The organism is Piscinibacter sp. PDB5-1 (assembly GCF_056676035.1).
On the sequence record NZ_JBWVZL010000002.1, the window covers coordinates 451,957 to 678,421 of the forward strand.

Sequence of the window (226,465 nt, forward strand, 5' to 3'; positions counted from 1 at the left end):
CTGGCCACCACCAGCAACTGGTCGGGCGGCTGGCCGGGCGCCGACAAAGGCATCAGCCGCGCGTCCCACACCCGCGTCTCGCCCCGCATGGGCAGGCGGTACTCGCGCTGCGTCACGTCGCGGCGGCGCAGCGCGTGCTCCATGTCGTGCCGGTAGTTGTAGGCCTGGTCGGCCGGGAAGACCTCTTCCAGCGTGCGGCCGATCAGGTCGCTCGGGGTGCACTGGGCGATGCCCGCAGCCACCGGGTTGGCCTGCACGATGCGCAAGCCGTCGGCTGAGATGAGCGCGATCGCCATCGGCGCGACTTCGATGATCCGCTGCAGCGAGGCCTGCGCCTCGACGATGCGTGCCTCGGCCTGGCGGCGCCGTTCGATGTCGAGCAGCGCATAGGTCAACTGGCGGCCGCGCGACTCACGGCCTGTGGCCACCGCATTGCCCACCACCCAGAACTCGCGCCCGTCGCGCGCCTTGACCTTGCACTCGAAGGTCTCGGCCTGACCCTCGACCAACTCGTCGATGTACTGCGTTCGGCGGAACGGGTGGTCGGGGTCGGGCGTGGCCACCGTGCTGATCGGCAGCTTGACGAAGTCGGCCAGGTCGCCACCGAACATGCGGCGCGCCGAGCGGTTCATCCACTCGATGCCGTTCGCACCGACCGTGACGATGCCCACCAGCACCGAGTCGAGGATGGCGCGCGTGCGCTCGGCCTGCAGCACCATGGCCTCTTGCGCGCGGTGCCGGTCGTCGACGTTGACGTACGAGGCGATGTAGCCGCCGCCGGGGTCGGACTCATCCACCAGGCGCTTGCTGACCTGCACCCACACGAGCGAGCCGTCGCGGCGGCGCAGCTGCCGCTCGCCGAGCCAGCGGCCCGCCTGGCGCAGCGAGCTGTCGGCCTGCGACCACACGCGTTGGAACTCGACCGGGCTGGCGAACAGCTCGGCCATGGGCACGTCGGCCAGCTGCCCCGCATCGAAGCCGGTCAGGTTGCACAGCGCGGCGTTGGCGCGTTGGATGCGGTCCCCGCGCACGAAGGCGATGCCGACCTCGGACAGGCTGAACATCAGCTCGCGGTCGCGGGCGAGCGCTTCAAGTTCTTGCTGCTGTGTCTTGAGGCGGGTGATGTCGGTGAGCACCGCGATGGCCTCGGCCGTGGGGCCCGTCGCCCCGCTGCTGCGCCGCACCGAGAGCGAACACCACTGCCGCGCGCGGTTGGGCAGGTCGAGCACCATCTCGGACTCGTGCACCCGGCCGAGCGCAAGCGCCGCCTCGATCTCGGCCACCAACTGCCCGGCATCGGGCTGGCCCGCCAGCAGCTCTTGCAGGCTGCAGCCGGCCATCGCCCCGGCGGTGAAGCCGAGCATGCGTTCGAAGCGGCGGTTGCAACGCACGAGCATGTTGCCGCGCAGGTAGGCGATGCCGGCGGTGGTGCTCTCGAGAATGGTTGTCATCTCGCGCAGCAGCACCTCGCTGCGCTGCTGCGAGAGGTGCTGCTCGGTGATGTCGAGCGTGACGACCGAGGTCGTGCGCTTGCCCGAGGCGAGCGTGCCGGGCTCGACGCGGGTGAGCAGCCAGCGCTGGCCGAGCTCGGGGTGGCGAATGGCATAGCGCACCTCGGCGCGCTCGGCCTGGCGCAGCGCCTGCTGCAGCCGGTCGTACTCGGGCAGCGATTCGGCCACCACCACGTCGCGGCGAATCGATTGCAGGGCACTGCCTGCCGCCGGTGGGCCTTCGCCCGCCATCGGGGTGCCGGTGCTGGGTCCGCCCAAGTTGACCCAGCCCGATGTCTCTTCGAAGGTGGCGAGGCCGACGCCGGCGGTGTCCATCAGCGCGCCGATCTGCATTTGCGCGAGGTCGCGTTCTTCTTCGACGCTGCGGTCTTCGACCACGGCCATGAAGCGGTGTTGGCCGCTCGACGTGCGGTAGCAGCGCACCAGCGAGCGCAGGTTGCGCACGCTGCCGTCGCGCTGCGGCACCAGGGCCTGCGACTCGACCTGGCTCTGCCCGGGCTGCAGGCGCGCCGACGGGGCGCCGTCTTCCCAGGCCAGCAGTTGCCGCAGGGCCGGGTGCGCTTCTGACATCAACACCGGCACCTGCTCGGTCAACTCTTCGAAGGCGGGGTTGCTGCGGATCAGCAGCCCCTGTTCGTCGAACAGGACCATGCCCACCGGGCTCAAGTCGAACCAGTCGTCCAGCTCGCGCACCGAGCGGTCGGCGCGCTCGCGGGCCACGTGCTCGGCGGTGGCGTCTTGCACGATGGTGAGGTAGCGCGGGCGGCCGTCGCTGCCGTCCCACACACGCCAGCCGATGCGGCACCAGCGCTCGCGGCCGCTGGCGTCGATGAGGCGGCGGTCCACCAGCCGGGGCACCTGCTGCGTGTTGCGCGTTTCGAGCAACTGCAGGCGGTGCTGGTGCTGCGATTCGCGGTCTTCTTCGGGCGCCAGCTCGACCGGGTCGCGGCCGATCAATTGCTCGCGCGTGAAGCCGGTGAACTCGCAATAGGCGGGGTTGACCTGGATGAGCTTGAAGTCGGCATCGAGCACCGCGGCCGGAAACGGCGAATCGGCGAACAGCGCGTTCAGCGCCGGGCCCATGGGCGCCGCGTGGGTCGGCGCCAGCCGCAAGGCCCAGCGATCGCCTTCGAGCGGGCTGAGTGCCACGTCGAAACGGCGGCCGTCGGGCAGGCTCAGTTCGCGCGGCAGGCTCGCCTGGGCCGGCAGCCCCACCCGGGCCAGGCCCTTGGCGAGGTGCTGCGTCACACCCCCGACCAGCGCCTCGCCGAGCTGCGGGGCCGATTGCCGCAGCGGCACGTCCACCTGGACCGACAGCAGGCGCTGCGCGGCCGCGTTGGCGAACACCACCCGCGTGCCCCGGTCGAGCAGGAGCACGGCGTCGGTCAAGCCGTCGAGAAACTGGCGCAGGGCCTTGGGGTCGGACATCGGGGTGCCGTCAACACGCCTCGGGGGCGTCGATCTTCACCCGCGCCGGGCCAGGCCACAAGGCCGGCGGGGATACAGCGCCAAAGGCGGCGCGGTCAATCGAGTTGCGAGGCCGAGGTCAGCGCGGCCAGGATGGCGCGGTTGATCTCGCTCACGCTCAGCATCAGCGCCTCGGCCGACGAGCGGAAGTCGTACAGCGACTCGTTCTCGACCGCCTGCACGAGGTTGAAGTACGGCTGGTACGGCCCGCTGCCATCGACCAGCGCCTGGTACACGCGCTCGGGCACGGGGATGGTCTTGAGCAATTCAGCGAACGGCTGCTTGAACATGCGGTCGAGCAGCGAGAACACGCCGCAGATGAACATCTCATTGCGCATCTCTTCGTCGCCGACCGAGCGCACCAGCTCTTCCATCAGCAGGCCGCGCCGCACGGCGGCAAACATGACCGGCTTGAGGTTGACGTCTTTGCCGGCCGTGGCCAGCAGCAGCGCCAGCCAGCGCTTCAGGCGCTTGTAGCCGAGCATCATGATCGCGTGGCGGAACGAGCTGATCTCGACCCGCAGCCCGAAGGCCGGCGAGTTGATGTAGCGCATCAGCTTGAAGGCCAGCGACGGGTCGCGCTTGAGCGTGGCTTCGAGCTTTTCGATGGGTTCTTCGGTGTCCACCCGGTGGATCAGCTCGACGATGGTCGTCATGTCGGTCTGGCCGGCGGTCTTGCCCGGGGCCTGCGACATGTTGATTGCGTCGTCGATCGGCCAGCCCAGCACGGCCGCGGCCCCACGCGAGAAGCTGGCTTCCAGCTCGGCCAGCGTGCGCACGCCGGCCTGAACGTGCGGAATGTTTCGCACCACGCCCTCAGGCGCTGCGGCGCCGACTTCATTGACACGGCGGTCGTCGGCCAGGTCGATGATCGAATAAGTGAAGCACGGCAGCACCTCGCGCGGCAACTCGTTGACCGGGCGGCCTTTGATGAGCAGCGTGGTGCCGGCGGCCTTGAGTTGCTGCAGGGCCGGTGTGTTGACGGGGTCGGCGGCCATGAACCAAGGCACTTCGACCATCAGGTTGGGTGAAGGACTGGCGCCGAGCAGGTCTTGCAGCAGCCGCTCGCTCACCACGTTGAGTGAGGCCTTGCCGCCGTCGGCCGGCCAGACGCCCCCCACGGAGTGCAGCAGTTGGGCCACGTCGAGCGAAAGGTCCGGCCGCAGCGGAAAGACGGTCAGGCGCGTGGCGATGACGGCCCGGCTGCGGTCGATGAGTGGCGAGTAACCCAGGGCCACCTGGCCCAGGATGGTGTTGTCGGTCACGCAAGCACTCCCGTTCTGTGTCTTGGATTTCGCACCGTGCACCCCGTCCGCTTGCGCATGGGGGGTGATCCGGACGCGTCAGCTGCCGATGTACTGGAACAGCGACATGCGCTGCACCATCGAGTAACTCTTGAGCGCGGCATCGTAGCCCGTTTGCTGTGACTCGAAGTCGGAAATCGCCTTGACCATGTCCAAGTCTTCCGCGTTCGAACGCTCGGTCTGGTTCTGCAGTTTCAAGTCCATGTGGCGCGCGTTCACGCTGTCGCTGCGGGTGAGCGTTTCGCCCACGGCGGCGCGCGCGGCGATCAGGTTGTTCATCACCGAATCGACGTTGCGCAGATGGGTGGACGTCATCTGCATGCGCTGGGCCTGGTTCTGCATCGGCAGCTCGAGGTCGGCCGCGGCGCGGTCGAGCGTGTCGAACACGCTCAGCGTCGAAGTCGAGGGCAAGGCCGTGAAAGTGTCGGCATCGGCCGGCGCGCCGCTGATGGTGAACGCCAGCCCGTCGATCTCGACCGACTGGCCGGACACGTAGGGCGCCCCGCTGATGGCGGTGGGCGCGCCGTCGGCGAGCACGCTGTAGGTGGTCACGCCAGCGGCGACCGAGAAGGCCACGGTGTAGGTCTGGCCGGTCAGCGCCGAGGGGTCGGTGACGCGCCCGCCGTCGATCCAGGCGGTGCTGCTGCCGCTCTGGGTTTCGAACACACCGTTGCCGGTGCGGCCGGTCAGCCAGGTGGCGCGGCCATCGATGGTGAGCGGCAGCGCCTCGCCCGAGGAGGCGTTCAGTTCGCCGCCCACACCACGAAACTGCACGCCGCCGGGCAGATCGACGAAGGGCGGCTGGGCCGAGCCCTGGCCGCCGAACACGTAACCGTTGGCGCCGTCGCTGCGGTTCGACACCGCCAGCAGTTGCGAGCGCAGGGCGCGCAGCTGGTTCGCCAAGCCACGCCGTTCGGCGTCTGAATAACTCCCGTTGCCGCTGGCCACCAGCGCTTCGCGGGCCTGCTGCAGCAGTTCACTGGCATCGCCCAGCGCGCCTTCGGTCAGCTCCATCGCACCACGGCTGGCCTCGGTGGCGCGCATTTGCGCTTCGGTGCGGGCCACGCTGGCCAGCGCACGCTCGGCACGCGCCGCCGCCGCCGGGTCGTCGCTCGCCTTGTTGACACGTTTGCCGCTGACCAGGCGCATTTGCGACTCGGACATCTCGGCCTGCCGGCGCGCGAGCTGGTCCACGGTGCTGTCGAAGGAGTTGGCAGTGCTGATGCGCATGGGAAACCCTCACTCTTCAATCAATTGCCGGCCACGTCGAGCAAGGTGTCGAAGATCGACTGCGCGACCTGCAACATCTTCGCGGCAGCCTGGTAGCTCTGCTGGAACTGCATCAGGCGCGCCGCCTCTTCATCGAGGTTGACGCCCGCCTTGTTGGCGCGCTCGGCCTCGGCGTTTTCGGCCACCGCGGTGGACATGTCGGAGGCGGCCCGCGTCGTCTGCACGCGCAGGCCGATGGTGGCCATCGCGTTGGCGTAGGCGTCGGTGATGTTGACGCCCGACATCACGGTGCCGTCCGCCAGGGTCTGCTGGCCCACCAGACGCCGCGTGGCCAGGTCGGCCAGCACCAGTGCGTTGTTGTTGTTCGACTCGGGGTACAGCGTCGCCTGCACCGAGATCGTGTCTCCGGGCAGCGCCTGCCCATTCACCGTCTCGGGGCCGCGCGGCACGCCGGTGAGGTTGATCTCCCAGCCGTCCAGGCCGGCGGTGTCGGACAGGCGGATCGGCTGCCCTGGCGTCCAGGTGCCGGTGCCGATGACGCTCGAACTCGCGGGCGTGGTGCTGCTGTCCACCAGCTCGACGTCGTAGTCGGTCGCCGAGGTGAAGCGCAGCGTGATGCTTTGCGTGCTGCTCAACACAGGGTTCGGCGTGGTCGTCGTCGCACTGATCGAAGCGATGGCGGCCGTGCCCCGGTTGGCGTTTGGCACGGTGGCCGTCACCGGCGACGCGGCGGCAATGCCCCGGGGGTTGGTCAACGCGCGTGTCATGCCGGCCGCAGCCGCACCCACGGGCTGCAGCAGAAAGCGGTCGCCCGCGTTGGCGGTGCCGGCGTTTAGCGTGAGCGTCACGCCATCGACCACCACGCCGGCCGACAACTGCGCGGCAGAGAACGGGCTGCCCGGCACCGCCTGCTCGTCAGACAGGCGGGTCAGCGTGAAGTCGGTGCCGTTGAAGCGCAGCTCATAGTCGCTGGCCTGCAGTTCGACAGCGTTGCTCACCGTCATCGAGAAGCTGGCATCGCCCGAGTTGGTGGACGAAGTGGCCACACGCGGCTGGCCGAGGGCGAAGATGGGCGCGCCGGCCGTGGGCGGGTTGCCGAGGTCGATGCCCAGCGCCTGCTGGCCGTTGACCGCATAAGCCAGCGCCGAAGCCATCTGGCCGATCAGGTTGCGCGCGTCGCGCAGGTCGCTGTCTTGAAAGCGAAGAAGCCCGGCGAGAGACCCGGCACCGATGGTGTCTTGCGGAATGATCCGCGTGCCGGTCGGGTCTTGCACGCCCACGCGCACCTGGGTCGGGTTGTACGGGTCTTGCACCGCGGCCAGCGTCGTCGAGCGCGCGCCGAGCACCAGCACCTGGCCGCCGCCGACGAAGAGGTTCTGCGCGCCGTCTTCCGAGAAGACCGAGCTGATCGGCAGGTACTCGCTGATCTCGGACACCAGTTGGTCGCGCTGGTCGAGCAGGTCGTTCGGCGCATGGCCGGCGCCACGCGCCTCGGCGATGCGGCCGTTGATCTCGGCCACCTGCGACGCGAGGTCGTTGACGGCGAGGATCGAGTTCTTCAGGTCTTGCGTGACGCCGTTCTGCAGCACGCTCAGTTGGTCAGAGGCGGCGCGGAACCGCGATGCGACCTCTTCAGCGCGTGCCAGCACCACCTGCCGCGCCGACGCATCGGCCGGCCGGCTGGCCACGTCGACGAACGAATTCAGCAGCTGCCCCGACGCGTAGCCCAGACCGGCCTCGCCCGTCTGGAAGACCTTTTCGAGCTGCTGCAGCTGCGACAGGCGCGCCGAGTCGGTGGCGGCGAACGACCGCGACAGTGCGGCCTCTTTCGTGAGGAAGGCATCGTGCGCGCGCGCGACGGTGGTCACGTCCACGCCGCGGCCGAAATAACCCGCGCCGGTGAACTGCCCACCCGAGGTCTGCAGGTCGACGCTCTGCCGCGAATACCCCGGCGTGTTGGCGTTCGAGATGTTGTGACCGACGGTGTGCAGCGCCGTGTAGTTGGCGAACATCGCTCGGGTGCCGAGCGACATCAAGGTGGAAGCGGCCATGCATCAGTCTCCGTCTTCCGCACCCGGTCAGGTGTAGGCGCGTTGCAGGCGCAACGTCTGGTTGATCATCTGCGTGAGCTTTTTCGCATACGCCGGGTCGGTGGCGTAGCCGGCCTTCTGCAGCCCTTGCGCGAACTCTTGCGCGGTGTCGGCCTTGGCCACCACCTTCGAGTAGCGCGGGCTGTTCTTCATCATCTGCGCGTAGTCTTTGAACGACTCTTCGTAGCTCGAATACGCGCGGAACTTGGCCGTTACCTTGCGCGGCTGGCCGTTGATGTATTCGGTGGTGGTGATGGTCGCCACCGGCCCCTTCCAGCCCGGCCCGGCCTTGATGCCGAAGAGGTTGAACGAGTTGCTGCCGTCGGGGTGGCGAATCTCGCGGCGGCCCCAGCCCGACTCGTGCGCGGCCTGCGCGATCATGAAGCTGGCCGGTATGCCGGTCGCGCCTTCGGCGGCACGGGCCGCGTCGTCGTGCTCGCGCAGAAAGTCCACCTGACGCTCTTTGCCCTGCGGCACGGGGCGCAGTTCCTTGCGGCCGGCCTCGCGGGCGGCGTCGCTTGCCATGTTGGCCAGCGGTTCGCCCAGTTGGCGGTCGAGTTGGCGGGCGAGCATGTCGCCGAGGCCGCCCCGCAGGCCCGACATCTGGGTCGCGTACTGCGTGTCGAGCATCTCGGTACCCATCTTCGTGCCCGAGTTGTCGAACAGGCCCGACGACATCGACGACTCGCGCATGCTCTTCATCAGCTCTTGCATGAAGAGCGTCTCGAACTGCTTGGCCGCCTCTTTGACGGCGGCCTTGGGGTCGCTGCCAGCGGTCTGCCGCAGCGCGGCGAGGCTGTTCAGCCCAGGGGTCGGAATTGCAGCCATCTCAAATTACCTCGATTTCCGCATTGAGAGCGCCCGCACTTTTCATCGCCTGCAAGATCGCGAGCAGATCCTGGGGCGTCGCGCCGAGCGCGCTCAGCGCTTTCACCACGTCGGCGAGCTGCGTGCTCGCCGGCATCTGGATCAGCGAGCCGGGCTCCTGGCGAATCGTGATGTCGGCCTTTTCCCGGGTCACCGTCTGCCCGCCCGACAAGGGGCCGGGCTGGCTGATGACCGGGGTCGAGTTGATCGTGACCGACAGGTTGCCGTGCGCGACCGCACAGGGGCCGAGCGTCACGGCCTGGTTCATCACGATCGAGCCGGTGCGCGCGTTGATCACCACCTTGGCGGCAGGCGCGGCCAGGTCAAGCTGCAGGTTTTCGATGTCGGCGAGAAAGCCCACGCGGGCCTCGGGCTGGGTGGGCATGCGCACGCGCACCACGCGGCCGTTGAGCGGCTGGGCCACCAGTTCGCCCATCTTCTTGTTGATGGCGCGCGCCACTTCGCGTGCGGTGTTGTAGTCGGTCGCGTTCAGGTCGAGCTGCACGAACTCGCCCTGGTTCAGCGGCGATGCCACCGAGCGTTCGACCGTCGCGCCTTCGGGGATGCGCCCGGCGCTCAGGTGGTTGATCTGCACCTTCGAGCCGCCGGCCGAGGCACCGGCGCCGCCGACGATCAGGCTGCCCTGCGCGAGTGCGTAGACCTGCCCGTCGGCGCCTTTGAGCGGCGTGGCGATCAGCATGCCGCCGCGCAGCGACTTGGCATTGGCGAGCGACGAGACGTTCACGTCGATGGTCTGGCCGGGCTGGGCGAAGGCCGGCAGTTGCGCGGTGACCATCACGGCCGCCACGTTCTTGATCTGCATGTTGGTGCCGGGCGGCACGGTCACGCCCATCTGCTGCAGCATCGCGTTGAGGCTCTGCGCGGTGAAGGGGGCCGAGGTGGTCTGGTCGCCGGTGCCGTCGAGGCCCACGACGAGGCCGTAACCCACCAGTTGGTTGGCGCGCACGCCTTGCACCGACGCCACTTCCTTGATGCGCGCAGCCTGCGCCGGCCAGGGCCACCACAGCGCGGCGCTGGCGGCGAGAAAGGTCAGACCGATCAGGGCCCGCAGCAGCTTGTCGAGAAAGTGGGATTGCATGGGTCGTACCTCGCTGGGACGGGCCTGGAAGAAGGCAGCCCCGTACGACCGATTCTCAAGAAACTTAAAGGGGCAAAACGTTCAAAAAGAAGCGCCCCAGCCACCCTATTCCGTTTGCATCGGCCTGGGCGCCACGCCCGCGGTGCTCGATGCGCACGTTGGCGATCTGCGCCGAGGCGACGCTGTTGCCCGGCTGGATGGAGCGCGGGTCGACCTGGCCCGAAAAGCGCAGCACGTCCACGTTGTGGTTCACGCCGATCTGCTTTTCGCCGGTGATGACGAGGTGGCCGTTGGCCAGCACGTCGGTGACGGTCGCGGTGATGGTGCCCGAGAAGTCGTTGGTGTTCTCGGTGCTGCCCTTGCCGGCGAAGGTGTTGGTCATCGCGCCCGACACGCTGGCACGGGCGAACGAATTCGGGTTGATCAGCGGCAGCGCCGAGATGCTGCCCTCGACCGCGCCGCCCTTGTCGATCGAGCTGGTGCTCTTCTGGCTGGCGCTGACCTTCTCGACGATCTGCACCGTGACGGTGTCGCCGACCAGGCGCGCCCGGTGGTCTTCGAACAGCGGGCGGTACTGCGCCGCCTGGAAGATCGACCCGTTGGCGACCACCGGCACGGGCGCGGGTTGCGGCCGCACCTGAGTGGTGGGGGCCACGTCCACCTTGGGCAGCGGGTAGAGCGTGCTGCAGCCACCGGCCAGCAAGGTGCAGGCGGCGGCGACGAGGCGAAGGGCGTTCATGGCGGGGTCTCGCAGAAAGAGGTGGTCAGAGCTGCGTCAGGCGCTGCAGCATCTGGTCCGAGGTCTGGATGGCCTTGGAGTTGAGTTCGTAGGCGCGCTGGGTCTGGATCATCCCGACCAGCTCTTCGACCACGTTCACGTTCGAGGTCTCGACGAATCCCTGCTGCAGCGCACCCAGGCCGGCCGCATCGGGTGCGCCGGTGGTGGGCGTGCCCGAGGCCGCGGTCTCGGTGTAGAGGTTCTGGCCCTTGGGGTCGAGGCCGGCCGGGTTCACGAAGTTGGTCAGTTGCAACTGCCCGACCACCGTCGGCTGCGCCTGGCCCGACTGTGTGACGCTCACCGTGCCGTCGGCGCCGATGGTCACGCTCAGCGCGTTGGCCGGAATGGTGATGCCCGGCTGCACCGGCATGCCGTTGTTCGTGACGAGCTGGCCTTGCGCGTTGACCTGGAAAGTGCCGTCGCGGGTGTAGGCGGCCGTGCCATCGGGCATTTGAATTTCGAAGAAGCCGTTGCCGCGGATCGCCACATCGAGCGAGTTGCCCGTCTGCTGCATGTTGCCCTGCGTGAAGCTGCGCGAGGTGGCCACCGCGCGCGTGCCCAGGCCGACCTGCAGGCCGGTGGGCAGCGTGGTCTGCTCGGTGTTGGCCGCGCCGGCCTGCCGCAGGTTCTGGTACATGAGGTCTTCGAAGACCGCATGCGACTTCTTGTAGCCGTTGGTCGCCGAGTTGGCGAGGTTGTGCGAGATGTGGTCCAGCTGGGTCTGCTGAGCCTCCATGCCGGTCTTGGCAATCCACAGGGAACGCATCATGGTGTTTTCTCCTTCGACTCAAAACAGAAGGTATGAAGAAACCGTAGCGAGCGCTTCGAGGTTGCGGCGAGCAGCGCAGCCGTACAGGCGTACGGCGAGGAGCGCAGGCGCAAGATCGAGACGCGCAGTAGGTTTATTCATGCCTTCTTAGCGGTTGGCTGCGTTGGACAGCAGTTGCGAGGCCGCACGTTCATCCGCTTCGGCGGTCTGCAGCATCTTCATCTGCGACTCGAATTGGCGGGCGGCGGCGATCATCGAGACCATGGTCTCGACGGCGCTGACGTTCGAGCCTTCGAGCGCGCCCTCTTGCACGCGGGCCGCGGCATCGGCTTCGAGGTCGTTCCCGTCGGCGCTGCGAAACAGGCCGTCGTCGCCACGCTGCAAGGGCGCTTCGGGCGTGACGATCTTCAGGCGACCGACGTTGGTGCTGCGGCCGTCGGCACCGCGCGCGGCGATGGTGCCGTCGGCACCGATGCTCACGGTCGCGTTGGCCGGCACCTGCACCGGGCCGCCGTCGCCCATCACCGGCAGGCCGCTGCGCGTCACGAGCGTGCCGTCGGCGTTGATGTCGAGCGAGCCGCCGCGCGTGTAGGCCTCGGTGCCGTCGAGCGATTGCACGGCGAGCCAGCTGTTGCCCTTGACCGCCACGTCGAGGCTGCGGCCGGTGTTGGTGATGACCCCGGGCGTCGCGTCGTAGCCGGTGGTGGTTTCGAGCGAGTACACGCGCGTGCTCGCGCCGCTGCCGTTGACCGGCACCGCGCGAAACGCCTGCAGCTCGGCCCGAAAGCCGGGGGTGGACACGTTCGCCAGGTTGTTGGCGAGCACGTCTTGCCGCTGCATGGTGGCTTTCGCCCCCGACATCGAGAGGTAAATCATGCGGTCCATGTGGACTCCCCGTTCGCCGAGTACGTCGAACGCCCCTCCGAGAGGGTCGGGCCTTGCTTGGGGCGGCCCGGCGCGGCGGCCCGGTGACGTTGGCTCAGCATGGGTGCCTCAGTCAGTCAGATCAGCGCATGTTGACCAGGGTCTGCATCACCTGGTCCTGCGTCTTGATGGTCTGCGAGTTGGCCTGGTAGATGCGCTGGGCGACCATCATGGCCACCAGCTCGGCGGTCAGGTCCACGTTCGACTCTTCCAGCGCGCCGGCTTGCAGCACGCCCATGTTCCCTTGCGAGGGCGTGCCCAGCACCGGTTCGCCCGAGGCATAGGTGCGCGCCCAGGCGTTGCCGCCCATCGGCTGCAGGCCCTGCGGGTTGCGGAAGTTCGCCAGTTCGATCTGGCCGGCCGGGCGGCTCTGGCCGTTCGAGTAGCGCGCCATCACGATGCCGTCGCGCTCGACCACCAGGCCCGACAGCTGGCCCGGCGCATAGCCGTCCTGCGACAGGTCGGTCACGCCGAAGCCGGCGCCGTATTGCGTGGCGGTCGAGAAGTCGAGTTCGATGTCGGCGATTTCGAGCGGGACCACGGTGCTCGCAGGCACGGTGAAGGTCATCGGGAAGACCGGCGCGGTGGGCGCGGCCCCGGTGTCGTCGAAGGTCATGCCCGCGACCACCGGCTGCGGGATCGGCGGCGTGCCGCCGTCATCGAGGATCGACTGGCCGTTGGCTGCGATGTAGACGTTCCACTCGTCGGTGGCCGACTTCTGGAAGTAGTAAGTCAGCGCCACGTTCTGGCCCCGCTGGTCGTACACCGTCACCGACGTGGCGTTGTTGTACGTGGTCGGGTCGTTGAAGTCGATCTGCGGACCGGAGGTCGGCAAGGTGACCTGCGCGCGCGAATCGAGGTTCAGTTCCATGTTGACCTCGGTGGTCGCATTGGGCTCGATGCCGGCGGTGGGCAGGCGCAGCGGCACGGCCTGACCGGGCTGGATGACGCCCTGCGCATCGGCCGTGTAGCCCATCAGCTGCTGCAGCTGGTTGTTGATGAGGTAGCCCTCGCGGTCCAGCTTGAACTGGCCGTTGCGGGTGTACATGGTCGGGTTGGTGCCGTCGCTCACCTGGAAGAAGCCCGCGCCGTTGATGGCGAGGTCGAGCGAGTTGGCCGTGGTGGTGATGTTGCCCTGCGAGAACTGCTGCGCCACCGCCGCCACCGTCACGCCGATGCCCACTGCGCTCGCGCCGGTGCCGTTCATCGCGTTGGCGTACATGTCGGCGAACTCGGCGCGCGAGGCCTTGGCCCCGAAGGTGTTCGAGTTGGCGACGTTGTTGCCGATGACGTCGAGGTTCTTGGCCGTGGCGTTGAGACCGGAAAGACCTTGTTGGAAGCTCATGGGGTTGTCCTCAGTGAATCAGTTTGCGAGGTGTCGGTGAACGAACGTCTGCGGCGTCAGTTGAACGAGCGAACGTCTGCGTAAGCCACGGTGCCCATGCCGGCGAGTTCGAGGTTGAGCGTGTTGCCCTTGGTGCTGACGGCCTTGACGGTGTCGCGCACCAGCTCGGTCACGTCCGACTTCACGCTGCCGCGCGTGGCGATCACGCGAAACTTCATGCCGCTGTCGGCGGCGTGGCTGCCCGACGGCCACGCAAAGCCGTGCAGGCCTTCACCGGCGGCGCCCAGTTGCACGGTGTCCACCAGCTGGCCCGAGGCGCTCAGGATTTCGACCGTCACGTTGTCCGCGGCCGAGCTGAGCTCGAAGCCGCCAGTGGCGGTGGCAGGCACCGTGTCGGTGGCGGCGATGAACGCCAGGCGGTCGCCGGGCACCACCACGTCGTGGCCCACCAGCGACGCGCCTTGCAGCGCTTGCAGTTGCATGAACTGCGACGACAGACCGCCCACCGTGGTATTGAGCTTTTCGATGCCGGTCACGGTGTTGATCTGCGCCATCTGGCTGGTGACCTGCGCGTTGTCCATCGGATTCAGCGGGTCCTGGTTCTGCACTTGCGCGACGAGCAGCTTGAGAAAGCGGTCGGCCGAGGCGGCGTCGTTGGCGGTGGTCGTCTTGCCGCCGGCGAGGTTGGTGCCGTTGATGCTGTCCAGCGTGCTGTTGTTGATGGTGGTCATAGCGGTTCCTTAGGGCGACTCAGCCCTGGCCCATCTGCAAGGTCTTGAGCAACAGGCTCTTGGCCGTGTTCATGACTTCGATGTTGTTCTGGTACGAGCGCGAGGCCGAGATCATGTTGACCATCTCTTCCACCGCGTTGACGTTGCTGAAGGTGACGTAGCCCTCGGCGTCGGCCTGCGGGTGCTTGGGGTCGTGCACGCGGCGGCCCGGGGTCTGGCTTTCGCTGATGTTGCTGACCGTGACGCCGGCCGCGCCCACCGCGCCCATGAGCTGCGTCTGGAAGGTGACTTGCCGCGCCTTGTAGGCCTGGCCGTCGGGGCCGGCCACGGTGTCGGCGTTGGCCAGGTTCGAGGCGACCACGTTGAGCCGCTGCGACTGCGCGCTGATCGCGCTGCCAGAGACGTTGAAGACGTTGAACATCGACATGGATTGGCTCCTTCAGCGCTGCGCTTACTGCGCGCCCTTGATGGCGTCGAGCATCGTGCGCACGTTGCCGTTGATGAAGCGCAGCGTCGCTTCGAAGCGCACGGTGTTGTCGGCGAAGGCGGCGCGCTCGCGGTCCATGTCCACCGAGTTGCCGTCGAGGTTGGTCTGGCTGGCCGACGAATACAGCAGGTTCGGCTCGGCACGCGCACCGCCGATGCCGCCCGCGGTCGGGATGTGGCCCGAGGCCGTGGCCTTCAGCGCCGCGTGCGGGGCCATCGCACCGGTGGCTTCTTGCAGCGCCTTGGTGAAGTCCATGTCGCGGGCGATGTAGCCCGGCGTGTCGGCATTGGCGATGTTGCTGGCGATCAGGCGCTGGCGTTCCGAGCGCAGCTTGAGCGCCTCACCGTGGAAGTCGAGCGTCTGGGTCAATCGGTTCAACATGATGGCAATCCCTCTCCATCGGTCGGCATCGCTGCCGGGGGCCCCGCGGTCGCATGACCTGATGGGGCGATGTGAAGGATTGTGTTGAGCACCCTCGAAAACATTAGGGGGAATAGCGGCGCGTTTGCGCGTCAATTCAAAGCCTGCCGCTCGGGCATGTCTCTCTACAGTGGCAGCGTGGACAAGTCTTTATTCACCCGGCTTTCAAGTGGCCTCACGCTGCTGGCGGCGCTGGCCGCGTGGTTGCTGTGCGCCCCTTTCGCACTCGCCCAGCCGGCGCCGGCCGATGCGTTCGTGATGAATGTCACCACCGCCGAACAACTGCGTGCCTTCTTGCACACCAGCGGTGCGGCCGAGGGCCACAAGCTGGTGATCGAAATCGGCCAACTCGACCCTCGCCTGCGCTTGGCCGCCTGCGCGCAGCTGCAGCCCTACCTGCCCTTCGGCAGCAAGCCCTGGGGCAAGACCCGCGTGGGCCTGCGCTGCACCGAAGGCGCCAAGCGCTGGAATGTGTCGCTGCCCGCCACGGTGCGCGTGTTCGGCCCGGCCTGGGTGACGCGCAGTGCGCTGCCTGCGGGCCATGTGATCGCTCAAGACGACCTACGCCGCGCCGAAATCGACCTGGCGGCGGAATCGAGCGCCGCACTGGCGGGCGATGACGAACCGCCGGTCGGCCGCACCCTGGCCCGGCCCGTGCTTGCGGGTGAGGGCCTGCGCGAGATGCACCTGAAAGTGCGCCAGTGGTTCGCCGCCGGCGAGGTGGTGCGCATTCGCGCGGTGGGCGCGGGTTTCGCCATCGCCAGCGGTGGCCAAGCGATCACTTCCGGTGTCGAGGGCCAGCAGGCTCGCGTCCGACTCGAAAGTGGGCGTGTGGTGATCGGCCGGCCGGTCGGAGAACGCTTGGTGGAGATCGCGCTGTGAGAACAGACCCGGTAACAGACGCCAACTCAAAAAGTTCTAAAGTCTTCGGCCGGGCGGGCCGATACACCGTCCATGTTGCAGGCCCAGGTGCTTCACCCGGGCGTAGGAGTCCATCATGAAAGTCGGTAACCCCGCAGACAAACCCGCGATCGCCCCGGCCCAACCCGGCCGAGTTGGCGCGGGCGAAGCCGCCAAGACGCCCGGTGCCCCCTCGACCCCGGCCGACGCCGGCGCGCTTGAAGCCAGCGCGCAGGTCGCCCTGTCGAGCACGGCCACCAGCTTGCTGGAAGGCTCGAACGCTGAATTCGACGCCGACAAGGTGGCACGCATCACGCAAGCCATCGCCGACGGCAAGTTCGAGATCAACGCCGAAGCCATTGCCGACCGGCTGATCGCCAACGCCAAAGAAGCGCTGGGCAAGGTCTCGCATTGACGACCCGCGCGGGCGGCTCTCACCGGCCGCCCGGCCCGTGCCCCTTCTTGGCCCCTTTGCCCTGCACTTATTTGGTTCCTCATGCAGCAGTCTCCCGCCACACCGACGCCCGCGCTCACGCCGGAACTGGAGACCACGCTCGCGGCGGTTGAGACCCACCTGGCCGCACTCGGCGACGCCCTGCGCACGCGCGACGTCGCCGCCATCGACACCCATGCCACCGAACTGCACCGTGCGCTCGCGCATGCGGTCGATCAGTTCACGCACGCTGCACGCAAGGGCCCGGTGCCCTCGCCGCTGCGCCAACGCCTGATGAACGCCGGCGGCCAGGTCGCCGCCCAGCGTGAATCGCTGGCCCGCGCCACCGCCGCCCTCGACCGCGCCATCGACGTGCTGATGCCGCGCGACAACAAGGCCGGCATCTACTCGGCCCTGGGCACCGCCGAGCGCGGCGGCCTGCGCGGTGGGGCGATTCAAGCCTGAATTTCGGCGCGTCCCGCTTCAGCGAACGAGGCCCTGCGGGGCCTTTCGCTTTTTCAGCGGCAGCTGATACAGCCACACCGAGCGCCCGTCCGGGCAACGGTGCACGGCCTGAGCCTGCGCGCCGGTGGCCTCGAACTCCAGGCTCGCGAGCCAACTGCCCGGCTTCATCTCAGCGTCGGCCTTTTCAAGCGCACGCGGCATGCTCTCGGGCCGCTGGAAGAGGTAGACGAGGTCGTGTCCCGACCAGTCGGCGCGCCAGATGTCGGCCCGGCGCACCTCGGCGCGCAGCCCCTGCAGCCGGCAGCGCCCGCGGCACAGCAGCGTGAGCGGCCAGCTCCACTCCCAGCCGTCGAGGCGGGCGTCGGGGTACACGGCACGCAACTCGCGCAAGCCGTCGCCCAGGCCGCAACCGGCGTCCACGATGCGTGCGCCGGGAGGCAAAGGCAGCAGTTGGTCCAGGCCGCGCAGCGCGCCCCGGGGGGTCGGGAAGACCGGCGCATCGCGCCACGCGTGCACCGGGTACAGCGCCAGCAGCACCGCCAGCGGCAGCAGCCAGGCCCAGGCGGGCAGCGCGCCCGCCAAACCCGAGGCCAGCGCCGACAGCGGAAAGCCCAGCGCGATGAACACCCGCCGCCAGCGCGTGCTGCCCAGCACCGACAGCACCGCGCCCAGCAGCGTGGGCAGCACCAGCGCCAACCATGGCGCGACACCGGCACTGCGCAGCCCCATGAACAAGGCCCAGGCAGCAGCCCAGGTCAGCAAGGCAGGAAGAGGCCAGATCAGCAAGTGCGTGCGGGTCGGTCGAGTGGGCGGCCAGTATGCCCGCGCGCCTTTGTGCGCCGCTTCGGCCCGTGGGCCGCGCATGAAAGCGCGTCAGCGCTTGAACAGCGCATGCATCGCGTCGATGGCCTCGGGCCCGTAGGCCACCGCGCCGACCGGCACGCGATGGGCGATGGCCTCGAGCACCCGCGCCGTCCACACCGGGCCGAAGCCACCGCACAACTCCAGCAGCTGAATGCCGTCGTCTTCGACCAGGCGGCGCGCCACCGGCAGCGCATCGGCCGGCTGCGAGATGCCGACCGCAATCATCTGAAAGCCCTCGGACGCCATCACCTGCCGGTGCGTGCGCGCGTCGAGCCCGGCGCCGGTGACGATGAAGCCGAATCGGGTGAGTGCCATGTGCAGCCCTGTGGGAAGTGGAAATGCCCGGCATGCTGAGGCGATCACATAAGATCGTCTACGTCTGAATTCGTCAGACTTATTGCATTGGAGGTCTGATGCTCGATCTTCAGCAACTGCACTACTTCGTCGCCGTGGCCGAAACCGAAAGCATCGCCCGCGCGGCCGAGCGGCTGCACCTGTCGCAGTCGCCGCTGAGCCGGCAGATCCTCGCGCTCGAAGCGCGGCTGGGCGTCGCGCTCTTCGCACGCTCGCGCCAACGGCTCAAGCTGACGCCGTTGGGGCACGCGTTTCTCGACCGTGCGCGCAGCCTGCTCGACCACGCCCGGCGGCTCGAAGACGAAGCCCGGGGCCAAGTGCCGCCGCTGGTGATCGGCTTCGTCGAAAGCGCTGTGCACTGCGGCGTGCTGAAAGCGGCGCTGCAGGCCGTGCGGCAGGCGATGCCCGACACCCGCATCGAGTTGCGCAACCTGCGTTCGGCCGAACAACTGGCCGCGCTGCAGGCCGGCGAGATCGACCTCGGCTTCGCCCACAGCGCCGCCCCCAAAGGCTCTGGCCTGCGCAGCGCCCTGCTGGCCGACGAGGCCGTGCGCCTGGCCGTGCCTGCCGGGCATGCGCTGGCCCGGCAGCGGCCCAGCGCGGCCATGCTCGACGGCGAAGGCTTCATCACGCTGCCGGCCAGCGTGTCGCCGCTCGGGCGCGACGAGTGGCTGGCCGCGTGCCGGCAAGCGGGCTTCACGCCCCGGGTGGTGGCCGAGGCGGCCGACCCCTCGGTGGCGCTCGGGCTGGTCGAAGCCGGCGTCGGGCTGGCCCTGCTGCAAGACAACCTGGCGCGCCGCGCGCCCGCCGGGGTGGTGGTGGTCGATGCGCCCAAGGGCCTGGCCTTGCGCGTGCAGGTGCATCGCTGGCTGCCTGGCAACCCCTCGGCTGCGGCCTTGGCGTGCGCGGCCATCTGACGCGCGAGGCTTGTACATTGCACGGCGAATCAAAAACAACCGGAGGGAGACCCGCATGAACAGCCGCCAGTCCAGCTCGCCCAGCACCGAACACGTCACCGTGATCGGCGAAGCCACGCTCGAATACGAACCCGACCTGATCGAGTTCAGCGTCTGGCTCACCCATGTGGCCGACACGGCCGTGCTCGCCAAGGCCGACGTGGACGCCCGCACCGCCCGTGTGATCGACATCACCCGCGAGTTCGACCTCGACCCGCGCGACGTGCGCGCCTCGAACCTCACGGTCGGCCCGCACCGCGAACACCGCGACGGCGAGACCCGCGACGCCGGCCACGAAGCCGAGCGCCATGTCGAACTGAAGCTGCGCAACCCGCGGGCCTTCGACGCACTGGCCGAACGCCTGCTCGCCGTGCCGGTGGACCGCCTGCTGCACGTCACCGCTCGCCTGAGTGACCGCACCGTGGCCGAGCAGTCGTGCATGGCCAAGGCCATCGACGACGCCAAGCAGAAGGCCGCGTCCATCGCGCGGCAGTTCAACGTGCGCCTCGGGCGCGTGTACTCGGTGGTGGCGATGCAGGGCGACGACCCCATGCAAGGCGCACGGGCACTGGCCACCGCGGGCCACGATGGCGCGGCGATCGAGCCGGGCGTGATCCCGGTGTCGGCGCGCATCGAAGCCACGTTCTATCTCGACCGCGCTTCCACGTACTGATCGCCGACCGATGCCTGCCCTGAGCGTCGTGACAGGTTTTCCGACCCGCCCGTGGGCCGCCCTGGCGGTGACGCTGGCGCTCGCCGGCCCGGCCTTCGCCTGCCAGCCGCCGTGGCGACCGGCGAACTACGAGCAACCGCCGCTCGACGAAGAAGCGGTGGACGCCTTTGCGCGCTTCACGCACGTCGCCTTGCTCGAAGTCGCCCGGCTCGACGTCGAAAAGATCCCCCGGGGCCGCAAGCACACCCTGACGATGAAGACGCTGCGGGTCTTGAAGGGCGACCCTTCGTACGCGCTAGCGCCGATCGTCACGCCCTTGAGCGACGACCACATGAACTGCAACTACGCGGGCGACCCCGGGCGCGTGGGCGACCGCCTGCTGGTGTTCAGCCAGGTCTCGGGGCAGCGCAGTTTCTGGATGCCCGGCGGGCCTGCGGGCCAAGCGCCCGATGTGTTCGACAAGATGCTGGCGCGCCTTGCGGCGCTCGACCCGCAGCACCCGCCGGTGCCGCCGAAAGGCGCATGCCTGCTGCGGGTGGATCAAAAGAGGTATTGCCGGCAGAACGCCCTGGCGCCGCTGCGCGACTTTCTGTCGGAATGCGGCTTCGACCGCGACTTTGCCGCCGCCAAGGGCAACCCCCGCGTGACGCTGAGCTATGCGCCGCGTTGCCCGCCGGGCGCGGTGCCGTTCTCGCGCTGGTAGCGACCGGGCGAACGGCTTCACCCGGCGAGCGCCCGCGCGCTCAGAACTTGAACGCCACCCGCAAGCCGCCCCAGTGGCGGCCATTCACCGTGATGGGCGCGGCGGCTTCTTTCAGCAGCACGAACTTGCCGCCGCCCATGTCGCGACGGTAGGTCTGCAGCAGGAAGGGCCGCGTGTTGCGGGCCGAGGCGAGGCCGGTGCGGTCGTTGAAGATGCGGCGGTAGCGGCTGTTGGCCGTGTCCCAAACCAGGTCGCCGCGCTGTGGGTTGCAGTAGATCTGGTTGTGCGTGGCGACATAGCCGTTGCGGTCCACCGCAATGCAGAAGACCACCTGCTTGTCGAAACCGAGCACACGCTCTTGCACCTGCGGAAAGAGCCGGTCGGCCAGCGGCACGAAGCGCGTCGTGTGCTGCGCCGGGTTGGTGTTGGGGATGGGCTGGTAGGCCTCGTCGAAGAGTTCAGCCTCTGAGATGGTGCCCGTGCGCAATGCGTCTTCGAGCAGCTGCGCAATCTGGCCTGCCGCCTCGATGGCCGCGCGGATGAACGGCGTGTCTTCGGTCTCGATGCCGCAATGCGCCACCAGTTCGATGAGGTGCTCCGAGACGGTCAGGAAGGATTCGCTGCGCGTGAGGGCCACGTCGAGCGAGCGGCTCGTCTCGTGCATCTCGGCTTCGATGGACGACATCTGCGCGTCCAGGCCGGCGCAAATGGCGCGGCTCTTCTCGGCGGCGGCGGTGATGCTCGACACACCGTCCTCGACCTCGCCCAGCGCGCGATGGAACGCGCCCTGCCCCGCCTTGGCACCGCCTTGCGAAGAAATCTCGCGGGCCAGGGCCTCGATGCGGCTGTCGAGTTCTTTCACCGTGCCCATGATGGCCTTGGACGACCCCTCGACCTTCGAGGCCAGGTCGCGCACGGCTTCGGCCACGACCCCGAAGCCGCGGCCGGCCTCGCCGGCACGCTTGGCCTCGACCGAGGCGTTGAAGGCCACGAGCCGCGTTTGCAGCGCAATCTGCGTGATTTCGGTCGCTGCATCGGCCACGGCGCGCAGCGAGTCCACGATGCCCGACACCTCGGTGCCGACGTCTTCGACGGCACGGCGTGCGCGCGACATGGCTTCCAGGCTGGCGCTGTTGACGCTGCTGATCGCGTCTTGCGCGGCGTTGACATCTTTGAGTTGCGCGCCGAGGTCAGACACGGCCTGCGCCTGCCGCTCGGAGTTCTTGCGCGTGTCGTCGATGACACCGCGCACCTCGGCCGCTTCGCGCCCCATGGTCGAGGCCTGCTGGCCGATCGAGCGGACCGCTTCGCGCAGGTCGCCAGCGGCCTGCGCAGAAGACTCTTCTTTCTTTTCGGCCGCCACGGGGGCAGCCACCACGGCCTGGGACCGCTTCAACAGCTTGAACATCGCACCACCGGACGCACTCGCGCGCTGCTTACCACTCGCGCAGCTTGACGCGCAGGCGGGCGATCGACTGGCTGTGCAGCTGGCACACCCGCGACTCGGTGACCTTCAGCACGGCGGCGATCTCTTTCAGGTTCATGTCGTGCTCGTAGTACATGCTCATCACGTACTGCTCGCGCTCGGGCAGCGTCTTGATACCTTCGACAAGCGCTTCGCGCATGCGCTGGTCCGACAGTTGGGCGAGCGGGTTCGCACCTTCGTCGGTGACGTGGCGGTCGAGGAAGTCGCTGTCGCCCTCGTCGCCTGACATGTCTTCGAGGTACACGAGCTGGGTGCCACGCACCTTGCCGAGCAGCTCCTGGTATTCGGTGAGGCTCACGCCCATCTCGCGGGCGATCTCGCTCTCGGCCGGCGCACGGCCGAGCTTTTGTTCGAGCTTGTGCACGGCCGACTCGATGCTGCGCTGCTGCTTGCGGGTGCCGCGCGAGAGGTAGTCGTTGCCGCGCAGCTCGTCGAGCATGGCGCCGCGGATGCGCTGGGTGGCGAAGGTCTCGAACTGCACCCCCTGCTCCTTGTCGAAGCGCGAGAGCGCATCGGTCAGCCCGATCATGCCGACCTGGATCAGGTCGTCGATCTCGACGTTGGCCGGCAGCTTCGCAATCATCTGATGCGCAAGCCGCCGCACCAGCGGGCTGTACTGCTTGAGCATCGAGTTCATGTCGAGTTGGCCTTTGGCTGTGTACATGGTCAGCTCCAGAAATCTCTTCAGTGCGCCTGGCGGTACAGGCTGCCTGTCTGCGCCAGCGGCAGGGCCGCCGAACCCATCGGGCCGTGATCGGGTTGCAGGGTCTCGCGCGCCCAGGCACGCAGCGCGGCGGGGGCCGCATCGCGTGCGTTGGACGCCGGGTCCACATGCAGCCAGTTGCGCAGCACGACGCCCAGGAAGTCGTCGGCGCAAGTGGCCAGTTGAATCGCGATGCGCTCGGCGCGCGGCGAGCTCGGCGCGGCGCACAGCAGCAGGTCGTACACCACGAGGCCGGCGCGTTGCGTCAGCAGCTTCATGGCGGCGTAAGCATGGGTCACGCTGGCGGGCCGGTCGTCGGCCAGCAGCAGCGGGCGGGCCTCGCTGCGCATGAACAGGCGGCACAGGTCCGACTCGTTGGCGTGCACCAGCACCACGTCGGCGTGCGGCGCAGCGTCGGCCACGGCTTGCAGGAAGGCCGACGTCGAGCCCTGCGCGTTGACGTGGCGGATCGGCAGGCCCCGGGCGGCGAGGTAGCTCACCTGCGGCGACAAGGCCTCGATGCATTCGGACAGGTCGATCTGCGCGATCTCGGCCGGCGCGGGCGAGCGGTCGGCCGCATCGACCACCAACACGTGCGCGCCGAGCTCACCGAAGGCGGTGCACAGGCGTTCGAGCATCACGCCGCCGAAGGCCATGTTCGGGTTCGCCACCACCGGCACGAAGCGCGTGCGGGCGTGGGCGAACATGCGGCGCAGGCCGTCGGCCTGGTCGGCCGGAAACGATGATTGGAAGTCTTCGTACATGAAGCGTCGATGCGAAGGTCGAGCGTGGCGGGAAGCGGTCGGCGTGAACGTCGGTGTTCGGGTCAGATGTGCAGCGACGACACCCCACCGCGCGGCTGGGCGCGCGGCACCGGGTGGCGGGCCGTGAACACGAGGTTCACGTCGATGCTGTCCATGCGGTAGGCGGGGCCGGTGTTGGCGCGCAGCGCGCGGTGCACCAGCGCGTGGGCCGACAGGCGGTGCCAGTCTTCGGGCACGCGCTGGCCGTTGGCCACGCCGACGACCTTCAGGCGGTGGCGAATCACCGCGTCGAGGGCGGGGCCGAGCTTCACTGCTTCGTCCATCTTCGACAGCACGATGCCACGGCAGGCGGCGGCGCGGTACGAGACGAGCACGTCTTCGATGGTCTCGCCCTGCTGCGCGGCGTTGACGACCAGCAGCTTGTGGATCGAGCGGTGCGCCAGCATGTCGAGCAGCTCGCGGGTGCGGGTGTCGCGCTGCGCCATGCCGGCGGTGTCGATCAACACCATCTTCTTGGCCGACAGCAGCTCCAGCAGGTCTTCGAGCGAGGCGCGGTCATGGGCGGTGTGCACCGGCACGCCGAGGATGCGGCCATAGGCGCGCAGTTGTTCGTGCGCGGCCACGCGGTAGGCGTCGAGCGTGATGAGCCCGAGGTTGCCCGCGCCGTGCTTGGCCGCGAAGGCGGCGGCGATCTTGGCGGTGGTGGTGGTCTTGCCGACGCCGGTCGAGCCGATCAGTGCGAACACGCCGCCCTGGTCCTCGAGGGCCAACTCGCCCTCGCAGGTGATGAGGTTGCGCTCGAGCACGCTGGCCGACCAAGCGCCTTCGTCAGGCACATCGGCGGGCAGGCTTTCGGCCAGCTTGCGGATCAGCGCGGGCGAGAAGCCGGCGTCGAGCAGCTTTTGCGTCATCTGTGCCTGCGCGGGGTTGCGCTGCATCTTTTCCATGAAGGCGAGCGCGCCGAATCGGTCTTCGATCAGGCCCTTCATCGAGCGCAGCTCGTTCATCATGTCTTGCTGGTCGCGGCGGGCCGAGGCCAGGTTGGCGGCGAGCGGCGCGTCGGCCAGCGAAGGCATCGATTGCACCGGCGCGTGCACCGGGGTGGCCGCGCCGAGGGGCTCGGCGGTGCGCACTTCTTCGCGCAGCACCGGCGGCTCGCGCAGCATGGGCTGGGGCGGCGCGGCATGGGCTTGGCGACGCGCCACGGCCGGGGGGGGCACCACGCTCAGCGCGGGCTTGTGGCCTTGTTCGGCGCTGCGGGCAGCCAAGCGCTGTTCGAGCGCGCTGGGCAGGTCTTCGGGCTGCTGCGTTTCGGCGAACGTGGGTTCCAGGTGTTGCTGCTCGGCACGCATCGCCGCCTGACGGCGCTTGAGCATGCGCTCGCGCACATAGTCCTGGAACGACAGCGTGCTCATGGACAGGCGCGCCACGTCGTCGCTCACCTCGTCGGCCGCGGGCGCCGCGGCTTGCGGGGCGGCCGCTTGGCGTGCAGTGGGCTTGGCCGGGGCGCGGGCCGCCGGGCGAGCCGGTGCGGCGGGCTGGCTCGGGGCCGAAGGCCGCGCAGCGGCGCCGGCAATCGACGACGCCGACAGGCGCTCGATCTGCTGCACGCTCTCTGGCGCCATGGCCAGCACTTCGACGCCTTCGGGGCAGGGTTTGGTCGAGAGCACGACGGCGTCTTCGCCGAACGCCTGGCGGACCAGGGTCAGGGCGTCGCGCGAGGTGCGCGCGGTAAAGCGTTTGACGTTCATCGGATGCTCCAGAAGATCGAGCCGACGCAAAGGGCGGACGACTGCATGAAGTGTGTGTTCCCGGCCGCCCCGACGGTCGCGCAATGAAGTGCGAGAAACGCCTTCATTTGGGTTGATTCGTGCCGAGGTGCGCGGCAGCTTCGGGGGTTGAGCGGGTGCATGGGGCCAGGGGTATCAAGAGACAGGAGCGATTGTTCCGGCCGGCCGCGCAGACTTGAGCCGAAGGAACGGGGTGGAAGCGGCGCTTTTCCGGCGCGCCGTGGCGATGGCGCGATCGGCGGCTGGCGCCGTCGGCCGCGGGCGGGTCCCGGTCGGCCTCCGCAGCACCAGGTGGCACCGGCCGCGCCGCGCAAGTGAGCGTGCAGTTCGCAGCACAGGCCGCGCGGTTGCGCGGCCGGATGACACAGCACAAGCCACGCCACGCGCCGATGCCCTACGGTGGCGGGCTGGCGCAGCGCTTCGGGAACACCGCTTGCTGCCATTTCATCGCGCGCTCCGGCGCCCTTGCCTCGAATTCGACGCCTTCAGCACATGAACCCTTTTCGCAAGCTGAGCGGCTCCGTCCGCTACCCGCCCGGGCTTGAAGATCGCCTTTGGCGGCGCCTGCCTGCCCTGTGGCTGTGGGGCACGCTGCTGCCCGCGTTGGTCGCGCTCGCCCTGCACTGGGCGGTACCGGCCGGCGTGGACGCCGCCGACGACCGGCTGGTGCAGCGCTGGGACTACATGCTGCTCGGCCTGGTCGGCTTTTACTGGACCTTTGTGCTGGTGCTCGCCTTCGGCTGCGTGATCGTGCGCGTGATGAAGGGGCCTGCCTATGGGGCCGACGTCTACCCGCTGCCGGGCCAGTCCGCGCCCCACTTCGTCAGCGAGGAAACCGAGGCCGCAGCCGGCCCCGACGGGACGGCCCCACCCACCGGGCCGAACTGAAGTGCACGGCGGCATGCGCCCCCCGCTGGACTCTGCAGCGGGCGCGAGGCGGCGGGCGCGGGTGCCCTCTTTTTTTCACGTGAACAGGGCCTAGCATCTGCGGCCCTTCAACGCAGACAACCCCGAGGCCCCACATGCGCGCCACCACCGCGACCCGCCCACATGCCAACCTGCCGCGAGCATGGGCTGGCCTGCTTGTCTTCGCCGCGCTGCATGCAGCCGCGTCGCCGCCCGAAGAGAGCCTGGTGCCACTGCATGGCAGCAGCGTCGGCTGGTGGCGCGGCAGTGAACTGCTGTGTTTCAACCTGCGCCGCGAAGACGGCAAGACCGCATGGGTCGATTGCTCGCCGCAGCCGCATTTGAAGCTGCCGCCCGACACCGTGCGTGTGCTCGGCAACCTGCGCACGACCACTGTGGTGACGAAAGACGGGCGGGTTCGCTTCTTCGATGAAGCCGGCGAAGAAAAGCCCTCGCATGTCTACCGGATCGACCCGCCGGTGGACGCGCAGCGGCTCGTGGTGGGCAACAACTCGTCCACCGAAAGCGATGTGGCGTATTTCGACGGCACGCACTTCCGCGTGCGCCTACCGGCGGACCCGGACAGCAACCGGGATCTGCCCGTGCGCTGCCCCGAGGCTTTGCGAAGCAAGGTCTACGGCTTCAGCCAGTGGGGCGGCTTCGCGTTCGTCGAGCGCGACCGCGTGCGCGTGGCGCATCTCGTGCGCGACAAGGCCGGCATGGCGCAGTGCCAGTTCACCGACGGAGCGGAGCTGGCCGTGCCCGAGGGCACCGAGGAGGTGTTCGCCCTCGACTCCGACCTGGTCGGCCTGCGCACCGGGCGCCAGGTGCGCTTCATGCAGTTCGACCGCAAGACCGGCGCGTGGCGTGCGGGTCAGCGCTCGGTCTGGGCGGGCCGTCAGTTCGCCGACGAGCCCGTTCCCGACCTCACCTTGCCCTGATGCCCGGTCCGCCGCGTCAGCCCCGACGCGGCGCCCGGGGTCAGCCGGCGGCGCCGATGATCGAGCCGATGCGGATCGAGTGCGTCTCGGGAATTTCGCTGTGCGCCAGCACCCGCAGGCGCGGCGCGGCGCGCTTGAGCAGGCGGGCCATCGGCGCGCGGATCATGTCGGGCACCAAGAGGCAGGCCGGGTGGCCCATGTCTTCTTGGCGCTTGGCCGATTCGGCCGCGCTGCGCGCCAGCGTGTCGGCCACGCCCGGGTCGAGCGCCGCGCCGTGCGGCGAGTTGAGCGCCTGCGTGACGATGCGCTCCAGCTCGGGTTCGAGCGCGATGACTTCCAGCTCGCGCACCGGGCCGTAGATCTGCTGCACGATGGCCGGCGCGATGTGGATGCGGATGCGCCGCGCCAGCTCGCTGGGGTCGGTGACGGTCGATGAATGCTCGGCCAGCGCTTCGACGATGCTGCGCATGTCTCGCACGTGAACGCCCTCTTCGAGCAGCAGTTGCAGCACCTTCTGCAGCGCCGGGATGCTGACCATCTTGGGCACCACGTCTTCGATCATCTTCGGCGCAAGCTTGGTCACGTGATCGACCAGCTGCTGCACCTCGACACGGCCGAGCAGTTTGTTCGCGTGCAGTTGCATCAGGTGCGACAGGTGCGTGGCGATCACGGTCGAGCAATCGACGACCGTGAAGCCGTTCATCTGCGCCGCCTCGCGCTGGCGTTCTTCGATCCACACCGCCGGCAGGCCGAAGGCGGGGTCGGTGGTCTTGGTGCCGATCAGGTTGGTCGTGGCACCGCCCGGGTTGATCGCCAGCAGCATGCCGGGGAAGGCCTCGCCCTCGCCCACCACCGCGCCGCGCAGCGTCAGGCGGTACATGCTGGGCTTCAATTCGAGGTTGTCGCGGATGTGCACCGGCGGCGGCAGGAAGCCCACGTCTTGCGCGAACTTGCGCCGCACGCCCTTGATGCGTTGCAGCAGGTCGCCCTGCTTGGCCTTGTCCACCAGCGCAATCAGGCGGTAGCCGACTTCGAGGCCCAGCGTGTCGACCGGCACGAGGTCGTCCCAGCTCGCTTCGGCGTTGGGTTCGGCCAGCGGGGCCGGCGTGGGGCGCACATCCTTGGCGCGCTTGTTGCGCTCGTTCATCCACCACGCCGCGTAGCCGAGGCCGCCCGCAATCAGCAGGAAGACCAGGTGCGGCATGCCCGGAATGACACCCAGCAAGCCGATCACGCCCGCCGTGATGGCCAGCACGCGCGGCGAGCTGAACACCTGCGCCGAGATCTGCGTGCCCACGTCGCGCTCTTTGCCGACACGCGACACGACCATCGCCGCCGCCACCGAGATCAGCAGCGCCGGCACCTGGGCGACCAGCGCATCGCCGATAGCCAGCAGGATGTAGCTGTCGGCCGCCTGCCCGGCCGACAGCCCGTGCTGGGCCACGCCGATGATGAAGCCGCCGATGATGTTGATGAACAGGATCAGCAAGCCCGCGATCGCGTCGCCGCGCACGAACTTGCTGGCACCGTCCATCGAGCCGAAGAACTCGGCCTCGTCGCCCACTTCCTGGCGGCGGCGCTTGGCTTCTTTTTCGTCGATCAGGCCGGCGTTCAGGTCGGCGTCGATCGCCATCTGTTTGCCGGGCATGGCGTCGAGCGTGAAACGCGCGCCGACTTCGGCGATGCGCTCGGCACCCTTGGTCACCACGATGAAGTTGATGACCACGAGGATGGCGAACACGATCAGCCCGACCGCGAAGTTGCCACCGATCAGGAAGTGACCGAAGGACTCGATCACCTGCCCGGCCGCGCCGGGCCCGGTGTGGCCTTCGAGCAGCACGACGCGGGTCGAGGCGATGTTGAGCGACAGCCGCAGCAGCGTGGTGAGCAGGATGACCGTCGGGAAGGCCGAGAAGTCGAGCGGGCGCAGCATGTAGGCCGCCACCATCATGACCATCAAGGCCATGGCGATGTTGAAGGTGAACAGCAGGTCGAGCACGAAGCTCGGCAGCGGCAGCACCATCATCGACAAGACCATGATGATGAAAATGGGCGCCATCAGCGCCTTGATGGCGGTGGCATGCGGGCCGAGCGTGGCTTGCAGGCGCGCGATCAGGGCATTCATTCGTCAGCCTCCTCGTCTTGCGGGCCGCCCGGCAGGCGCTTCTTGGCCGACGGGTGGTGCGGGTCGAGTTCGTTCGGGATCTGCAGCGTGGGCAATTCGCCCGGCATCGGCACATGGCCGCTGAGCGCGGCGCGCAGCTGGTACACGTAGGCGAGCACCTGGGCCACGGCCGAGAACAGCGCCGCAGGAATCTCGCGGTCGAGTTCGCCGTGGGCGTAAAGCGCCCGCGCGAGCACCGGGGCTTGCAGCACCGGCACCTTCGAGTCCTTGGCGATGTCGCGGATCTTCATCGCGACCAGGTCGGCACCCATGGCCACGATGCGCGGTGCGCCCATCGCGCCTTCTTCGTACTTGAGCGCGACCGCATAGTGGGTCGGGTTCATCACCACCAGGTCGGCGTTGGGCACGGCGGCCAGCATGCGGCGGTTGGCCATCTCGCGCATGCGGGCACGGGCCTTGGCCTTGACCTCGGCATTGCCTTCGACCTCTTTGTGCTCCTGCTTCATTTCCTGGTGGCTCATCTTGAGCCGCGACTTGTGCAGGTGCAGTTGCAGGGGCAGGTCCACCGCGGCAAACAAGGCCAGCGCCAGCAGCAGCAAGAGCATGCCGCCGACGATGGTGCCGCCGGCGTGCGAGATCGCGCCCGGCAACGGCATGCCCAGCGCCGAGGCGAAGACTTCGATGTTGGCGCGCAGGTAGGCCGCGCCGATCACCCCGAGGATCAGCGCCAGCAGCGAGGCCTTCAGCGCGTCGATCAGCTGCTGCTTCGAGAACAGCTTGCCGATGCCGGTGATCGGGTTGAGCTTGCCGAAGTTGGGCGCCATCGGCTTCATCGTCCAGACCCAGCCGGTGGCCGCGCTCACGCCCAGCGCCACGGCCATCATCAAGAGCCCCATGGGCACCACGACGACCAGCAGCTTGAGGGTCAGCTCCATCAGGCGCTCGCCCATCGCGGTGGGGCTTTGCACCGCCGCCGCGTTGAAGTACAGCGCCGAGGCCAGCATCTGCTTGAGCCAACCGCTGGCCTGCGGCGCCACCGCGACGAGCACCGCCCCACCCGCCGCGATGGCAGCGAAGTGGCCCAGGTCACGCGAACGCGCGACCTGGCCCTCTTTGCGGGCCTTGTCGAGCTTTCGCTGCGAGGCGGGTAAGTTGCGTTCCTGGTCGGACATGGCAGGGCGAGGTGGTGGCCTGGAGATTGTTTCGGCCCAGACCGCCGACTTGAGCCGGATAACCGGGTGAAACGCCCGCCATTTCGCGCCCTGGCCGCCCCCGCGGCCGCCCGGCCCGGCCAGGGTCTCGCCTCCGGGCCCCGGTGCGCCCGCCCGCACGCGGAGCTGGTCTGCCGCCCTGCAAGCCTCGCTCGGCAGGCCTCGGGCAGGGCGGTGTTGCCAGCCCCTGCGCCAGCAGCAAACCCATGCAAATCGCCCCGGGGTAAACGATGCGATGAACTGCGCAACTCCGTGCAATCCCACCGAAATCCGGCATCACAAACTTCGCCCCGTTGTTCGATTCAAGCGGCATCGCATCGAACAACGATTCAGCACTCAACAACGAAGAGGAGACTCCATGAAGACATTCATCAAGCTCGGCAAGTTCGCTCTGTCGATGGCAGCCCTGGCGGGTGCGTGCTGGTCGGGCGCGGCCACGGCCGCCAACTTCACGTCCAACTACTCGGCGGGCGGCGTCACCTACAGCATGAAGGGCACCGAGCCCGACGACTCGGCCAAGCACCCGGTGTTCATCTACACCGTGGGTACCACTGAGACTTGGGACAACGGCCAGGCCATGGCCGCCGTGGCCGAGATGGCCGCCAAGGGCTTCGTCGCCGCCGCCGTGCAGTACGACAGCTCGGCGTTCGGCACCTGCTCGCAGATCCTCTCGAAGGCCAAGTACATCTACAACAGCGGCTCGACCAGCAGCGCCGTGTCGAAGCTGTGCGCGCGTGGCAAGGCCGACTGCTCGAAGGGCGTGGTCACCGCCGGCTTCAGCCAGGGCTCGATCATCGCCATCAACGCGAAGAACTACGACTCGCGCGTGCGTGCGGCCTATGGCATGGGAGCGCACAACTACTACAGCGGCTACACGATGAACTCGTGCATGAACGCCGGCAACTACACGCTGAGCAAGAACAACGTGCGCATCGTGAACGGCGAAGTCGATTCGTTCCCGGGCGGCACGGCCAGCACCGTGCGCTCGTCGTCGCAGTCGGTCGCCGGCAAGACCTGCAGTTCCACGTCCTACGAGTGCCTCAACACCAACGGCAGCGGCTGGATCATGATCCGCAACAGCGCCGTGGGCGACGGCTCGGCCGACCACTGCTACCAACGCGCCAGCCTCGGCTGCTCGGGCAGCCAAGACTCTCTCGACAACGCCTGGCGCAACGGCAGTGCCAACTGGGGCATCAAGGCCAACCTGCACTGGCTGTCGGGATTCGCCACGCAATAAGCCCGCCGGGAATGCCGCGTGTCCCACGCGGCGAGGCCCATGCGCAGCGAAATGGGTGCTTCTGCGAAGCACCCTTTTTTTCATCGTCGCGTGTGCGCAGGCACCGGGTGCGCGGGCGAATGAGAAAGGGCCTGCAATGCAGGCCCTTGGAGTCGCCACCGCGGTGGCCGCGCCCACCGTCAGGGGCTGACGTAGGTCTTCAGCCAGTTCAGCGTGGGGTGAAGCTGCCAGGCGGCCGAGCCGTTCAGGTAGCCCGAATCGACGCTCGCACCGCTGCAGCCGCCATTGAGCATGAAACAGTGGTCGGCCGCGCCGTCTTGCACTTCGCTGTCGCGCACGATGTACCAGCCGCTGCCGTTGGCACGGAAGCACGAGTACGAGGTGCTGCTGCACGACAGACCGGTCACTTCGACGTTGGTGCTGCGCACGGTCGATGCGTTGGGGCCGACGAAGAGGTCTTGCTCGCCGTTGATCAGGCGGATGCGGTCAGAGGTCTGCGTGTGGCGCCCGTTGTCCATGCACGAAGCCAGGTCGTAGCCCGAGTAGTAATTGCCGGTGCCCTGCCCCATCGACGCACGCACGCGGCTGTCGGAGTTGCGCGCCAGCACCGAGACGATCGAGCCCTGGCTCAGGCCGCCGGTGACGATGCCCTTCGAGCAGTCGGCCTTGGCGCGCGCGCACAGCTTGGCGACTGCCGAGTTCGTGTTCGACGGGTTGAAGATGCACTTGGCCTTGGTACCGATCGACGAACACGAGCCGAAGGTGCCGTTGGAGTAGGCCACGGTCGCCGCGACGAATCCCTTGGCCGCCATCGCGTTGACGGCGGCGATGGCGATGTTGCTGTCGTAGGCCTCGCCGGTGCCACCGGTGTGGATGTAGACCGGGTACTTGCCCGAGGCGCTGGGCTCGGCGCCCTTGATGTTGTAGCTCGACGAGCACAGCGACGAGGTGCCGCCGCGGTAGGTGGCGGTGAAGTTGGTGGTCTGCGCGAAGGCCGAGGCGCCAACGACCATGGCCGCGAGCACGAGGCTGGCTTGGGTGAACCGAAGGGTTGTGAGTTTCATGAGGTCTCCTGGGTTTTATGAAGAGAGGTGCGCTTGCGGCGCGGCATGCACCGGCGCAAGCGGCGCGCATGCTTGCACCACCCCCAGCCCCGGGCTATGACGAACTTGCTGAATGCGAGCACGGCAGCAAGATCGTCCAAATGAACCCCGTGAAAACGCTGACGTGGGTTCATTGAATGTCGCGACTGGGTTAAATCTTTGCACAATGAATTGCCGCAGACTCATCCGCTTTGCGGCAATTGATTTGCCATCAGATCAGGCTCTTCATGGCCTTTCTATGGCGCCGCCTCGGTTGGCTGCATGTGCACCATCGGGTTTGAAATTCATTCCTGTCTCCAAGGGAAGTTCGGGTGCCTCGACTCGGGTCGAGGCACCCGTTTTTTTGATCCTGTTTTTCAAGCCGGTCCTCGTCGGGTTTTCGTTCACGTCAATTCATCGCCTTTCGACAACTGAATAAAAGACGCATTCGATTCATCAATTGCAGACTTCTCGACGTCGTTGAATTGCAGCCCATTGCACAACGGCATTTCGTAATTCATACAAGGAGACAACCCATGAAGACCCGATTCTTTTCGCGTGCCGCCCAAGCCATGGCACTGCTGGCCGGCCTGAGCCTCGGCAGCTCGGTGCTGGCGGCCAACTTCACCGCCAGCTACTCGGCAGGGCTGACCACCTACAGCATCAAGGGCACCGAGCCCGACACCAGCGGCACCAAGCACCCGGTGTTCATCTACACCGTGGGCACCACCGAGAACTGGGACAACGGCCAGGCGATGGCCGCCGTGGCCGAGATGGCCGCCAAAGGCTTCGTCGCTGCTGCCGTGCAGTACGACAGCGCGCTCTTCGGCACCTGCTCGCAGATCCTCTCGAAGGCCAAGTACATCTACAACAGCGGCTCGACCAGCAGCGCCGTGTCGAAGCTGTGCGCGCGCGCCAAGGCCGACTGCTCGAAGGGCGTGGTCACCGCCGGCTTCAGCCAGGGCTCGGTGATCGCCATCAACGCACGCAACTACGACACACGCGTGCGGGCCGCCTACGGCATGGGCTCACACAACCTGTACACCACCTACGTGATGAACTCGTGCATGAACGCCGGCAACTACACGCTGAGCAAGAACAACCTGCGCATCGTGAATGGCGAGTCCGACTCCATCCCGGGCAGCACAGCCAGCGCCGTGCGCTCGTCGTCGCAGTCGGTCGCGGGCAAGACCTGCAGTTCCACGTCCTACGAGTGCCTCAACACCAACGGCAGCGGCTGGATCATGATCCGCAACAGCGCCGTGGGCGACGGTTCGGCCGACCACTGCTACCAGCGGTCGAGCCTGGGTTGCACCGGCAGCCAGGACCTGCTCGACAACGCCTGGCGCAATGGCTCGGCCAACTGGGGCCTGAAGGCCAACCTGAACTGGCTGCAGGGTTTCGCGCCGCGCTGAAGCCCAGGCGGGCCGGGTGGCCTGCACGCTGCTGCGCCGACGCGCGGCCTCGGCCGGCCTGAAGACGCTCCGCAACGCGGGGCGTTTTTTCTTGTGGCGGACAACGCCCGTTCACACCCAAAGGACGCTCGCGTGACTCAACAAACGGCCGCCATCGAGGCGCAAAGCGCAGCTGTAGCGTGCGCTGCACCGAGCATTTGCAACGCTGACGGCGGCCGTTTGTTGAGATCACCCGAAGGGCCCGAGGGCTGCGAGTGCCCTTCGGGTGTGAACAGGCCCTAGGGGAATCACCCCCCGGGAGTTCCCCGGGTTTGACGACTTCGTTCAATTGGTCACGGATGGCGCTAGGCAGACTGGCGCGGCTTTTAGACGAGTTGAAAGCGAGCGCGTGACCGTCGCGCCACCGAGCGGTTGGCTGCACCACCCCCGCAGCGAACCACCGCGCCAAAAAAACGATTCAACCGACAACGGAGACAACCCCATGACGATCGCATCGCACTTCCGCAAGTTCGCATTGGCTGCCGCGGCCCTGGCCGGCCTGGCCGTCAGCTCGACCACCTTTGCCGCCAACTTCACGGCCAACTACTCGGCGGGCCTCACGCGCTACAACATCAAGGGCACCGAGCCCGACACCACCACCAAGCACCCGGTGTTCATCTACACCGTCGGCACCACCGAGAACTACGACAACGCCCAAGCCATGGGCGCCGTCGCCGAGATGGCCGCCAAGGGCTTCGTCGCCGCCGCTGTCGAATACGACAGCTCGCTGTTCGGCACCTGCTCGCAGATCCTCTCGAAGGCCAAGTACATCTACAACCCCAGCTCGTCGAGCAGCGCCGTCTCGCGCCTGTGCTCACGTGCCCGCGCCGATTGCTCGAAGGGCATCGTCGTGGCCGGCTTCAGCCAGGGGTCGGTGATCGCCATCAACGCGAAGAACTACGACACCCGCGTGCGCGCCGCCTACGGCATGGGCTCGCACAACCTGTACACCACGTACGTGATGAACTCGTGCATGAACAACGGCAGCACGGTCAAGCTCAACCGCAGTCTGCTGCGCGTGGTCAACGGCCAGAGCGACATCTTCCCGGGCGGCACGGCCATCACTGTGCGCAGCTCGACCGAAGCCGTCACCGGCAAGAGCTGCGGCTCGACCGCCTACGAATGCCTCAACGCCAACGGCAGCGGCTGGATCATGATCCGCGACAGCGCCGTGGGCGACGGCTCGGCCGACCACTGCTACCAGCGCGTCGGCGGCTGCACGGGTCTGCAAAGCACGACCGACAGCACCTGGCGCAACGGCACGGTCAACTGGGGTCTGAAGGCCAACCTCGACTGGCTGCAAGGCTTCGCCCCGCGCTGATCGGCAGCGTCTTTCCGACACCTCGACCCGTGACCCTCCAGGGCTGCGGGGTTTGAGCAAGGCACCTCGGCCTCGGCCCAGGTGCCTTTTTTCATTCGCACAGCGAATGACCTGCCGTGGCGCGCTCGCCTTGAACCGAAACGCTAGCGATTTCCCGCATGGGGGTTTCCACGAGATTTGCCGACTGCGTTCAATTGAGGGTCAGCCCCAGCTGGGCAGACTCGTGAGGTTCTCCACACCGCATGGAGAGCGAGCGCTTCACCCTGCGCACGCCAGAGCCAGCTGCCGCACCCACCCGTGTGCCAGCCACCCGGCCGACGAAAAACCGATCAATCACGGAGACGCAACATGAAACTCGCAACGCACTTCCGCAAGTTCGCATTGGCTGCCGCGGCCCTGGCCGGCCTGGCCGTCAGCTCGACCACCTTTGCCGCCAACTTCACGGCCAACTACTCGGCAGGCCTCACGCGCTACAACATCAAGGGCACCGAGCCCGACACCACCACCAAGCACCCGGTGTTCATCTACACCGTCGGCACCACCGAGGACTACGACAACGCCCAAGCCATGGGCGCGGTCGCCGAGATGGCCGCCAAGGGCTTCGTCGCTGCGGCCGTGCAGTACGACAGCTCGCTGTTCGGCACCTGCTCGCAGATCCTCTCAAAGGCCCGCTACATCTACAACCCCAGCTCGTCGAGCAGCGCCGTCTCGCGCCTGTGCTCGCGTGCCCGCGCCGATTGCTCGATGGGCATCGTCGTGGCCGGCTTCAGCCAGGGGTCGGTGATCGCCATCAACGCGAAGAACTACGACTCCCGCGTGCGCGCCGCCTACGGCATGGGCTCGCACAACCTGTACACCACGTACATCATGAACTCGTGCATGAACAACAGCCGCACGGTCAAGCTGCCGCGCACGCTGCTGCGCGTGGTCAACGGCCAGAGCGACATCTTCCCGGGCGGCACCGCGATCACCGTGCGCAGCTCGACCGAAGCCGTCACCGGCAAGAGCTGCGGCGCAACCGCCTACGAGTGCCTCAACGCCAACGGCAGCGGCTGGGTCATGATCCGCGACAGCGCCGTGGGCGACGGCTCGGCCGACCACTGCTACCAGCGCATCGGTGGCTGCCTGGGCCTGCAGAGCACGACCGACAGCACCTGGCGCAACGGCTACGAAAGCTGGAGCCTGAAGACCAACCTCGACTGGCTGCAAGGCTTCGCTCCGCGCTGAGCTGCGCCTGACGCTAGCCACACCGCCCGATGCCTCGCCGAGGCAGCCGGGCGGCCCGCAGGGCACCTCGCCGCATGGCCAGGTGCCCTTCTTGTTGGGCTGCCGGGTGGCGAGTTCCGTTCCGAAAAACGGCTGCCGTGACGCGGCGCCAACTCCGTCACACACCCGATCGGCGCTTTCTGCCTCGCCGCGAAAGCGCCGATTTTCTTTTTCGCATCGGCGTGAAATTCGCCGCACGGGCACGGCCGGGATATCCCGAAGCGCAGCGACTGCATGCAATTGCCCCGCATTCGGGGGCTTGCAGACTGTATCCAGACGAAACGAATCGCCCTCCAACTTCAGCGGATCGAATCGTCGGAACCCTTCAGTCCAAAAGCACACATCGCGCAACACCGGAGACGACGACCATGACCACCTTCTTCGCCAAGCACGTCCGCCAACTGGCCTTTGCCGCGCTGGGTCTTGCCCTCGGCGGCTCGGCCCTGGCCGCTGATTTCACCAGCAGCTACTCGGCAGGCCTGACCACCTATTCGATCAAGGGCTCGGAGCCCAACACCACGACCAAGCACCCGGTGTTCATCTACACCGTCGGCACGACCGAGGACTATGACAACGCGCAGGCCATGGGCGCCGTGGCCGAGATGGTCGCCAAGGGCTTCGTCGCCGCCGCCGTCAAGTACGACAGCTCGCTGTTCGGCACCTGCACGCAAATCCTCTCGAAGGCCAAGTACATCTACAACAGCGCCTCCACCAGCAGCGCCGTGTCGAAACTGTGTGCCCGCGCCCGCGCTGACTGCTCGAAGGGCATCGTCGTGGCCGGCTTCAGCCAGGGCTCGGTGATCGCGCTCAACGCGAAGAATTTCGACACCCGCGTGCGTGCCGCCTACGGCATGGGCTCGCACACGCTGTACACCACCTACGTCATGAACTCGTGCATGACGCCGGGCGGCTACAAGATCACCAAGGACAAGGTCCGCATCGTCAACGGCCAGAGCGACATCTTCCCCGGCGGCACCGCCACCGTCGTGCGCTCGTCGTCGCAATCGGTCGCCGGCCTGACCTGCGGCGCGCTCGACTACCAGTGCCTGGCCGCCAACGGCAGCGGCTGGATCATGATCCGCGACAGCGACGTGGGTGACGGCTCGGCCGACCACTGCTACCAGCGCGTGCTGGGTTGCACCGGCCTGCAAAGCGTCACCGACAACGCCTGGCGCTCGGGCTCGGCCAACTGGGGCCTCAAGGCCAACCTGACCTGGCTCGCCTCTTTCGCCACGCCGTGAGTCGCCCCGAGCTTCACGTGAACCGATAGTCCTTCGTTGCCGCCGGTTGACCCGGCGGCAACGGTCGTTTGAGGGCCTCAACGCCCCACCGCACGCGCCGTTCAACAGGCACCTCGCCCTCAGGCCAGGTGCCTTCTTTTTTGGGGCCCGCCGGATGCCTGTGCAGCAGCGCCTGCAGCGCACGCGCACTGCACGGCCATCGCTTGAACCCGAGACTTCGACCGAACCTGCGCCCATCGCCCGGCCCAGGCGCCACGCCGCCAAGCCCGCGCGCGATGCCGGTCTGCAACAGCCTGAGCCGGCCAGCGAAGGCGCTTCTGGAGCTACGCAGCGAGGGCCACTACTGCGCGAACTCGGACACCACGAGCGCAATCAAGCAGGTCATCGGTGCCCTGGGCGTGGCCTGGATGGAGCGCTCGCGCTCAGCGCGGGATTCGCGCTTCTGGGGCGCCGCAGCCCCGTGAACTGCGTCGTTGCGCCGACTACTCACCCTTGAACCACGAGCGAATGCCGATGTCGTCGTTGTTCAGGAAGTACGAAGGCGGCGCACCGACCGAACGGGTCCAGATGCGTGAAAAGTGCGCCGAATCGGCGAACCCGGCGGCGGCGGCGATCTCGGTGAGCGTCATGCCCTGGCTGGCCAGGGTAAAGGCAACGTCCAGCTTGCGCGAGAGCACATAGCTTCGCAACGCGATGCCCATCGAATCCGAGAACAGGTGCGACAGCCGGTGGTACGACAAGTGGATATCCTCCGCCAAGCGGTCCATCGGCGTGCGAACGTCCGCCTCGACCAGCGACATCACCCGTTGAATCCGCGCATCCAGCGGCCGTGGGGTCGGCAGGTCCGCAGCGATTCTTTTCATCACCGCATCGCTCAAGGCCTTGGCACCGCGGGCACTCAGCCGCCCTTCAAAGGCCGCGTCGATGGCATCGTCGCAATCGATGAAGTCCGCGCGAGACAAGGGCGACAGGGGCTGCGGTCTCCTCAGCGTGCTGATGACACGGAACCAGCGGCTGATCGAACCGAAGCCGATGCTCAGGACGGGAACCTGCGCCGCATGCGTGCGGCGCCACACGCCGGGCGAGACCAAGAAGGCGCTCGCACACGCCCGGTGCCCCTTGACCTCGAGTTCAAAAGCTTGCCCCGTGCGCGACAACTGCACCGAGATCGAAAATCGAACCGATTCGGAAGCCAAGCCATCGCCGACGTACAGAAATCCGTCGTCGAAGATGTAGATCCAGTTCTTTCGTGCAAGCGCTTGGGCTTTGCGTGTGGACACCGTCATTCAACCACCTGTGCAGAGCACGGCACTGCCCAGAGGCGCAATGGACATCCATGAACGGGTGTCGGCGCCGTTCTCCCGATGCCCCCTGATGGGCTGAGGACACTCGCGCCGATCAACCCCAGTTGCAGACCGTTCGTGCATGGTGCGCTTCTATTCCGGGTGCGAGCTTGAAGGAAGAGGTCGAAGTAGAGAGGGGATACCCTCAATGCCCGAAGCCAGCCCCGGGTGCGCAACCGACAGTCCGGCGAGGTCTCACTGAAACTGCGACAGCATCTGCTCCAACGCCATCGTGAACGGCGCCTGCATCATCGGCAGCGTGAACAGCATGCCGAGCAAGCCCACCGCCAGCGTGATCGGAAAGCCGATGGCGAAGATGTTCATCTGCTGCGACACGCGCGAGATGACCCCGAGCACGAGGTTCACGAACAGCAGCATCGTGATCATCGGCAGCGCGATCCACAGGCCGAGCTTGAAGATCTCGGCGCCCCAGGTCTGCGGCTGCAGGGCCCGGACGAACGCAAAGGGCTCGGGCCCGACTGGGAACGCCTGAAAGCTCGCCACCAGCGCCGCGATCAACAACAGGTGGCCGTTGATGATGATGAACAGGAACGACACCACCGTGTTGAAGAAGCGGCTCACCGCCGTGGACTGCCCGCCCGTGGCCGGGTCGAAGAAGCCCGCGTAGTTGAGGCCCATCTGCAACCCGATGAGTTCGCCCGCGAACTCGATGGCCGAAAACACGATGCGCGCCGCGAAGCCCAGCGACAAACCGATCAGCACCTGCTGGATCACCACCAGCACCGCCGCGCCCGAATCGAGCGGCACCACCGGCATCGGTGGCAACGAGGCCTGCGCGCACACGGTGATCAGGAAGGCCAGGCCCACGCGCACCCGTACCGGCACCGCGCGCTGCGAGAACACCGGCATCGTCGTGAAGAGTGCCAGCGCACGCAGAAAGGGCCACAGCAGCGGGGTGATCCACCCCATGAGCTGGGCTTCGGTGAAGGTCAGCATGGCGCGGTCACCTCATCCGTTCGCAGGGTTCGATGTCTTGCGCACAGAAGGGACGGACGCCCGACCGTTCAACCCACCACCGTCGGGATCGACTGCAGCATGCGCTGGATGTATTCGACCAGCGTGGTCAGCATCCACGGCCCGGCGATGGCGAGCACCGCCACGGCCGCGATCATCTTCGGCACGAACGACAGCGTGGCTTCGTGGATCTGCGTGGCCGCCTGGAAGATGCTCACCACCAGGCCCACGCCCAGCACCGTCAGCAAGATCGGCGCGGCCACCATCAGCAGCAGGTAGAGGCCTTGTTGGCCGAGGGTGAAGGCTTGTTGGGGGTCCATGGTCTTTTCTTTCCTTGTTCGGCCCCGCCCACACCCGTTCGGGCTGAGGTATCGAAGCCCCTGCATGACAGCTTCCGAGCGAGGACTTCGATACCTCAGTCCGAACGGTTTATCAATGCGTGATCGGCGGGGAGAGCTAGGTCACAAAGCTCGCAGCCAGCGAACCCAGCAGCAGGTTCCAGCCATCGGCCAGCACGAAGAGCATCAACTTGAAGGGCAAGGCGACGAGCACCGGGCTCAGCATCATCATCCCCAGGCTCATCAGCACGCTCGCCACGATCATGTCGATGACGAGGAAGGGAATGAAGATGAGAAAGCCGATCTGGAAGGCGCTTTTCAGCTCGCTGGTCACGAAGGCCGGCACGAGCACCTTGAAGGGCACGTCGGCGGCTTTGACGGCCGGGTCGATCTTGGCCAGCTTGGCGAACAGGGCCACGTCGGACTGGCGAGTCTGCTTGAGCATGAACTCGCGCATCGGCACCTCGCCGCGCTTGAGCGCCTCTTCGAACGCAATCTGGTTCGCCGCGTATGGCTGGTAGGCCTGCGCGTAGACGCGATCGATGGTCGGGCTCATCACGAAGAACGTGAGAAAGAGGCTCAGGCCGATGATCACCTGGTTGGGCGGCGCGGCCTGCGTGCCCAGCGCCTGGCGCAAGAGGCTTAGCACGATCACGATGCGGGTGAAGCCCGTCATCAGCAGCAGCACGGCCGGCAGGAAGCTCAGCACCGTGAAGAACAGCAGCGTCTGGATCGGCACCGAGTAGCTCGCGCCCCCGGCGCCCTGGCCCACCAGCAGCGGCAGGCCCGCGCTGCCGGCGGTCGGTGCCGCGGCGCCCTGGGCTAAAGCCAATTCAGGAATGGCCGACAACACCGTCAAGCCGGCGAGTGCAGCAAGGCGGCGCACGCCGCGCGAAGAAATCATGCGCACGGCGCTCATGCCTGCCCCCCGGTCGAACCGTTCGAATCGCTGGGGCGGCGCAGCTTGGCCAGCACCTGCGCGAACGACGCGGCCATTGGCGGCAGCGGCATGCCCGGCGCTGCCGGCACCTCGGCCTGGGGCGCCATCGTGTGCAGCGTGGTGATGCTCTGCGGCGTGATGCCCAGCACCAGCCATTGGCGGTCGTCGCCCTGCCCCACCTCGACGGTGACCACGCGCTGGCTAGGCGACAGCGGCAGCACGGCCACGCTGCGCATCAGCCCGTGCGCGGCGCCACCGCCCATCGGCGTGCGCTTCAGCAACCACAGCGCCACCGGAATCATCGCGATGATCGCGATGAACCACAGCAGCGAACCCAAACCGCTCGAAACCATCTTTGATCAACTCCGGATTTTCTTGGCTTGCAGGTTCATTCGTGCCTTCACCCGCCGCGGCTCAGGCGGCGCATGCGCTCGCTCGGCGTGACGATGTCGGTCAGGCGAATGCCGAACTTGTCGTTCACGACCACGACTTCGCCTTGCGCGATGAGGTAGCCGTTGACCAGCACGTCCATCGGCTCGCCGGCCAGCGCGTCGAGTTCGACGACCGAGCCCTGGGCCAGCTGCAGGATGTGCTTGATCGGAATGCGCGTGCGACCCAGTTCCACGGTGAGCTGCACCGGGATGTCCAGGATCATGTTGATGTCGTTGCCCGCGGCCACCGCCGTCGAGTTCGAGAAGTTGTCGAACGCGACCGGTGCGACCTGGTCGGCGGCGACCTCGCTCGCGGCCGTGGGCTTGGCTTCGGCCAGCGCCGCCGCCCACTCGGCGGCCATCGCGTCTTCTTCGCTTTGCGGGGCGGCGTTGTTGTCAGTTGACATTGTTTTCTCCGAGCCAGGTCATGTTGGAACTGGACAGCATGTGATCGACCTTCAAGGCGTACTTGCCGTTCGAGACGCCGTAGTGGCAGTCAAAGATGGGCACTCCGCAGACCTTGCCCTGGATGCCCGCTTCGAGGTCGAGCTCGATGAAGTCACCGGGCTTGAAGCTCAGCAGCTGCTCGACCGTCGCCTCGGCGGTGGCGAGTTCGGCAACGACCTCGACCGTGGCCGCCTGGATCTGCTGCTTCATCAGGTTGACCCAGCGCCGGTCGGGTTCGTTGCTGTCGCCCTGGATCGTCGAATACAGCACGTCGCGGATCGGCTCCAGCGTCGCGTAAGGAATGCAGAAGTGGATCGTTCCCGAGGTGTCGCCGATCTCGAGCGTGAAGCTCGTGGCAACGACGATCTCGCTGGGCGTGGCGATGTTGGCGAACTGCGGCTGCATCTCCGAGCGCTGGTAGTCCAGCTCCAGCGGATAAATGCCCTGCCAGGCCTTCTTGTACTCGGCGGTGATCACCTCGATGAGCCGCGTGATGATGCGCTGCTCGGTGGGCGAGAAGTCACGACCTTCGATGCGCGTATGAAACTTGCCGGCGCCGCCGAAGAGCGCGTCGATCACCGCAAACACCAGCGTCGGGTCGCACACGATCAGGCCAGAGCCGCGCAGCGGGCGCACCGAAAGAATGTTGAAGTTCGTGGGCACCACGATCTCGCGCAGGAAGGCGCTGTACTTCTGCACCTTCACGCCGCCGATCGAGATTTCGGGGCTCTTGCGGATGAAGTTGAACATCCCGATGCGGATGTTGCGGGCGAAGCGCTCGTTGATGATTTCCATCGTGGGCATGCGCCCACGCACGATGCGCTCTTGGCTCGCGATGTCGTAGTCGCGAATGCCGCCCTGCTGGGTGTCCTCTTCCTCCAGCTTCTGGCTTTCGCCGGTGATGCCCTGCAGCAGGGCATCAACTTCGTCTTGCGAGAGGATCTGTTGGCTCATGTGAGCCCCTCATTCGATGGGTACATCGACCGATCCCCCGAGGGAATGCGGGCCGGCTTGGGAGCGGCCCGGCGCTGAGGCCGCCGCAGAACCAATGACAAGGGGTGGTTCATCGTTCGGCCTTCACTGAATGATGAAGTTCGAGAAGTGCACGTTCTTGACCGGGCTCTCGACGGCCTTCTTCTTTTTCTTCGAGCCGCCGTTGGCGCTCAGGTCCACGCCGAGCGGCAGCGCCGCTTCGCGCATGATTTCGCGGGCCAGTTGTTCCTTGCCGGGGCGGTCGAGCAGCTCGCCGGCGGTCTTGTGTGACAGCACCATCAAGATGCCGTTGCGGATGGCCGGCATGTAGAGCTTGATTTCTTCGGCGACCTTGGCGTCGTCCACTTCGAGCGTGACCCCGACCTGCGCATAGCGCTCGGTGTCCTTGTCGGCGAGGTTCACGACGAAGGCATCGAGGGGAATGAAGATCGGCGGGTGCTTCTTGGCGTCCTTGTCCTTCTTCTTCGCGGACGAGGCTTCGGCGTCTTCGTCGCCTTCGTCGGCGGCGACCTCGCCGTCCTCGTCTTCAGCCGCAGCGGCCGCGGCGGCAGCGTTCTTCTTCGCAATGAAGACGGCCGCACCCCCACCCACCAGCACGAGCAGCAGCACGGCGGCAATGATGATGATCAGCTTCTTCTTGCCCTTGGGTGCGGGTGCGCCCGAGGCTTCGGCAGTGGCGGTGGCCATCCAGACTCCTTCGCGCGGCCGCAACCAATGCGGCCTGCATGAAGGAAATTATGGAAACCGCACCCCTCTGGCGATGCCCAGAAAAGCGGGGGGAAAGGGGTGTTTCACGCGCTCGGCACAAGTGCCCACTGACCTGCGCGCCGACGGCGCGCTGAGCGCTCGGGCGCTCAGGCGTAGAGGTCGACGCCGCCCGCCGAGACGCGCGCGGTGCGGCGCGGCGTGTCGGCCGCCACCTCGTCGACACCCTGGGCACCGCGGCCCGCGCCGCCTTCACCCGGGCGGCCTTCGCCGCCGTCACGCGGCTGGCGCGGCTGCTGGAAGACGCCGCCACCGGCCAGCGTCAAGCCGGCGTCACGCAGTGCCGAAGCGAGTTCGGGCAGTCCGTTTTCGAGGATCTGCCGGGTCTGGGCCGAGGCGGCGGCGAAGTCCACCTGGGCCTTGCTGCCGTCGAGTGCGATCTGCACCGCGATCGGGCCCATCTCGGGCGGGTTGAGTTGCAGCTCAGCCTGCTGAACGCCCTGCTTGGCCAAAAGGCTGAGCTGAATGCCCAGCGCCTGCGGAAACTCAGGCGACTGCACCGGCGTGGGCAAGGCCACGGTCGATGCGGCAGCAGTAGGCCCCGCGCGGTCGGCGCCCTGGGGCGTGGGACTGGCCAGCGCGGCCAGGTCGGCGCGCGCGGTCGCGGCGCCGTCGAGTCCGTGCACGGCGCCGGCCTGCGCCAGCTCGGCTTGAAACTCGCCCGCGAGCGCGGTGCCATCGGTCGCGCCCTGGCCCACCAGCGCCGCTGTGTCGGCGGCGCCAGCGCCGCCACGGGCCACCAGGGCCATCGGGTCGGCCCATGCATCACCGGCGTGGCCGGCTCCATCGGATGCCGTCTGCGCGCCGCGTGCCGCTGTGGCGGCCATGCCCGCACCCAGCAAGGTGGCGACCAGCCCGTCGCCCGTCGGCGCGGTGTGGCCCATCGCCTCGCTGCCGGTGCCCACGGGCGCAGCCGCCACGGGGCGCTGCAGCGCCGACATCCAATCGATCAGCACCGGGTCGAGCGTGGGCGCATCGCCCTCGCCTGCTGCGGCCTCGTCGCCGGCGGCCTGCGCGGCGCCTGCCGCGTCGTGGCAGCCTTCGCGCTCGGCGCTTCGGTCGGCGTGCGCAGTCTTCTCAGCCTTGTCGGCCTTGTGGGCCTTGTCGCCCTTGGCGGGCGTGGCCTTGGGTTTGTCGGCCGGCGTGGCCTTGGGCTCGGCAGCCGCGGCGGCGGGCTCTTGTGCGGGGCGCGAGGCGTCGTTGAGCATCTGCGCGAAGGCGGGCCCACCGGGGGTGGGCGCGGCACCACCCGAACCCGCGTTCGGCGGCGTCACCGGGGCAGAAACAGGGGCGGCGAAAGAAACGTTGGCAGCCATGCGGTTCACTCTTGAAAGCGTGGGGCGTCGCAAGACGCTGAAAAACGTGCGGGGGCTTCAGGCGGCGTGAGCGACAGGCTCACAGCGCCGGCATGAAGCCGCTGGGTTGTGCCAGGCGGGCCCAGGCCGCGCGCGTGGCGAACTCGTCGGTCTGCCGTTGCTCGCGGCGCTCGGCGCCGATCTTCATTTCGTTGAGCCGGCGCTCCAGCAGCTTGCGCACCGAGGCGACACGCATCTCTTGCTCGATCAGCACCTGGCGCATGCGGGCCACGCGCGTGTCGGCCTGGGTGACGGCCCGGTTCTGCTGCTCGATGGCCTGGCTCAGGCGCTCTGAGAACACCTGGTAGCCCTGCAACGCGGCAATGCCCTGGTGGCTCTTGAACTGCTCGCGGAAGCGGTTCTCGTACTCGGCGCGGTACTGCACCAGCTGCTCCATCTGCATCTCGGCGGCGCGGTGCATGTCGAGCGCGCGTTGCACCTCGGCCAGCGCCGCGTCGCGCTCGCGTTCGGCCTGTCCCAGCAGGGCCATCAGGGGGTCGAGGGATCGGTTGGAGGGGTTCATGGTTCAGCGTCCGTGGATTCAGGTCTGCACCGTCGAGCGCAATTGCGCGACGCTGCGTGCCAAGGTGGCGGGCTGGTGCATGTCTTGCTGCAGCAGGTCGATCATTCGCGGGTGCATGCGCACCGCCGCATCGAGCTCGGGGTCGTGCCCCGGCGCGTAGGCGCCGAGCTGGATCAGATCCCGGGCCTTGTTGTATTTGGCGTGGAGCTGTCGGAAGCGGCGCGCCGACTCGATGTGCTCTTGCGCGCTCACGTTGTTCATCACGCGCGAGATGGAGCGTTCGATGTCGATGGCCGGGTAGTGGCCCGATTCGGCCAGCTCGCGCGACAGCACGATGTGCCCGTCGAGGATGCCTCGCGCCGCGTCGGCGATCGGGTCTTGCTGGTCGTCGCCTTCGCTGAGCACGGTGTAGAAGGCCGTGATCGAGCCCACGCCGTGGATGCCGTTGCCGCTGCGTTCGACCAGCTGCGGCAACTTGGCGAAGCAGCTCGGCGGGTAGCCTTTGGTGGCCGGCGGCTCGCCGATGGCCAGCGCGATCTCGCGCTGCGCCATCGCGTAGCGGGTCAGCGAATCCATCAGCAGCAGCACGTGCTGGCCGCGGTCGCGGAAGTGTTCGGCAATGGCCGTCGCGTAGTTCGCGCCCTGCATGCGCACGAGCGGCGGCGCGTCGGCGGGTGCGGCCACAACGACCGAGCGCTTGATGCCCTCTTCGCCGAGGATGTCTTCGATGAACTCTTTGACTTCACGGCCGCGTTCGCCGATCAGCCCGACGACGATCACGTCCGCCGCCGTGTAGCGGGCCATCATGCCCAGCAGCACCGACTTGCCGACGCCGGTGCCCGCGAACAGGCCGATGCGCTGGCCGCGGCCCACGGTGAGCATGCTGTTGATGGCGCGCACGCCGGTGTCCAGCGGCTGGCGGATGGGGTCGCGGTCCATCGCGTTGATGGGGCGGCGGATCAGCGGCTCGTTGTGCACCAGGTGCAACGGGCCCTTGCGGTCCATCGGGTGCCCCTGCGAATCCACCACGCGGCCCAGCAGGCCGTCGCCCACGGGCAGGTGCAGCGTGCGGTCTTCGCCTCGACGCCACGGGTGGGCTGAAGCGCCCAGCAGCAGCGGCACGATCGGCGACGGGCGCGGCACGACGCGCGCACCACTCGCCAAGCCTTTGATCTCGCCGGTGGGCATGAGGTAGGCGCGGTCGCCCGAGAAGCCCACCACTTCGGCCAGCACGGGGCTCTGGCCTTCCATGCGCACTTCGCACACCGAGCCCACGGGCACGCGGATGCCGGCGGCTTCGAGCACGAGGCCCGCCACGCGCACGAGCAGACCCTGCGTTTCAAGCGGCAGCGGCTCTTTCGAGAACGACTTCAGGTCGTGCAGGTAGCGCTGCCACTTCTGGGTGGATGCGCGCGCGAGCGCCTCTGGATTGAGTTGTTCGCTCATTCGTCGGCCTCCGGGTCGGCCGTCAGGTCCGAGTCCCAACCCTGGTCGCAGCCGAGGGTGGCGGCGGCTCGGCGCCAGCGGGTTTCGAGCGTGGCGTCGATGACGCCGATGTCCGATTCGACGAGGCAGCCCCCGCGCACGACGTCGGCGTCGCTCAGCACGCGGGCGCCGCGCGCGGCGATCACGTCGGCCGCACCCTGCTGCACCAGCGGCTGGTCGTCGGGGTGCACCCGCAGCGTGATGTGGCGTGCACTCAGCAACAACGTGTCCACGGCCTCGGTCGCCACCACGGCCACCAGTTCAGGCTGCGTGGTGAGCTCACTGCGCACGATCTGCTTGGCCAGGTGTGTGGCGGTCACAGCCAGCGCGCGCGCCATGTCTTGCTGCATGTCGTCGAGCTGCGTGCCCATCGCCTGCATCAGCGCACCGATCTGCTGCGTCATCTGCATCGCGAAGCTCTGCTTGAAGCCTTCGAGGGCGACCAGGCCGTCGCGGTAGCCATCCTGGTAGCCCTGGTGGCGCGCTGCGTTCACGTGCTGGGCCAGCACCTCTTCGGGTGAGGGCTCGGGCGGCGGCGGCGGGTCGGGCGGGCGCACGCCGGTGGCTTGCGGCTCGACACCCGAGAAGGTGCCGGGGCTCCAGGCCGAGAACGAATTCAGCTCTTCGCGCGGAATGAAGCGGCTGTACGACGAGGGCTTGACCCCACCCTCGGGCGGAGGCACCTGGCGCGGACCGTGGTTGCTCTTGGACGTCATCACAGGAACTCGTCGTCACCCGAGGCGCCCAGAGCAATCTGGCCTTCGTCGGCGAGGCGGCGCACGATCTTGAGCATCTCCTTCTGCTCGGCCTCGACTTCGCTGACGCGCACCGGGCCACGCGATTCGAGGTCTTCGCGCAGCGTTTCGGCCGCACGGCTGGACATGTTGCGGAACACCTTCTCGCGCATCTCCGGCGTCGCCCCCTTGAGCGCGATGACCAGCGATTCGGACTGCACTTCCTTCATCAGCAGCTGGATCGCCTTGTCGTCGAGCTTCTCCAGGTCGTCGAAGGTGAACATGTTGTCCATGATCTTCTGGGCCAGCTCGTTGTCGGCTTCGCGGATGTAGTCGAGCACCGCCGTTTCCATGCTGCCGCCCAGCAGGTTGATCATCTCGGCGGCCGTCTTCACGCCGCCCAGCGAGGCCTTGCGCAGCTTGTCACCGCCGGCCAGCACCTTGCTCATCACTTCGTTCAGGTCTTTCAACGCGGCGGGCTGGATGCCATCGAGCGTGGCGATGCGCACCATGACCTCGTTGCGCTGGCGTTCGGTGAATGCCTTGAGGACGCCCGAGGCCTGGTCGAACTCGAGGTGCACGAGGATGGCCGCGACGATTTGCGGGTGCTCGTTGCGCAGCAGCTCGGCCACCGAGCCGGCGTCCATCCACTTGAGGCTTTCGATGCCGCTGGTGTCACCGCCTTGCAGGATGCGGTCGATCAGCAGGTTGGCCTTGTCTTCGCCAAGCGCCTTGCGCAGCACCGCCTTCACGTACTCGTCGGTGTCGGTCACGAGCATGCTCTGCTCGTTGGCCTCGGTCGAGAAGCGCTCGAGCACGCCGTCCACGCGCTCGCGCGGAATGGCCTTCATCCGGGCGATGGTCTCGCCCAGGCCTTGCACTTCTTTCGGCGTGAGTTGGCGGAAGACCTCGGCCGCGCCCTCTTCGCCGAGCGACATCAGCAGGATGGCGGCGTCTTCGAGCCCCTTGGCGTCCATGTGGTTCGAGTCCCTGTCTTGTTATGTGATCGGCGTGCGCTCGGCGTCAGACCGTCGGCGCGTCGCGGTTGACCCAGCCGCGAACGATGTTCGCCACCGCGGTCGGGTTGTCCTTGGCCAGGTTGCGCACGCCTTCGAGCTGCAGCGTCACCGTCGGCGCAGCGATCACGGGCATGCTGGGCACGGCCGGCAGCACCTCTTCGTCGGCGACCACGGCATCGAGCTGCTGGCCCTTCAGGTCTTCGGGCTGCTTGATGGTCCTGAGCGCCGGGCGGATGACGCCGAACACCACCAGCACCGCCACCAGCGCCAGGGCCAGCGGCACGACCGCGCTGCGTGCGATCTCGATGGTCTCGGGCTGCTTCCAGATCGGCGTGTCGTCCACCGGCGTCTGCGCGATCTTGAACGGCGCGTTGATGACCTTCACCGAGTCGCCGCGGTCTTGCTTGAAGCCGATGCTTTCGCGCACGAGGCTGTTGAGGTTCTCGATCTCTTGCTCGGACAGCGGCGTGGTGGTGGTCTTGCCCTTGGCGTCGGTCTTGGTGATGTGGTTGACGACCACGGCTGCGTTCAGGCGCTTGACGGTGCCCGTGGCGTTGCGTGTCACGCGCACGGTCTTGTCCACCTCGTAGTTGGTGACGTTCTCGCGGCGGCTGTTGGTCGCGCCAGCTTGTCCGCCACCCTGCGCGGTCTGCAGCGGCTGCGCGGCGCCGTTGATCGGCGCCGTGGCCGGCACGGGCGGCTGGTTCGAGGCCGCGCCCGGCACACCGCTCGGGGTTCCGGGCTGCGAGCCCATCTGCTCGCTGGTCTGCTGGCTGCGCACGCTGGCTTCGGCGTTCTGGCCCTGGTTGGGTTTGAACTCTTCCGAGGTCGATTCGACCTGCGCGAAGTCGAGTTCGGCGGTCACCTGCGCGCGCAGGTTGTCGCGGCCGACCACCGGCTCCAGGATGTCCACGATGCGCTTGGTGTAGATCGACTCGATCTGGTTGACGTACTGCAGCTGCTGCGCGTCCAGGCCCGACGCGTGCGACGCATCTTCGTTGCCCGACAGCAGCGTGCCGTTTTGGTCGAGCACGCTCACGGCCTTGGGCGCGAGTTCGGGCACGCTGCTCGACACCAGGTGCACGATGCCGGCGACCTGGGCGCGGTCCAGCGTGCGGCCGGGGTACAGGGACAGCATCACGGAGGCACTGGGCTTTTGCTGCTCGCGGAAGAACCCATTCTGGTTGGGCAGCGCGAGGTGCACGCGTGCGTTTTGCACGGAAGGCATCGCGGTGATCGAGCGCGTCAACTCGCCTTCGAGGCCGCGTTGAAAAGTGAGCCGTTCCTGGAACTGCGTCTGCCCGAAGCGGGCGCCGTCCATCAGTTCGAAGCCGACCACCGAGCCCTTGGGCAGGCCGGCCGACGCCAGCTTCAGGCGCAAATCGTGAACTTGTGCCGCCGGCACGAGGATGGCGCCGCCGCCTTCGGAGTGCTTGTAGGGCACGTTCATCTGCGAGAGCTGGGCAATGATCGCGCCGCCGTCCTTGTCGGACAGGTTGGCGTACAGCACCTTGTAATCGCCCTTGCTGCTCCACATCGACAGGCCCACCAGCACCGCCAGCAGCGCCGCCACACCGAGCCCGAGGCTCACGCGGCTTTTCACGGGCATGGCCGCCAGGCGCGCACCGACGCCGGTCGGCGCTGGCAAGGCGGAGGGGTTGGCAAGTGTGACGGCGTTGTCCATGTGATTGGCAATTCAACGGGACGCACGGCGCCCCAGATGAAATGGATTGTTTTGGAAACGCCCTCCTGCGAATGGCCCGAACAACCCGCCAAACGACGGTCAGTTCCCTCCATCGTGGCGAGGCCCGTTTCCCTACAGTGGCAAACATGCGGCGACGACTTCGTGCCGCACGGAGACCCCTGATGGACGTCAAGCTCAAACCCTTCAATTTCGCCGAAGCCGTCGCCCGCGCCGGGCTCGCGGCGAATGGGCAGCCGCTCGTCACGAAGAAGGTCGAGGGGGCGGGCTTCCAGCAGGCGTTGACCCAGGCGCTGCGCTCGGTGAGCAACACCCAGAACGAGGCGAGCGAAATGCAGCGCCAGGTGCAGATGGGCAACCCCACCGTCAGCTTGGAAGAGACGATGGTGTCGATGCAGAAGGCGCAGATCGGCTTCCAGGCCGCGCTGCAGGTGCGCAGCCGCCTGGTGCAGGCCTACTCTGAAATCATGAACATGACGGTCTGAGCCGCTGGCTCGACCCACCCGCCACCGGCGCGCCGCCGGGGCCGGTCACAGCGAGCGGAAGGCCCCCGCCGCGCCCAGGTCGGTGATGGCGTTCTGCACCTTCACCGCCGCACTGCTGAAAAACACCGCCGGCGAGGCGCCGAAGGTCTTCGACCACACGCGCGAGAAATGCGCCGAGTCGGAAAAGCCCGCCGCCAGCGCGATCTCGGTGAGGTTCAGACCCCGCCCGACGAGGCTGGCCGCGCGGTGGATCTTTTGCGACAGCGCGTAGCTGCGCAGCGGAATGCCCAGGTCTTCAGAGAACAGGTGCGAAAGCCGGTCGTACGACAGCTCGACCTCTTGCGCGAGCTCTTCGAGCGAAGCGCCGGGCGTCACGTCGAGCCGTTCGAGCACCCGCTGCACGCGGGCGTCGAGGGGCCCGATGGGTGGCAGCTGCAACGCCACCGTCTCGCACATCGACTGCGCCAACGCCGACGGCTCGCGGCCGACCAGCGCGCCCTGGCACGCGGCCTCGAACTGCGCGTTCAGCGGGTCGAACAAGGCCCGGTCGAGCGACAGCAGCCCGTCGGCGTCGATGCCGCGAAACGCGCGATAGCAACCATGCTGCGGGCTGATGCCCACGCTGACGATGGGTGCGTCGGGCGAGGACAGCGCGCGGCGCGTGAATGGCCGGATGGCCACCGCGGTCAGCTCGAACGTGCCCTGCTCGGTGCGCAGAGAAAACGGGCGCCCGTCGAGCGAGACGATCACCGTGGCCGAAAAGCGCTCGGTGAACTCGCGCGGCGACCAATGCCCGGCATAGACGAAGCCATAGTCGAAGAGACTGAGCTTGCCCTTGGCCTTGGGCGTACGCAGGCTCGACGATGTCGCGGAGGATTCAGGAGCTTGCATGGGATTGGGCATTGGCGCGCCGCGACGATAGCTTCTTCGCACACGCGTTCACATTGGGGATTGTCCGCGCGCACGCACTGCGACGCGCGAGTCCCGGCTCCAGCGCCCCGCCACGTGCCCCTCGCGCTGTGCCAAGGCCCTTCAACGGCTGGTGCCCTCTTCAAGCGGCACCGGCGCGGGCGTGTTCAGGTCGGCCGGGTCGCTGGTGGGCAAGCGGTAGCGCAGCGGCACGAGCTGGCCGTTGCGGTAGACGTCGAGCTCGTAGTGCGTCTGGCGCATCACCGCTTCGAGCGAGCGGTCGTCGATCTTGCTGCTGTTGTCGGTGTCGAGCGAATAGAGCACATCGCCCACCCGCAACCCAGCCTTGTCGTACAGGCTCTCGGGGACCACCGCTTTCACCTCGAAGCCCCCGCGTGGATGGGGCGCCAGTTCGACCTCGCGCAAGAACGAGTCGGCCGACTGAAAGCGGGCGAAGGTCAGGCGGCGCACGTCCACGCCCTTGTTGCGCTGCGACATGTCTTCATCGGCGGTGGGTGCCGCTGCGGCCGCGCTCGCAGGCGACAGCAGAACGATGCGCGACAGCGTGCCGTAGGCCAGCACGACGTGGTCGCCCGCCACACGCCGCAGCACCACGCCCGGGAAGGGCTCTTGGCCCACGCTGAATTGCCCCTGGCGGCCTTCGACCTCGAGCTGGGCGCTGCCGGCACCGTTGGCCGATGGCGACACCGCCAACAACTTGAAGCGCACGCTTGGAAACTGCCCACCGACCGCGCTGCCGGGCGCTGTGGCATGGGGAGCGGCCACCGCGGTCGCCGCGGCGACCTGCGGCTCGGGAGCGCTGTCAAACACCCCGAGCACCTGCGCCACCAAGGCACCGGCCACTGCCAGCCCCAGGCCGACCAGGGCGATGCGCAAAAAGCCCGGTTGCTGTTGGATGTGAATGATTCCGCTCATGAGGGGTGGCTGCTCGGGGTCGCTCAGGCCGTCGTGCCGACATCGTGGCACTTTGTTCGGGTGTGCGAATGGTGCTGACGCGGCGATCCGTGAACTTGTATTGAGTCGCTGCGATTGCGATTCATGCGCCAAGGTTTACCCGCAGCGTCGCCGTGGTGCACACGCCGCCCCACCTCACTTGCTGCCGTATGCCGAGATCACGCCGACCTGCCGGTTGCCGAAGAAAGCCGACGGCGACGCCCCGCTCGCCCGCAGCCAGCTCTTCGAGAAGTGCGCCGAGTCGGCAAACCCGGCCGTGAAGGCGACCTCGGTCAGGCTGCGGCAGCGGCCGGCCAGCGAGGCCGCGATGTCGAGCTTGCGTGCCAGCAGGTAGGTGCGCAGCGGAACGCCCATCGACTCCGAGAACAGGTGCGACAGCCGGTGGTACGACAGGCTGACCTCGGCGGCCAGTTCCTCGAGCGGCGCCAGCGCGTCTCGCTCGATCTTTTCGAGCACGTGCGCGATGCGGTCGTCCAGCGGGGGCGACGCGGGCAGCCCCGTCGCCGCGTTTTGCATCAGGTCGAAGGCCAACTGCGCCGCGCCATGGGCGCTGAGCCGCCCTTCTGTCGCTGCCTCGGCCTGCTCCATGAGCGGGTGGAACTGGTCAAAGGGCAGTTCTCGCAGCGCGTCGGGATATTGGGTCGTGCTGAAGCGCCGGAACAGCGGGTGCTGCGGCGTCAGGCCCAGGCTCAGCACGGGCACGCCCATCGCGGCGACGCGGCGCTCGACCTCGGGCTGCACCAACGCGGCCTGCACGCGATGCGTTTGCCCCCCGCAGGTCACTTCGAACGCCTCCCCGGTCACCGACAGCAGCAGGGCCGCGTGAAACTTGACCGAGACCGACTCCAGCTCAGGACTGGCGTACAGGAACCCGCGCTCGAACACGTAGAACCAATTCCGCAGGCGGACCGCCAAGGCGGAAGAAAGAGGTGTAGTCACAACGGATTGGCCCGCGGGCCGATGGCATCAGGGGTGCGGCGTCGCCTGTTCGAACCGCGACCGCGAGGGCCGCGGGCATGTTTTAGACGCCACCCCGAATGGTGAGGCGGGAAGGTCGATTCAGCTTGATTGGAGTCGCTAGCGCGCGCAAAACCTTCGCCGCAGTGCAGCATGGCCGCAGGCCGGTGCAACCGGGGCTGAAACGCAAGAGCCGCGGCCCTCGGGGCCGCAGGCTTCAAATGGACAACAGGCGTTGTCTCTTCTGAGTCTGGTCGATGTAGCGCTGCAGCGTGCGCGTGACGTCGCTGTTGGGACTGGCCAATTCGCAACCCAGGCGCACACCCTTCGAGTCGGGGTTGATCGCGGTCACGTGCTGCAGGCGCAGCGCGGTGTTGATGCGCGTGTCCATGTCGAGGTCGAGGCGCACCCCGTTGAGCAGCACGCCGGGTTGCAGCGGCGGCACGTCGTCGGGCAAAAAGAGCGCGCAGCCGCCGATGCTCAGGTCGAGCACGCGCAGCGCGAGTTGCATGTCGGGCATCTGCGGGTGGCGAAAGCTCGCCGTGGGCATGGCGCGCGTCAGCGGCTTCACGCGGAATGCGTGTCGGCGCTGGAAGCGGAACATCTCGCGCGGCATGGCGCAAGCAAGCACGCAGCCGGTGCCGCTGCGGATGAGCGCGAGCCCTTGCGCGTCGAACTGCAGCTTGACGTTGTCGAGGTAGGCCACGGCCACCGCATCTTCGGCTTCGACCAGGTCTTGCACTTGGTTGCTGTCGCCGTCGGCGCAGAAGCTCAGCGTGCCGCGCGCGGAGTCGATGGACCACAGCGTGGTCGTGTAGACGGTGCCGTCGCTGCCGTTCAGGTTGAGCAGCACATTGCCATCGATCAGGCGCTTGAGCATGGCCATCAGCTCGGTGCGCGACGAGATGCGAAAGTCGTCCAGCCCGCCGTGCTGCGCGGCGAGCGTTTCCAGCGGCATCGGCAGCGTGTCCACGCGGTCGTCCTCGGTCGAATCCCGCTGGGCGGGGGTCAATGGATGCTCTTGGGGCGGCCTGCGAGCAGGCCATCCAGGTCTTCCAGCCAGGGCTCGGCGAGCTGGCGGATCTCGGCGTCGTTGATCAGGATGCGCTGCATGATGCGCGACTTGAGCTGCGCCTCTTCCGAACCCAGCTGCTGCGCAGAGGCGGCGTGCTTGAGTTGCGAAATCAGCAGCGCGCAGGCGCCTTCGAGCTTGACAACCCGGTCCCAGTCGCCGGCACGGGCTGCGGCGAGCATGTCGCCGCTGGCCTGTTCGATCGCCTCGTAGTAGCTGAGCAAGGTGGCGTTCATCGGGTCTCCCGGGGCCGGGTGCGGTTGAATGAAGTACATGCGGCTGGGTGGTTCATGCATCGACCTGGCTGGCCATCTCCGCCCAGGCGCGGGCGAGCGGCTCGATCAGGCGCTGGCACTCTTCGATGGCGGCCTCGTCGTTGTAGCGATTGGCGTAGGTCAAGCGCACCGTGACGTAGGCGTAGAGGTCGTTCAGGTCGGCCGCGAGGCGGCCACCTTCTTGCAGGTTGAGGCCACTGCGCAGACCCTCGTCGATGATGCGCACGGCGCGGCCGATGGCCTCGCACTTGCCTTCGATGTTTTCGCTGCGCAGGGCGCCGCGGGCCTGGGCCAACGTGTCGAGCAGACCTTCGAAGAGCATCGACACCAGGCGGTGCGGCGAGGCGCCGTCCACGGCGGTGGTCACACCGACTTGGCGGTAGGCACCCAATTGGCGGCTGGTCGGAGAGGCGGTAGCGAACATGGCGGTCTGAGCTTTCTGCATGAACCTGATGTTTTCGTTATCGGCTGAGCCTCAGGCGGTCTTGAGCCCGGACAGACCCGAGCACCGAGACAGCAGGGCCGGGAACGGGTGGCTTTTTCGGCTCACGTCCGCGCACCGGTTCGATCCGTGACGCAGCGCACACGCAGGGCGCGTGCGCCGCACAAGAACGAAGGCCCGGGCTTCGCGTGAGCGAAGCACCGGGCCGGAGCCGATGAGCGCGTGGCCGATCAAGACGAGCTCTTGTTCCAGGCCGAGACTTGCTGCGACACGTAGGCGTTGAGCGCGCTGATGCCGGCCATGTTGGTGTCCAGGCTCGAGTACTGCTTTCGCAAGCGCGCCTCGGTCAGGGCCAGACGGGTGTTGATTTCGTCCTGCCGCTTCTGGTTGAGCGTCAGGCTCGTGTTCAGGCCCGCTGTGCGCGTGGTGAGGGCGCCTTCGGTGCCCAGCAGCTGGTCGCCCAGGCGGCGCAGGCGCATGCCCACGCCTTCTTGCGCCGGGTCGGCAATGTTGCTCGTGGCGAAGAGCTTCTTCACCTCGGCCAAGTTGCCCGACAGGGCCGCCGTGAGCTTGCTGTCGTTGACCTTGAGCGTGCCGTTGGCCTGGGTCTGGATGCCCAGCGACTCCAGCGACGGGAAGGCGGTAGAGGCCGGTGACGGGTTGGTCAGCGCGTTGCGCAGCTGGCGCTGCAAGGACACGGCGGTGCTGTCGCCTTGCAGCTTGCCGGCTGTCTTGGTCGCAGCGTCGTACTTGGTCTGGCTGGCGAGCATGCTCGACAGCGCGTTGTACGCATCGACGAACGCCTGCACATCCTTCTTCAGCGCCGTCGGGTCCGAACTCACGTTGACCTGAACCGGCCCAGTCGTCTCGCGGTTCAGCGAAATCGTGAGCCCGTCCATCATGCCGCTCAGCACATTGGTCGACGAGGTGATCGGCACGCCATTGACCGTGGCCTGCGCGTTGCTCGCCTCTTGCGTGCGCGTGGTCGGTCCCGCGTCGGGGGCGTTTTCGTCGTAGTTGAATGCGGCGCCACCACCGCTGCCGGCGATCGAGAACACGTTGTCGGTGCCGGGGCTGCTGGAGCTGATGATGAGCCGGGCGCCGGTCGCGTCGTTGACGATCACGGCCGTGATGCCGCCCCCGGCCGCGTTGAGCTTGTTGCGCACCGTGGCCAGCGTGTCCGAGGCGCTGATCGAGATGTTGAGCGGCGGGAATTCCGGCTGCCCGCTGAAGCTCACCTGCAGCGATCCTTCGCCCACCAATTCGTTGGCGGACGCGAAGGTGCCGCTGGCCACCGTCTGCGGCTTCGCCAAGGCTTGCACCTCGATGGCGTAGCCACCCGCGGCCGCCCCGCTGCCCGCGCTGACGCTGACCGAGGTGGCGTCGCTCGACGTGGCCGTGGCGGCGCCCCAGGTGTCGTTCTGGGTCAGCTTGAGCGCCGCGTCGCGGAAGGTGGAAAGTGCGGACTGCACCTGCCCGAACGCAGAAATCTTCGTCTGAATTGCTGACGCCTGGCTCTGGAGCTGCTGCACCGGCCGTTGTTCGAGCGTCATGAGCTTGGTGACGATCGACTCAACGTCCAGGCCGCTGCCGATGCCTGCGGAACTGATGCTCGCCATGGCAATGCCTTTCAGTTGTGGACCGCCGGCGGGATCACGCCCGCTCGATCATGACGACCCATGGAAAAACGAGATACCCAAGCAATAAGCCTGGATATCCCGTTGTCGGCGCCCCGCGCCAGAACTTGAGCCCGGGCGCGTAAGAATTTTTAACGCCTTGTCAGCGTTGCAGCAGCGACAGCACCTGCTGCGGCAGCTGGTTGGCCTGCGCGACCATCGCGTTGCCGGCCTGCTGCAGGATCTGAGCGCGCGACAGGGCGGCGGTTTCGGCCGCGAAGTCGGCATCCATGATGCGACCGCGGGCGGCCGACAGATTCTCGGCAAACACCGTCAGGCTGCCAATGACCGAATCGAAGCGGTTTTGTGCAGCACCGAACAGTGCACGGGCACTTGTGACGTCCACGATGGCCGAATCGAGCGCGGTGATCGAAGCGAGCGCCAGCGTGCCGTCGGCGCCGTCGATGGCCAGGCCGCTGACCGACGCCGAGGTGATGGTCAAGTCCACCGAGTTGATGGTGATGGTGTCGGTGGCATCGGTGCCCGCCCCCACCTGAAACGAGAACGGCGTCGCCGCAGCGGCCGCATCGAACAGCACGGTGCCGTTGAAGCGGGTGCCATCGACGATGCGGTTCACTTCAGCCGTGAGCTGCGCGAATTCGGCCTGCAGGTTGTCGCGGTCTTGCGAGTTGTTGGTGCCGTTGGCCGACTGCACGGCCAGTTCACGCATGCGCTGCAGCGCGTCGCCCAGCTTGCCCAGCGCGCCTTCAGCGGTCTGCGCGAGCGAGATGCCGTCGTTGGCGTTGCGCGCCGCGACGTTCATGCCACGCACTTGCGCATGCATGCGCTCGGCAATGGCCAGGCCGGCGGCGTCATCCTTGGCGCTGTTGACGCGCATGCCTGACGACAGTCGCTGCATGGCGACCGCCAATGAGCCCTGCGACGTGTTCAGGTTTCGCTGGGCGTTCAACGAGATCAGGTTGGTGTTGATGGTCTGAGGCATGCTGCACTCCTTCAAGAAATATCGACCTCCGGCATGGAGGCCGGCGTTTTGCTCTGCAGCGCTGTGACCGATCACGCACGCTGCCGACTTGAAGTCCGCGCGGGTTGGTCATGACCTCTGCCGTGGGACCACGGTCTGTTTTCACATTCCGCTGGTAGGCATTGTTCGAGAAGAACTTTCGGGGCTTTCGGTCGAAATGAAGGAGAAATCCGGCCCTATTGAAATGCGGGTCAGGCAAACACGAACGCCCCGCCGGTAGTTGCCGGACGGGGCGTTCGCTCGAATCGCGCGCCTCAAGAGCCCGCCGAGGCGGACCCTTGCGCTGCGTGTCGATCAGCGCAGCAGCGACAGCACTTGCTGCGGAAGCTGGTTGGCTTGCGAGATCATCGCGGTGCCGGCCTGTTGCAGGATCTGGGCACGCGACAGGTTCATCGTTTCCGAAGCGAAGTCGGCGTCCATGATCCGGCCGCGGGCAGCCGAGAGGTTCTCGGCCGAGGTGCCCAGGTTGGCGATCACCGAGTCGAAGCGGTTCTGCACGGCACCCATCGTGGCGCGGTTGGTCGTGACGTCGATGATCGCGTCGTCCAGGGCGTCGATGGCAGCGGTGGCGCCAGTCGCGTCGGCACCCGAGATGTCGAGTGCACCCACGGCGGTGACCGTGGCGCTGAGGTCGGCCGAGTCCACGTCGATGGTGTCGTAGGTTTCGGTGCCCGCGCCCACCTGGAAGGTGAAGGTCGAGGCGCCGCTCAGCAGGGCCGTGCCGTTGAAGTTGGCGCTGTCGACGATACGGGCGACTTCGTCATTCAGTTGCTGGAATTCAGCCTGCAGGTTGTCGCGGTCGTCCGCGCTGTTGGTGCCGTTGGCCGATTGCACAGCGAGTTCACGCATGCGCTGGATCGCATCACCGACCTTGCCCAGCGCGCCTTCAGCGGTCTGCGCCAGCGAGATGCCGTCGTTGGCATTGCGCACGGCGACGTTCATGCCGCGCACTTGAGAGTACATGCGTTCGGCGATGGCCAGGCCGGCGGCGTCGTCCTTGGCGCTGTTGACACGCAGGCCCGAGGACAGGCGCTGCATGGCGGTCGCCAGCGTGTTCTGGGTGCCGGCGGTGTTGCGTTGTGCGTTGAGCGACATCGCGTTGGTGTTGATCGTCATTGCCATTCAAATATCTCCATTGCGTTGAAGTGACTTCCGGCAAGCGCCGGCAATGCCTCCGCAGTAATTCAGGCCTGGGCCCTCGTCGCTGCTTTGAACTGCCAACGGTCGAAACCGCTGACCTGCTGCGCCCGGGTTGTCACCTCATGGTCCGTGGTCGTTTTGCCTTCCACGGGTCACTCGGTTGCTTACTCCGGACCCCGGTGGTGATGTCTCGCCACCGTTGGTTGAGTTATCGGACCCTGCCTAAACGGACTTGAGAGGAATTTGTCAAGCGAGAGATGCGGGACAAATCGACTTCTCGTCAGGGCTTCAACAGCTCACCACTTGTTTTCGGCCAGTCCCTTGCGCCCTTGAGCGGTGCAAAGTGTTTGCGACGGCTTGTTCACACCGGCGGCGCTGTTACGCAAAAACGGGCTCAAGTTTTTTCCGCGGCTGCACCGTTCCTACAGGCCAGGGCCTGCTACAGCCTGTCACGTTTGTAGGTGTTTGCCTGACAAGGGGTAGGGAGAAACCTGGACTCAAGCCACAGAACTGACCTGATGTTTCCACCTAGTTCGGGTCTCTACAGTTCGTTTCACGTTGAGACGCACATCAACGCCGCCGCCAAACCTCAGCAAGCCAGACCCCGGAGCACCCAATGAACGCCGACCAGATCCTCACCGAGATTCGCGAAGCCAACCTGTCGTACCTGATGCTGGCCCAAAGCCTCATCCGCAGCGACCGCGAACAAGCCCTGTACCGCCTGGGCATCAGCGAGGAAAGCGCTTCGATGATCGCGCTGCTGACCCCGGCCCAGATGATGAAGATCGCCTCCGGCAACACCCTGCTGTGCCGCTTTCGCATGGACGACGACCTGGTGTGGGGCCTGCTCACCAACCATGGCAAGAGCGCTTCGAACGACACCACGAACCGCCTGCACGCCAGCATCCTCATGGCAGGCCGCCATCAAGAAGCTGCTTGAACGGGCAACAGACCCGACAGCCATCCGCTAGACCCACAAGACATCAGGAGTAGAGACCATGCGTAGCAAGAGCATCCTCACCGAAGCCAAGCAGATCGAACGTGCCGTCACCCTCATCCAGCTGGGTGCCCGCCTGCAGGTTCTCGAATCTGAAACCGATCTGAGCTACGAGCGTCTGCTGCGTCTCTACAAAGAAGTCTCCGGCAAGTCGCCGAGCAAGGGCCAGCTGCCCTTCTCGACCGACTGGTTCATGACCTGGCAACCCAACATCCATGCGTCCTTGTTCCTGAACATCCACGAGTACCTGAACAAGGTCGCCGAGATGGACGAGATCGACACCGTCATCAAGGCCTACCAGCTCTATCAAGAGCAGACCCAGGCCCAGGGCCTCGAAGCCCTGCTGTCGGTCACCCGCGCCTGGCGCCTCGTGAAGTTCATCGACAACGGCATGCTGACCATGACCAAGTGTTCGAAGTGTGGCGGCCACTTCGTCACCCATCCCCACGAAATCACGAAGAACTACATCTGCGGCCTGTGCAACCCGCCGGCGCGCGCTGGCAAAGGCAAGGCCAGCGGAGGCATCCAGATGCACTGAGCGCTCCGGCGGAAACCCCGTGTTTCAACTGAAGGCCCTCAAGTTCTCCCCCGGCCAGCCGAAACATCAGGCACCGGAAACGGTTTTTTCTTGCTGATCTCCTCCTGGCACCTCCAAAGTGCTTTCCAACGGATCCTTCGGGATCCGTTTTTTTTTGCCTGCCGTGGGGGCAAGGCGCCAAGCCCCTGCGCATGTCACCCCGTGCGAAGCGCCTGGTCCCGGCCCCGCAGAGACGCCGAGAAGCGCACGGCTTGATGGCGGCGCGACTGGCTAGTGCTGTGCGGACAAGCCCTTCGATACCTCAGGGCGAACAGAGCGCGCAGGCCGAGGTGTGCTTGAACCTGGAACGACCCCGGTTTGTCGCCCGATTCCACCCTTGTTCGCCCGATTGCCGACCGGCGAGCACTTGCACACTCAAGCTCAAAGACTCCGGGCCGATAAACCGCCCACACGTGCTTGCGGCTCGAAGGCTGCGGCGTGAACGACGCAACCCACACAACCACCATGTTCGTTCTCATTGGCTACGGCGTTGCCCTGGGGTGCATCTTCGGGGCCTACATCATTCACGGCGGCAACATGGGGGTCATCCTCAAGGCCTTGCCGACCGAGATGATGGCCATCGTGGGTGGCGCCATGGGCGCGTTCGTCGTGAACAACCAGCCCAAGGTGCTGAAGGCCACGATGGGTGCGCTGCCAGCCCTGCTGAAGGGCTCGAAGTACACCAAGGCGCGCTACATGGAGTTGCTGGCGCTGATGTACGACATCCTGCAGAAGGCCCGCAAAGAGGGCCTGATGTCGATCGAAAAAGACGTGGACGACCCGCACAGCTCGGCGCTCTTCCAGAAGTACGCGACGGTGGGCAACGACCACCACGTGGTCGAGTTCATCACCGACTACCTGCGCATGATGGTCTCGGGCAACCTGAACGCCCACGAGATCGAAAGCCTGATGGACAGCGAGATCGACACCCACCACCACGAGGCGCACGCGCCCGCCGCCGCCATCGCGCGGCTGGCCGGTGCGCTGCCGGCCTTCGGCATCGTGGCCGCCGTGCTGGGCGTGGTGAACACCATGGGCTCGGTGGGCCAGCCGCCCGCCATCCTGGGCGGCATGATCGGTTCGGCCCTGGTCGGCACCTTCCTCGGCATCTTGCTGGCCTACGCCGTGGCCGAGCCGCTGGCCGGCCTGATGGAACAGAAGAACGACGAAGGCACCAAAGAGCTGCAGTGCATCAAGACCACGCTGCTCGCGAGCATGCAGGGCTATGCGCCGCAGGTGGCCGTGGAGTTCGGCCGCAAGGTGCTGTACTCGACCGAGCGGCCGACCTTCGTGGAGCTGGAGAGCCACGTGAAAGGCAAAAAATAATGAGCCCCCACGTCGAGTCACCGCGTCCCCACGTCGCTTCGCTCCTGCCCCCCGAGGGGGCGCCTCGCCAGGAGCCCGGCAAAGCCGGCTCTCCGGCGAGTGGCTGGATGGGGCGCTTGGCTTCGCCTTCGCTTTCGGCCACGCGGTCGCCGGGGCATGCGTCTTCGCGGACGCCGGTGCTTTCCGCCATCCGTACACCCGTGCTGCAAAACACCCGCGCGCTGAGCCACAGCCTGGGCCGTCCGCAGCAGCTCGAACTCTTTGCTGGGGCCCACCATGGCCGGTGACGCCAAGAAGCTCCAGCCGATCATCATCAAGCGCGTCAAGAAGGGTGGCCATGCCGCCCACGGTGGCGCTTGGAAGATCGCCTATGCCGACTTCGTGACGGCCATGATGGCGTTCTTTCTGCTCATGTGGCTGCTCGGTTCGACGACCGAGGGCGACAAGAAGGGCATCGCGGATTACTTCCAGGCACCGCTCAAGGTGGCACTGCTGAGCGGGGGCAGCGGCTCGGGTGATTCGTCGCACGTGATTCGCGGCGGCGGCACCGACCTCACCCGCACCAATGGCCAGGTCAAGATGGGCGACATCGAGGCCAAGCGCAGCACCATCAACCTGCAGGCGCTGAAGGAAGAACAGCGCCGCGGCGAGAAGGCCAAGCTCGAAGCCGTGAAGCAGGCGATGGACGACGTCATCGCCAAGCACCCGCGGCTGTCGGCCATCAAGTCGCAGATTCGCTTGGACATGACACCCGACGGCCTGCGCATCCAGATCATCGACGAGCAGGCCCGGCCGATGTTCGACAGCGGCAGCGCCATCGTCAAACCCTACATGCGCGAGCTGCTGCACGTGATCGGCGAGGTGCTGTCCGAGGTGCCGAACCGGCTCACGCTCGAAGGGCACACCGACGCGCTGCCCTTCGGCACCGGCGACCGCGGCTACAGCAACTGGGAGCTCTCGAGCGACCGCGCCAACGCCTCGCGCCGCGAGCTGGTGGCCGGCGGCCTGCCCGACAACCGCGTGATGCGCGTGCAGGGCCTCGCGTCGAGCGTGCCGCTGGAACGCGACGACCCCTTGGCCCCGGCCAATCGCCGCATCAGCATCATCGTGATGAACCGCGAGGCCGAAGACCGGCTGTTCGGCATCACCCCCGACACACCTGCCACCGAAATGGCGCCACAGGTCACGGATTCCGCGTCTTCGGCCCCAGCTGCGCCCTCAATTTCGGCAGTGCCGGCCCGATAACCCCGCGAGACACCGCTTCCACGGCACTGCACCGCGCGTTCACCAGAGGATTGCCCATGAGCACCGACATGAAGTTTCTGATCGTTGACGACTTCTCCACCATGCGCCGCATCGTGCGCGGGCTGCTGAAGGAGATTGGCTACAACAACGCCGAGGAAGCCGAAGACGGTGCCGCCGCGCTGAACATGCTCAAGGCCGCGAAGTTCGACTTCGTGGTCAGCGACATCAACATGCCCAACATGAACGGCTTCGAGCTGCTCGCCGCCATCAAGGCCGACGCCGGCCTGAAGCACCTGCCGGTGCTGATGGTGACCGCCGAAGCCCGCAAGGAAGACATCGTGCGCGCCGCCCAGGACGGGGCCGCCGGCTACATCGTGAAGCCCTTCACCAAGGCCACCTTGGAAGAGAAGGTGCAGAAGATCATGCAGAAGCTGAGCGCCACCGCCTGATGGAGCCGCAAATGAAAATGGATGACTTCTCGACGCTCACGCCACACATGGCGGCGGGCGCGTCGCCCGAGGTGTTTCAGCAACTCGGCCAGATCACCCGCCAGTTGCACGACACCCTGCACCAGCTCGGCGTGATGCCCAAGCTGCAGGTGGCCGCCGACGGCCTGCCCGACGCACGCAGCCGCCTGAGCTACATCGCCAAGAAGACCGGTGACGCCGCCAACCGGGTGCTCAACTCGGTGGACCAGGCCAAGGCCGAGCACGCGCACATCGCCAGCGAGACGCGCCGCATGGCCAAGGCGATCGTGGCCGACCCGGTGAAAGCCGTGGCCTCGGGCTCGGTGATGAACTTCGTGGGCGACGTCGAAGCCTCGACGGCGCGCATCGACCAGCACCTCACCGACATCATGATGGCGCAGGACTTTCACGACCTGACCGGCCAGGTGGTCGCGAAGGTCGTCGCCCTGGCCAGCGACCTCGAAGACAGCCTCGTCAAGCTGCTCGTGCAGGCCGCGCCGCTCGAACACCAGCAGAAGGTCGAGAGCAGCCTGCTGGCCGGTCCGGTGGTCAACCCCGAGGGCCGCACCGACGTGGTCGCCAACCAGTCCGAAGTGGACGACCTGCTCGCCAGCCTGGGCTTCTGACTTCAGGCGCAGCGTTTCGCTTCAGGCATCAAGGCCGGGTTCGCCCGGCCTTTGTTTTTGCTGCGGCGCAGCGTCTGTGGCGGCTTGCGAAGCGCTGTCATCGCCACGGGTTTCCCCTGAGTCACCCTCAGGGTGACATGGCATGGTGTCCTACAGACGCCACCGAGCACGGCGAACCAAGATGCGTTCCGACCGATGCCACGGTTGCAGGTACAGGGAGACCATGATGAACTCGGCTCACTCTTCCCTCGGCACCACCCCCAACGACACCCCAGAACACCGCGACCCGACCGAGGCCCCGTCTCGCCGGCTGTCCGCCACACGTGCCGACGAAGCCCCGGCAGGGCCTGAGAGCTTCACCGACGCCGAGCGCTATGCGTGGATTCGCAGCAACCGCGGCAACTTTCTGATCTTCGAAGCGCTCAGCCGGGCGAACTTCGACCGCGACTTCGACAGCCTGATCGACCACGCGATGCGCAGCCACCTCAGCGGCCGCCACGTGCCCGCCCTGCCGGTCAACCTGGCCCCCCGGCGACGGCGCAGCGACTGGGAATAGCCGCGCCGCAGCCACGTCAGGCCGTGCGGCCCTGCGAAGGGTCGAGCATGGCGTGCGCCAGGTGGCCGAGGTCGAGCCCCAGGTGCTCACGCGCCGACGCGGCGCCACCGTCGTCGCGCTCGGCCGCGCGCACGAAGCGGGCGAAGCTCGGCCAGTCGCGCGCCATCTGCGCCACCAGTTCGCGGGCCAGTTCGTACGACAGCAGGTTGCCTTCGTCGCTGCGCTGGAACGAGTCGCCCGCCCAGAACTGCGCGATCTCGGCCTCGCCCCAGAAGCGGCGGTGCATGGCGGCGATCTCTTGCGGCGTGTACAGCTTGGGCTGCGCGCCCGCGATGCGCTGCTCGGTGTTGACGGCCATGCCTTCGTCGAGCCACAGCGGCAGCTTCAGGTGGCTCAGCGCGCTGTGCGTCAGCTCGTGCGCGATCACCGGCTCGATCTGCGTGAGGTCGGCGCGGCGCACCACGAAGTGCGGGCAGCCCGCGTCGATGAACATGCCGCCGCTGAACGCGAACTCGCCGCTGTCCGGGTAGTAGACCGAGACGTAGTCGTAGTACGCAGCCTCGTCGTCGAGCACCAGCAGCACGCTCTTCAGGCCATCCGGAAACGCCGCCAGCTCGCCCAGCAGGTGCGCGACCCGCCGCCGCGTGGTCGCCACGTAGTCGGCGGTGGCGCGCGCCACGCGGGGCGCCAGCGACGACAGCACGAAGGCGGTTTCGGTTTCGAGCAGCGAGAAGCGGGGCCCGAGCGCATGCTGCATGTGCTGCAGCCACAAGCGGTGGCAGGCCACGCGGGCCTGCGTCTGCGCGGCCTCGTCGCCGCAGCCGGCCACGAGAGGCGCAACCTCTTCCCACTGCAGCAACGGAAAGCCGTTGCCCTGCCGCCAGGCGTCCGCCAGCGGCAGAGGCTCACCCGTGGGCAACACCAGGTCGGCCGGGGGCGGCTCGCCCGCCGCGTCGGGCGGCATGGGCAGTTCGGTGACACGCTCGGCGCGGCGGTGCTGGCCCACGTGCATCAGCGCCGACAGGGCGCCCACGAACGGCACGACCCACACCATGCCGATGTGCAGCCCCTTGTGGTCGAAGCGCTCACCGGCACGCAGCAGCTGCCGCGTGGCCAGGGCGTTCAAGGCCAGCCACACGCCGGCGATGGCCCAGCCGGTCATGCCAGGCCCCCGGCGGGGATGCACAACAGGTCACGGACATCGCGCCCCGGAGCGCGTGGGTGGGCAGGGGGGCAGTGCATGGTGTCCTCGCGCGTGGTGCCGGTGGTTGGTGGTGGTGGGTCAGGTCAATCGGCGCCGGCCACGTCGAGCAACCCGCTGTACGACAGCACGGTGCCCAGCCCCGGCAGCGTGAACGCCACGCCGAAACGGTAGCGCCCCGCTTCGATGGCCTTGAAGGCCTGCGAACGCGGCAGCAGCCAGCCCGGCACGGGCCAGGCCCCGAACCGCGCGCGCAGAAAGCGCCAGTGCCAGGCGCCGTCGATCACCTCGACGCCCAGGTGCAGCTGCACGCCACCGGTGCGCTCGATGAAATGGCCCTCGGGCCAGGCGCCCACCGGCTCGAAAAGCGACTTCATCTCGACGCGGCCGCCGAAGCAGCGGTCCCAGTGGAGGCCTTCGGGGCCGTGGTGGATGCGCACCCGAAAGTCGTGCGTTCCCGGCGCCGGTATCGACAGCTTGCGTGCCAGCGCGCGGCCGATGCGCCCCGCCACCGCGCCATCGGCCACGCACACCTGCACCTCGCCATGCAGCACGCCGCCCGTTCGATGCAGCCGTTGGAGCAGCGGGTGCAGGTCAGCAAAGCGCGGCCCGAGCCAGCGCTCTACGGGCCCGGGCGCCATGGTGGTGCTCATCCCTTGCTCGTGCCGAACAGCAGGTCCATCGCCCGGTTCGTGAAGCCGTAGTTCACACGGCCCAGGGTGTGGTGGTGGCGGTGGTAGGTCGGGTGGTTGATCAGCTTCTTGGCCCAGTGCGCGTCAGAGGCCCAGGGCACGAAGTCGTAGTTGCTGCGGATGCAGGTCGTGTAGACCATGCCGACCACGTGCAGCACCGCCGCCGCACCCACACCGAGCGGCACGAACAGCATGAAGACCGGGAGGGTGCCCGCGGCGCGCGCGGTCAGCCAGGGGTGCTTGAACTCGACAGCGCTGGTCGGCTCGAGCACCCAGTGGCCGAGCCAGATGGCGGCCAGCGCCGGCACCGGGGCCAGCAGCACGAGCCAGGCCGAGGCCGTGGTGAGCGCCGCCAGCGCAAAGGCCGCGCCGCCCAGCCAGCCGAGCAGGTGCACGCGGCGGTTCCAGACGTTCAGGTGCGCTTGCATGTACAGCGCATAGAAGGCGTCGAAGGATTCGAAAGGCGGCATCGGGCAGCGGTGTGCGGCAGGGGTGCGGCGCAGTGTAGCGAGGGGTTACCAGGCGGCGGATTGGTCAAAACGCTCGCTTAGACTCGCCGCCGAAGAAATCACAACAACCACTTCGGGGAGCATCAACCTGGACGCCGACGCCGTGCTCTTGCTGGCACCGGATGCCTCGTCCGCCAAGGCGGCGCGCGGGCTCGTGTCGCCGTCGCAGTGGCCCACGCTGGGCGCGAGCGAGCAGGCCGTCTGGGGTGAATGCCAAGGCAGCGGCGCCAAGCCGTACCAGACCCAGGTCGATCTGTCGGGGCCCACGTTCCGCTGCACCTGCCCGAGCCGCAAGTTCCCGTGCAAGCACGGGCTGGCGTTGTTGTTGATCCGCGCCCAAGACCCGAACCGTTTGAGCGGCGGCCCACCGCCGGCCTGGGTCAGCGAATGGCTCGCCTCGCGCGCCGAACGCGCCCAGAAGAAAGAAGAGAAGCAGCGCGAGGCCGCCGCCGCGCCGGCCGACCCCGAAGCCGCCGCACGCGCCATTGCCCAGCGCTGGAAGCGCATCGACACCGCCACCCGCGAGCTGCAGCGCTGGCTGGGCGACCAGCTGCGGCGCGGCCTGGGCAACCTGGCCGGCACGCAGGGCGAGTGGGACACCGCCGCCGCGCGGCTGGTCGATGCGCAGGCCCCGGGCCTCGCGCAGCGGCTGCGCGACGCCGGCGAGCGCGTGGGCGACAGCGAACGCGCGGCCGACCTGCTGCAGAGGCTCGGGCTGATCCAGCTCGCGTGCGAAGCGGTGCAGCGCCGCGACACGCTCTCACCCGAGGCCCAGGCCGACCTGCGCGCCCTGCTCGGCTGGCCCATCGAACGGGCCGACGTGCTGGCCGCCAGCGCCCCGGTGCCCGACCGCTGGGTGGTGCTGGGGCAGACCAGCGAAGAGCGCGAAGGCCGGCTCATCGAACGCCGCGTCTGGCTGCAGGGCGAGCAGACGGGCCGGCGCGCGCTATTGCTCGACCACTCGTTCGGCGGCAAGGGCTTCGACCACGCCTGGCTGACCGGCCACGCCCACCCCGCCGCGCTCGCGTTCTACCCGGGCGCGGCCGGCCTGCGCGCCTTGCCGGCCGACATCACCGGCGCCGCCGAACCCGCGCCCTGGCCCGCAAGCACACGCGCTGACGAATGGCGGCGCATCGCCGAACGCGTGGCCGCCTCGCCCTGGGTGCCGCTGCACCCGTTGCTGTCCACCCACGCCGTGCCACAGGTGGACGGCGACGCCGTGCGGCTCGCCAGCGAAGGCGAGCAACTGCCTCTGCGCGTGGGCGAAGACGACCGTTGGGCCCTGCTCGCGCTGAGCGGCGGTCACCCGCTCGCGGTGATGGGCGAGTGGGACGGCGAGCAACTGCGCCCGCTGGCCGCACGCAGCCGCGACGGCCTGTGGCAGCGCAGCGAGGCCTGACCGCCCATGAGCGCGCACGCACGGCCGCCCGAAGGGCGCGCGAACCCTCCCTCGGGGAGGATGTCACGCAGTGACAGGAGGGTTGTCCAGTGACCGACACGCTGAAGCCACTGATCCCCGCCGCGATGGTCGGCACCGACCGCATGCCTGCGCCACGCATCGCCCTGGCCGGCGAGGTCGGCGCGCTGCTCGACGCCTTGCAGGCGCAAGCCGGCGACGACGCCGCTGCCCACCTGCTGCGCATGGCCGGCGTGCTGGCGGTGTGCAGCCGCGCCGGGGCCAACGCTCGCCCCCCCACCGCACTGCCCGCGCCTGCGGCCGACGAATCCCGCCCTGCGCTCGACGCGCCCGCCGTGGTCTCGACGCTCGCCTGGGTGCTGCGCGAAGGCCCTGCACGCCTGCAGCACGAAGCGCTCACGGCCATCGCCATCGCCGGCTGGCGGCTGCCGCCCGCGCTGCTGCCGCTGGCGCTCGAGCTCGGCCGTCGCAGCACCGCCGTGCGCGCCGCGCTCGAACACGTGCTCGGCGAACGCGGCCGCTGGCTCGGGCTGAACAACACGGCCTGGCGTTTCGCACAAGGCGCCGAAGCGGTGGCCGATGCCGACACGCGCTGGGCCGAAGGCAGCCTCGAGCAGCGCGTCGAACTGCTGCGCGCTGAGCGCGCCACCGACCCCGTGGCCGCCCGCACGCGCCTCGAAGCCAGCCTGCCCGAGCTGCCCGCACGCGAACGCGCCGAGCTGGTCGCAGCGCTGTCCGTGGGCGTGTCGAAGGCCGACGAACCCCTGCTCGACCGGCTGCGCCAAGACCGCGCGCGCGACGTGCGCCAGGCCGCCCTCGCCCTCTTGCTGCGCCTGCCCGACACCGCGCAGGGCGTGCGAGCAGCCGCACGCATCGCGCCCTGCCTGCGCCAAGAGCGCGTGCTGCTCGTCAAGCGCTGGGTGATCGAGGCCCCCACCGAAACTCAGGCCGACTGGAAGGCCGACGACATCGACCTGACGCGGCCCAAGCACGAGACGCTGGGCGACCGGGGCTGGTGGCTGTACCAGTTGGCGCGCCAGACACCGCTGGCCTGGTGGACCGCGCACACCGGCATGCCGCCCGCCGAGCTGATCGACTGGGCGCTGCGCAGCGACTGGGCCACGGCGCTGCTGCGCGCCTGGCGCGAGGTGCTGCTGGCGGCGCCCGACCTGGGCTGGGCCGAGGCGCTGCTGAAGCAATGGCCCGCCAAGCACCTGCAAGACCCGGCCTCGGTGATGGCCCTGCTGCCACTGGACCGCCGCGAGACCTTCTGGCTGCAACGACTCGACGGCAAACCCGGCGCCGTGGCGTTGGCCGATCTGTCGCACGAACTGCTGGGCGCCTGTCCGCCCGGCGAGCACCTGTCGAGCGCGTTGTCGCAGCGGCTGTCGGCGGCGCTGGCGCACACGCTGCCGACGATGGCTGGGGTGCTGCAGGCCGAGTACACGCTGCGCCAGACCGTGCCCGACCTCGTCTGCATGCTGCACGCCGACTCGCTGGGCACGGTGCGCGCACTCGCACCGGTGGCGGTGACCGCAGCCGACACCGCGCCCTCGCTTGCCAACCTGATGCATGGCGTCGCCCGCATCGTCGCCGCGCGCGACGTGCTGGCCGCGCTGCCCCCCGCCCCACGGAGAACCCCCGCATGAACACGGACACCGCGCCCGCCCCGGCGACCACCGACGCCATTCGCCAACATGCCGAGCAGCAGTTCGCGCACGAACTCGACGAACTGGCCAAGGCCGACAGCCGCGAGCGCCCGCCCAACTGGAAGCTCTCGCCCTGGGCCGTGGTGACCTACCTGATGGGCGGCACGCTCGACAACGGCTTCGCGGTGAGCGCCAAGTACATCGGCCACCGGCGGCTGATGGAGATCGCCGTCGCCACGCTCGCCACCGACCGCGCGCTGCTGCTCTACGGCGTTCCGGGCACGGCGAAGTCGTGGGTGTCCGAGCACCTGGCGGCGGCCGTCAGCGGCGACTCGACGCTGCTGATACAAGGCACCGCCGGCACCAGCGAAGAACAGCTGCGCTACGGATGGAACTACGCGCAGCTGCTGGCCAACGGCCCGTCTGAAAAGGCGCTGGTGCCCAGCCCGCTGATGCACGCGATGCGCCGGGGCCAGATCGCGCGCGTCGAAGAACTCACGCGCATTCCGGCCGACGTGCAAGACTCGTTGATCACGGTGCTGTCCGAGAAGACGCTGCCCATTCCCGAACTCGCCACCGAGGTGCAGGCCCAGCGCGGCTTCTCGGTGATCGCCACCGCCAACAACCGCGACAAGGGCGTCAACGAACTGTCGGCCGCGCTCAAGCGCCGCTTCAACACGGTGGTGCTGCCGGTGCCGTCGAGCGAAGACGAAGAGGTCAGCATCGTCAGCAAGCGCGTCGCCGAGATGGGCCGTGCGCTGCAGCTGCCGGCCGAGCCACCCGCGCTGAAAGAGGTGCGGCGCATCGTCCAGATCTTCCGCGAGCTGCGCAACGGCAAGACCGAAGACGGCAAGACGCAGCTCAAGTCGCCCAGCTCGACGCTGTCCACCGCCGAGGCCATCTCGGTCATCAACAGCGGCCTGGCGCTGGCGGGTCATTTCGGCGACGGCGTGCTGCGCCCGCACGACATGGCCTCGGGCCTGATCGGCGCGGTGGTCAAAGACCCGGTGCAAGACACGGTGGTCTGGAACGAATACTTGGAGACGGTGGTGAAAGAGCGCAGCGACTGGAAAGACCTGTACCGCGCCTGCCGCGAGATCAGCGGTTGATCGCCAGGCCCCGCCCGACGCCCACGCCCCATGCCCAGCGAGCCTTCCGACCTGCACCTCTTCGGCATCCGCCACCACGGGCCGGGCTGCGCGCGCAGCCTCTTGCGTGCCTTCGACACGCTGAGGCCCGACTGCGTGCTGGTCGAAGGCCCGCCTGAGAGCGATGAGCTGATCCAATTCATCGGCCAGGGCCTCACGCCACCCGTGGCCCTGCTCGGCCACTGCCCCGACGACACGGCGCTGGCGGTCTACCACCCCTTCGCCGAGTTCTCGCCCGAGTGGCAGGCGCTGAAGTGGGCCGTTGAACACGGCGTGCCGGCACGCTTCATCGACCTGCCGCTTGCGCACAGCCTCGCGCTCGACCAGCAGCAGCGGCAGGCACGCCAGGCGGCACAAGAAGCAGCAGCCGATGCGGCGGCGCCCGATGAAGGCGCCGACAGCCAGGACGCGCCCGAGGCCCCCACCGCCGACCCGCGCCGCGACGACCCGCTGAACTGGCTCGCACAGGCCGCCGGCCACGCCGATGGCGAAGCGTGGTGGAACCAGATGGTCGAAGAGCGCGGCGACGGCGAAGAACTGTTCGCCGCCATCGCCGAGGCCATGCAGGCGCTGCGCGACGACCTCGCGGCTGAAACGCGCGCCGACGCCGACGAGGCCGTGCGCGAGGCCCACATGCGCCGCTGCATCCGCGAAGCGCGCAAGCAGGGCTTTGAGCGCATCGCCGTGGTGTGCGGGGCCTGGCACGTGCCCGCCCTGGTCGCCAAGGTCGCCGTCAAAGACGACACCGCCACCCTGAAAGACCTGCCCAAGCTCAAGGTGCAGAGCACCTGGGTGCCGTGGACCTACCGCCACCTCACGCGCGCCAGCGGCTACGGCGCCGGCGTGCGTTCGCCGGGCTGGTACGAGCACCTGTGGCGCGCAGCCGGCAAGCCGCGCACGGTGGGCTGGTTCGCGCGCGTGGCCACGCTGCTGCGCGAGCGCGAACTCGACTGCTCGTCGGCCCACCTGATCGAAGCCACGCGCCTGGCCGACACGCTGGCCGCCCTGCGGCAACGCCCCGCGCCCGGGCTCGACGAGCTGAACGAAGCCGTGCGCACCGTGCTGCTGATGGGCGACGACGCCGCGCTGCGCCTGATCGAAGACGAGCTCGAAGTCGGCCAGCGCCTCGGCCAGGTGCCACCCGACGTGCCGGCCGTGCCCTTGCAGCGCGACCTGGAGAAGCAGCAGAAGAGCCTGCGCCTCAAGCCCGAGGCCACGCAGCGCACGCTCGACCTCGACCTGCGCCAGCCCGGCGACCTGGCGCGCAGCCACCTGCTGCACCGCCTGCAACTGATCGGCGTGCCCTGGGGCGCGCTGGCGCGGCTGGGCCGCTCGGCGCGCGGCACCTTCCACGAGGTGTGGACGCTGCAGTGGCAGCCCGAATTCGCGCTCTCGCTGATCGAAGCCAGCCGCTGGGGCCAGACGATCGAAGCCGCCGCCGTGACCTGCGCGAGCGAACGCGCCGCCGCCGCGACCGACCTGCCCACGCTGGCCACGCTGGTCGATCAGGTGCTGCTCGCGCACCTCGACGCCGCCGTGCCCGCCGTGACCCACGCGCTCGAAAGCCGCGCGGCGCTCAGCGGCGATGCACTGCAACTGCTGGCCGCGCTGCCGCCGCTGGCCAACGTGTTTCGCTACGGCAACGTGCGGCAGACCGACGCCAGCCTCGTCGCCCACGTGCTCGACGGCCTGATCGTGCGCGCGGCCCTCGCCCTGCCGCTGGCCTGCCAGAGCATCGACGACGGCGCCGCGCACACGCTGCGCGACAAGCTGCTCGCCGCCCATGCCGCCGTCGCGCTGCGCGAGCGCGAAGACATCGCCGACGCGTGGCAGCACGCACTGCGCCTGCTCGACGCCAGCACCAGCGCGCACGAGCTGCTGCAGGGCCTGGCCACCCGGCTGCTGCTCGACGGCGGCCAGCTCGACACTGGTGCCGCCTCGCAGCGCATGTCGCTGCACCTGTCGCAAGGGGCCGAGCCGGGCAAAGCGGCCGACTGGCTCGAAGGCTTTCTGAACGGCAACGCCCAGGTGCTGCTGCACGACGCCACCGTGTGGGGCCTGGTGGACGCCTGGCTCGCCGGCCTGGGCGAAGACGCTTTCGTGCGCGTGCTGCCGCTGGTGCGCCGCAGCTTCGCCGCCTTCGGCCCCGGCGAGCGGCGCGACCTGGGCCAGCGCGCGGCGCGCGGGCGCAGCAGCGCCGCCGCAGCGGCCACCGTCGCCACACCCGCCTGGGACGACGCCCGCGCGGCACTGCCCGTGCCCTTGCTGAAACAGATCCTCGGGGTGAACGCATGAAGACACCCGCTGAACACGACAGCACCGACACGACGCCCCCGCTCGACGACGCGGCCCGGCTGCGCCGCTGGCGCCTGGTGCTCGGCGGCGAGGCCGAAGCGAGCTGCGGCACGCTCGGCGGCGGCCTGGCCGAGATGGACCTGGCGCTCACCGCCCTCTACGAGCCCGAAGGCCCGGGCGGCCTGCGCCACACGCGGCGCGGCGGCCGGGGCGGCTCGGCGCCGAGCGTGGCGCGCTGGCTGGGCGACATCCGCAAGTACTTCCCGAGTTCGGTGGTGCAGGTGATGCAGCGCGACGCGCTCGAACGCCTGCACCTCACCGACATGCTGCTCGAACCCGAGATGCTGGCCAACGTGCAGCCCGACGTGCACCTGGTGGCGAGCCTGCTCGCGCTGTCGCAGGTCATCCCCGCCGGCACCAAAGAGACGGCGCGCCGCGTGGTGCAGAAGGTCGTCGATGAGCTGATGCAAAAGCTCGAAGAGCCGCTGCGCTCGGCCGTGAGCGGCGCGCTCGACCGCAGCCGGCGCAACCGCCGGCCCCGGCTGGCCGAGATCGACTGGCACCGCACCATCCGCGCCAACCTGCGGCACTGGCAGCCCGAGCACCGCACCGTCGTGCCCGAGACGCTGATCGGCTACGGCCGCAAGGCACGCCGCCCACAGCGCGAGGTGGTGCTGTGCATCGACCAGAGCGGCTCGATGGCGCACTCGGTGGTCTACGCCAGCATCTTCGGTGCCGTGCTGGCCTCGCTGCCGGCGGTGGCCACGAAGCTCGTGGTGTTCGACACCGCCGTGGTCGATCTGAGCGAGCAGCTCGACGACCCGGTCGAGCTGCTGTTCGGCGTGCAGCTCGGAGGCGGCACCGACATCAACGGCGCAGTGGGCTATTGCCAGTCGATCATCCGCGAGCCGCGCAACACCATCTTCGTGCTCATCTCGGACCTGTACGAAGGCGGCGTCGAAGCCGGCCTGCTGCGCCGCGCGAACGAGCTGGTCGAAGCCGGCGTGCAGTTCATCACCTTGCTGGCCCTGTCGGACGAAGGCGCCCCCGCCTACGACCAGGCCCTCGCCGCCAAGCTGGCGGCCCTGGGCGTGCCCTCGTTCGCGTGCACGCCCGATGCCTTCCCGGGGCTGATGGCCGCGGCCATCCGCAAAGACGACGTGTCGGCCTGGGCCGCCAGCCGCGGCCTCGTGACGCGGGGGCGTTGATGCCTCGAAAGCGCCCCACGATGCTCACGCCCGCCGAGATCGAGGCGCGCCTGCCGCTGTGGTCCGCGATGTCCGACCTTTTTCTCGACACCGAGCTTCAGCCGCACCACCACGCCCACCTGGCCCAGGCCGTACGCGACTCGGGCCTCGGCCCGACAGAGGTGCAACAGATCCTGTGGCACGAGGTCTTTCCGGCGCTGGCCGACAACCTGCGCACCGTGGCGGGCGAATGGGCCGGTTTCGACGACCGCTGGCTGCGCGAACGCATCGTCGCCGTGCTCACCGGCGAATCGCCGGGCGCCCGCAACCCCGGCGGCATGCTGACGGTCGGGCAAGTGCGCACGATCATCGAAGAGGCCTGGGGCGAGACCTGCCGACACCTGCCCCCGGCCCATGCACAGGCCACCGGGCCACGCTGACCTTCCACCCACGAAAGACTGACATGCCCACACGCAAGCTCGCCCTGCGCCTGACCGCCGCGCTGATCTCGGCGGCCGCCTTCGCCGGCCACGCCGCCGATGCCGACCCGCTGGCCGGCGACTTCGGCCATGGCTTCACCCGCAACGCCGACACCGTGGTCTGGACACTGACGCCCGAAGGCAAGGCCTACCGCCTCACGCAGCACGGCGACGGCAGCAAGCTCGAGCTTCAGCGCATGGCCGACAGCGAGCGCCGCGCCTTCTGGAAGAAGATGTCTTGGCCCGAAGCCAGCAGCGCCCAGGCCCTGTGCGCGGCCGGTGAAGACGCCGACGGCGACAAGCAGGTCTTCTGCTTCGTGCCCCCGGCCGATCGCGCCAAGATCGACTGGCTGAGCAGCCACAAGTCCAACCACTTTCACCACAGCCACCTGGGCGGCGTGATGGAAATCCGCCCGGTCAAGCGCGCGCGATGAACACCCCCGAGCCGCTGGATGAAGCCCCGCACAGCGTGCGACCCGAACATGGCCTGGTGCCAGACGCCGCCACCGCAGTGCGCATTGCGCTCGCGGTGTGGGAGCCCATTCACGGTGCCGAGCGCATCGCCCGCCAGGCGCCGCACACCGCGCACTTGATCGACGGCATCTGGCACGTCGCGGGCACCCTGCCCGCTCGCATGTTGGGTGGCACGGCACAGGCCGAAATCGCGCAGGCCGACGGCCGCGTCGTGCGCGTCAGCCATGGGCGCTGACCCGTCATCGCCAGCCGACACACCGCTGCACGTGCTGGTCGCCACGGCCGGCACGCTGGGCGACCTGCACCCCTTCCTCGGCGTGGCGGGGGCCTTGCAAGCCCGCGGCCACCGCGTCACGGTGCTGGGCCCGTCGGTGCATGCGGCCACCACGCGGGGCGCCGGTTTCGTCTTTCAGGCCATGGGCAGCGCGCGCGCCTATGAAGACGCGGTCAACGACCCCGACCTCTGGCACCCCATGCGTGGCTTCGGCGTCGTGTGGCGCAGCTTCCGTGACGCCATCGACGAGCTGCATCAGCCCGTGCAGGCCCTGCCGGCCGACGAGCGCTGCGTGGTGGTCGCACACCCCCTGCTGCTGGCCAGTGCCGACCTCGCCCGCGCGGCCCGGCCCGATCTGCGCGTGGTCGCGGTCTACCTCGCACCGGCCAACCTGCGCAGCTGCCACGACCCGATGACGCTGGGGCCGATGCGCCTGCCGCGCTGGGTGCCCCTGCCCTGGCGGCGCGCGCTCTGGCGCGTGGTGGACCGCCGGGTCATCGACCCGCTCGCGCTGGCAGACGTCAACGCCGCGCGCGCCCGGCACGGCCTCGCGCCGGTGCTGCACCTGGCGCCACACCTGTACGCGGTGGCCGACCTGTCCGTGGGACTCTTCCCCCCGGCCTTCGCCCCCACGCCGCCCGACTGGCCGCAGCCCTTCCTGGGCACGCCCTTTCTGCTGCACGACGCAACGCCGGTGCCCGCCAACGCCCAGGCCGGGCTGGAGGCTTTCTTGCGCGCGGGCGAGCCGCCCATCGCCTTCACCGCCGGCTCGGGCAACCGGCACGGGGACGACTTCTTTCGCACCGCCATCGCCAGCGCCACGGCCCTGGGTCGCCGTGCCGTGCTGCTGACCGCCACGCGCGAGTCGCTGCCCGCGCACCTGCCCGAGCACGTGCACTGGCAGGCCTACGCGCCCTTTGCCGCGCTGCTGCCGCGTGTGGCCGCCCTGGTGCACCACGGCGGCATCGGCACCACGGCCGAGGCCTTGCGCGCGGGCGTGCCGCAGGTGTTGGTGCCTTTCGCGCACGACCAGTTCGACAACGCCGAGCGCGTCAGGCAACTGGGCGTGGGCGTGTCGGCCGGGCAAGCCGCGCGGCTCAGCCCCCGGCGGCTGCGGCGCGCCTTGCAGCAGGTGCTGCGCGACGAGCTGCTGGCACGCTGCCGCGCCGTGTCGGCACGATTCGCTGAACCCGCCGACCTCACGGCGCTGTGCAGGGCCATCGAAGCGATGCCGTTTCGCGCCGCATGACCATGACCCGCGCTTGACCTGGCGCGGGGGCACGGCGGCCTTCGACCGCTACCCTCGCGGGCGACGCCCAACGACGCAAGCTGCACACGCCATGGCCCGACCCCGCCTTCGACGCGCTTCAGAAACCTCAGCCGCGCACATCAGCCCATATGCATTGCTGGCCCACCCGGGCGAACGCGCGGCCAGCGTGCGCGAGCGCCTGCGCAGCGGCCACTCGCACGAGTGGGACCTGCTCTGCGTGGTCGATGCCCAAGGCCACCTGCTGGGTACGCTGACGCCACAGCAGCTGTCGGCCTTGCCCGACGACGCCATCGTCGATCACGCGATGCGCCGCGGCGGCCCGCACATGCTGCCCGAGGCCGACCAGGAAAAGATGGCCACGCAGGTGCTGCACCACCGGCTGGCGGCCATTCCGGTCGTGGACGCCACGCACCGCCTCGTCGGCGTGGTGGGCCCGCAAACGCTGATGCGCGTGTTGCGCCGAGAGCACGTCGAAGACCTGCACCGCATCGCCGGCGTCGCGCTCGAAACCGAGCAGGCGCGCGAGGCGCTCGAAGACCCGCCGCTTCGCCGCGTGCGGCACCGCCTGCCCTGGCTGCTGGTGGGCCTGGCCGGCAGCGTGCTTGCCACCGGCATCGTCGCGCGCTTCGAAACGGCACTGGCGATCAAGCCCGAGCTGGCCTTCTTCGTGCCGGGCCTGGTCTACATGGCCGATGCCATCGGCACGCAGAGCGAGGCCATCACCGTGCGCGGCCTCTCGCTCAGCCACGGCGGCCTCGCGCGCCTGACGGCGGGCGAGTTGCGCACCGGCTTTCTGATCGGCGCGGTGCTGGCTCTGTTGGCGTTTCCGATGGTGTGGGCCGTCTTCGGCGACCTGCCGCTGGCGCTGGCCGTGGCCGGCGCCCTCGCCTGCGCCAGCATGGTCGCCGCCGTGCTGGGCTTCGCGCTGCCCTGGCTCTTGCACCGCCTGGGCCGCGACCCGGCGTATGGCAGCGGGCCGCTCGCCACCATCATTCAGGATGTGCTGAGCCTTGTCATCTATTTCGGTTTCGTTTCGGCCATCGTCTTGTGAAAGCCCGAATACCCCGATGCCCCCCGCGAGTGGGGGTGTGTGTCCGCCACATGTTTGTGAATACTCGCGTCGGAATTTCAATCCAAGGGAGTCAGTCATGAAAGTTCTCGTCCAGGCGGCGGGTTGGGCCTTGTGCCTCCTGGCCGGCGCGGCCAGCGCCCAGTACTCGGTCACCAGCGCAGGGTCGCAGCCCTCGATCTCCACGTCCGTCACGCAGACCAACGCCAGCGGACAAACCGTGAGCGTCACCGACGTGACCGTGCCCTGGGGCTACGGCTTCGCGTCGCAGGCCATCGTCACCCATGCCGACGGCAGCGTGGAGGCCATCGGCAACCCCGCCCCCTGGATCTCGCCGGGCGGCACGGGCCAGAACGCACTGCTCATCAACAACGCCGGCCAGATCGCCGGCACCACCGCCGCCGACTACAGCGGCGCCCTCGGCCCGCGCGGCTTCTTCGTCGGCACCGACGGCGCTTGGCAAACCCTCAGCAACGGCAGCGAAGACGTGCGCGTGTTCGGCATGAACCAGGCCGGCTACGTGTGGGGCGTCACCGGCCAGTACGGCGACTCGTACTACCAGGGCTTCCTGACCGGTCCCAACGGTGCCGGCATGAACTTCTTCGGCGGCGACGCGAGCCATTGCCTCGACACCTACTGCGGCCTCTACAGCAGCGTGGTGGACGTGAACGTGCTGGGCCAAGCCATCGGGCGCATCGCGGGCCAGTCGTTCCTGACCGGGGCCAATGGCACCGACCTGATCGCGCTGAACTCGTTGGCCACGCTGCCGGGCGGCGCCCTCTTCACCGGCGCACTCGACATCGATGACCTGGGCCGCGTGCTGGCCGCCGGCAGCGACGGCATCAACTACCTGCTGACGCCGGTGGCCGCGTCGCCCACGGGTTACGTCATCACGCCCGTGCCCGAGCCCTCGACCTGGGCGCTCATGGCCTTGGGCTTGTTTGCAGTGCTTCGTTTCGCACGCCGCGCCGCACAGCCTTCGACGAACCGCATGCCGGCGCTCGCCTGAGCCACCCCCGGCAACACACCCCGCAAGGGCCGGCTCTGCCGGCCCTCTTTCGTGGGCGCGCCGGTCGTGCGGTTCAGAGCTGTTTGACGATCTCGCCGGCCACCGCCGACAGCGGCAGCGTGCGCTCGACACCGCCGCGCTTGATGGCCTCTTTCGGCATGCCGAACACCACGCAGCTCTCTTCGTCTTGCGCGAGCGTGCGCGCGCCGACGTTGCGCATCTCCAGCAGGCCCGCCGCGCCATCGTCGCCCATGCCGGTCATGATGACGCCGAGCGCGTTCGCCCCGGCGCTCTTGGCGACCGAGCGAAACAGCACATCCACCGAAGGCCGGTGGCGGTTGACCAGCGGGCCGTCGATCACGTCCACGTGGTAGTAGGCGCCGCTGCGCTTGAGCAGCATGTGCTTGCCGCCGGGGGCGATGAGCGCACGGCCCGGCAACACGCGGTCGTTGTGCTCGGCCTCTTTGACGGTGATCTGGCACAGCGAGTCGAGCCGCGCGGCAAAGGCCGCGGTGAACTTCTCGGGCATGTGCTGCACGATCACGATGCCGGGCGACACGCGCGGCAAGGCGGTCAGCACCTCTTCGAGCGCCTGCGTTCCGCCGGTCGAAGTGCCCAGCGCCACAACACGCTCGGTGGTCTGGGTCATCGCGCGCGTGGCCGGCGGCAAGATCACGTCGGCCGTCTGCTTGGCCGGCACCGGGCCCATCGGCTCGCGCGGCCGCAGGCGGCGCACATTGGCGCGCGCCGCGGCGCGCACGGTGTTCGCCAGCTCGTCGGCGGCTTCGGCCAGGAAGTCTTTCAAGCCGACCTTGGGCTTGGTCATGATGGCCACGGCGCCTGCGGCCATGGCCTCCATCGTGGTCTTGGCACCTTTCTCGGTCAGCGTCGAGCAGATCACCACCGGCGTCGGCTTTTGCTGCATCACGAGCTTCAGGAAGGTGATGCCGTCCATGCGCGGCATTTCGACGTCGAGCACGATCACGTCGGGCCAGTCGAGCTTCAGGCGTTCGATGGCCAGCACCGGGTCGGCCACGGCGGCCATGACCTCGATGCCCGGGGCGCGTTCGAGCAGCCCGGTGACGACCTGGCGCACGACGGCCGAGTCGTCGATCACCATCACGCGGATCGGGCGGGAGGCGGTGGTCATGGGCAGGCTCCTGCGCCTTCGGTGTAGGCGGCGTTCATGAGGATCGGGTTTGTCGAACCCAGACGTCGCCGGTCGCCACGTCGAAGACGATCTGGCGATGCCCGACGCCGAACAGGCTTTCGGAGTGGATCGGGATGCGGTGCGCGAGCAGCAGGCGCCGCGCCGCTTCGCCGTTGGCCCGGCCCACGCGCTGTGCCGAGGCCGCCAGCTGGTCGGGAAACATGTCGCCACCGCCGAAGATCTTGGCCTCGAAGTGCGTGATGACCAGATCGGCTCGCCGGATCTGGTCGAGCATCAAGAGCAGCGCCTCTTCCCCGTAGCGCGCGTCGAGCGGCCCGTTGCGTTCTCGGTCGCGCCTGGCCAGCAGGAAGTGCGACATCGCGCCCACGCGGTAGATCGGGTGCCACAGCGTGATCGACACGCACGAGCCCAGCACCGTGCGCATGCGACAGCGCGCGTCGCCCACGGCGTACTCGCCGGGTTTGAGCGTCACTTCCAGACGCTGGGAGTCGGTCCACACATGCCCCCCGAGGTCAGGGTTTGATGTAGATCGACGGAGCCACCTGCTTCACCGCATTGCTGATGTCGTTCAGGCTCTCGGAGTGCCCGATGCAGAAGTAGCCACCGGGCTTGAGCAGCGAGAGGATGCGCGCGACGACCTGGCGCTTGGTGTCGCCGTTGAAATAGATCATCACGTTGCGCAGGAAGATCACGTCGAAGGGCGCCATCGCAGGCAGAGCCTGGTTCAGGTTGACCTGCGAAAACTGCACCCGGCGGCGCAGCGACTTGTCCACCAGCAGGGTGCCGTCTTGCGGGCCCATGCCGCGCAGGCAGTAGCGCTTGAGCAAGGCCTGCGAGATGTGACGCGTGCGTTCCAGCGGGTAGTGGCCGGTGCGCGCGCGCGCCAGCACGCGGGTGCTGATGTCTGTGCCGACCACCTCCCACGGGCTGTCGCCCAGCATCTCGGCCAGCACCATCGCCATCGAGTACGGCTCTTCGCCGGTCGAGCAGGCGGCGCTCCACACGCGGAACGGCTGCGCCTTGCCGCGCGCGGCCACGGCCAGGTCGCGCAACAGCTCGAAGTGCTTGGGCTCGCGGAAGAAGTAGGTCTCGTTGGTGGTCAGCAGATCAACGGCCGTCTGCACCTCGCCCTGGTCGCGGCCGCTGTCGAGCAACTCGAAATAGGCGCCGAAGCTGTCGAGCTGCCGCACCTGCAGGCGCTTGGCGAGCCGGCCGCACACCAGGGCTTTCTTGGCGGGAGACAAGGTGATGCCCGCCGCGTCATAGATGAACCGCTGGAAATTGCCGAACTCTTTGTCGCTGATGGAATGGATCACGGCGCGCCTCGGATGCCTTCAACAGGTGGTGGACGAAACAATCAGTACCGGGTGAAGTTCGACTCGTCGAGCGCGCCGTTCGTGTTGAGCGCGAAGCCGTTCGTGCCTTGACTCTTGAACGGATCGACCGGCGAAGCCTTGCGTGCACCCGACTTCGCCCCGACCGCGCCCCGCGACGTGCCCACCGTGCGGCCAGCCACGCGCTGCGGCATCGCGGCCGGCGCCTGGTTGCCCGCCAGCTGGAAGAACGCCATCGTGCGACGCAGCTGCTCAGCGTGCGAGCTCAACTCTTCTGCGGTGGCGGCGAGTTCTTCCGACGACGACGCGTTCTGTTGCGTGGTTTGCGACAGCTGGCTCACGGCGGAATTGATCTGGCCCACACCCGATGACTGTTCTTCGGACGCGGCGGTGATCTCTTGAACCAGGTCGCTCGTCTTCTTGATGTTGGGCACCATCTGGTCGAGCAATCGTCCCGCTTTCTCGGCCAGCTCGACGCTCGATCCGGCCACGTCGCCAATCTCTTGCGCCGCGACTTGGCTGCGCTCGGCCAGCTTGCGCACTTCGGCGGCCACCACCGCGAAACCCTTGCCGTGCTCGCCGGCACGTGCCGCTTCGATGGCCGCATTCAGCGCCAGCAGGTTGGTCTGGTACGCGATGTCGTCGATGATCCCGATCTTCTGCGCGATCTGCTTCATCGCCGTCACCGTGGCCTTCACGGCTTCACCGCCCTCGGTGGCTTCGGCCGCGGCCTTGGTGGCCATGCCATCCGTGACCTTGGCGTTCTCGGTGTTCTGCGTGATCGAGGCGGTCATCTGCTCAATCGACGCGCTGGTCTCTTCGACCCCCGCCGCCTGTTCGCTCGACGCCTGCGACAAGGTCTGCGCCGTGGCGCTGACCTCTTCAGACGCGCCGGCCAAGGCTTCGGCGCCGTTGTTGACTTCGGTGACCACGTCGGACAGCTTCTGGATCATCGCGTTCACGAAGCGCTGCATGTCGGCGAAGGTACCCTCGTAGCGGCCTTCGACCTTGCGCGTGAGGTCGCCCTCGGCCATCGCGCCCATCACTTCGACCACATCGGCCACGCTGCGCAGGTTGGTGCGCGCCTGTTCGATGGTGTCGTTGATGAAGGCCTTCTTGCCCGGCAGGCGCGCCATCGGCGCGTCGAAGTTCCCGCGGCCGAACTCGGCCACCACGCCCATCGCCAGCTTCTTCACGCCGATGTGGGCCGCGACCATCTCGTTCACGCCGACCGCCATGGTGCGGAAGTCGCCCTCGAACTTGTTCGCGTCGATCACCACGTCGATGTCGCCCTTCTCATGCTCGGACGACATGCGGTTCATCTCGGCGATCAGGCCCTTCAGGTTGCGCCGCACCTTTTCGATGGTGTCGTTGATGAAGGCCTTCTTGCCCGGCAGTTGTGCCAGCGGCGCTTCGAAGTTGCCTTTGCCGAACTCGGCCACCACGCCCATCGCCAGCTTCTTCACGCCGATGTGCGCCGCGACCATCGCGTTGATTCCCTGCGCCATGGTGCGAAACTGGCCGTCGAACTTGTTCGTGTCGATGACCACGTCGATGTCGCCCTTTTCATGCTCCACCGACATGTGGTTCATCTCGGCGATCAACCCCTTGAGGTTGCCGCGCACCTTCTCGATGGTGTCGTTGATGAAGGCCTTCTTGCCCGGCAACTGCGCCAGCGGCGCATCGAAGTTGCCCTTGCCGAACTCGGCCACCACGCCCATCGCCAGCTTCTTCACTGCGATGTGTGCGCCGACCATCTCATTGACGGCAGAAGCCATGTCGCGCAACTCGCCGTGGTGGCGCTGCGTGTCAATGGTGACGTCGATGTCGCCCTTCGCATGCTCGCCGCTCATGCGGTTCATGTCGTCGTGCAGGGACTGCACGTTCTTCAGCAAGCGGTTCACCGCTTCGGCCGCGCCGCGCAACGCGGGCGGCAGGCGCAGCGGGTCCACGCGCTGGGACAGCTCGCCCTCGGCGGCCTGCACCAGCACGCGCGTGAAATGAACTTCCAGGGCGTCGGCTGCTGCAGCCTCTTCCCTCTGAACCCGACGGGTCGATTTGATCTGCAACATCACACAACTCCCTGTTGTCGATTACCTGCAAGACGCGCCCTTCGTGGGGCGCTGCTTCTTCCCCCGACCCGCCGTGAATCGACGGGGCGAGAGGCTTTCCTGTCGCCTCAGTACCGCGCGAACTGAGATTCGTCGAGCACGCCGCCGGTGCTCAGCGAAAAGCCGGTGCCGCTGTCGCCCTTGAAGGGGTCGGCCGCCACGCTTTTCTTCGCACCCGGCTTGCCCATCACGATCGGCGCGCGGGCACCCGGGCTCTTGCGAGCCGACGCACGTGAGGCCGCGCCCACCGCAGCGCTGCCTTGCGACAGGCTGAAGAAGGCCATCGTCTGTTGCAGCTGCTCGGCCTGCGAGCTCATCTCTTCGGCCGTGGCCGCCAGCTCTTCGCTCGACGACGCGTTCTGCTGCGTCGTCTGGCTCAACTGGCTCACGGCCGCGTTGATCTGACCCACACCCGATGACTGTTCTTCGGACGCGGCGGTGATCTCTTGAACCAGGTCGCTCGTCTTCTTGATGTTGGGCACCATCTGGTCGAGCAGGCGACCGGCCTTCTCGGCCAGCTCGACGCTCGATCCGGCCACGTCGCCGATCTCTTGCGCCGCGACTTGGCTGCGCTCGGCCAGCTTGCGCACTTCGGCGGCCACCACCGCGAAGCCCTTGCCGTGCTCGCCGGCACGCGCCGCTTCGATGGCCGCATTCAGCGCCAGCAGGTTGGTCTGGTACGCGATGTCGTCGATGATTCCGATCTTCTGCGCGATCTGCTTCATCGCGCTCACGGTCGCCTTCACCGCCTCGCCGCCTTCGGTGGCTTCGGCCGCAGCCTTGGTGGCCATGCCGTCGGTGACCTTGGCGTTCTCGGTGTTCTGCGAGATCGAGGCGGTCATCTGCTCGATCGACGCGCTGGTCTCTTCGACGCCCGAGGCCTGTTCGCTCGCGGCTTGCGACAGCGACTGCGCCGTGGCACTCACCTCCTCAGACGCGCCGGCCAGCGACTCGGCGCTGCTGTTGACTTCAGCCACCACCTCGGCGAGCTTGCCCACCGTGTTGTTGACGTACGACTTCATCTCGCCGAACGCGCCCTGGTAGTCGGCAGTGATGGTCTTGGTGAGGTCGCCTTGCGACAGCGCCCCCATCACACGCACCACGTCGTCGATGCTGGCACCGGTGGTGGCGGCCAGCGTGTTCAGGCCCTCGCCCATTTCGCGCTGAAAGCCCTGCAGGCCGTTGAGGTCGATGCGTGACTTGAAGTCACCGCGGTTGGCGGCGGTCACCACCTCGCGCTGGCCGTCGATCACCTGGCGCAGGCGTTGGATCATCTGCTTCAGCGCGTGCAGCAGGCTGCTGTCGTCGCCAACGCGCAGCGCCACGTCGGCCGTGAGGTCGCCGTCGGCCACCTGGCGCAGCAGGCGCGCTGCATGGTCGGGCTCGCCGCCGATCTGGCGCACCACGATGCGGGTGACCAGCAGGCCCAGCGCCACCGCAAGCAGCACCGCCACGACGATCACGCCCCACATCAGCACGCGGGTCTGGCTTTCGATCTTCACGGCCCCCGCGTACGACGCGGCGGCCTGCTGCGTCATTTCATTGATGGTGGACGCGATGTTCGCTTCGACTGCCGCCACCGCTTGGCGCGCGGCGTTGTTGCTGACCTCGGCCGCCTGCTCGTACTTGCCATCGCCAGCCAAGTTGGCGACCTTCTCGTTCTGGGCCAGGTAGTTGACGAGCAGCTTGTCGAGTTCTTTGGTCAGCTCGGCCTCCTTCTCGCTCAGCACCGACGAGCGGTAGGCCTTGATCTGCTCCTGGAACTTGTGCATGTGGCTGTCGGCACGCTTGACCGTGTCTTTCTGCTCGGCCGCATCGCGGATCGATGGCAGCCGTACATAGGCCCGCGAATGGGCGCTCAAGCGCGCGCCCGCTTCGGCCATCTGCTGCGAAGGCACCACGTTGTTCTCGTACACGTGCCGCAGGCGTTCGCCCGCTTCAGCCAGCCGTGTGAGCCCGTAGATGCCCACGCCGACCGTGATGGCCGAGCACAGCAGGAAAGTCGTCAGCAGCTTGTTCGCAAGCTTCATTCGCAAGAACCAGTTCATCACAGAACCCCTTTTTTCAGCTTATTCGTCATGGGGCAAGACCGCGCCCCTCCCGAGTCACGTGTCAGTACCTGACGAACTGCGACTCATCCACCGCGCCGTTGGGGCTGAGGGCGAAGCCCACCCCTTTCGACGCGCCCGTGTCGGCCCCCACCCCTGGGCCACGGCCCGCCGACTTCCCGATCACGATGGGGGCGCGGCTGCCGCCCGCCCCTTTGCGCAAAGGCATGCGCACCGCGCTGGCCTCGGCGGCACCGCGCAGCGGCGCCGAGCCCCCCGCCAGCTTGAAGAACGCCATCGCCTGCTGCAGCTGCTCGGCCTGCGAGCTCATCTCTTCGGCCGTGGCGGCCAGTTCTTCGCTCGATGACGCGTTCTGCTGCGTCGTCTGGCTCAACTGGCTCACGGCCGCGTTGATCTGCCCGACACCCGACGACTGCTCTTCGGACGCGGCGGTGATCTCTTGAACCAGGTCGCTCGTCTTCTTGATGTTGGGCACCATCTGGTCGAGCAGGCGACCGGCCTTCTCGGCAAGCTCGACGCTCGATCCGGCCACATCGCCGATCTCTTGCGCCGCGACTTGGCTGCGCTCGGCCAGCTTGCGCACTTCGGCGGCCACCACCGCGAAACCCTTGCCGTGCTCGCCGGCACGCGCCGCTTCGATGGCCGCATTCAGCGCCAGCAGGTTGGTCTGGTACGCGATGTCGTCGATGATTCCGATCTTCTGCGCGATCTGCTTCATCGCCGTCACCGTGGCCTTGACAGCTTCACCGCCCTCGGTGGCTTCGGCCGCGGCCTTGGTGGCCATGCCATCGGTGATCTTGGCGTTTTCGGTGTTCTGCGAGATCGAGGCCGTCATCTGCTCAATCGACGCGCTGGTCTCTTCGACCCCCGCCGCCTGCTCGCTCGACGCTTGAGACAGCGACTGCGCGGTCGCGCTCACCTCTTCAGACGCGCCGGCCAGGGCTTCGGCGCTGCCGTTGACCTCGGTCACCACCTGCGACAGCTTGTCGATGGTGGTGTTGACGTGGTCGCGGATCTGGGCGAACTCGCCCTTGTAGTCACCCTTGATGGTTTGCGTGAGGTCGCCCTGCGCCACCCCGCCCATCACCTCGCCCACTTCGGCGATCACCTGGCGCAACTGGCTCACGGTGCCTTTCACCGCCACCAGCATGCTCGTGGTGTCGCCGGGACGCGTGGCCACGTCCACCGACAGGTCGCCTTCGACCACCTTGGCCAGCACGGCGGCCGCGTAGTCGGGTTCGCCGCCCAATTGCCGCGTGATGCTGCGCGTCGTCCAGTAGCCCGCCCCGGCTGCCACGCCGAGCGCGAGCACGATCAGGCCGAGCGTCAGGTTGCGCGCGCTGCGGTACTGTTCGGCCGCCTCGGTACTGGCCTGCACCATCAGTTCGCCCTGAAAGTCGGCCAAGGCTTGCACGTTGGCGGTGTAGGCGCGCAGCACCGGCTGCAGCTCGCCCAGCAGCACGCGGCCGGCCTCGTCGCGCTTGCCGGCCTGCACGAGGCCGATGATGCGTTCCTGGCCTTCGATGAACTTGGCGCGGCTGTCCTTGATCTGCCGGAGGATGGCGATGCCCTTCTCCAGCTTCACCACCCGGTCCATCTGCTCGACGGTCTCGCCGATCGACTTGCGAGCGGCGTGGATGTTGTCGAACTCTTCGCGGGCACGCGCCGCGTCGTCCGAAATGATCGCGTTGCGCATGAAGCGCGCGATGTTGTTGACCTGGCTGTTGATCGTGTTGGCCAGCACCACCTTCGCATAGCGGTCCTTGACGATCAGCTCGAGGCTGTCGTTCAGGCCCGACATGCGCGCCAGCCCCAACACCGCCACCACCAGCAACAACAGCGCGAGAAAGCCGAAACCCAGGCCCAGCCGCGTTCCCACCTTCAGGTTGTTCAGCATCGTGCGTTCACTCCGTCACAGGTTTTGAATAAGGCTCAGCGCACCGAGGCTTCGCCAGCGGCCACCGGCTCGCCCATCTCACCCAGGCTGGCCAGGTCATCGAGGGCCAGCACCTGGTCCACGTTCAGCAGGATCACGAACTTGCCCTTGACTTTGCCCATGCCCTGGATGAAGTCGGTTCGAATGCGCGCGCCGAACGAGGGCGCCGGCTCGATGTCGGCGGAGTCGATGTCGAGCACTTCGTTGACGGCATCGACCACCACGCCGATCACCTGGCGCTCGTCGCCGGACTCGACCTCGACGATGACGATGCAGGTGCGTTTGGTCACCGGGCTGGCCTGGCGGCCGAAGCGCGCGAGCAGGTCCACCACCGGCACGACCGCGCCGCGCAGGTTGATCACGCCACGCACGCTGGGCGGCATCATCGGCACCTCGGTCAGCGAGTGGTACTCGATGATTTCCTTGATGGCGAGGATGCCGATGGCGAACGCCTCACCGGCAAGCATGAAGGTCAGGTACTGCGTGGGCTCCAGCGCCGCGCGGGCGGCCTGCTGGGCCACCATCGCGTTCTGGGCGGCTTTCGATGCGGCGGTTTGAACCAGTGCTGTCATGGCGTCGTCTCCTTAGAACTTGACGAAATGGGATTCGTCTCCCGGAGCGGCAGTGGCCAGCGCCATGCCGCCCGCGAGAGAGAAACCGGTTCCCGATCCGCGCGTGGACAAGGCCTTTCGCGCGTTCGACTTGGGGGGCTGGGGCTTGCGTGGCTCGGCCGGCGCAGTTCGCAAAGCGCCTTGCGCCGAGAGCTTGAAGAAGGCCATGGTCTGCTGCAGTTGTTCGGCCTGCGAGCTCATCTCTTCGGCCGTGGCCGCCAGTTCTTCGCTCGATGACGAGTTTTGCTGCGTCGTCTGGCTCAACTGGCTCACGGCCGCGTTGATCTGACCGACACCCGACGACTGCTCTTCGGACGCGGCGGTGATCTCTTGAACCAGGTCGCTCGTCTTCTTGATGTTGGGCACCATCTGGTCGAGCAGGCGACCGGCCTTCTCGGCCAGCTCGACGCTCGATCCGGCCACGTCGCCGATCTCTTGCGCCGCGACTTGGCTGCGCTCGGCCAGCTTGCGCACTTCGGCGGCCACCACCGCGAAACCCTTGCCGTGCTCGCCGGCACGCGCCGCTTCGATGGCCGCATTCAGCGCCAGCAGGTTGGTCTGGTACGCGATGTCGTCGATGATTCCGATCTTCTGCGCGATCTGCTTCATCGCCGTCACCGTGGCCTTGACAGCTTCACCGCCCTCGGTGGCTTCGGCCGCGGCCTTGGTGGCCATGCCGTCGGTGACCTTGGCGTTCTCGGTGTTCTGCGTGATCGAGGCGGTCATCTGCTCGATCGACGCGCTGGTCTCTTCGACCCCCGCCGCCTGCTCGCTCGACGCCTGCGACAGCGACTGCGCGGTCGCGCTCACCTCTTCAGAGGCACCGGCCAGGGCATGGGCGCCGCTGTTCACGTCGCTCACCACCTGCGAGAGCTTGGTGACCATGTTTTGCATGGCGCGCAACAACTGGGCCGTTTCGTCCTTGCCCAAGGCCTCGATCTGGACCGTCAGGTCGCCTTCAGCCAGGCGGTTGGCGGCATCGACGGCGCGACCCAGCGGGCGCGTCACGCTGCGACTGATCAGGAAGCCCAGCACCACGCCCAGCAGCACCCCGCCGACGATGATGCCGATCATCACCGTGCGGCTAGCGTGATACAGGGCCTCGGTTTCTTCCAGCGCTGTCTTCGCGCGGTTCTCTTTCTGCGCGGTCAGTTCGCTCAGCAAGTCGTCGAGCTTGTTGGCCTCTTCGCGCACTTTGTCGAGCGCCTGGTGCAGGCCTTCGTCCTGCTCGGCCAGCTTCTTCGTCGCCGCCAGCGACAGCGCGCGCTGCATGTCGCGGTCGTAGTCGCCCGAGATGCGCGAGATGGTCGAAAAGATTTCCTTGGCCCGGTCGGTGACAAACAGCGGCCGAGCCTTCTCGATGTAGTCCTTGAAATTCGCGGTGCTCTTGGCGATCGAGGCCTTGTGGCGCTCGCGCTCTTCGTGCGTCGTCGCCAGCAAGTAGTTGCCACGCGCACGCCCCACGTAGATCAGGTTGATGTTGGCTTCCTTGATGTGCGAAAGCCCCATCAACTCGTTCGTGTACATGGCGTCGGCTTTGTCGCTCATGTCACGCGTGTTCGCGATGCCGATGAAACCAACGATCACGCTGATCGCAGCAACAACGATGAAACCGGCGATCAAACGCACGCCGATGCTGAGGTTGGAGAACATTTTTTGTGAATCCCTGATGTGATGACAAACGGGCTGACGCAAGGCGTCACTCGGGCAGTGCCAGCCCCGCGGTTGCCGATGCGCCAGCCCCTGCCACAACGCGCTGCGCGCGTTGCATCAAGGCCGGTACGTCGAGAATCAGCGCCACGTCGCCGCTGCCCAAGATGCTCGAGCCGCTGATGCCTTGCACGTGGGCAAACATCTTCGAGAGCGGCTTGATGACGGTCTGTGCTTCGCCGTGCAGTGCATCGACGACGAGGCCGAACTTCTGCCCCGCGTGCTTGACGACGACGATGTTCTGGCGCGCCGAGGGCTCGCCTTCGACTTCGAACAGTGCACGCAGGCGAATGAAGGGCAACACCTCACCGCGCAGGTCGGTGTAGTCGTAGCCGGGCACGGCGTTGAACTCGACGCATTCGTCCACCATGTCCATGGGCACGACGAACACCGACTTGCCTACGCCCACCTGAAAGCCGTTGATGATCGCCAGCGTGAGCGGCAGGCGCACGGTCACGGTGGTGCCCTGGCCTTCCTGGCTGGCGATGTCCACGCTGCCGCGCAGCGCGACGATGTTGCGTTTGACCACGTCCATGCCCACGCCCCGGCCCGACAGGTTGGTCACCTGCTCGGCGGTCGAGAAGCCGGGCTCGAAGATGAGCGCGTAGATCTCGCCATCGGTGAGCGACTTGCCGGCTTCGATCAGGCCGCGCTCTTGCGCCTTGGCCAGGATCTTTTCGCGGTTCAGGCCACCGCCGTCGTCGCTGACTTCGATGACGATGCTGCCCGAGTCGTGGTACGCGTTGAGCGTCACCGTGCCCTGCGCCGGCTTGCCGCGCTGCGCGCGCAGCTCGGGGGCGTCGATGCCGTGGTCGACCGCGTTGCGCACCAGGTGGGTCAGCGGGTCGCCGATCTTCTCGACCACGGTCTTGTCGAGCTCGGTGTCTTCGCCGTTGACGACGAGGGTGATGTCTTTGCCCAGTTCGCGGGCCACATCGTGCACCACACGCTGGAAGCGGTTGAAGGTCGCGCCGATCTTGACCATGCGCAGTTGCAGCGCGCTGTCGCGCACCTCTTCGACCAGGGCCGACAGCGTCGAGTGGCGCTCTTGCAGCTCGGGGTTGCGCGTGCGGCGCGCCACGAGGTTGGCGCCGGCCGCCGCGATGATGAGTTCGCCCACCAGGTTGATCAGCCGGTCGAGCTTGTCGGCATCGACGCGGATCGACTGCGTCTCTTGCGTCTTGGCGTCTTTGCTGCGTTTCTGTTTCTCGAGCGCAGCCTCGACCACCGGCGGCGCCACACGGCCCTGGCCGACCAGGATGCTGCCCAGCAGCGGCGTCGGCTGCGCGAGGCTGCGCGCCTGCGCGGCCAGCGCTTCGTTCAGCTCGTGCGCGGTCACGGTGCCGCAGCGCACCAGCAGCTCGCCCAGGCGCACCGATTCTTCGGGCGGGGCTTCGAGCAGCGCGATGTACTCGCCGATCTGGCTGTTGGGCGGCACGATGCGCAGCTGGCAGTCGTCGAGCACGAACTCGAAGACGTTCTCGATGGCGGCCTTGTCGGCCGTGCTCTTGAAGGCGATCTCGAAACCGAGGTAGCACGACTCCGGGTCCATCTCGCCGGCCTCGGGCATTGCGTCCACCAGCGTCACGATGCCGGTCACGGTGCCCAGCGTGCCCAGATAGCGGATGAAGGCCATCGGGTCCATGCCGTTGCGCAGCACGTCGCGCCCGAAACGCACGGAGATGTGCCAGGCATCACCGTCGTGGCCGCTGCCGCCCACGCGCTCGAACACCGGCTCCGGCGTGGTGACCACATCGCCTCGGGCGGCCAGCAAGGCGTCGAGCTGCGCCGTGAGTGGCGCGCCGCGGGCGATCAGTTCGGGGTCGGCGGCGTCGCCGGACTCGACCGCGTCGACGAGCGCGAGGATGTGGTCGCAGCAGCCAAGCATCAGCGCCACGAGCGAGTCGCTGGTGGCGATGCGGCCGTCGCGCACTTCGTCGAGCACGCTCTCGACGCCGTGCGTGAAGGCGACCACGCTGTCCAGCCCGAAGAGCCCGGCCGAGCCTTTGATGGTGTGCGCGGCGCGGAAGATCGCGTTGACGGTTTCGGCGGTTTCAGCGGCATCGCTCTGCTGGCCGAGCGCCAGCAAGGCGCTTTCCATCTCTTCGAGCAGCTCGCGGCTTTCCGCGAAGAAGGTTTGCAGGGCCTGGTCGAGGTTCATGCGGGGTCCCGTGGTTCAGACGATCAGGCAACGACCAGCGGGTCGCCGAAGAAGGCGGCCAGGTCGAGCAGCTGCAGCGCATCGACGACGCCGGGGCTGTGCGCGGTGAGTGCCAGCGCCACACCCTGGGCCTGCGCAGCGCGCTTGGCCATCACCAGCAGTTGCACGCCGGCGGTGTCGATCTCGGAGACACCCGAGAGGTCGAATTCGACTTCTTGCCGGCCTTCGAGCGCGGCCAGCAGCACCGGCTTGAGCTCGGCGGCGCGGTAGATGGTGAGTTCGCCTTCGAGGGCGAGGCGGTGCGCACTGGACGCACGTGAGGTGGAACCCATGAAACCTCCCAGGGATTCAGGTTGACAGCGGATGACAGCGGTTGGAATGGGGGCAGGCCTTGGCGGGCATGAGGGCGCGACGTCTCGGGCCGCGTCCGCTCAGGCTGCTCAGGGCAGCACGAGCTTTTGCACGACGCCCATGAGCTGGTCGGGCTTGAAGGGTTTGACGACCCAGGCCTTGGCGCCGGCGGCCTGGCCTTCCTTCTTCTTGTTCTCTTGCGACTCGGTGGTCAGCATCACGATGGGCGTGAACTTGTAGGCCGGCAGCTCTTTCACGGCCTTGACGAAGCTGATGCCGTCCATGTTGGGCATGTTCACGTCGCTGATGATCAAGTGCACCTTCTGGCCCTTGAGCTTGCCGAGCGCGTCTTTGCCGTCGCAGCCCTCGATGACCTCATAGCCGGCGCCGCGCAGCGAGATGCCGACCACTTGCCGCACAGAGGCAGAGTCGTCAACGATGAGGATGGACTTGGCCATGTCGTGTTCTCCCGGGTGTCGAAGAAAAGTGGGGGTGGTTGTCTTGGGGGCGCGGTGGTGGGGTGCCGCTCAGAAGAAGGTGATCTCTTCTTCTTTGGGCCCGCCGGCATGACCGCCGCTGTGGGTGGTGCGTTCTTCGGCCATCGCGTAGGTCTTTTCAAGCTCGGCCAGCAGCGCGCCGGCATCGACCGGCTGCAGGGCGCCGCCCTTTGCGTGCGCGGCGCGGCTGTCGGCCAGCGCTTCGGGCAGGCGTTCGAGGTTGTGGCGCACGTGGGTCATGACCTGGCTCACGCGGTCTTGGAACTGCAGCTGCACCAGGGCCTCGCCAATCTCGCCCTGGATGCCCTGGCTCTCGCGCTTGAGCACGTCGGCCGACTCGACCAGCGCGTCGGTCACGCCGCGAAAGCCGCCCAGCACCGAGGCGATCGAGGCTTCGCAGTTCGCCAGCGATTCGGCTTCGCGCACGGCCGACTGGTCGGCGGCCTGGCGCGCCTGGCTGATGGCCGCGCCGATCAGCTTGACCTTGTCGGACATGCGCTTGCCGGTCTCGCCCGACATGGCGGAGAGCTTGCGCACTTCTTGCGCCAGCACCGAGAAGCTGCGGCCGCTTTCGCCGGCGTGCGCAGCCTCGATGGCCGCGTTGATCGCCAGCAGGTTGGTCTGCGAGGCGATGCTGGCCACCTCGGCCGCCATCGCATGCAGTTCATCGACGAACCGGTTGAGGCTTTGCACTTCGTTGTGCATGGCGCCGTTGCTGGCCACGGCCCGCCGCAGCGAGTCGAGCACGGCGTTGAGTTCGGTGCTGCTGCGCTCGAAGACGGCGACCAGGCCTTGGCTGTCGCCATTGCCGTCGCCCGCCATGGCCGAGGCCTTCATCGCCTGGTCGAGCCGATCGACGATGCCGGCGAAGCGTTCGGTCAGCGCCGAGATGGCCGCTTCCATCTGCGCGCGCGAGTTCTCGATGTGGCCGGCCCACACGGGCACGAGCTGGTGGCCGATCTGCTCGGTGCCGTCGAGGTAGCGCGACAGCGCGGCCTGCTGGGCACGCTGGCTGCCTGCACGGCGGCGGTCGAACATGACGCCGGCCGCGAGCAGCCCGAGGCCGACGATGCCGGCCCACAAGCTCCAGCCGCTGGCGGCCCAGGTGGACAGGCCACCGGCCGCGCCCATCGCGGTGCAGGCACCGGCCTGGGCCCAATGGGCGGGAAATCGAAAGGACCGGCGCGAGGCGGTCGGTGCAGCCTCAGGGGCTGACAGGTGGCTGACGGCGGTAGTCATGGCCCCATATCGGACGCGCCCGCTTCAAAGTGAAGACTTTGAACACGTTCAGATACGTAGAAACCATGACCAATCTCAAACTTCAGCACAGGTACTTATTCGTACCTGCCCAAGCGAAAAACCCGCGCCGGTCGTGGACGGGCGCGGGCGGGGCGTGTGCGAAGTCGGGGGGCCGGCGGCGGGGGCCGCGTGCCCGGTCAACCCGTCACGGGAAGGTGATGCTCACCGGCGGCACGGCGGCCGTCACGTTGATGTCTCGCGTCAGGGTCGCCCCGGCCGAGTGGGCCTCAAGCGTGTAGCGGCCGGCAGCCGTCGGGTCGGCCAGCAGCGCCGGTGCCGAACCCGCCACGTACGAGGCGCGCACCGGCGCCTCGATGGGCAGCGCGACGCTGAAGCTGCCATCGACCGCCGTCACCGGGGCCCAACCCACCTCGACGACGGGGCCGCCGTTGAGCGTTTGCAGCGCGCGCACGGTCGCGGTGGCCGGCGACACCGTGCCGGTGACGGTGCGCGTCGTGGCGACGGGCAGGTTGAAAGCCTGCAGCGCGGTGGTCAGCGCCGTGGGCGTGCCGCTCAGCACCGGCACGCCGGTGACGATGGCGCTCACACGGCCCGGGGCGGTGACGACCAGGTTGTAGGTGCCCACGGGCACCTGGGTCAGCGCGAAGCGGCCCGTCGTGTCGGGCGCCGTGGCGCGCACCGGCATGCCGTTGAGCTGCAGCGAAACCTGCGCGCCGATCGACGCCAGGGCCGGGTCCAGATAGCCCGTGACCCGCAGGCCGGCGTCGGCCAGCACCGGCAGCACGCGCAGCACGGGCTTCAGGTTGTACTGGCCATTGCCGCGCTGCACGACCGACTTGCAGGCATCGAAGTCGAGCGCGATGTCGAGCACCTGGCCGGCCGGCACGTCGATGTTGGCGTTGAGCTTCAAGCCCGACTGCTGGCCGCTCGGCGTGTGCAGCGCGGTTTCGCTGCCGCCGGTGGGCACCACCGAGTTGGCAAACGGGTTGCCGCCGGTGTTGGGCGCAAGCACCAGGCGGATCTGCGTGTAGCGGCCGGCCGGCAACTCGGTCTGGCCCAGGTGCTGCAAGACGCCATTGGTCAGCGAGAGCAGGTCCACGCGCAGCGGCGTGGCCAGGGTGATCTCGTACCAGCCGTCCTCACCGTCTTCGGCGGTGCTGCTCTGGTGCACCCGCACTTTCTCGATGGTGACGTTGACTTCATCGAAACCGCAGGCCGGCGCGTCGGTGACCGACACGCTCAGCGTGCCGGTGGGCGAACCCGTGCCGCCGATGCCGCCACCGCCCCCGCCGCCGCAGCCGGCAATCAGGATCACGGCAAGCAGAAACGCGAGCAGGCACAGGGTCTTGAGGTTCATGAGATGGATCTTCATGGCGTGTCCCCTTCTCCGCCGTTGGGGGCGGTTCGATCTTCAAAGTAGTAGATGCCGAGGCCCACACGGGCACGGGGCTCGTGGCCTTCGGCAGGAATGTCGGTGTCGTGCGCGGCGAGCCAGGCATCGAGCTTTTCGAGCAGCTCTTGCGACTGGGCCGCGCTCAGCTTGCGAAAGGCCGGCAGCGCGGCGACCGGAATGCTCTGGTACATGACCTTGCGCTGGAAGCGCGGGTCGTCGTGCCCGTGTTCAAGGTTGTGGTCGATGGTGGCGATGAGGTCGCCCACGTCGGTGCCGAGGATGCCGATCTTCTCGTTCAGGCTCGCCTTGGGCACGTAGGCGTGGGTGACCAAGCGCAGCCGCCCGTCGTCGATGGCGTTGACCGCGCCGACGTGCAGCAGTTCGTTGAGCACGGCACGCGCCGGCATGTCGCCGCTGTGGCGTTTCACGAGGCCGGCGAAGCCGAGGTCGCCGTCCATCTCGAGCAGGCGCGGCTGGCCCTTGGCGTCGATGAAATCGGGGTCGCGGGCCCAGCCGGTGAGAACGCGGGTGCCGCGGTGGTAGCGGTCAGCGCCGTCGGTGAAGTCTTCGATCGACAGCGCCAGCAGCCGCTGCACCTCTTTGCGCGTCAGGCCCGACAGGATGCTCGCCCGCGAGATCGACGGCTTGCGGCCCGGCAGGCTGAATTCCTCCATCGCCACATCGAGGTAGATGCGTTTGGACAGCTCTTCGAACGCACCGAACGACACGCCATGCCGAAGCAGCAGCCGGAACAGCGGCCGCAGGATCAGCGCCAGCGCGCGCTTCAAGGCAGGTTGTTGGGCAACGGGAGCATCCATGATTTGGGAACTTTATCCCAAATCTTCAGCGGCCCCACCCGGGCCCACCCTTGCATGACAGGGGTCGCGTGGCTTCACCTTGGCTTAACGCTGGCCTCACCCAACCCTAAACCTGCGCGCGCACGATCCCGGCAAGCGGAAGCCTTCCGCCCGTGGCGTCCACACCCACAGAAACCCAAGCAGGAGAGCGACGATGAAACTGAACAACCTGGCAGCGGCCCTTCTCGGCGCGGGGGTCGCGGCGATGGGCACGGCCGGCGCGATCGGCCTGCCGGCCTGGCTGGGCGGCAAAGAGCCCGCCGCGACCTCCGCCCCGGCGGTGACGCCGCCGGCGACCGTGGCCGCAGCGTCGCCCAAGGCAACCGCAGGCACCGCCACGCCTGCCGCGCCGACCGTCGTGCCGGTGGCGCCCATTCCGGCCCAGGGCACCGTGCCCAACTACCGCGCCATCGTGGCGCAAGGCGGGCCGGCGGTGGTCGGCGTGACGGTCGAGGGCACGCACAAGACCTCGGCACAGCGCCAGGCCTTGCCACCGGGCTTCGAGAACGACCCGTTCTTCCAGTTCTTCCGCGGGCTGCCCGGGGCGCCGCGCGGCGGGGCCCCCTCGCAGCCGTTTCGCGGCCAGGGCTCGGGCTTCATCATCAGCAGCGATGGTTTGATCCTGACCAACGCGCACGTGGTGCGTGATGCAAAAGAGGTCAGCGTGAAGCTGAGCGACCGGCGCGAGTTCTCGGCCAAGGTGCTGGGCAGCGACCCCGCGACCGACGTGGCCGTGCTGCGCATCGAAGCCAAGGGCCTGCCGACCGTGCGCCTGGGCGACCCGAAGCGGCTCGAAGTCGGCGACCCGGTGCTGGCCATCGGCTCGCCCTATGGCTTCGAGCAGACGGCCACGCAAGGCATCGTCAGCGCCAAGGGCCGCTCGCTGCCGGGCGATGCGGTCGTGCCCTTCGTCCAGACCGACGCGGCAGTGAACCCTGGCAACTCGGGCGGCCCGCTGTTCGACGGCAGCGGCTCGGTCATCGGCATCAATGCGCAGATCTACTCGCAGACAGGCGGCTTCCAGGGCCTGAGCTTCGCCATCCCGATCGACGTAGCCTTGAAGATCAAGGACCAGATCGTCGCCACTGGTCGCGCCTCGCACGCCCGCCTGGGCGTGGTGGTGCAGGACCTGAACCAGAGCCTGGCCGAATCGTTCGGACTGCCGCGTGCTGATGGCGCCCTGGTCTCGCGCGTGTCGCCCAACAGCGCCGCCGCGGCGGCCGGGCTGAAAGCCGGCGACGTGATCCTCGAAGTCAACGGGGAGCCCATCGAGCGCTCGGGCTCGCTGTCGAGCCGCATCGGGCTTTCGACGCCGGGCGAGAAGGTCAAGCTGAAAGTCTGGCGCGACCAGTCGGCCCGCGAGATCGAGGCCAAGCTCGGCGGCGCCGAAGAGGCCGAGACCCGGCAGGCCGACGCATCCAGCCCCGAGTCGGGTGTGCAACTGGGCCTGGCGCTGCGGCCGCTGTCGCCTGAAGAGCGGCGCGGCGCGCGCATCGACCAGGGCCTGGTGGTCGAAGACGTGAGCGGCGCGGCCGAGCGTGCGGGCATCGCTCCGGGCGACGTGCTGCTGGCGATCAACGGCAAGCCGGTGACCTCGATCGACCAGGTGCGTGGCGTGCTGAAGAGCAAGCCCAAGAGCGTGGCCTTGCTGGTGGAACGCGGCGGCGAACGCATCTTCGTGCCGGTGAACCTGGGCTGAAAGACGCGGCGCCGGGCTGCGGCGGAAGTGAAGGCTTCCGCCGCCTCGCGCGCCGCTGTAGGACATCCCCGGTTCCTTGCGCACCGCGGGAACGGCAACTGCCACAGGGACGTCGAAAGGCGTCTACTGGCCTTTCTCAACCTTTCGAAAGGAGTTGCCATGACCTTCACCAGGAACAAGCTGGCGGCCACGTTGGCTGCACTGATGGTGTCAGGCGGGGCGTGGGCCCAGGCGGCCGCGAATCCAGAGATGGACGCCCAGCCGCAGAACCCCATCCCCTCGACGATGGAGCCGGCGAATGTCGAGCCCTCGCCGACACCCCAGGCCCCCGCCACCGAACCCGTGTCGCCGTTGCCAGCACCGCTGCCGACCTCGGGCAGCGAGTGGCAGGCCCCCGACCTGTACGCCCTGCCTGAAGAGCAGACCTACGGCAACGTGCGCTTCATCAGCGGTGGCGTCAACTACGAGCAGCTGCCCGCCATCAAGGAAGCACGCGACGACTACCCGCTGGGCATCGAGATCTACCAGAAGAACGGCGCCAAGAGCGAGTTCACCGCCGACGCAGACGTGAAGGTGTTCGACAAGGCCGGCAAGCTGGTGCTCGAAACCAAGGCCGACGGCCCCTTCGTGCTGGCCAAGGTGCCGCCCGGAACCTACCGCGTCGAAGCCTCGCTCAATGGCGAGACGCGCAAGAGCAAGCCGCTCGTCGTGGGCAGCAAGAAGCACACACGGGCGATGATCGTCTTCCCGGAAGGCACGGACTGACCCTTCCGGCGACGCCACCGCGTCGCCGAGCGGACGCCTGAACGGCGGGGCTTGCGGCACACTCGCCGCTCCCCGTCTTCAGCCCGCTCGCCATGCAACTCGTTTCACTCGGTCGCAGCGACCTGCGCGTCACCCCCATCTGCCTGGGCACCATGACCTTCGGCCAGCAGGTCGATGAAGCCACCGCCCACGCACTGCTCGACCACGCGATCACACGCGGCGTCAACTTCATCGACACCGCTGAGATGTACGCGGTGCCCGCCCGCGCAGAGACCTACGGCGCCACCGAACGCATCATCGGCAGCTGGCTGGCCGCGCGCCCCGGCATGCGAGAGAAGGTGGTGCTCGCCACCAAGGTGGCCGGGCCCTCGCGCAACATGCCGTGGATCCGCAACGGCAAGGCCGACGTCAGCAAGGAAGACATCCTGCAAGCCTGCGACGACAGCCTGAAGCGTCTGCGCACCGACCGCATCGACCTCTATCAAATCCACTGGCCGACCCGCAACGTGCCGACCTTCGGCGCGCTGTACTTCGACCCCAAGTACGACCGCGAGCAGACCTCGATCCATGAACAGCTCGAAGCGCTGGCCGAGCTGGTGAAGGCCGGCAAGGTGCGCCACGTGGGCCTGTCGAACGAATCGCCCTGGGGCCTGTGCGAGTTCGTGCGCCTGGCCGACGCGCACGGCCTGCCGCGCGTGGCCACCGTGCAGAACCCGTACGCGCTGACCAGCCGCGCGGTGGACAACGGGCTCGACGAGGCGCTGCACCGCACGCAGGTGTCGCTGCTCGCGTACTCGCCGCTCGGCTTCGGCGCGCTGACCGGCAAATACGACGACCTCGGCGCCGGCCACCCGCCGGGCCAGGGCCGCCTGGCGATGTTCGACTCGATGAAGAAGCAGCGCTGGGCCCGCCCCGAAGCGCTGCAGATCGCGCAGCTCTACAACCAGCTTGCACGCACCCACGGCCTGACCCCCACGCGCATGGCGCTCGCCTTCTGCTACACGAGCTGGCGCGTGGCGAGCACCATCATCGGCGTGACGACGAAAGCCCAGCTCGACGAGAACCTCGACGCCTGGGGCACGACCTTGTCCGACGAACTGCTGAAAGAAATCGACGGCATCCGCTGGATGCACCGCGACCCGGCGCAGTGACTCTGCCGCGCTTCGAAGGCGCCGGAGGTCGATGGCGCTCTTGTCAACGCAAAGGCGCAAAGAACGCAAAGCACGCCAAGAGCGCCTGAATTTTTTGCGTCCTTGGCGTCTTTGCGCCTTTGCGCCTTTGCGCCTTTGCGTTGAAAAATCCATCACCCGCCTCCACCGCCCACCAACCAGCCAATCCAGATGGCACGCAAAGACCACGTCTCCGAAACCCCGGCCACGCAGTTCCTGAAACAGCAAAAGGTGGCCTACACCGAACACATCTACGACTACGTGGACCACGGCGGCACGGCCGAGTCGGCCAAGCAACTGGGCGTGGACGAGCACGCCGTCGTCAAGACGCTGGTGATGGAAGACGAATCGGCCAAGCCGCTGATCGTGCTGATGCATGGCGACAAGCAGGTGAGCACCAAGAACCTCGCCCGGCAGATCGGCGTGAAGAAGGTCTCGCCTTGCAAGCCCGAGGTCGCGCAGCGCCACAGCGGCTACATGGTCGGCGGCACCTCGCCCTTCGGCACGAAGAAGGCCATGCCGGTGTACGTCGAGGCGACCGTGCTCGACCTGCCCACGATCTACATCAACGGCGGGCGGCGCGGCTACCTGGTCGGCATCGACCCGAAGCTCTTGCCCACGCTCGTGGGCGCGACGGCCGTGCAGTGCGCCGGGGCAGAATGACGGCCCCCGCTGCGGTCCGGTCCGCGGCCTGCACACCCGCCCGTTCGTTGCGCTGACATGACCTCCACCCTGCTCTCCCTCGCCGCGACCGTCGTCGCGTACCTGATCGGTTCGTTGTCGTTCGCGGTCATCGTCAGCCGCCTGATGGGCCTGAGCGACCCGCGCAGCTACGGTTCGGGCAACCCCGGCGCCACCAACGTGCTGCGCTCGGGCAACAAGACGGCGGCGATCCTCACGCTGGTGTTCGACGCGCTCAAGGGCTACGTGCCGGTGCTGCTGGTGCTGCTGTTCGGCGAACGCCACGGCCTCGAAGACGGCACCGTCGCGCTGGTCGGGCTGGCGGCCTTCCTCGGTCACCTGTGGCCGGTGTTCTTCCGCTTCCAGGGCGGCAAGGGCGTGGCGACGGCCGCCGGCGTGCTGCTGGCCTTCAACCCCTGGCTGGGCCTGGCGACGCTGCTCACGTGGATCCTGATCGCCGCGTTCTTCCGCTACTCGTCACTGGCCGCGCTGGTGGCTGCCGTGTTCGCGCCCTTCTACCAACTGCTCATCTGGGGCGGCAACCCGACCACCGCCGCCATCGTCGTGATGAGCGCGCTCTTGATCTGGCGCCACAGCGCCAACATCCAGAAGCTGATCGCCGGCACCGAGAGCAAGCTGTTCAGCAAGAAGGCGGCGACACCATCCCCAAAGGCCAAGCGCTGAAGCGCGGCGCGCACCGCCGCTACGAAGCGTTGCTTCTCACACCGGCGGTGAACCGAAGGGGCGGCGACCCGCCGCAGATAATCGCGCCCCATGCACCTGCTCATCCCCTTCGCTTCCGCGCTGTCCGAAGGCGCGAAGCGCGCACTTCACGAGTTGAAGCTGCCCCGGCTGGGCAAGCTGCTGGCGCGGCTGGCGCCCACCGAGCGGCTGGGCATCGACGAATACACCCTCACCCCGCCGCACGAGCGCGCCGCCGCCCAGCACCTGGGCTGGCAGGGCGACGACGGCTGCCTGCCCTGGGCCGCGCGGCTCGCGGTGAAAGACGGCGTCGCGGTCGGCGACAAGGCCTGGGGCCTGATGACGCCGGTGCACTGGCACGTGGCGGCCGAGCACATCAGCCTGGCCGACCCACGCACGCTGTACCTGACCGCGTATGAATCGAGCGCGTTCTTCGAGGCGATCCGCCCGCTGTTCGAAAGCGAGGGCTGGACGCTCGCCTGGGGTGCGCCCGACCGCTGGCATGTCGCGCACGACTCGCTCGACGGCCTGCCCTGCGCCTCGCTCGACCGCGTGATCGGCCGCAACATCGACCTGTGGATGCCCTCGCACCCGCAGGCCAAGCTGTTGCGCCGGTTGCAAAACGAAGTGCAGATGCTGCTGTACCAGCAACCCCTGAACGACCAGCGCGTGGGCCTGGGCGCCTTGCCGGTGAACTCGTTCTGGCTCAGCGGTTGCGGCCGGGCACAGCCCGAAACCCAAGCCGACACCCTGACCATCGATGCACGGCTGGTCGCCCCACTGCTGGCCGAGAACCCGGTGGCCTGGGTGAACGCTTGGCACGCGCTCGACGCCGGGCCCATCGCCGAATGGCTGCAACGCGCGCAAGACGGCGAAGCGGTGTCGCTCACGCTGTGCGGCGAACGCTTCGCACAGCGCTTCGAGCCGGCGCCACGCAGCCTGTGGTCGCGCCTGGGTCAGCGCTTCAGCAGCACCTCGCCGTTGCCCCTGCTGGAGGCCCTGTGAGCACCGCCCCCAAGATCGCCCGGCGCGACGCCCCGCCGCGCGCCGTGTGGGCGCTCGAACAGGCCGGCGTGCACCCGCTGCTGGCGCGACTGTTCGCCGCGCGCGGCGTGCGCAGCCACGACGAGCTCGACGACGGCCTGCAGCGCCTGCTGCCGCCCTCGGGCCTGCGCGGCGCGGCCGAGGCGGCGCGCTTTCTGGCCGACGCCCTCACCGCCGGCAAACGCCTGTGCGTGGTCGCCGACTACGACTGCGACGGCGCCACCGCCTGCACCGTGGCCTTGCGCGGCCTGGCGTTGCTGGGCGCGAAGCCCGGCACGCTGTGCTACGTGGTGCCCGACCGCGCGGTGCATGGCTACGGCCTCACGCCGGCCATCGTGGACCTCGCCCTCGAACAGCGCCCCGACGTGCTGGTGACCGTGGACAACGGCATCGCCAGCGTCGCCGGCGTGGCGCATGCGCGTGCCAAGGGGCTCGACGTCGTCGTGACCGACCACCACCTGCCCGCCAAAGAAGGCGACACCATCGTGCTGCCCGAGGCCACGGTGATCGTGAACCCCAACCAGCCCGACTGCGGCTTCGAGAGCAAGAACCTCGCCGGTGTCGGCGTGATGTTCTACGTGCTGCTCGCGCTGCGCAGCGAATTGCGCGCACGCGGCATGTTCACCGCCGACACGCAGCCCCGGCTCGACGCCTTGCTCGACCTGGTGGCGCTGGGCACGGTGGCCGACGTGGTGAAGCTCGACCCCAACAACCGCCGCCTGGTGGCGCAGGGGCTCAAGCGCATCCGCGCCGGCAAGATGCACCCGGGCGTGGCCGCGCTCTTCAGCGCCGCCGGGCGCGACCCCACGCGCGCCTGCGGCTTCGACTTCGGCTTTGCCCTCGGGCCCCGCATCAACGCCGCGGGGCGCTTGTCCGACATGTCGCTCGGCATCGAATGCCTGCTGACCGACGACACCACGCGCGCGGCCGAGCTGGCCCAGATGCTCGACACCATCAACCGCGAACGGCGCGAAGTCGAGTCGGGCATGCGCGAGCAGGCCGAGGCCATGCTCGACCTGCTGATGCCCGAGGGCGAGCCGCCGGCCGCCCTGGCGATCTACGACTCTGACTTTCACGAGGGCGTGGTGGGCATCGTGGCCTCGCGCCTGAAAGACCGCGTGCACCGGCCGACCTTCGTGTTCGCGCTCGGGCAAGACGGTTTTCTCAAGGGCTCGGGCCGGTCGATCGCGGGTTTTCACCTGCGCGACGCGCTCGATCTGGTGAGCAAACGTCACCCCGGTGTCCTGAAGAAATTCGGCGGCCACGCCATGGCGGCCGGCTGCACGCTGGCCGAAGAAGACTTCGACACCTTCGAGGCGGCCTTCCGGCAGGTGGCCACCGAGTGGCTCGACGCGGCCACGCTGTCGCGCACGCTGCTCACCGACGGGCCCTTGCCGGTCGAATACTTCAACGCCGAAACGGCGCGTTCGCTCGACGCGCAGGTGTGGGGCCAGTCGTTCGAGGCGCCGGTGTTCAGCGACGAGGTCGAGGTGGTCTCGCAGCGGCTGGTGGGTGAAAAGCACCTGAAGCTCGCGGTGCGCCACCAGGGCCAGGTGCGCGACGCGATCTGGTTCGGCCACAGCGAGCCGGTGCCCACGCGCGTGACACTCAGCTATCAGCTGCGCGTGGACGAATACAACGGCCAGCAGCGCGTGCAGATGGTGGTCGAGGCCGCGGGCTGAGCGTTCGGCGGCGGGCGTAGGTCGCGTCCGACAGCGGGTCGCGACACACACTGTCACTGCGGAATTGGGGCCCGACCCAGAATCTTCGCAGCCGCAGACGAGGCCTTGCTCGTCGCGTCGCAGCGAGGATGCCCGATGACACATGACTTCAGCCGCCCAGTGACCCCGGGCGTTCGCGCCAGAGCCCGGCGGTCGATCGACCGTGTGACGGCCAGTTGCGGCGGCATTGCCGTGATCGCGCTGCTGTGCCTGGCGATGGCGGCGTGCGGTAGCGGCGGCGATGGTTCGGCCGGGGTGTCGGCGCCGGGGTCTTCGGCGCCGCCGGCCGGCTCGCCTCCCGCGTCCTCGCCCACTTCTCCGCCGACCCCGACCGGTCCTCTCAACGCCACGACGCTCGGTGCACGCTTCCAGAACCCCTGGGGCCTGGCCTTCCTGCCCGACGGCCGCATGCTCGTCACGCAGCGCGGGGGCCAGATGGTCATCGCCTCGGCCGATGGCGCCACCGTGTCGGCACCGCTGGCCGACGTGCCCGCCGTGGCGGCGGTCGGCCAAGGCGGCTTGCTCGACGTGGTGCTCGACCCCGACTTCGACCTCGCGGCGAACCCGTGGATCTACTTCAGCTACTCCGAGCCCGGCAGCGGCACCGAGGCCGGGCTGTACGGCACGGCCGTGGCGCGTGCGCGGTTGGTCGGCAGCGCGCTGCAGGACGTGCAGGTGATCTTTCGCCAGTTGCCCAAGACCGACGGTCGCGGCCACTTCGGCTCGCGGCTGGTCTTCCGCGGCGACAAGACGCTGTTCGTGACGCTGGGCGAGCGCCAGTTGCTCGACCCGGCGCAAGTCCTGACCGGCCACCTCGGCAAGGTGGTTCGCATCAACCGCGATGGCAGCGTGCCGGCAGGCAATCCGCCGCTCGGCGCGAACGCCCGCCCCGAGATCTGGAGCTACGGCCACCGCAACCCGCAAGGCGCGGCGCTGCACCCGGTGAGTGGCGCGCTGTGGGTGCTCGAACACGGCCCGCAGGGCGGCGACGAACTCAATGTGGCGCGCGCCGGGGGCAATTACGGCTGGCCGCTGCGCAGCTACGGCTGCCACTACGGCGCACCGGGCAGCAACTGCCAGATCGGCGGCGGCACACACGCGCCGCAGTACGTCGAGCCGGTGAGCTACTGGGTGCCGACCTCCATCGCGCCGGCCGGCATGAGCTTTTACACGGGCACGCGGATTCCCGAGTGGCAAGGCAGCGTGCTGCTGGGCGCGCTGGCCGGCACCGCGCTGTGGCGCGTCGCGCTCGATGGCGAACGCGAGATCGGCCGTGAACGGCTGCTTGCCGAGCTGGGCGAACGCATCCGCGACGTGAAGCAAGGGCCCGATGGCTGGGTGTACCTGCTGACCGACAGCGGCAAGCTGATTCGCATCTCGCGCTGAGCAGGTGGCCGCCACGGCCGCCGTCCTTCACCCTCGCGACAACGCACAAAAGGGCCGATCCCTAGAATCGACCGGGTGAATTCACCCCAAGCGACACCCCCCCAGCAACCCACCGGCTGGTTGAACGCCGACCTGCACTGCCATTCGACCGTTTCCGATGGCACGCTGGCCCCCGAGGTGCTGGCGCAACGCGCGCATGCCAACGGCGTCGCCCTGTGGGCGTTGACCGACCACGACGAGATCGGCGGCCAGCGCCGCGCGCGCGATGCGGCGCTGGCGCTGGGCATGTCCTACCTCACTGGCACCGAGGTCTCGGTCACCTTCATCGGCATCACGGTGCACATCGTCGGCCTGGGTTTCGACATCGACGACCCGCGCATGGCCCAGGGCCTGGCCGCCACACGCGGCGGGCGCGAGGAGCGGGCGCGCGAGATGGCCGCGGGGCTGGCGCAGGTGGGCATCAAGGGCGCATTCGAAGGCGCGCTCAAGTACGTGGGCAACCCCGACCTGATCTCGCGCACGCACTTCGCTCGGCACCTGGTCGAAAGCGGCGTGTGCTCGGACACGCAAGAGGTCTTTCGCCGCTTTCTCGTCGAAGGCAAGCCCGGGTTCGTGCCACACCGCTGGGCCTCGCTCGGCGACGCCGTGCGCTGGATCACCGATGCCGGCGGCATGGCCGTCATCGCGCACCCGGGGCGCTACAAGTTCACGCCCAACGAAGAGTTCGCGCTCTTCACCGAGTTCAAGGGTCACGGCGGCCAGGGCGTCGAGGTGATCACCGGCAGCCACAACCAGGCCGACTTCGTGAAGTACGCCGACATGGCCATCGAGTTCGGCCTGTACGCCTCGCGCGGCAGCGACTTCCACAGCCCCGACGAAAGCCACATCGACCTCGGCACGCTGCCACCCCTGCCGGGCAAGCTGACCCCGGTGTGGGAGCCGCTCGCCGCGCGCATCGCACACCCGGCCGCCTCTGCCTGAGCCTGCCGCGTGAGCACTTCCCGACCGGCGAGCCGCCCGACGCTGGGCATCGCGCTCATCGTCGTGATGGCGGCGTGCTTCGCCACGATGGACACGACCATCAAGTACCTCGGCGCCTTCATGCCGGTGCTGCTGATCATGTGGGTGCGCTACGTGTGCCAGGCCGGCGTGATGGCGGTGTGGCTGCTGGTCGCGCGCAACGGCAGCTTCCGCGCCGCGCACCCCAAGTTCCAGGGCGTGCGGGGGCTCTTGCTGCTGGGCACCAGCGCGATGAGTTTCTTCGGCGTGCAGTACCTGCCGGTGGCCGAGTTCACCGCCATCAACATGCTCACGCCAGTGGTGGTGACGCTGCTGGCCGCTTCGGTGCTGCACGAGCGGGTCTCGGCGCTGCGCTGGGCGCTGGTGTGCGGCGGCTTCGTGGGCGCGCTGATCGTCATCCGCCCGGGCAGCGGGTTGTTCGGCTGGGCGGTGTTCTTTCCGCTCGCGGGGGCGCTGACCTACGCAAGCTTCCAGGTGCTGACCAGCAAGCTCTCGGCGCTCGAAAGCCCGTTCACCACGCACTTCTACACGGGGCTCACCGGCACGGCGGTGCTCACGCCGCTGCTGTGGCTGTCACCCATCGACGTGACCGGCGCGCTGGCAGCCGCCACACCTTTTCAGATCGGCCTGCTGTTCGTGATCGGCGCGCTGGGCACGAGCGGGCACCTGTTCCTCATCCTCGCGCTGGGGCTCGCGCCCACCTCGACGCTGATGCCCTTCGTCTATGTGCAGATTGCCGCAGCGGCGGCGGTGAGCTTCGCGGTGTTTCACTACGTGCCCGACGGCTGGGCCTGGGTCGGCATGGGTGTGATCGCCGCCTGCGGGGCCACCAGCGCCTGGCTCAACTCGCGCCAGGGCCGGCCGGCCTCGCCGGTGGCCGCCGATACCATCGCGGACTGACCCCGTGAGCGCGTGAGATGTCCCAGTACTTCGAAGTCCACCCCGAAAACCCGCAGCAGCGGCTGCTGAAGCAGGCCGCGCAAATCCTGCACGGCGGCGGTGTGGCGGCGGTGCCCACCGATTCGAGCTACGCCTTCGTCTGCCACCTCGACGACAAGAACGCCGTCGATCACCTGCGCCGCCTGCGCGGCATGGACGACAAGCACCACCTCACGCTCTTGTGCCGCGACCTGAGTGAACTGGCCAGCTATGCGCGTGTGGACAACAAGCAGTTTCGACTGCTGAAGCTGGGCACGCCGGGGCCGTTCACCTTCATCCTCGAAGCCACCAAAGAGGTGCCGCGCCGCGTGTCGCACCCCTCGCGCCGCACCATCGGCCTGCGCGTGCCCGAGCACCGCGTGCTGCAGGAACTGCTGGCGCAGTTCGGGCAGCCGCTGCTGGCGACGACGCTGATCCCGCCCGGCGAGACCGAGCCGATGAACGACCCGCACGAGATCCGCGAGCGCTTCGAGAAGCTGATCCAGGCCGTGGTCGATGCCGGGGCCTGCCCGATGGCACCGACCACCGTGGTCGATCTCACCGGCGATGAACCCGTGCTGGTGCGCCAGGGGCGGGGCGACCCGGCGCTGCTGGGTCTGTCGCCGCTCGACTGACGGCCCCAGGCCCGACACGACGCTTTCACACAGCGCCGATGAAATGCAGGGCTCCACCCACCGGAGACTTCGCATGATTCACCTGCCCGCGCTGCGCGTCAGCATCGCCCTGATCGCTTCGATCACCGGCCTGGCCGGCGCTGCCACACCCGCCCTGGCACACGAACACCGCACGCGCACCGACAAGGCCCCGGCGCCGCTTGTCATCGCCCACAGGGGCGCGAGCGGCTACGTGCCCGAGCACACGCTGGCCGCCTACTGGCTGGCCATCGAACAAGGCGCCGACTACGTCGAGCCCGACCTCGTGCCGACGAAAGACGGCGTGCTGGTCGCGCGGCACGAGAACGCCATCGCCATCCTGAACGCCGACGGCTCGGTGCGCGAAGCCACCACCGACGTGCACGAACGCCCCGAGTTCGCCGACCGCCGCCGCACCAAGACCATCGACGGCAGCACGATCACCGGCTGGTTCACCGAAGACTTCACGCTGGCCGAGCTGAAGACGCTGCGCGCCCGCGAACGCCTGCCCGCCCTGCGCGTGGCCAACACGCGCTTCGACAACATGTTCGAGGTGCCCACGCTCGACGAGGTGCTGGCCCTGGTGCGCGACGCGAACGAGCGCCGCAAGCGCGAGGCCTTCCAGCGCGGCGGCCCCAAAGCCGCCCAAGCGGTCAAGCCCATCGGCGTGTACCCCGAAACCAAGCACCCGACCTACTTCGACAGCATCAAGCTCTCGATGGAAGAGCCGCTGGTGCGCACGCTGCACCAGCACGGCTACGCGGGCAGGCACGCGGCGGTGTTCATCCAGTCGTTCGAGGTGGGCAACCTGAAAGACCTGTCGCGCATGACCCACCTGCCGCTGGTGCAGTTGCTCAACGGCGCGGGCCGGCCGTACGACTTCGTCGTGAAGGGCGACCCGCGCACCTACGCCGACCTTGCCAAGCCCGAAGGCCTGAAGGAAATCGCCACCTACGCAGACGGCATCGGCGCCAACACCAACCTGATGATCCCGTTGGTGAACGGCACGCTCGGCACGCCCACGACGCTGGTGCGCGACGCGCACGCCGCCGGCCTGATCGTGCACGGCTGGACCTTCCGCGCCGAGAACCAGTTCTTGCCGAACGAGTTCGACAGCAGCGCCACCCCGAGTGAGCTCGGCAACCTGGCCGGCCAGATCGACGCCTTCCTGTCGATCGGCATGGACGGCTTCTTCACCGACCACCCGCACCTGGGTGTGAAGGCGCGCGACGCGTTCGTAAAGAAGTGATGGTTCGAGGGCCGACCAGACCGTGCCGGCCCTTCGACACCCCCGGGCGAACGGGCTGAGCGTCGGGGCCTGCCAACCCCGGGCGCCCAGTCACCCAAGCTTCACACCCCCGCCACGCCCCGGTCACAGCCCGGCGTGACGATCAAGGCCCATGCAGATCGACGCCGCCCTCCTCCGCGCATGGACCGAAACACCGCCGCCCGGTGAGCGCTCGGACCCCGACCCCGACGACAGCGGCGGGCGCAAGCACCGCTACCGCAGCGTGTGGATCTCGGACCTGCACCTGGGCACGCCCGGTTGCCAGGCCCGGGCCCTGCTCGACTTCATGAAGCACGTCGAAAGCGAGCACCTCTTCCTCGTCGGCGACATCATCGACGGCTGGCAGCTGAAGCGCAGCTGGTACTGGCCGCAGGCGCACAACGACGTGATCCAGAAGATGCTGCGCAAGGCGCGCAAGGGCACGCGCGTGGTCTTCATCCCCGGCAACCACGACGAATTCGCGCGCCGCTACGTCGAGCACAACTTCGGCGGCATCGACGTGGCCGAAGACTGGGTGCACGAGACGGCCGACGGCCGCAAGCTGTGGATCATGCACGGCGACCTGTTCGACGGCGTCGTGCAATGCGCCAAGTGGCTGGCCCACGTGGGCGACACGCTGTACGAGTTCACGCTCAAGCTCAACCGCCACCTCAACTCACTGCGCGCGCGCATGGGGCTGCCGTACTGGAGCCTGTCGAAGTACCTCAAGCTCAAGGTCAAGCGCGCGGTCAGCTACGTGGGCGACTTCGAAGAGGCCGTGGCCCGCGAGGCGCGCAAGCGCGGCGTGCACGGCGTGGTGTGCGGGCACATCCACCATGCCGAGATGCGCGACATCGGCGGCATCCTCTACTGCAACGACGGCGACTGGGTCGAGAGCCTCACCGCGCTGGTCGAACACGCCGACGGGCGGCTCGAAATCCTCGACTGGGCGCAAGAGATGCGCGAGCGCCGCGTGCCGGCCAAAGCGGCGGCCCTCGCATGAAGCTCGCCCTCGTCACCGACGCCTGGCAACCCCAAGTCAACGGCGTCGTGACGACGCTGGTCGAGCTGCATGCCGGCGTGCAGGCCGCCGGCCACGAGGTGCTGCTGGTCGAGCCCTCGCAGTTCAGGCGCTTCCCGATGCCGGGCTACAACGAGATCGAACTCTCCTGGCGCCCGTACCGGCAGGTGGCTCGCCTGCTCGACGAAGCCCGGCCCGACGCGGTGCACATCGCCACCGAAGGCCCGCTGGGCACGGCCGCGCGCAAGCACTGCCTGCGCCGGGGCTGGAAGTTCACCACCGCCTTCCACACACGCTTTCCGGACATCCTCGCCAAGGCGCTGCACATTCCCGAGCGCTGGGGCTACTGGTGGTTCCGGCGCTTCCATGCGCCGTCGAGCGGCATCCTCGTGCCGAGCGCGGGCATGTACGAAATCCTGCAAGGCCACGGCTTCGCGCCGCTGCGCCACTGGTCGCACGGCGTGGACCTCAGCCTCTTCCAACCCGAACTGGGCGCCGACCTGGGCCTGCCCCGGCCGGTGTTTCTGTACGTCGGCCGACTCAGCCCCGAGAAGAACCTCGAGGCCTTTCTCGACCTCGACCTGCCCGGCTCGAAACTGGTCTATGGTGTGGGGCCACTTGAGTCGCTCCTCAAGCGGCAGTACCCGCAGGTGCACTGGCGCGGTGTGGTGCCGCGCCACGAGCTCGTGCGCGTCTACAGCGCGGCCGATGTGTTCGTCTTTCCCGGGCGCAGCGAAACCTTCGGCCTCGTGATGCTCGAAGCCATGGCCTGTGGCACGCCCATCGCGGCCTACCCGGTGGCCGGACCGCTCGACGTGCTCGAACCCCGGGGTGACGGCACGGACGGCGGTGTGCTGCAAGACGACCTGCGCACCGCCGCCCTGCAGGCGCTCGACGTACCCCGCGCGAACGCGCGCCGCCGCGCGCAGCAGATGGACTGGGCGCAGGTCTGCCGAGAGTTCATCGGCCACCTGGTGCCGGTGCAGTCGCCGGCCGTGACACATGACAAGACCATGACGGTCACGAAACCGTCGCAAAACGTTCATAAACTGAATTGATGCCTCCCGCTCCTGCCGCCCCTGCCGTGTCGTTGCCGCCTCTGCTCAACCGCGAACGCGCCATCCTCGAATTCAACCGCCGTGTGCTCGCACAGGCACGCCGCGACGACGTGCCGCTGCTGGAGCGGTTGCGCTACATCTGCATCGTGTCGTCGAACCTCGACGAGTTCTTCGAGGTGCGTTTCGCGGACTACATCGAGTCCGCGCGCATGCCCAACGCGGGCGTGTCGAACCGCGACCTCGAATCGGTGGCCGCCGACGCGCACGAGCTGATCGACCTGCAATACACGGTGTTCAACGACGAGGTGATGCCGGCGCTCAAGCAGCAGGGCATCCACATCCTGAACCACGCCGAGCGCAACGAGGCGCAACGCCGCTGGGTGAGCCTGTTCTTTCAGCGCCAGGTGCGACCGCTGCTGGTGCCGGTGGGGCTGGACCCCTCGCACCCCTTTCCGCAGGTGGCCAACAAGTCGCTGAACTTCATCGTGCGCCTGGGCGGCAAAGACGCCTTCGGCCGCGAGAACAGCATCGCCATCGTCAAGGTGCCGCGCGTGCTGCCGCGGGTGATGCGCCTGCCCGACGACCTGGCCGAAGGCGGGCAGGCCTTCGTGCTGCTGTCAAGCGTGATCCGCGCGCACCTGGACGAGCTGTTTCCGGGCCGCGAGGTCGAGGCGTTCTCGCAGTTCCGCCTGACCCGCGACTCCGACCTCGAAGTCGATGAAGAGGACGTCACCAACCTGCGCCAGGCGCTGCGCTCGGGGCTGACCACGCGTCACTTCGGCCAGGCCATTCGCCTGGAGGTGGTCAACACCTGCCCGCCGGAGTTGTCGGCCTTTTTGCTTGAACAGTTTTCGCTGCCGCCGGCGGCGCTGTACCTGGTCAACGGGCCGGTCAACCTGGTGCGGCTCAACGCCCTGATCGACGCGGCCGATGCGCCCCACCTGCGCTTCGCGCCGCACAACGCGCCGTGGCCCGCGGGCCTGTCGCGCGACGCGTCGATCTTCGAGCGCCTGCGCGAGGGCGACGTGCTGATGCACCACCCCTACGAATCGTTCGAGCCGGTGGTGCACTTTCTGCGACAGGCCGTGCACGACCCCGACGTGCTCGCCATCAAGCAGACGATCTACCGCACCGGCAGCGAATCGCCGCTGATGGACCTGCTGATCGAAGCGGCCCGCCGCGGCAAAGAGGTCATGGCCGTCGTCGAGCTGAAGGCGCGCTTCGACGAAGAGGCCAACATCAACTGGGCCGAACGGCTCGAAGCGGTGGGCGCGCAGGTGGTGTACGGCATCGTCGGCCTGAAGACGCACGCGAAGATGCTGCTCGTCACGCGCCGCGAGGGCAACCGCCTGAAGCGCTACGCCCACCTCTCGACCGGCAACTACAACCCCAAGACCGCGCGGCTCTACACCGACGTGGGCTACCTCACCGCCGACGCCGACCTCACCTCGGACGCCGACGCCGTGTTCCAGCAGCTCGCCAGCCTGGGCAAGACGCGCCCGCTGCGCCACCTGCTGCAGGCGCCGTTCACGCTGCACAAACACACGCTCGGGCTGATCCACCGCGTGCGCCAGGCGGCGCTCGACGGCAAGCCGGCGCGCATCGTGGCGAAGATCAACGCGCTGACCGACATCCCGCTGATCGAGGCGCTGATCGCCGCCGCCCAGGCCGGCGCCGACGTGGACCTGATCGTGCGCGGCGCCTGCATGCTGCCACCGGGCATCGCCGGTCTCACCGACCGCATCCGCGTGCGCTCGGTGGTGGGCCGGCTGCTCGAACACTCGCGCGTGCTGTACTTTCGCTGGGGCACGTCGAGCGACGACGAGGCGCTGTACCTGTCGAGCGCCGACTGGATGAGCCGCAACATGTTCCGCCGCATCGAGGTGGCCTGGCCGGTGCACCACCCCAAGCTGCGCCAGCGCGTGATCGACGAATGCCTGGTGCCCTACCTGCACGACGGCAAAGACGCCTGGCAGCAGCAGGCCGACGGCAGCTACCTGCGCGTGGGCACCGACGGACCCAGCGCACAACAGGCGCTGATGCGGCTGCATGGCGAGGAGGTGTGATGGACTTGATCCTGTGGCGGCACGCCGAGGCGCACGTCATCCGCGAAGGCCAGAACGACCTCGAACGCGCGCTCACGCCCAAGGGCGAGCGCCAGGCCCAGCGCATGGCCGAGTGGCTGAACCAGCGGCTCGCACATTCGACGCGCATCCTCGTGAGCCCGGCGCTGCGCACGCAGCAGACGGCCAAGGCGCTCGACCGCTCGTTCAAGACACTGCCTGGCCTGGCCCCCGAGGCCACGCCCGAAGCCGTGCTCAGCGCCGCGCGCTGGCCCGAAGCGAACGAGCCCGTGCTGGTGATCGGCCACCAGCCCACGCTGGGCGAGGTCGCAGCGCTGCTGCTGACCGGCATGCCGCACCCGTGGTCGATCAAGAAAGGCGCGGTCTGGTGGCTGCGCCAGCGCGAACGCGAAGGCGCCACGCAGGTGGTGCTGCAGGCGGTGATGGGACCGGACTGCCTGTGAGGCGCTGAGGGGCCCGACACCGACCCTGCGTGGGGTGCTGCGCCTACCCGCGGGGCGCCTGGATCATCTTCCAGCCGTTGCCCGCCGGGTCACGAAAGCCGGCATCGACGCTGCCGTAGCGATCGACCGGCTCTTGCGTGAATTCGACCCCGCGCTCGCGCAAGTGCCGGTAGGCGGCGCGGCAGTCGACCACGTTCAGCACGAGCGGCGGCATCGCGCCCTTGGCCACCATCGCGCGCAGCGTGCTGGCCGTGGCCTCGTCGTGAACCGGCGGGCCGGGCACGAACAGGCCGAGCTGGAAGGCGGGTTGGTCCGGGTGCTGCACCGTGAGCCAGCGGTAGCTGCCGTTGCGCACGTCGGTGTGCACCCGAAAGCCGAGCTTGTCCACATAGAAGGCCAGCGCCGCGTCCTGGTCGTCGACGTACACACCGACCACGCCGATGCCCTGCGGTTGTAGGTTTTGAGTCATGGTTTTTCCTTGTTGGTTGACCGTGACGCGTTTGTAGCGGCGGCCTCGCGGCGGCGCTTCTCCGAAACTGCTGTGGCAAGGTCCGGGCGCTGCGCGGCCCTCAGCACGCAGGCGGGCACGCGGTCGATCTGCTGCGCGCTTTCGCGGGCCTGCAGTCGCGCGGCGCTCGGGTCCTGGCCCACGATGTCTCGGAAGGTGCGGCCGAAGGTGCCGAGGCTTTCCCAGCCAGTGGCGAAGGCGATCTCGGTGATCGACAGTTCGGTGTCACGCAGCAGCGCCACCGCCTGCTCGATGCGGCGCGTGAGAAGGTAGCGGTGCGGGGGAATGCCGAAGGCCTGCTTGAACGAGCGCGCAAAGTGGGCCGGCGACACGCCGCTGAGTTCGGCCAGGCGGTGCACCGGCCACGCCTCGTGCGAGGCTGCGTCCATGCGGTCCTTGGCGCGCAGCAGGCGGCGCAGGACGGCCGGGTCTTGCGTCACCCCAGGCTCACTCCGGCAGCACCAGGCTCAGCATCCCGACGCGGTCCCAGGCCTGCACTTCTTCTTGCAGCAAGAACAGGGTGCGCGGTTGCGCCGCCGCCCACGAAGGCGTGAAGGCCAGCAGCGCTTCGTTGCCCTGCCGGTGCAGGCTCACCGCGCCGGCATCGACATCGGTGCGCGCATGGCAGATCAAACTCGCCACGCGCAGGCACATGGCCTGCCACGCGAACGACTCTTGCGCGAGCTGCGCCTCGACCTTGCGCAGGCCGCCGCGCTGCGCCAGCACCAGGTCGGCCAGGCGCCGCTGCTGCGACTGCGAGAAGCCGGCCGCATCGACGTGCCCGACGATATAAGCGCTGTGGCGGTGGTGGTCGTGGTGCGAGACCATCATGCCGATCTCGTGCAGCGCGCAGGCCCAGCCCAGCTCGCGCTTGGCCTGGGTGTCGCCGCGCGGCGCGACGCTCGCGTAGAGCACCTGCGCGACGGTGGCCACGCGGCGCGCCTGGGCGGCATCGACCTCGAAGCGGCGCTGCAGCTCGCGCACCGAGGCGTCGCGCATGTCGGCGGCTTCGCCGGTTGCGTCGGGCTCTGCGCCACCCGCATGCAAGCGGTCGTCGAGGTCGAAGATGACGCCTTGGCGCAGCGCACCGCGCGCGGGGTGCAGCACCTCGATGCCGAAGTGCGTGACCAAGGTGTAGAGGATGGCCAGCCCGCCGCCGATGACCGCGCGGCGATCGTCTTTCAGGCCGCCGAGGTCGAGCCGGTCGATGCGGCCCGCCTTGAGGCACTGGGCGATGCACCAGCGCAGGCCTTCGGGGGTGATCGCGCCGTCGCTCATGCCATTGGCCGCCAGCAGCTGCGACACCGCACCGGCCGTGCCCGACGAGCCCAGCGCTTCGCGCCAGTGCTGCGGGGCGAAAGGTTCGAGTGCTTCTTCGAGTTCGGCCCCAGCCGCGACCTGCGCGGCGCGGAAGGCCTGCTCGGTGAAGCGCCCATCGGCGAAGTAGCGCATCGACAGGCTCACGCTGCCCACGCGGAAGGACTCGGCGCGGATCGGCGTGCGGCCGCGGCCGAGGATCATCTCGGTCGAGCGCCCGCCGATGTCGATCACCAGCCGGGGTTCTTCGCTCGGCTGCAGGCGCGCCACGCCAGCGTAGATGAGGCGGGCTTCTTCGCGGCCCGAGATCACCTCGATGGGGTGGCCGAGCACGGTTTGCGCGCGTGCGAGAAACGCGTCGCGGTTGCGCGCCTCGCGCAGGGTTTGCGTGGCCACGGCCCGCACCTGCGACGGGTCGTAGCCTTCGAGGCGCTGGGCGAAACGCGCCAGGCAGGCCAGGCCGCGTTGCATGGCGGCTTCGGTCAGCAGGCTGTCGGCGTCGAGCCCGCCGCCCAGGCGAACGGTTTCCTTGAGGTAGTCGATGCGCTTGTAGCGACCCGGGCTGAGTTGGCCGATTTCGAGGCGGAAGCTGTTGGAGCCGAGGTCGATGGCGGCCAGGTGGTCCGGCCACCGCAGGTCGTCGGGAAGCGACGCCGAAGAGCGCATGGAAGTCATGCGCGGCATTGTCTTGGCTTTTTGCGACAGCTCCACTTCAGGGGCATGGGCTCGGCCCCTGCAGCCCGGGGGCCCTTCTTCCTAGAATGCGCCGCGCCATCAGCAGCCGCTCGGCCAGACACCTTCGTGCATCCCCCAAGGAGACCCGCATGCTTCGTGACGATGTGAACAGCCTCACCCCGACCCGCGACTTCAGCCGCCGTGACTTCGTGCAGACCACCGTGGGCTCGGGCTTCGCCGCCGCCGTGCTGCCGGTGAGCGCTCAGACGATCAAGACCGACAGCGACGGCCTGACCGCCGGCGAAGTCAGCATCCCGGTCGGCGACTTCAAGCTCCCGGCCTACCGCGCAGCGCCCGAGGGCAAGAAGAACCTGCCGGTGGTGATCGTCATCTCGGAGATCTTCGGCGTGCATGAACACATCGCCGACGTGGCCCGGCGCTTCGCCAAGCGCGGCTACCTGGCCATCGCCCCCGAGCTCTTCGTACGCCAAGGCGACGCGAAGGCGCCGATGGACATCAGCAAGCTGCTGTCCGAGATCATTGCCAAGGTGCCCGACGAGCAGGTGTATCGCGACCTCGACGCCACTGTCGCCTGGGCGAAGGCCCACGGCGGTGACGCGGGCCGGCTCGGCGTCACCGGCTTTTGCTGGGGCGGCCGCATGACCTGGCTGTACACCGCGCACAACCCGGCCGTGAAGGCCGGCGTGGCCTGGTACGGGCGGCTGGTGGGCACGGCCTCCCCCATCACGCCGCAGCAGCCGGTGGACGTGGCCGGCAAGCTCGCCGGCCCGGTGCTGGGGCTGTATGGCGGGGCCGACACGGGCATCCCGCTTGACACCATTGATAAGATGAAAACCGCTTTGGCCTCGGGCAGCGGTGCGGCGAAGAAGTCCGAATTCGTGGTCTACCCCGACGCCCCGCATGCCTTTCACGCCGACTACCGGCCCAGCTACCGCAAGGAAGCCGCCGAGGACGGATGGAAGCGCTGCCTCGATTGGTTCAAGGCGAACGGCGTGGCCTGACCTTCAGCGGCTCAGGCCGCGCGCCACCGCACAAAGCCGCCGCTGTGCGGCTTTTTTGTTGTGAGTCCGAAGGCTGCCAGGCCCGCGGACCGAGACGATCACACGCCCGATTCATCAGCACCGACCGGCATGACACTTTTCTACATCCTCGCGGCCACGTTCTCGGGTGGACTGCTGTCGGTGCTCATCTCGGCCAGCCTCACCGTCACGGTGCTCAGCCGCGTGGTGCACCACCTGGTCAGCCTCTCGACCGGCGTGCTGCTGGGCACGGCGCTGCTGCACGTGATGCCCGAGGCCTTCGAGAGCAACGCGGCGCCGCATGCCCTGTTCTTGACGCTGCTGGCGGGCCTGCTGTTCTTCTTCTTGCTTGAGAAGGCCGAGCTGTACCGCCACGGCCACCACCACGAAGACGACCACCACCACCATCACCACGGCTTCGACCGCCAGCAGGCCGGGCGGGGCGGCTGGAGCGTGCTGATCGGCGACAGCATCCACAACTTCTGCGACGGCGTGATCATCGCGGGCGCCTTTCTGGCCGACACGCAGCTGGGCATCATCACCGCGCTGGCCATCGTGTGCCACGAGATCCCGCAAGAGGTGGGCGACTACATCGTGCTGCTCAACGCGGGCTTCTCACGCCGCAAGGCGCTGTTCTACAACGGGCTGTCTGGGCTGGCGGCCGTGCTGGGCGGCGTGCTGGGCTACGTGGTCGTCGGGCCGTGGGAGCAGCTCTTTCCGTACCTGCTGGTGGTGGCCTCGAGCAGCTTCATCTACGTGGCGGTGGCGGACCTCATCCCACAGTTGCAGCACCGCCTGCCCCTGAAAGAAACGCTGACGCAGATCGCCTGGCTGGGCGCCGGCCTGGCCGTGGTGACGGCCGTGGTGAACGTGCTTCACACGCACTGAGGGGGTCCATCCGGGCCCGCCCGGCGGTGCTCAGCGCACCACGAGCACCGGGATCTTGGTGTGGGTCAGCACCTTCTGCGTTTCGCTGCCCAGCAGCAGCGCGGTCACCCCGCGGCGGCCATGCGAGGCCATCACGATGAGGTCGCAGTGCTCGCGGTCGGCGTGTTCGATCACGGCCTCCCAGGGGTGCAGGGCCTCGACGGTGTGGCCCTCGCAGGCGAGGCCCGCTGCCGTGCAGGCGTCTTGCACCTCTTTGACGCGGGCCGCGGCGATGCGCTCCTGCGCATCCAGAAACTCTTGCGGCGGCGTGGGCTGCATCTCAGAAATCGCGCTGTACGGGAACGGCTCTTTCACGCTGATGGTGAAGAGCTTGGCGCCGGTGGCGCGCGCCAGGCCGAGGGCCATCTCGGTGGCCTTGCCGCTGATGTCGGAGCCGTCGGTGGGCACGAGGATTCGCTGGAACATGGTCGCCTCCATCGGTGATCGGGCCGGTGGCCCGGCCCCGACCTTAGTGCGCGCAGCCGGCGAAGGTCAACCCGGCGCGCGCACCATGGGGCGATCGGGCTGCGAAGACCATTCGCTCCACGAGCCCGGGTACAGCGCCCCGCCATCGAGGCCGGCCACCTGCATGGCCAGCAGGTTGTGGCACGCGGTGACGCCCGAGCCGCACTGGTGTACGACGGGCAAGTGCTCGTGGCCGGGGCCGATGAGCGCGATGAACTCGGCGCGCAAGGTCTCGTCGGGCTTGAAGCGGCCGTCGGCTTGCAGGTTGTCCTTGAAGAAACGGTTCACCGCGCCGGGGATGTGCCCGGCCACCGCGTCGAGCGGTTCGACGAGGCCTTCGAAGCGCTCCGGCGCGCGGGCGTCGATCAGGCGCACGTGCTTGAGCCGCGCCTGAAGCGCCTCGGCCGTCCAGGTGACCCAGCCCTCTTCGCGCGTGGGGTACGGCGGCGTGGCGGTGCGTGGGGCCGGCAGCCCGGCTTCGATGGGCAAGCCAGCGGCCTGCCAGGCGGGCCAGCCGCCGTCGAGCACGAGCACGTCGGGGTGGCCCATCCAGTGCATCAGCCACCAGGCCCGCGCCGCGAACATCGCGCCCTGGCGGTCGTAGGCCACGACGCGGTGTGCGGGGGTGATGCCGCATTCGCCCAGCCAGGCGGCAAACACGTCGCGGTCCGGCAAGGGGTGGCGGCCGCGAAAGACGCCGTCGGCGCCGACCTTCGGCCCCGAGAGCTTGTGTTCGAGGTGCGCAAAGCGGGCACCGGGGATGTGGCCCTGCGCGTACTGCTGTTCGCCGGCGTCGGGCGCGGCGAGGTCGAAGCTGCAATCGAGCACGGCCACCGGGTGGCCCGAGGCGAGCAAGGCCTGCAGCGCCGGGGCGTCGATCAGGGGTGAGGTGGTGAGCGCCATGCTCATGCCGGGTCTCCTTCAGCCTTCGTTGACGGTGGTGGTGGCGTCTTTCGGGGCGGTCTTGCTGCGCAGCTGCGTCGCGCCCAGGCCCGCGCCGACGATGAGCAGCATGCCCATCAGCGCCATCCAGGTCACCGGATCATCGAAGATCAGCACGCCATAGACAAACGAAAACGCGATGCCCAGGTACTGCAAGCTGGCATTGACCAGGGTCTTGCCGGTCGCGTAGGCCCGCGTCATCAGCAACTGCGCCACGCTGGCGAGCGTGCCCACAGCCATCAACAGGGCAAAACCCTGCCAGGTGTGGCTGTGCATGCCAGTCCACAGCATGCTGGCCGCGCCGGCCACCGTGCCGCCGAGCGAGAAGTAGAAGACCACGCGGTACTCGGGCTCGCCCGCACGGCCGAGCGCCGTCACCTGCAGGTAGGCCGTGGCGGCCAGCATGCCCGACAACAGGCCGATCAGGCCGTGCCAGAGTTGGTCTTGCTCGATGGTCGGCCGCAGGATGAGCCCGACGCCCACGAAGCCCATCAGCACCGTGGCGATCAGCCGCCCATCGACCCGCGAGGTGCCCAGCATCACCGCCCCGCCGATGAGAAACAGCGCCATCCACACCGACGACATGTAGTTGAGCGTCACCGCCGTGGCCAGCGGCAGGTTGCCGAACGAATAGAACCACAGGCTGAGCGCCATCACCCCCGTGAGGCTGCGCCAGAAGTGCATGCCCGGCACCTGCGTGCGCAAGCTGCCGCGCTGGGCCTTGGCGACGATGAACAGCAGCACCGCCCCCACCAGGCCCCGGTAGAACACGATCTCGCCCGCCGGGTAGTAGGCCGAGGCGAGCTTGACGCACACACCCATCGTCGCGAACAGCAACGACGACACGATCATCAGGACGGAAGCAGGCATGGGGCCGACGCTAACAACGTCGGATCGTTCGTGCCGCCGCCTGCGCGACTGCGCTCGGCACGGGCTGAGGGGGCAGCCGCCGTCGCGAGCGGCCCCAGGTTGGGCCGAGCCACGCTGCCGTACGGGCGTACGGCAAGCGGCACAGGCTCAAGATCGCGGCGCGCAGCAGGCGGAGGCCCCTTCAGCCGCGGAAGTTGAGGGTGCGGCGATACCACCCGTGGAAGTGCTCCATGCCGTCTTCCATCGGCGACTGGTACGGCCCGACCTCGTTGTCGCCGCGCTCCATCAGCGCGCGGCGCCCCGCATCCATGCGCAGGGCGATCTCGTCGTCCTCGACGCAGGTTTCCATGTAGGCGGCCTGCTGGGCTTCGACGAACTCGCGCTCGAACGCGACGATCTCTTCAGGGTAGAAGAACTCGACCACGTTCATCGTCTTCTGCGGGCCCTTGGGGTACAGCGTCGAGATGACGAGCACGTGCGGGTACCACTCGACCATGATGTGCGGGTAGTACGTGAGCCAGATCGCACCTTGCGCGGGCGGTTTGCCGCCGGTGTACTTGAGCACCGCGTCCTGCCAGCGACGGTAAGCCGGGGAGCCGGCTTTCTCGAGCCCCTTGTGCGTGCCGACGGTCTGCACCGAGTGGTGCTTGCCGAATTCCCAGCGCAGGTCGGAGCAGGTGACGAACTGGCCGAGGCCGGGGTGGAAGGGCCCGACGTGGTAATCCTCAAGGTAGACCTCGATGAAGGTCTTCCAGTTGTAGTCGCATTCGTGCATGTGCACTTTGTCGAGCACATAGCCGGCGAAGTCGAGTTCGGCGCGGGGACCGATGCGTGACAGCTCGGCCGCAACGTCGCGGCCGTTGTCCTCGAACACCATGCCGTTCCACTGGCGCACCTTGTAGTTGTTCAGGTGCAGGCAGGGGTCGTTCTTGAAGTGCGGCGCGCCGATCAGTTGGCCCTGCAGGTCGTAGGTCCAGCGGTGCAGCGGGCACACGATGTTGCTGCCGGCGTGGCCACGCCCTTGCAGCATCACCGCCTGACGATGGCGGCACACGTTCGAGATCAGCTCGATGCCCTGGGCGGTGCGCACCAACGCGCGGCCCTCCCCTTCTTGGGGCAAGGCGTAGAAATCGCCCACTTCCGGAATCGCCAGCTCGTGCCCCAGGTAGCGGGGCCCATGCTGGAAGATCAGCTCCATCTCGCGGCGATGGAGGTCGTCGTCGAAGTAGGCGTGGACGGGGAGTTGCGAGCGGTTGCGCTCTAGAGCTTCGAGGGTGAGGCTCAGGTCAGACATGATCCCGAGGATTCCTATACCGATATGAACCCGCCACCCGCAGCAGCTTGGGAGCCGCTTCCCTCGGGAGAAAGCGGCAAAGGCAGGCCGCTACCCCTTGCGGGAAACATCGGGTGGGATGTTTTCGCCCTGCACGGTGCAGTCTTGACGGCGAAGGCGGGATTGTAGCCGCCAGGGGATGCGCCTCGACACCGACCTTGCGACCTTCTGCCCTATTTCCCGCATCCGCCGGCCTCGCGCGGCGGGGTGGCTGGGGCGCCACTTGGCCGCTGACTACAATCCGCCTTTTGCCCGAGCGCCATGGCCAAAGCCTCTTCTGCTGCGACCCCTGCTGCGAGTCCCGCCCTGCCGGCGACCTATGAAGAGGCGCTCGGCGAACTGGAGCGCCTGGTCGCATCGATGGAAGGCGGCCAGATGCCCCTGGAAGGTCTGCTCGAGGGCTACAAGCGAGGAGCCGATTTGCTGAGCTTTTGCCGATCACGGCTGCAAGCCGTCGAAACGCAAGTCAAGCTGCTGGAAGACGGCCAACTCAAGCCCTGGACAGACGCATGAACCAACGCACCGACCCCAGCGAATTCGAGGCCTGGGCGCGTACCGAACTCGACAACGTCGAGTCCGCCCTGTCGGCCTGGGTGCCGGGTGAGGCGCCGGCCGGCCTGGGCGAGGCCATGCGCTACGGCGTGCTCGACGGCGGCAAGCGCCTGCGCCCGCTGCTGGTGCTGGCCGCAGCGCACTGCGTCGACGGCCAGCGCGAGGCCGCGTTGCGGGCGGCCTGCGCGGTGGAACTGATCCACGCCTACTCGCTGATCCACGACGACATGCCCTGCATGGACAACGACGTGCTGCGCCGGGGCAAACCGACCGTGCACGTGCAGTTCGGCGAAGCGCAGGCCATGCTGGCCGGCGACGCGATGCAGGCCCTGGCCTTCGAGGTGCTGACGCCCGAGGGCGACGCGGTCGCCCCGGCCCTGCAAGCGCGCTTGTGCAGCCTGCTCGCGCGATCGGCTGGGCACGGCGGCATGGCCGGTGGGCAGGCCATTGATCTGGCCAGCGTCGGCCTGTCGCTCGACGAACGCGCGCTGCGTGACATGCACCGCCGCAAGACCGGCGCCCTGCTGCGTGCCAGCGTCTTGATGGGCGCCGCCTGCGGCAACACCACCGAGGCGGCCTGGCAGGCGCTGGCGGACTACGGCGAGGCCATCGGCCTGGCCTTCCAAGTGGTCGATGACATCCTCGACGTGACCCAGGCGTCCGAAACCCTCGGCAAGACCGCCGGCAAGGACCTCGACAACAACAAGCCCACCTTCGTGAGCATCCTCGGCCTCGACGAAGCCCGGGCGCAAGCCGAAGCCCTGCGCCAGGCCGCCCACGCAGCGCTTGCGCGCAGCGGCCTGAACGACACCGCGCGGCTGCAATCGCTGGCCGACAAGGTCGTGGAACGAGAAAGTTAGGACGCAGACGCCATGAACAAACACCCGCTGCTGCAAACCATCGACAGTCCGGCCGACCTGCGCCAGCTCTCGCGCCACGACCTCAAGCAGCTCGCCGACGAGCTGCGCGACTACGTGCTGCAAAGCGTCTCGCAGACCGGGGGCCACCTGTCGTCGAACCTCGGCACGGTCGAGCTGACGATCGCGCTGCACCACGTTTTCAACACCCCCACCGACCGCATCGTTTGGGACGTGGGCCACCAGACCTATCCGCACAAGATCTTGACCGGCCGGCGCGAGCGCATGGCGTCGTTGCGGCAGCTCGGCGGGCTGTCGGGCTTCCCGAAGCGCGACGAAAGCGAGTACGACACCTTCGGCACCGCGCACTCGTCCACCTCGATCTCGGCCGCACTCGGCATGGCGCTGGCCGCCAAGCTCAAGGGCGAAGAGCGCCGCTGCGTGGCCGTGATCGGCGACGGCGCGATGACCGCCGGCATGGCCTTCGAGGCGCTCAACAACGGCGGTGTGTCGAACGCCAACCTGCTGGTGGTGTTGAACGACAACGACATGTCGATCTCGCCCCCGGTCGGCGCCCTGAACCGCTACCTGGCGCGCCTGCTGAGCGGCAAGTTCTACGCTGCCGCGCGCGACACCGCCAAGCAGGTGCTGAAGAACGCACCGCCGCTGTTCGAGCTGGCGCGTCGCCTCGAAGAACACGCCAAGGGCATGGTCGTGCCGGGCACCATCTTCGAAGAGTTCGGCTTCACCTACTTCGGCCCCATCGACGGCCACGACCTCGACTCGCTGATCCCGACGCTCGAAAACCTGCGCGACAAGACCGGCCCGCTGTTCCTGCACGTGGTCACGAAGAAGGGCTACGGCTACAAGCTGGCCGAGGCCGACCCGATCGCGTACCACGGGCCCAGCAAGTTCAACCCGGTCGAAGGCATCAAGAAGCCGGCGACGCCGCCCAAGACCACCTTCACCCAGGTCTTCGGCCAATGGCTGTGCGACATGGCCGAGGCCGACCCGCGACTGATCGGCATCACCCCGGCCATGCGCGAAGGCTCGGGCATGGTCGAGTTCGAACAGCGCTTCCCGGCGCGCTACCACGACGTGGGCATCGCCGAGCAGCACGCGGTCACCTTCGCCGCCGGCATGGCCTGCGAAGGGCTGAAGCCGGTGGTCGCCATTTACTCGACCTTCTTGCAGCGCGCCTACGACCAACTGATCCACGACGTGGCGCTGCAGAACCTGCCGGTGGTGTTCGCGCTCGACCGCGCGGGGCTAGTCGGCGCCGACGGCCCGACGCACGCCGGCGCGTACGACATCGCCTTCGTGCGCTGCATTCCGAACATGAGCCTGCTGGCCCCCGCCGACGAGCGCGAGTGCCGCCAATTGCTGACCACCGCCTTCCAACAGAACCACCCGGTCGCCGTGCGCTACCCGCGCGGCGCAGGCGCCGGGGTGGCCACCGAGCCATCGCTCAACGCGCTGCCCTGGGGCAAGGGCGAGGTGCGCCGCAACGGCGAGCGCACGGCCATCCTGGCCTTCGGCACGATGCTGTACCCGGCACTGCATGCCGGCGAGACGCTCAACGCGACGGTGGCCAACATGCGTTTCATCAAGCCACTCGACACCGAACTGGTGCTCGAGCTGGCCCGCACCCACGACGCGCTGGTGACCCTTGAAGAAGGCTGCATCCGGGGTGGTGCTGGCAGCGCGGTGCTCGAATGCCTGCAAGCCGCCGGCGTGCAGACGCCGGTGCTGCAATTGGGCCTGCCCGACGAGTACGTCGAGCACGGCGACCCCGCCAAGCTGCTGAGCCTGTGCGGGCTCGACGCGGCAGGCATCGAGCAGTCCATCCTCAAGCGCTTCGGCGCGCGGCCCACCCTGCTGCGCCCGGCCGCCAACAACTGAGCGGGCGGCCCCGAAGCGCGGACGATTGATTGTTTTGAACGAGGGCGTCAGAACGTTCGATGCCACGGCCGCGGGAATGCTGTCATCCTTGCGGCCTTGATGTTTGTGAAGGCCCCTGCGGCCCGGCCCGCCTGCTGCGCGGACCGAGAGGTTCCCGATGAATCACATGACCCATTTGAAAGACGTGCTGCACATCCCCGACACGCAAAGCGAGCGTGACGAACGGCACCTGGCCATCCAGCGCGTGGGGGTGAAAGACGTGCGCTACCCGATGCAGGTGCGCATCGGCAAGACGGTGCAGCCCACCATTGGCGTGTGGGACATGGACGTCGCCCTGCCCGCCGAGCAAAAAGGCACGCACATGTCGCGCTTCGTGGCCTGGCTCGACGGCATGACCGAGCCGCTCGACGCCGCCGCGCTGCGCACCCAGTTCGACGCCATGCTCGAAAAGCTGCACGCCACCGAAGGCCGGGTCGAATCGCGCTTCACCTTCTTCATCCGCAAGCGTGCGCCGGTGTCGGGCCTGGAAAGCCTGCTCGACTACCAGGGCGCGTGGATCGCCGAAGCCCGCGCCGGCACCAAGGCCGTGTGGGCGCAGGTGGTGGTGCCGGTGAAGTCGCTGTGCCCGTGCTCGAAAGAAATCTCGGACTACGGCGCGCACAACCAGCGCTCGCACGTGACCATCCGCGCCGAGCTGCTGCAAGACATCCCGTGGACCGAACTCGTGCGCTACGCTGAAGAGTCGGCCTCGTGCGAGATCTGGCCGATGCTCAAGCGCGCCGACGAAAAGTGGGTGACCGAGCGCGCCTACGAGAACCCCAAGTTCGTCGAAGACCTGGTGCGCGACGTCGCGCTGCGGCTCAACGCCGATGCCCGCATCGGGCGCTACACGGTGGACGTCGAGAACTTCGAGTCGATCCACAACCACAGCGCGTTTGCCCGCATCGAGCGCAGTTCATGAGCCCCACAGTCGCTTCGCTCTTCGGATCGCTTGCTTCGCTCGCTCTGCCCTTCGCGGCACCCCGGGTGAAGCGTTGAGTCTTCCCTACGAACTGCAGATCGGCTGGCGCTACACCACGGCCGGTCGCGTGGGCCGTCGCAACGGCTTCATCTCGTTCATCTCGGGCGTGTCGATGCTCGGCATCGCGCTCGGCGTGGCGGCGCTGATCATCGTGCTGTCGGTGATGAACGGCTTTCAGAAAGAAGTGCGCGACCGCATGCTGTCGGTGATCGCGCACGTCGAGATCGGCAACGCCTTCGGCGGCGCGCTGGCCGACTGGCAAGCCACCGCGAATGCCGCCAGGCGGCACCCGCAGGTGATCGGCGCAGCCCCATTCATCGCCACGCAGGCGCTGATCGCGCGGGGCGACGACATGCGCGGCGCCATGGTGCGCGGCATCTCGCCGCCCGACGAAGCCACCGTCACCGACCTTGCGCGCGACCTGCGCGACACCACGCTCGCACAACTGAAGCCGGGCGGCTGGGGCATCGTGCTGGGGGGTGAGCTGGCCCGCACGCTGGGCGTGCGCATCGGCGACAGCGTGACGCTCGTCGCGCCCGGCGGCCAGATAACGCCCGCCGGCATCGTGCCGCGCCTGAAGCAGCTCACGGTCGTCGGCACCTTCGACTCGGGCCACTTCGAGTACGACAGCACGCTCGCCTTGATGCACCTCGACGACGCGGCCCGGCTCTTTCGCGTCGAAGGCCCGACCGGCGTGCAGCTGCGCCTGAAAGACCTGCACGAGGCGCGGCAGGTGGGCGCCGAGCTGTCGGTGCAACTGGGCAGCGAGTTTGTGGTGGGCGACTGGACGCGCACCAACCGCAACTGGTTCGCCGCGGTGCAGCTCGAAAAGCGGTTGATGTTCATCATCCTCACGCTGATCGTCGCGGTGGCCGCGTTCAACCTCGTCTCCACGCTCGTGATGACGGTGACCGACAAGCGCGCCGACATCGCCATCTTGCGCACCCTGGGCGCGAGCCCACGCTCGATCATGGGGATCTTCATGGTGCAAGGGGCGACCTCGGGCGTGATCGGCACGCTCAGCGGGGTGGGACTCGGCCTCTTGATCGCCTGCAACATCGACGTGATCGTGCCAGCCATCGAGCGGGCGCTGAACACGAGCTTCCTGCCGGGCAGCATCTACCTCATCAACCGCATGCCGAGCGACCCGCAGGCGGGCGACATCTTGCCGATCACGCTGATCTCGCTGCTGCTGTCGTTCGTCGCCACCATCTACCCGGCGTGGCGCGCGAGCCGCGTGCAACCTGCCGAGGCCCTTCGCTATGAATGACGTGGCGACAAACGACGTGCCGGTGATCGTGGCGCGCGGCCTGCACAAGCGCTTCAAAGAAGGCGGGCTCGACGTGCACGTGCTGCAAGGCGTGGACCTCGACGTGCGCCGTGGCGAAACGGTCGCCATCGTCGGCGCCTCGGGCTCGGGCAAGAGCACGCTCTTGCACCTGCTGGGCGGGCTCGAAGCGCCGTCGCAGGGCACCGTGCAACTGGCCGGCCACGACCTCGCGCGCCTGAGCCCCGGCCCGCAGGGGGAGTGGCGCAACCGGCAGCTCGGCTTCGTCTACCAGTTTCATCACCTGCTGCCCGAGTTCAGCGCGCTCGACAACGTGGCGATGCCGCTGCGCATCCGCCGCGTACCGACCGCCCAGGCCCGGGCCCAGGCGCAGGCCGTGCTGACCCAAGTCGGCTTGGCCGAGCGCGTGCTGCACCGGCCCGCGCAGTTGTCGGGCGGCGAACGCCAGCGGGTCGCCATCGCCCGCGCCCTCGCGGGTCAGCCCGCCTGCGTGCTGGCCGACGAGCCCACCGGCAACCTCGACCGCGGCACAGCCGATGCGGTGTTCGCGCTGATGCTCGGACTGGCACGCCAGCAGGGCATGGCCTTCGTGATGGTCACCCACGACGAGACGCTGGCCGCGAAGTGCGACCGTGTGCTGCGCCTCACGCTGGGTCGCTTGAGCGGCTGAGGCCGCGCGCTCCACTCGTCGCCGAAAACGCGCCATTCGGCGACGTACGGGATACCACGCACAGCCGCGTCATGCGGTTTTCGTATGCTGGCGTTTTTCCCTACTCGGAGATGTGCGATGTCGAACGAACTCCCGTCGCTGCGGCGCCGTCACCTGCTGGCCGGCAGCGCTGGCGCCATGGCCGCAGCGGGCCTTGCGACCTGGAGCCAGACAGCGTCGGCGCAAGCCAAGCCCCTGCCCGCCTACGCGGCCTGGAAAGACGCCAACAGCCTGATCCAGCACAGCAGCAGCACGCTCGAAACCAAGCGCGCGGCGTTCGGCACCGGCATCATCACGCCGGCCGAGCAGTTGTACATCCGCAACAACCTGCCGGCACCCGACGCGTCGATCCTGAATGACCGCAACGCCTGGCAGGTTTCGATCGAGGGCGTGGGCAAGCCCGCCACGCTGACACTGGCGCAACTCAAGACGCTCGGCGTCGAGACGGTGGCGACGGTGCTGCAGTGCTCGGGCAACGGTCGCGGCTTCTTCCCGCACAAGCCGAGCGGCACGCCGTGGACGGTGGGCGCAGCCGGCTGCGTGCTGTGGAGCGGCGTGCCGCTGAAGGCCGTCGCCGAAGCGCTGGGCGGTGTCTCGAAGGGCATGCTTTACATCACTGGCACCGGGGGCGAAAAGCTGCCCGAGGGCGTCGATCCGAAGAGCGTGATGGTCGAGCGCTCGGTGCCGCTGAAGGCGCTCGAGAACGCCATCCTCGCCTGGGAAATGAACGGTGCCCCGCTGTCGCTGGCCCACGGCGGCCCGCTGCGCTTGGTCGTGCCGGGCTACTCGGGTGTGAACAACATCAAGTACGTGAAGCGCCTCGCCTTCACGGCGACCGAGTCCGACGCGAAGATCATGTCGCACGGCTACCGGGTCACGCCGCTCGGTGGCAAGGCCGACTCGAGCCAGGCCTCGGTGCTCGAGATGGACGTCAAGTCGTGGGTCAACAGCCCGCTGCCCGACGCGGGCCCGCTGGCCGGCGGCCCGACGGTGATCCACGGCGTGGCCTTCGGGGGCGGCGCGCCCGTCAAGGGCGTCGAGGTGTCGATCGACGGCGGCAAGACCTGGCAAGCCGCACGCCTCGTCGGCCCCGACCTCGGCCGCTTCGCGTGGCGCCAGTTCGCGCTGACCGTGACGCTGCCCAAGGGCACGCACACGATCACCAGCCGTGCGACCGACACGGCCGGCAACGTGCAGCCGAAGGACCGCCCCGAGAACCAGGCCGGCTACAACAACAACAGCTGGGCCGACCATGCGGTGACGGTCACCGTCGCATGACGATGGCCCGCCGCGCCGCTGCGGGCCTCGGCCTCGCAGCGGTGCTGTGCAACTCTCCGGCCTGGGCGCAGACCGCGCCTCCGAGCGCGGCGCAGATGACGCTGGGCAAGTCGCTCTTCCTCAAGGGTGCAACGCCCCCTTGTGCCGTTTGCCACACGCTGAAAGACGCCGGCAGCGAAGGCGCCGTCGGCCCGGTGCTGGACGAGATCAAGCCCGACGCCGAACGGGTGGTCCAGGCCCTGCGAAACGGCGTAGGCGCCATGCCCTCGTTCAAAGACACGCTGACCGAAGCGCAGATTCAGGCGATCGCGCGCTACGTGTCGACCGTCGCGGGGCGCTGAAGCCCCACCGACGGCCGGGCGCTCAGTGCGCCTGGTCCCAGTTGGGGCCCACACCCACCTCAGCCAGCAGCGGCACGCTCAGTTGCGCCACGCCGGCCATCAGGCGCGGCACCTCGCTGCGCGCCCATTCGAGTTCGACCTCGGGCACTTCGAGCACCAGTTCGTCGTGCACTTGCATGATGAGCAGCGACTTCAGGCCTTGCTCATCGAGCGTCTTCTGCACGGCGATCATCGCCAGCTTGATGAGGTCGGCCGCCGTGCCCTGCATCGGCGCGTTGATGGCCTGGCGCTCGGCGCCGCTGCGGCGCGGGCCGTTGCCACCGTTGATGTCGGGCAGGTAGATGCGGCGCCCGAACAGCGTCTCGACGTAGCCGCGCTCTTTCGCCGCGGCGCGCGTTTCGTCCATGTAGCGCTTCACGCCCGGGTAGCGCGTGAAATAGCGTTCGATGTAGTTGGCCGCCGCGTTGCGCTCGATGCCCAGCGCCGACGCCAGGCCGAACGCGCCCATGCCGTAGATCAGGCCGAAGTTGATGGTCTTGGCATAACGGCGCTGCTCGCTCGTGACCTCGGCCACGCCGATGCCGAAGACCTCGGCGGCGGTCGCGCGGTGCACGTCCAACCCTTCGGCGAAGGCACGGGTCAGGTTCTCGTCGCCGCTGATGTGCGCCATCAGGCGAAGCTCGATCTGCGAGTAGTCGGCGCTGACGATCTGGTGCCCGGGCGGCGCGATGAAGGCCTCGCGCACACGCCGGCCTTCAGCGGTGCGGATGGGGATGTTCTGCAGGTTCGGGTCGTTGCTCGACAGGCGGCCAGTCACCGCCACCGCCTGCGCGTAGTTGGTGTGCACACGGCCGGTGTCGGGGTTGACCATCAGCGGCAGCTTGTCGGTGTAGGTGCCCTTGAGCTTGGCGAGGCTGCGGTTCTCGAGGATCTTCGCCGGCAGCGGAAAGTCTTCGGCCAGCTTCACCAGCACCTCTTCATCGGTGCTGGGCGAGCCGCTGGCGGTCTTCTTGACCACCGGCAGGCCGAGCTTACCGAAAAGAATCTCGCCGATCTGCTTGGGCGAGCCCAGGTTGAACGGCTGCCCGGCGAGTTCATGCGCCTCGCGTTCGAGTTGCAGCATGCGTTCGCCGAGCTGCTGGCTTTGCGCGGCCAGCACGCTGGCGTCGATCAGCACGCCGTTGCGCTCGATGCGTTGCAGCACCGGGCTCACCGGCATCTCGATGTCTTCGTAGATGCGGCGCAGGCCGGGCTCGGCCTCGACCTGCGGCCACAGCACGTTGTGCACGTGCAGGGTCATCTCGCTGTCTTCGCCCGAGTACTGGGCGGCACGTTCGACATCGACCTGCGCGAACGGGATCTGGTTCGCGCCCTTGCCGCAGACGTCTTCGTAGCTCAGGCCGCTGCGGTTCAAGTGGCGCTGGCCCAGGCTTTCGAGGCTGTGCGGGCGATGCGCTTCGAGCACGTAGCTCTGCAGCATGGTGTCGTGGCGGTAGCCCCGCACGGCGATGCCATGGTTGGCGAGCACCTGCAGGTCGTACTTGATGTTCTGGCCGACCTTGGCCGCCGCGTCGTCTTCGAGCCATGGCTTGAGCCTGGCGATCACCGCGTCGAAGGGCAGTTGCTCGGGTGCGCCGGCGTAGTTATGCGCCATCGGCACGTAGGCGCCCACGCCGGCCTCGACGCTGAACGAGATGCCGACGATGCGCGCGCGCATCGGGTCGAGCGAGGTGGTCTCGGTGTCGAGGGCGGCGAGCGGCGCCGCACGCAGGCGCTCGACCCAGGCGTCGAGCGCCTCCATCGTCAGCACGGTCTCGTAACGGCCTTGCACGGCCGAGGCATCAACCGCCGCCACCGGCTCGGCAAAAAGGTCGCCCGAGCTGCCCAACGGCGTCCCTTGAGGCACGGCCACCGCGCCGCTCTTCAACGAGTTTTCGAGGTCGCGCTTGAGCGTCTTGAAGCCGTAGCGCGTGTAGAAGTCGAGCAGGCCCTGCGTGTCGATGGGTCGCAGGCTCAAAGCCTCGAACTGCGGCCAGCTCAGCACGTGGTCGCTCAGGTCGCAGTCGGTGACCACGGTGACGAGCCGCCGGCCCTGTGGCAGCCAGTCGAGCGCCTTGCGCAGGTTCTCGCCAGCCACGCCCTTGATCGTCGCAGCCGCGGCGATCACACCGTCGAGCGAGCCGTGCTCGGCGATCCACTTCGCGGCGGTCTTGGGGCCGACCTTCTCGACGCCGGGCACGTTGTCCACGGTGTCGCCGATCAGGGCGAGGTAATCGATGATGCGCTCAGGCGGCACCCCGAACTTGGCGAGCACCGAAACGGGGTCGAGGCGCTCGTTGCTCATGGTGTTGACCAGCGTGACGCGGTCGGTCACGAGCTGGGCCATGTCCTTGTCACCGGTCGAGATGACCACCGGGTGGCCAGCCTTGGCGGCTGCGCAGGCCAGCGTGCCGATGGCGTCGTCGGCCTCGATGCCCGGCACCATCAGCACCGGCCAGCCCAGCAGCTTGACGACCTCGTGGATGGGCTCGATCTGCAGCGCCAGGTCCTCGGGCATGGGCGCGCGGTTGGCCTTGTACTCGGGGTACCACTCGTCGCGGAAGGTGGGGCCTTTCGCGTCGAACACGCAGGCGCCGTGGCGCGAGGGGTACTCGTCGCGCAGCCGCTTCATCATCGCCACCACGCCGTGCAGCGCACCGGTGGGAAAGCCGTCCGGGCTGCGCAGATCAGGCAGTGCGTGGTAGGCGCGGTAAAGGTAGCTGGAGCCATCCACCAGCAGCAAGGTGTCGGGGTCGTGGGCGGTCGGGGCGGGGCTGGCGGTGTTCATGGCGCGGATTGTCAGCCAAGCCCCCCAGATGTCCCCACTCGGCGGGGATGCCCCGCCCCGCACGCGCCGATAGCCTCGCCCGCTGCCCCCCACCCCGCCCCGAGAGGCCTCGCATGCGCGCCTTGACCCGCCTTTGTCGCCTGTTGTTGATTGCCGCCTGGGCCTGCGCCTGGCCGCTGGCGCAGGCCGAGCCGCCCGCACTGCTGCTGGCGAATGTGTACCGGGGCGACATCGACGTGTCGGCCTACTGGGTCAGCGAAAAATTCGACGGCGTGCGCGGCTATTGGGATGGCCGGCAACTGCTCACCCGCAACGGCCGGGTGATGGCCGCGCCGGCATGGTTCACCGCCGGTTGGCCCGCGACGCCGATGGACGGCGAACTGTGGGCGGGACACGCCCGCTTCGTTATGGCGCAATCGACCGTCGCGCGCGCCGAGCCCGACGACGACGCCTGGCGCGCGATGCGCTACCTGGTGTTCGACCTGCCCGCGCACGGCGGCCGCTTCGATGAACGCGTGCCGGCCATCCGTGCCACCGTGGCCGCCATCGGCCAGCCCTGGGTGCAGGCCGTGGCCCAGCAGCGCGTGGCCGACGCGGTGTCGCTGCAGCGCCTGTTAAAGCAGACCATTGCGGCCGGCGGCGAAGGCCTGATGCTGCATCGGGGCGACTCGCGCTACCGCGGCGAGCGCAGCGACGACCTGCTCAAGCTCAAGCTGCACGACGACGCCGAAGCCACCGTCGTGGCCCACCTGCCGGGCCAGGGGCGGCATGCCGGGCGCCTGGGCGCGCTGCTCGTGCAACTGCCGAGCGGCCAGCGCTTTCGCCTGGGCACCGGCTTCAGCGACGCCCAACGGGACCAGCCACCACCGCTCGGCAGCACGGTCACTTACCGCTACCGCGGCCTGCACCCGAGCGGTCTGCCGCGCTTCGCAAGCTTTCTGCGTGTGCGCCTCGAATAGCCGGCGCGAGGCGGGCGAGAGCCCGAAGGCCGCTGCCTACAATGCGCGCCATGAATTTCTTCCTTCTTGCGCGCGGCTGACATGGCTGTCTTCACCGAAGTCTCGTTCGACGACGCCGCCGAGCTGATGGGCCGCCTGAACCTCGGCGCGCTCACCTCGCTGAAGGGCATCGCCTCGGGCATCGAGAACACCAATTACTTCGCCGACACGGCCAAGGGCCGCTACGTGCTCACGGTGTTCGAACGCCTCACCGCCGAGCAGTTGCCGTTCTACCTGCACCTGATGAAGCACCTGGCGCAGCACGGCATCCCGGTGCCCGACCCGCAGGCCGACGCATCGGGCGAAATCATGCACCGCCTGCATGGCAAGCCCGCCGCGGTGGTGAACCGCCTGCCGGGCAGCCACCAGCTCGCCCCCGACGTGGCGCATTGCCAGAGCGTGGGCTCGATGCTCGCGCGCATGCACCTGGCGGGCCGCGACTACCCGCGCCAGCAGCCCAACCTGCGCGGCCTGCCGTGGTGGACCGAAACCGTGCCCGTGGTCGTGCCACACCTCAGCGCCGAACAGCGCACGCTGATCGAAGCCGAACTGGCCTTTCAGCAGCACCTGGCAGCGTCGCCCGCCTATGCCAGCCTGCCGCGCGGCCCGGTGCATGCCGATCTCTTCCGCGACAACGTGATGTTCGACGGTCACGAGCTGACCGGCTTCTTCGACTTCTACTTCGCCGGCACCGACACCTTCCTGTTCGACATCGCGGTGTGCCTGAACGACTGGTGCATCGACCTCGACAGCGGCCGGCTCGACGAAGACCGCGCCACGGCCTTCGTCGCCGCCTACGGCGCCGTGCGCCCACTCACCCACGACGAGACCCGGCTGATGCCTGCGCTGCTGCGCGCGGGGGCGCTGCGGTTCTGGCTCTCGCGGCTGTGGGACTTTCACCTGCCGCGCGACGCGTCGATGCTCAAGGCGCACGACCCCACGCACTTCGAACGCGTGCTGCGCCAGCGGGTCGATGCGCCGTGGCATCCGGTGCCGCAATGAGCCCCGACCTGCGCTCGGCCCCGCAGCCTGCCCGCCTGCGCCTGGTGCCGCCCGGCCAGGGCGTGCAGTGGGTGCGCCAGGGCTTTCGCGTGTTCTCGCGCAAGCCCCTGGCCTTTTCGGCGATGCTGGGCAGCTTTCTCTTCTTTGCGCTGCTGTGCGCGCTGGTGCCTTTCGTCGGCACGCTGTTGCTGCTGATGAGCCTGCCGCTGATTTCGCTGGGCTTCATGTTGGCGGGCCACGCGGCGGTGCAAGACCGCTTGGCCCTGCCCGGCCTCTTTCTCGTGCCGCTGCGGCAAGACCGCGCGCGCACCGTGGCGCAGGTGCAGCTCGGGGCCATTTACGCCGTGGCCACCATTGCCGTCGTCGTGCTGAGCGAGTGGATCGATGGCGGGCGCCTCAACGCGCTGCAAGAGTTGATGGGTTCGGGCCAGGTCGAGCGCGAAGCCGTGGCTGCGGCCTTGTCAGACGGTCGCCTGCAAGCCGGCCTGTTCGCCCGCTTCGGCCTCGTGGCCTTGCTGAGCCTGCCGTTCTGGCACGCACCGGCGCTGGTGCACTGGTCGGGCCAGAGCGCGTTGAAGTCGCTGTTCTTCAGCTGGGTGGCCTGCTGGCGCAACAAGGGCGCGTTCATCGCCTACGGCCTGGCGTGGGTCGGCCTGATGCTGGCCACGGCACTGGCCAGCAGTTTCGTGCTGGGCCTGCTGGGTTCGCCGCAGTTCGCCACGGTGCTGGTCGCCCCGATCACGCTGGTGTTCGTGACGGTGTTCTACGCCTCGCTCTACTTCACGTTCGCCGATTGCTTCGACATCGGGCCGCTGCCAGGCGAGCCCGACTGATCGCATCCACCCCGCCCCAAGGAAGCCCCATGTCATCTCCCGTGCCTCGCCCCGTTGCCCTCGTCACCGGCGCCGGCTCGGGCATCGGCCGCGCGGCGTCGCTGGCCTTGCTGCGCGCGGGCTACGCGGTGGTGCTGGCGGGTCGCCGGGCCGAGGCCTTGCAGGCCACCGTCGATCAGGCCGGCGACTTGGCCCCGCACCTGCTGGTCGTGCCCAGCGACGTGAGCGACCCGGCCTCGGTGCGCGCCCTGTTCGACGCCGTGCGGCAGCGCTTCGGCCGCCTCGACGTGCTGTTCAACAACGCGGGCTCGGGTGCGCCGGCCATCCCGCTCGAAGAGCTGAGCTTCGAGCAATGGAAGCGCGTGGTCGATGTCAACCTGACCGGCGCGTTTCTCTGCACGCAAGAAGCCTTCAAGCTGATGAAGGCGCAATCGCCCCGAGGCGGTCGCATCATCAACAACGGCTCGATCTCGGCCACCTCGCCGCGCCCCTTCACGGCGCCCTACACGGCGACCAAGCACGCCATCACGGGCCTGACCAAATCGACCTCGCTCGACGGCCGCGCCTATGACATCGCCTGCGGGCAGATCGACATCGGCAACGCCGCCACCGAGATGACCGAGCGCATGGCGGCAGGCATCTTGCAAGCCAACGGGCAGACGCTGGTCGAGCCCCGCATGGACGTGCGCCACGTGGCCGACGCCATCGTGCAGATGGCCCGGCTGCCGCTCGAAGCCAATGTCCAGTTCATGACCATCATGGCCACGCAAATGCCCTTCATCGGGCGTGGCTGACCCTCACACCACACGGAGACCTCGGCGCATGAGCAACATCCACTTCATCGGCGGTGAAAAAGGCGGCGTCGGCAAGTCGCTCGTCGCGCGCTCGCTCGCGCAGTACATGATCGACCACCAGATTCCCTTCCTGGGTTTCGACACCGACCGTTCGCACGGCGCGCTGATGCGCTTTTATGCCGGCTACGCCTCGCCGGTGGTGGTGGACAAGTACGAAGCGCTCGACTCGATCATCGAGGCCACGGTCGATCAACCGGTGCGCCGCGTGCTGGTCGATCTGGCCGCGCAGACGCATGACCCGCTTGTCAAGTGGATGGACGAATCGGGCGTGCTCAACCTGGCCGACGAGATGGGCTCGCACATCCACTACTGGCACGTGATGGACTCGGGCAAAGACTCGGTGGACCTGCTCAAGCGCCTGCTCGACCGCTTCGGCCCGAGCCTCAAGTACGTGCTGGTGCGCAACCAGGTGCGTGGCACCGACTTCGCCGTGCTCGAACAATCGGGCGAGCAGGCCCGCGCGCTGTCGCTCGGCGCCAAGGTCGTCACCATCCGCAAGCTGCACGACGGCGTCATCAACAAGGTCGATGCCGCCAGCAGCAGCTTCTGGGCCGCGCTCAACTCGCAGCCCGGGCACGACGGCGCGGCCAACCTGGGCCTGATGGACCGCCAGCGCCTCAAGATGTGGCAGCGCGACGTGTACCGCGAATTCGACGACGTGGGCATCTGAGCCCCCTCCCCACCCCTTTCAGCCGCCGGAGACCCTCATGCAACGAGCCCTTCGTCTTGCCGCCACGGTGGCCGTGGCGGCCGCCCTCAGCGGCTGCGCCGTCGTGTCGCTCGGCGCCTCGGTGGTCGGCGCCGCCATCGATGTCACCAGCGCCGTGGTCGTCACCGGCGTCAAGGTGACCGGCAAGGTCGTCGAGAAGACCGTCGACGCGGTTTCGTCCGACAAGGCCGCGCCGGCCGGCGACGCGACCGCCCCGGCTTCGTCGCCCGCGCCCACCCCGGCGAACTGAGGCCCGCGCCAACCGGCGCGTCGCCCCCCGTTTCACGCACGGCCCGCGCCCGCACCGGGCGGGCCCGGCCACGCCCCAGGCCCTTCGACGCGATCGAGCGTCACGCAACCGACACCATCACGACACCGATTCGTCACCATCGACTTCCATCATCGCGGCCGAGTTCAGGGAGGCACATGCACTGAACCCTTTCCCATCCAAGGACCCCCGATGACTTTGCTCGACCACGACGACATCCCCACCAACGAATCCGCCAACCCGCACTTCGACCGCGTGGTCGAAGCCGCGCGCTCGCGCCGCGGCTTCCTGAAGGCCGGCCTGGCCGCCGGTGCCGTCAGCTTTCTGGGCGGCAGCCTTGCCGCCTGCGGAGGCGGCGACGACGACCCCGTCACGCCCGGCTCCCCCACCCCGCCGGTGATGCTCGGCTTTACCGCCGTGGCCGCCAATTCGGGCGACGCCATCACCGTGCCGGCCGGCTACCGCCACGCCGTGTTCTGCCGCTGGGGCGACCCGCTGTTCGCCAACTCGCCGGCCTGGCGCGGCGACGCCAACGACAGCGCCGACGCCCAGCGCCTGCAGTTCGGCGACAACCACGACGGGATGCATTTCTTCCCGATCAACGGCAGCAGCACCGAAGGCCTGCTCGTGATGAACCACGAGTACCTCAACGACGAGTACTTCTACAGCCCCGAGGTGCGCTCGGGCGCCACGCCCTGGTCGCTCGACCTGGTGCGCAAGGGCCAGCACGCCCACGGCGTGTCGATCGCCCACGTGCGCCTGGTCAACGGCAGCTGGCAGGTGGTGATCCCGTCGGCGTACAACCGCCGCATCCACGCCAACACGGCGATGTCGATCACCGGCCCGGCACGCGGCCACGCGCTGATGCGCACCAGCACCGACCCCGAAGGCGAAACGGTGCTGGGCACGCTCAACAACTGCGGCAACGGCTTCACGCTGTGGGGCACCTACCTCACCTGCGAAGAAAACTTCAACGGCTACTTCGGCACCACGAGCGGCAGCGACACGCGCAACGCCAACCAGCGCCGCTACGGCATCTCGGCCGCGCAGTCGGGCTACCGCTGGGAACTGCACGACCGCCGCTTCGACTACGCCCAAGAGCCCAACGAGAGCAACCGCTTCGGGTGGATGGTCGAGATCGACCCCTTCGACCCGACCTCGGTGCCGAAGAAGCGCACCGCGCTCGGTCGCATCAAGCACGAGAACGCCGCGCAGACCCTCGCGCGCGACAACCGTGTGGTCGTCTACATGGGCGACGACCAGGCCAACGACTACGTCTACAAGTTCGTCTCTGACGGGCGCTACAGCGCCGCCACGCCGCAGCTCAACCGCGACCTGCTCGACACCGGCACCCTGTACGTGGCCCGCTTCGGCGCGGGTGCGACGGCCGGCGACATGATGGGCACGGGCACGTGGATCCCCCTCAAGCTCGACACCCCGCGCGTGGCCGGCGGCACGCTGGCCGACCTGTACCCCGACATGGGCACGCTGCTCGTCAACACCCGCCTCGCGGCCGACGCCGTGGGCGCCACGCCGATGGACCGCCCGGAATGGGTGACGGTGCATCCGAGCACCGGCGAGGTCTACATCACCATGACCAACAACAGCGGCCGCTCGACCACTGACGAAGCCAACCCGCGCACCTCGAACATCTATGGCCAGATCGTGCGCTGGCGCGAGGCGGGCAACGACGCTGCCGCGCTGACGTTCGAGTGGGATCTGTTCGTGCTCGCTGGCCAACCCTCACGCGGTGGGCTGCAAGCAGGTTCATCGAACATCAACGCCGACAACCTGTTCAACAGCCCCGACGGCCTGGCCTTCGACGCGAACGGGCGCCTGTGGATCCAGACCGACGGCAACTTCTCGAACACCGGCAACTACGCCAACATGGGCAACAACCAGATGCTCGTGGCCGACCCACAGACGCGCGAGATTCGCCGCTTCCTCGTCGGCCCCTCGGGCTGCGAGATCACCGGCATCACCTGGACGCCGGACCAGAAGTACGTGTTCGTGAACGTGCAGCACCCGGGCGAGTACGGCAACCACCCGCGCCGGCCGGCGCAAACGCCCGAGCAGAACCCGCTCGCGTTCTCGCAGTGGCCCGAGGCCGCGGGTGGCCGCCCGCGCTCGTCCACCGTCGTGGTCTGGAAGGAAGACGGCGGCGTGGTCGGCACCTGAGCCCGCGTCACCCCAACACCGGCCGCCGAGGTGAAAGCCCGGCGGCTTTTTGCTTTCAGCGCCGGTTCAACCTCGGGCCGGCGCGACCTCAGATCGGCGTCAGCTTGGCCACGCTCAAGGCCAGCCACTTCATGCCGTGGCGGCCGAAGTTGATCTGCGCGCGGGCGTCGTCGCCCTGCCCTTCGAGCGTCACGATGACGCCTTCGCCGAACTTGTTGTGGAAGACGCCCATGCCGGCCCGCAGCCCATGCGAGTGCGTCTTGGGCACCACGGCCGGGGGCGGCGCCTCGACGCGGCCGGCGCCGACGATGGAGCCCAGGCCCGAGCCGCGTGACCAGGCCGACTGGTACTCGCGCGCGAAGCCCGAGCCGAAGCCCTGGTTGCGCGGGGTGATCCAGCGCAGGGCCGATTCGGGCAGCTCGTCGAAGAAGCGGCTCTTGACGTTGTAGCGGGTCTGCCCGTGCAGCATGCGCGTCTGGCTGAAGCTCAGGTACAGGCGCTTGCGGGCACGCGTGATGGCCACGTACATGAGCCGGCGCTCTTCTTCGAGGCCGTCGAGGTCGGACACGCTGTTCTCGTGCGGGAAGAGCCCTTCTTCGAGCCCGGTGATGAACACCGCGTCGAATTCGAGGCCCTTGGCCGCGTGCACGGTCATCAGCTGGATGGCGTCTTGCCCGGCCTGCGCCTGGTTGTCGCCGGCTTCGAGCGAGGCGTGCGTCAGGAAGGCCGCCAGCGGCGACATGATCTCGCCGGTTTCTGCGTCGGGGGTGAAGCCCTCGGGCAGCGCGGGTCGAGCAAGGCCTTCGGCAGGCTCAGGCCGGGTTGCGCCAGACGGCGCATCGAAGGGCCGCTCAGCCCCCCCTCCCCACTCATCCACCGGCAGCGCCACCGCGTCCTTGCCGAAGCCCTCTTGCGTGACGAAGGCCTCGGCGGCGTTCACCAGTTCTTCGAGGTTCTCCAGCCGGTCCTTGCCTTCCTTGTCGGTGCGGTAGAAGTCCACCAGCCCCGAGGCGTGCAGCATGTGTTCGATGATCTCGCGCAGCGTGAGGCCGCGCGTGGCGTCGCGCATCGCATCGACCAGCGCGACGAAGGCCTGCAGGTTGGCGCCGCCCTTGCCGGGCACGGCCGTGACGCTCTGGCTGAGGCTGCGGCCGCTGGTGCGCGCGGCGTCTTGCAGCTGCTCGATCGTGCGCGCACCGATGCCGCGGGTCGGAAAGTTCACCACCCGCAAGAAGCTGGTGTCGTCGTTCGGGTTCTCGATCAGGCGCAGGTAGCTCAGCGCGTGCTTGACCTCGGCGCGCTCGAAGAAGCGCAGGCCGCCGTAGACCTTGTAGGGCATGCCGGCGTTGAAGAGCGCGCTTTCAATCACGCGGCTTTGCGCGTTGCTGCGGTAGAGCAGCGCGATGTCGCTGCGCGCGATGCCGTCGCGGTGCAACTGGCGCGCTTCATCGACGAACCACTGCGCCTCGGCGAAGTCGCTGGTGGCCTCGTACACGCGCACGGGCTCGCCGGGGCCGGCCTCGGTGCGCAGGTTCTTGCCGAGCCGGCGCGAGTTGTGGCCGATCAGCTCGTTGGCCGCGTCGAGGATGTTGCCGAACGAGCGGTAGTTGCGTTCGAGCTTGATGACGTTCTCGACTCGGAACTCGCGCTCGAAGTCGGTCATGTTGCCGACCTGCGCGCCGCGGAAGGCATAGATGCTCTGGTCGTCGTCGCCCACCGCGAACACCGCGGCATGCGGGCCGGCGAACATCTTGAGCCAGGCGTACTGCAGGCGGTTGGTGTCTTGAAACTCATCGACCAGCACGTGCTGGAAGCGCCGCTGGTAGTGCTCGCGCACGGCCGGGTTGTCGCGCATCAGCTCGTAGGTGCGCAGCATCAGCTCGGCGAAATCGACGACGCCTTCGCGCTGGCATTGCTCTTCGTAGGCCTGGTAGACCTGCGTCATCACGCGCGTCTGCTCGTCGCGCTGCTCGATGTGCTGCGGGCGCAGGCCTTCTTCTTTGCTGCCGGCGATGAACCAGGTCACCTGCTTGGGCGGGTAGCGCTCTTCGTCGAGGTTCATGGCCTTGATGACGCGCTTGACGGCCGAGAGCTGGTCGCTCGAATCGAGGATCTGAAAACCCTGCGGCAGCCCCGCCATCTTCCAGTGCGCGCGCAGGAAGCGGTTGCACAGGCCGTGGAAGGTGCCGATCCACATGCCGCGCACGGGGATGGGCAGCATCGCGCCCAAGCGCACCAGCATTTCTTTCGCGGCCTTGTTGGTGAAGGTGACCGCCATCACGCCGCCCGGCGAGAGCTGCCCGGTCTGGATGAGCCAGGCGATGCGCGTGGTCAGCACCCGCGTCTTGCCCGAGCCCGCCCCGGCGAGGATGAGCGCCGGCTTGGCCGGCAAGGTGACGGCGGCGAGCTGCTCCGGGTTGAGGTTGTGCAACAGGGCCGAGGCCGGCGGCGCCTCGGGCGGGGGCGCGGGCGAGAAGAGATCGAGCGAAGACATCGGCGGATTCTAGGGAGCCGCCCCCGGGCGGATGCGGTGAGGGTGACGTCGCCCCGCAAAAACCCATGCAGCCGCGTGCAGGGCCGGGGTCAGGACGTGGCGGCGGTAGGGGTGCCCCGTGCACTGCGGGGCGTCAGCGCCCGCTCGTGGGCCGCGTCGCCCCCTGCCACTGGCGGCATGGCGAGGCTGAAGCCCGGCCTGCAGCCACACCACCGCGCCAAAGCAAAGGGCCGCTTGCGCGGCCCTTTCTTCATCACTCAGCGCGGTTTCAGAGGCTGAGAGTTTTCGGGCGTGAACGAAAATTCTGAGCCTCTCAGAGCTTCACCGGGCCATCCAGCGCCGCCTGGCTGGCCTCGCGCGCCTGCTGCTGGCGCACGCGGTCCACGTACTGCTCGCTGCGCTGGATCTGCTCGGCCATGATCTTGTTGTTCTGGCCCATCACCTCGATGGACTTGGCGCGGAAGGTGTCCATCGCGTCCATGGCCTTGAAGGTCTGGTCGAACATCTCTTTGATCTTCTCGATGCCGATCATCGGGTTGCTGGCGAACTCAGCCGTCGCGTCCACGTGCTGGTTGAGCTGGCGGCCGGTTTCGCTGATGAGGTTGCCGATGGTGGCGTTGACGCCTTGCAGCATCTCCATCACCTGCACCTGGTTGCCGGTGGCGCGCGCCACGGTCTGGGCCACGGCCAGCGCGCTCATGCCGGTGGTGGCCACGCGCGAGCAGCCGTTCATCAGCTCGCGGCCGGTCTTCTTGAGCACGTCGAGCGCAAGGTAGCCGTTCACGCACACCGCCTGCTGGGTCAGGATGTCCGACAGGTTCTGGCGTGCATAGAACAGCACCTCTTGCTGCAGCGCCTGGGCCTTGGTCGGGTCGGTGGCCTGCAGCGCCGCCACGCGGTCGGCGAGCTTGGTGTCGAGCGTGGTCGAGAACTGCGCCGCCGCGGCGAGCTGCTGCATCGCGTCCCACAGCTTGGTGCGGGTGGCTTCGATGTCGGCGATGTCGCGCTGCACGTCGTCGCGCGCCGCGTAGAGCTGCCCCATCGACTTCTGCAACTGGTTGCCGGCGCTCTCGAACTTGCGGAAGTACGCCTTCAGCTTGTTGCCGAACGGAATGAAGCCGAGGATCTTGTTCGACGACAGCAGGTCGCCTTCCTTGCCCGGGTTCAGCTCGTCGAGCAGGCCGCGAATCTCGCCGATGGCCTTGTAGGCCGGGCTGTCTTCGGCGCCGATGAAGTTGCGCTGCATGAAGCGGCCCTGCATCAGCGACGAGGCGATCGAGATTTCTTCGCGCCCAAGCGCAAAGGCGCTGTCGAGCTTGGCCTTGAAGGCGGCGCTGTGCACGTCTTCGTTCATCAGCGCTTCGATGAAGCGGTTGACCTGGTCATCGACCGCCGCCACGACCTCGGGCTTCAGCGGCACGGCGGTGCGGCTCGCCTCGGCCGGCACCGGGGTGATCACCTCGGGCGGCGTGAGCTGGAAGCTGGGCGTGGCAAGGGTGGTGGTTGCGGTGGGGGTGGGGTCAGCGTTTGCCATGGTCGGCCTCCTTGCCATTCGAGGTGAGGGAATCGAAATTTTCCGGGGTGATGCGGGTGAGCTGCTCGCGTGCACCGAACTTCTCGTTCAGGAAGCGCGAGTGCACGAGGAACGCATGCGCGTCCTGGCTGGCCAGGTCTTCGGCGAGTTGCTTGACCTTGCCTTGCAGGTCCACCAGCGTGTCTCGAAAGATGTCTTGCGCGGTCTTGCCGTCTTGCAGCACGCGGGTGCTCGCGTACTGCGCCGGGATCGACAGGTAGGTCTTCAACGCATCGGGCAGGTACGAGATCGCGATGTGCCGCGCATGGAAACCCTCTTGCAGCGAGAGCGCGCCCTTGCTGCGCTCCCATTGCGCGAGCAGGTCTTCGAGCGACTTGCAGAGTTCGAGCGCACGCGTTTGCAGGCTGGCGGGCAGGCGGTTGTCGGGGTTGTATTCGACCAGGCTACGCACGCCGGCAATCGCGCGGCCCATGGCTTCGCGGGCGTCGCCTTCGTCGCTGAATTCGAGCGAGTCCCAGGCGGGGCCGCTGAGCTTGGGAAAGCCCAGCCACAGCCCGCCGCCAACGAAGCCGGCCACGTAGCCCAGCACCGCCAGCGGCAGGCCGGCGACGCCGACCAGGCCGAGCGCCTTGAGCACCAGCACCGCGGTGGCGAGCGCGAGCCCGCACCAGTTGCTGGGGCTCATCACGACATGGAGCAGGCCCTTCATTGGTAGGCGCGAATGTCCTTGAACACGCCGTACAGCGGCGTCTTGCGGGCGTCGAACACCTTGCCGCCGGTCGTCTCGACCAAGGCCTTCAGCTCGCCTTCGTTGGCCTCGCCGAACAGCACCATGAAGACCGGGATGCCGCGCACGTCTTCGGGCAAGCGCTCGTAGGCCTGCTGGAAGGCCGCGAGGTTGCGGCCCTTGTTGACCTCGCCGTCGGTGAAGGCGACCACCGAGTACTGGTAGCCGGGATTCTTTTTCTTCTGTTCGAGCATGTGTTCGAGCGCGGTGAGCACGCTGTCGTACAGGGCCGTGCCGCCGGTCATGTTGAGCTGGTCGGCGTACTGCCGCACCTCGCCCAGCACGGCCTGCTTGGCCTCGGAGTCTTGCTGCACCTGCACGCCCTTGGCTTGCGGGCGACCGGCCGGCACGTCGAAACGGGTGATCTGCCAGGGCTGGTCCGAGAACGGCAGCATCCACACCCGCTCGCGGTTGGTCAGCTTGGCGATGCGCCCGGTGAGCGAGCTGTCGGCCCCGGCGATGTAGTGCAGCGCCTTGACCAGCTCGTCGCGCCGGCCAGAGCGCTGCATGCTGCCGCTGGTGTCGATCACGAAGGTCGAGGCGATGGGCTTGCGAAACTCGTTGAGGTAGGCGTCGATCAGGCCGTCGGCGAGTTGGCGGTCGGGCGAGAACGGCAGCTCGACGTTCATGCCCGCCTGCGGGAAGAGGTCGGTCACACGCGCCGCCACCTCGCCGTTGATCGGCCGGCGCAGCGTCTGGCGGGCCAGCCACTGCTGGGCCTCGGGGCCCTTGAGGTAGGCGACGACCTTCTGGTAGTCGTCGCGCCGGGCGTCGTCGAGCAGCATGAACGGGTAGTCGGCGGTGGACACGCCTTCGTGCGGGTACACCAGCACGAGCTTCTCGCGCAGCTTGCCGCTCGATTGCAGCGACAGCAGCCAGCTCTCGTAGTTGATGAAGGCGTTGACCTGCCCGGGCTGCGAGCCCTGCTGCTCGATGAACTTTTCAGACAGGTAGGTCGAGTTGTCGCCAGCGAGCTTGTAGCCCTTCAGGAAGCCGGCAATCGCGCCCCGGTCCACGTCGGCGGCGGTCAGGGCCTCGGCCTTGCTGCTGGCGGCGGCCACCACGCCCATCAGCGCCATGAAACCCTGGTTCGAGGTCGCGGGGTTCGACAACGCATAGGTCAGCTTGCCCTGGGCCGAGGCCTGGGTGATGTCTTTCCAGGTGACCTTGGCGGCGCGGGCCGGGTCGTCCCAGCCGAGCCGCTTCGCGGCCCCTTCGCTGACGCCGACGGTGATGGGCGACAGCATGATCTTGTCTTGCAGCTTCACGCGGCGCTGGCCCTGCGGGTCGCTCAGCAGGTACTTCGCGTTGGCGAACCATGCCGCGTGCGCGGGGGTGCTGCCGGCGAGCACCGCCTCGGTGCTTTCCATCGTGCCGCCGAAGCGGAACTTCAGGTTCACCCCGGTGGCCTTTTGCACCATGCCCTGCAAGGGCTCGGCGTCGCGCAGGTCGCTGGTGGCGAGCACCAGAAACTCGGGCGCGTCGGGGCTGGCGTCGGCCGCCGCTTCGGGCGCGCCCTGCCCCGGCTTGTCGCAACCCGCCAGCACCAGGGCGGCCACGAGCACGCCCACCCACCGTTTCATCCACGCGCTCATTGCGACATCTCCTTGGCCACCACCTCGATCATTTCGGCCATCACCTCGAACGAGGGCGGGTCGATCACCTGCGTGACGCGCTCTTCAACCGCCAGGCCGGTGGGCTGGACGGCGGCCATGAAGACGCCCGTGTCGGCCACGCGAAAGCCGTACGACACCGCGATGCGCTGCAGTTCGGCGTCGCGCGCCAGCAGGTCGGCCAGGGCCTTGGCGCGCTCGCTCGCGGCGATGAACACGACCTTGTTGACGATGGTCGGCTGCGGGTACAGCAACACCATGTCGGCCCCGACGCCTTTCTTTTCGAGCGCGTAGTGCACGAGCTGGTTTTCGTAGATGAAGGCCATCGGCGTCTTGCCGATGCCGATGGCCACGTAGTCGTCGAAATTGCCGTTGACGTAGTTCTCTTGGTAGCCCTGGCGCTTGAACAGCTCGGCGAGCCGCGTGGCCAGCGGCACGGCGGTGGCACGGTCGGTGACCACGTCGCCATGGACAGCGTAGCTGGTGAGCGCGAGGTACATCGCGGCCGAGTTGCTGCGGCGCACGTCGGTGGTCGAGACGAGCACGCTGCGGCCCACGTCGTAGGCTTGCGCGTCTTTCAGGTCTTTCCAGCGCTTCTTGGCCAGCATGGCGGCGGTGAGCTTTTCCATGTCCACGCCGTAGATGCGGTCGCCCAGCGGCTTGGCCATGCCGTTGGCGACGAGGATCTTGGCGATCGGCGTCCAACTGGCGATCACCATCGGCGTGTGCAGCGGCGACGACTGCGCCACCGCGATGCCGGCCTTGCGCGCCGCGTCGCTGATCTGGTTGGCCGCCACCACGCCTGAGGGGAAGAAGAAATCGGGCATCTGCCCTGGCGCCACCTTGGCCGCCATCTCGCGGCTGCCCACGCGGGTGACGTTCACCGGCAGGCGCTTGTCCGCGAGGATCTTGCGAACGCGTTCGTCCTTGAAGAAGGGCTCGACATCGAGCGCGATGACGCCGGTGAGCGCTTCGGCCGACGCCACCTCTTGTTCGACTTTCTTTTCTTTCTGATCGTGCAGCGCGAAGAACAGCGCTGCAACAAAGCCGGCCAACAGCACGAGCGTCAGGCCGAGCTTGCTCATCGTGGACATCGTGTGGCCCCCCAAGACAGCCCGCAGAACAGGCTGGGCAGCATAGCGTGCGGCGCCGGGTGCCGGCTGCGGTCTCACCCTTGGGGGTGAGCCGCCCTGTCCACAACGACCGACTTCTAGCGCAACAGGCCGTGGGCGCGCAGGCTGGTGTCCAGCAAACGCCAGCGCTTCACGTGCATGTGGCGGTGGGTCATCTGGCGCGCGACCTCCAGACCGGCCAGCCCCAGCCCCTGCAGTGCATCGCGTTGCGCGGCGGCCTGCCGCCAGGTGTCGAACAGGGCACGCGCATCACCCGGCGCGAACAGGCGCCCGGCGCTGGTGTGCACGCAGTCGCGCAGGCCGGGCGTGTTGCTGGCCAGCACGGGCACACCCTGCGAGAAGGCGTCGTACACGATGCGCGGCTGCTCGTCCGACAGGCTCGGCACCACCACCGCGTGGTAGTCGTGCAGCTTGGCGAAGAACTCGGGGCCGTAGGGGATGGTGCCCAGCAGGGTGAGCCGCGTCGTGCGGCGCGGCTTGGCGGCTGCTGCCTTGCAGGCGTCGAGCAACTCGCCGCTGCCCAGCACGTCCAGGTGCACCGGCACGCCTTCGGCTTCGGCGAGGTCCAGCGCCGCGAGCAGTTCATGCACGCCCTTGGCCGGGGCCAGTCGGCCGGCGAACAGCAGCTTCAGCGGGCCCGACGGGTTGGCCAGCTTGCCGGCCCAGCTCTGCTGCACGGTGGCCACGCTGGCGATGTTGCCTTCGTCGATCCACGACGCGTGGATCACATGGCCGCGCTCGGGGCGCGTCGTCAGCAGGCTCTGCTTGTATTCGGCCTGCGTGAAGATCGCCAGGTCGGTGCGGTTGATGCACCAGCGGTTCACCGCCTCGGCCAGCGCCGCCTTGATGCGCTGGGGCCACGAGGCGCGCGTGCTGCGGTCGAGTCGCCACGGCGACGACTCCACGATGATCAGCAGGTACTTGCCGCGCAGCTTGGCGGCGAAGGTGGCGATGTTCTGCAGCGAGGTGAGCATCCAGCCGCCCAGGGCCGAGTGCACCACGTCGGCCCGGCCGACCTCGCGCCACAGGCGGGCCACCATGGTCGGCAAGGCCAGCGTCTGCTTGTGGCGGCCGGGCAGGTCGAGAAACTTGATGCGCGGGTCGTCCACCGGCACCAGGCCCTCGGGCAACGGCCCGTCGATGCGCGGGCAGGCCAGCGTGAAGTCGGGGATGTAGTCGGGGTGCCGCACCAGGTCCTTGCGCCACAGCGGGTCCACGTAGCGCTTGCCGTCGCCGTTGCAATAGACCGGGATCGGGATCACCAGCAGGTAGTGCCCCGCGATCGGCGGCGGTGTCGTGGACGTGTCGGCGGTGTCGGTCATGTGGGATCGAAGGCAAGAAGGCGGCGCCGGGGGCGGCAGACGAGAAGGCACCCGCGTCGGCGAATGTAGACCAGCCCGATGGCCGTGCCGGGCCCGTGAGTGAGGGTGGGCGCGGGCATCGAGCGCCTACAATTTCGCTCCCTCCCCGCTACCACCGCCGCGCGCGACGTTTCATTGTCGCCCGGCCCTCACGCTGCACCCCATGACCGAACTCGCCAAGTCGTTCGAACCCGCCGACATCGAAGCCCGCTGGGGCGCTGTTTGGGAGCAAAGCGGCGTCTACGAGCCGACCCTGGACGCGAGCAAGCCTTCGTTCAGCATCCAGCTGCCGCCACCCAATGTGACCGGCACGCTGCACATGGGCCATGCGTTCAACCAGACGATCATGGACTCGCTCACGCGCTACCACCGCATGGCGGGCCACAACACGCTCTGGCTGCCCGGCACCGACCACGCCGGCATCGCCACGCAGATCGTGGTGGAGCGCCAGTTGCAAGAGCAAGGCCAGTCGCGCAAGGACCTCGGCCGCAAGAACTTCGTCGCCCGCGTGTGGGACTGGAAGCAGCAAAGCGGCGACACCATCACGCGCCAGATGCGCCGCATGGGCGACTCGGTGGCCTGGAAGTACGAGTACTTCACGATGGACGACAAGCTCTCGAAGGTCGTCACCGACACCTTCGTGAAGCTCTTTGACGAAGGGCTCATCTATCGCGGGACGCGCCTCGTGAACTGGGACCCGGTGCTGATGTCGGCGGTCTCTGACCTCGAAGTCGAGAGCGAAGAAGAAGACGGCTCGCTGTGGCACATCCGCTACCCCTTGGCCGACGGCTCGGGCGAGGTGGTGGTCGCCACCACGCGGCCCGAGACCATGCTCGGCGACACCGCCGTGATGGTGCACCCCGAAGACGAGCGCTACGCCGCGCTGATCGGCAAGCAGGTCTCGCTGCCGCTGTGCAACCGCACCATCCCCGTGATCGCCGACGACTACGTGGACCGCGCCTTCGGCACCGGCGTCGTGAAGGTCACGCCCGCCCACGACTACAACGACCACGAGGTCGGCAAGCGCCACGGCCTGCCAACCATTGGCGTGCTGACGCTCGACGCGAAGATCAACGACAAGGCGCCCGCGGCCTACCAAGGCCTCGACCGCTTCAAGGCACGCAAGCAGATCGTGGCCGACCTCGAAGCGCAGGGCTTCCTCGTCGAGGTCAAGAAGCACAAGCTGATGGTGCCGCGCTGCGCCCGCACGGGCCAGGTCATCGAGCCGATGCTGACCGACCAGTGGTTCGTGGCGATGACCAAGCCCAGCGCCAATGGCAAGTCGATCGCGCAGAAGGCCATCGACGCGGTGGCCTCGGGCGAGGTGAAGTTCGTGCCCGAGCAATGGGTCAACACCTACAACCAGTGGATGAAGAACATCCAGGACTGGTGCATCTCGCGCCAGCTGTGGTGGGGGCACCAGATCCCGGCCTGGTACGGCACGGACGGTGAACTGTTCGTCGCACGCAGCGAAGACGAGGCCCGGGCGAAGGCCACGGCGGCCGGCTACGCCGGTGAATTGAAGCGCGACGAAGACGTGCTCGACACCTGGTACTCGTCGGCGCTGGTGCCCTTCTCGACGCTGGGCTGGCCCGAACCGACCAAAGAGCTCGACCTCTTCCTGCCCTCGTCGGTGCTCGTCACCGGCTTCGACATCATCTTCTTCTGGGTCGCCCGGATGATCATGATGACGACGCACTTCACCGGCAAGGTGCCGTTCAAGCACGTGTACATCCACGGCCTGGTGCTCGACGCACAAGGCAAGAAGATGAGCAAGTCGGAAGGCAACGTGCTCGACCCGGTGGACCTGATCGACGGCATCGAGCTGCCGGCGCTGCTCGACAAACGCGTGGTCGGCCTGCGCAAGCCCGAGACCGCGCCGCGTGTGCGCAAGGACACCGAGAAAGAGTTTCCCGAGGGCATCCCGGCCTTCGGTGCCGACGCGCTGCGCTTCACCTTCGCGTCGCTGGCCACGCTGGGCCGCAGCATCAACTTCGACAGCAAGCGCTGCGAGGGTTACCGCAACTTCTGCAACAAGCTCTGGAACGCCACCAAGTTCGTGCTGATGAACTGCGAGGGCAAGGACTGCGGCCTCGCCGAACACCCGCCCGAGTCGTGCGGCGCCGGCGGCTACCTGAACTTCAGCCCGGCCGACCGCTGGATCACGAGCGAGCTGCAACGCGTGGAAGCGGCGGTCGCCAAGGGCTTCGAGGAATACCGCCTCGACAACGTCGCCACCGCGATCTACCAGTTCGTGTGGGACGAGTACTGCGACTGGTACATCGAGATCGCCAAGGTGCAGATCCAGACCGGCGACGAGGCCCAGCAGCGCGCCACGCGCCGCACGCTGATCCGCGTGCTCGAAACCACGCTGCGCCTGATGCACCCGGTCACGCCCTTCATCACGGCCGAGCTGTGGGAAACGGTGGCGCCGGTGGCCGGCCGCAAGGCACCGGGTTCGACGCAGGGCATCGTGACGGCCCCGTACCCGCAGGCGCAGCTGGACCGCGTCGATGCGCAGGCCGATGCCTGGGTCACCAAGCTCAAGGCCATCGTCGGCACCTGCCGTGCGCTGCGTGGCGAGATGGGCCTGTCACCGGCCGAGCGGGTGCCGCTCAACACCTTCGGTGACGCTGCGTTCATCGAACAGGCGTCGGCCCTGCTGAAGACGCTGGCCAAGGTGTCCGAGGTGAACGTGTTCGCCGACGACGCGGCCTTCGCCGAGGCCACGCGCCAGTCGCCGGTGGCGGTGCAAGGCGAAGCCCGCCTGGCGCTACGTGTCGAGATCGACGTGGCCGCCGAACGCGAGCGCCTGGGCAAGGAGGTCAAGCGCATCGAGGCCGAGATCGCCAAGGCGCAAGGCAAGCTCGGCAACGACAGCTTCGTGGCGCGCGCGCCGGCCGCTGTGGTGGATCAGGAAAAGCAGCGCCTCGCCGACTTCACGGCGACTTTGGCTCGGCTGCAAGATCAATTGGGGCGCCTGGGGCCGTCGGCCTGAACTCCCGCGGGCTGGCGGTGCTGATCGCCAGCAGGTCGTCGATGCGCCGCGCCACCGACCAGGCGCTGCGCAGGCGCGATTCGCGCGTGGTGCTCGCCACGCGCGGCGTCACCTGCAGGTTGGCCACACCGTGCAAGGGCCGGCCTTCGTCGAGCGCGCCTGGCTCGAGGCTGTCGAGCCAGGCCGCAGCCATCTGGCCGCTGTTGAGCACGTCGGCCAGCATCTTGGCGTCGAACACCCCCGAGTGCGTGAGGCTCACGAGCACCTGGTTCTGCTTCACATAGGGCAGCAGGCGCTCGCCCAGCAGGCCCTGGTAGCGGCTGAAGTAGCTGAGCTGCACACACACCGCATCAGCGGCTTCGAGCAACTCGCGCAGGCCCAGCGGCTTGACTTTCCATCGATCCCAGAGGCCATCGCTCGCGTGCAACGACGGGTCGTAGCCGACGAGCTTCGAGCCGAAGCCCGACAGCATCGACGCCATGGCCTTGGCCGCGGGCGGCATGCCGATCAGGCCCACCGTGCTGGACCCCAACTCGCGGCCCACGCGCATGCCGTCGGCGCCGACCACGGGCACCCGGCGCAGCAGCGACAACATGGCACTGAGGGCGAACTCGGCCTCGGCCTGCGCCGTGGCGGTGAGGCTGCGCACCACTTCGACGCCAAAACGCCCGCAGGCGTCGATGTCGATGTTTTCAGCACCACCGCTCACGCGGCCCACCGCGCGCAGGTGGGGGGCATGGCGCAGCGTCTGTGAACTGACCGCCAGGTTGGACGGCAGGATGAGCGCCCGCACGTTGTGCAGCGCCTCGCGGAACTCGCGCGCATCGTGCGCCAATTCGGGTGCGACGCGCACCGAATAGCGGGCCTCCAGCCATTGCACGACCTCGGCTTCCAGGGGTTCGACGATCAGTAAGTCCATACGAATCGGGGAGCTTTCCGACATCGGGCCGACAAGGGCCCCATGCCACAATGTTTGGCAGCTTTCAACTCCACCTTGACAGCGAAACCCATAGAGAAAAGCACGGAGAGCACGACAACATGCGAGTCAACAAGGCCATCTTCCCCGTCGCCGGTCTCGGCACCCGCTTCTTGCCAGCCACCAAGGCCCAGCCCAAGGAAATGCTGCCGGTGGTGGACAAGCCCCTGATCCAGTACGCGGTGGAAGAAGCCTATGCGGCCGGCGTGCGCGAAATGATCTTCGTGACGGGCCGCCACAAGCGCCCCATCGAAGACCACTTTGACATGACCTTCGAGCTGGAGGTAGCCCTTGAACAAGCGGGCAAGCAAGAACTGCTCGAAGTGGTACGCAGCGTCAAGCCCGACGACATGGAGTGCATCTACGTGCGCCAAGCGCAGGCGCTGGGCCTCGGCCACGCGGTGTTGTGCGCGCAGCGTCTGGTCGGCAACGAACCTTTCGCCGTGCTGCTGGCCGACGACTTGATGGTCGGCGAAAAGCCCGTGCTGCAGCAGATGACCGAGGCCTTCCAGGAATGGCGCGTCTCGTTGCTGGCCGTGCAAGAGGTGCCGGCCGAGCACACCCGCCGCTACGGCATCGTGGCGGGCACCACCGTCAATGACCGCCTGGTGGACGTGAACCGCATCGTCGAGAAGCCGGCCCCCGAAGACGCGCCTTCGCGCCTGGGTGTGGCCGGTCGCTACATCCTCACGCCGGGGGTTTTTCACGAGATCGCCAACCAGCAACGCGGCGTGGGCGGTGAAATTCAGCTCACCGACGGCATTGCCGGCCTGCTGCGCCGCGAGAAGGTGTTCGCCTACAGCTACGAAGGCAAGCGCTACGACTGCGGCAGCAAGGACGGCTTCCTGCAGGCCAACGTCGAACTCGCGCTCAAGCACCCGCAACTGGGACCGGGCTTCCGCGAGTACTTGCGCTCGCTGGATATCTGACGCCTGCCGGGGCGGCCTCAGCGCCGCCGCAGGTAGTGCACGTACTCGTCGCCGGCTTGCGACTGTTCAAGCAGTTCGTTGCCCGTCTGCCGCGCAAAGGCCTGGAAGTCGCGCGTCGAGCCCGGGTCGGTGGAAAGCACCTTCAGCACCTCGCCGCTGAGCATTTCGCTCAAGGCCTTCTTGGCCTTCAGGATCGGCAGGGGGCAGTTGAGACCACGGGTGTCGAGTTCCTTGTGGGCGTCCATCAGAGGTCCTTGGCTGACGAGTCTTTGGCGGGGAGTTGCAACCACTGCGGCTCGATGCCGCGCGAGCGTACGAAGTCTGCCAGCGCCTGGCCCGTGCCGGCCGGCCAGCACTTCACGTCGCGCGGGGCCACGAGCTTGTACTCGGCCAGTTCAGGCGACAGTGCGATCTCGCCGCGCGCCACCGCGTGGTAGGCAATGATCACCTGGTTCATGCGCTGGAAGTCGTACACGCCGATCAGCTTCAGTGCATCGACGGTCAACGAGGTTTCTTCGTTCACCTCGCGCTCGATGCCGCCTTCGGGCGTTTCGCCCGCTTCCATGAAACCCGTGACGAGGCCGAACATCTTGGGCGGCCACGCGGCATTGCGCGCCAGCAGCAGCAGGCCGTCGCGGTCCACCAGTTCGATGACGGCCGCGAGCACCGGCGTCGGGTTGTTCCAGTGCGTCCAGTCGCAGGCCGGGCAGCGCAGGCGCGTCTTCGGCCCGCCGTCTTCTTCGGCCGCGAGCATCTGCAGCGGGGTGGCGCAATTGGGGCAGAAGTTGAATGACTGCATCACGTCGCGGGCCTCGTCACGGTCTGGCAGAAGGGGTCAGGCGGAAGGAACACACCGATGAATCACGCAGCAAATCACGCGGGAAACACGCCCGTGGACAGGTAGCGGTCGCCCCGGTCGCAGACGACGAACACGATGGTCGCGTTCTCGACCTGCTTGGCGATCTGCAAGGCCACCCAGCAGGCGCCTGCGGCCGAGATGCCGGCGAAGAGCCCGTCTTCGCGCGCCAGTCGGCGCACCATGTCTTCCGCATCGGCCTGGCTCACGTAGACGAGTTCGTCCACATGCGTCGGGTCGTAGATCTTGGGCATGTAGGCCTCGGGCCACTTGCGGATGCCCGGGATGCGCGAGCCCTCGCTGGGCTGAGCGCCGATCACGCGCACCGCCGGGTTCTGTTCTTTCAGGTAGCGCGAGGTGCCGGTGATGGTGCCGGTGGTGCCCATCGCGCTGACGAAGTGGGTGATGCGGCCCTGCGTGTCGCCCCAGATCTCGGGGCCGGTGGTCTCGTAGTGCACCTGCGGGTTGTCGGCGTTGGCGAACTGGTCGAGCACCCGGCCCTTGCCGTCGCGCTGCATCTGCTCGGCCAGGTCGCGGGCGTATTCCATGCCGCCGCTGCGCGGGGTGAGGATCAGTTCGGCACCGAAGGCCTTCATGGTCTGGGCGCGTTCGATGGACAGGTCCTCCGGCATGATCAGCACCATGCGGTAGCCGCGAATGGCTGCCGCCATCGCCAGCGCAATGCCCGTGTTGCCCGAAGTCGCCTCGATCAGCGTGTCGCCGCGGTGAATCTCGCCTCGCTCTTCGGCCCGGCGGATCATGTTGATCGCCGGGCGGTCTTTGACCGAGCCCGCGGGGTTGTTGCCTTCCAGCTTGGCCAGGATCACGTTGCCCCGGCGTTCGTTGTCTTCGCCGGGCACGCGCACCAGGCGCACGAGCGGCGTCTGCCCGATGGCGTCTTCGAGGGTCTTGTAGGGCGTCATGTCTTCTCCTGGGCGCGCATTCTCTCAGGACACCCGGCAGCCCGCCGGTGCCAGGCACCAGACCTCGTCCGCATGGAGCCTTCGCGTTTGCGCGCTTCGCAGCGCTGTTTCGCAACCACTCACACGAGGGGGAAGGTTGCTCAGGCAGAGCAAGCACCAACTCCTTACGATGCCCCGACCCAGCCACCCACACGGCACGGGCACGGCGACAGCGGAGACGCCGTGCCCAGGCACAGAGGCAGCGGGCATCTACACACACGGGAGTGAACCTTGAAGATTGCCTCGGCCCTATCGCTGGGGGTGGCGCTGTACGCCGCCGCCCTGACCCTGTCCCCCGCCGCCCACGCGCAGAGCTACAACGCCACCGACCTCGGTACGCTCGGCGGCCAGTCCGCACGCGGCTACGACCTCAACAACCTCGGGCAAGTCGTCGGCTGGTCTGAAGAGATTCGGCCGGACGGCAGCGGCTACCACCGCCGAGCCTTCGTCTACGACCCCGTCACCGGCATGCGGGCGCTCGGCGACGCGAGCTGGGACCACTGGATGTTCGACAGCTTCGCCGGCGCCATCAACGACCAGGGCCAGATCGCCGGCGGCACGGGCTGGGGCTACCTCTACCCGCAGGCACGCCAGCAGGCCTTCGTGGTCGATGCGAGCGGGCAACTCACCGTGGGCATCGGCGCGACGAACCCCTTGCTGCCCGGCACGGGTGACGGCGACGCGAACACCGACCTGTCGTTCTTCGACGGCATGAGCGAGGACGGCCAGATCTGGGGTCGCGCGTGGATCGACCAGGGCGAAGGCGGCGTGCGGCACTACCTGACCGGTGCCGGCGGCAGCGGGCTGAGCCTCGACGTGGCCCCGCTGCACGGCGGCCTGCTCAGCACCATCAACCCCTTGGCCGCAAGCTTCGACCTCGGCACCCTGAACGCCGCCGCGCTGTTGGGCAGCGGGCATTCGTTCATCTCGGTGATCGACATCAACGGCGCCGGCCAACTGCTCGCGCTGGCGAGCAACCAACGCAGCTACCTCGTCACGCCAGTGCCCGAGCCCGACACCTGGGCCCTGATGCTTGGTGGGCTGGGCGTACTCGGCGCGATGAAACGGCGCGAGCAAACGCGCAAGTCAACTCGGATGAGTTGAGCAACGAAGTTCGAGCGGGGCAGGGGTCAAGAGGCCAACGGTCGAGGCGCTGCGCGAGCAGCTGAAGCCGTTGGTGCCTCGGGTCGGAATCGAACCGACACTCCTTGCGGAACGGGATTTTGAGTCCCGCGCGTCTACCAATTTCGCCACCGAGGCCGGTCGCAGAGGGCGAGAGTGTGCCACAGACTGCCACCCCACCCGGCGCCCACCCAGGCCTTGGCGAGGCTGCCAGGCGGCCATGCAAACGGGTACGCTTGAGCCCTTTTCGCAACCGCTCGACCCGACCGCATGCCGCCGATCCCACCCATCACCCAGGCTCTTTTGCTGATCAACGTCGGCATCTTCTGCGTCGGCTTTCTACTGGGGCCGTGGTTTCGGGGCCTCTTCGCGCTGTGGCCGCTGGGCGATGGCTTCCTGCCATGGCAGATCGTCAGCTACGGCTTCCTGCATGCCGACGTGCTGCACCTCTTTTTGAACATGCTGGCGCTGTGGATGTTCGGCGCCGAACTCGAACAACTCTGGGGCCCGAAGCGCTACATGGCCTTCCTGTCGATGGGCGTGCTGGGCGGCGGACTCAGCTTCCTGGTGCTGACGCTGGCCTTCGGCTGGAAGGCCCACCTCGTGGGCTTCTCGGGGGCGATCTTCGCCTTGCTGCTGGCCAGCGCGATGATCTTTCCGAACCGCACGATCATGCCGCTCTTCCCGCCCATCCCGATGAAGATGAAGGTCTTCGCGATCGTGTTCGGCGTGCTCGAACTCGTGATCGGGCTCAGCTCGGGCATGAACGGCCTGTCGAACTTCGCCCACATCGGCGGCGCGCTCGGCGGCTTTCTCACGCTGCGCTACTGGCGCGGCCAGCCACCGTTCAACCGGCGCCGCTGACCTCGCGTCCCACGCCGCCTCAGGCCAGCAGGCCTTCGCGCACCGTCGGGTGGCGCAGCTTCAGGCGCAGTTCGTGTGTCAGCCGCCGGTTGGTCAGCCGGCGTGATTCGCTCATGAACGACAGCTGCATCGGCGTCATCACCGACGCCGCCTCTTCGCGCGAGATGCGCGGCGGGCGCGGCAGGCCGCACAGGTCGGCCGCGAGGTCGAAGTAGTCGCCCATCGCCAGCTCGGTGTCGTCGCACACGTGCAGCACGCGCTGCGGCGCCCCTCGGTGCAGGGCCAGCACGCAGGCACGCGCGAGGTCGTCGGCGTGGATGTGGTTGGTGTGCACGTCGTCTTCGGCGCGCAGCACCGGGGTGCCGCGCTGCAGGCGCTCGCGCGGGTGCCCGCCCGGGCGGTCGCTCGCGTAGATGCCCGGAATGCGCAGCAGCGTCACCCGCGCGCCCGTGATGCGCCCGTGCCAGCGCAGGCGCGCCTCGGCATCGACGCGGCGGCGCGCGCGGTCGGTGGCCGGATGCACGGCCCGCGTTTCGTCGAAGCATGCACCGCCCGCATCGCCATACACCCCGGTCGTGCTGCCATAGACGATGCGCGACACGCCGCCTCGGGCGAGCGCCTGCACGAGGTGCCGCGTGCGCAGGTCGTGCGGCCCTGCCGCCTGCGGCGGGGCGAGGTGCAGCACCGCATCGGCCAGCCGCGCCAGGCGTGCGAGCGTGTGCGGCTCATCGAGGTTGCCCAGCAGCGGCACGAGGCCTTCAGCGCGCAACTCCGCCACGCGCGCGGCGCTCGATGTCAGCGCCATGACCTGCCAGCGCGTGCGCAGCAAGCGCGCGACGCGCAGGCCGATGTCGCCGCAGCCGACGATCAGCAGCCGGGGCTTCTTGAAGCGATGAACCATGGGGTGTGCACGCAAAAGGGGGCCAGACAACCGGGGCACAATGGCAGGCCCTGTTCCCCCCGTTCTTGAGAGAGCGTTCGAGGTTACCGCAATGACTTTCACCGTGACCGTGCAGCCCAGCGGCGTGAGCTTCCAGGTGGATCGAGACGAGGCCATCCTCGCCGCCGCCATTCGCCAGGGCGTGGGCCTGCCCTATGGCTGCAAGGACGGGGCCTGTGGCTCCTGCAAGTGCCAGAAGCTCGAAGGCCGCGTGATCCACGGCGCGCACCAGACCAAGGCCCTCAGCGCCGAAGAAGAAGACGCCGGCTTCATGCTGACCTGCTGCGCCGCGCCGCAGACCGACTTGGTCATTCAGGCACGCACGGTGCCGGTGGGCGACACACCGGTGCGCAAGATGCCCACCCGCGTGATCAGCATCGAGCGACGCGCGCCCGACGTGGCCGTGCTCAAGCTGCAACTGCCGGCCAACGACGGCATGCGCTACCGCGCGGGGCAGTACGTCGAATTCATCTTGCGCGACGGCAGCCGGCGCAGCTACAGCATGGCCAACGGGCCCGAGGCAACCGGCGAGCCGCCGGCCATCGAACTGCACATCCGCCACATGCCGGGCGGCAAGTTCACCGACCACGTGTTCGGTGCGATGAAGGAGAAAGACATCCTGCGCATGGAAGGCCCGTTCGGCAGCTTCTTCCTGCGCGACGACAGCGACAAGCCCATCGTGCTGCTGGCCAGCGGCACGGGCCTCGCGCCCATCAAGTCGATCATCGAGCACATGCAGGCCAAGGGCATCACGCGCCCGGCGGTGCTGTACTGGGGCTGCCGCAGCAAGGCCGACCTGTACCTCGACGACTGGGCGCAGCAGACCGCCCGGGCCATGCCCAACCTGCGCTACGTGCCGGTGCTGAGCGAGCCCAAGCCCGAAGACGGCTGGACCGGCCGCACCGGCCTCGTCCACCAGGCCGTGATCGCCGACCTGCCCAGCCTCGCCGGCCACCAGGTGTATGCCTGCGGCGCACCGATCATGGTCGAGTCGGCCCAGCGCGATTTCATCGAGCGTTGCGGCCTGCCGAGCGACGAGTTCTACGCCGACGCGTTCACGTCCGAGCGCGACAAGCACCAAGACCCAGGCACCTGAGCCGCCTGCGGCACCCGGCGTCGTTGGGCCATTCAACGTGCGGCAACGTACCGCACGCGCGACCGCCAAAACCCTGAGGGAGTGAACCGATGTTCGCAACGACCCGTTCGAAAGTCGTGGCCGGCCTGGCCGTGCTCGCCATCGCCGCCACCGGCACCGCCGCCTGGTGGTACGCCAAGCAGCACCGCGGCGAGGCCGCCAGCGGCCTGCTGGTCGGCAGCGACGCCGCCGCGCCCTTTGCCGCGCTGGCCTGCAGCCCCAAGCTCTTCGAGGACAGCCCGGCGCTGTCGGTGCAGTTCTCGCAGCCGCTCGACCGCAAGCAAAAGCTCGGCGAGCTGGTGCGCGTCATCGACCTCGGCGCCATCGAAGGCGGCAGTGAGGGCGGGTCGGTCGAACAAGCGGCCACCAACGCCCAGGCCCCCAAGTCGGCCTCGGGCGCGTCGGCGCCCACCGGCAACCTGGTGCAAGGCGCCTGGGTGATCGGCGAGAACCCGCGCGTCGCGTACTTTCCCGGCGTGCAGCCGCAGCGCAAGTACCGCATCGAACTGCCCGAGGGCGTGCGTTCGGCCGATGGCAAGACCCTGGTCGAAGCCAAGAGCTGCGACCTGACCAGCGAGTCGATGGGCCACTCGTTCTATTTCGCCAGCCGCGGCGTCGTGCTGCCGGCCGGCCAGAACGGCGGCCTGCCCATCGTCACGGTGAACGTGCCCGAGGTGGACGTGCAGTTCCTGAAGGTCAACGACGGCGAACTCGCGCGCTTTCTGCAGCGCGTGGCCGGCTCACGCAACGTGTCTTCATCGGGCGGAGGTGAAGACGCTGAATACGATCACTACGACCGCTACGGCGAGACCAACAACTCGCTGAAAGGCCGCGTGATGGGCTGGGAGCTCGACCAGCTCGCCGCCACCACGCGCAGCGTGTACCTGGGCCGTTTCAGCACCGCCGACCAGCCGAACCGCCGCCGCGTCACGCACCTGCCGGTCGAGGGCATCAAGGAGCTGGGCGAACCCGGCGTCTACATCGCGGTGATGGGCCAGCCCGGCCGCTTCCGCGAGGACTACCAGGTCACCTACTTCTACGTCAGCGACATCGGCCTGACGATGCATCGCCACACCAACGACAGCCTCGACGCCTTCTCGACCTCGCTGCGCACCGGCAAGGCGGTGAGCGGGGTCGAATTCGAACTGATCGACGAAGACGCACGCTCGCTCGGCAAGGCCTCGGCCAATGGCGACGGACACGGCCAGTTCGCCAGCGTGCCCGAAAAGGCCGCGCTGCTGGTCGCGCGCAAGGGCCGCGAGATGAGCGTGGTGGTGCTCAGCGAACCCGCGCTCGACCTGTCGGAGTTCGACATCCGCGGCCACCTGCCGCGCAACAACAAGCTCTTCGCCTATGCCGGCCGCGACCTGTACCGCCCCGGCGAGCAGTTCAACGTGTCGGTGCTGGCACGCGACGCCGACGGCCGCATGCTCGCCCCGAGCCCCGTGCAGGCGGTCATCAAGCGCCCCGACGGCCGCACGGTGCAGACCAGCACCTGGCGCGCCGCCGACAAGCTGCCCGGCTACCTGCAGCAGCGCATCGTGCTGCCGGCCGATGCGCAAACCGGCACCTGGACGCTGGAGCTGCGCGCCGACCCCGGCGCCAAAGAGCCCGACACCAGCTGGCGCTTCAAGGTCGAAGAGTTCCTGCCCGAGCGCATGAAGCTCGAACTCAAGACGCCCAAGCCCGTGCTGCTGCCGCAAGACCGCTTCGTGGTCGAGGTGCAGGGCGACTACCTCTTCGGTTCGCCGGCCTCGGGCAACCGCCTGCTGGTCAGCGCCGCCACCGAGCGGCTGGCCGAGGCCCTGCCCGGCGAGTGGCCCGGCTACCTGTTCGGCGATGTCAACGACGACGCGATCAAGAAGAACGAACAGGTCAGCGACGACAGCCTCGACGACAACGGCCACGCCGAGATCGAGCTGCCCGTGGCGCTGGGCGACGCCGACTCGCCGCTGCGCGTGCGCGGCAGCTTCAGCCTGCTCGAATCGGGCGGGCGTCCGGTGGTGCGCTCGATCGAACGCGCGGTGTGGCCGGCCAAGCAGCTGCTGGCCGTGCGCCCGCTGTTCGACCGCAACGTCGCACCCGACAACGGGCTCGCGCGCTTCGAGTTGATCCGCGTCGGCACCGACGGCAAGTTCGCCCCGCTCGACCGCGCCGAGGTCAAGCTGGTGCGCGAAGACCGCCAGTACTACTGGCGCTTCGACGACCAGAAGGGCTGGCATTCGGGCTACACCGAAACCGAAGAACTGATCGAAGCCGGCGGTGTGGCGCTGAAGGCGCGCACGCCGCTCGCGCTGCCGGTCGGCTATGGCCGCTACCGCCTCGAAGTGCGCGACCCGGCCACCGGCCGCACGCTGCGCCACCGCTTCTACGCAGGCTGGGGCGCGCAAGACGCCGACGACATCGGCAACCGGCCCGACCGCGTGCAGCTCAAGCTCGCCAAGGCGCCGCTGAAGGCCGGTGAGAAGGCCTCGCTGACGATCACGCCGCCGCACGAGGGCACGGCCCTCGTCACCGTGCAGGGCGATCGCCTGCTGTGGAGCAAGCGCATCGACGTGTCGCCCAAGGGCACCACGATCGACGTGCCGGTCGATGCGCAATGGGCGCGCCACGACCTGTACATCGCGGTCACCGCCTTCCGCCCCGGCAGCCAGGGCGACCGCGTCACGCCGGCGCGGGCGGTGGGCCTCGTCCACCTGCCGCTGGCACGCGAAGAGCGCAAGCTCAAGGTCGCCATCACCGCGCCACCCAAGGTGCGGCCCGAGACGCGCGTGGTCGTGAAGGTCAAGGCCGAGGGGCTCGAAGGCAAGACGGGTCTCGTCACGCTGTCGGCGGTGGACGTGGGCATCTTGAACATCACGAACTTCCGCACGCCCGACCCGTTCGACTTCTTCTTCGGCAAGCACCGCCTGGGCAGCGAGCTGCAAGACATGTACGGCAAGCTGATCGAAAAGATGGACGGCGGCACCGCCAAGCTCAAGTGGGGCGGCGACTCGACCCGCGCCGACACGCAGAGCCTGCCCAAGAAGGTGAAGCTGGTCGATCTGTTCAGCGGCCCGGTCGCGCTCAACGCCAAGGGCGAAGCCGAGATCGCGCTCGACCTGCCTGACTTCAACGGCACGCTGCGCCTGATGGCCGTGGTGTCGTCGCCCGACCGCTTCGGCGCGGCCGATGCGCAGATGGTCTCGGCCGCACCGGTGGTGGCCGAACTGGCCATGCCGCGCTTCATCTCGCCCGGCGACAGCGCGGCGCTCGCCCTCGACGTGACCAACATGAGCGGCAGCGCGCAGACGCTGCGCATCCAGCTCGCGGGTGCCGACCCGCTGCGCGTGCGCGAGGGTGAACGCAGCGTCACGCTCAAGCACCAGCAGCGCACGACGCTGCGCTTCCCGGTCGAGGCGACCGACGCGTACGGCTTGGGCCGCCTGCTGCTGCAGGTCAGCAACGACGGCAAGGGCGGCGCGCCGATCAAGATCACCCGCGAATCGTGGCTGCAGGTGCAGCCGCCGGCGGCGCTCGAACGCGAGCTGCGCCGCGCGCGCATCGAGCCGGGCGCAAGCTTCAAGCTCGACGCGGCCTGGCTCGACAAGTACTTCAAGGGCTCGTCGTCGGCCAACCTCAGCGTGTCGAGCAAGCCGCCCTTGAACGTGAACCGCCTCGTGCAAGGCCTGCTCGACTACCCCTACGGCTGTCTTGAGCAGACCACCAGCGCCGCCTACCCGCACCTCTTCATCGACGAGGCCGCGGCCAAGACCTACGGGCTGAAGCCGCGTTCGCGCGACGAGCGCACGCAGTTCATCGAAGGCGCCATTGGCCGGCTCGGCGGCATGCAAAAGGCCAACGGTGGCTTCACGCTGTGGGGCAACGGCTCGTACGAGACCTGGGTGTCGGCCTACGTGATCGGCTTCTTGCAGGACGCGCGCCAGCAGGGCTTCAACGTGCCCGAGGACATGTACAAGCGCGGCCAGGACTGGCTGCTCGCGCAGCTGCAGCGCGCGCCGACGCTCTTTCCGACGCTGCCCGCGTCGGCCCGGCCCGCGAGCAGCGCCGACAGCGGCCTGGTGCGCTACGACAGCCGCGAGTACCAGTTGCTGCGCGACAGCCACCAGCGCTTCGCCGAGATGGCGCACGTGGCCTACGTGCTCGCGCGCGACCAGAAGGCGCCGCTGTCGCTGCTGCGCCAGTTGCACGACCAGTACCGCGACCGCGCGCGTTCGCCGCTGCCGCTGCTGCACCTGTCGGTCGCGCTCAAGCTGATGGGCGACGAGGCCCGCAGCAAGGTCGCGCTCGACGACGCGATGAAGCGCCCCTATGGCATCGCCACGCAAAGCAGCGGCTGGAGCAGCTACGAGTGGCTCGGCGACTACGGCTCGGCGCCGCGCGACCTGGCCATGAGCTACGCGCTGATGGCGCGCCACGACCTCAAGCACGCGCGCAAAGAGAACGTGCTGTTCGACCTGGCCAGCCGTGTCGGCGGGCGCAACTACTACTCGACGCAGGAGCGGCTGTCGCTCTTCCTCGCGGCGCGCGCCGCCGGCGGCGACGCCGACCAGCCGTGGACCGCCCTGCTCAAGACCGGCGAGGCCACCCAGGCCCTGGCCTCGAAGACGACCGCGCAGCAAGGCCTGTCGGTCGCCGCCCTGGCTCAGGGCGTGAGCCTCACCAACCAGGGCAAGGCCGCGCTGTTCGTCGAGGTCGAGACCGCGGGCTACCCGACCAAGGCCCCGGCGCCGCGCGCCGATGTCATCGAGCTGCGGCGCGAGTGGTTCCAGGCCGACGGCACGCGCTGGCGCGGCGGCGCGCTGTCGGTGGGCGACATGCTCATCGTGCGGCTGCGCGTGCGTGCCGCGCAGCCCATCGAAGACGGGTTGATCGTCGATCGCATCCCGGCCGGCTTCGAGGTCGAGAACCTGAACCTGTCGGACGGGCCCGACGCCGGCCAGTTCGCGGTGGACGGCATCTCGGTGGCCCAGGCCATGGCCAACGCGCGCATCAAGCACACCGAGTACCGCGACGACCGCTTCGTGGCCGCCGCGCGGCTCGACTCGAACGAGCTGTTCGTGTTCTACCTCGTGCGCGTGGTGTCACCAGGCCGCTTCATCGTGCCGCCCGCCTTTGCCGAAGACATGTACCGGCCCGAGCTGCGCGGCGTGGGCACGACCGAAGCGCCCATCGTCATCCGCGACCCGCGTCAGGCGGACGACGCCTCGGCGGTGCTCGCGGCCGAGGCCGCCTCGGCACCCGCGCTGGCGGCCAGCGGGGTGGCGGGTGTGGCGCCCGTCGCATCGGCCCCGGCCACCGCGCCGGCCCCGTCGGCCCCCGGGCGCTGAGGCCGGGCTCGACCGCGGGCATGGTGATGCGCGGGGCCCGGTGGCGGCGCGGGTCACGGCGCCGCATCGAGTGGGCGCTGGCGGTGCTGCTGGCGCTGCTGCTGGCGCTCGACCTGGCCTTTCCGCCGCCGCTGCCGCCCGAAGGGCGCGGCACGGTGGTGGTCGCCGCCGACGGCACGCCGCTGCGCACCTACCCCAGCCCCGATGGCGTCTGGCGTCAGCCCGTCACGCCCGAGCAGGTCTCGCCGCTGTACCTGCAGGCGCTGCTGGGCTACGAAGACCGCTGGTTCCGCTGGCACCCGGGCATCAACCCGGTGGCCCTGGCACGCGCCGGCACGCAGTGGCTGCGCAACGGGCGCGTGGTGTCGGGCGGCTCGACGCTCACGATGCAGGTCGCCCGCATCATCGAACCGCCACCTCGCGGGCGGCAACGCAGCCTGGCGGTCAAGCTGCGGCAGATGGCGCGCGCGCTGCAACTCGAAGCGCGGCTGTCGAAAGACGAGATCCTCACGATCTACCTCAACCACGCGCCGATGGGCGGCATCGTGCAAGGCGTCGAGATGGCCAGCCGCACCTACCTCGGCAAACCGAGCCGCCACCTGAGCCACGCCGAAGCGGCCATGCTCGCGGCGCTGCCGCAGGCGCCGTCGCGGCTGCGGCCCGACCGCTGGCCCGAGGCGACCCGGCGCGCACGCGACAAGGTGCTGGCGCGGCTCGAACACACGGGCCGCTGGACGGCCGCCGAGGTGGCCGACGCGCGCATGGAGGTCGTCGCCGCCCAGCCCATCCGCGCGCAGTGGCTGGCGCCGCTGGCGGCCGAGCGCCTGCGCCAGCGCATGCTGCGCAGCGCGGGCGGCGGCCACCTGCTGCGCACCACGCTCGACGTCGAGCTGCAAAGCGCCATCGAACGCATGCTGCTCGACCGCACCGGCCGCCTGCCGCCCAAGGTGTCGCTCGCCGTGCTGGTGATGGACAACGACAGCCTCAACGTGCTCGCCTACGCCGGCAGCGCCGACTTCAACGACAACCGCCGCGCCGCCCACGTGGACATGGTGCGCGGCGTGCGCTCGCCGGGCTCGACGCTCAAGCCCTTTCTGTACGCGATGGCGCTCGACGAAGGCCTCATCCACTCTGAGAGCCTGCTGATCGACGCGCCTCAGTCGTTCGGCGGCTACCAGCCGGGCAACTTCCAGGCCTCGTTCAGCGGGCCGCTGAGCGCGTCGCAGGCCTTGCAGAAGTCGCTCAACGTGCCGGCCGTCGATCTGATGGACCGCATCGGCCCGGCCCGCTTCGCCGCCACGCTGCGCCACGGCGGGCTGCGCCTGCGCATGCCCTCGGGCAGCACGCCGAACCTGAGTCTGATCCTCGGTGGCGCCGGCACCACGCTCGAAGAGCTGGTCGGCGCCTACCGCGCACTGGCGCGCGACGGGCTGGCCGGCACCCCGCGCCTCACGCCCGACGCGCCGCGCATCGAGTCGCGCGTGATGAGCGAAGGCGCAGCTTTCATCGTGCGCGACATCCTCGAAGCCGGCGGCCACCCCGACCGGCCGTTCGCCGACACGCCGCGCCGCCTGGCCTGGAAGACCGGCACCAGCTTCGGCTTTCGTGACGCGTGGGCGGTGGGCGTCACACAGCGCCACACGGTCGGCGTGTGGGTCGGCCGGCCCGACGGCACGCCCAACCCCGGCTTCTTCGGTGCCAACACCGCGACACCGCTGCTGCAAGACGTGGTCGCCGCCCTGCCCGAGCACGCGCCGACACCGCCGCGCGCACGGCCGGCCAGCGTTCAGCGCGTGACGGTCTGCTGGCCGCTCGGACTGGCCGAAGCCGCCACCGACCCGGCCCACTGCCACGAGCGCCGCACCGGCTGGGCCTTGAGTGGCGCCGTGCCGCCCACCCTGCCCGATCGCGGTCGCACCGATGGCTTGCTGGCCTCGGTGGCCCGGTGTGACGCGGCGGGCGCACCTGGCAACGGCGCGGCCCCTGCCGGCGAAGTCGGCGACGAGGCCCCACGCGTCACGATCGCCCGCTGGCCCACCGCGCTGGAACCCTGGCGCCCCGCCCCCGCCGCATCGGCCCATTGCGGCGCGGCACGCGGCGGCACCACGCTGCGCATCGCGGGCCTCGAATCCGGCGCGGTGCTGCGCCCGGCCGCCGGCCGCAAAGAGGTCGTGGTGACGGTCTCGACGCTGGGCCAAGAGTCGTCTGGCCCCGACCCGCACATCTACTGGCTGGTCGATGGCCTGCACCGCCACCGCGGCCCCGCCGGTGAATCGGTACGCCTGGCCTTCACCGACAACGGTCGCCACACGGTGACGGCGCTCGACGCGATGGGGCGGCACCACCGGGTCGAGGTGGTGGTCGGCGGCTTGTGAGCTGCGTGGCCGGGCCGTGCGCCCATGAAAAAGGCCTGCCGGGTGGGCAGGCCTCTTGTCTCACACGGGCCCGCAGGCCCGGTCAGAACTTCGGCTTGGGCATGTCGTCGTGCTTGCGGGGCTCGCAGGCCATGTTGAACACGCCGAGCTGTTCGTTGTTGAGCGCCATCATGTCGCCGTCTAGTTCGGCGGTCTGGCGGTCGATCGACAGGCGCGTCTCGACCACGCGGCGGAACTGCGGGTAGGTCACGAAGAAGGCCGTGCCGAACCAGCCCACGTAGACGCTGGTGCCCGCACGCGGCGTGGCATAGACCAGCGAGTAGTGCGTCTGGCTCGCGGTGTACTTCATGCGCTCGCCCACGGGCAGCACGTTCGAGCGCTGGATCAGCGCCGTCATGTTGTTGTCGCGCAGGGCCAGGTCGATGTGCGCCGGCTCGGACTTGCCGGCGCCGGTCTTCAACTCGCCCTTGCACAGCAGGTACAGGTGGAACTGCTGGGCTTGTGCCCCGGCAGCCGCCCCGCCCAACACGACGATTGCGGCGGCCGACCGCAGCACCACCGGCCAACGAAGCTCACCCATGGCGATCACTTCGGCGAGTCCGGCGTCTGGCCGCCTTGCACACCCAGGCGACCGCCCGTGCCCAGGCCGCCCTTGACGGTCTGAGCCTTGTAGTTGCGCAGCGCGACGACCATCTTGTTGTACGCATCGACGAAGGCCGAGGCCACCAGCTTGCCTTCGGGCGTGCTGGTGTAGCCGCTGCCACCGGCGCCGCCGAAGCCGCTGCCGAGCGCGCCGAACAGCGAGCCACCGAGGCCGAAGTCCCAGTTCTTCGAATAGCCCTCGGCCGCGGCGATCTGCACGGTGGAGCGCACGTCCACCAGCAGCAGCACCGTGCCGGCTTCGTTCATCTTGGCGCTGCCGGCGACACCGCCCAGCAGCGGCGAGGCGCGGCTCAGCAGGCCGCCGATGCCGGCACCGATGCCCGAGCTGCCCTTGGCGTTCATCATGATTTCGGGGCTGAGCGAGTAGTCGGCGGCGACCTGCTGGCCGGGGCCGAAGTTGCTGCCGGCGCGGCCTTCTTCACCACCGCGGATCATGGCGCGCTCTTGTTCGATGCCGCGCATGCCACGGCCGCGTTCGAGCACCACGAAGCAGTTCGACTGCTGGATCATCGTGCGCAGCAGCGGCACGGTCGAGCCCAGGCGGTAGTGCTGGTAGTAGTAGCCGTACCAGGGCGACGAGGTGTTTTCTTCGATGCGGATCGTGCCCAGCGACTCTTTGCAGCGTTCGAGCTTGCTGTTGTTGCCTGCGGCCTCGCCGCCGGCGGCGGCGCCCGTCACGGCGGTGGCGCTGCCGCCACCCAGGGACGGCGTGGTCGCCAGGCAGCCGGTCAGCAGCGCGCTGGCGGCGAGCGTCGCCAAGGTGGCCAGGCGCAGAGAAGCGTTGGGATTCGAGGTCGAAGACATGGGATGCCCCTGAAAGTCGGAACCGGACTTGACCAGGCTGGCGTTCGGTTCGCGGAGGTTCGCGGAAGAATGCCCCTCAAGTGAACGGGGGCGCTCAAAGTATAGGCAGCGCCCTTGGCACAGGCACTGTCTTTCGTCACATGAAGCGCGGCCTCGTGGGCCGCGCGGCGGTCTCACTCGCCGAGGTAGGCGGCCCGCACCTTGGGGTCGTCGAGCAGCACCTTGGCGTCGCCACTCATGGTGACTTCGCCCGAGTCCATCACGTAGCCGCGGGCGGCCAATTGCAGCGCGCGGCTGGCGTTCTGTTCGACCAGCAAGATGGTCACGCCCTGCTTGGCGATGTCGGCCACCACCTCGAAGATCTTGTCCACCATGATGGGCGAAAGGCCCATCGAGGGCTCGTCCAGCAGCAGCAGCTTGGGCCGGGCCATCAGCGCGCGGCCCATGGCGAGCATCTGCTGCTCACCGCCCGACATGGTGCCGGCCAGCTGGTTGCGGCGCTCTTTGAGGCGCGGAAAGATCGTGAACACCTTGTCGATGTCGGCGGCGATCTCTTTGTCTTTGCGGACGAACGCGCCCATCTGCAGGTTCTCGGTGATCGACATGCGCGTGAAGGTGCCACGGCCCTCGGGCACCATCACGAGGCCTTGCTTGACCAAGTCCCACGGGCCCTGGCCCTTGATGGGTTTGCCCAGGTACTCGATGTCGCCGGCCAGCACGGGCTGGGTGCCGGTGACGGCCTTGAGGGTGGTGGTCTTGCCAGCGCCGTTGGCACCGATCAGGCTGACGAGTTCGCCTTCGCGCACCTCGAACGACACGCCCTTGACGGCCTGGATGCCACCGTAGGCGACTTGCAGGTTGCGGACTTGAAGCAGAACGTTGGCCATGCGGTGTCGGTCAGTGCGTCTTGTGGCCGGCGCCGAGGTAAGCCTCGATCACCTTCTCGTTGCGTTGCACGTCGGCAGGCGTGCCCTCGGCGATCTGCTTGCCGTAGTCGAGCACGGTCACGCGGTCGCACAGGCCCATCACGAGCTTCACGTCGTGCTCGATCAGCAAGATGGTGCGGCCGTCGCGCCGGATGGTGTCGATCAGTTCGCGCAGCACCACCTTCTCGGTGCTGTTCATGCCGGCGGCGGGCTCGTCGAGCGCGATGAGCTTCGGGTCGGTGGCCAGCGCGCGTGCGATCTCGAGCCGCCGCTGGTCGCCATAACTCAGCGTACGCGCCTTGAACTCGGCGTACTTGCCGATGCCCACGTAGTCGAGCAGCTCTTGCGCACGTTTTGCGATGGCGGCTTCTTCGGCCTTGAAGCCGCCGGTGCGAAAGATCGCCCCCAGCAGGCCCGAATTCGTGCGCACATGGCGGCCGACCATCACGTTCTCGAGCGCCGTCATCTCGGCGAAGAGGCGGATGTTCTGGAAGGTGCGCGCGATGCCGGCCTTGGCGACCTCGTGCACGGCGGTCGGTTTGTAGGGCTTGCCGCTCAGCGCGAAGCTGCCCGAGTCGGGCGCGTACAAGCCGGTGAGCACGTTGAAGAAGGTGGTCTTGCCCGCGCCGTTGGGGCCGATCAGGCCGTAGACCTGGCCGGCTTCGATGGTGATGCCCACGTCCGAGAGCGCCTGCAAGCCGCCGAAGCGCTTGGACACCCCGCTGACCTTGAGAACGGTTTCAGCCATGCGCTACGCCCCTGCCTTCGGCTGCGGCATCGGGGCCGCCTTGCCATGCTCGGGCGAAGGCCACAACCCGCGTGGGCGCCACAACATGATGATGATCATCGCCAGCGCGATCAGCAGCTGCCGCAAGATGGACGCATCGAGCCGGCCGCCGGTCATGTTCTGCAGCGGGCTCGCGATGTGACGCAGCACCTCGGGCAAGGCCGCCAGGAGCACCGCACCGACGATCACGCCGGGGATGTGCCCCAGCCCGCCCAGCACCACCATCGCGACGATCATCACCGACTCGTGCAGGCTGAACGACTCGGGCGACACGAAGCCCTGGAAGCTCGCGAACATCACGCCCGACACGCCGCCGAAGGTGGCGCCCATGCCGAAGGCCAGCAGTTTGAGGTTGCGGGTGTTGATGCCCATGGCCTTGGCCGCGATCTCGTCTTCGCGGATCGCCATCCACGCGCGGCCGATGCGCGAACGTTCAAGGCGGTAGCAGATCAGCACGCTGATCACGACCAGCGCCAGGAAGAGGTAGTAGTAGTTCGTGACCGAGGGCACCTCGAAGCCGAACAGCGTGTGCTTTTGCGCGAGGTTGAAGCCGAACAGCGTGACCGGCTCGATCTGCGACAGCCCCTTGGGCCCGTTGGTCACGTTGACCGGCGCATCGAGGTTGAGCAGGAAGACGCGGATGATCTCGCCGAAGCCCAGCGTCACGATGGCGAGGTAGTCGCCGCGCAGCTTGAGCGTGGGCGCCCCCAGCAGCACCCCGAACAGGCCCGCCAGCAGCGCGCCGAGCGGGATCACCGCATACCAGGGCAGGTGCAGGCCGTTCGGGAACATCTGCGCGATGGCGGGGAAGGTCTGCGTGAGGTGCGGCGACGCGAGCAGGCCGAACATGTAGGCACCGACCGCGTAGAAGGCCACATAGCCCAGGTCGAGCAGGCCGGCGTAGCCGACGACGATGTTCAGCCCCAGCGCGAGCAGCACGTAGAGCAGCGCGATGTCGATGATGCGCACCCAGGCGTTGCCGAACTGCTGCGCCACCAGCGGCACGGCCAGCAGGGCGAGAGCAGCAATCAGGAAAACGGCCAGCTTTTTGGTCTGTTCACTCATGGGACCACCTCACGCGCGGTCTGCGACACGCTCGCCGAGCAGGCCTTGCGGGCGCAGCGTCAGCACGAGGATCAGCACGATGAAGGCGAAGATGTCCTGGTAGTGGCTGCCGAGCACACCGCCGGTGAGCAGGCCGATGTAGCCCGCGCCCAGCGCCTCGATCAGGCCCAGCAGCACGCCGCCGACCATCGCACCCGCGAGGTTGCCGATGCCACCGAACACCGCCGCCGTGAAGGCCTTCAGGCCCGGCAGGAAGCCCATCGAGTGCTGCACCGAGCCGTAGTTGGCGGCGTACATCACGCCGGCCAGCGCGGCGAGCGCGGCACCGATGATGAAGGTGGCCGAGATCACCATGTCAGGCCGCACGCCCATGAGCCCCGCCACACGCGGGTTCTCGGCCGTGGCACGCATCGCGCGGCCGAGTTTGGTGCGGTTCACGAGGTACATCAGCCCGGCCAGGGTGACCACCGTGGTGCCGAGGATGATGATCTGGATGGTGTTGATGACCGCACCGCCGATTTCGTAAGTCTGCGAGTCGAGCAGGATGGGGTACGGCTTGGGGTTGGGCTTCCAGATGATCATCGCCAGCGTCTGCAAGAGCAGCGACATGCCCATGGCGGTGATCAGCGGGGCCAGGCGCGGTGCGTTGCGCAGCGGCCGGTAGGCGATCTTCTCGATGGCGAAATTGAGCACCGAGCACACGACGATGGCCGCCAGCAGCGAGATCAGCATCAAGAGCCAGCCCGGCCAGCCCAGGTCTGCGAGCACGGTGACGACCGTCCAACTCGTCAGCGCCCCCACCATGAGCACTTCGCCATGCGCGAAATTGATGAGGTTGATGATGCCGTAGACCATCGTGTAGCCCAGGGCGATCAGCGCATACACGCTGCCGAGCACCAAGCCGTTGATGATCTGTTGAATGAAGATGTCCATCAGCGCTTGTCCATCGGGTGATTGCTCCAGGCCAGCAAGTTTGCGGCCAGGGTCGATCGGGCGCGTATTCTAGGCAGCGGGTTGGCTCGGCCTGGGCCGTATCCGCCCCAAGCGCGGCACACGTCACACGAACGCCGAACCGCACAGCCCTTGAAGGCCCGGCCGGTCCGCCGCGTTCGGTTGGACCCTGTTGTACCCGGTTGAGCGGTCGCGCGCCAACCCCATCGCTTGTGCACGCCTGTGCAGTGAGCCTGCAGCCGCTGGGGCCGGGGCGCTGGGGCCGGGCCGCCTGCGGCGGCAGGCCGCGTCACGACAGCCGCGACAGTGCCTCGTCGATGTGCCCCACCGTGCGGTCGATGTGCATCAGCTTGTCGAGCCCGAAGAGCCCGAGCCGGAAGCTTTTGAACTCGGATCCCTCGTCGCACTGCAACGGCACGCCGGCGGCCGTTTGCAGGCCGAGCGGCGCGAAGGCCTTGCTGCTCTGAATGTCGGCGTTGTCGGTGTAGCTGACCACCACGCCCGGCGCTTCGAAGCCCGGCGCGGCCACGCTCGGGTAGCCGCGTTTGGCGAGTTGCTCGCGCACCCGGCGGCCGAGTTGCCATTGCGCGTCGCGCGCCGCGTCGAAGCCGAAGCGGCGGATCTCGTCCATCGCATCGCGCAGCTTGGCGATGGTGTCGGTGGGCAGGGTCGCGTGGTACGCGTGGCCGCCCGACTCGTAGGTTTCCATGATCTGCAGCCACTTGCGCAGGTCGTTGGCGAAGCTCGAACTGGTGGTCTGCTCGATGCGCTCGCGCGCGCTGGCGTTCAGCATCACCAGGGCGCAGCCCGAGACGCTGCTCCAGCCCTTTTGCGGTGCACTGATCAGCACATCGACGCCCGTGGCCTGCATGTCCACCCACACCGTGCCCGAGGCGATGCAGTCGAGCACGAAGAGCCCACCCACCGCATGCACCGCATCGGCCACGGCGCGCAGGTAGGCGTCGGGCAGGATCATTCCGGAAGCGGTTTCGACATGCGGCGCGAACACCATGTCAGGTTTGTCGGCCGCGATGCGCGCCACCACCTCGTCGAGCGGCGCCGGCGCAAACGGCGCCTTCGGGCCCTCGCCAACGCGACGCGCCTTGAGCACCGTCTCGCTGGCCGGGATGCGCCCCATCTCGAAGATTTGCGACCAGCGGTAGCTGAACCAGCCGTTGCGCAGCACCAGCACCTTCTTGCCGTGCGCGAACTGGCGCGCCACCGCCTCCATGCCGTAGGTGCCGCCGCCCGGCACCACGATGGCCGACTTGGCCTTGTAGACCTCTTTCAGCGTGGCCGACACCTCGTGCATCACGCCCTGAAAGCGTTTGGACATGTGGTTGAGCGCGCGGTCGGTGTAGACCACCGAGAACTCAAGCAGGCCGTCGGGATCGACGTGGGGCAGCAAACCAGGCATGGCGTGTCTTCTCGCTGTGGAATGAACAGTTCAGATTAGCACCGGACGATGACCTTCACCGAGGCGGCTTTCCCGCACTGCGCGCCTCTGCGTTGAGGCGGCGCAACTCCTCCAGCCGCTCGCCGATGCGGATCTCCAGCCCCCGTTGCACCGGCTCATAAAAGCGCGGCGGCGTGATGTCGTCGGGCCAGTAGCTCTCACCGGCCGCGAAGCCCCCCGCCTCGTCGTGCGCGTAGCGGTAGTTCTTGCCGTAGTCGAGCGATTTCATCAGCTGCGTGGGCGCGTTGCGCAGGTGCAGCGGCACCTGGCGCGTACCGTCTTGCTTGACGAAGCGCTTGGCTTGGTTGAAGGCCATGTAGACGGCGTTCGACTTCGGCGCCATCGCCAAGAACACCACCGCCTGTGCCAGCGCCAGTTCGCCTTCGGGCGAACCGAGGCGCTCGTAGGTTTCGGCGGCGTCCAGCGTCATGCGCAGCGCGCGCGGGTCGGCCAATCCGATGTCTTCGCTGGCCATGCGCACCATGCGGCGTGCGGCGTAGCGCGGGTCCACGCCGCCGTCGAGCATGCGCACGAACCAGTACAGGGCGGCGTCGGGGTCGCTGCCGCGCACGGCCTTGTGCAGCGCCGAGATGGTGTCGTAGAACTGCTCGCCGCCCTTGTCGTAGCGGCGCAGCTGCTCGCCGAGTGAGCGTTCGAGCTGGGCCTCACCGATCTCGGGCGCCTCGCGGTTCATGCGCACGAGGTTTTCGTAGGCGTTGAGCAAGCGGCGCGCGTCGCCGTCGGCATAGCCCACCAGACGGTCGCGCGCGGCGTCGGTGAGCGGCGGGGCGTCGAGCAGCGCCTGCCCGCGCGCCAGCAGCTCGGCCATGTCATCGTCGCCCAGCGACTTGAGCACGTGCACGGTGGCGCGCGACAACAGCGCCGAGTTGACCTCGAACGAGGGGTTTTCGGTGGTCGCGCCGATGAAGGTGAACAGCCCCGACTCGACGTGCGGCAAGAAGGCGTCTTGCTGGGCCTTGTTGAAGCGGTGCACCTCATCGACGAACACCACCGTGCGACGCCCGCCCGACTGCGCGGCCTGCGCGCGCTCGACCGCCTCGCGGATGTCTTTCACACCGCCGAGCACGGCCGAGATCTGGATGAACTGCGCGTCGAAGCCATCGGCCATCAGGCGCGCGAGCGTGGTTTTGCCCACGCCGGGCGGGCCCCACAGGATCATCGAATGCAGTTGGCGCGACTCGAAGGCCGCGCGCAAGGGCTTGCCTTCGCCGAGCAGGTGCTGCTGGCCGATCACCTCGGCCAGCGTGCGCGGGCGCAGGCGCTCGGCCAGCGGTGCGGTGGGGGCATCGCCCAAGGGCAGCGACAGGTTCGAACTCATGCGGTCGATTGTGCAACCCGTGAAAAAGCCCTCGCCGCGTGGGCGCTCGCTTCGAACTGGGCGGTGAATCTGCCTTTGTTCGGCCGTGTCCTCGCGCAGTCTCTGGCCGATAGTCCAGCCGGCAGGGAACGTGGTGCTCGCACGGACGTGAGGTTCATCCCTGCCAGTCAAGGGATGCCTCCAATGAATCTGAAAAACCAGATCCTGTGCTTCGGTTTGGCCGGCGCGGCCATGGCCGGGCTGGTGGGCGGCATCGGCCTGCTCGCCACGCAGCGGCAAGCCAGCGCGCTCGACCACGTGCTGACCGCCACCAACGCGGTGCGCAGCAGCATGGACGGGGACATGATGCACGACGCCATCCGCAGCGACGTGATGGCCGCCGTGCTCGCCGCCCGCGACGGCGACGCCAAGGCGCTGGGCGAAGCCCGCCAGGCGCTCACCGAACACCGCCAGCGCTACGCCGAGTCGCTGGCCGCGCTGAAGGCCCAGCCATTGCCCGCGCCCGTACGCCAACTGGTGGACCAGGCCGAGCCGCTGGTGGCGCAGTACACCGCCTCGGCCGAACGCGTGCAGTCGCTGGCCGGCGCCCCGCTCGACACCTTGCGCGCCGCGATGCCCGAATTCGAACGCCACTTCGATGCCCTCGAAACCGGCAACGAAGCACTGAGCGACGCCATCGAGCAGCACGCCGCGACGCTGACACAGGCCGGGCGCGACACCGCGCGCACCACGCAGCTGAGCATCCTCGTCGGCTTGGTCATCGCGCTGGGCTTCATGGCCGGCACCGCCCCCTGGCTGGCGCGCCGCTTCTCGAAGCCCATGCGCGACGCGGTGGGCGTGGCCGACCGCATCGCGCAGGGCGACCTCACCGTGCCGGTGCCCCAGGGCGGCTCGGGCGAAGCAGCCACGCTGATGGGCTCGCTGTCGCACATGAAGAAGAACCTGAGCCACCTGACGCAAGAGCTGCACCGCGTGTCGAACCGCGTGGCCAGCGCCTCGGGCGAGATGGCCGCCGGCAGCGAGGCGCTGTCGCGCCGCAGCCAGACGCAGGCGATCAACCTGCAAAGCTCGAACGCATCGCTGCAGCAGTTGGGCGCGGCCCTGCAAAGCAAGCTCACGCAAACGCGCGAGGCCAACACGCTCGCCGCCAGCGCCAGCCAGGTGGCCGGCCGTGGGGGCGCAGTGGTGGCGCAGGTGGTGCAGACGATGCGCGGCATCAACGAGTCCTCGACCCGCATCGCCGACATCATCGGCGTGATCGACGGCATCGCCTTCCAGACCAACATCCTCGCGCTGAACGCGGCCGTCGAAGCGGCCCGCGCCGGCGAGCAGGGCCGCGGCTTCGCGGTCGTGGCCAGCGAGGTGCGTTCGCTGGCGCAGCGCTCGGCCAATGCCGCCAAAGAAATCAAGACACTGATCTCGACCAGCGTCGAGCGTGTGGACCACGGCTCCACGCTCGTCGATCAGGCCGGCCAGACCATGCAAGAGATCGTCGATTCGATCCAGCACGTGAGCCGCCTGATGGGCGAGATCACCGACGCCACGCTCGCACAGACCGCCAGCATCGAAGGCCTGCAAGACACCGTGCGCGAACTTGACGCCGCCACCCACGAAAGCACCGCGCTGGCCGAACAGGGCGCGGGCGCCGCCGCCGGCCTGGTGAGCGACGCACGCGAACTGGTGCGCACCGTCTCCGTCTTCAAGCTCGACGCGGGCGCGGCCTGACGCCGATCACGCCCCCACCGCCCCACCCTTTCACCGCCCTTCCCGCCTTCAGGACCCGCCATGAAAACCTTGCGCTTCACCGCCACCGCCGCCGCCATCGCCGCCCTGCTGCTCGCCGCCTGGGCCACCGGCGCCCGCGCGGCGCAACCGCTCGTCACCCAAGAGGCCGACGTGCTGGAGCGCAGCGAATGCCAGTGGGACTACTTCCGCGAGAACGCCCGCGCTGGCGAGCTCAAGGCCAACGGCTGGACCACCCAGGTCGGCTGCGGCGTCGGCGCCAACACGCAGCTCGACGTGGGCTTCTCGCGCGTGAAGGCGACGGACGTGCGCTCCGACGCGGTCTACTTCACCGGCAAGACCAACACCGTCAAGCGCGAAGGCAACGGCGTGGGCGTGTCGGTCGTCTATGGCGTGATCGGCCTGCGCGAAGCCGGCAACAACCTCAGCACCGAGAGCATGAACATCGGCCTGGCGTTCACCAAGTCCTTCAGCTCGCACATCACCGGCCACGCCAACCTCGGCTGGCTCAAGGTCAAAGACGACGAAAGCCGGCTCACCTGGGGCCTGGCCGGCGAGCTGGCGCTGGGCAACGGCGTCGAGCTGCTGGCCGAGACCTTCGGCGAAGACGGCAGCCGGCCGTGGATGGCGCTGGGCGCACGCTGGGTGCTGTCCGAAACCGCCAGCGTCAACGCCTCGTACGGCATCCAGCGCGACACGCCGCGCCTGAAGCTGACGACGGTGGGCGTGATGCTCAACTTCTGAGCTTGATCGGCGACTGGCTTGCACGCCCCGATCCGTTCGGGCTGAGGCCTCGAAGCCCTCACACCGCTTGGCTGCTGGCGTGAAAATCGCCCCGGCATGAACTCGATCCGCGCCCGCCTCTTCGCCTCGCTGCTCGCCCTGCTGCTGCTGGCCGCCCTCGTCACGGCGGGGTTCACGTACCGCAACGTGCTGGCCGAAACCGAGGCGCTGTTCGACTACCAGTTGCAGCAAATGGCGCTTTCGCTGCGCGACCAGGGCGAGGTGGCGCCCGACCAGGCCCCGGCGCTGGCCGATGGCCAGCTCGACTTCGTGGTGCAGATCTGGTCGATCGACGGCCGCGCCATCTACAGCTCGCGCCTGCACCGCCACCTGCCCAGCCGCGCGCTGCTGGGCTTTGCCACGGTGCAGGTCGAAGGCGACGGCGCGCAGAAAGAAAGCTGGCGCACCTTCAGCGTGGCCACGCCGTTTCGGGTGATCCAGGTGGCGCAGCCGGTGCGCATCCGCGAGCGGCTGGCCGCGGCGTCGGCGCTGCGTGGCGTGACGCCGCTCTTGGTGCTGACGCCGCTGCTGGCACTGGCCATGGGCGCGCTGACCGCGTGGACGCTGCGCCCGCTGCGCCGCGTGGCCGACGAGGTGCGCCGGCGCGACGCGCAACTGCTGAGCGACGTGCACGCGCAGGGCCTGCCCGAGGAGGTGTCCACCCTCGTCGCGGCGCTCAATGCGCTGCTGCAACGCCTGCGCGAATCGCTCGACACGCAACGCGCGCTGGTGTCTGACGCGGCGCACGAGCTGCGCTCGCCGCTCACCGCTCTGAAGCTGCAGCTCGAACTGCTCAAGCGTGCGCCCGACGACGCGCAGCGCAGCGAGGCGCTGGCCGCGCTCACCGCCGGCATCGACCGCGCCGCGCGGCTGGTCGAACAGCTGCTCACGCTGGCGCGCAGCGAACCCGGCGCACCGGCCCTGGCACGCGAAGCGCTCGACCTGGCCGAGCTGGTGCGCCAGGCAGTGGCCGACACGGTGCCCTTCGCGGTGTCGCGCGGCACCGAGTTCGCGCTGTTCGCCGACGCACCGGTGCAGGTGACGGGCGACCGCACCGCGCTCGCGGTGCTGGTGCGCAACCTGGCCGACAACGCTGTGCGCTATTCGCCCGCCGGCTCGCGCGTCGAACTGCGGGTGGGCGACGACGCCGGCGTGCCCACGCTGCAGGTGGACGACGCGGGCCCGGGCATTCCGCCCGAAGAACGCGGCCGCGTGTTCGACCGCTTCTACCGCCGCAACCCGGCCGCCGAGCCCGGCACCGGGCTCGGCCTGGCCATCGTGCGCAGCGTGGCCACGCGGCATGGGGCCGAGGTCACGCTGGGCGAATCGCCGCTCGGCGGCCTGCGGGTGACGGTGCGCTTTCAGCGGCCGGGCTGAGCGGCCGAGACACTGAAAGGCCGCGGGCTACTTCGGCGTCACCGGGGCCAAGAGGCGCACCGCCTCGTGGGCCTTCTCTTGCCGGGCCACATCGAGCGCGCTGCGGCCCTGCATGTCGCGTTGCGCAGGCCGCGCGCCCCGGTCGAGCAGCAGCCGCACGGCGGCGGCGTTGCCCGCCAGGGCGGCGAAGTGCAAGGCGGTCATGCCTTGCGGGCCGATGGCGTTGACCTTGGCCTTGCGGTCGAGCAACTCGCGCACAAAGCCCAGCGGGTCGTCGAGCCCGGGCACGCCGGCCAGCGCCACGGCCGTCATCAAGGGCGTCATGTCGCCGGGCGGCGTGCGGCCGTTCGCGTCGGCGCCCAGCCGCAGCAGGGTGCGCGCCGTGGGCAGGTCGTGCCGGTTCAGCGCCAGGTCGAGCGGCGTGCTGCCGGGGTCGTAGGCCATGCGGTGGTCGGGGTCGGCGCCGGCCTTGAGCAGCGCCTCGATCACCCCGGTGCCCAGGCCGTGGCCGATGGCGAATTGCAGCGGCGTCGAGGGCACGAGGTCGAAGCCTTCGACGAGTTCGCTGACGCCGTTCGGGTCGGCGCCCCAGGCCACCAGCGGCGGCAGCATCGAGAAACGGCGGTGCCTCAGCGCGGCCATCAACAAGGCCTGCCGCGCGAGGCCGGGCGTCTGGCGCGCGTCGAGCGTGGGCAGCAGCGCCGCGAGGGCCGCGTCCTGGCCTTGTTCGATGAGCACAGCGGCCGAGGTCGAGGCGCCCTCGGGCATCACCCGGTGCGAGGCGAGCAGTGCTTGCAGGTCGGTGCGGCCCGAGGCCTGGGCCTGCTGCAGCGGGGCGCGGCCGGCGCCCTGGCGCAGCGTGGGGTCGGCGCCCTGGCTGAGAAGCACGCGCAGCAGCCAGGTGTTGCCTTGGTCCAGCGCGTACATCAGCGCGGTCTCGCCGCGCGGTGAGGTCGCGTTGGCGCGGGCCCCGCGCACGAGCAGGGCCCGCGCGAGGTCGAGCTGCTCGCGGGCGCGGGTGCTCGAGGGCCGCGTTTCGGTCGCGGCGACGACGTGCAGCGCGCTGAAGCCGCTCACCTGGGTGTTCGCGTCGGCGCCGGCGCGCACGAGTTGCGCCGCGAGGGCGAAGTCGCCCTGGCCCACCGCCTGCATCAGCACGCTCTCGCCGCCCGCGCTCAAGGGGCGGTCGAGGCTCGCGCCGGCTTTGAGCAGTTGGTAGGCGATGTCCATCTGCCCGCGCTTCACGGCCTGCGCGACGAGGCTCGCCCCGGCCGCGCAGGCCGTCGGGTCGTCGCCCTGCTTCAGGTGGCGCGCCACCGCCCGCGCATCGCCGGCGAGGATGGCCTGGTAGAGCCGGGGCGTCGGTGCCGCCTGGCCTTCGGCGCGCGGGCAACGCAGCGCCGGGGCGGCGGGTTCGGGCGGGGCGGCCCGGGCAGGGGTGAGCGCGGCCATGGCGAGGCAGGCGGCGGCGAGCCAGCGGCCGGGGGTGATCGCACGTGAGGTCATGCCGATCCCTGGGTGTTGTTGGCGCTTCATGGTCTCGTCAGGCGATGTCGCCGTCCACATAGAACCAGCGGCCCTCTTCTTTCACGAAGTGGCTGGTTTCGTGCAGCCGGTGCGCGCGCCCGGCGAGCTTGCTGCGGGCGACGAATTCGACCGTCGCGTGGGTGTCGTCGAGGGCCCGGTGCGCCTTCACGTCCAGGCCCAGCCAGTGCAGGCCGGGAGGCGAGGGCTCCAGGTCCGACGGCCGCGTGCTCGGGTGCCAGGTGTCGAGCAGGTAGCCGGTGAGGTCGCGCACGAAGGCGGTGTACCGCGAGCGCATCAGCGCCTCGGCGCTGGGCGCCTGCAGGTGCAGCGGGCCGTCGTGGTAGCGGCCACAGCAGGCGGCGTAGGGCTGGGGGCTGCCGCAAGGGCAGAGGGCGGATCGGTCGGCAGGCATGGGCGCGGATTGTCTCGCCCCGTGACCGATGCCCGGGGACGGATGGGGTGACTTGGAAAAAGTCCCACAGGGCGGCAAATACTGTATAAAAATACAGTACCCGTTCGCTGCTGCCCATGAGCTCCTTCGCCCCCACCCGCCCCCCTCGACACGACACCGGCCGCACCCCCGCGTGCGGCACGGCGTCCTTGTTCGATGGGTTCGAGCCGCCGGGTCCGGGGTCGCCGGCACTGGCATCGACGGCATGGGCATCCCCTGCGCGGGCTTCGTCCGCACCGGCGCCTGCGTCGGCCCCGCCGGGGTCTGCGTCGCCGCCCTTCCCTGCCTTGCCCGGCCCGGTCGCGCTGCACCCCGAGCTGCTGCACCCGGCCCTGTGGCGCGGCCACCAACTCGGCCGCAGCGGCGAGCGGCCCGTGCCCAGCGGCTTTGCCGCGCTCGACGCGCACCTGCCCGGCGGCGGCTGGCCGCGTCGCGCGCTCACCGAGCTGCTGCTGGCGCAGCCGGGCATCGGTGAAATCCGCCTGCTGGCCGAAGCGCTGGCCGAGGTGCAATCCACCGGGCGGCTGGTGATGCTGTTCGACCCGCCCGCGCAGCTGTCGGCCTGGGCCTTGACACAACTGGGGCTCGACGTGTCGCAGCTGCTGGTCGTCCACACCCAGCTGCAACCCACGCCGGGCACCGACAGCCAGTGGGCGCTCGAACAGGCCCTCAAGAGCGGCCACGTCGGGGCCACGCTCGCCTGGCTGCCGGCCCGGCTGCGGCCCGAGCGCGTGCGACGCCTGCAGCTGGCCGCGCAGGCGCACGACGGCCCGGCCTTCGTGCTGCGCGAGATGGCTGCCCAGCAGCAGGCCAGTGCCGCACCGCTGCGCCTGGCCTTGCGCCCGGGCGGGGCCGACCAGCTGGCGGTCAACGTGCTCAAGCGGCGCGGGCCGCCGGTGCTCGCGCCCATTCACCTGCGGCTGCCGCCGGTGCTGTCGGCCACCGCCACAGCGCGGGCCGACGCGGCCGCCGCACGCCACGCGCCGCTGGCCGGCGCGACCTTCGTGAACCTGGCTTGAGCAGGCGTGAAGCGACATGGCCCGCGCCCACACCCCGGCCGGGACCGCCGATGGGCTCGCACCCCCTGAGTCCCCCACCGCAGCGCCGGCCTCGGCCGGCAAACCCCAGCGGTGGATCGGCATCCACCTGCCTTGGCTGTCGCTCGAATCCTTCGCCGCCACGCTGAGCGGCGGGCTCGAAGGCCAGGCGCTGGCGCTCGTCGATCTGCACCACGTCATCGCCGCCAACGAACAGGCCCGGGCGCAGGGCGTGCACCCGGGCCTCAAGCGCGCCACCGCGCTGGCGCTCGCGCCGCAGCTCGTGCTGGGGCAGGTCGATGCGCACCGCGACGCGCGGGCGCTGCTGAGCGTCGGCCATGCCGCGCTGGCCTTCACGCCCATGGTCTGCCTGTGCCCACCCGAGGGCGTGCTGCTCGAAGTGCAGGCCAGCCTGCGCTACTTCAAAGGCCTCGACGCGCTGCTGTGCCGGCTGCGCGACGCGCTCGTGCCGCTGGGCCACCGCGTGCAGCTCGCCAGCGCGCCCACGGCCCAGGGTGCCCTGTGGCTGGCGCGCCTGGCCTCGCCTGAGCGCACCTTGTGCGCACCCGACCTCGCCGTGCTGCACCGCTGGCTCGACGCCGCGCCCCTGGGGCTGCCCGAGGCCGCCGCCGAGCACGCCGAAGCCTGGCAGGCGATGGGGCTGCGCACGCTGGGCGACCTGCGCCGGCTGCCGCGCGCGGGGCTGGCGCGGCGCTTCGGCACCGGGCTGCTCGGCGAGATCGACTGCGCCTTCGGCGACCGGCCCGACCCGCGCGAGCCGTTGCGCCTGCCGCCCGTCTTCGACAGCGAACTCGAACTCTTCGCCCGCGCCGACAACACCGCGCAACTGCTGCACGGCGCCGAGGTGCTGCTGATGCGGCTGGTGGCCTGGCTGTCGGCCCGGCACGCCTTCGTGCGGCGCTTCGACCTGCACATGAAGCACGAGCCGCGCTGGCGCCACGAGAGCCAGACGCCGCCCTGCACCGTGCTCACGCTGGCCCTCACCGAGCCCTCGCGCGACGCGGCCCACCTGCTCGCGCTGCTGCGCGAACGCCTCGCCGCGCTGGTGCTGCCCGCGCCCACGCTCGACCTGGCCCTGCATGCGCACGACATCGCCCACCAGCCGCCGCCCAACGACGAGCTGTTTCCCACCCCGCGCGGCGAGCGCGAAGGCCTGGTGCGATTGATCGAGCGCCTACAGGCCCGCCTCGGCCGCGAGCGCGTGCAGCGCCTCGTGCCGCTGGCCGACCACCGCCCCGAACGGGCCACCGCCTGCCAGCCGGCCGATGGCGGCCTGCTCGACACGCAACGCCTCACCCGGGCGGCCCGCGCCCTGCCGGCCGGCGCCGCGCGGCACCCGGTGTGGCTGCTGCCCGAGCCGCAACCGCTGCACGAGTCGCCGCATGCCGCGCCCTTGCTGGCCGGCCACCCCGTCACCTTGCTGGCCGGGCCCGAGCGCATCGAAACCGGCTGGTGGGACGACGCGCTCGCCGAGCGCGACTACTTCGTCGCCCAGACCCGCGACGGCGCGCTGGCCTGGCTGTACCGGCGGCGCATCCCGGTCGATGCGGCGCAGGGCGCGAACTGGTTCTTGCAGGGCTGGTTCGGTTGAGCGCCGTACGGCGAGCGAGACCACCCGGCGCTTCAGTCCACCCGCACCCCGGGCTGCCGGACGAGGTAGGCCGCCATCGCCGCCATCGCGTGCCGCACCTTGGCGGGTTGCTCGCGTTGCGGCGTGACGGCCCAGATGGGAATGGGCTCCAGCTGCCACTCGGGCAACACGACCGCCAGCCGGCCCTTGCGCAATTCGTCGTCGATGTTGACGCGCACCAGCATCGCCACCCCCAGACCGGCAGCGCACATCTGTTCGAGGCTGAACTGGTTGTTGCTGACGATGCGCGGCTCGACGGCCACGGCCTCGGCCTCGCCGCCGGGCCCGGCCAGCGTCACCTTGAGCCGCGGACCTTCCAATCCGGCCGCCAGCCACTGGTGCTGCGCCAGATCGGCCGGCATCCGGGGCTCGCCGTGGCGATGCAGGTACTCGGGCGACGCGCACAAGGCCCAGTCGAACCGGCACAGGCGCCGCGCTGTCCACGACGAATCGACGAGCCGGCCGCCGCGAAAGGCGAGGTCGATGCGCGCGTCGATCAGGTCGATCATCGCGTCGTCCACCAGCAGGCGCAGCTTCAGCGCCGGGTGCTTGGCCAGCAGCGGCGCCAGGGCCAGCCCCACGTGACGGGCAAAGCCCACTGGCGCGGCCAGGCGCAGCTCGCCGCTTGGCGCGTCGTGCGCCAGGCGCAGGTGCTCGCGCGCCCGCGTCGCGGCATCGACCATCGCCTGGCTGTGCTCGGCCAGCCTCGCGCCCACCTCGGTGAGCGTGAGCTTGCGCGTCGAGCGGTGCAGCAGGGTCACGCCGTGTTGCTGCTCCAGCAACCGCAGTTGCTGGCTGACGGCCGAAGTGCTCATGCCCAGCGAGCGCGCGGCCGCACTCATCGAGCCGACGCGGGCCACGGCCGCAAACACAGCCAGGCGTTTCAGGTGGGGGCCGGGATCGTCCATTGTGAAGACTGGCTAAACAAAGTTGTTCGAAACAAGCGACTTTCGGCCAGATTGTGAAGCCCATATCGTCTCGTGCATCGACAACCTCTTGGAGAAACGCATGAAGATCGCACTCATCGGCGGCACCGGTTTCATCGGCTCGGCCGTGCTCGACGAACTGCTGCAACGCGGCCATGCCGTGACCGCCCTGGCGCGTCAGCCGGCCAAGTACCCGGCGCGCGACGGCCTGCGCGTGGTGGCGGCCGACGCGCTCGACGCAGCGCAGGTCGCGCACGCGGCCGAGGGGCACGACGCGCTGGTGAGCGCCTTCAACCCGGGCTGGCAAGAGCCCCGCCTGCACGCCCTGTTTCTCGAAGGCACGCAGGCCATCCTCGCCGGCGCGCGGCGCAGCGGCGTCAAGCGCCTGCTGCTGGTGGGCGGCGCGGGCAGCCTGTACGTGGCCCCGGGCGTGCAGTTGGTGGACACGCCGGCCTTCCCAGCCGAGTGGAAGCAGGGCGCACTCGCCGCGCGCGAGGCGCTGAACCTCGTGCGCCAGCAGGCCGACATCGACTGGAGCTTCGTCTCGCCACCCGTGCACCTGGCGCCGGGCCCGCGCACCGGGCGGTACCAGACCGGCGGCGACGATCTGCCACTGCACCAAGGCCAGCCGGCCGGCATTTCGGTGGCCGATCTGGCCGTGGCCATCGCCGACGAACTGGCGCAGCCGCGTCACCTGCGCCAGCGCTTCAGCGTCTGGCAGTGAGGCCCGCCGGGCCGGTGGCGTGATCCTTGCTGAACGGGGGCACGTCACTTTTCCCGGGATGCCTTCGATGACGACGCGTCGCCAGTTCCACAGCGCCGAGCACTTCCAACCCAACGCCGACGACGAGCCGATCCGTTCGGTGGTCTGCGCCTCGCCCGAGGCCGTGGTCGTGGCCTGGCACGTCGCGCCGGGCCAGCGCATCCCCTCGCACGTGCACCCGGCGGGGCAAGACACCTGGACGGTGCTGTCGGGCTCGGGCGACTACGTGCTGGGCGTGGGCGAAGCGCCGGTCGCCATCCACCCCGGCGACGTGCTGGTCGCGCCGGTGGGCGCGGTGCACGGGGTCTACAACGGCGGCGCCGAGCCGCTGCGTTTCATCTCGGTGGTGTCGCCGGGCGAGGCGGGCTACGAGCGTTTGTGAACGCTGGTTCGTGACGGCCCAGGCGCGCGTGGACCGGCCCCGGCTGCACCTCGCTCAGTTCACAACTGCCGCGCCTCGAAGGTGTTGCACTGCTGCACGCTGCCGCCCTTGAGCCCGCGCTGAAACCAGGCCACGCGCTGCGCGCTGGTGCCGTGCGTGAAGCTCTCGGGCTGCACCGTGCCGCGCGACTTGCGCTGCAGCGCGTCGTCGCCGATCTGCGAGGCCGCGTTCAGCGCCTCTTCGACGTCGCCCTGTTCGAGGATTTGCCGCGCGTTGTTCGCATGGTGTGCCCACACGCCGGCGAAGCAGTCGGCCTGCAGTTCGAGCCGCACGCTCAGCGCGTTCTGCTCGGCTTCGCTGATGCGCCCGCGCATCGCATCGACCTTGCCGCTGAGACCCATGAGGTTCTGCACGTGGTGGCCGACCTCGTGCGCGATCACGTAGGCCTGGGCGAAGTCGCCCGGCGCGCCGAGCCGCGTGCGCATGGTTTCGTAGAAGTCGAGGTCGATGTAGACCTTCTGGTCGCCGGGGCAGTAGAAGGGCCCCATGGCCGACTGGCCCATGCCGCAAGCCGTGGGCTCGCTGCCGCGGAAGAGGCGCAGCTTCGGGTCGCGGTAGGTGGCGCCCATCTGCTTGAACTGCTCGCGCCACACATCTTCGGTGTCGGCGAGCACGACCGAGACGAACTGGCCCAGTTTGTCGTCGGCCGGCGGCGCGGTGGCGGGGCTCGGCTGGGTGGCGACGGGGCCGCCTTCGCCCGACATGAGGCCGAGGATGGTCAGCGGGTTGATGCCGAAGATCCACCCGGCCACGAGGGCGATGACGATGCCGCCGAGGCCGACGCCACGGCCGCCCCCGAGGCGAAAGCCGCCTCCTCCGCCGCCTGCGCGGGCGTCCTCGACGTTGTCGCTGCGTCGGTTGCCTTCCCACTTCATGCCGTGCTCCTCGCCGGGTCGATGACCGGGCGATGGTATGCGCGACGGGTGGCCTGCGTCGGCCGGGGGGCGTTCAGCGCGCTGGGCGCGCCGGGGCGAATCGAAAAGGGTGATCAGTTCTCGGTGGCGCGGCGGCGGCGGTGCGCCTGGGCCTGGTAACGCTCGAAGAGGGTGATCGACAAGGCTTTCAGCGCCGCGTCGCCGCTGCTGAAGGCAATGGCCAGGCGCTTGTAGGCGTAGGCCGAGTCGCGCAGCATGCGCGGCGGCTCGACGGGCCAGTCGCGCAGCCCCATCAGGCGCGAAAAGCGCTCGACGAGTTGCGGATCGACGTGGGCCGGAGCCAGGGTGGCCGTGTCTTGCGGCCCTTGGGTGTTGTTCATGTTGTCTCCCCACCCTCCCCGGGCGGTCAAGAGACGATATCGGCCGGGGTCGGCCAACCATGAGGCGAAAAGCAGGGTTTTTACGGACTGTTTCCGAACCGGGGCAGCACCCGCCGCCCGCCCCGCCCGGGCGCCCCGACCCGCTCAGGTCTTCGGCAGCGTCACGCCGGTCTGGCCCTGGTACTTGCCGCCGCGGTCCTTGTAGCTGGTCTCGCAGACCTCGTCGCTCTCGAAGAACAGCACCTGCGCGCAGCCCTCGCCCGCATAGATCTTGGCCGGCAGCGGCGTGGTGTTGCTGAATTCGAGCGTCACGTAGCCCTCCCATTCGGGCTCGAAGGGGGTCACGTTGACGATGATTCCGCAGCGGGCGTAGGTGCTCTTGCCCAGGCAGATGGTCAGCACGCTGCGCGGGATGCGGAAGTACTCGACCGTGCGCGCCAGCGCGAAGCTGTTGGGCGGGATGATGCAGACGTCGCCTTCGAAATCGACAAAGCTCTTCTCGTCGAAGTTCTTCGGATCGACGATGGTCGAGTTGATGTTGGTGAAGATCTTGAATTCGGGCGCGCAGCGGATGTCGTAGCCGTAGCTGCTGGTGCCGTAGCTGACGATCTTGTGACCGTCGGGGGCGTTGCGCACCTGGCCGGGCTCGAAGGGCTCGATCATCCCGTGCTGCTCGGCCATGCGGCGGATCCACTTGTCGCTCTTGATGCTCATGCGCGTTGCGCCCCAGGGCGCCCCCACCAACGAAAGCTGGCGATTGTAGGTAGGCCGTTCAACGCGCCGCCTTGCCCGCCAGGCCCGACTCCAGCCGCGCCTGCAGGGCCGCCAGCCGCTCGCGGATGGCCTCGCCCACGGCGATCTGCGGGTTCGAGTAGCCGTCGGTCTTGCCGGCCTCTTTTTCGCGCTGGTCGATCACCTGGCGCGCGGCGGCATGGGCCTTCTCGAACGACAGGGTCTGCGCGCGCAGTTGCTCGTCGAACATCGCCCGGCCGAAGAAGGTCAGCGGCGACTTGCGGCCGCAGCCATACGAGGTGTGCTCGGCATCGGCCGCCGTCATCACCAGCGTGCCGGGCCCGGCCAGCGGGGCGATCCACGAGCCCGAGTAGCAGGCCGAGATCGAGATCACGCGGTGCTGCACGCCAGCCGCGTCGAGCCAGCCACGCAACTGCTGGGGTGTGACCGGTTCGACCTGCACCGGCCAGAAGGCGGCCGAGAGCCGGCCGTCGCGCGCGCCGTGCGAGGTGAGGTGCAGGAAGAGCACGTCTTCGTCGCGGTTCATCTTGGCTGCAGCGGCGTGGATGGCGCGTTCGAGGTTCAGCGGCGTGGCCCAGGGCAGCTGGCCGGCGGTCTTGGCGTGGTTTTGCAGGTGCAGCACGCGGCCCTCGGCGTCGAAGCGCGTGCGCATCACCTCGGCCACCATCGCGGTCTCGCGGCTGAACACGTCTTCTTCGGCATAGGGCGCAAAGCCGATGGCGTAGAGATCGACGAGGCCCGGGCGCTCGTCGGCCAGGCCCGACAGCTGCGCCACCACGGCGGCCGACTGCGCCTCGATCGTCTGCTGGTCGAGCACGAGGCGGCCGCCTTCGGCGCCCTCTTCGTCCACCCCGTCTTCGCTGCCTTCGGCGGCGGCCTGCGGGTCGTGCCGGGGGTACCAGTACGAGCCGCCCGCCGGGTAGAAGAGGCTCAGCGCCACCAGCGCCGCCACGCCCAGCAGCGCCAGGCGCACCGGCCAGCGCGGCGCGGCAGCGCGCCACAGCAGCACCAGGCCGGTGAGCGCGGTCCAGGCCGTCCAGCCGATGTAGACGCCCCACAGCGTGTGGCTGGCGTAGCGCCAGTGCGAGAAGTAGCGCGTCAAGAGCACCGTGGCCACACCGAACACCAGCACCAGCAGCAGGTCCTTGATCAGCAAGGCCGTGAGCAGGCGGCCGGCATCGGGCGCGGCTTCGGTGGCGGTTTCAGCCGGCGCGCTGCGCGCCGCCACCCAGCACGCCCAGGCCAGCAGCACCGTGGGCAACCAGCCCGAACCCAGGGCCTGCGGGTAGAACGCCGCGTCGCCCGGCACCAGCGCGCGCTGCAGGCCGACCGCCACGGCCAGCGCCAAGGCCGTCACCAGCGCCACGCCCCAGGGCCCGGCGGGCAGGCGAGCAATGCGGGGACGCATGAACACCGCCGCGCGGGCCGCCTCGTGCAACCAGTCGATCACCGGCCGCCACACATCGGGCGGCGACGTCGCCGGGGGCGCTTCGGCCGGGTGGGGCCGCACGGCCGCACGGCCGTCGATCTCGTGCATGAATTCTCCAGAGACAGGGACTTCGGGTTTCTCGGTGTGCCGGCCTGTGATGACAGGCGCAGAATGGTTCGGCCCCGGCCCGGCCGCCGGCCGGGAGTCCTCCAACGAAGGGGAGCCATCATGACGCAACGCCGCACCACCCTCGACCTGCTGGCCCAGTACGCGACCTACCACCGCGACCGCCGCAACATCACCACCCACTTCGTCGGCGTGCCGATGATCGTCTTCGGCGTCGGCGTGCTGCTGGCGCGGGCGCAGGCCCAGGTGGCCGGCTGGCTGGTCAGCGCCGCGGCACTCGCCTGGGTGCTGTCAGCGGCCTGGTACCTCACGCGGCGCGGTTCGGTCAGCCTGAGCGTGGCCACCACCGTGGCGGTCGGCGTGCTGGTCGCGCTGGCGCACAGCGTGGCCAGCGGCAGCACGGCGAGCTGGCTGGCCTGGGGCCTGGGCAGCTTCGCGGTGGGCTGGGTGATCCAGTTTCTCGGGCACTACTACGAAGGCCGCAAACCCGCCTTCGTGGACGACCTGGTCGGCCTGCTCGTCGGCCCGATGTTCGTGACGGCCGAGGCGATGTTCGCCGCCGGCTGGAACCCGACTTTGCTGCGCGAGATCGAGCACCGCGCCGGCCCGACCTACCTGCGCGACCTGGCGCACCCGGCTTGAGGCCGGAGGGCACCGGGCAGCTCAGGCTCAGGTGTTCTTCGAGATCGTGATCGTCGGAAACTTCGACGAGAAGTCTTTCGCGCGCTGCGCGACCTTCACCGCCACCTGCCGGGCGATCGACTTGTAGATGCCGGCCACCTCGCCATCGGGCTGGGCCACCACCGTCGGCCGGCCCGAATCGACCTGCTCGCGGATGCTCATCGAAAGCGGCAGCGCGCCGAGGTAATCGACCCCGTACTGCGCGGCCATCTTCTTGCCGCCTTCGGCCCCGAAGATGTGTTCGGCATGGCCGCAGTTCGAGCACACGTGCACCGCCATGTTCTCGACCAGCCCGAGGATGGGCACGCCCACCTTCTCGAACATCTTCAGGCCCTTCTTCGCGTCGAGCAGGGCGATGTCTTGCGGCGTGGTGACGATCACCGCGCCGGTCAGCGGCACGCGCTGGCTCAGCGTGAGCTGGATGTCGCCGGTGCCGGGGGGCATGTCCACGATCAGGTAGTCGAGGTCTTTCCAGTTGGTCTGGCGCAGCAACTGATCGAGCGCCTGCGTGGCCATCGGGCCGCGCCACACCATGGGGCTGTCGGCCTCGACCATGAAACCGATCGACATGACCTGCACGCCGAAGTTGACCAGCGGGTCGATGGTCTTGCCATCGGCGCTCTCGGGCTTCTGGTCGGCCAAGCCCATCATCAGCGGCTGGCTGGGGCCGTAGATGTCGGCGTCGAGCAGGCCGACCGCCGCCCCCTCGGCGGCCAGCGCCAGCGCGAGGTTGACGGCCGTGGTGCTCTTGCCCACGCCGCCCTTGCCCGAGGCCACGGCGATGATGTTCTTCACGCCGGGCAGCAGTTGCACGCCGCGCTGCACGGCATGCGGCACGACCTTGAAGCCGATGCTCACGGCCACGTTCACCACACCCGGCACGCCGCGGGCGGCCGCCGTCAGCGCTTCGGTCAGGGCCGCGACCTGGCTCTTGGCGGGGTAGCCCAGCTCCACGTCGAAGGCCACGTCACCGCCGTTGACCTTCAGGTTCTTCAGCTGCTTGGTGCTGACGAAATCGCTGCCGGTGTTGGGGTCGATGACGGCTTTCAGCGCGGCCAGCAGCGCGGTTTCAGAGGCGGACATGGGGGCTTTCGGCAGGGGGACAAAAAGGGCCGGGGCAGTCTATCGCAGCGCACCATCGCGGCGGCCCGAAGCCTAGAATCACAGCCCCTGTTCGCCGCCTCTGGCCCCTGGCCGACGCCCATGACCCGCAAGCTCTTCGTCACCACCGCCCTGCCCTACGCCAACGCGCCGTTCCACGTCGGGCACATGATGGAGTACATCCAGGCCGACATCTGGGTGCGCTTCCAGCGCATGCAGGGCCACGAGGTGCACTTCGTCGGCGCCGACGACGCGCACGGCGCGCCGATCATGATCGCGGCCGAAAAGGCGGGCAAGACACCGCAGCAGTTCGTCGGCGAGATCGCCGCCGGCCGCAAGCAGTACCTCGACGGCTTTCACATCGCCTTCGACAACTGGCACTCGACCGACGGCCCCGAAAACCACGAACTGGCGCGCGCCATCTACCTCTCGCTGCGCAAGAACGAGCTGATCTCGACCAAGACCATCGAGCAGTTCTTCGACCCGGTGAAGTCGATGTTCCTGCCCGACCGCTACATCAAGGGCGAGTGCCCCAAGTGCGGCGCGAAAGACCAGTACGGCGACTCGTGCGAGGTCTGCGGCGCGGTCTACGCACCCACCGAACTGAAGAACCCGTACTCCACGCTGACCGGCGCCACGCCGGTGCTCAAGAACAGCGAGCACTACTTCTTCAAGCTCAGCGACCCGGGCTGCCTTGAATTTTTGAAGGCCTGGACGCACGAACCCGGCCGCCTGCAGCCCGAGGTGCTGAACAAGATCAAGGAATGGTTCACCGTCGATGAAGACGGCCACGGCGGCCTCTCGGACTGGGACATCAGCCGCGACGCGCCCTACTTCGGCATCGAGATTCCCGACGCGCCGGGCAAGTACTTCTACGTGTGGCTCGACGCGCCCATCGGCTACCTCGCCTCGCTGAAAAACCATTTCGGCAAGCTCGGCGGCGACTACGAGGCCTTCATGGCCGACCCGTCGGTGGAGCAGATCCACTTCATCGGCAAAGACATCACCTACTTCCACACGCTGTTCTGGCCGGCGATGCTGAAGTTCAGCGGCCGCAAGACGCCCGACAAGATCTTCGTGCACGGCTTCATCACCGTGAGCGGCGAGAAGATGAGCAAGAGCCGCGGCACCGGCATCTCGCCGCTGCGCTACCTTGAACTCGGCATGAACGCCGAATGGCTGCGCTACTACATCGCGGCCAAGCTCAACGCCCGCGTCGAAGACATCGACTTCAACCCCGACGACTTCATCGCCCGCGTCAACAGCGACCTGGTCGGCAAGTACATCAACATCGCCAGCCGCTCGGCGGGCTTCCTGTCCAAGCGCTTCGCCGGCAAGCTGTCGGGCGACATGGGCGTCGAGGGTCGCACCCTGCTCGACGGCCTGCGCGCCCACAGCGACGAGATCGTGCGCCTGTACGAAGAGCGCGAGTTCGGCAAGGCGCTGCGCGAGATCATGCTGCTGGCCGACCGCGTGAACGAGTACGTCGATGCCAACAAGCCCTGGGAACTGGCCAAGCAAGCCGGCAAAGACGCCGTGCTGCACGACGTGTGCACGGTGTGCATCGAGGCCTTCCGCCTGCTGACGCTGTACCTCAAGCCGGTGCTGCCGGCGCTGGCGGCGCAGGTCGAACAGTTCTTGCGCATCGAGCCGCTGAAGTTCGCCGACGCCGCCCGCGCGATGGGCCACCACACCATCGGCGAGTACCAGCACCTGATGCAGCGCGTGGACCCGAAGCTGCTCGATGCGCTGTTCGAGCCGCCGGTCATCGAAGTGCCGCCGCCCGGTGGCGAGGCCATCGCGCCCACCATCGGCATCGAAGACTTCACCAAGATCGACCTGCGCATCGCCAAGATCGTGAAGGCCGAACGCGTCGAAGGCAGCGACAAGCTGTTGCGCCTGACGCTCGACGTGGGCGAAGCGCAGACGCGCAACGTCTTCAGCGGCATCAAGTCGGCCTACAAGCCCGAAGACCTGGAAGGCAAGTTCACCGTGATGGTGGCCAACCTCGCGCCGCGCAAGATGAAGTTCGGCGTCAGCGAAGGCATGGTCCTTGCTGCTTCTCATGCCGATGAGAAGAAGAACCCAGGGATCTACGTGCTCGAACCCTGGCCCGGGGCCACACCCGGGCTGCGGGTGCGCTAAGAAAGATCGCGTCCGTCCATGCTGCCCTTCATCAGAGGCTGGACCGACGCGCAACGCACGCCACAAACCAACCGCCGCCTGGGCGCCGTGCTGGCCTTCGTGGCCGGCGCGGCCAATGCGGGCGGCTTTCTGGCCGTGGGCCAGTACACCTCGCACATGACGGGCGTCGTGTCTTCGGCCGCCGACCACCTGGTGCTGGGTGAATTCACGCTCGCGCTCGCCGCGCTCTCGGCGCTGTTCGCCTTCATGGCCGGCGCGACGAGCACCGCGCTGCTCGTCAACTGGGGCCAGCGGCGCGGGCTGCACGGCCGCTACAGCCTGCCCTTGCTGATCGAAGCCGGCTTCTTGCTGCTCTTCGGCCTGATGGGCGCGAGCCTGGGCACCCACACGGCGCTGCTGCTGCCGGCCACCGTGCTGCTGCTGTGCTTCATCATGGGGCTGCAGAACGCGGTGATCACCAAGATCTCGCGGGCCGAGATCCGCACCACGCACGTCACCGGCCTGGTCACCGACCTCGGCATCGAACTGGGCCGCGCGCTCTACCCCAACCGCAGCCCGCAGCACCCGGCTGTTGCCGCCAACCGCGACCGCATGCAGACCCACGGCCTGCTGGTGGGCTGCTTCTTCGTCGGTGGGGTGCTTGGGGCGCTGGGCTTCAAGTGGGTCGGCTACGTGACCACGCTGCCGCTGGCGGCGCTGCTCTTGCTGCTGTGCGCCAAGCCGCTCTGGCGCGACCTGCGCGAGCGCCTCGTGCCCGCACCGGGTGCCACGCGGTGAAGGCCGCCGACGACCCGCACACGCTGCCCCGGCCCGCCGGCCGCCGCCACGGCCTGCGCGTGCTGGGCTTCGAGCTGGCGCCCTTTCGCCCGCGCATCGTCGATGCCTTGCAGGGCTACGACCGGCAGCGCTTCATCGCCGACGCGGGGGCGGGCGTCACGGTGGGCATCGTGGCGCTGCCGCTGGCCATGGCCTTCGCCATCGCCTCGGGCGTGAAGCCCGAGCAGGGCATCTTCACGGCCATCATCGCGGGCTTCCTGATTTCGGCCCTGGGGGGCTCGTCGGTGCAGATCGGCGGGCCGGCCGGCGCCTTCATCGTGATCGTCTACGGCATCGTGCAGCGCTACGGGCTCACCAACCTGCTGATCTCAACCGTGCTCGCCGGCATGCTGCTGTTCGCCATGGGCGCGCTCAAGCTGGGGGCGCTGGTGCGCTACATCCCGGTCAGCATCATCATCGGCTTCACCAACGGCATCGCGGTGCTGATCGGCCTGTCGCAGGTGAAAGACTGGCTGGGGCTGTCGATCGACAGGATGCCGGCCGACTTCTTCTCGCAGCTGCACGCCATCGGCACGCACCTCGACAGCTTCAACCCCTTCGCGTTCGCGCTGGGCACGGTGTGCGTGCTGTTTCTCTTCTTGTGGCCCAAGCTGTTTGCGAGCGGCTCGCCGCTGCCGCGCCCCATGCTCGAAGGCCGCACCGTGCGCTTCGCGGCGCGGGTGCCGGGGCCCATCGTCGCGCTGACGCTGCTGACGGGGGTCGCCGCGGGGTTGCAGTTGCCGGTCGAGACAATCGGCTCGCGCTTCGGGGGCATACCGCAAGGGCTGCCGCAGCTCGCGCTGCCGGCCTTCAGCTGGGCCAGCGCGCAGCAGCTGGTGGTGCCCACGCTGACCATCGCGCTGCTGGGCGCCATCGAGTCGCTGCTGTGCGCGCGCATCGCCGACAACCTGATCACGCAGCCCCGCCACGACCCCAACCAGGAGCTGATGGCGCAAGGCGTCGCCAACATCGTCACGCCGCTGTTCGGCGGTCTGCCGGCCACCGGCACCATCGCGCGCACGGTGACCAACGTGCGCGCAGGGGCCACCAGCCCCATCGCCGGCATCGTGCATGCGGCCACTCTGCTGCTGGTGATCCTCATCGCCGCGCCGCTGGCCGCGCACGTGCCGCTGGCGGCGCTGGCGGGCATCTTGCTCTTCGTGGCGTGGAACATGGGCGAATGGCACGAGTTCGCGCGGCTGCGCCACTTCAGCGCGCAGTACCGCACCATCCTGCTCGGCACCTTTGCGCTGACCGTGGTGTTCGACCTGACGGTCGCGGTGCAGGTCGGCCTGGTGCTGGCCTGCGTGTTCTTCATCTACCGCATGGGCACGCTGTTTCGCGTCGAGCCCATGGGCGAACAGCCACCGGGCGTGGCCGTGTATCGGCTCTACGGCGCGCTGTTCTTCGGCGCGGTCGGCAAGGTCGAGGCGGTGGGCGAATCGCTGCCGGCGGGCACGCACGCGGTGGTGTTCGAGATGCACCGCCTGGTGTCGATGGACTCGTCGGGCCTCGACGCCTTGCAACAGTTGCACCGCGTGCTCGCGCGGCGCGGCATCGCGCTGTGGCTGTGCGACCTGAACGCGCAACCGCGCGACCTGCTGCACCGGGCCGGGTTCGACGCGGTGCTGGGCGATGAACACATCGCCGCCGACCTGCCGGCGGCGCTGGCGGCGATCAGCACCCCGCCGCCGGCGGTCGCGTCAAACCAGCTGTGACTCGCCCCGCGTTTGCGTGACGACGCCCTTCTCGACCCGCAACGCGCCTTCGACCAGCCAGCGCACCGCACGCGGGTACATCACGTGCTCGCGCGCCAGCACGCGGTCCGACAAGGCCGCCTCGGTGTCGTCGGCCAAGACCGGCACCATGGCCTGGGCAATGATCGGCCCGTGGTCGAGTTCGGCGGTGACGAAGTGCACCGTCGCCCCCGCCAGCTTGCAGCCCGCCTCGATGGCACGCCGGTGCGTGTGCAGGCCGGTGAAGGCCGGCAGCAGCGAGGGGTGCACGTTGACCAGCCGCCCTTCGTAGCGCTGCACGAAACCCGGCGTGAGGATGCGCATGAAGCCCGCCAGCACCAGCGCATCGGGCGCGAAGCCGTCGATCACGCGGGCCAGTTCGGCGTCGAAGCTCTCGCGGTCGGGGTAGGCCTTGTGATCGACCACGGCGGTGGCGATGCCGCGCGCCTGGGCAAATGACAAACCGGCCGCGTCGGGCCGGTTGCTGACGACCGCCGCGATGCGCGCCGGCCAGCCTTCTTGGGCACAGGCCTGGACGATGGCTTCCATGTTGGAGCCACGGCCCGAAATCAAGATCACGATGCTCTTCATCGGCCGGCAGTGTAGCGACGGGGCTTTGCACCCCCTCCTACAATCCCGGCCTCTCTTTTGAAGGCTCGCTGCGCTGCCATGACCGAACGCGTCCTCACCGGCATCACCACCACCGGCACCCCGCACCTGGGCAATTACGTCGGGGCGATCCGCCCGGCGATCCGGGCCAGCCAGGCCGCCGGCGTCGAGAGCTTCTTCTTTCTCGCCGACTACCACGCGCTCATCAAGTGCGACGACCCCGACCGCATCGAGCGCTCGCGGCTCGAGATCGCCGCCACCTGGCTGGCCGCCGGGCTCGACACGGGCCGCGTCACCTTCTATCGGCAGAGCGACATTCCCGAGACGCCTGAGCTGACCTGGCTGCTGACCTGCGTCACCGCCAAGGGCCAGATGAACCGCGCGCACGCCTACAAGGCCGCGACCGACGCCAACCTCGCCGCCGGTGAAGACATCGACGCCAACGTGACCATGGGGCTGTACAGCTACCCCATCCTGATGGCGGCCGACATCTTGCTGTTCAACGCGCACCGCGTGCCCGTGGGCCGCGACCAGGTGCAGCACATCGAGATGGCGCGCGACGTCGCCCAGCGCTTCAACCACCTGTTCGGCAAAGGCCGCGAGCTGTTCGTGCTGCCCAACGCCGAGATCGAAGAAGAGGTCGCCACGCTGCCGGGGCTCGACGGCCGCAAGATGTCGAAGAGCTACGACAACACCGTGCCGCTGTTCGAGGGCGGCCCCAAGGCACTGAAAGACGCGGTGGCCCGCATCATCACCGACTCGCGCCTGCCCGGCGAGCCGAAAGACCCCGACAGCTCTTCGCTCGTCACCATCTTCGACGCCTTCGCCACGCCCGAGCAGCGCGTCGAAATGCGCGCCGACCTGCGCGGCGGCCTGGGCTGGGGCGAGGCCAAGCAGCGCGTGGTGGCGCAGATCGAATCGCAGATCGGCCCGATGCGCGCCGCCTACGTCGAGTTGATGGCCCACCCCGAACGCGTCGAAGAACGCCTGATGGACGGCGCCGCCAAGGCCCGCGCCGTGGCCGCGCCGCTGATGCGCGACGTGCGCCAGGCGGTCGGCCTGCGCACCATGGTGGCCGTGCCGCGCAGCACGAAGCACGAAGCCGCCGCCAAGGCCGCGCTGCCGGTCTTCAAGCAATACCGCGAGGCCGACGGCTTTCACTTCAAGCTCACCGACGCGCACGGCGCGCTGCTGCTGCAAGGCGGCCCGTTCGCCGAAGGCCGCGAGGCGGGCCAGTTGGTGAAGCGCCTCGAAGCCGAGGGCCTGTCGGCGCTGCAAGGCGTGGCCGTGCACAAGGCGGCGCCCGATGGCGACATCGCCTCGGCGCTGGCCGCGCTCGCGCAGGCTCGGCAGGCCAAGGCCGCGGCGGCCTCCTCTTGATGCCGTCACCGACCCCAACCGCGGCACCGCGCATGGCCGGCATCCACATCACCGACATCGAATCCGCCATCAACTGGTGGCGCGAGCGGCAGCCCTCGCCCGATGGCATCACCGCCTGCAAAGAGGTGCTGGCGCTGGCCGAGGTGTACGCGCTGATGGTCTATTACCACGAGGACGAGTGCGACGAAGCCAGCATGCCCCCGAAGGCGCGCAGCGCCTGGCTGGCCTGGTACGCGACCACGCCCGACGCCCCGTGCATCGCCATCTGCTCGACCAGCCAGGGCGATGAAATTTGCAAAGGCTGCGGCCGCACCTTCGACGAGGTGCAGCACTGGCCCGAGATGAGCCCCGGTGAGAAGCGCGCCACCTGGCGGCGCATCACGATGGACGGCACGGCCTGGCGCTTCAACCGCTACGCCGAACGCGCCACGGCCGGCGGCCAGCCCGCCGTGGCCACCGACGCCGGCCCTGAGGGCGGCGCGCCCGAGGCCCCACCCGCGTGACGCCGGCGCCCGGCCTGCTGCACAGCGCCGGCCGCATCCTGCCCCTGGCCTGGCCGGTGTTCGTGGGCCAGGTCGCGGTGCTCGCCTTCGGCACCGTGGACACGGTCTTCGTCGCACGGCACGCCGCCGCCGACCTGGCGGCCTTCGCCATCGGCGCGGCGGTCTACATCACCGTCTTCATCGGCCTGATGGGCGTGGTGCTGGCGGTCGGCCCGATCGCCGGGCAGTTGTTCGGGGCGCGCAAGCTGCGCGAGGCCGGCGCGCAGTTGCACCAGGGGGTGTGGCTGGCGCTGGGCCTGTCGGTGCTGGGCTGCGCCCTGTTGCTGCTGCCCGAACCCTTCTTCGCCGTGGCGCGGCCGCCCGAGGCCATCGAGGCCAAGGTGCGCGACTACCTCGGCTGGCTCGCGCTGGCCTTGCCGGCGGCGCTGGTGTTCACGGCGTTTCGCGGCTTCAACGTGGCGGTCTCGCGCCCCAAGGCGGTGATGGCCTTGCAGCTCGGCGCGCTGGCGCTGAAGGTGCCGCTGAGCGCGTTGTTCGTCTTCGGTGCCGAGGCCGGCCCGCTGCAGCTGCCGGCGATGGGCGCGCCCGGCTGCGGCCTGGCCACGGCGGTGGCGATGTGGCTGCAGCTCGTCGCCGCGTGGTGGCTGCTGCGCCGCGATGCGTTCTATGCGCCGTTCGCCATCTCGGCGACGCGGCTGGCCCGGCCGCACGCAGCGAGCCTGCGCCGCCTGCTGCGCCTGGGCGTTCCCATGGGCTCGTCGATCCTGGTCGAGGTGACCGGCTTCACCTTCATGGCCTTCTTCATCGCGCGCATCGGCACGACCGAGGTCGCCGGCCACCAGCTCGCGGCCAACCTCGTGTCGCTGCTGTACATGATGCCCATGGCCTGGGCCAACGCCACCAGCACGCTGGTTGCGCAAAGCCTGGGCGCGGGCGACCTGCGCGATGCCCGCCGCCTGGGCTGGCACGGCCTGCAGGGCGGCATGGCGGTGGCGGGCGCGCTCGGGCTGGCGGTGTACGCCGGGCGCGAGGCGGTCTTGCGCGCCTACACCGGCGACGCCGTGGTGCTGGCTGCCGCCCTGCCCCTGCTGACCTGGGTGGCGCTGTTTCACTTGGGCGACGCGACCCAGGCCGTGGCCGGCTTCGTGATGCGGGCCTACCACGTGGCCACCGCGCCGCTGGTCATCTACACGCTGGCGATCTGGGGCGTGGGCCTGGGCGGGGGTTACCTGCTCGCCTTCGACGTGCTGGGCGGCACGCCGGCCTCGCTGCGTGGGGCGCCGGGCTTCTGGGTCGCGGCCACCGTCGGCGTGGGCACGGCCGCCCTCGGCCTGGTGGGGCTGATGGCCTGGGTGGTGAAGACCAAGACGCGCGGGCACTGACAGCCCGGGCGCACGACACCGTCTCAACCGAGGAAGTAGCCCACCCCGCGCATGTTGCGAATGAAGTCGGCACCGAGCTTGCGCCGCAGCTGGTGCACGTACACCGACACCGCGTTGCTCTCGATCTCGTCGCCCCAGCCGTAGAGCTTGTCTTCGAGCTGCGCGCGCGACAGGATGGCCCCGGGCCGCTGCATCAGCGCTTCGAGGAGGGCCAGCTCGCGCGCCGACAGCAGCACCGGCTCGCCGTCTTTCGTGACCTGCCGGGTGGACGGGTCGAGCCGCACGCCGCCGTGTTCGAGCACCGGGGCCGAGCGGCCGGCGTGCCGGCGCAGCACGGCGCGGATGCGCGCGTTCAGCTCGTCCAGCTCGAAGGGCTTGGTGAGGTAGTCGTCGGCCCCGGCGTCGAGCCCAGCGACACGGTCGCTGACGCCGTCTCGCGCAGTCAGCACGATCACCGGCGTGGCGTCTTGCCGGGCCCGCATCGCGCGCAGCACCTGCAGGCCGTCGCCCTGCGGCAGGCCGAGGTCGAGCAGGACCAGGTCGAAGCGCTCGGCCGCCAGCGAGGCCGTGGCCGCCAGCACGTCGTGCACCCAATCGACGGCGTGGCCTTCGAGGCGCAGCGCACCACGCAGGCCCTCGCCGATCATGCGGTCGTCTTCAACGAGCAGCACGCGCATCGCGCCGATCACCCCAGCAATCAGCCGCCCACCAGCCCGTTGCGAATGGCGTAGACCGTGAGTTCGGAGTTGTTCGACAGGCCCAGCTTCTCAAGGACCCGGGCGCGGTAGACGCTGACCGTCTTGGGGCTGAGCGTCAGCTCTTCGGCGATGTCGGACAGCCGTTTGCCCGAGGCGATGAGCACCAGCGTCTGCAACTCGCGGTCGGACAGCTTCTCGTGCGCGACCTCGCTGCTCGGCGTGGTGAGGCTCTCGACCAGCATCTGCGCGATCTCGGGCGTGACGTACTTGCGGCCCTGGCCGACGGTGCGCACCGCCTGCACGATGAGCGCCGGGTCGCCGCCCTTGTTGACGTAGCCGAAGGCGCCGGCCCGCAGCGCGCGGATCGCGTACTGGTCTTCGGGGTACATCGAGACGACCAGCACCTTCATGGTCGTGCCTTCGTCTTTCAGCACGTGCAGCACGTCGAGGCCGCTGCGCCCGGGCATGTTGATGTCGAGCACCAGCACGTCGGCCTCACCGACCGCGCGCAACAGGGCGCGCAGCTCGCCGTAGTCGCCCGCCTCGCCGATGACCTCGATGTCGGGGGCATCGCACAAGGTGTCGCGGATGCCCCGGCGGATGAGGGCGTGGTCGTCGCAAAGAATGACTTTGATCATGGCTGTGTGAGGTGGGGCCTGTGAACACCGCGCTGACCGGGGGTCAGGATCATAGGTCGCCCCACGACGTGGGGTCGTAGGGATCGGTCAAATCAGGGGAATCGCCGTCTTCGTTGTCGCTTTGCAGCGGCACCGACAGGATCAGCGTCGTGCCGCTGGAGGTGCTGGAGAGGTCCACCCAGCCCCCCACCGTTCCCGCACGTTCGTGCAAACCGCGAATGCCGAACGACCGCGCCTTCGACAGGTCGTCGGGGTTCAGGCCGCGGCCGTTGTCGCTGATCTCGAGCGACAGCGTGCCCCCGGCCAGCGACAGGTCGATGTGCACGCGGGTGGCGTGCGCATGCTTGGACACGTTGGTCAGCGCCTCTTGCGCCGTGCGGTAGGCCACCAGCGGCACCCCGACGGGCAACTGCAGCTGGTCGTGCCGGCAGCGGAACTCGCACACGATGCCGGTGCGCTTCTCGAAGCGGGTGGCCATCCACTGCAGCGCGGCCACCAGCCCCTGTTCGAGGATGGCCGGGCGCAGGTTGTGCATGATCCGCTGGCTGGCCTCGATGGCGTAGGTGACGGTCTCGAGCGCCGACTGCACCCGCTGCACCACCTCGGGCGAGGCCGAGTGGCGCGAGATCCAGGCCAGGTCGAACTTCAGCGCGGTCAGCGAGCCGCCCACGTCGTCGTGAATTTCTCGCGCAATGGCCGCACGCTCGGCCTCGACGCTGGTTTGCAGATGTTGTGCCAATTCCTGCACACGTCGCTTCGATTCGGCGAGCTGCAGGTCGGCGCGTTGCTTGGCGAGCTGCGTCTGGTACGCCTCGACCGCGTGCAGCATGGCCGGCACCAGGCGGTTCAGGTTGTTCTTGAGCAGGTAGTCGCTGGCGCCATTGCGCATGGCCTCGACGGCCGTGTCTTCGCCGATTTCTCCTGAGAGAAGGATGAACGGCAGCATGCGTCCGCTGGCCTTCAGGATGTCGAGCGCGGCCAGGCCCGAGAAGCCCGGCAGGTTGTAGTCCGACAGGATCACGTGCCAGCGCTGCCCCGGTGCAATGGCCGCCCGGAACTCGGCTTCCGACTCGATGCGGACCGCATCAACGTCCAATCCTCCACGTTTCATGTGGGCCAAAGTGAGCTGGTGGTCCAGTTCCGAGTCCTCAAGATGCAGGACGCGCAGCCGATATTCGCCGTGGGGAGAGGACATCCGCGCAGTATGCCGCGCCGCCTTCGACCCGGGAGCCGGTCGCTCGAATTGGACGGGCTTTCGCCACGTGATCGCGCCAATGGCGCCGAGCGTGATCCCGAGAATTGAGACCGCCGAGATGCCGCGTGCAGCACCCGTTGGGGCCGCCCGGGCCGACCCAAGTGGAGCGTAGAGCCGATGAACACTGCTGATGCCGACAGCGATCCGTCCGCCTCGGGCTCATCCATGCCCCTGGCCGCCGCCGCCGATCTTCAGGACCACCTGATGACCGCGAGCATGGACCTCGATCGCCTCCAGACGCTGCTGGCCGATGCCTGCGACACGCTGATGCAGCGCTTCTACGGCGCCTCGGAACAAATTCGCATTCTTCGCGCCCAGCACCCTGCGGGCAGCCCCGAGGGCGACGAAGTGATCGAGAACGTGATGCAGAACCTGGGGGGCGCGGTGGTCGCGCTGCAGTTCCAGGACATGGCCTCGCAGCTCATCCACCACACGCACAAGCGCTTGCGCAGCTGCGTCGATCGCCTGGCCCGCGAGGCCTTCGCCGACGACGAAGACGGCGAGAGCGTGATCGAAGAGGCGCCGCTGCGCCCCAACCCCGTCACGCAGGCCGAGATGGACGTGGGTTCCATCGAGCTGTTCTGAGCCCCCCGCCGATCCGACCGCTCAAGACCGAGCCGCCCTGACCGAAATCCCCCCTCGAGATATCCCGGAGAAAGCCATGCATTCAATCCTCGCGGTAGACGATTCCGCCTCCATGCGCCAGATGGTGTCCTTCACCCTCAAGAGCGCGGGCTACAACGTCGTCGAAGCCGTCGATGGCCAGGACGCCTGGGAAAAGGCCGGCAGCCGGGACTTCGACCTGGTGCTCACCGACCAGAACATGCCGCGCATGGACGGCATCAGCCTTACCAAGAAGCTGCGCGACAACCCCAAGTTCAAGAGCACGCCGATCCTGATCCTGACCACCGAGTCGAGCGACCAGATGAAGCAGGCCGGCCGCAGCGCCGGGGCCACGGGCTGGCTGGTCAAGCCGTTCGACCCGGCCAAGCTGCTCGAAGTGATCAAGAAAGTCGTCCGCTGACGCCTCGCCCTTGACGCCTCCACGACAACGACTACACGACTCTGCAGGAGCACCTCATGGGTGAGATGGCCTCGGAAGGCTCTCAACTGAGCGCAGGCATTGACCTGAGCCAGTTCTATCAAGTCTTCTTCGAAGAAGCGGGCGAAAACCTCGACCGCATGGAAAAGCTGCTGCTCGACCTCGACATCGAGGCTGCCGACGACGAGGAGCTGAACGCCATCTTCCGTTGCGCGCACTCCATCAAGGGCGGCGCCGCCACCTTCGGCTTCGCCGACGTGGCTGAGCTGACGCACCAGATGGAAACGCTGCTCGACAAGCTGCGCCGCCACGAGCTGACGCCCACGTCGAGCATGGTGGACGTGCTGCTGCAGTCGGGCGACGCGCTGCGCGCCCAGCTTGCGCGCCACCAGACCGGCGGCGGCGACGTGCTCGACACCACCGAGCTGCTGTTCAACATCCGCGCCCTGGTCGCCGGCGAAGCCCCGATGGTGGCCTCGCCCGCCGCCGTGCCCGTGGCCGCCCCGGTCGCCGCCCCCGTGGCCGCGCCGGCACCGATGGCCAGCAACAAGCCCCAGGCCCGCGTGCTCGAAGTGCGCGTCGGCCCGCTCGACAAACCCGAACAGGCCGACAACCTGATCGACCTGTTCAAAGAGATCACCGACCTCGGCACGATCGAGCCGCTGGACAACGGTGTGGCCGCCGACGGCATGCGCCGCTTCAAGGTCTGCACCACCAGCGCCGACAGCGACCTGCTGGATCTCTTCACCTTCCACGTCGCCCGCGAGCAAGTCACGCTGGTCGAGATGAGCGAGGGCTACGGCTTCCATGAGGGCGCCCCCGGCGCACCCGAAGCCGCCCCGGCCGAGGCCGGGTACGGCTTCTTCGACGACGCCCCTGGTGCGCCGAACGCCAGCGAAGCCGCCGCCCAGGCGACAGAGCCGAGTGTCGACGCCGCCGCCAAGCCCACCACCACCAAGCCGGCTGCCAAGGCCGACAAGGCCCCGGCCGCTGCGGCCGTCGAGGCCTCGACGCTGCGCGTGTCGGTCGAAAAGGTCGACCAGCTCATCAACCTCGTCGGCGAACTCGTCATCACCCAGGCCATGCTGGCGCAGAACAGTCGCCACCTCGACCCGGCGCTGTACCAGCAGCTCGCCTCGGGCCTGGCCGACCTGGACCGCAACACCCGCGACCTGCAAGAGTCGGTGATGTCGATCCGGATGATTCCGATGTCGATGGTGTTCAACCGCTTCCCGCGCATGTTGCGCGACCTGGCGGCACGCCTGGGCAAGAAGGTCGATTTCGTCACCATGGGCGAAGCCACCGAACTCGACAAGGGCCTGGTCGAGAAGATCACCGACCCGCTGACCCACCTGGTGCGCAACAGCTGCGACCACGGCATCGAGCTGCCCGCCGACCGCGTGGCCAAGGGCAAGCCCGAGACCGGCACCATCACGCTCTCCGCCTCGCACCAGGGCGGCAGCATCGTCATCGAAGTGCGCGACGATGGCCGCGGCCTGTCGCGCGAGAAGCTGCTGCGCAAGGCCAAGGAGCGCGACCTGCCCGGCGTGCACGACGGCATGAGCGACCAGGAGGTCTGGGCGCTAATCTTCGCGCCGGGCTTCAGCACCGCCGACGAAGTGACCGACGTGTCCGGCCGCGGTGTCGGCATGGACGTGGTCAAGAAGAACATCACCGCACTCGGCGGCACGGTCGAGATCGACTCGGCCGAGGGCTACGGCATGCGCGTCTCGGTGCGCCTGCCGCTGACGCTGGCCATCATGGATGGCATGAGCGTCGGTGTGGGCGAAGAGGTCTACATCCTGCCGCTGTCGTCGGTGGTCGAGTCCTTCCAGGTGCAGCCCGACACCGTCAAGACCGTCGGCCACAGCGGCCGCGTCGTGAAGGTGCGTGACGAGTACATGCCGGTGCTCGAACTGGAGCGCGTGTTCGACGTGCCCCGCTTCGACTTCGAGCACGTCAGCGGCATCATGGTCGTCGTCGAAGCCGAAGGCGGCCGCGTCGCCCTGCTGGTGGACGAGTTGCTCGGCCAGCAGCAAGTCGTGGTGAAGAACCTCGAAGCCAACTACCGCAAGGTCAACGACGTGTCGGGCGCCACCATCATGGGCGACGGCCGCGTGGCGCTGATCCTGGACACGGGCAGCCTGGTGCGTCGCTCGCGCCACTGAGATCTACGCACGGGCGCCATCGGCGATGGCCCGCGCCCTCATCACCCAGGGCGGCACGGGACACCCGTCGCCGCCCTTCTTCTTGGGCGCACGATGAAATTCCTCACCTGGGACCGCCTCTCGCACAAGCTGCTGCTGCCCATCCTGCTGGCCAGCCTGCTCATCGGCGGCACCTGCCTGGCCTTGCTCTCGCATGCGCGCAAGAACGCGGTCGAGCAGGCCGGCCTCACCACCGGCGCGGCGGTCGCCAACCAGGTGGTCACGCTGCGCAACTTCTACACCGCCGAGATCGCCACCCGCGCCAAGAAGGCCGGCATGCAGCTCGGCTTCGACTTCACCGAGAAGGATGGCACCCTGCCGCTGCCGGCCACGCTGGTGAAGGCGCTAGGCGAGAGCATCGCCCGCGAGCACCCGGGCAGCGACGTGCGCCTGCTGTCGAACCACCCGTTCCCGCACCGCGCCGCCACGGCGAAGCTGGACGACTTCCAGGCCGCGGCGCTGGCCGCGCTGACGCGCGACCCCGGCACGCCGATCCACCGCGTCGAGACCCTCGATGGCCGGCTGTCGATGCGCTATGCCGTGGCCGACGTGATGAAGGAAGGCTGCGTGGCCTGCCACAACAGCCATGCGATGTCGCCCAAGAAAGACTGGAAGGTCGGCGAGGTGCGCGGCATGGTCGAGGTGGTCGTGCCCATCGACAAAGCGGACCAGAGCATCGCCCAAGCCGTCGCCCTCGTGAGCGGCGTGCTCTTGCTGGGCTTCGGCCTCATCGGCCTGACCGTGCACCTGGTGGCGCGCCGCGTGGTGATCCGTCCGATCGCCGGGGCCGCTGCCGCCATGCAGCGCGTCGCGGCCGGCGACCTCACGGTGCGCATCGACGCGCGGGGCTCGGACGAAGTCGGCCGCATGCTGGCCACCACGTCTGACATGGTGGACAAGCTGCGCGCGCTCGTGAGCCAGGTGCGCGATGCCTCGTCGAGCATCGAGCAGGCCAGCACCGAGATCGCCTCGGGCAACCAGGACCTGAGCGCCCGCACCGAGCAGGCCGCCAGCAACCTGCAAGAGACCGCGTCGGCGATGGAGCAGTTCACCGGCACCATCAACCAGACGGCCGACTCGGCACGCCAGGCCGACCAGTTGGCCACCTCGGCGGCCGAAGTGGCGGCGCGGGGCGGCGAGGTCGTCGCGCAGGTGGTCTCGACCATGAACGACATCACCGCCAGCTCGAAGAAGATCGCCGACATCACCGGCGTGATCGATGGCATCGCCTTCCAGACCAACATCCTCGCGCTGAACGCGGCCGTCGAGGCGGCCCGCGCCGGCGAGCAGGGCCGCGGCTTCGCGGTCGTGGCCAGCGAGGTGCGTTCGCTCGCCCAGCGCAGCGCGCAGGCGGCCAAAGAGATCAAGCAGCTCATCGGCGCGAGCGTCGAGCGGGTCGAGGGCGGTTCGCGCCTGGTGGCCGATGCCGGCCAGACCATGACCGAGATCGTCGGCAGCGTGCAACGCGTTACCGACATCATTGGCGAGATCACCGCCGCGTCCACCGAGCAGTCCGACGGCATCGGCCAGGTCAACACCTCGGTGGTGCAACTCGACCAGATGACGCAGCAGAACGCCGCGCTGGTCGAGCAAAGCGCCGCCGCCGCCGAAAGCCTGAAGCACCAGGCCCAGCGACTGACGCAGGTCGTCGGCACCTTCCGCCTCTGACTCTTCTGTCGGGTTGAACCCGGCACCGCCGGCGACGGTGGGCTGCTGCGGCGCCCGCGTGAGCGCTCTCGCGCGCCAGAACTGGCAGGCATTCGGCCCTTTTCTGTGCACACAGAGACCTGCGTCAGTCCGAAGAATCGAGGGAGGGCTACAGCACACCGGGTTTACGCCGATATGCCCCGAGATGCACCGGTTGGCGGTGCGCCCGTCAACCCTGGATGAGGAGTCCCTCCATGCCGAAGTTCCTGACCCGCCCTGCCCTGCTGACCGCCCTGACGCTGGCCTGTTCGATGGCCCATGCGGCCGAGGGTGGCGCCACGGCCGCCGAAGCCACCGCCATGGTCAAGAAGGGCATCGCCTTCATCAAGGCCAACGGACCGGAGAAGGGCTACGCCGAAATCTCGAGCAAGGCCGGCCAATTCCGCGACCGCGACCTCTACCTCGTGGTCTATGGGCTCGACGGCGTGGTGCATGCCCATGGCGCCAACGAAAAGATGGTCGGCAAGAACCTGATCGAGTTGAAAGACATCGACGGCAAGGCCTTCGTCAAGGAACGTGTCGAGCTGGCCCGCGCCAAGGGCAGCTTCTGGCAGGACTACAAGTTCACCAACCCCGAGAACAAGAAGATCGAGCCCAAGAGCATGTACTGCGAGCGCCTGGAAGAAACCGCCGTGTGTGGCGGCATCTACAAGTAAGCCCGCGTTTGCGCTTTTGTTCGACACGATCACAAGGACGCCTGCATGAAGCTCGGTAGCAAGCTGCTGGCCGCCCCGTTGTTCACGGCCATCGCCGTTCTGGCGGTCGCGGCCTTCAACACGGTGCTGGCCGGTCGCGAGGCCACCAGCAATGAAGCGGTTTTCAAGGCCCAACTCGACAACGTGGGCACCCTGTCGGCGGTGCAGTCGCAGCTGGGTGGCCTGCATGCCGACGCCTACCGAACGGTGGCCGTGATCGGCTCACTGGACGACAAGCAGGTGCAGGCTTTTCGAGACCGGCTCGGCAACGAGCTGAAAGGCGTCAAACGCACCCTCAACGGCCTGGCCGAGGTCGAGGGCGCCGACCCCGGGCTGGTTGAAAGCACGCGGCAGGCCGGTGCCTCGATCGACGCCTACCTGAAGCAGGCCGATTCCGCCATCGACATGGCCTCCGTGGACGCCAACACCGGCGTGGCTGCCATGCAGACGGCCGATGCCACGCACGCGGCGCTGGCCAAGCTGATCGCCACGCAAGCCGCGGGCATGCACGGCCACGCGGACGCGGTTGTCGAAGCCTCGGCCGCTCGCACGCAGCGCAACAACCTGCTGCTGGGCGCCCTGGCCCTGCTGGCCGCCGGCATCGCCGTGGCCCTGTCGGCCGTGATGCAGCGCAAGCTGGTCGCCGAACTCAAGCGCGCTGCGCAGTGCAGCGACGCCGTCGCCTCGGGCAACCTGCGGGTGGACACGCACAGCACGCGCAGCGACGAGGTGGGCGACCTGATGCGCTCGCTCGGGCGCATGGCGACGCAGCTGAACGCGACACTGGGTGAGGTGCTGCGTGCCTCGGACTCGATCGGCGTCGCCTCGACCGAGATTGCCACCGGCAACCAGGACCTGAGCGTGCGCACCGAACAAACCGCGAGCAACCTGCAGATCGCGGCCTCGTCGATGGAGCAACTGACCGGCACCGTGCGCCAGAGCGCCGACTCGGCGCGCCAGGCGAACCAGCTCGCCACCTCGGCCGCGGCCGTGGCCCAGCGCGGTGGCGACGTGGTGTCGCAGGTGGTCTCGACCATGGACGAGATCAACAGCAGCTCGAAGAAGATCGGCGACATCATCGGCGTGATCGATGGCATCGCCTTCCAGACCAACATCCTCGCGCTGAACGCGGCGGTCGAAGCGGCCCGCGCCGGCGAACAGGGCCGCGGTTTCGCGGTCGTCGCCAGCGAGGTGCGTTCGCTGGCCCAGCGCAGCGCGCAGGCCGCGCGCGAGATCAAGGGCCTGATCGGCGCGAGCGTCGAGAAGGTCGAAGGCGGCTCGAAGCTGGTCGCCGATGCCGGCGCCACGATGAGCGAGATCGTCGGCAGCGTGCAGCGTGTGACCGACATCATCGGCGAGATCACCGCTGCTTCCACCGAGCAGTCCGACGGCATCGGCCAGGTCAACACCTCGGTGGTGCAGCTCGACCAGATGACGCAGCAGAACGCCGCGCTGGTCGAACAAAGTGCCGCCGCCGCCGAGAGCCTGAAGGAACAGGCGCAGCGCCTGCGCGCCATCGTCAACAAGTTCCAGCTCGCGGCCTGAGGGCACCGGTCTCGGCAACCGACCCCACGCACGCGCCCACCCGTTTCACCTGTCTGTCTTTAAGTTGTTGGAAGCCCCATGAAGATTCACCACCTGATGCGCCAGTTCAACATCCGCACGCGGATGCTCGGGGCCATCGCCGCCGTGCTCGTGCTGATGGCCGCCGTGGGCGGCGCCGGCCTGTGGGGCCTCACGCGCATGCACTCGCTGGGCGACCAGTACGCCACCAACGTGTCGCGCGACATCGCGGCCGCGACATCACTCGAAGCCTTGAAGACGCAGATTGCCGAAGAGGCCAAGGCTGCCGATGCAGCGCGCCGCAAGGCCTCGGGCCAGGCGATCCTGCTGTTCGTGCTGGCGGGCGGCCTGGCGGTGGCCATCGTGGTGCCGCTCACGCTGGTCAACATGACGAGCATCTGCCGGCCGGTGACGCAGGCGCAGCAGCTCGCCCGCGCCATCACCCAGGGTGACCTCACCCACGACGTGAAGATCGAAGGCCACGACGAGCTGTCGGACCTGATGCGGGCGCTGTCTGAAATGCAGGCCGCGCTGCGCAGCCTGGTCGGCGAGATCCGCAGCTCGACCGAGAGCATTGCCACCGCGTCGAGCGAGATCAACGCCGGCAACCACGACCTGTCGAACCGCACCGAGCAGACGGCGGGCAACCTGCAGCAGGCCGCCTCGTCGATGGAACAACTGACTGGCACCGTGAAGCAGACCGCCGACTCGGCGCGCCAAGCCAACCAGCTCGCCACTTCGGCCGCCGAAGTGGCCGCACGCGGCGGCGACGTGGTCTCGCAGGTGGTCTCGACCATGGACGAGATCAACGCCAGCTCGAAGAAGATCGCCGACATCATCGGCGTGATCGACGGCATCGCCTTCCAGACCAACATCCTCGCGCTGAACGCGGCGGTCGAAGCGGCCCGCGCCGGCGAACAGGGCCGCGGTTTCGCGGTCGTCGCCAGCGAAGTGCGTTCGCTGGCTGGCCGCTCGGCCGAGGCCGCGAAAGAGATCAAGGGCTTGATCGGCGCTTCGGTGGACAAGGTCGAATCGGGCTCGCGCCTGGTGGCCGATGCCGGCGCCACGATGGGCGAGATCGTCAGTTCGGTGCAGCGCGTGACCGACATCATTGGCGAGATCACGGCCGCCGCGTCCGAGCAGTCCGACGGCATCGGCCAGGTGAACGGCTCGGTGATCCAGCTCGACCAGATGACGCAGCAGAACGCCGCGCTGGTCGAACAGAGCGCCGCCGCCGCCGAAAGCCTGAAAGACCAGGCCGGCAAGCTGTCGCAGCTGATCGGCACCTTCCGCCTGCACGCCTGAGCGCGCCAGAACCCCGATTTGCCGTGCATTTCGGCCCATATCCGGGCTTCAGTCACCGCCCGAACGGCCGATAGTGTGACCACCAGGACGCCGAACGAAGGGCGTCCGTCTCCGAGAGGACCTTGACATGGACATGATTCACGAAGCCGCCCACGTTGCCCGGCACGAAGCCGCCCGCGCCGTGGCAGCCCAGTCCGCCAACGAGTTTCTGACCTTCCGCCTGGGGGCCGAGGAATACGGCATCGACATCCTCAAGGTGCAGGAAATCCGCTCCTACGAGGTGCCGACCCGCATCGCGAACGCGCCGTCGTTCGTCAAGGGTGTGGTCAACCTGCGCGGCGTGATCGTGCCGATCGTCGATCTGCGCCTGAAGCTCGGTTGCGAGCTGGCCGAATACAACAGCTTCACCGTGGTGATCGTGCTCAACGTGCGCGGCCGTGTGGTCGGCGCGGTGGTCGATTCGGTGTCGGACGTGCTCGAACTCGCCCGCGACTCGATCAAGCCGGCCCCCGAGATGGCCTCGGCGGTGGACACGACCTTCATCACCGGCATCAGCAGCGTCGGTGAACGCATGCTCATCCTGATGGACATCGAAGCGCTGATGTCGAGCAGCGACATGGGCCTGTTCGACGCGCTCTGAGCGTCACGCCACACTCGCTTTCTTGCACAGGCAGCCCCGCGCGAGGCCGGCGCGGGGGATCGAAGCCACAAGCGCTCCTGCAGCCAGTCAACCGGCCTTCACCGGGGGATACGTTCATGGGCCTGACCCAACTCAAACTCGCGCACCGCCTCTGGGGCGCGATTCTTTTTCTGCTGATCGCGATGCTGGTCGTGGCCGGCCTGACAAGCTGGCATGCACGCACCGTCTCGCAGCGCGCCGCCGCCTCGATCACCTCGGCGCACCATCTGACCGAGAAAGCCATCCTCTGGAAGGGTCTCACCGAGACCGCCGTCACGCGTGGCATGGCCGCGGCCGTCAGCAAAGACCCGGCGGTGGACCAGTTCTTCCGCAAGAACCTCGAAACCGACGGCCCGCGCATCGCCAAGCTGCGCGAAGAAATCGGCAAGTCAGCCAGCACCCCTGAAGACAAGGCCGCGATCACGACCGTCATGGGCCACGGCAAGGTGCTGCTCGCCGCGAGCAAGCGCGCCGGCGACTTGAACAAGGCCGGCGACAACGAAGGCGCAGCCGCTCTCGTGAAGGGCGAGTACGCAGCCTCGGCAGCGGCCTACCTCGCGGCCATCGACGATTTCGTGGCGATCCAGCAGGCCAAGACCGCCCGCGCCCGGGCCGACGCGGCCGCGGCCGAACGCGCCGCCTTTGCCTGGGGCGCCGGTGGGGCCGTGTTCATCATCGTGCTGGGCATGGTCGTCGCGACCGCGCTGGTGCGCTCGATCCGCGCGCCGCTGCACCAGTGCGTCGAAGTAGCGATGGCCATTTCAAAGAACGACCTGACCCGCCGCATTCCGACCGGCCGGCGCGACGAGATCGGCCAGTTGATGAACGCCCTGCAGCAAATGGCCGACTCGCTGGCCCGCGTGGTGGGCCATGTGCGCGCCTCGACCGACAGCATCGGCACCGCCTCGGCCGAAATCGCCGCCGGCAACGCCGACCTGTCGAGCCGCACCGAACAGACCGCTTCGAACCTGCAGCAAACGGCCAGCTCGATGGAGCAGCTGACCGGCACCGTCAAGCACAGCGCCGACGCCGCCCGCCAGGCCAACCAGTTGGCCACCTCGGCGGCCGACGTGGCGCAGCGCGGTGGCTCGGTGGTGTCGCAGGTGGTCTCGACGATGGACGAGATCAACGCCAGCTCGAAGAAGATCGCCGACATCATCGGCGTGATCGACGGCATCGCCTTCCAGACCAACATCCTGGCGCTGAATGCGGCCGTCGAAGCGGCCCGCGCCGGCGAACAGGGCCGCGGCTTCGCGGTCGTGGCGAGCGAGGTGCGTTCGCTCGCCCAGCGCAGCGCGCAGGCGGCCAAAGAAATCAAGGCGCTCATCAACGCCTCGGTCGAGAAGGTCGATTCGGGCTCGCGCCTGGTGACGGAAGCCGGCGACACGATGAACGAGATCGTCAGCTCGGTGCAGCGCGTGACCGACATCATTGGCGAGATCAGCGCCGCCGCTGGCGAGCAGAGCGAGGGCATCGGCCAGATCGGCGGCGCCGTCAACCAGCTCGACCAGATGACCCAACAGAACGCCGCGCTGGTGGAGCAATCGGCCGCCGCGGCCGAGTCGCTGCGTCAGCAGGCGCAGAAGCTCGCCGAGGCCGTGGGCGTGTTCAAGCTGGCTTGACGCCCTGAGGCGGCCCGACCGGTCGCCAGCCCATCAGCGGGCGCAAGCCCCGGTGCCGGCCTGGGCACCGGTGTAAGTCAGGTTGCCCGTGACCGCACCGCCGGGCGAATTGACCGCCACCACGCTCTGGTTCGCGGTCGAAGATGCGGAGAAGCACGCCACGTTGTTGCGCACCACCGCGCCGGTGTCGGCATCGTCGTCCGCATCGGCGCCGCCGCCAACCGCCGCCCCAGCGTGGTAGCCGGTCTGCGAGCGGAAGAAGCGGTTGTTCTCGACCACGATGCCCGGTGCGGCATTGACGCAGACCGAGCAGTTGCCGACGTTCACGATGGTGTTGTTGCGCACCGTGAAGTTGCGAAAGTGCTCGGGCTGGTTGTAGCCCGGGTTGAGCGAGAAGCCGTAGCAGCCCGGGTCGCCGGCGTCCTGCTCGATGAGGTTGCCCTCGATCACCATGCCGTCCATCTGGCCGTGCATCGTGACGTTGCCGCCGATGCACCGCCCGTTGACCACCGAGTTGCGAATGAAGCGGTTGTCGCGCACGGCGTTGTTGCGCCCGCTCGCGTGCTCGGCGGCCCCCGACAGGTAGATCGCGTGATTGAACGCGCTGCCGTTGACGAAGTTGTTGCCTTCGAAAAGGTTGCCCTCGATGGCCGAATCGCTGAGCTGGCCGAGGATGCCCATGCCCCGGTTGCGGCTGATGTCGTTGTTGCGGATGAGCACGTTGCGCACACCGTGCGGCCCGCGCGCCTGCGACTGGATGGCGATGTAGAAGCCGGTCAGCACGGTCGATTCGATCACCACCGAATGCAGGTTGTGGATCAGGAAGAAGGCCGAGGCCGAGCTGCCCTGCCCGTCGAACGTGAGGTTGCGGAAGATGTAGCCCCCGTCGTTCGTGGTGTTGTTGTACTCACCGAACATGATGGCCGCGGCCCCGAGGTTGGGCGCGTTGAAGAGCGGTCGCGCCCCGCTGCCATAGGCGTCGAACACCAGCGGGGTCTGCGCCGAGGCCTGCGCGTTTTCGAGAATCATCATCGGCCAGGTCCAGGCACCACCGCGGGCGAACCACAGCTGCGAACCGGCGGGCAGGCCGTTGACGTTGACACCGCTGAGGTCGCGCTTGGGCGCGGCCTGGGTGCCGGGGTTGCTGTTCTGGCCCGGCACGCAACCCGGAGCGGCGCCGGCCTGGCAATCGCTGAAGTACAGCACCGTCGCACCGGCCGGGGCAGCCGGGGGACTCGGGGCCGGCGTAGGGCCGGCCGAGGGCGGTGGCGGTGAACCCGGGCTGGGGGCCGGGCTGGTGCTGTCCCCCGACCCGCCGCCGCAAGCCGCCACGGCGGCGCACAGGGCGGTGGCGGCGAGCAAGCGCGCAAACGCAGGGGTGGACGACGCGGGGCGCGAAGGCAGTGTTTCGATCGAAGGGTTCGCGCCCGTAGCACGGTGCGGAGCGGCGGTGGGCACGGGGCAAGAAGATGGCATGCAGGTCTCGGCGTTGTGGTTCTTGTGGCAACGGCCCGGACCGATGCGCACGCGGCGCACCCGGTGGTGGCGTGGCCCCCGCCACGTCACGTCACCTCTCCCCCGGACCTCTTCGCCCGATGGAATCACAGACCCCGGCGCTCGGCAACGCAGAGCTGTAACAGCGCGCGCGGGCGTTCAGCCGCTCATCCCCACACCAGCACCGCCACCCCGAGCCCCGCGAACAGCAACGCCGCCACCGTGCGCATCAGCTTCGCGGGCAGGCGTTCGGCCGCGCGGTGGCCGAACAGCACGGCCGGCACGTCGGCGATCAGCATGCCCAGCGTGGTGCCGGCGACCACGGCCAGCATCGCGTCGAAGCGCGCGGCCAGCGCGACGGTGGCGATCTGCGTCTTGTCGCCCATCTCGGCCAGGAAGAACAACACCGCCGTGGTACCGAACACGCCCCAGCGCGAGAAGCGCTCGATGGGCGCGTCGTCTTCGTCGAGTTGGTCGGGCACGAGCATCCACGCGGCCATGGCGAGGAACGACACGCCGAGCACCCAGCGCATCACCTCGGGGCCGAGCAGGCGCGTGACCCACGCGCCCACCAGGCCGGCCAGCAGGTGGTTGAGCACCGTGGCCGCGAAGATGCCCAGCACGATGGGCCAGGGCCGGCGGTAGCGCGCCGCAAGCATCAGCGCGAGCAGCTGGGTTTTGTCACCGATTTCGCCGAGCGCGACGACACCGGTAGAGACGAGAAAGGCTTCCATGATGCAAAGGGGGCGGGACAGCGAGCAACGTCGGCACGGACGCCCTGCCCCACCCTGGGACGGCGTCCGAGCCAACGGTCTCGCCAAGCGGGCCGCGTGCTGCGACCCTGCCGAATGCGCCATGCCCCGCACGTGAGCCACGTGAACGGCAAGTCTGTTGACGCATCCCCGCTTCGGCTTCGATGGGCATCGAACGAGCGGCGGCTACTCCCCGGTGGGAGCGGCGATTGTAGGCAGCCGCGTGGCCACCCGGCGAGCGAATGCCCCGCCGCGCTTGACCTGCGTCAGAGCGCTTGCCGCAAGGTCTCGACCACCGGCTTGCGCAGCACGTCGCGCAAGCCCCACCAGCCGGCGGCGAGTGCGAGCACGGCACCGGCCGCGCTGCCCGCAAGCGGCACCCAGGGCGAGCCGGTCCAGTTGAACTGGAAGGCGTAGCGCGCGAGCGCCCAGCCGACGATCAAGGCGGCCACCGAGGCCAGAAAGCCCGCCAACGCGCCGACGCCCAACAGCTCGGCGCGCTGCACCTGGCCCAGCAGCTTGCTGCTGGCACCGAGCGCACGCATCACCGCGAACTCGCGCTCGCGCGCGCCCCGGGTCGCGCTGACGGCCGCGAACAGCACGACCAACCCGGCCGCGAGCGTGAAGCCGAACAAGAACTCGACCGCGCGCACCACCTGGTCGAGCACACGCTGCACCTCGGCGATCGAGGCCGACACATCGACGTTGGTGATGTTCGGGAAGTCGCGGCTCAGCGTGTTGTCGAAGCCCGGCGCCTCGGGCGCGCGAAAGGCGGCCATGTAGGTCGAGGGCACGTCGGGCATGGCCGCGCTCGGGAACATCACGAAGAAGTTCGCGCGCATCGAGGTCCAGTCCACCTTGCGCAGGTTGGTGATGCGGCCTTCGACGGGCATGCCGGCGATGTCGAAGCGCAGCGTGTCGCCGAGCTTGAGCTTGAGGGTCTCGGCCAGGCCCTCTTCGACGCTGATCGCCCCCGGCTCTTCGGGGACCCAGCGGCCCGCCGTCACGGTGTTGTGGTTCGGCAGCTGCGCGGCGTGGCTGAGGTTGAACTCGCGGTCGAGCAGGCGCTTGGCGCGGTCGTCGGTTTGCTGCTCGGGGCTGGCGGCGCGGCCGTTCACGGCGATCAGGCGGCCGCGGATCATCGGGTACCAGTCGTAGCGCACCACGCCGCCCTCGCGCAGCGCCTTCTGGAAGGCTTCACCCTGATCGGGCTGCACGTTGATGACGAAGCGGTTGGGCGCATCAGGCGGCGTGGCCTGGCGCCAACTCTTGATGAGGTCGGTGCGCAGCAGCACCAGCAGCACCAGCGCGAGCAGGCCCACGCTCAGCGCCGACACCTGCAGCACCGCAAAGGCCGGCCGCGCGGCGATCTGCCGTGTGGCGAGGATCAACCAGCGCGGCGCGCGCGCCTCGGGCACCGCTCGGCGCAGCACCTGCACCGCCAGCCACGACAGCAGCGCGAACACGGCCACCGCAGCCGCGAAGCCGCCCACGGCGATCAGGCCCAGTTGCAGGTCGGCCGACACGGCCAGCAGCAGCGCCGCGAAACCCAGCGCACCGGCCGCCAGCACCGCCAGCGAGGCCGGGCGCAGCGCGCCCACGTCGCGGCGAATGACGCGCAGCGCCGGCACGCTGGCGAGCTGCAGCACGGGCGGCAGGCCGAAGCCCATCAAGAGCGTGAAGCCCACGCCCACGCCGAAGAGCGCCGGCCACACGCTGGGCGGCGGCAGGCTGGTGGCCACCAGCCCGGCCAGCAGCCACACGAAGACGTTGTGCACCAGGTAGCCGATCAACACGCCCGCGGCGCTGGCAATGGCGCCGACCCACGCGAACTCGGCGATGTACTGCCAGGCGATGGTGCGCTGCGACTGCCCCAGCACGCGCAGCATCGCGCAGTCGTCGAGGTGGCGCTCGGCGAAGTCGCGCGCGGCGATGCCCACGGCCACGGCGGCGAGCAGGGCCGCCAGCAGCGCGACGAGGTTCAGGAATTTCTCGGCGCGGTCGAGCGTCTGGCGCATCTCGGGGCGGCCGCTTTCGAGCGACTCGACGCGCACGCCGCGCAGCGATTCGCCCTTGATGCGGGCATCGGCCCCGCGCACGAATTCGCCCACCGCCGCCTCGCGTCCGGTGGGGGCGGCCACGGCGAGCCGATAGGTCACGCGGCTGGCGGGCTGGATGAGCGCGGTGGCCGGCAGGTCGGCCTCGTTGAGCATCACGCGCGGCGCGAAGCTCATGAAGCCGGCGCCGCGGTCGGGCTCGCGCACAATCACGGCCGCGATGCGCAACGTGGCGTCGCCCAGCAGCAGCGGGTCGCCCACGCGCAGCTTGAGCGCGTCGAGCAACGTGGCATCGACCCACACGGTGCCGGCGGCCGGGGCCTCGCTGGACACCCGCTCGCGCGCCCCCGGCGCGTCGGCCAGGCGCAACTGACCGCGCAGTGGGTAACCCGCGCTCACGCCCTTGACGGTGACGAGCCGCGTCGCGCCGCCCTGCGCATCGCTCGCCCGGCCCATGCTCGGAAAGACCGTTGTGGTCGCCGTGCGCAGGCCCAGTCGCCGGGCCTCGTCCACGAAGGCGGCGGGCATGGGCTGGTCGCTCGCCACCAGCGCGTCGCCCCCGAGCAACTGGCTCGCATCGCGCGCGAGGCCGAGGTTGAGGCGGTCGGCGAAGAAGCCCACGGCCGTCAACGCAGCCACCGCGAGCATCACGGCGACGATGAGCAGCCGCAGTTCGCCGGCGCGAAAGTCGCGCAGCATCTGCCGCCACGCCAGGCGCCAGGGCGAGGTCCGCGAAGGCCCCAGGGCCAGGGGCACGGCAGGCGACGACGGAGCAGGCACAGCAGACATGGCAAGGCGCAGGCAGGCACGCAAAAGCGCGTGTGCGCGACCTTACTCCAAGCGCCCCGCCGAGCCGGCCCGTGGGAATAGCGGGGCGCGTTTACCACCTTTCGCGCCGGTACCAGGGCTTACCCCGGGCGGCCCCGTGCATTCATTCACGCGCTTGCCGCCCTGCGAACGGCAAGGCGAGGCCACACTGACTTCAACCTGACGCCGCGCAAGAACGTGGCGCAGGCCGAAGAACATGCCCGCCAGCAAGGCGGCACTCAGGGACACGTCAGACGGGCCATTGCGATGCAGTATTCCCAGCTCGCGACCGTGAAGCACCGGATCAAGCTCGGGTCGCCGATCCCTTTCAACATCCGCAATGCGGACAAGACGCTGCTGCTCGCGCGTGGCCAGGTCATCGAGAACGAAGACCAGCTCGACGCCCTGTTCGAACGCGGCGCCCTCGTGGACGCCGAAGAGCTGAAAGGCGCTCGCCACGAGGTGATGGAGGCGCAGCTCGACCACCTGCCGGGCCTGTGGGGCCGAAGCATCGACCGCGTGGGGCGCACGCTGCGGGCGTCGGTGGTCGAACCCGACCACAACTTCTCGCAGCAGCTCGATGAAGCGGCCAAGCCGGTGCTGGCGCTGGTCGAACGCGACCCCGACCTCGCCATCTTCCAGGTGGTGCGGCAAGAGGTGAAGGGCGCCAACGCCTACGGCGTGTCGCACTCGGTGCACAGCGCCATCGCGAGCTACCTGGTGGCGCACCGGCTGGGCTGGTCCACGACACAGGTCGAGCGCGTGTTCAAGGCCGCGCTGACGATGAACCTCGCCATGCTGGAGTTGCAGACCCGGCTGGCCGCCCAGGTGACACCGCTGACCGCGCAACAGCGCGAGGCCATCCACAGCCACCCGGTGCGCAGCGCCGAGATGCTGAAGTCGTCGGGCATCGACGACACCGAATGGCTCGAAGCCGTGGTGCAGCACCACGAAACCTCGGACGGCGGCGGCTACCCGCACAAGGCCACCTGCATCAGCGAGATGGCCGCGCTGCTGCACCGGGTGGACGTCTACACCGCCAAGCTCAGCGCCCGCGTGACGCGCGGGCCGGTGCCCGCCAACCAGGCCGGGCGCGACCTCTTCATGGCCGACAAGGGCAGCGCCATGACGGCGGCGATCATCAAGGAGTTCGGCGTCTACCCGCCCGGCTGCTTCGTGGCCCTGGCCTCCGGCGAGGTCGGCGTGGTCATCAGCCGCGGCTCGATGGCCAACAGCCCGCTGGTGGCGGCGCTGACCAACCGCAAGGGCGAGCCGCTGATCGAACCGGTGCGGCGCGACACCTCGAACAAAGAGCACGCCATCACGGCCGTGGTCAGCGAAGCCTCGCTGCGCGTGCGGGTGTCACCCGAGAAGCTGGTGGTGCTGGCACACGCGTGAGGCGCAGCGCTCAGCACGGTTCAGCGGCCACCTCACTCGGCGAAGCGCTCCAGCGATTCGCCTGCGATGCGGCAGATGCGCCAGTCGGGCATCACGCTCGCCCCCATCTTTTCGTAGAAGCGGATCGCGTTCTCGTTCCAGTCGAGCACGCTCCACTCGAAGCGCCCGCATTGGCGCTCGGCCGCGAGCCGGCCCACGCGCTTGAGCAAGGCCTCGCCGATGCCCAGGCGCCGGTGCGTCGCCTTGACGTACAGGTCTTCGAGGTACAGCCCCGGCTGGGCCAGGAAGGTCGAGAAGTTGGTGAAAAACAGCGCGAAGGCCACCACCTCGCCGTCGGCGGTGGCGGCCACCATGGCCTCGGCCGCCGGCTTCTCGCCAAAGAGTTGCGGGCGCAGCTTCTCGGGCGTGACCTGCAGCAGGTGGGTGAGTTGCTCGAACTCGGCCAGCTCGCGGATCAACCCGACGATGGGCACCACGTCGCGCAGCTCGGCAAAGCGCAGGGTGAAACCCGGGTCAGTCGGTGCAGGCGGGGCCGGTTCGGCCGAACCGGGGGCAGAAGATGAGTCAGAAGGCGCAGACATGGCGCGCATTCTCACGGTTTGTCGCTGGGCCGACAGCGCGTCCTCACATCGCTCGCTAGGATCGGTTACATGAGTTCACAAATCACCCCTTACGCCGCTCGGCGCGCCAGCCAGAGCACGTTCATTTCACTGCGCGGTGTGCGCTACCACCTGCGCTCGTGGGGCGACCCGGCGCTCGTCACGCCCGAGCGCCCGGCGCTGGTGATGATGCATGGCTGGATGGACGTGGGCGCCTCGTTCCAGTTCATCGTCGATGCCCTGCGCGACGAGCGCTACATCGTCGCCGCCGACTGGCGCGGCTTCGGCCTGACCGAAAGCCCGCCCTGCGACAACTACTGGTTCGCCGACTACCTGGGCGACCTCGACGCGCTGCTCGACGCCGTCGCCCCCGGCCAGGCGGTCGATCTGGTCGGCCACAGCATGGGCGGCAACGCCGTGATGATCTACGCAGGCGTGCGGCCCCAGCGCATCCGCCGGCTGGTCAACCTCGAAGGCTGGGGCATGCCCGGCACGCGGCCCGAAGGTGCGCCCAAGCGCTATGCCGACTGGCTGGACGAGTTGAAGCAACCCGCCTTGCTGCGTGGGTACGCCAGCGTCGAAGAAGTCGCCGCCCGCCTTCGCAAGACCAACCCGCTGCTGCGCGAAGACCGCGCCGGGTGGCTCGCCCCGCACTGGGCCGCGCAAGACGCGCAGGGGCAGTGGCAGATCCTCGGCGATGCGGCGCACAAGCGGTCGAACCCCATCCAGTACCAGAAAGACGAAGTGATGGCCTGCTGGGCGCGCATCGAAGCGCCCGTGATGTGGATCGAAGGCGACCAGACGCCCACGCCGGCTTGGTGGGGCGGGCGCTATTCAAAAGAAGAATTTCACCAACGCCTCGGCGTGGTGCCTCGCCTGGAACGCCACGTCGTCGGCCCGGCGGGCCACATGCTGCACCACGACCAGCCCGAGGCGCTGGCCGCGCACCTGGAGCGCTTTCTCGCCTGAAGTACGCCGGGCAAGGCCCCGGGCGGGGCCCGTGCGGCCCCGCTGGCCGATAATTGCGGGTTTCCAAAATTGCCGAGACCCGCACATGGACGTCGAACACATCAATGCCATTGGCAACTCCCTGGCCGACCTGACGAAGCGCACGGTCGACCTACGGGGGTATCTTTGACTACGACCGCAAAGCACTGCGGCTGAACGAAGTCAACGCCGCGCTCGAGAACCCCTCGATCTGGAACGACCAGAAGCGCGCGCAAGAGTTGGGGCGTGAGAAGCGCGCCCTCGACCAGGTCGTCGAAACCATCGACCACCTCACCAGCAACCTGGCCGACAGCTCCGAGCTGTTCGAGATGGCCAAGGCCGAAGGCGACGACGACTCGCTGGCAGCCATCGAAGCCGACGCGGCCAAGCTCGCCGAGATCGTCGAAGGCCTCGAATTCCGCCGGATGTTCAACAACCCGGCCGACCCGAGCAACTGCTTCATCGACATCCAGGCCGGTGCCGGTGGCACCGAAGCCTGTGACTGGGCCGGCATGCTGCTGCGCCAGTACCTCAAGTACTGCGAGCGCAAGGGCTTCAAGACGACGATGGAAGACGAGACACCGGGCGACGTGGCCGGCATCAAGAGCGCGACCATCAAGGTCGAGGGCGACTACGCCTTCGGCCACCTGCGCACAGAAACCGGCGTGCACCGCCTGGTGCGCAAGAGCCCGTTCGACTCGGCCGGCGGCCGGCACACGAGCTTCGCGAGCCTGTTCGTGTATCCCGAAATCGACGACTCGATCGAGATCGACATCAACCCGTCGGACGTGCGCACCGACACCTTCCGCGCCAGCGGCGCTGGCGGCCAGCACATCAACAAAACCGACTCGGCGGTGCGGCTCACGCACATCCCGACCGGCATCGTGGTGCAGTGCCAAGACGGCCGCAGCCAGCACAGCAACCGCGACGTCGCCTGGAAGCGCCTGCGCTCGCGCCTGTACGACCACGAGATGCGCAAGCGCCAGGAAGAGCAGCAAAAGCTAGAAGACACCAAGACCGACGTGGGCTGGGGCCACCAGATCCGTTCGTACGTGCTCGACCAGAGCCGCATCAAGGATCTGCGCACGAACGTCGAAATCTCGAACACCCAAAAGGTGCTCGACGGTGACCTCGACCAGTTCATCGAAGCCAGCCTCAAACAGGGAATCTGATTCCCTCCGGCACGCGCCCGCCCTGCCAACACAGTTCAAATAACAGAGACAACACCATGCGTGAAGGCCAAGCCCTGCTGATCCGCCGCGAGGACTATGTCGCGCCGGCCTACTGGATCAAGACCGTCGATCTGACGTTCGACCTGGACCCGGCCAAGACGCTGGTGATCAGCCGCATGCAGGTCGAGCGCAACGCCGCGGTCGCCCCGCAGCCGCTGCGCCTGCACGGTGAAGAGCTGAACCTCACGCGGGTGCTGGTCAACGGCGAGTCGGTGTCGTTCAAGAACGAGAACAACCAGCTCGTCATCGACAACCTGCCCGAGGGCGTGTTCTCGCTCGAGATTCGCAACACCTGCGCGCCCGAGAAGAACACGCAGCTCTCAGGGCTGTACACCTCGGGAGGCGGCTTCTTCACGCAGTGCGAGGCCGAAGGCTTTCGGCGCATCACCTACTTCCTGGACCGGCCTGATGTGATGGCGGTGTACACCGTCACGCTGCGCGCCAACAAGAAGCAGTACCCGGTGCTGCTGAGCAATGGCAACCTGGTCGAAGAGGGCGATCTCGACAACGGCCGCCACTTCGCCAAGTGGCACGACCCCTTCCCGAAGCCGAGCTACCTGTTCGCGCTGGTCGCGGCCGACCTCGTGGCACGGCAGCAGCACATCCGCACGCGCGCCGGCAAAGACCACCTGCTGCAGGTCTACGTGCGCCGGGGTGACCTCGACAAGACCGAGCACGCGATGAACTCGCTGATCGCGAGCGTCGTGTGGGACGAAGCCCGCTTCGGCCTGCCGCTCGATCTTGAGCGCTTCATGATCGTCGCCGTCGGCGATTTCAACATGGGCGCGATGGAAAACAAGGGCCTGAACATCTTCAACACGAAGTTCGTTCTGGCCTCGCCGGCCACCGCCACCGACGTCGATTACGCCGGCATCGAGTCGGTCGTCGGGCACGAGTACTTCCACAACTGGACAGGCAACCGCATCACCTGCCGCGACTGGTTCCAGCTGAGCCTGAAGGAAGGCCTCACGGTCTTCCGCGACCAAGAGTTCAGCATGGACATGGCGGGCAGCCCGACCGCCCGCGCCGTCAAGCGCATCGAAGACGTGCGCCAGCTGCGGCAGGTGCAGTTCCCCGAAGACGCCGGCGGCATGGCCCACCCGGTGCGTCCCGACAGCTACGTCGAGATCAACAACTTCTACACGCCCACCATCTACGAGAAGGGCGCCGAAGTCGTCCGCATGATGCAGACCCTGGTGGCAAGCCACCAGTCCGATCCTTTGGGGCGCGATGGATTCGCCCGCGGCATGACGCTGTACTTCGCACGCCACGACGGCCAGGCCGTCACCTGCGACGACTTCGCGCAGGCCATCGCCGACGCCAACCCCGGCAGCGCGCTGGCGCAGCACCTCGACCCGTTCAAGCGCTGGTACGGCCAGGCCGGCACGCCGCGCGTCACCTCGCGCGGCCGCTACGACGCCGGCACACGCACCTACACGCTGTCGCTCGAACAAAGCGCCCTGCCCTCGCCCGGCCAGCCGGCCAAGCAGCCCTTCGTGCTGCCGGTGGCCATGGGCCTGGTGGGCCGCGATGGCCGCGCGCTGCCGCTGCAACTCGAAGGCGAAGCGCAGCCGGTCGGCACCGAGCGCGTGCTGGTGCTGAGCGAGCCCCGCTCCTACTTCACCTTCGTCAACGTCGATGTCGAGCCCGTGCCCTCGCTGCTGCGCGGCTTCTCGGCGCCGGTGGTGCTGACCGACTCGCTAGCCGACGCCGACCTGCTGACCCTGCTGCAGCACGACGACGACGCCTTCAACCGCTGGGAAGCCGGCCAGCGCCTCGCGCTGAACCGGCTGCTCGCCGCCATCCAGAGCGAAGGCGCGCTGCAGCTCGACGCGGCCTTCATCGACGCGATGCGCGCCGTGTTGCGCCACCCCGGCCTCGACGCCGCCTTCAAAGACCTGGCCCTCACGCTGCCCAGCGAGACCTACCTCGCCGAGCAGCTGACCACGGTGGACCCGCAACGCATCCACGCCGCGCGCGAAGCGATGAAGCTGCAGCTCGCGCAGGCCCTGCGCGACGACTGGGCCTGGGCTTACGAAGCGCACCAGGTGCGCGGCGCCTACTCGCCCGACCCGGTTTCGTCTGGCAAGCGCGCCCTGACGAACCTGGCCCTGGCGATGCTGTGCCTCGACGCCGCCGAAACGGGCGACACCGTGTGGCCCGGCCGCGCCTACCAGCGCTTCAAGGACGCCGGCAACATGACCGACCGCCTGGGCGCACTGAGCGCACTGGTCGGCTCGCACGCCGCGCTGGCCGAGCCAGCGCTCGAAAGATTCCACGCGTTGTTCAAGGACGAGGCCCTGGTCATCGACAAATGGTTCGCCCTGCAGGCCAGCGCGCCCGAGAAAGACGGCCGCGTGTTCGCCCGCGCCAAGCAGTTGCTCAAGCACCCCGACTTCTCGCTGAAGAACCCGAACCGCGCGCGCAGCCTGATCGCCACGCTGTGCTCGGGCAACCCGGCGGCCTTCCACCGCGCCGACGCGGCGGGCTACGTGTTCTGGAGCGACCGCATCCTCGACATCGACCCGATCAACCCGCAGCTCGCCGCCCGCATGGCGCGCGTGATGGACCGCTGGAGCCACCTCGCCGAGCCGTACCG

General features: G+C 68.5%; 203 protein-coding genes, 1 tRNA gene and 2 pseudogenes (2 of these 206 running past the window's edge). 99 read left to right on the forward strand and 107 right to left on the reverse strand.

Going from position 1 to position 226,465, the window contains the following annotated elements:
* The 13 genes from AC1KAT_RS09410 to flgB form a co-directional block, all read right to left on the reverse strand.
* Positions 1-2,939 carry the 5' portion of a PAS domain S-box protein gene (locus tag AC1KAT_RS09410; RefSeq protein WP_480325118.1) on the reverse strand. The gene continues 673 nt to the left of window position 1, outside the view, so 2,939 of the gene's 3,612 nt are visible here — the first part of the coding sequence; it begins with the start codon at positions 2,937-2,939; its stop codon lies beyond the left edge, outside the window.
* Between the two features lie 95 nt (positions 2,940-3,034).
* Entirely contained in the window at positions 3,035-4,243 is a 1,209-nt protein-coding gene (locus AC1KAT_RS09415) for an EAL and HDOD domain-containing protein (RefSeq protein ID WP_480325120.1), read from the reverse strand.
* A 78-nt stretch (positions 4,244-4,321) separates the two neighbouring features.
* Complete coding sequence (flgL, locus tag AC1KAT_RS09420) at positions 4,322-5,512, reverse strand: flagellar hook-associated protein FlgL (RefSeq protein ID WP_480325122.1); 1,191 nt, start codon at positions 5,510-5,512, stop codon at positions 4,322-4,324.
* A gap of 20 nt (positions 5,513-5,532) precedes the next feature.
* On the reverse strand, positions 5,533-7,563 hold the full coding sequence (gene flgK, locus AC1KAT_RS09425) for a flagellar hook-associated protein FlgK (protein ID WP_480325124.1): 2,031 nt from the start codon (positions 7,561-7,563) through the stop codon (positions 5,533-5,535).
* A gap of 27 nt (positions 7,564-7,590) precedes the next feature.
* Entirely contained in the window at positions 7,591-8,430 is an 840-nt protein-coding gene (gene flgJ, locus AC1KAT_RS09430; protein WP_480325126.1) for a flagellar assembly peptidoglycan hydrolase FlgJ, read from the reverse strand.
* A 1-nt stretch (position 8,431) separates the two neighbouring features.
* The gene (locus AC1KAT_RS09435; protein ID WP_480325128.1) at positions 8,432-9,568 is read right to left on the reverse strand and encodes a flagellar basal body P-ring protein FlgI; all 1,137 of its coding nucleotides are present in this window, start codon (positions 9,566-9,568) and stop codon (positions 8,432-8,434) included.
* 64 nt (positions 9,569-9,632) lie between these two features.
* Complete coding sequence (locus AC1KAT_RS09440) at positions 9,633-10,307, reverse strand: flagellar basal body L-ring protein FlgH (protein WP_480325130.1); 675 nt, start codon at positions 10,305-10,307, stop codon at positions 9,633-9,635.
* Positions 10,308-10,332: 25 nt separating this feature from the next.
* The gene (gene flgG, locus AC1KAT_RS09445; protein WP_480325132.1) at positions 10,333-11,115 is read right to left on the reverse strand and encodes a flagellar basal-body rod protein FlgG; all 783 of its coding nucleotides are present in this window, start codon (positions 11,113-11,115) and stop codon (positions 10,333-10,335) included.
* 147 nt (positions 11,116-11,262) lie between these two features.
* A complete protein-coding gene (gene flgF, locus AC1KAT_RS09450) occupies positions 11,263-12,000 on the reverse strand; it encodes a flagellar basal-body rod protein FlgF (protein ID WP_480325134.1) in 738 nt (245 codons plus the stop codon).
* A 121-nt stretch (positions 12,001-12,121) separates the two neighbouring features.
* A complete protein-coding gene (flgE, locus tag AC1KAT_RS09455) occupies positions 12,122-13,384 on the reverse strand; it encodes a flagellar hook protein FlgE (protein WP_480325136.1) in 1,263 nt (420 codons plus the stop codon).
* 56 nt (positions 13,385-13,440) lie between these two features.
* Positions 13,441-14,115 carry a flagellar hook assembly protein FlgD gene (locus AC1KAT_RS09460; protein ID WP_480325138.1) on the reverse strand — a complete coding sequence of 225 codons (675 nt, stop codon included), beginning with the start codon at positions 14,113-14,115 and terminating at the stop codon, positions 13,441-13,443.
* A gap of 19 nt (positions 14,116-14,134) precedes the next feature.
* The gene (gene flgC, locus AC1KAT_RS09465; RefSeq protein WP_480325140.1) at positions 14,135-14,542 is read right to left on the reverse strand and encodes a flagellar basal body rod protein FlgC; all 408 of its coding nucleotides are present in this window, start codon (positions 14,540-14,542) and stop codon (positions 14,135-14,137) included.
* Positions 14,543-14,566: 24 nt separating this feature from the next.
* On the reverse strand, positions 14,567-14,983 hold the full coding sequence (flgB, locus tag AC1KAT_RS09470; protein WP_480325142.1) for a flagellar basal body rod protein FlgB: 417 nt from the start codon (positions 14,981-14,983) through the stop codon (positions 14,567-14,569).
* A gap of 177 nt (positions 14,984-15,160) precedes the next feature.
* Between flgB and flgA the strand changes: the two genes are divergently transcribed.
* The 3 genes from flgA to AC1KAT_RS09485 all read left to right on the forward strand — a co-directional run bounded on the left by flgA (position 15,161) and on the right by AC1KAT_RS09485 (position 16,820).
* The gene (gene flgA, locus AC1KAT_RS09475; RefSeq protein ID WP_480325144.1) at positions 15,161-15,904 is read left to right on the forward strand and encodes a flagellar basal body P-ring formation chaperone FlgA; all 744 of its coding nucleotides are present in this window, start codon (positions 15,161-15,163) and stop codon (positions 15,902-15,904) included.
* Positions 15,905-16,019: 115 nt separating this feature from the next.
* A complete protein-coding gene (flgM, locus tag AC1KAT_RS09480) occupies positions 16,020-16,337 on the forward strand; it encodes a flagellar biosynthesis anti-sigma factor FlgM (protein ID WP_480325146.1) in 318 nt (105 codons plus the stop codon).
* Positions 16,338-16,418: 81 nt separating this feature from the next.
* On the forward strand, positions 16,419-16,820 hold the full coding sequence (locus tag AC1KAT_RS09485; protein ID WP_480325148.1) for a hypothetical protein: 402 nt from the start codon (positions 16,419-16,421) through the stop codon (positions 16,818-16,820).
* An 18-nt stretch (positions 16,821-16,838) separates the two neighbouring features.
* Here the strand turns inward: AC1KAT_RS09485 and AC1KAT_RS09490 are convergent, their stop codons facing one another.
* Both AC1KAT_RS09490 and AC1KAT_RS09495 read right to left on the reverse strand, forming a co-directional pair.
* Complete coding sequence (locus AC1KAT_RS09490) at positions 16,839-17,606, reverse strand: class I SAM-dependent methyltransferase (RefSeq protein WP_480325150.1); 768 nt, start codon at positions 17,604-17,606, stop codon at positions 16,839-16,841.
* Between the two features lie 87 nt (positions 17,607-17,693).
* On the reverse strand, positions 17,694-17,999 hold the full coding sequence (locus AC1KAT_RS09495; protein ID WP_480325152.1) for a DUF6506 family protein: 306 nt from the start codon (positions 17,997-17,999) through the stop codon (positions 17,694-17,696).
* 98 nt (positions 18,000-18,097) lie between these two features.
* Between AC1KAT_RS09495 and AC1KAT_RS09500 the strand changes: the two genes are divergently transcribed.
* The 3 genes from AC1KAT_RS09500 to AC1KAT_RS09510 are packed head-to-tail and all read left to right on the forward strand — an operon-like array spanning position 18,098 to position 20,370.
* On the forward strand, positions 18,098-18,955 hold the full coding sequence (locus tag AC1KAT_RS09500) for a LysR substrate-binding domain-containing protein (RefSeq protein WP_480325154.1): 858 nt from the start codon (positions 18,098-18,100) through the stop codon (positions 18,953-18,955).
* A 55-nt stretch (positions 18,956-19,010) separates the two neighbouring features.
* Positions 19,011-19,667 (forward strand): SIMPL domain-containing protein, encoded by a 657-nt coding sequence (locus tag AC1KAT_RS09505; RefSeq protein WP_480325156.1) that lies wholly within the window; start codon positions 19,011-19,013, stop codon positions 19,665-19,667.
* A gap of 10 nt (positions 19,668-19,677) precedes the next feature.
* The gene (locus AC1KAT_RS09510; RefSeq protein WP_480325158.1) at positions 19,678-20,370 is read left to right on the forward strand and encodes a hypothetical protein; all 693 of its coding nucleotides are present in this window, start codon (positions 19,678-19,680) and stop codon (positions 20,368-20,370) included.
* Between the two features lie 40 nt (positions 20,371-20,410).
* Here the strand turns inward: AC1KAT_RS09510 and AC1KAT_RS09515 are convergent, their stop codons facing one another.
* From AC1KAT_RS09515 to flhF, 4 genes are all read right to left on the reverse strand, one after another.
* Positions 20,411-21,778 (reverse strand): methyl-accepting chemotaxis protein, encoded by a 1,368-nt coding sequence (locus AC1KAT_RS09515; RefSeq protein WP_480325160.1) that lies wholly within the window; start codon positions 21,776-21,778, stop codon positions 20,411-20,413.
* 28 nt (positions 21,779-21,806) lie between these two features.
* Entirely contained in the window at positions 21,807-22,520 is a 714-nt protein-coding gene (locus AC1KAT_RS09520; RefSeq protein WP_480325162.1) for an RNA polymerase sigma factor FliA, read from the reverse strand.
* 20 nt (positions 22,521-22,540) lie between these two features.
* Positions 22,541-23,323: a MinD/ParA family ATP-binding protein gene (locus AC1KAT_RS09525; RefSeq protein WP_480325164.1), complete on the reverse strand. Its 783-nt coding sequence runs from the start codon at positions 23,321-23,323 to the stop codon at positions 22,541-22,543.
* A gap of 62 nt (positions 23,324-23,385) precedes the next feature.
* Positions 23,386-25,074 (reverse strand): flagellar biosynthesis GTPase FlhF, encoded by a 1,689-nt coding sequence (flhF, locus tag AC1KAT_RS09530; protein WP_480325166.1) that lies wholly within the window; start codon positions 25,072-25,074, stop codon positions 23,386-23,388.
* Positions 25,075-25,605: 531 nt separating this feature from the next.
* Between flhF and AC1KAT_RS09535 the strand changes: the two genes are divergently transcribed.
* Positions 25,606-26,001 carry a hypothetical protein gene (locus AC1KAT_RS09535; protein ID WP_480325168.1) on the forward strand — a complete coding sequence of 132 codons (396 nt, stop codon included), beginning with the start codon at positions 25,606-25,608 and terminating at the stop codon, positions 25,999-26,001.
* Between the two features lie 134 nt (positions 26,002-26,135).
* A complete protein-coding gene (locus AC1KAT_RS09540; RefSeq protein WP_480325170.1) occupies positions 26,136-26,960 on the forward strand; it encodes a hypothetical protein in 825 nt (274 codons plus the stop codon).
* Between the two features lie 40 nt (positions 26,961-27,000).
* Here AC1KAT_RS09540 and flhA read toward each other — a convergent pair whose 3' ends face one another.
* Together flhA and AC1KAT_RS09550 are read right to left on the reverse strand one after the other, a co-directional pair.
* On the reverse strand, positions 27,001-29,085 hold the full coding sequence (flhA, locus tag AC1KAT_RS09545) for a flagellar biosynthesis protein FlhA (protein ID WP_480325172.1): 2,085 nt from the start codon (positions 29,083-29,085) through the stop codon (positions 27,001-27,003).
* A complete protein-coding gene (locus tag AC1KAT_RS09550) occupies positions 29,082-30,257 on the reverse strand; it encodes an EscU/YscU/HrcU family type III secretion system export apparatus switch protein (protein WP_480325174.1) in 1,176 nt (391 codons plus the stop codon). Before AC1KAT_RS09550 ends, flhA begins: the two co-directional genes overlap by 4 nt.
* Positions 30,258-30,654: 397 nt before the next feature.
* On the opposite strand from AC1KAT_RS09550, the gene AC1KAT_RS09555 reads away from it, so the two are divergent.
* Positions 30,655-31,533 carry a hypothetical protein gene (locus AC1KAT_RS09555; protein WP_480325176.1) on the forward strand — a complete coding sequence of 293 codons (879 nt, stop codon included), beginning with the start codon at positions 30,655-30,657 and terminating at the stop codon, positions 31,531-31,533.
* 179 nt (positions 31,534-31,712) lie between these two features.
* Here AC1KAT_RS09555 and AC1KAT_RS09560 read toward each other — a convergent pair whose 3' ends face one another.
* Positions 31,713-32,597, reverse strand: coding sequence for a hypothetical protein (locus tag AC1KAT_RS09560; RefSeq protein ID WP_480325178.1), 885 nt, complete (start codon positions 32,595-32,597; stop codon positions 31,713-31,715).
* 554 nt (positions 32,598-33,151) lie between these two features.
* On the opposite strand from AC1KAT_RS09560, the gene AC1KAT_RS09565 reads away from it, so the two are divergent.
* From AC1KAT_RS09565 to AC1KAT_RS09580, 4 genes are all read left to right on the forward strand, one after another.
* On the forward strand, positions 33,152-34,030 hold the full coding sequence (locus tag AC1KAT_RS09565) for a hypothetical protein (RefSeq protein ID WP_480325180.1): 879 nt from the start codon (positions 33,152-33,154) through the stop codon (positions 34,028-34,030).
* A 481-nt stretch (positions 34,031-34,511) separates the two neighbouring features.
* Positions 34,512-35,390, forward strand: coding sequence for a hypothetical protein (locus tag AC1KAT_RS09570; protein ID WP_480325182.1), 879 nt, complete (start codon positions 34,512-34,514; stop codon positions 35,388-35,390).
* A gap of 348 nt (positions 35,391-35,738) precedes the next feature.
* Entirely contained in the window at positions 35,739-36,617 is an 879-nt protein-coding gene (locus AC1KAT_RS09575; protein ID WP_480325184.1) for a hypothetical protein, read from the forward strand.
* A 407-nt stretch (positions 36,618-37,024) separates the two neighbouring features.
* Positions 37,025-37,897 carry a hypothetical protein gene (locus AC1KAT_RS09580; RefSeq protein WP_480325186.1) on the forward strand — a complete coding sequence of 291 codons (873 nt, stop codon included), beginning with the start codon at positions 37,025-37,027 and terminating at the stop codon, positions 37,895-37,897.
* 482 nt (positions 37,898-38,379) lie between these two features.
* Here the strand turns inward: AC1KAT_RS09580 and AC1KAT_RS09585 are convergent, their stop codons facing one another.
* The 14 genes from AC1KAT_RS09585 to fliF form a co-directional block, all read right to left on the reverse strand.
* Positions 38,380-39,183 carry a helix-turn-helix domain-containing protein gene (locus AC1KAT_RS09585; RefSeq protein WP_480325188.1) on the reverse strand — a complete coding sequence of 268 codons (804 nt, stop codon included), beginning with the start codon at positions 39,181-39,183 and terminating at the stop codon, positions 38,380-38,382.
* 252 nt (positions 39,184-39,435) lie between these two features.
* On the reverse strand, positions 39,436-40,197 hold the full coding sequence (gene fliR, locus AC1KAT_RS09590) for a flagellar biosynthetic protein FliR (RefSeq protein WP_480325190.1): 762 nt from the start codon (positions 40,195-40,197) through the stop codon (positions 39,436-39,438).
* A gap of 68 nt (positions 40,198-40,265) precedes the next feature.
* Positions 40,266-40,535: a flagellar biosynthesis protein FliQ gene (gene fliQ, locus AC1KAT_RS09595; RefSeq protein WP_480325192.1), complete on the reverse strand. Its 270-nt coding sequence runs from the start codon at positions 40,533-40,535 to the stop codon at positions 40,266-40,268.
* Positions 40,536-40,671: 136 nt separating this feature from the next.
* A complete protein-coding gene (fliP, locus tag AC1KAT_RS09600) occupies positions 40,672-41,457 on the reverse strand; it encodes a flagellar type III secretion system pore protein FliP (RefSeq protein WP_480325194.1) in 786 nt (261 codons plus the stop codon).
* 11 nt (positions 41,458-41,468) lie between these two features.
* Entirely contained in the window at positions 41,469-41,846 is a 378-nt protein-coding gene (locus tag AC1KAT_RS09605; RefSeq protein ID WP_480325196.1) for a FliO/MopB family protein, read from the reverse strand.
* Positions 41,847-41,893: 47 nt separating this feature from the next.
* Positions 41,894-42,331: a flagellar motor switch protein FliN gene (gene fliN / locus AC1KAT_RS09610; protein ID WP_480325198.1), complete on the reverse strand. Its 438-nt coding sequence runs from the start codon at positions 42,329-42,331 to the stop codon at positions 41,894-41,896.
* Positions 42,321-43,325 carry a flagellar motor switch protein FliM gene (fliM, locus tag AC1KAT_RS09615; RefSeq protein ID WP_480325200.1) on the reverse strand — a complete coding sequence of 335 codons (1,005 nt, stop codon included), beginning with the start codon at positions 43,323-43,325 and terminating at the stop codon, positions 42,321-42,323. Before fliM ends, fliN begins: the two co-directional genes overlap by 11 nt.
* Before the next feature lie 123 nt (positions 43,326-43,448).
* Positions 43,449-44,051 (reverse strand): flagellar basal body-associated FliL family protein, encoded by a 603-nt coding sequence (locus AC1KAT_RS09620; protein ID WP_480325202.1) that lies wholly within the window; start codon positions 44,049-44,051, stop codon positions 43,449-43,451.
* A gap of 167 nt (positions 44,052-44,218) precedes the next feature.
* Positions 44,219-45,445, reverse strand: coding sequence for a flagellar hook-length control protein FliK (locus tag AC1KAT_RS09625; protein ID WP_480325204.1), 1,227 nt, complete (start codon positions 45,443-45,445; stop codon positions 44,219-44,221).
* A 79-nt stretch (positions 45,446-45,524) separates the two neighbouring features.
* Entirely contained in the window at positions 45,525-46,007 is a 483-nt protein-coding gene (fliJ, locus tag AC1KAT_RS09630) for a flagellar export protein FliJ (RefSeq protein WP_480325206.1), read from the reverse strand.
* Positions 46,008-46,025: 18 nt separating this feature from the next.
* Entirely contained in the window at positions 46,026-47,453 is a 1,428-nt protein-coding gene (fliI, locus tag AC1KAT_RS09635) for a flagellar protein export ATPase FliI (protein WP_480325208.1), read from the reverse strand.
* Entirely contained in the window at positions 47,450-48,208 is a 759-nt protein-coding gene (locus AC1KAT_RS09640) for a FliH/SctL family protein (RefSeq protein WP_480325210.1), read from the reverse strand. The genes fliI and AC1KAT_RS09640 overlap by 4 nt, the downstream gene beginning before the upstream one ends.
* Positions 48,208-49,203, reverse strand: coding sequence for a flagellar motor switch protein FliG (gene fliG / locus AC1KAT_RS09645; protein WP_480325211.1), 996 nt, complete (start codon positions 49,201-49,203; stop codon positions 48,208-48,210). The genes AC1KAT_RS09640 and fliG overlap by 1 nt, the downstream gene beginning before the upstream one ends.
* Positions 49,204-49,249: 46 nt before the next feature.
* The gene (gene fliF, locus AC1KAT_RS09650; protein WP_480325213.1) at positions 49,250-50,929 is read right to left on the reverse strand and encodes a flagellar basal-body MS-ring/collar protein FliF; all 1,680 of its coding nucleotides are present in this window, start codon (positions 50,927-50,929) and stop codon (positions 49,250-49,252) included.
* Between the two features lie 182 nt (positions 50,930-51,111).
* Between fliF and fliE the strand changes: the two genes are divergently transcribed.
* The gene (gene fliE / locus AC1KAT_RS09655; RefSeq protein ID WP_480325215.1) at positions 51,112-51,432 is read left to right on the forward strand and encodes a flagellar hook-basal body complex protein FliE; all 321 of its coding nucleotides are present in this window, start codon (positions 51,112-51,114) and stop codon (positions 51,430-51,432) included.
* A gap of 45 nt (positions 51,433-51,477) precedes the next feature.
* Here the strand turns inward: fliE and AC1KAT_RS09660 are convergent, their stop codons facing one another.
* The 9 genes from AC1KAT_RS09660 to AC1KAT_RS09700 form a co-directional block, all read right to left on the reverse strand.
* A complete protein-coding gene (locus tag AC1KAT_RS09660; protein ID WP_480325218.1) occupies positions 51,478-52,323 on the reverse strand; it encodes a helix-turn-helix domain-containing protein in 846 nt (281 codons plus the stop codon).
* Positions 52,324-52,464: 141 nt separating this feature from the next.
* Positions 52,465-53,277, reverse strand: coding sequence for a hypothetical protein (locus AC1KAT_RS09665; protein WP_480325220.1), 813 nt, complete (start codon positions 53,275-53,277; stop codon positions 52,465-52,467).
* Between the two features lie 174 nt (positions 53,278-53,451).
* Complete coding sequence (locus tag AC1KAT_RS09670; protein WP_480325222.1) at positions 53,452-54,231, reverse strand: helix-turn-helix domain-containing protein; 780 nt, start codon at positions 54,229-54,231, stop codon at positions 53,452-53,454.
* A 259-nt stretch (positions 54,232-54,490) separates the two neighbouring features.
* Entirely contained in the window at positions 54,491-55,285 is a 795-nt protein-coding gene (locus tag AC1KAT_RS09675) for a flagellar brake protein (RefSeq protein ID WP_480325224.1), read from the reverse strand.
* Positions 55,282-55,581: a flagellar protein FliT gene (locus AC1KAT_RS09680; RefSeq protein WP_480325226.1), complete on the reverse strand. Its 300-nt coding sequence runs from the start codon at positions 55,579-55,581 to the stop codon at positions 55,282-55,284. The genes AC1KAT_RS09675 and AC1KAT_RS09680 overlap by 4 nt, the downstream gene beginning before the upstream one ends.
* A gap of 52 nt (positions 55,582-55,633) precedes the next feature.
* Entirely contained in the window at positions 55,634-56,044 is a 411-nt protein-coding gene (gene fliS, locus AC1KAT_RS09685) for a flagellar export chaperone FliS (RefSeq protein WP_480325228.1), read from the reverse strand.
* A 248-nt stretch (positions 56,045-56,292) separates the two neighbouring features.
* A complete protein-coding gene (gene fliD / locus AC1KAT_RS09690) occupies positions 56,293-57,681 on the reverse strand; it encodes a flagellar filament capping protein FliD (protein WP_480325230.1) in 1,389 nt (462 codons plus the stop codon).
* A 160-nt stretch (positions 57,682-57,841) separates the two neighbouring features.
* The gene (locus tag AC1KAT_RS09695; protein ID WP_480325232.1) at positions 57,842-58,681 is read right to left on the reverse strand and encodes a flagellin N-terminal helical domain-containing protein; all 840 of its coding nucleotides are present in this window, start codon (positions 58,679-58,681) and stop codon (positions 57,842-57,844) included.
* Positions 58,682-59,014: 333 nt separating this feature from the next.
* Positions 59,015-59,842: a flagellin N-terminal helical domain-containing protein gene (locus tag AC1KAT_RS09700; protein ID WP_480325234.1), complete on the reverse strand. Its 828-nt coding sequence runs from the start codon at positions 59,840-59,842 to the stop codon at positions 59,015-59,017.
* Between the two features lie 634 nt (positions 59,843-60,476).
* Between AC1KAT_RS09700 and flhD the strand changes: the two genes are divergently transcribed.
* From flhD to AC1KAT_RS09735, 7 genes are all read left to right on the forward strand, one after another.
* Entirely contained in the window at positions 60,477-60,800 is a 324-nt protein-coding gene (gene flhD, locus AC1KAT_RS09705; RefSeq protein ID WP_480325236.1) for a flagellar transcriptional regulator FlhD, read from the forward strand.
* Positions 60,801-60,858: 58 nt separating this feature from the next.
* On the forward strand, positions 60,859-61,395 hold the full coding sequence (gene flhC, locus AC1KAT_RS09710) for a flagellar transcriptional regulator FlhC (RefSeq protein WP_480325238.1): 537 nt from the start codon (positions 60,859-60,861) through the stop codon (positions 61,393-61,395).
* A gap of 504 nt (positions 61,396-61,899) precedes the next feature.
* Positions 61,900-62,760, forward strand: a complete 861-nt coding sequence (gene motA / locus AC1KAT_RS09715) for a flagellar motor stator protein MotA (RefSeq protein ID WP_480325240.1) — start codon at positions 61,900-61,902, stop codon at positions 62,758-62,760.
* 276 nt (positions 62,761-63,036) lie between these two features.
* On the forward strand, positions 63,037-64,005 hold the full coding sequence (motB, locus tag AC1KAT_RS09720; protein WP_480325242.1) for a flagellar motor protein MotB: 969 nt from the start codon (positions 63,037-63,039) through the stop codon (positions 64,003-64,005).
* 56 nt (positions 64,006-64,061) lie between these two features.
* Complete coding sequence (gene cheY, locus AC1KAT_RS09725; protein WP_480325244.1) at positions 64,062-64,454, forward strand: chemotaxis response regulator CheY; 393 nt, start codon at positions 64,062-64,064, stop codon at positions 64,452-64,454.
* Positions 64,455-64,465: 11 nt separating this feature from the next.
* Complete coding sequence (locus AC1KAT_RS09730) at positions 64,466-65,098, forward strand: protein phosphatase CheZ (RefSeq protein ID WP_480325246.1); 633 nt, start codon at positions 64,466-64,468, stop codon at positions 65,096-65,098.
* A 226-nt stretch (positions 65,099-65,324) separates the two neighbouring features.
* Entirely contained in the window at positions 65,325-65,654 is a 330-nt protein-coding gene (locus tag AC1KAT_RS09735; protein WP_480325248.1) for a hypothetical protein, read from the forward strand.
* A gap of 16 nt (positions 65,655-65,670) precedes the next feature.
* Here the strand turns inward: AC1KAT_RS09735 and AC1KAT_RS09740 are convergent, their stop codons facing one another.
* From AC1KAT_RS09740 to AC1KAT_RS09750, 3 genes are all read right to left on the reverse strand, one after another.
* The gene (locus tag AC1KAT_RS09740; RefSeq protein WP_480325250.1) at positions 65,671-66,816 is read right to left on the reverse strand and encodes a hypothetical protein; all 1,146 of its coding nucleotides are present in this window, start codon (positions 66,814-66,816) and stop codon (positions 65,671-65,673) included.
* Between the two features lie 125 nt (positions 66,817-66,941).
* Entirely contained in the window at positions 66,942-67,508 is a 567-nt protein-coding gene (locus tag AC1KAT_RS09745; RefSeq protein ID WP_480325252.1) for a DUF4166 domain-containing protein, read from the reverse strand.
* The gene (locus tag AC1KAT_RS09750) at positions 67,505-68,017 is read right to left on the reverse strand and encodes an Mpo1-like protein (RefSeq protein WP_480325255.1); all 513 of its coding nucleotides are present in this window, start codon (positions 68,015-68,017) and stop codon (positions 67,505-67,507) included. The genes AC1KAT_RS09745 and AC1KAT_RS09750 overlap by 4 nt, the downstream gene beginning before the upstream one ends.
* A 142-nt stretch (positions 68,018-68,159) precedes the next feature.
* Here AC1KAT_RS09750 and AC1KAT_RS09755 point away from each other — a divergent pair, with 142 nt between their 5' ends.
* The 11 genes from AC1KAT_RS09755 to AC1KAT_RS09805 all read left to right on the forward strand — a co-directional run bounded on the left by AC1KAT_RS09755 (position 68,160) and on the right by AC1KAT_RS09805 (position 80,327).
* Positions 68,160-69,455, forward strand: coding sequence for an SWIM zinc finger family protein (locus AC1KAT_RS09755; protein WP_480325257.1), 1,296 nt, complete (start codon positions 68,160-68,162; stop codon positions 69,453-69,455).
* Between the two features lie 89 nt (positions 69,456-69,544).
* On the forward strand, positions 69,545-71,122 hold the full coding sequence (locus tag AC1KAT_RS09760; RefSeq protein ID WP_480325259.1) for a DUF5691 domain-containing protein: 1,578 nt from the start codon (positions 69,545-69,547) through the stop codon (positions 71,120-71,122).
* Positions 71,119-72,231 (forward strand): ATP-binding protein, encoded by a 1,113-nt coding sequence (locus AC1KAT_RS09765; RefSeq protein ID WP_480325261.1) that lies wholly within the window; start codon positions 71,119-71,121, stop codon positions 72,229-72,231. Before AC1KAT_RS09760 ends, AC1KAT_RS09765 begins: the two co-directional genes overlap by 4 nt.
* A gap of 30 nt (positions 72,232-72,261) precedes the next feature.
* A complete protein-coding gene (locus AC1KAT_RS09770; RefSeq protein ID WP_480325263.1) occupies positions 72,262-74,565 on the forward strand; it encodes a DUF5682 family protein in 2,304 nt (767 codons plus the stop codon).
* Entirely contained in the window at positions 74,562-75,773 is a 1,212-nt protein-coding gene (locus AC1KAT_RS09775; protein ID WP_480325265.1) for a VWA domain-containing protein, read from the forward strand. The genes AC1KAT_RS09770 and AC1KAT_RS09775 overlap by 4 nt, the downstream gene beginning before the upstream one ends.
* Positions 75,774-75,793: 20 nt before the next feature.
* Positions 75,794-76,192, forward strand: a complete 399-nt coding sequence (locus AC1KAT_RS09780; protein WP_480325267.1) for a DUF7079 family protein — start codon at positions 75,794-75,796, stop codon at positions 76,190-76,192.
* A gap of 23 nt (positions 76,193-76,215) precedes the next feature.
* On the forward strand, positions 76,216-76,665 hold the full coding sequence (locus tag AC1KAT_RS09785; protein WP_480325269.1) for a hypothetical protein: 450 nt from the start codon (positions 76,216-76,218) through the stop codon (positions 76,663-76,665).
* Positions 76,662-76,940, forward strand: a complete 279-nt coding sequence (locus AC1KAT_RS09790) for an NTF2 fold immunity protein (protein WP_480325271.1) — start codon at positions 76,662-76,664, stop codon at positions 76,938-76,940. The genes AC1KAT_RS09785 and AC1KAT_RS09790 overlap by 4 nt, the downstream gene beginning before the upstream one ends.
* The gene (locus tag AC1KAT_RS09795) at positions 76,930-78,228 is read left to right on the forward strand and encodes a glycosyltransferase (RefSeq protein WP_480325273.1); all 1,299 of its coding nucleotides are present in this window, start codon (positions 76,930-76,932) and stop codon (positions 78,226-78,228) included. Before AC1KAT_RS09790 ends, AC1KAT_RS09795 begins: the two co-directional genes overlap by 11 nt.
* 91 nt (positions 78,229-78,319) lie before the next feature.
* Positions 78,320-79,300: a magnesium transporter gene (locus AC1KAT_RS09800; protein WP_480325275.1), complete on the forward strand. Its 981-nt coding sequence runs from the start codon at positions 78,320-78,322 to the stop codon at positions 79,298-79,300.
* A 97-nt stretch (positions 79,301-79,397) separates the two neighbouring features.
* On the forward strand, positions 79,398-80,327 hold the full coding sequence (locus AC1KAT_RS09805; protein WP_480325277.1) for a PEP-CTERM sorting domain-containing protein: 930 nt from the start codon (positions 79,398-79,400) through the stop codon (positions 80,325-80,327).
* A 73-nt stretch (positions 80,328-80,400) separates the two neighbouring features.
* On the opposite strand, the gene AC1KAT_RS09810 is transcribed toward AC1KAT_RS09805, so the two are convergent.
* The 15 genes and pseudogenes from AC1KAT_RS09810 to AC1KAT_RS09880 form a co-directional block, all read right to left on the reverse strand.
* A complete protein-coding gene (locus AC1KAT_RS09810; RefSeq protein ID WP_480325279.1) occupies positions 80,401-81,477 on the reverse strand; it encodes a protein-glutamate methylesterase/protein-glutamine glutaminase in 1,077 nt (358 codons plus the stop codon).
* Positions 81,478-81,511: 34 nt separating this feature from the next.
* The gene (locus AC1KAT_RS09815; protein WP_480325281.1) at positions 81,512-81,997 is read right to left on the reverse strand and encodes a chemotaxis protein CheD; all 486 of its coding nucleotides are present in this window, start codon (positions 81,995-81,997) and stop codon (positions 81,512-81,514) included.
* Between the two features lie 13 nt (positions 81,998-82,010).
* A complete protein-coding gene (locus tag AC1KAT_RS09820; protein ID WP_480326531.1) occupies positions 82,011-82,811 on the reverse strand; it encodes a CheR family methyltransferase in 801 nt (266 codons plus the stop codon).
* Positions 82,812-82,855: 44 nt separating this feature from the next.
* A complete protein-coding gene (locus tag AC1KAT_RS09825; protein WP_480325283.1) occupies positions 82,856-84,904 on the reverse strand; it encodes a methyl-accepting chemotaxis protein in 2,049 nt (682 codons plus the stop codon).
* A 107-nt stretch (positions 84,905-85,011) separates the two neighbouring features.
* Positions 85,012-86,169: pseudogene (locus AC1KAT_RS09830) on the reverse strand (methyl-accepting chemotaxis protein); the annotation flags it as partial.
* A gap of 294 nt (positions 86,170-86,463) precedes the next feature.
* Positions 86,464-86,991 (reverse strand): annotated as a pseudogene (locus AC1KAT_RS09835) (MCP four helix bundle domain-containing protein); the annotation flags it as partial.
* A 64-nt stretch (positions 86,992-87,055) separates the two neighbouring features.
* Complete coding sequence (locus tag AC1KAT_RS09840) at positions 87,056-88,909, reverse strand: methyl-accepting chemotaxis protein (protein WP_480325286.1); 1,854 nt, start codon at positions 88,907-88,909, stop codon at positions 87,056-87,058.
* Positions 88,910-88,944: 35 nt separating this feature from the next.
* A complete protein-coding gene (locus tag AC1KAT_RS09845) occupies positions 88,945-89,520 on the reverse strand; it encodes a chemotaxis protein CheW (protein ID WP_480325288.1) in 576 nt (191 codons plus the stop codon).
* Between the two features lie 12 nt (positions 89,521-89,532).
* Positions 89,533-91,212, reverse strand: coding sequence for a methyl-accepting chemotaxis protein (locus tag AC1KAT_RS09850; RefSeq protein WP_480325290.1), 1,680 nt, complete (start codon positions 91,210-91,212; stop codon positions 89,533-89,535).
* Between the two features lie 46 nt (positions 91,213-91,258).
* Positions 91,259-93,430: a chemotaxis protein CheA gene (locus tag AC1KAT_RS09855; protein WP_480325292.1), complete on the reverse strand. Its 2,172-nt coding sequence runs from the start codon at positions 93,428-93,430 to the stop codon at positions 91,259-91,261.
* A 23-nt stretch (positions 93,431-93,453) separates the two neighbouring features.
* On the reverse strand, positions 93,454-93,762 hold the full coding sequence (locus tag AC1KAT_RS09860) for an STAS domain-containing protein (protein ID WP_480325294.1): 309 nt from the start codon (positions 93,760-93,762) through the stop codon (positions 93,454-93,456).
* Between the two features lie 108 nt (positions 93,763-93,870).
* A complete protein-coding gene (locus tag AC1KAT_RS09865; protein WP_480325296.1) occupies positions 93,871-94,239 on the reverse strand; it encodes a response regulator in 369 nt (122 codons plus the stop codon).
* Between the two features lie 69 nt (positions 94,240-94,308).
* Positions 94,309-95,517: a methyl-accepting chemotaxis protein gene (locus AC1KAT_RS09870; protein WP_480325298.1), complete on the reverse strand. Its 1,209-nt coding sequence runs from the start codon at positions 95,515-95,517 to the stop codon at positions 94,309-94,311.
* Between the two features lie 205 nt (positions 95,518-95,722).
* A complete protein-coding gene (locus AC1KAT_RS09875; RefSeq protein ID WP_480325300.1) occupies positions 95,723-96,910 on the reverse strand; it encodes a DUF4382 domain-containing protein in 1,188 nt (395 codons plus the stop codon).
* A complete protein-coding gene (locus AC1KAT_RS09880) occupies positions 96,907-97,749 on the reverse strand; it encodes a DUF6502 family protein (RefSeq protein ID WP_480325302.1) in 843 nt (280 codons plus the stop codon). Before AC1KAT_RS09880 ends, AC1KAT_RS09875 begins: the two co-directional genes overlap by 4 nt.
* Positions 97,750-97,942: 193 nt before the next feature.
* Between AC1KAT_RS09880 and AC1KAT_RS09885 the strand changes: the two genes are divergently transcribed.
* The 16 genes from AC1KAT_RS09885 (at position 97,943) to sixA (ending at position 115,419) form a co-directional block, all read left to right on the forward strand.
* The gene (locus AC1KAT_RS09885; protein WP_480325304.1) at positions 97,943-99,487 is read left to right on the forward strand and encodes a Do family serine endopeptidase; all 1,545 of its coding nucleotides are present in this window, start codon (positions 97,943-97,945) and stop codon (positions 99,485-99,487) included.
* A 159-nt stretch (positions 99,488-99,646) separates the two neighbouring features.
* Positions 99,647-100,252 carry a carboxypeptidase-like regulatory domain-containing protein gene (locus tag AC1KAT_RS09890; RefSeq protein ID WP_480325306.1) on the forward strand — a complete coding sequence of 202 codons (606 nt, stop codon included), beginning with the start codon at positions 99,647-99,649 and terminating at the stop codon, positions 100,250-100,252.
* Positions 100,253-100,344: 92 nt separating this feature from the next.
* Positions 100,345-101,403: an aldo/keto reductase gene (locus tag AC1KAT_RS09895; protein WP_480325309.1), complete on the forward strand. Its 1,059-nt coding sequence runs from the start codon at positions 100,345-100,347 to the stop codon at positions 101,401-101,403.
* Between the two features lie 189 nt (positions 101,404-101,592).
* Entirely contained in the window at positions 101,593-102,084 is a 492-nt protein-coding gene (ybaK, locus tag AC1KAT_RS09900; RefSeq protein WP_480325311.1) for a Cys-tRNA(Pro) deacylase, read from the forward strand.
* A 57-nt stretch (positions 102,085-102,141) separates the two neighbouring features.
* Positions 102,142-102,786, forward strand: a complete 645-nt coding sequence (plsY, locus tag AC1KAT_RS09905) for a glycerol-3-phosphate 1-O-acyltransferase PlsY (RefSeq protein ID WP_480325313.1) — start codon at positions 102,142-102,144, stop codon at positions 102,784-102,786.
* A 90-nt stretch (positions 102,787-102,876) separates the two neighbouring features.
* A complete protein-coding gene (locus AC1KAT_RS09910) occupies positions 102,877-103,809 on the forward strand; it encodes a hypothetical protein (protein ID WP_480325315.1) in 933 nt (310 codons plus the stop codon).
* Positions 103,806-105,530 carry a single-stranded-DNA-specific exonuclease RecJ gene (gene recJ, locus AC1KAT_RS09915; RefSeq protein ID WP_480325317.1) on the forward strand — a complete coding sequence of 575 codons (1,725 nt, stop codon included), beginning with the start codon at positions 103,806-103,808 and terminating at the stop codon, positions 105,528-105,530. Before AC1KAT_RS09910 ends, recJ begins: the two co-directional genes overlap by 4 nt.
* Positions 105,531-105,665: 135 nt before the next feature.
* Positions 105,666-106,955 (forward strand): PQQ-dependent sugar dehydrogenase, encoded by a 1,290-nt coding sequence (locus AC1KAT_RS09920; protein ID WP_480325319.1) that lies wholly within the window; start codon positions 105,666-105,668, stop codon positions 106,953-106,955.
* 75 nt (positions 106,956-107,030) lie between these two features.
* Positions 107,031-107,936, forward strand: a complete 906-nt coding sequence (locus tag AC1KAT_RS09925) for a 3',5'-nucleoside bisphosphate phosphatase (protein WP_480325321.1) — start codon at positions 107,031-107,033, stop codon at positions 107,934-107,936.
* A gap of 9 nt (positions 107,937-107,945) precedes the next feature.
* Positions 107,946-108,875 (forward strand): DMT family transporter, encoded by a 930-nt coding sequence (locus tag AC1KAT_RS09930; RefSeq protein WP_480325323.1) that lies wholly within the window; start codon positions 107,946-107,948, stop codon positions 108,873-108,875.
* Between the two features lie 17 nt (positions 108,876-108,892).
* Positions 108,893-109,528 carry an L-threonylcarbamoyladenylate synthase gene (locus tag AC1KAT_RS09935; RefSeq protein WP_480325325.1) on the forward strand — a complete coding sequence of 212 codons (636 nt, stop codon included), beginning with the start codon at positions 108,893-108,895 and terminating at the stop codon, positions 109,526-109,528.
* A 73-nt stretch (positions 109,529-109,601) separates the two neighbouring features.
* Positions 109,602-110,795, forward strand: coding sequence for a glycerophosphodiester phosphodiesterase (locus AC1KAT_RS09940; RefSeq protein WP_480325327.1), 1,194 nt, complete (start codon positions 109,602-109,604; stop codon positions 110,793-110,795).
* Positions 110,796-110,946: 151 nt separating this feature from the next.
* Positions 110,947-111,816, forward strand: a complete 870-nt coding sequence (locus AC1KAT_RS09945; protein WP_480325329.1) for a UDP-2,3-diacylglucosamine diphosphatase — start codon at positions 110,947-110,949, stop codon at positions 111,814-111,816.
* Entirely contained in the window at positions 111,813-112,892 is a 1,080-nt protein-coding gene (locus tag AC1KAT_RS09950) for a glycosyltransferase family 4 protein (protein WP_480325331.1), read from the forward strand. Before AC1KAT_RS09945 ends, AC1KAT_RS09950 begins: the two co-directional genes overlap by 4 nt.
* Positions 112,892-114,958 (forward strand): polyphosphate kinase 1, encoded by a 2,067-nt coding sequence (gene ppk1 / locus AC1KAT_RS09955; RefSeq protein ID WP_480325333.1) that lies wholly within the window; start codon positions 112,892-112,894, stop codon positions 114,956-114,958. Before AC1KAT_RS09950 ends, ppk1 begins: the two co-directional genes overlap by 1 nt.
* Positions 114,958-115,419, forward strand: a complete 462-nt coding sequence (gene sixA / locus AC1KAT_RS09960) for a phosphohistidine phosphatase SixA (RefSeq protein WP_480325335.1) — start codon at positions 114,958-114,960, stop codon at positions 115,417-115,419. Before ppk1 ends, sixA begins: the two co-directional genes overlap by 1 nt.
* Before the next feature lie 43 nt (positions 115,420-115,462).
* On the opposite strand, the gene AC1KAT_RS09965 is transcribed toward sixA, so the two are convergent.
* From AC1KAT_RS09965 to ppx, 3 genes are read right to left on the reverse strand one after another with little or no spacing between them, the layout of a single operon-like run.
* The gene (locus tag AC1KAT_RS09965) at positions 115,463-115,888 is read right to left on the reverse strand and encodes a VOC family protein (protein WP_480325337.1); all 426 of its coding nucleotides are present in this window, start codon (positions 115,886-115,888) and stop codon (positions 115,463-115,465) included.
* Complete coding sequence (locus AC1KAT_RS09970) at positions 115,885-116,316, reverse strand: helix-turn-helix transcriptional regulator (RefSeq protein WP_480326533.1); 432 nt, start codon at positions 116,314-116,316, stop codon at positions 115,885-115,887. Before AC1KAT_RS09970 ends, AC1KAT_RS09965 begins: the two co-directional genes overlap by 4 nt.
* Positions 116,317-116,374: 58 nt before the next feature.
* The gene (ppx, locus tag AC1KAT_RS09975; protein ID WP_480325339.1) at positions 116,375-117,919 is read right to left on the reverse strand and encodes an exopolyphosphatase; all 1,545 of its coding nucleotides are present in this window, start codon (positions 117,917-117,919) and stop codon (positions 116,375-116,377) included.
* A gap of 149 nt (positions 117,920-118,068) precedes the next feature.
* On the opposite strand from ppx, the gene AC1KAT_RS09980 reads away from it, so the two are divergent.
* Positions 118,069-118,941 carry a dienelactone hydrolase family protein gene (locus AC1KAT_RS09980; protein ID WP_480325341.1) on the forward strand — a complete coding sequence of 291 codons (873 nt, stop codon included), beginning with the start codon at positions 118,069-118,071 and terminating at the stop codon, positions 118,939-118,941.
* A gap of 129 nt (positions 118,942-119,070) precedes the next feature.
* Entirely contained in the window at positions 119,071-119,847 is a 777-nt protein-coding gene (locus AC1KAT_RS09985) for a ZIP family metal transporter (RefSeq protein ID WP_480325343.1), read from the forward strand.
* Between the two features lie 30 nt (positions 119,848-119,877).
* Here AC1KAT_RS09985 and AC1KAT_RS09990 read toward each other — a convergent pair whose 3' ends face one another.
* The 4 genes from AC1KAT_RS09990 to AC1KAT_RS10005 all read right to left on the reverse strand — a co-directional run bounded on the left by AC1KAT_RS09990 (position 119,878) and on the right by AC1KAT_RS10005 (position 123,457).
* Positions 119,878-120,312 carry a universal stress protein gene (locus AC1KAT_RS09990; RefSeq protein ID WP_480325345.1) on the reverse strand — a complete coding sequence of 145 codons (435 nt, stop codon included), beginning with the start codon at positions 120,310-120,312 and terminating at the stop codon, positions 119,878-119,880.
* Between the two features lie 66 nt (positions 120,313-120,378).
* A complete protein-coding gene (locus AC1KAT_RS09995; RefSeq protein ID WP_480325347.1) occupies positions 120,379-121,260 on the reverse strand; it encodes a sulfurtransferase in 882 nt (293 codons plus the stop codon).
* A gap of 12 nt (positions 121,261-121,272) precedes the next feature.
* Complete coding sequence (locus tag AC1KAT_RS10000) at positions 121,273-122,163, reverse strand: DMT family transporter (protein ID WP_480325349.1); 891 nt, start codon at positions 122,161-122,163, stop codon at positions 121,273-121,275.
* A gap of 181 nt (positions 122,164-122,344) precedes the next feature.
* The gene (locus tag AC1KAT_RS10005; RefSeq protein WP_480325351.1) at positions 122,345-123,457 is read right to left on the reverse strand and encodes an aromatic ring-hydroxylating oxygenase subunit alpha; all 1,113 of its coding nucleotides are present in this window, start codon (positions 123,455-123,457) and stop codon (positions 122,345-122,347) included.
* 300 nt (positions 123,458-123,757) lie between these two features.
* Here AC1KAT_RS10005 and xseB point away from each other — a divergent pair, with 300 nt between their 5' ends.
* From xseB to sorU, 8 genes are all read left to right on the forward strand, one after another.
* Positions 123,758-124,009: an exodeoxyribonuclease VII small subunit gene (gene xseB, locus AC1KAT_RS10010; RefSeq protein ID WP_480325353.1), complete on the forward strand. Its 252-nt coding sequence runs from the start codon at positions 123,758-123,760 to the stop codon at positions 124,007-124,009.
* Positions 124,006-124,908 carry a polyprenyl synthetase family protein gene (locus AC1KAT_RS10015; protein WP_480325355.1) on the forward strand — a complete coding sequence of 301 codons (903 nt, stop codon included), beginning with the start codon at positions 124,006-124,008 and terminating at the stop codon, positions 124,906-124,908. Before xseB ends, AC1KAT_RS10015 begins: the two co-directional genes overlap by 4 nt.
* 12 nt (positions 124,909-124,920) lie before the next feature.
* Positions 124,921-126,807 (forward strand): 1-deoxy-D-xylulose-5-phosphate synthase, encoded by a 1,887-nt coding sequence (dxs, locus tag AC1KAT_RS10020; RefSeq protein WP_480325357.1) that lies wholly within the window; start codon positions 124,921-124,923, stop codon positions 126,805-126,807.
* 166 nt (positions 126,808-126,973) lie between these two features.
* The gene (gene folE2 / locus AC1KAT_RS10025) at positions 126,974-127,768 is read left to right on the forward strand and encodes a GTP cyclohydrolase FolE2 (protein WP_480326535.1); all 795 of its coding nucleotides are present in this window, start codon (positions 126,974-126,976) and stop codon (positions 127,766-127,768) included.
* Between the two features lie 73 nt (positions 127,769-127,841).
* Positions 127,842-129,098, forward strand: a complete 1,257-nt coding sequence (locus tag AC1KAT_RS10030; RefSeq protein ID WP_480325359.1) for a lipoprotein-releasing ABC transporter permease subunit — start codon at positions 127,842-127,844, stop codon at positions 129,096-129,098.
* Positions 129,091-129,786: an ABC transporter ATP-binding protein gene (locus AC1KAT_RS10035; RefSeq protein WP_480325361.1), complete on the forward strand. Its 696-nt coding sequence runs from the start codon at positions 129,091-129,093 to the stop codon at positions 129,784-129,786. Before AC1KAT_RS10030 ends, AC1KAT_RS10035 begins: the two co-directional genes overlap by 8 nt.
* A gap of 117 nt (positions 129,787-129,903) precedes the next feature.
* Entirely contained in the window at positions 129,904-131,103 is a 1,200-nt protein-coding gene (sorT, locus tag AC1KAT_RS10040) for a SorT family sulfite dehydrogenase catalytic subunit (RefSeq protein WP_480325364.1), read from the forward strand.
* Positions 131,100-131,444 carry a SorU family sulfite dehydrogenase c-type cytochrome subunit gene (sorU, locus tag AC1KAT_RS10045; protein WP_480325366.1) on the forward strand — a complete coding sequence of 115 codons (345 nt, stop codon included), beginning with the start codon at positions 131,100-131,102 and terminating at the stop codon, positions 131,442-131,444. The genes sorT and sorU overlap by 4 nt, the downstream gene beginning before the upstream one ends.
* Before the next feature lie 22 nt (positions 131,445-131,466).
* Here the strand turns inward: sorU and polA are convergent, their stop codons facing one another.
* The gene (polA, locus tag AC1KAT_RS10050; protein ID WP_480325368.1) at positions 131,467-134,271 is read right to left on the reverse strand and encodes a DNA polymerase I; all 2,805 of its coding nucleotides are present in this window, start codon (positions 134,269-134,271) and stop codon (positions 131,467-131,469) included.
* A gap of 113 nt (positions 134,272-134,384) precedes the next feature.
* Between polA and AC1KAT_RS10055 the strand changes: the two genes are divergently transcribed.
* The 7 genes from AC1KAT_RS10055 (at position 134,385) to AC1KAT_RS10085 (ending at position 141,113) form a co-directional block, all read left to right on the forward strand.
* Positions 134,385-135,230, forward strand: a complete 846-nt coding sequence (locus AC1KAT_RS10055) for a DNA ligase (protein WP_480325370.1) — start codon at positions 134,385-134,387, stop codon at positions 135,228-135,230.
* Between the two features lie 81 nt (positions 135,231-135,311).
* A complete protein-coding gene (locus AC1KAT_RS10060; RefSeq protein ID WP_480325372.1) occupies positions 135,312-136,271 on the forward strand; it encodes a homoserine kinase in 960 nt (319 codons plus the stop codon).
* A complete protein-coding gene (locus tag AC1KAT_RS10065) occupies positions 136,268-137,104 on the forward strand; it encodes a BPSS1780 family membrane protein (protein ID WP_480325374.1) in 837 nt (278 codons plus the stop codon). Before AC1KAT_RS10060 ends, AC1KAT_RS10065 begins: the two co-directional genes overlap by 4 nt.
* Before the next feature lie 29 nt (positions 137,105-137,133).
* Positions 137,134-137,898 carry an SDR family oxidoreductase gene (locus tag AC1KAT_RS10070; protein ID WP_480325376.1) on the forward strand — a complete coding sequence of 255 codons (765 nt, stop codon included), beginning with the start codon at positions 137,134-137,136 and terminating at the stop codon, positions 137,896-137,898.
* A 28-nt stretch (positions 137,899-137,926) separates the two neighbouring features.
* A complete protein-coding gene (locus AC1KAT_RS10075) occupies positions 137,927-138,628 on the forward strand; it encodes a P-loop NTPase family protein (protein WP_480325378.1) in 702 nt (233 codons plus the stop codon).
* Positions 138,629-138,665: 37 nt separating this feature from the next.
* On the forward strand, positions 138,666-138,917 hold the full coding sequence (locus tag AC1KAT_RS10080) for a hypothetical protein (protein WP_480325380.1): 252 nt from the start codon (positions 138,666-138,668) through the stop codon (positions 138,915-138,917).
* 210 nt (positions 138,918-139,127) lie between these two features.
* Positions 139,128-141,113 carry a PhoX family protein gene (locus tag AC1KAT_RS10085; protein WP_480325382.1) on the forward strand — a complete coding sequence of 662 codons (1,986 nt, stop codon included), beginning with the start codon at positions 139,128-139,130 and terminating at the stop codon, positions 141,111-141,113.
* An 88-nt stretch (positions 141,114-141,201) separates the two neighbouring features.
* On the opposite strand, the gene AC1KAT_RS10090 is transcribed toward AC1KAT_RS10085, so the two are convergent.
* The 6 genes from AC1KAT_RS10090 to AC1KAT_RS10115 form a co-directional block, all read right to left on the reverse strand.
* The gene (locus AC1KAT_RS10090) at positions 141,202-143,607 is read right to left on the reverse strand and encodes a UvrD-helicase domain-containing protein (protein ID WP_480325384.1); all 2,406 of its coding nucleotides are present in this window, start codon (positions 143,605-143,607) and stop codon (positions 141,202-141,204) included.
* A gap of 313 nt (positions 143,608-143,920) precedes the next feature.
* Positions 143,921-145,141 carry a toxic anion resistance protein gene (locus tag AC1KAT_RS10095; protein WP_480325386.1) on the reverse strand — a complete coding sequence of 407 codons (1,221 nt, stop codon included), beginning with the start codon at positions 145,139-145,141 and terminating at the stop codon, positions 143,921-143,923.
* Positions 145,128-145,850: a hypothetical protein gene (locus AC1KAT_RS10100; protein WP_480325388.1), complete on the reverse strand. Its 723-nt coding sequence runs from the start codon at positions 145,848-145,850 to the stop codon at positions 145,128-145,130. Before AC1KAT_RS10100 ends, AC1KAT_RS10095 begins: the two co-directional genes overlap by 14 nt.
* Positions 145,847-147,511 (reverse strand): vWA domain-containing protein, encoded by a 1,665-nt coding sequence (locus AC1KAT_RS10105; RefSeq protein WP_480325390.1) that lies wholly within the window; start codon positions 147,509-147,511, stop codon positions 145,847-145,849. The genes AC1KAT_RS10100 and AC1KAT_RS10105 overlap by 4 nt, the downstream gene beginning before the upstream one ends.
* Positions 147,512-147,519: 8 nt before the next feature.
* Complete coding sequence (locus AC1KAT_RS10110) at positions 147,520-148,635, reverse strand: hypothetical protein (protein WP_480325392.1); 1,116 nt, start codon at positions 148,633-148,635, stop codon at positions 147,520-147,522.
* A 116-nt stretch (positions 148,636-148,751) separates the two neighbouring features.
* Complete coding sequence (locus tag AC1KAT_RS10115) at positions 148,752-149,996, reverse strand: glycosyltransferase (protein ID WP_480325394.1); 1,245 nt, start codon at positions 149,994-149,996, stop codon at positions 148,752-148,754.
* A gap of 202 nt (positions 149,997-150,198) precedes the next feature.
* Here AC1KAT_RS10115 and AC1KAT_RS10120 point away from each other — a divergent pair, with 202 nt between their 5' ends.
* Positions 150,199-153,033 (forward strand): valine--tRNA ligase, encoded by a 2,835-nt coding sequence (locus AC1KAT_RS10120; RefSeq protein WP_480325396.1) that lies wholly within the window; start codon positions 150,199-150,201, stop codon positions 153,031-153,033.
* Here the strand turns inward: AC1KAT_RS10120 and AC1KAT_RS10125 are convergent.
* Positions 152,975-153,952 (reverse strand): NAD(P)-dependent oxidoreductase, encoded by a 978-nt coding sequence (locus AC1KAT_RS10125; RefSeq protein WP_480325398.1) that lies wholly within the window; start codon positions 153,950-153,952, stop codon positions 152,975-152,977. The two genes, AC1KAT_RS10120 and AC1KAT_RS10125, sit on opposite strands and share 59 nt — an antisense overlap.
* Before the next feature lie 119 nt (positions 153,953-154,071).
* On the opposite strand from AC1KAT_RS10125, the gene galU reads away from it, so the two are divergent.
* Positions 154,072-154,938 (forward strand): UTP--glucose-1-phosphate uridylyltransferase GalU, encoded by an 867-nt coding sequence (galU, locus tag AC1KAT_RS10130; protein WP_480325400.1) that lies wholly within the window; start codon positions 154,072-154,074, stop codon positions 154,936-154,938.
* A gap of 17 nt (positions 154,939-154,955) precedes the next feature.
* Here galU and AC1KAT_RS10135 read toward each other — a convergent pair whose 3' ends face one another.
* From AC1KAT_RS10135 to cysM, 3 genes are all read right to left on the reverse strand, one after another.
* Positions 154,956-155,183: a sulfurtransferase TusA family protein gene (locus AC1KAT_RS10135; protein WP_480325402.1), complete on the reverse strand. Its 228-nt coding sequence runs from the start codon at positions 155,181-155,183 to the stop codon at positions 154,956-154,958.
* Positions 155,183-155,737 carry an NUDIX domain-containing protein gene (locus AC1KAT_RS10140; RefSeq protein WP_480325404.1) on the reverse strand — a complete coding sequence of 185 codons (555 nt, stop codon included), beginning with the start codon at positions 155,735-155,737 and terminating at the stop codon, positions 155,183-155,185. The genes AC1KAT_RS10135 and AC1KAT_RS10140 overlap by 1 nt, the downstream gene beginning before the upstream one ends.
* 74 nt (positions 155,738-155,811) lie before the next feature.
* The gene (gene cysM / locus AC1KAT_RS10145) at positions 155,812-156,717 is read right to left on the reverse strand and encodes a cysteine synthase CysM (RefSeq protein WP_480325406.1); all 906 of its coding nucleotides are present in this window, start codon (positions 156,715-156,717) and stop codon (positions 155,812-155,814) included.
* Positions 156,718-156,987: 270 nt separating this feature from the next.
* Between cysM and AC1KAT_RS10150 the strand changes: the two genes are divergently transcribed.
* Positions 156,988-157,860, forward strand: coding sequence for a PEPxxWA-CTERM sorting domain-containing protein (locus AC1KAT_RS10150; protein WP_480325408.1), 873 nt, complete (start codon positions 156,988-156,990; stop codon positions 157,858-157,860).
* A gap of 71 nt (positions 157,861-157,931) precedes the next feature.
* Here AC1KAT_RS10150 and AC1KAT_RS10155 read toward each other — a convergent pair.
* Positions 157,932-158,016: transfer RNA gene (locus tag AC1KAT_RS10155), tRNA-Leu, on the reverse strand.
* 132 nt (positions 158,017-158,148) lie between these two features.
* Here AC1KAT_RS10155 and AC1KAT_RS10160 point away from each other — a divergent pair.
* Positions 158,149-158,742: a rhomboid family intramembrane serine protease gene (locus AC1KAT_RS10160; RefSeq protein WP_480325410.1), complete on the forward strand. Its 594-nt coding sequence runs from the start codon at positions 158,149-158,151 to the stop codon at positions 158,740-158,742.
* Positions 158,743-158,761: 19 nt separating this feature from the next.
* Here the strand turns inward: AC1KAT_RS10160 and AC1KAT_RS10165 are convergent, their stop codons facing one another.
* Complete coding sequence (locus AC1KAT_RS10165) at positions 158,762-159,643, reverse strand: SDR family oxidoreductase (protein ID WP_480325412.1); 882 nt, start codon at positions 159,641-159,643, stop codon at positions 158,762-158,764.
* A 91-nt stretch (positions 159,644-159,734) separates the two neighbouring features.
* On the opposite strand from AC1KAT_RS10165, the gene AC1KAT_RS10170 reads away from it, so the two are divergent.
* The 3 genes from AC1KAT_RS10170 (at position 159,735) to pbpC (ending at position 168,522) form a co-directional block, all read left to right on the forward strand.
* Positions 159,735-160,778 carry a CDP-6-deoxy-delta-3,4-glucoseen reductase gene (locus AC1KAT_RS10170; RefSeq protein ID WP_480325414.1) on the forward strand — a complete coding sequence of 348 codons (1,044 nt, stop codon included), beginning with the start codon at positions 159,735-159,737 and terminating at the stop codon, positions 160,776-160,778.
* 89 nt (positions 160,779-160,867) lie between these two features.
* Complete coding sequence (locus tag AC1KAT_RS10175) at positions 160,868-166,147, forward strand: alpha-2-macroglobulin family protein (RefSeq protein WP_480325416.1); 5,280 nt, start codon at positions 160,868-160,870, stop codon at positions 166,145-166,147.
* Positions 166,148-166,167: 20 nt separating this feature from the next.
* The gene (gene pbpC, locus AC1KAT_RS10180) at positions 166,168-168,522 is read left to right on the forward strand and encodes a penicillin-binding protein 1C (protein ID WP_480325418.1); all 2,355 of its coding nucleotides are present in this window, start codon (positions 166,168-166,170) and stop codon (positions 168,520-168,522) included.
* Positions 168,523-168,604: 82 nt separating this feature from the next.
* Here the strand turns inward: pbpC and AC1KAT_RS10185 are convergent, their stop codons facing one another.
* The 8 genes from AC1KAT_RS10185 to AC1KAT_RS10220 form a co-directional block, all read right to left on the reverse strand.
* Positions 168,605-169,102, reverse strand: coding sequence for a hypothetical protein (locus tag AC1KAT_RS10185; RefSeq protein ID WP_480325420.1), 498 nt, complete (start codon positions 169,100-169,102; stop codon positions 168,605-168,607).
* A 5-nt stretch (positions 169,103-169,107) separates the two neighbouring features.
* Positions 169,108-169,989, reverse strand: a complete 882-nt coding sequence (locus tag AC1KAT_RS10190) for a CsgG/HfaB family protein (RefSeq protein WP_480325422.1) — start codon at positions 169,987-169,989, stop codon at positions 169,108-169,110.
* Between the two features lie 173 nt (positions 169,990-170,162).
* Positions 170,163-170,876 (reverse strand): ABC transporter ATP-binding protein, encoded by a 714-nt coding sequence (locus AC1KAT_RS10195; protein ID WP_480325423.1) that lies wholly within the window; start codon positions 170,874-170,876, stop codon positions 170,163-170,165.
* Between the two features lie 10 nt (positions 170,877-170,886).
* Positions 170,887-171,663, reverse strand: coding sequence for an ABC transporter ATP-binding protein (locus AC1KAT_RS10200; protein ID WP_480325425.1), 777 nt, complete (start codon positions 171,661-171,663; stop codon positions 170,887-170,889).
* Positions 171,664-171,666: 3 nt separating this feature from the next.
* A complete protein-coding gene (locus AC1KAT_RS10205; RefSeq protein ID WP_480325428.1) occupies positions 171,667-172,767 on the reverse strand; it encodes a branched-chain amino acid ABC transporter permease in 1,101 nt (366 codons plus the stop codon).
* Between the two features lie 9 nt (positions 172,768-172,776).
* Positions 172,777-173,700, reverse strand: a complete 924-nt coding sequence (locus AC1KAT_RS10210) for a branched-chain amino acid ABC transporter permease (RefSeq protein ID WP_480325430.1) — start codon at positions 173,698-173,700, stop codon at positions 172,777-172,779.
* Positions 173,701-174,007: 307 nt separating this feature from the next.
* Complete coding sequence (locus AC1KAT_RS10215; RefSeq protein ID WP_480325432.1) at positions 174,008-175,135, reverse strand: aminotransferase class V-fold PLP-dependent enzyme; 1,128 nt, start codon at positions 175,133-175,135, stop codon at positions 174,008-174,010.
* Positions 175,136-175,190: 55 nt separating this feature from the next.
* Positions 175,191-176,513, reverse strand: coding sequence for a replication-associated recombination protein A (locus tag AC1KAT_RS10220; RefSeq protein ID WP_480325434.1), 1,323 nt, complete (start codon positions 176,511-176,513; stop codon positions 175,191-175,193).
* A 183-nt stretch (positions 176,514-176,696) separates the two neighbouring features.
* On the opposite strand from AC1KAT_RS10220, the gene AC1KAT_RS10225 reads away from it, so the two are divergent.
* From AC1KAT_RS10225 to AC1KAT_RS10235, 3 genes are all read left to right on the forward strand, one after another.
* Positions 176,697-178,238: a methyl-accepting chemotaxis protein gene (locus AC1KAT_RS10225; protein WP_480325436.1), complete on the forward strand. Its 1,542-nt coding sequence runs from the start codon at positions 176,697-176,699 to the stop codon at positions 178,236-178,238.
* 60 nt (positions 178,239-178,298) lie between these two features.
* Positions 178,299-179,000, forward strand: coding sequence for a hypothetical protein (locus tag AC1KAT_RS10230; protein WP_480325438.1), 702 nt, complete (start codon positions 178,299-178,301; stop codon positions 178,998-179,000).
* Positions 179,001-179,096: 96 nt separating this feature from the next.
* Positions 179,097-180,416 (forward strand): ATP-binding protein, encoded by a 1,320-nt coding sequence (locus AC1KAT_RS10235; RefSeq protein WP_480325440.1) that lies wholly within the window; start codon positions 179,097-179,099, stop codon positions 180,414-180,416.
* 27 nt (positions 180,417-180,443) lie between these two features.
* On the opposite strand, the gene AC1KAT_RS10240 is transcribed toward AC1KAT_RS10235, so the two are convergent.
* A complete protein-coding gene (locus AC1KAT_RS10240) occupies positions 180,444-181,952 on the reverse strand; it encodes an ankyrin repeat domain-containing protein (protein ID WP_480325442.1) in 1,509 nt (502 codons plus the stop codon).
* Between the two features lie 7 nt (positions 181,953-181,959).
* Positions 181,960-182,355: a YchJ family protein gene (locus AC1KAT_RS10245; RefSeq protein ID WP_480325444.1), complete on the reverse strand. Its 396-nt coding sequence runs from the start codon at positions 182,353-182,355 to the stop codon at positions 181,960-181,962.
* A gap of 326 nt (positions 182,356-182,681) precedes the next feature.
* On the opposite strand from AC1KAT_RS10245, the gene imuA reads away from it, so the two are divergent.
* Positions 182,682-183,413 (forward strand): translesion DNA synthesis-associated protein ImuA, encoded by a 732-nt coding sequence (gene imuA, locus AC1KAT_RS10250; RefSeq protein ID WP_480325446.1) that lies wholly within the window; start codon positions 182,682-182,684, stop codon positions 183,411-183,413.
* Positions 183,414-183,429: 16 nt separating this feature from the next.
* The gene (locus AC1KAT_RS10255) at positions 183,430-185,043 is read left to right on the forward strand and encodes a Y-family DNA polymerase (RefSeq protein WP_480325448.1); all 1,614 of its coding nucleotides are present in this window, start codon (positions 183,430-183,432) and stop codon (positions 185,041-185,043) included.
* Positions 185,044-185,075: 32 nt separating this feature from the next.
* Here the strand turns inward: AC1KAT_RS10255 and AC1KAT_RS10260 are convergent, their stop codons facing one another.
* Entirely contained in the window at positions 185,076-185,990 is a 915-nt protein-coding gene (locus AC1KAT_RS10260) for a LysR family transcriptional regulator (protein ID WP_480325450.1), read from the reverse strand.
* 100 nt (positions 185,991-186,090) lie between these two features.
* On the opposite strand from AC1KAT_RS10260, the gene AC1KAT_RS10265 reads away from it, so the two are divergent.
* Both AC1KAT_RS10265 and AC1KAT_RS10270 read left to right on the forward strand, forming a co-directional pair.
* Positions 186,091-186,732, forward strand: a complete 642-nt coding sequence (locus tag AC1KAT_RS10265; RefSeq protein ID WP_480325452.1) for an NAD(P)-dependent oxidoreductase — start codon at positions 186,091-186,093, stop codon at positions 186,730-186,732.
* A gap of 67 nt (positions 186,733-186,799) precedes the next feature.
* A complete protein-coding gene (locus AC1KAT_RS10270; protein ID WP_480325454.1) occupies positions 186,800-187,153 on the forward strand; it encodes a cupin domain-containing protein in 354 nt (117 codons plus the stop codon).
* A gap of 59 nt (positions 187,154-187,212) precedes the next feature.
* Here the strand turns inward: AC1KAT_RS10270 and ypfJ are convergent, their stop codons facing one another.
* From ypfJ to AC1KAT_RS10290, 4 genes are all read right to left on the reverse strand, one after another.
* Positions 187,213-188,088: a KPN_02809 family neutral zinc metallopeptidase gene (ypfJ, locus tag AC1KAT_RS10275; protein WP_480325456.1), complete on the reverse strand. Its 876-nt coding sequence runs from the start codon at positions 188,086-188,088 to the stop codon at positions 187,213-187,215.
* Positions 188,089-188,201: 113 nt separating this feature from the next.
* Positions 188,202-188,468, reverse strand: a complete 267-nt coding sequence (locus AC1KAT_RS10280; RefSeq protein WP_480325458.1) for a hypothetical protein — start codon at positions 188,466-188,468, stop codon at positions 188,202-188,204.
* Positions 188,469-188,612: 144 nt separating this feature from the next.
* Positions 188,613-189,182 (reverse strand): dCTP deaminase, encoded by a 570-nt coding sequence (gene dcd / locus AC1KAT_RS10285; RefSeq protein WP_480325460.1) that lies wholly within the window; start codon positions 189,180-189,182, stop codon positions 188,613-188,615.
* Between the two features lie 58 nt (positions 189,183-189,240).
* Entirely contained in the window at positions 189,241-190,758 is a 1,518-nt protein-coding gene (locus AC1KAT_RS10290; protein WP_480325462.1) for a C13 family peptidase, read from the reverse strand.
* 120 nt (positions 190,759-190,878) lie between these two features.
* Between AC1KAT_RS10290 and AC1KAT_RS10295 the strand changes: the two genes are divergently transcribed.
* Positions 190,879-191,418: an Mpo1 family 2-hydroxy fatty acid dioxygenase gene (locus AC1KAT_RS10295; RefSeq protein WP_480325464.1), complete on the forward strand. Its 540-nt coding sequence runs from the start codon at positions 190,879-190,881 to the stop codon at positions 191,416-191,418.
* A 27-nt stretch (positions 191,419-191,445) separates the two neighbouring features.
* On the opposite strand, the gene apbC is transcribed toward AC1KAT_RS10295, so the two are convergent.
* The gene (gene apbC / locus AC1KAT_RS10300; RefSeq protein WP_480325466.1) at positions 191,446-192,540 is read right to left on the reverse strand and encodes an iron-sulfur cluster carrier protein ApbC; all 1,095 of its coding nucleotides are present in this window, start codon (positions 192,538-192,540) and stop codon (positions 191,446-191,448) included.
* Between the two features lie 120 nt (positions 192,541-192,660).
* Here apbC and metG point away from each other — a divergent pair, with 120 nt between their 5' ends.
* From metG to AC1KAT_RS10315, 3 genes are read left to right on the forward strand one after another with little or no spacing between them, the layout of a single operon-like run.
* Positions 192,661-194,703, forward strand: coding sequence for a methionine--tRNA ligase (metG, locus tag AC1KAT_RS10305; protein WP_480325468.1), 2,043 nt, complete (start codon positions 192,661-192,663; stop codon positions 194,701-194,703).
* An 18-nt stretch (positions 194,704-194,721) separates the two neighbouring features.
* Positions 194,722-195,480 (forward strand): YoaK family protein, encoded by a 759-nt coding sequence (locus AC1KAT_RS10310; protein ID WP_480325471.1) that lies wholly within the window; start codon positions 194,722-194,724, stop codon positions 195,478-195,480.
* Positions 195,481-195,539: 59 nt separating this feature from the next.
* Positions 195,540-197,237, forward strand: coding sequence for a SulP family inorganic anion transporter (locus AC1KAT_RS10315; protein ID WP_480326537.1), 1,698 nt, complete (start codon positions 195,540-195,542; stop codon positions 197,235-197,237).
* Here the strand turns inward: AC1KAT_RS10315 and purN are convergent.
* Entirely contained in the window at positions 197,223-197,846 is a 624-nt protein-coding gene (gene purN, locus AC1KAT_RS10320) for a phosphoribosylglycinamide formyltransferase (protein ID WP_480325473.1), read from the reverse strand. The two genes, AC1KAT_RS10315 and purN, sit on opposite strands and share 15 nt — an antisense overlap.
* A gap of 78 nt (positions 197,847-197,924) precedes the next feature.
* Here purN and AC1KAT_RS10325 point away from each other — a divergent pair, with 78 nt between their 5' ends.
* From AC1KAT_RS10325 to AC1KAT_RS10335, 3 genes are read left to right on the forward strand one after another with little or no spacing between them, the layout of a single operon-like run.
* The gene (locus AC1KAT_RS10325; RefSeq protein ID WP_480325475.1) at positions 197,925-199,244 is read left to right on the forward strand and encodes a tryptophan--tRNA ligase; all 1,320 of its coding nucleotides are present in this window, start codon (positions 197,925-197,927) and stop codon (positions 199,242-199,244) included.
* 32 nt (positions 199,245-199,276) lie between these two features.
* Positions 199,277-199,747, forward strand: a complete 471-nt coding sequence (locus AC1KAT_RS10330; RefSeq protein WP_480325477.1) for a DUF3717 domain-containing protein — start codon at positions 199,277-199,279, stop codon at positions 199,745-199,747.
* Complete coding sequence (locus tag AC1KAT_RS10335) at positions 199,744-201,129, forward strand: MATE family efflux transporter (protein WP_480325479.1); 1,386 nt, start codon at positions 199,744-199,746, stop codon at positions 201,127-201,129. The genes AC1KAT_RS10330 and AC1KAT_RS10335 overlap by 4 nt, the downstream gene beginning before the upstream one ends.
* 23 nt (positions 201,130-201,152) lie before the next feature.
* Here the strand turns inward: AC1KAT_RS10335 and AC1KAT_RS10340 are convergent, their stop codons facing one another.
* The 3 genes from AC1KAT_RS10340 to AC1KAT_RS10350 are packed head-to-tail and all read right to left on the reverse strand — an operon-like array spanning position 201,153 to position 203,660.
* Positions 201,153-201,806 (reverse strand): response regulator, encoded by a 654-nt coding sequence (locus AC1KAT_RS10340; protein WP_480325481.1) that lies wholly within the window; start codon positions 201,804-201,806, stop codon positions 201,153-201,155.
* Between the two features lie 20 nt (positions 201,807-201,826).
* A complete protein-coding gene (locus tag AC1KAT_RS10345; RefSeq protein WP_480325483.1) occupies positions 201,827-202,465 on the reverse strand; it encodes a response regulator in 639 nt (212 codons plus the stop codon).
* Between the two features lie 49 nt (positions 202,466-202,514).
* The gene (locus tag AC1KAT_RS10350; RefSeq protein WP_480325485.1) at positions 202,515-203,660 is read right to left on the reverse strand and encodes a hybrid sensor histidine kinase/response regulator; all 1,146 of its coding nucleotides are present in this window, start codon (positions 203,658-203,660) and stop codon (positions 202,515-202,517) included.
* A gap of 177 nt (positions 203,661-203,837) precedes the next feature.
* Here AC1KAT_RS10350 and AC1KAT_RS10355 point away from each other — a divergent pair, with 177 nt between their 5' ends.
* The 9 genes from AC1KAT_RS10355 (at position 203,838) to AC1KAT_RS10395 (ending at position 214,540) form a co-directional block, all read left to right on the forward strand.
* Positions 203,838-204,305, forward strand: coding sequence for a hypothetical protein (locus AC1KAT_RS10355; RefSeq protein ID WP_480325488.1), 468 nt, complete (start codon positions 203,838-203,840; stop codon positions 204,303-204,305).
* A 76-nt stretch (positions 204,306-204,381) separates the two neighbouring features.
* Positions 204,382-204,744 (forward strand): response regulator, encoded by a 363-nt coding sequence (locus AC1KAT_RS10360; RefSeq protein WP_480325490.1) that lies wholly within the window; start codon positions 204,382-204,384, stop codon positions 204,742-204,744.
* Between the two features lie 56 nt (positions 204,745-204,800).
* The gene (locus AC1KAT_RS10365) at positions 204,801-206,930 is read left to right on the forward strand and encodes a chemotaxis protein CheA (protein ID WP_480325492.1); all 2,130 of its coding nucleotides are present in this window, start codon (positions 204,801-204,803) and stop codon (positions 206,928-206,930) included.
* Between the two features lie 93 nt (positions 206,931-207,023).
* Positions 207,024-208,637 carry a methyl-accepting chemotaxis protein gene (locus AC1KAT_RS10370; RefSeq protein WP_480325494.1) on the forward strand — a complete coding sequence of 538 codons (1,614 nt, stop codon included), beginning with the start codon at positions 207,024-207,026 and terminating at the stop codon, positions 208,635-208,637.
* Between the two features lie 233 nt (positions 208,638-208,870).
* Positions 208,871-209,332: a cache domain-containing protein gene (locus AC1KAT_RS10375; protein ID WP_480325496.1), complete on the forward strand. Its 462-nt coding sequence runs from the start codon at positions 208,871-208,873 to the stop codon at positions 209,330-209,332.
* 45 nt (positions 209,333-209,377) lie between these two features.
* Positions 209,378-210,916 (forward strand): methyl-accepting chemotaxis protein, encoded by a 1,539-nt coding sequence (locus AC1KAT_RS10380; protein ID WP_480325498.1) that lies wholly within the window; start codon positions 209,378-209,380, stop codon positions 210,914-210,916.
* Positions 210,917-210,994: 78 nt separating this feature from the next.
* Complete coding sequence (locus tag AC1KAT_RS10385; RefSeq protein ID WP_480325500.1) at positions 210,995-212,239, forward strand: methyl-accepting chemotaxis protein; 1,245 nt, start codon at positions 210,995-210,997, stop codon at positions 212,237-212,239.
* 127 nt (positions 212,240-212,366) lie between these two features.
* On the forward strand, positions 212,367-212,879 hold the full coding sequence (locus tag AC1KAT_RS10390) for a chemotaxis protein CheW (protein ID WP_480325502.1): 513 nt from the start codon (positions 212,367-212,369) through the stop codon (positions 212,877-212,879).
* A gap of 116 nt (positions 212,880-212,995) precedes the next feature.
* Positions 212,996-214,540, forward strand: coding sequence for a methyl-accepting chemotaxis protein (locus AC1KAT_RS10395; RefSeq protein ID WP_480325504.1), 1,545 nt, complete (start codon positions 212,996-212,998; stop codon positions 214,538-214,540).
* Between the two features lie 33 nt (positions 214,541-214,573).
* Here the strand turns inward: AC1KAT_RS10395 and AC1KAT_RS10400 are convergent, their stop codons facing one another.
* The 3 genes from AC1KAT_RS10400 to AC1KAT_RS10410 form a co-directional block, all read right to left on the reverse strand.
* Positions 214,574-215,746: a hypothetical protein gene (locus AC1KAT_RS10400; RefSeq protein WP_480325506.1), complete on the reverse strand. Its 1,173-nt coding sequence runs from the start codon at positions 215,744-215,746 to the stop codon at positions 214,574-214,576.
* Between the two features lie 455 nt (positions 215,747-216,201).
* Positions 216,202-216,768, reverse strand: a complete 567-nt coding sequence (locus AC1KAT_RS10405; protein ID WP_480325508.1) for a TMEM165/GDT1 family protein — start codon at positions 216,766-216,768, stop codon at positions 216,202-216,204.
* 284 nt (positions 216,769-217,052) lie between these two features.
* Positions 217,053-219,542, reverse strand: a complete 2,490-nt coding sequence (locus AC1KAT_RS10410) for an ABC transporter permease (RefSeq protein WP_480326539.1) — start codon at positions 219,540-219,542, stop codon at positions 217,053-217,055.
* Positions 219,543-219,917: 375 nt separating this feature from the next.
* Between AC1KAT_RS10410 and AC1KAT_RS10415 the strand changes: the two genes are divergently transcribed.
* On the forward strand, positions 219,918-221,048 hold the full coding sequence (locus tag AC1KAT_RS10415) for an HD-GYP domain-containing protein (RefSeq protein WP_480325510.1): 1,131 nt from the start codon (positions 219,918-219,920) through the stop codon (positions 221,046-221,048).
* A 32-nt stretch (positions 221,049-221,080) separates the two neighbouring features.
* On the opposite strand, the gene AC1KAT_RS10420 is transcribed toward AC1KAT_RS10415, so the two are convergent.
* Positions 221,081-221,629, reverse strand: a complete 549-nt coding sequence (locus tag AC1KAT_RS10420; RefSeq protein ID WP_480325512.1) for an N-acetyltransferase family protein — start codon at positions 221,627-221,629, stop codon at positions 221,081-221,083.
* Positions 221,630-221,698: 69 nt separating this feature from the next.
* Between AC1KAT_RS10420 and AC1KAT_RS10425 the strand changes: the two genes are divergently transcribed.
* The 3 genes from AC1KAT_RS10425 to pepN all read left to right on the forward strand — a co-directional run.
* A complete protein-coding gene (locus tag AC1KAT_RS10425; RefSeq protein WP_480325514.1) occupies positions 221,699-222,616 on the forward strand; it encodes an alpha/beta fold hydrolase in 918 nt (305 codons plus the stop codon).
* An 85-nt stretch (positions 222,617-222,701) separates the two neighbouring features.
* Positions 222,702-223,806 (forward strand): peptide chain release factor 2 gene (gene prfB / locus AC1KAT_RS10430; RefSeq protein ID WP_480325516.1). Its coding sequence is split into 2 segments (ribosomal slippage): positions 222,702-222,782 and positions 222,784-223,806, totalling 1,104 coding nucleotides; the frame shifts between segments, so codons are not numbered across the junction.
* A 56-nt stretch (positions 223,807-223,862) separates the two neighbouring features.
* Positions 223,863-226,465, forward strand: the 5' portion of a protein-coding gene (gene pepN / locus AC1KAT_RS10435) for an aminopeptidase N (RefSeq protein ID WP_480325518.1). Its footprint extends 97 nt past the window's final position; 2,603 of the gene's 2,700 nt are visible here — the first part of the coding sequence; it begins with the start codon at positions 223,863-223,865; its stop codon lies off the right edge, out of view.

Coding starts and splice junctions, on each gene's coding strand:
- flgL (WP_480325122.1), bottom strand. CDS start 5,512: ATGCGCATCAGCACTGCCAACTCCTTCGACAGCACCGTGGACCAGCTC.
- flgK (WP_480325124.1), bottom strand. CDS start 7,563: ATGGCCGCTTCCACCTTGATGTCGCTCGGCACCCGAGCGATGTTCGCC.
- flgJ (WP_480325126.1), bottom strand. CDS start 8,430: ATGGCTGCAATTCCGACCCCTGGGCTGAACAGCCTCGCCGCGCTGCGG.
- AC1KAT_RS09435 (WP_480325128.1), bottom strand. CDS start 9,568: ATGCAATCCCACTTTCTCGACAAGCTGCTGCGGGCCCTGATCGGTCTG.
- AC1KAT_RS09440 (WP_480325130.1), bottom strand. CDS start 10,307: ATGAACGCCCTTCGCCTCGTCGCCGCCGCCTGCACCTTGCTGGCCGGT.
- flgG (WP_480325132.1), bottom strand. CDS start 11,115: ATGATGCGTTCCCTGTGGATTGCCAAGACCGGCATGGAGGCTCAGCAG.
- flgF (WP_480325134.1), bottom strand. CDS start 12,000: ATGGACCGCATGATTTACCTCTCGATGTCGGGGGCGAAAGCCACCATG.
- flgE (WP_480325136.1), bottom strand. CDS start 13,384: ATGAGCTTCCAACAAGGTCTTTCCGGTCTCAACGCCACGGCCAAGAAC.
- AC1KAT_RS09460 (WP_480325138.1), bottom strand. CDS start 14,115: ATGACCACCATCAACAACAGCACGCTGGACAGCATCAACGGCACCAAC.
- flgC (WP_480325140.1), bottom strand. CDS start 14,542: ATGTCGATGTTCAACGTCTTCAACGTCTCTGGCAGCGCGATCAGCGCG.
- flgB (WP_480325142.1), bottom strand. CDS start 14,983: ATGTTGAACCGATTGACCCAGACGCTCGACTTCCACGGTGAGGCGCTC.
- flgM (WP_480325146.1), top strand. CDS start 16,020: ATGAAAGTCGGTAACCCCGCAGACAAACCCGCGATCGCCCCGGCCCAA.
- AC1KAT_RS09485 (WP_480325148.1), top strand. CDS start 16,419: ATGCAGCAGTCTCCCGCCACACCGACGCCCGCGCTCACGCCGGAACTG.
- AC1KAT_RS09495 (WP_480325152.1), bottom strand. CDS start 17,999: ATGGCACTCACCCGATTCGGCTTCATCGTCACCGGCGCCGGGCTCGAC.
- AC1KAT_RS09500 (WP_480325154.1), top strand. CDS start 18,098: ATGCTCGATCTTCAGCAACTGCACTACTTCGTCGCCGTGGCCGAAACC.
- AC1KAT_RS09505 (WP_480325156.1), top strand. CDS start 19,011: ATGAACAGCCGCCAGTCCAGCTCGCCCAGCACCGAACACGTCACCGTG.
- AC1KAT_RS09510 (WP_480325158.1), top strand. CDS start 19,678: ATGCCTGCCCTGAGCGTCGTGACAGGTTTTCCGACCCGCCCGTGGGCC.
- AC1KAT_RS09515 (WP_480325160.1), bottom strand. CDS start 21,778: ATGTTCAAGCTGTTGAAGCGGTCCCAGGCCGTGGTGGCTGCCCCCGTG.
- AC1KAT_RS09520 (WP_480325162.1), bottom strand. CDS start 22,520: ATGTACACAGCCAAAGGCCAACTCGACATGAACTCGATGCTCAAGCAG.
- AC1KAT_RS09525 (WP_480325164.1), bottom strand. CDS start 23,323: ATGTACGAAGACTTCCAATCATCGTTTCCGGCCGACCAGGCCGACGGC.
- flhF (WP_480325166.1), bottom strand. CDS start 25,074: ATGAACGTCAAACGCTTTACCGCGCGCACCTCGCGCGACGCCCTGACC.
- AC1KAT_RS09535 (WP_480325168.1), top strand. CDS start 25,606: ATGAACCCTTTTCGCAAGCTGAGCGGCTCCGTCCGCTACCCGCCCGGG.
- AC1KAT_RS09540 (WP_480325170.1), top strand. CDS start 26,136: ATGCGCGCCACCACCGCGACCCGCCCACATGCCAACCTGCCGCGAGCA.
- flhA (WP_480325172.1), bottom strand. CDS start 29,085: ATGAATGCCCTGATCGCGCGCCTGCAAGCCACGCTCGGCCCGCATGCC.
- AC1KAT_RS09550 (WP_480325174.1), bottom strand. CDS start 30,257: ATGTCCGACCAGGAACGCAACTTACCCGCCTCGCAGCGAAAGCTCGAC.
- AC1KAT_RS09555 (WP_480325176.1), top strand. CDS start 30,655: ATGAAGACATTCATCAAGCTCGGCAAGTTCGCTCTGTCGATGGCAGCC.
- AC1KAT_RS09560 (WP_480325178.1), bottom strand. CDS start 32,597: ATGAAACTCACAACCCTTCGGTTCACCCAAGCCAGCCTCGTGCTCGCG.
- AC1KAT_RS09565 (WP_480325180.1), top strand. CDS start 33,152: ATGAAGACCCGATTCTTTTCGCGTGCCGCCCAAGCCATGGCACTGCTG.
- AC1KAT_RS09570 (WP_480325182.1), top strand. CDS start 34,512: ATGACGATCGCATCGCACTTCCGCAAGTTCGCATTGGCTGCCGCGGCC.
- AC1KAT_RS09575 (WP_480325184.1), top strand. CDS start 35,739: ATGAAACTCGCAACGCACTTCCGCAAGTTCGCATTGGCTGCCGCGGCC.
- AC1KAT_RS09580 (WP_480325186.1), top strand. CDS start 37,025: ATGACCACCTTCTTCGCCAAGCACGTCCGCCAACTGGCCTTTGCCGCG.
- AC1KAT_RS09585 (WP_480325188.1), bottom strand. CDS start 39,183: ATGACGGTGTCCACACGCAAAGCCCAAGCGCTTGCACGAAAGAACTGG.
- fliR (WP_480325190.1), bottom strand. CDS start 40,197: ATGCTGACCTTCACCGAAGCCCAGCTCATGGGGTGGATCACCCCGCTG.
- fliQ (WP_480325192.1), bottom strand. CDS start 40,535: ATGGACCCCCAACAAGCCTTCACCCTCGGCCAACAAGGCCTCTACCTG.
- fliP (WP_480325194.1), bottom strand. CDS start 41,457: ATGATTTCTTCGCGCGGCGTGCGCCGCCTTGCTGCACTCGCCGGCTTG.
- AC1KAT_RS09605 (WP_480325196.1), bottom strand. CDS start 41,846: ATGGTTTCGAGCGGTTTGGGTTCGCTGCTGTGGTTCATCGCGATCATC.
- fliN (WP_480325198.1), bottom strand. CDS start 42,331: ATGTCAACTGACAACAACGCCGCCCCGCAAAGCGAAGAAGACGCGATG.
- fliM (WP_480325200.1), bottom strand. CDS start 43,325: ATGAGCCAACAGATCCTCTCGCAAGACGAAGTTGATGCCCTGCTGCAG.
- AC1KAT_RS09620 (WP_480325202.1), bottom strand. CDS start 44,051: ATGGCCACCGCCACTGCCGAAGCCTCGGGCGCACCCGCACCCAAGGGC.
- AC1KAT_RS09625 (WP_480325204.1), bottom strand. CDS start 45,445: ATGGCTGCCAACGTTTCTTTCGCCGCCCCTGTTTCTGCCCCGGTGACG.
- fliJ (WP_480325206.1), bottom strand. CDS start 46,007: ATGAACCCCTCCAACCGATCCCTCGACCCCCTGATGGCCCTGCTGGGA.
- fliI (WP_480325208.1), bottom strand. CDS start 47,453: ATGAGCGAACAACTCAATCCAGAGGCGCTCGCGCGCGCATCCACCCAG.
- AC1KAT_RS09640 (WP_480325210.1), bottom strand. CDS start 48,208: ATGACGTCCAAGAGCAACCACGGTCCGCGCCAGGTGCCTCCGCCCGAG.
- fliG (WP_480325211.1), bottom strand. CDS start 49,203: ATGGACGCCAAGGGGCTCGAAGACGCCGCCATCCTGCTGATGTCGCTC.
- fliF (WP_480325213.1), bottom strand. CDS start 50,929: ATGGACAACGCCGTCACACTTGCCAACCCCTCCGCCTTGCCAGCGCCG.
- fliE (WP_480325215.1), top strand. CDS start 51,112: ATGGACGTCAAGCTCAAACCCTTCAATTTCGCCGAAGCCGTCGCCCGC.
- AC1KAT_RS09660 (WP_480325218.1), bottom strand. CDS start 52,323: ATGCAAGCTCCTGAATCCTCCGCGACATCGTCGAGCCTGCGTACGCCC.
- AC1KAT_RS09665 (WP_480325220.1), bottom strand. CDS start 53,277: ATGAGCGGAATCATTCACATCCAACAGCAACCGGGCTTTTTGCGCATC.
- AC1KAT_RS09680 (WP_480325226.1), bottom strand. CDS start 55,581: ATGAACGCCACCTTGCTCAGCTACTACGAGGCGATCGAACAGGCCAGC.
- fliS (WP_480325228.1), bottom strand. CDS start 56,044: ATGTTCGCTACCGCCTCTCCGACCAGCCGCCAATTGGGTGCCTACCGC.
- fliD (WP_480325230.1), bottom strand. CDS start 57,681: ATGGCGAGCATCAGTTCCGCAGGCATCGGCAGCGGCCTGGACGTTGAG.
- AC1KAT_RS09695 (WP_480325232.1), bottom strand. CDS start 58,681: ATGCCTCAGACCATCAACACCAACCTGATCTCGTTGAACGCCCAGCGA.
- AC1KAT_RS09700 (WP_480325234.1), bottom strand. CDS start 59,842: ATGGCAATGACGATCAACACCAACGCGATGTCGCTCAACGCACAACGC.
- flhD (WP_480325236.1), top strand. CDS start 60,477: ATGAACGCCGACCAGATCCTCACCGAGATTCGCGAAGCCAACCTGTCG.
- flhC (WP_480325238.1), top strand. CDS start 60,859: ATGCGTAGCAAGAGCATCCTCACCGAAGCCAAGCAGATCGAACGTGCC.
- motA (WP_480325240.1), top strand. CDS start 61,900: ATGTTCGTTCTCATTGGCTACGGCGTTGCCCTGGGGTGCATCTTCGGG.
- motB (WP_480325242.1), top strand. CDS start 63,037: ATGGCCGGTGACGCCAAGAAGCTCCAGCCGATCATCATCAAGCGCGTC.
- cheY (WP_480325244.1), top strand. CDS start 64,062: ATGAGCACCGACATGAAGTTTCTGATCGTTGACGACTTCTCCACCATG.
- AC1KAT_RS09730 (WP_480325246.1), top strand. CDS start 64,466: ATGAAAATGGATGACTTCTCGACGCTCACGCCACACATGGCGGCGGGC.
- AC1KAT_RS09735 (WP_480325248.1), top strand. CDS start 65,325: ATGAACTCGGCTCACTCTTCCCTCGGCACCACCCCCAACGACACCCCA.
- AC1KAT_RS09740 (WP_480325250.1), bottom strand. CDS start 66,816: ATGACCGGCTGGGCCATCGCCGGCGTGTGGCTGGCCTTGAACGCCCTG.
- AC1KAT_RS09745 (WP_480325252.1), bottom strand. CDS start 67,508: ATGAGCACCACCATGGCGCCCGGGCCCGTAGAGCGCTGGCTCGGGCCG.
- AC1KAT_RS09750 (WP_480325255.1), bottom strand. CDS start 68,017: ATGCCGCCTTTCGAATCCTTCGACGCCTTCTATGCGCTGTACATGCAA.
- AC1KAT_RS09765 (WP_480325261.1), top strand. CDS start 71,119: ATGAACACGGACACCGCGCCCGCCCCGGCGACCACCGACGCCATTCGC.
- AC1KAT_RS09770 (WP_480325263.1), top strand. CDS start 72,262: ATGCCCAGCGAGCCTTCCGACCTGCACCTCTTCGGCATCCGCCACCAC.
- AC1KAT_RS09775 (WP_480325265.1), top strand. CDS start 74,562: ATGAAGACACCCGCTGAACACGACAGCACCGACACGACGCCCCCGCTC.
- AC1KAT_RS09780 (WP_480325267.1), top strand. CDS start 75,794: ATGCTCACGCCCGCCGAGATCGAGGCGCGCCTGCCGCTGTGGTCCGCG.
- AC1KAT_RS09785 (WP_480325269.1), top strand. CDS start 76,216: ATGCCCACACGCAAGCTCGCCCTGCGCCTGACCGCCGCGCTGATCTCG.
- AC1KAT_RS09790 (WP_480325271.1), top strand. CDS start 76,662: ATGAACACCCCCGAGCCGCTGGATGAAGCCCCGCACAGCGTGCGACCC.
- AC1KAT_RS09795 (WP_480325273.1), top strand. CDS start 76,930: ATGGGCGCTGACCCGTCATCGCCAGCCGACACACCGCTGCACGTGCTG.
- AC1KAT_RS09800 (WP_480325275.1), top strand. CDS start 78,320: ATGGCCCGACCCCGCCTTCGACGCGCTTCAGAAACCTCAGCCGCGCAC.
- AC1KAT_RS09805 (WP_480325277.1), top strand. CDS start 79,398: ATGAAAGTTCTCGTCCAGGCGGCGGGTTGGGCCTTGTGCCTCCTGGCC.
- AC1KAT_RS09810 (WP_480325279.1), bottom strand. CDS start 81,477: ATGACCACCGCCTCCCGCCCGATCCGCGTGATGGTGATCGACGACTCG.
- AC1KAT_RS09825 (WP_480325283.1), bottom strand. CDS start 84,904: ATGTTGCAGATCAAATCGACCCGTCGGGTTCAGAGGGAAGAGGCTGCA.
- AC1KAT_RS09840 (WP_480325286.1), bottom strand. CDS start 88,909: ATGCTGAACAACCTGAAGGTGGGAACGCGGCTGGGCCTGGGTTTCGGC.
- AC1KAT_RS09845 (WP_480325288.1), bottom strand. CDS start 89,520: ATGACAGCACTGGTTCAAACCGCCGCATCGAAAGCCGCCCAGAACGCG.
- AC1KAT_RS09850 (WP_480325290.1), bottom strand. CDS start 91,212: ATGTTCTCCAACCTCAGCATCGGCGTGCGTTTGATCGCCGGTTTCATC.
- AC1KAT_RS09855 (WP_480325292.1), bottom strand. CDS start 93,430: ATGAACCTCGACCAGGCCCTGCAAACCTTCTTCGCGGAAAGCCGCGAG.
- AC1KAT_RS09860 (WP_480325294.1), bottom strand. CDS start 93,762: ATGGGTTCCACCTCACGTGCGTCCAGTGCGCACCGCCTCGCCCTCGAA.
- AC1KAT_RS09865 (WP_480325296.1), bottom strand. CDS start 94,239: ATGGCCAAGTCCATCCTCATCGTTGACGACTCTGCCTCTGTGCGGCAA.
- AC1KAT_RS09870 (WP_480325298.1), bottom strand. CDS start 95,517: ATGACTACCGCCGTCAGCCACCTGTCAGCCCCTGAGGCTGCACCGACC.
- AC1KAT_RS09875 (WP_480325300.1), bottom strand. CDS start 96,910: ATGAAGATCCATCTCATGAACCTCAAGACCCTGTGCCTGCTCGCGTTT.
- AC1KAT_RS09880 (WP_480325302.1), bottom strand. CDS start 97,749: ATGGATGCTCCCGTTGCCCAACAACCTGCCTTGAAGCGCGCGCTGGCG.
- AC1KAT_RS09885 (WP_480325304.1), top strand. CDS start 97,943: ATGAAACTGAACAACCTGGCAGCGGCCCTTCTCGGCGCGGGGGTCGCG.
- AC1KAT_RS09890 (WP_480325306.1), top strand. CDS start 99,647: ATGACCTTCACCAGGAACAAGCTGGCGGCCACGTTGGCTGCACTGATG.
- AC1KAT_RS09895 (WP_480325309.1), top strand. CDS start 100,345: ATGCAACTCGTTTCACTCGGTCGCAGCGACCTGCGCGTCACCCCCATC.
- ybaK (WP_480325311.1), top strand. CDS start 101,593: ATGGCACGCAAAGACCACGTCTCCGAAACCCCGGCCACGCAGTTCCTG.
- plsY (WP_480325313.1), top strand. CDS start 102,142: ATGACCTCCACCCTGCTCTCCCTCGCCGCGACCGTCGTCGCGTACCTG.
- AC1KAT_RS09910 (WP_480325315.1), top strand. CDS start 102,877: ATGCACCTGCTCATCCCCTTCGCTTCCGCGCTGTCCGAAGGCGCGAAG.
- AC1KAT_RS09920 (WP_480325319.1), top strand. CDS start 105,666: ATGACACATGACTTCAGCCGCCCAGTGACCCCGGGCGTTCGCGCCAGA.
- AC1KAT_RS09935 (WP_480325325.1), top strand. CDS start 108,893: ATGTCCCAGTACTTCGAAGTCCACCCCGAAAACCCGCAGCAGCGGCTG.
- AC1KAT_RS09940 (WP_480325327.1), top strand. CDS start 109,602: ATGATTCACCTGCCCGCGCTGCGCGTCAGCATCGCCCTGATCGCTTCG.
- AC1KAT_RS09945 (WP_480325329.1), top strand. CDS start 110,947: ATGCAGATCGACGCCGCCCTCCTCCGCGCATGGACCGAAACACCGCCG.
- AC1KAT_RS09950 (WP_480325331.1), top strand. CDS start 111,813: ATGAAGCTCGCCCTCGTCACCGACGCCTGGCAACCCCAAGTCAACGGC.
- ppk1 (WP_480325333.1), top strand. CDS start 112,892: ATGCCTCCCGCTCCTGCCGCCCCTGCCGTGTCGTTGCCGCCTCTGCTC.
- sixA (WP_480325335.1), top strand. CDS start 114,958: ATGGACTTGATCCTGTGGCGGCACGCCGAGGCGCACGTCATCCGCGAA.
- AC1KAT_RS09965 (WP_480325337.1), bottom strand. CDS start 115,888: ATGACTCAAAACCTACAACCGCAGGGCATCGGCGTGGTCGGTGTGTAC.
- AC1KAT_RS09970 (WP_480326533.1), bottom strand. CDS start 116,316: ATGGACGCAGCCTCGCACGAGGCGTGGCCGGTGCACCGCCTGGCCGAA.
- ppx (WP_480325339.1), bottom strand. CDS start 117,919: ATGACTTCCATGCGCTCTTCGGCGTCGCTTCCCGACGACCTGCGGTGG.
- AC1KAT_RS09980 (WP_480325341.1), top strand. CDS start 118,069: ATGCTTCGTGACGATGTGAACAGCCTCACCCCGACCCGCGACTTCAGC.
- AC1KAT_RS09985 (WP_480325343.1), top strand. CDS start 119,071: ATGACACTTTTCTACATCCTCGCGGCCACGTTCTCGGGTGGACTGCTG.
- AC1KAT_RS09990 (WP_480325345.1), bottom strand. CDS start 120,312: ATGTTCCAGCGAATCCTCGTGCCCACCGACGGCTCCGACATCAGCGGC.
- AC1KAT_RS09995 (WP_480325347.1), bottom strand. CDS start 121,260: ATGAGCATGGCGCTCACCACCTCACCCCTGATCGACGCCCCGGCGCTG.
- AC1KAT_RS10000 (WP_480325349.1), bottom strand. CDS start 122,163: ATGCCTGCTTCCGTCCTGATGATCGTGTCGTCGTTGCTGTTCGCGACG.
- AC1KAT_RS10005 (WP_480325351.1), bottom strand. CDS start 123,457: ATGTCTGACCTGAGCCTCACCCTCGAAGCTCTAGAGCGCAACCGCTCG.
- xseB (WP_480325353.1), top strand. CDS start 123,758: ATGGCCAAAGCCTCTTCTGCTGCGACCCCTGCTGCGAGTCCCGCCCTG.
- AC1KAT_RS10015 (WP_480325355.1), top strand. CDS start 124,006: ATGAACCAACGCACCGACCCCAGCGAATTCGAGGCCTGGGCGCGTACC.
- dxs (WP_480325357.1), top strand. CDS start 124,921: ATGAACAAACACCCGCTGCTGCAAACCATCGACAGTCCGGCCGACCTG.
- folE2 (WP_480326535.1), top strand. CDS start 126,974: ATGACCCATTTGAAAGACGTGCTGCACATCCCCGACACGCAAAGCGAG.
- AC1KAT_RS10035 (WP_480325361.1), top strand. CDS start 129,091: ATGAATGACGTGGCGACAAACGACGTGCCGGTGATCGTGGCGCGCGGC.
- sorT (WP_480325364.1), top strand. CDS start 129,904: ATGTCGAACGAACTCCCGTCGCTGCGGCGCCGTCACCTGCTGGCCGGC.
- sorU (WP_480325366.1), top strand. CDS start 131,100: ATGACGATGGCCCGCCGCGCCGCTGCGGGCCTCGGCCTCGCAGCGGTG.
- polA (WP_480325368.1), bottom strand. CDS start 134,271: ATGAACACCGCCAGCCCCGCCCCGACCGCCCACGACCCCGACACCTTG.
- AC1KAT_RS10055 (WP_480325370.1), top strand. CDS start 134,385: ATGCGCGCCTTGACCCGCCTTTGTCGCCTGTTGTTGATTGCCGCCTGG.
- AC1KAT_RS10060 (WP_480325372.1), top strand. CDS start 135,312: ATGGCTGTCTTCACCGAAGTCTCGTTCGACGACGCCGCCGAGCTGATG.
- AC1KAT_RS10065 (WP_480325374.1), top strand. CDS start 136,268: ATGAGCCCCGACCTGCGCTCGGCCCCGCAGCCTGCCCGCCTGCGCCTG.
- AC1KAT_RS10070 (WP_480325376.1), top strand. CDS start 137,134: ATGTCATCTCCCGTGCCTCGCCCCGTTGCCCTCGTCACCGGCGCCGGC.
- AC1KAT_RS10075 (WP_480325378.1), top strand. CDS start 137,927: ATGAGCAACATCCACTTCATCGGCGGTGAAAAAGGCGGCGTCGGCAAG.
- AC1KAT_RS10080 (WP_480325380.1), top strand. CDS start 138,666: ATGCAACGAGCCCTTCGTCTTGCCGCCACGGTGGCCGTGGCGGCCGCC.
- AC1KAT_RS10085 (WP_480325382.1), top strand. CDS start 139,128: ATGACTTTGCTCGACCACGACGACATCCCCACCAACGAATCCGCCAAC.
- AC1KAT_RS10090 (WP_480325384.1), bottom strand. CDS start 143,607: ATGTCTTCGCTCGATCTCTTCTCGCCCGCGCCCCCGCCCGAGGCGCCG.
- AC1KAT_RS10095 (WP_480325386.1), bottom strand. CDS start 145,141: ATGGCAAACGCTGACCCCACCCCCACCGCAACCACCACCCTTGCCACG.
- AC1KAT_RS10100 (WP_480325388.1), bottom strand. CDS start 145,850: ATGAAGGGCCTGCTCCATGTCGTGATGAGCCCCAGCAACTGGTGCGGG.
- AC1KAT_RS10105 (WP_480325390.1), bottom strand. CDS start 147,511: ATGAAACGGTGGGTGGGCGTGCTCGTGGCCGCCCTGGTGCTGGCGGGT.
- AC1KAT_RS10110 (WP_480325392.1), bottom strand. CDS start 148,635: ATGTCCACGATGAGCAAGCTCGGCCTGACGCTCGTGCTGTTGGCCGGC.
- AC1KAT_RS10115 (WP_480325394.1), bottom strand. CDS start 149,996: ATGACCGACACCGCCGACACGTCCACGACACCGCCGCCGATCGCGGGG.
- AC1KAT_RS10120 (WP_480325396.1), top strand. CDS start 150,199: ATGACCGAACTCGCCAAGTCGTTCGAACCCGCCGACATCGAAGCCCGC.
- AC1KAT_RS10125 (WP_480325398.1), bottom strand. CDS start 153,952: ATGGACTTACTGATCGTCGAACCCCTGGAAGCCGAGGTCGTGCAATGG.
- galU (WP_480325400.1), top strand. CDS start 154,072: ATGCGAGTCAACAAGGCCATCTTCCCCGTCGCCGGTCTCGGCACCCGC.
- AC1KAT_RS10135 (WP_480325402.1), bottom strand. CDS start 155,183: ATGGACGCCCACAAGGAACTCGACACCCGTGGTCTCAACTGCCCCCTG.
- AC1KAT_RS10140 (WP_480325404.1), bottom strand. CDS start 155,737: ATGCAGTCATTCAACTTCTGCCCCAATTGCGCCACCCCGCTGCAGATG.
- cysM (WP_480325406.1), bottom strand. CDS start 156,717: ATGACGCCCTACAAGACCCTCGAAGACGCCATCGGGCAGACGCCGCTC.
- AC1KAT_RS10160 (WP_480325410.1), top strand. CDS start 158,149: ATGCCGCCGATCCCACCCATCACCCAGGCTCTTTTGCTGATCAACGTC.
- AC1KAT_RS10165 (WP_480325412.1), bottom strand. CDS start 159,643: ATGGTTCATCGCTTCAAGAAGCCCCGGCTGCTGATCGTCGGCTGCGGC.
- AC1KAT_RS10170 (WP_480325414.1), top strand. CDS start 159,735: ATGACTTTCACCGTGACCGTGCAGCCCAGCGGCGTGAGCTTCCAGGTG.
- AC1KAT_RS10175 (WP_480325416.1), top strand. CDS start 160,868: ATGTTCGCAACGACCCGTTCGAAAGTCGTGGCCGGCCTGGCCGTGCTC.
- pbpC (WP_480325418.1), top strand. CDS start 166,168: ATGGTGATGCGCGGGGCCCGGTGGCGGCGCGGGTCACGGCGCCGCATC.
- AC1KAT_RS10185 (WP_480325420.1), bottom strand. CDS start 169,102: ATGGGTGAGCTTCGTTGGCCGGTGGTGCTGCGGTCGGCCGCCGCAATC.
- AC1KAT_RS10190 (WP_480325422.1), bottom strand. CDS start 169,989: ATGTCTTCGACCTCGAATCCCAACGCTTCTCTGCGCCTGGCCACCTTG.
- AC1KAT_RS10195 (WP_480325423.1), bottom strand. CDS start 170,876: ATGGCCAACGTTCTGCTTCAAGTCCGCAACCTGCAAGTCGCCTACGGT.
- AC1KAT_RS10200 (WP_480325425.1), bottom strand. CDS start 171,663: ATGGCTGAAACCGTTCTCAAGGTCAGCGGGGTGTCCAAGCGCTTCGGC.
- AC1KAT_RS10205 (WP_480325428.1), bottom strand. CDS start 172,767: ATGAGTGAACAGACCAAAAAGCTGGCCGTTTTCCTGATTGCTGCTCTC.
- AC1KAT_RS10210 (WP_480325430.1), bottom strand. CDS start 173,700: ATGGACATCTTCATTCAACAGATCATCAACGGCTTGGTGCTCGGCAGC.
- AC1KAT_RS10215 (WP_480325432.1), bottom strand. CDS start 175,135: ATGCCTGGTTTGCTGCCCCACGTCGATCCCGACGGCCTGCTTGAGTTC.
- AC1KAT_RS10220 (WP_480325434.1), bottom strand. CDS start 176,513: ATGAGTTCGAACCTGTCGCTGCCCTTGGGCGATGCCCCCACCGCACCG.
- AC1KAT_RS10225 (WP_480325436.1), top strand. CDS start 176,697: ATGAATCTGAAAAACCAGATCCTGTGCTTCGGTTTGGCCGGCGCGGCC.
- AC1KAT_RS10230 (WP_480325438.1), top strand. CDS start 178,299: ATGAAAACCTTGCGCTTCACCGCCACCGCCGCCGCCATCGCCGCCCTG.
- AC1KAT_RS10235 (WP_480325440.1), top strand. CDS start 179,097: ATGAACTCGATCCGCGCCCGCCTCTTCGCCTCGCTGCTCGCCCTGCTG.
- AC1KAT_RS10240 (WP_480325442.1), bottom strand. CDS start 181,952: ATGAAGCGCCAACAACACCCAGGGATCGGCATGACCTCACGTGCGATC.
- AC1KAT_RS10245 (WP_480325444.1), bottom strand. CDS start 182,355: ATGCCTGCCGACCGATCCGCCCTCTGCCCTTGCGGCAGCCCCCAGCCC.
- AC1KAT_RS10255 (WP_480325448.1), top strand. CDS start 183,430: ATGGCCCGCGCCCACACCCCGGCCGGGACCGCCGATGGGCTCGCACCC.
- AC1KAT_RS10260 (WP_480325450.1), bottom strand. CDS start 185,990: ATGGACGATCCCGGCCCCCACCTGAAACGCCTGGCTGTGTTTGCGGCC.
- AC1KAT_RS10265 (WP_480325452.1), top strand. CDS start 186,091: ATGAAGATCGCACTCATCGGCGGCACCGGTTTCATCGGCTCGGCCGTG.
- AC1KAT_RS10270 (WP_480325454.1), top strand. CDS start 186,800: ATGACGACGCGTCGCCAGTTCCACAGCGCCGAGCACTTCCAACCCAAC.
- ypfJ (WP_480325456.1), bottom strand. CDS start 188,088: ATGAAGTGGGAAGGCAACCGACGCAGCGACAACGTCGAGGACGCCCGC.
- AC1KAT_RS10280 (WP_480325458.1), bottom strand. CDS start 188,468: ATGAACAACACCCAAGGGCCGCAAGACACGGCCACCCTGGCTCCGGCC.
- dcd (WP_480325460.1), bottom strand. CDS start 189,182: ATGAGCATCAAGAGCGACAAGTGGATCCGCCGCATGGCCGAGCAGCAC.
- AC1KAT_RS10290 (WP_480325462.1), bottom strand. CDS start 190,758: ATGCACGAGATCGACGGCCGTGCGGCCGTGCGGCCCCACCCGGCCGAA.
- AC1KAT_RS10295 (WP_480325464.1), top strand. CDS start 190,879: ATGACGCAACGCCGCACCACCCTCGACCTGCTGGCCCAGTACGCGACC.
- apbC (WP_480325466.1), bottom strand. CDS start 192,540: ATGTCCGCCTCTGAAACCGCGCTGCTGGCCGCGCTGAAAGCCGTCATC.
- metG (WP_480325468.1), top strand. CDS start 192,661: ATGACCCGCAAGCTCTTCGTCACCACCGCCCTGCCCTACGCCAACGCG.
- AC1KAT_RS10310 (WP_480325471.1), top strand. CDS start 194,722: ATGCTGCCCTTCATCAGAGGCTGGACCGACGCGCAACGCACGCCACAA.
- purN (WP_480325473.1), bottom strand. CDS start 197,846: ATGAAGAGCATCGTGATCTTGATTTCGGGCCGTGGCTCCAACATGGAA.
- AC1KAT_RS10325 (WP_480325475.1), top strand. CDS start 197,925: ATGACCGAACGCGTCCTCACCGGCATCACCACCACCGGCACCCCGCAC.
- AC1KAT_RS10330 (WP_480325477.1), top strand. CDS start 199,277: ATGGCCGGCATCCACATCACCGACATCGAATCCGCCATCAACTGGTGG.
- AC1KAT_RS10340 (WP_480325481.1), bottom strand. CDS start 201,806: ATGCGCGTGCTGCTCGTTGAAGACGACCGCATGATCGGCGAGGGCCTG.
- AC1KAT_RS10345 (WP_480325483.1), bottom strand. CDS start 202,465: ATGATCAAAGTCATTCTTTGCGACGACCACGCCCTCATCCGCCGGGGC.
- AC1KAT_RS10350 (WP_480325485.1), bottom strand. CDS start 203,660: ATGTCCTCTCCCCACGGCGAATATCGGCTGCGCGTCCTGCATCTTGAG.
- AC1KAT_RS10355 (WP_480325488.1), top strand. CDS start 203,838: ATGAACACTGCTGATGCCGACAGCGATCCGTCCGCCTCGGGCTCATCC.
- AC1KAT_RS10360 (WP_480325490.1), top strand. CDS start 204,382: ATGCATTCAATCCTCGCGGTAGACGATTCCGCCTCCATGCGCCAGATG.
- AC1KAT_RS10365 (WP_480325492.1), top strand. CDS start 204,801: ATGGGTGAGATGGCCTCGGAAGGCTCTCAACTGAGCGCAGGCATTGAC.
- AC1KAT_RS10370 (WP_480325494.1), top strand. CDS start 207,024: ATGAAATTCCTCACCTGGGACCGCCTCTCGCACAAGCTGCTGCTGCCC.
- AC1KAT_RS10375 (WP_480325496.1), top strand. CDS start 208,871: ATGCCGAAGTTCCTGACCCGCCCTGCCCTGCTGACCGCCCTGACGCTG.
- AC1KAT_RS10380 (WP_480325498.1), top strand. CDS start 209,378: ATGAAGCTCGGTAGCAAGCTGCTGGCCGCCCCGTTGTTCACGGCCATC.
- AC1KAT_RS10385 (WP_480325500.1), top strand. CDS start 210,995: ATGAAGATTCACCACCTGATGCGCCAGTTCAACATCCGCACGCGGATG.
- AC1KAT_RS10390 (WP_480325502.1), top strand. CDS start 212,367: ATGGACATGATTCACGAAGCCGCCCACGTTGCCCGGCACGAAGCCGCC.
- AC1KAT_RS10395 (WP_480325504.1), top strand. CDS start 212,996: ATGGGCCTGACCCAACTCAAACTCGCGCACCGCCTCTGGGGCGCGATT.
- AC1KAT_RS10405 (WP_480325508.1), bottom strand. CDS start 216,768: ATGGAAGCCTTTCTCGTCTCTACCGGTGTCGTCGCGCTCGGCGAAATC.
- AC1KAT_RS10410 (WP_480326539.1), bottom strand. CDS start 219,542: ATGCTGCGCGACTTTCGCGCCGGCGAACTGCGGCTGCTCATCGTCGCC.
- AC1KAT_RS10415 (WP_480325510.1), top strand. CDS start 219,918: ATGCAGTATTCCCAGCTCGCGACCGTGAAGCACCGGATCAAGCTCGGG.
- AC1KAT_RS10420 (WP_480325512.1), bottom strand. CDS start 221,629: ATGTCTGCGCCTTCTGACTCATCTTCTGCCCCCGGTTCGGCCGAACCG.
- AC1KAT_RS10425 (WP_480325514.1), top strand. CDS start 221,699: ATGAGTTCACAAATCACCCCTTACGCCGCTCGGCGCGCCAGCCAGAGC.